Source organism: Pseudoteredinibacter isoporae (assembly GCF_011602085.1).
Taxonomy (GTDB): Bacteria; Pseudomonadota; Gammaproteobacteria; order Pseudomonadales; family Cellvibrionaceae; genus Pseudoteredinibacter; species Pseudoteredinibacter isoporae.
The window spans coordinates 1-230,686 of sequence record NZ_JAAONY010000004.1 but is presented as its reverse complement, the minus strand read 5'-3'; the positions used below and the strand labels follow the sequence as shown (position 1 = coordinate 230,686).

At 49.8% G+C, this 230,686-nt stretch carries 190 protein-coding genes and 1 tRNA gene (1 of these 191 cut by a window edge); 96 read left to right on the top strand and 95 right to left on the bottom strand.

Annotated elements, in window-relative coordinates; all coding sequences use genetic code 11:
* The 3 genes from G8768_RS19800 to rpoE all read right to left on the bottom strand — a co-directional run.
* On the bottom strand, window positions 1-1,017 hold the 5' portion of the coding sequence (locus G8768_RS19800) for a MucB/RseB C-terminal domain-containing protein (protein ID WP_166843288.1). 153 nt of this gene lie to the left of the window's left edge; only the first 1,017 of its 1,170 coding nucleotides appear in the window; the start codon lies at window positions 1,015-1,017; the stop codon falls past the left edge of the window.
* A 73-nt stretch (window positions 1,018-1,090) separates the two neighbouring features.
* On the bottom strand, window positions 1,091-1,771 hold the full coding sequence (locus tag G8768_RS19795) for a sigma-E factor negative regulatory protein (RefSeq protein ID WP_166843289.1): 681 nt from the start codon (window positions 1,769-1,771) through the stop codon (window positions 1,091-1,093).
* Window positions 1,772-2,100: 329 nt separating this feature from the next.
* On the bottom strand, window positions 2,101-2,685 hold the full coding sequence (rpoE, locus tag G8768_RS19790; RefSeq protein ID WP_166843290.1) for an RNA polymerase sigma factor RpoE: 585 nt from the start codon (window positions 2,683-2,685) through the stop codon (window positions 2,101-2,103).
* 279 nt (window positions 2,686-2,964) lie between these two features.
* On the opposite strand from rpoE, the gene nadB reads away from it, so the two are divergent.
* A complete protein-coding gene (nadB, locus tag G8768_RS19785) occupies window positions 2,965-4,593 on the top strand; it encodes an L-aspartate oxidase (RefSeq protein WP_166843291.1) in 1,629 nt (542 codons plus the stop codon).
* On the opposite strand, the gene G8768_RS19780 is transcribed toward nadB, so the two are convergent.
* Together G8768_RS19780 and G8768_RS19775 are read right to left on the bottom strand one after the other, a co-directional pair.
* Window positions 4,582-5,151, bottom strand: a complete 570-nt coding sequence (locus G8768_RS19780) for a hypothetical protein (protein ID WP_166843292.1) — start codon at window positions 5,149-5,151, stop codon at window positions 4,582-4,584. The two genes, nadB and G8768_RS19780, sit on opposite strands and share 12 nt — an antisense overlap.
* Window positions 5,152-5,155: 4 nt before the next feature.
* Entirely contained in the window at window positions 5,156-5,401 is a 246-nt protein-coding gene (locus G8768_RS19775) for an FAD assembly factor SdhE (protein ID WP_166843293.1), read from the bottom strand.
* A 108-nt stretch (window positions 5,402-5,509) separates the two neighbouring features.
* Between G8768_RS19775 and ygfZ the strand changes: the two genes are divergently transcribed.
* Together ygfZ and G8768_RS19765 are read left to right on the top strand one after the other, a co-directional pair.
* Window positions 5,510-6,520: a CAF17-like 4Fe-4S cluster assembly/insertion protein YgfZ gene (gene ygfZ / locus G8768_RS19770; protein WP_166843294.1), complete on the top strand. Its 1,011-nt coding sequence runs from the start codon at window positions 5,510-5,512 to the stop codon at window positions 6,518-6,520.
* 56 nt (window positions 6,521-6,576) lie between these two features.
* On the top strand, window positions 6,577-7,413 hold the full coding sequence (locus G8768_RS19765) for an HDOD domain-containing protein (RefSeq protein WP_166843295.1): 837 nt from the start codon (window positions 6,577-6,579) through the stop codon (window positions 7,411-7,413).
* 39 nt (window positions 7,414-7,452) lie between these two features.
* Here the strand turns inward: G8768_RS19765 and G8768_RS19760 are convergent, their stop codons facing one another.
* From G8768_RS19760 to prfB, 4 genes are all read right to left on the bottom strand, one after another.
* Window positions 7,453-8,349 (bottom strand): class I SAM-dependent methyltransferase, encoded by an 897-nt coding sequence (locus tag G8768_RS19760; RefSeq protein ID WP_166843296.1) that lies wholly within the window; start codon window positions 8,347-8,349, stop codon window positions 7,453-7,455.
* 140 nt (window positions 8,350-8,489) lie between these two features.
* Window positions 8,490-9,176, bottom strand: a complete 687-nt coding sequence (gene ung / locus G8768_RS19755) for a uracil-DNA glycosylase (protein ID WP_166843297.1) — start codon at window positions 9,174-9,176, stop codon at window positions 8,490-8,492.
* 6 nt (window positions 9,177-9,182) lie between these two features.
* Window positions 9,183-10,682, bottom strand: coding sequence for a lysine--tRNA ligase (gene lysS, locus G8768_RS19750; protein ID WP_166843298.1), 1,500 nt, complete (start codon window positions 10,680-10,682; stop codon window positions 9,183-9,185).
* 75 nt (window positions 10,683-10,757) lie between these two features.
* A protein-coding gene (gene prfB / locus G8768_RS19745; RefSeq protein WP_166843299.1) for a peptide chain release factor 2 occupies window positions 10,758-11,853 on the bottom strand; the annotation gives its coding sequence in 2 pieces (ribosomal slippage) (window positions 10,758-11,780 and window positions 11,782-11,853; 1,095 coding nt in all).
* A 391-nt stretch (window positions 11,854-12,244) separates the two neighbouring features.
* Between prfB and G8768_RS19740 the strand changes: the two genes are divergently transcribed.
* The 5 genes from G8768_RS19740 (at window position 12,245) to G8768_RS19720 (ending at window position 16,696) form a co-directional block, all read left to right on the top strand.
* The gene (locus tag G8768_RS19740) at window positions 12,245-13,522 is read left to right on the top strand and encodes a GGDEF domain-containing protein (protein WP_166843300.1); all 1,278 of its coding nucleotides are present in this window, start codon (window positions 12,245-12,247) and stop codon (window positions 13,520-13,522) included.
* A 122-nt stretch (window positions 13,523-13,644) separates the two neighbouring features.
* The gene (locus tag G8768_RS19735) at window positions 13,645-14,622 is read left to right on the top strand and encodes a threonine dehydratase (RefSeq protein ID WP_184679409.1); all 978 of its coding nucleotides are present in this window, start codon (window positions 13,645-13,647) and stop codon (window positions 14,620-14,622) included.
* Complete coding sequence (locus G8768_RS19730) at window positions 14,619-15,005, top strand: VOC family protein (protein WP_166843301.1); 387 nt, start codon at window positions 14,619-14,621, stop codon at window positions 15,003-15,005. The genes G8768_RS19735 and G8768_RS19730 overlap by 4 nt, the downstream gene beginning before the upstream one ends.
* 95 nt (window positions 15,006-15,100) lie before the next feature.
* Window positions 15,101-15,667 (top strand): YbhB/YbcL family Raf kinase inhibitor-like protein, encoded by a 567-nt coding sequence (locus tag G8768_RS19725; RefSeq protein WP_166843302.1) that lies wholly within the window; start codon window positions 15,101-15,103, stop codon window positions 15,665-15,667.
* Between the two features lie 213 nt (window positions 15,668-15,880).
* Complete coding sequence (locus tag G8768_RS19720; RefSeq protein WP_166843303.1) at window positions 15,881-16,696, top strand: helix-turn-helix transcriptional regulator; 816 nt, start codon at window positions 15,881-15,883, stop codon at window positions 16,694-16,696.
* 46 nt (window positions 16,697-16,742) lie between these two features.
* On the opposite strand, the gene G8768_RS19715 is transcribed toward G8768_RS19720, so the two are convergent.
* The gene (locus G8768_RS19715) at window positions 16,743-17,210 is read right to left on the bottom strand and encodes an Lrp/AsnC ligand binding domain-containing protein (RefSeq protein ID WP_166843304.1); all 468 of its coding nucleotides are present in this window, start codon (window positions 17,208-17,210) and stop codon (window positions 16,743-16,745) included.
* A 208-nt stretch (window positions 17,211-17,418) separates the two neighbouring features.
* On the opposite strand from G8768_RS19715, the gene G8768_RS19710 reads away from it, so the two are divergent.
* The 5 genes from G8768_RS19710 (at window position 17,419) to G8768_RS19690 (ending at window position 22,577) form a co-directional block, all read left to right on the top strand.
* Complete coding sequence (locus G8768_RS19710) at window positions 17,419-18,480, top strand: Glu/Leu/Phe/Val dehydrogenase (RefSeq protein ID WP_166843305.1); 1,062 nt, start codon at window positions 17,419-17,421, stop codon at window positions 18,478-18,480.
* A gap of 224 nt (window positions 18,481-18,704) precedes the next feature.
* The gene (locus G8768_RS19705) at window positions 18,705-19,400 is read left to right on the top strand and encodes a tetratricopeptide repeat protein (RefSeq protein ID WP_166843306.1); all 696 of its coding nucleotides are present in this window, start codon (window positions 18,705-18,707) and stop codon (window positions 19,398-19,400) included.
* 113 nt (window positions 19,401-19,513) lie between these two features.
* Window positions 19,514-20,626 (top strand): sensor histidine kinase, encoded by a 1,113-nt coding sequence (locus G8768_RS19700; protein ID WP_166843307.1) that lies wholly within the window; start codon window positions 19,514-19,516, stop codon window positions 20,624-20,626.
* A 1-nt stretch (window position 20,627) separates the two neighbouring features.
* Window positions 20,628-21,230, top strand: coding sequence for a response regulator transcription factor (locus G8768_RS19695; RefSeq protein ID WP_166843308.1), 603 nt, complete (start codon window positions 20,628-20,630; stop codon window positions 21,228-21,230).
* 132 nt (window positions 21,231-21,362) lie between these two features.
* The gene (locus G8768_RS19690) at window positions 21,363-22,577 is read left to right on the top strand and encodes a M24 family metallopeptidase (RefSeq protein ID WP_166843309.1); all 1,215 of its coding nucleotides are present in this window, start codon (window positions 21,363-21,365) and stop codon (window positions 22,575-22,577) included.
* A 57-nt stretch (window positions 22,578-22,634) separates the two neighbouring features.
* On the opposite strand, the gene G8768_RS19685 is transcribed toward G8768_RS19690, so the two are convergent.
* Complete coding sequence (locus G8768_RS19685; RefSeq protein ID WP_166843310.1) at window positions 22,635-23,276, bottom strand: response regulator transcription factor; 642 nt, start codon at window positions 23,274-23,276, stop codon at window positions 22,635-22,637.
* A gap of 1 nt (window position 23,277) precedes the next feature.
* Window positions 23,278-24,384 carry a sensor histidine kinase gene (locus tag G8768_RS19680; protein WP_166843311.1) on the bottom strand — a complete coding sequence of 369 codons (1,107 nt, stop codon included), beginning with the start codon at window positions 24,382-24,384 and terminating at the stop codon, window positions 23,278-23,280.
* A gap of 230 nt (window positions 24,385-24,614) precedes the next feature.
* On the opposite strand from G8768_RS19680, the gene G8768_RS19675 reads away from it, so the two are divergent.
* The 3 genes from G8768_RS19675 to G8768_RS19665 all read left to right on the top strand — a co-directional run bounded on the left by G8768_RS19675 (window position 24,615) and on the right by G8768_RS19665 (window position 27,549).
* Window positions 24,615-25,067 carry a DUF2141 domain-containing protein gene (locus G8768_RS19675; RefSeq protein ID WP_166843312.1) on the top strand — a complete coding sequence of 151 codons (453 nt, stop codon included), beginning with the start codon at window positions 24,615-24,617 and terminating at the stop codon, window positions 25,065-25,067.
* Window positions 25,068-25,080: 13 nt separating this feature from the next.
* A complete protein-coding gene (locus G8768_RS19670) occupies window positions 25,081-26,538 on the top strand; it encodes a carotenoid oxygenase family protein (protein WP_166843313.1) in 1,458 nt (485 codons plus the stop codon).
* 327 nt (window positions 26,539-26,865) lie between these two features.
* Window positions 26,866-27,549: a hypothetical protein gene (locus G8768_RS19665; protein WP_166843314.1), complete on the top strand. Its 684-nt coding sequence runs from the start codon at window positions 26,866-26,868 to the stop codon at window positions 27,547-27,549.
* A 263-nt stretch (window positions 27,550-27,812) separates the two neighbouring features.
* Here the strand turns inward: G8768_RS19665 and paaZ are convergent, their stop codons facing one another.
* Window positions 27,813-29,864, bottom strand: coding sequence for a phenylacetic acid degradation bifunctional protein PaaZ (paaZ, locus tag G8768_RS19660; protein ID WP_166843315.1), 2,052 nt, complete (start codon window positions 29,862-29,864; stop codon window positions 27,813-27,815).
* A 393-nt stretch (window positions 29,865-30,257) separates the two neighbouring features.
* Here paaZ and paaK (G8768_RS19655) point away from each other — a divergent pair, with 393 nt between their 5' ends.
* From paaK (G8768_RS19655) to G8768_RS19605, 11 genes are all read left to right on the top strand, one after another.
* The gene (paaK, locus tag G8768_RS19655; RefSeq protein ID WP_341801038.1) at window positions 30,258-31,559 is read left to right on the top strand and encodes a phenylacetate--CoA ligase PaaK; all 1,302 of its coding nucleotides are present in this window, start codon (window positions 30,258-30,260) and stop codon (window positions 31,557-31,559) included.
* 173 nt (window positions 31,560-31,732) lie between these two features.
* A complete protein-coding gene (locus G8768_RS19650) occupies window positions 31,733-32,239 on the top strand; it encodes an RNA polymerase sigma factor (protein ID WP_166843316.1) in 507 nt (168 codons plus the stop codon).
* Between the two features lie 155 nt (window positions 32,240-32,394).
* Window positions 32,395-33,516: a FecR family protein gene (locus G8768_RS19645; protein ID WP_166843317.1), complete on the top strand. Its 1,122-nt coding sequence runs from the start codon at window positions 32,395-32,397 to the stop codon at window positions 33,514-33,516.
* 118 nt (window positions 33,517-33,634) lie between these two features.
* Window positions 33,635-36,172 (top strand): TonB-dependent receptor, encoded by a 2,538-nt coding sequence (locus G8768_RS19640; protein WP_166843318.1) that lies wholly within the window; start codon window positions 33,635-33,637, stop codon window positions 36,170-36,172.
* Window positions 36,173-36,358: 186 nt separating this feature from the next.
* Window positions 36,359-37,756, top strand: coding sequence for a TackOD1 domain-containing metal-binding protein (locus G8768_RS19635; protein WP_166843319.1), 1,398 nt, complete (start codon window positions 36,359-36,361; stop codon window positions 37,754-37,756).
* Window positions 37,746-39,092, top strand: coding sequence for a glycosyltransferase family 2 protein (locus G8768_RS19630; protein WP_208020282.1), 1,347 nt, complete (start codon window positions 37,746-37,748; stop codon window positions 39,090-39,092). Before G8768_RS19635 ends, G8768_RS19630 begins: the two co-directional genes overlap by 11 nt.
* The gene (locus tag G8768_RS19625; protein WP_166843320.1) at window positions 39,093-40,199 is read left to right on the top strand and encodes an HlyD family secretion protein; all 1,107 of its coding nucleotides are present in this window, start codon (window positions 39,093-39,095) and stop codon (window positions 40,197-40,199) included.
* Window positions 40,200-40,464: 265 nt separating this feature from the next.
* Window positions 40,465-40,743 carry a DUF485 domain-containing protein gene (locus G8768_RS19620; RefSeq protein ID WP_166843321.1) on the top strand — a complete coding sequence of 93 codons (279 nt, stop codon included), beginning with the start codon at window positions 40,465-40,467 and terminating at the stop codon, window positions 40,741-40,743.
* The gene (gene actP, locus G8768_RS19615; RefSeq protein WP_166843322.1) at window positions 40,733-42,388 is read left to right on the top strand and encodes a cation/acetate symporter ActP; all 1,656 of its coding nucleotides are present in this window, start codon (window positions 40,733-40,735) and stop codon (window positions 42,386-42,388) included. Before G8768_RS19620 ends, actP begins: the two co-directional genes overlap by 11 nt.
* Window positions 42,389-42,663: 275 nt before the next feature.
* Window positions 42,664-45,324, top strand: a complete 2,661-nt coding sequence (locus G8768_RS19610) for an ATP-binding protein (RefSeq protein WP_166843323.1) — start codon at window positions 42,664-42,666, stop codon at window positions 45,322-45,324.
* Window positions 45,325-45,505: 181 nt separating this feature from the next.
* Window positions 45,506-46,156: a response regulator transcription factor gene (locus G8768_RS19605; RefSeq protein WP_166843324.1), complete on the top strand. Its 651-nt coding sequence runs from the start codon at window positions 45,506-45,508 to the stop codon at window positions 46,154-46,156.
* A gap of 20 nt (window positions 46,157-46,176) precedes the next feature.
* Here the strand turns inward: G8768_RS19605 and can are convergent, their stop codons facing one another.
* From can to G8768_RS19590, 3 genes are all read right to left on the bottom strand, one after another.
* The gene (gene can / locus G8768_RS19600; RefSeq protein WP_166843325.1) at window positions 46,177-46,794 is read right to left on the bottom strand and encodes a carbonate dehydratase; all 618 of its coding nucleotides are present in this window, start codon (window positions 46,792-46,794) and stop codon (window positions 46,177-46,179) included.
* A 112-nt stretch (window positions 46,795-46,906) separates the two neighbouring features.
* Window positions 46,907-47,287 carry an acyl-CoA thioesterase gene (locus G8768_RS19595; RefSeq protein WP_166843326.1) on the bottom strand — a complete coding sequence of 127 codons (381 nt, stop codon included), beginning with the start codon at window positions 47,285-47,287 and terminating at the stop codon, window positions 46,907-46,909.
* A 67-nt stretch (window positions 47,288-47,354) separates the two neighbouring features.
* The gene (locus G8768_RS19590) at window positions 47,355-47,831 is read right to left on the bottom strand and encodes an Lrp/AsnC family transcriptional regulator (protein WP_166843327.1); all 477 of its coding nucleotides are present in this window, start codon (window positions 47,829-47,831) and stop codon (window positions 47,355-47,357) included.
* 154 nt (window positions 47,832-47,985) lie between these two features.
* Here G8768_RS19590 and hppD point away from each other — a divergent pair, with 154 nt between their 5' ends.
* Entirely contained in the window at window positions 47,986-49,062 is a 1,077-nt protein-coding gene (gene hppD / locus G8768_RS19585; RefSeq protein ID WP_166843328.1) for a 4-hydroxyphenylpyruvate dioxygenase, read from the top strand.
* A gap of 129 nt (window positions 49,063-49,191) precedes the next feature.
* Here hppD and G8768_RS19580 read toward each other — a convergent pair whose 3' ends face one another.
* Together G8768_RS19580 and G8768_RS19575 are read right to left on the bottom strand one after the other, a co-directional pair.
* A complete protein-coding gene (locus tag G8768_RS19580; protein WP_166843329.1) occupies window positions 49,192-49,896 on the bottom strand; it encodes a hypothetical protein in 705 nt (234 codons plus the stop codon).
* A gap of 258 nt (window positions 49,897-50,154) precedes the next feature.
* Window positions 50,155-51,009 (bottom strand): fumarylacetoacetate hydrolase family protein, encoded by an 855-nt coding sequence (locus G8768_RS19575; RefSeq protein WP_166843330.1) that lies wholly within the window; start codon window positions 51,007-51,009, stop codon window positions 50,155-50,157.
* Window positions 51,010-51,174: 165 nt separating this feature from the next.
* Here G8768_RS19575 and G8768_RS19570 point away from each other — a divergent pair, with 165 nt between their 5' ends.
* Window positions 51,175-51,840 carry a hypothetical protein gene (locus G8768_RS19570; protein WP_166843331.1) on the top strand — a complete coding sequence of 222 codons (666 nt, stop codon included), beginning with the start codon at window positions 51,175-51,177 and terminating at the stop codon, window positions 51,838-51,840.
* On the opposite strand, the gene paaX is transcribed toward G8768_RS19570, so the two are convergent.
* Window positions 51,837-52,802: a phenylacetic acid degradation operon negative regulatory protein PaaX gene (gene paaX, locus G8768_RS19565; protein ID WP_243749632.1), complete on the bottom strand. Its 966-nt coding sequence runs from the start codon at window positions 52,800-52,802 to the stop codon at window positions 51,837-51,839. The two genes, G8768_RS19570 and paaX, sit on opposite strands and share 4 nt — an antisense overlap.
* 201 nt (window positions 52,803-53,003) lie before the next feature.
* Between paaX and G8768_RS19560 the strand changes: the two genes are divergently transcribed.
* The 4 genes from G8768_RS19560 to G8768_RS19545 all read left to right on the top strand — a co-directional run bounded on the left by G8768_RS19560 (window position 53,004) and on the right by G8768_RS19545 (window position 56,513).
* Window positions 53,004-53,552: a flavodoxin gene (locus G8768_RS19560; protein WP_166843333.1), complete on the top strand. Its 549-nt coding sequence runs from the start codon at window positions 53,004-53,006 to the stop codon at window positions 53,550-53,552.
* Between the two features lie 138 nt (window positions 53,553-53,690).
* Window positions 53,691-54,179 (top strand): Lrp/AsnC family transcriptional regulator, encoded by a 489-nt coding sequence (locus tag G8768_RS19555; RefSeq protein ID WP_166843334.1) that lies wholly within the window; start codon window positions 53,691-53,693, stop codon window positions 54,177-54,179.
* A gap of 127 nt (window positions 54,180-54,306) precedes the next feature.
* On the top strand, window positions 54,307-55,773 hold the full coding sequence (locus G8768_RS19550) for an NADH:flavin oxidoreductase (RefSeq protein WP_166843335.1): 1,467 nt from the start codon (window positions 54,307-54,309) through the stop codon (window positions 55,771-55,773).
* Between the two features lie 239 nt (window positions 55,774-56,012).
* Window positions 56,013-56,513, top strand: a complete 501-nt coding sequence (locus G8768_RS19545) for a hypothetical protein (protein ID WP_166843336.1) — start codon at window positions 56,013-56,015, stop codon at window positions 56,511-56,513.
* A gap of 93 nt (window positions 56,514-56,606) precedes the next feature.
* Here the strand turns inward: G8768_RS19545 and G8768_RS19540 are convergent, their stop codons facing one another.
* The 6 genes from G8768_RS19540 to G8768_RS19515 form a co-directional block, all read right to left on the bottom strand.
* Window positions 56,607-57,542 (bottom strand): DUF4350 domain-containing protein, encoded by a 936-nt coding sequence (locus G8768_RS19540; protein ID WP_166843337.1) that lies wholly within the window; start codon window positions 57,540-57,542, stop codon window positions 56,607-56,609.
* Between the two features lie 122 nt (window positions 57,543-57,664).
* Window positions 57,665-57,874: a cold-shock protein gene (locus G8768_RS19535; protein WP_166843338.1), complete on the bottom strand. Its 210-nt coding sequence runs from the start codon at window positions 57,872-57,874 to the stop codon at window positions 57,665-57,667.
* Between the two features lie 215 nt (window positions 57,875-58,089).
* A complete protein-coding gene (locus G8768_RS19530) occupies window positions 58,090-58,410 on the bottom strand; it encodes a GNAT family N-acetyltransferase (RefSeq protein WP_208020280.1) in 321 nt (106 codons plus the stop codon).
* Between the two features lie 139 nt (window positions 58,411-58,549).
* Window positions 58,550-58,960 (bottom strand): DUF4019 domain-containing protein, encoded by a 411-nt coding sequence (locus G8768_RS19525; RefSeq protein WP_166843339.1) that lies wholly within the window; start codon window positions 58,958-58,960, stop codon window positions 58,550-58,552.
* 60 nt (window positions 58,961-59,020) lie between these two features.
* A complete protein-coding gene (locus G8768_RS19520; RefSeq protein ID WP_166843340.1) occupies window positions 59,021-59,500 on the bottom strand; it encodes a hypothetical protein in 480 nt (159 codons plus the stop codon).
* Window positions 59,501-59,579: 79 nt separating this feature from the next.
* Window positions 59,580-59,936, bottom strand: a complete 357-nt coding sequence (locus tag G8768_RS19515) for a 2OG-Fe(II) oxygenase family protein (protein ID WP_166843341.1) — start codon at window positions 59,934-59,936, stop codon at window positions 59,580-59,582.
* Window positions 59,937-60,203: 267 nt separating this feature from the next.
* Here G8768_RS19515 and G8768_RS19510 point away from each other — a divergent pair, with 267 nt between their 5' ends.
* The gene (locus tag G8768_RS19510) at window positions 60,204-61,505 is read left to right on the top strand and encodes an amidohydrolase (RefSeq protein ID WP_166843342.1); all 1,302 of its coding nucleotides are present in this window, start codon (window positions 60,204-60,206) and stop codon (window positions 61,503-61,505) included.
* Between the two features lie 152 nt (window positions 61,506-61,657).
* On the opposite strand, the gene G8768_RS19505 is transcribed toward G8768_RS19510, so the two are convergent.
* Complete coding sequence (locus G8768_RS19505) at window positions 61,658-63,061, bottom strand: aminotransferase-like domain-containing protein (RefSeq protein WP_208020279.1); 1,404 nt, start codon at window positions 63,059-63,061, stop codon at window positions 61,658-61,660.
* 155 nt (window positions 63,062-63,216) lie between these two features.
* On the opposite strand from G8768_RS19505, the gene G8768_RS19500 reads away from it, so the two are divergent.
* Both G8768_RS19500 and G8768_RS19495 read left to right on the top strand, forming a co-directional pair.
* The gene (locus G8768_RS19500) at window positions 63,217-64,143 is read left to right on the top strand and encodes an EamA family transporter (protein WP_166843344.1); all 927 of its coding nucleotides are present in this window, start codon (window positions 63,217-63,219) and stop codon (window positions 64,141-64,143) included.
* 248 nt (window positions 64,144-64,391) lie between these two features.
* Window positions 64,392-65,801: an MATE family efflux transporter gene (locus G8768_RS19495; protein ID WP_166843345.1), complete on the top strand. Its 1,410-nt coding sequence runs from the start codon at window positions 64,392-64,394 to the stop codon at window positions 65,799-65,801.
* Here G8768_RS19495 and G8768_RS19490 read toward each other — a convergent pair.
* Complete coding sequence (locus G8768_RS19490) at window positions 65,798-66,406, bottom strand: class I SAM-dependent methyltransferase (RefSeq protein WP_166843346.1); 609 nt, start codon at window positions 66,404-66,406, stop codon at window positions 65,798-65,800. The two genes, G8768_RS19495 and G8768_RS19490, sit on opposite strands and share 4 nt — an antisense overlap.
* Before the next feature lie 170 nt (window positions 66,407-66,576).
* Window positions 66,577-68,049, bottom strand: coding sequence for an amidohydrolase (locus G8768_RS19485; protein ID WP_243749631.1), 1,473 nt, complete (start codon window positions 68,047-68,049; stop codon window positions 66,577-66,579).
* A gap of 387 nt (window positions 68,050-68,436) precedes the next feature.
* Here G8768_RS19485 and G8768_RS19480 point away from each other — a divergent pair, with 387 nt between their 5' ends.
* The 4 genes from G8768_RS19480 to G8768_RS19465 are packed head-to-tail and all read left to right on the top strand — an operon-like array spanning window position 68,437 to window position 71,172.
* A complete protein-coding gene (locus tag G8768_RS19480) occupies window positions 68,437-69,477 on the top strand; it encodes an MBL fold metallo-hydrolase (RefSeq protein ID WP_166843347.1) in 1,041 nt (346 codons plus the stop codon).
* Complete coding sequence (locus tag G8768_RS19475; RefSeq protein ID WP_166843348.1) at window positions 69,431-70,270, top strand: helix-turn-helix transcriptional regulator; 840 nt, start codon at window positions 69,431-69,433, stop codon at window positions 70,268-70,270. The genes G8768_RS19480 and G8768_RS19475 overlap by 47 nt, the downstream gene beginning before the upstream one ends.
* Window positions 70,271-70,287: 17 nt before the next feature.
* On the top strand, window positions 70,288-70,743 hold the full coding sequence (locus G8768_RS19470; protein WP_166843349.1) for a PaaI family thioesterase: 456 nt from the start codon (window positions 70,288-70,290) through the stop codon (window positions 70,741-70,743).
* Between the two features lie 9 nt (window positions 70,744-70,752).
* On the top strand, window positions 70,753-71,172 hold the full coding sequence (locus G8768_RS19465; protein ID WP_166843350.1) for a nuclear transport factor 2 family protein: 420 nt from the start codon (window positions 70,753-70,755) through the stop codon (window positions 71,170-71,172).
* 23 nt (window positions 71,173-71,195) lie between these two features.
* On the opposite strand, the gene G8768_RS19460 is transcribed toward G8768_RS19465, so the two are convergent.
* From G8768_RS19460 to G8768_RS19450, 3 genes are all read right to left on the bottom strand, one after another.
* Entirely contained in the window at window positions 71,196-72,311 is a 1,116-nt protein-coding gene (locus tag G8768_RS19460; RefSeq protein ID WP_166843351.1) for a CvpA family protein, read from the bottom strand.
* A 104-nt stretch (window positions 72,312-72,415) separates the two neighbouring features.
* Window positions 72,416-73,039 (bottom strand): helix-turn-helix domain-containing protein, encoded by a 624-nt coding sequence (locus tag G8768_RS19455; protein ID WP_166843352.1) that lies wholly within the window; start codon window positions 73,037-73,039, stop codon window positions 72,416-72,418.
* A gap of 95 nt (window positions 73,040-73,134) precedes the next feature.
* Window positions 73,135-76,017: a bifunctional diguanylate cyclase/phosphodiesterase gene (locus G8768_RS19450; protein ID WP_166843353.1), complete on the bottom strand. Its 2,883-nt coding sequence runs from the start codon at window positions 76,015-76,017 to the stop codon at window positions 73,135-73,137.
* A gap of 420 nt (window positions 76,018-76,437) precedes the next feature.
* On the opposite strand from G8768_RS19450, the gene gcvP reads away from it, so the two are divergent.
* Both gcvP and G8768_RS19440 read left to right on the top strand, forming a co-directional pair.
* Entirely contained in the window at window positions 76,438-79,317 is a 2,880-nt protein-coding gene (gene gcvP / locus G8768_RS19445; protein ID WP_166843354.1) for an aminomethyl-transferring glycine dehydrogenase, read from the top strand.
* A 315-nt stretch (window positions 79,318-79,632) separates the two neighbouring features.
* Window positions 79,633-80,292 carry an alpha/beta hydrolase gene (locus G8768_RS19440; RefSeq protein WP_166843355.1) on the top strand — a complete coding sequence of 220 codons (660 nt, stop codon included), beginning with the start codon at window positions 79,633-79,635 and terminating at the stop codon, window positions 80,290-80,292.
* Between the two features lie 507 nt (window positions 80,293-80,799).
* On the opposite strand, the gene G8768_RS19435 is transcribed toward G8768_RS19440, so the two are convergent.
* A complete protein-coding gene (locus tag G8768_RS19435) occupies window positions 80,800-81,132 on the bottom strand; it encodes a DUF6559 family protein (RefSeq protein ID WP_166843356.1) in 333 nt (110 codons plus the stop codon).
* A 548-nt stretch (window positions 81,133-81,680) separates the two neighbouring features.
* Here G8768_RS19435 and G8768_RS19430 point away from each other — a divergent pair.
* On the top strand, window positions 81,681-84,671 hold the full coding sequence (locus tag G8768_RS19430; protein ID WP_166843357.1) for a GGDEF and EAL domain-containing protein: 2,991 nt from the start codon (window positions 81,681-81,683) through the stop codon (window positions 84,669-84,671).
* Window positions 84,672-84,673: 2 nt separating this feature from the next.
* Here the strand turns inward: G8768_RS19430 and G8768_RS19425 are convergent, their stop codons facing one another.
* The 5 genes from G8768_RS19425 to G8768_RS19405 all read right to left on the bottom strand — a co-directional run bounded on the left by G8768_RS19425 (window position 84,674) and on the right by G8768_RS19405 (window position 91,255).
* Window positions 84,674-85,657, bottom strand: coding sequence for a sensor domain-containing diguanylate cyclase (locus G8768_RS19425; RefSeq protein ID WP_166843358.1), 984 nt, complete (start codon window positions 85,655-85,657; stop codon window positions 84,674-84,676).
* A gap of 217 nt (window positions 85,658-85,874) precedes the next feature.
* Window positions 85,875-87,380: a methyl-accepting chemotaxis protein gene (locus G8768_RS19420; protein WP_166843359.1), complete on the bottom strand. Its 1,506-nt coding sequence runs from the start codon at window positions 87,378-87,380 to the stop codon at window positions 85,875-85,877.
* A complete protein-coding gene (locus G8768_RS19415) occupies window positions 87,377-87,937 on the bottom strand; it encodes a PAS domain-containing protein (RefSeq protein ID WP_166843360.1) in 561 nt (186 codons plus the stop codon). Before G8768_RS19415 ends, G8768_RS19420 begins: the two co-directional genes overlap by 4 nt.
* A gap of 326 nt (window positions 87,938-88,263) precedes the next feature.
* Window positions 88,264-88,863 (bottom strand): hypothetical protein, encoded by a 600-nt coding sequence (locus tag G8768_RS19410; RefSeq protein WP_166843361.1) that lies wholly within the window; start codon window positions 88,861-88,863, stop codon window positions 88,264-88,266.
* Between the two features lie 346 nt (window positions 88,864-89,209).
* Complete coding sequence (locus tag G8768_RS19405) at window positions 89,210-91,255, bottom strand: TonB-dependent receptor domain-containing protein (RefSeq protein ID WP_166843362.1); 2,046 nt, start codon at window positions 91,253-91,255, stop codon at window positions 89,210-89,212.
* Between the two features lie 169 nt (window positions 91,256-91,424).
* On the opposite strand from G8768_RS19405, the gene G8768_RS19400 reads away from it, so the two are divergent.
* From G8768_RS19400 to G8768_RS19390, 3 genes are read left to right on the top strand one after another with little or no spacing between them, the layout of a single operon-like run.
* Window positions 91,425-91,709, top strand: coding sequence for a hypothetical protein (locus G8768_RS19400; RefSeq protein WP_166843363.1), 285 nt, complete (start codon window positions 91,425-91,427; stop codon window positions 91,707-91,709).
* Window positions 91,706-93,292: a PepSY-associated TM helix domain-containing protein gene (locus tag G8768_RS19395; RefSeq protein ID WP_166843364.1), complete on the top strand. Its 1,587-nt coding sequence runs from the start codon at window positions 91,706-91,708 to the stop codon at window positions 93,290-93,292. Before G8768_RS19400 ends, G8768_RS19395 begins: the two co-directional genes overlap by 4 nt.
* A complete protein-coding gene (locus tag G8768_RS19390; protein WP_166843365.1) occupies window positions 93,289-93,618 on the top strand; it encodes a DUF3325 domain-containing protein in 330 nt (109 codons plus the stop codon). The genes G8768_RS19395 and G8768_RS19390 overlap by 4 nt, the downstream gene beginning before the upstream one ends.
* Here the strand turns inward: G8768_RS19390 and G8768_RS19385 are convergent.
* Complete coding sequence (locus G8768_RS19385) at window positions 93,589-94,944, bottom strand: sensor histidine kinase (RefSeq protein ID WP_166843366.1); 1,356 nt, start codon at window positions 94,942-94,944, stop codon at window positions 93,589-93,591. The two genes, G8768_RS19390 and G8768_RS19385, sit on opposite strands and share 30 nt — an antisense overlap.
* Window positions 94,941-95,627, bottom strand: coding sequence for a response regulator transcription factor (locus G8768_RS19380; protein ID WP_166843367.1), 687 nt, complete (start codon window positions 95,625-95,627; stop codon window positions 94,941-94,943). Before G8768_RS19380 ends, G8768_RS19385 begins: the two co-directional genes overlap by 4 nt.
* Before the next feature lie 426 nt (window positions 95,628-96,053).
* Here G8768_RS19380 and G8768_RS19375 point away from each other — a divergent pair, with 426 nt between their 5' ends.
* Both G8768_RS19375 and paaK (G8768_RS19370) read left to right on the top strand, forming a co-directional pair.
* Complete coding sequence (locus G8768_RS19375; RefSeq protein ID WP_166843368.1) at window positions 96,054-96,341, top strand: putative quinol monooxygenase; 288 nt, start codon at window positions 96,054-96,056, stop codon at window positions 96,339-96,341.
* A gap of 68 nt (window positions 96,342-96,409) precedes the next feature.
* Complete coding sequence (gene paaK, locus G8768_RS19370) at window positions 96,410-97,708, top strand: phenylacetate--CoA ligase PaaK (protein ID WP_166843369.1); 1,299 nt, start codon at window positions 96,410-96,412, stop codon at window positions 97,706-97,708.
* Between the two features lie 29 nt (window positions 97,709-97,737).
* On the opposite strand, the gene G8768_RS19365 is transcribed toward paaK (G8768_RS19370), so the two are convergent.
* The 6 genes from G8768_RS19365 to bacA all read right to left on the bottom strand — a co-directional run bounded on the left by G8768_RS19365 (window position 97,738) and on the right by bacA (window position 108,307).
* Window positions 97,738-98,493, bottom strand: coding sequence for a hypothetical protein (locus G8768_RS19365; protein ID WP_166843370.1), 756 nt, complete (start codon window positions 98,491-98,493; stop codon window positions 97,738-97,740).
* A gap of 261 nt (window positions 98,494-98,754) precedes the next feature.
* On the bottom strand, window positions 98,755-104,133 hold the full coding sequence (locus G8768_RS19360) for a DNA repair ATPase (protein WP_243749630.1): 5,379 nt from the start codon (window positions 104,131-104,133) through the stop codon (window positions 98,755-98,757).
* Window positions 104,134-104,241: 108 nt separating this feature from the next.
* Window positions 104,242-106,188 carry a flotillin family protein gene (locus G8768_RS19355; protein ID WP_166843371.1) on the bottom strand — a complete coding sequence of 649 codons (1,947 nt, stop codon included), beginning with the start codon at window positions 106,186-106,188 and terminating at the stop codon, window positions 104,242-104,244.
* A gap of 40 nt (window positions 106,189-106,228) precedes the next feature.
* Window positions 106,229-106,927 carry a DUF1449 domain-containing protein gene (locus G8768_RS19350; protein WP_166843372.1) on the bottom strand — a complete coding sequence of 233 codons (699 nt, stop codon included), beginning with the start codon at window positions 106,925-106,927 and terminating at the stop codon, window positions 106,229-106,231.
* 49 nt (window positions 106,928-106,976) lie between these two features.
* Window positions 106,977-107,663, bottom strand: coding sequence for a PspA/IM30 family protein (locus G8768_RS19345; protein ID WP_166843373.1), 687 nt, complete (start codon window positions 107,661-107,663; stop codon window positions 106,977-106,979).
* A 14-nt stretch (window positions 107,664-107,677) separates the two neighbouring features.
* On the bottom strand, window positions 107,678-108,307 hold the full coding sequence (bacA, locus tag G8768_RS19340) for a biofilm formation regulator BacA (RefSeq protein WP_166843374.1): 630 nt from the start codon (window positions 108,305-108,307) through the stop codon (window positions 107,678-107,680).
* Window positions 108,308-108,626: 319 nt separating this feature from the next.
* On the opposite strand from bacA, the gene G8768_RS19335 reads away from it, so the two are divergent.
* The 3 genes from G8768_RS19335 (at window position 108,627) to G8768_RS19325 (ending at window position 111,295) form a co-directional block, all read left to right on the top strand.
* A complete protein-coding gene (locus G8768_RS19335) occupies window positions 108,627-109,019 on the top strand; it encodes a hypothetical protein (protein ID WP_166843375.1) in 393 nt (130 codons plus the stop codon).
* Between the two features lie 13 nt (window positions 109,020-109,032).
* Window positions 109,033-110,406: a class II fumarate hydratase gene (locus tag G8768_RS19330; RefSeq protein ID WP_166843376.1), complete on the top strand. Its 1,374-nt coding sequence runs from the start codon at window positions 109,033-109,035 to the stop codon at window positions 110,404-110,406.
* Between the two features lie 64 nt (window positions 110,407-110,470).
* Entirely contained in the window at window positions 110,471-111,295 is an 825-nt protein-coding gene (locus G8768_RS19325; protein ID WP_166843377.1) for a class I SAM-dependent methyltransferase, read from the top strand.
* A 35-nt stretch (window positions 111,296-111,330) separates the two neighbouring features.
* Here G8768_RS19325 and G8768_RS19320 read toward each other — a convergent pair whose 3' ends face one another.
* Window positions 111,331-112,404: a helix-turn-helix transcriptional regulator gene (locus tag G8768_RS19320; RefSeq protein ID WP_166843378.1), complete on the bottom strand. Its 1,074-nt coding sequence runs from the start codon at window positions 112,402-112,404 to the stop codon at window positions 111,331-111,333.
* Between the two features lie 179 nt (window positions 112,405-112,583).
* Between G8768_RS19320 and G8768_RS19315 the strand changes: the two genes are divergently transcribed.
* Genes G8768_RS19315 through G8768_RS19300 form a run of 4 tightly spaced genes read left to right on the top strand, consistent with a single transcriptional unit; the run spans window position 112,584 to window position 116,882 of the window.
* Window positions 112,584-114,644, top strand: coding sequence for a TonB-dependent receptor (locus tag G8768_RS19315; RefSeq protein WP_166843379.1), 2,061 nt, complete (start codon window positions 112,584-112,586; stop codon window positions 114,642-114,644).
* An 8-nt stretch (window positions 114,645-114,652) separates the two neighbouring features.
* The gene (locus tag G8768_RS19310; protein WP_166843380.1) at window positions 114,653-114,922 is read left to right on the top strand and encodes a hypothetical protein; all 270 of its coding nucleotides are present in this window, start codon (window positions 114,653-114,655) and stop codon (window positions 114,920-114,922) included.
* A 3-nt stretch (window positions 114,923-114,925) separates the two neighbouring features.
* Window positions 114,926-115,225, top strand: a complete 300-nt coding sequence (locus G8768_RS19305; RefSeq protein WP_166843381.1) for a hypothetical protein — start codon at window positions 114,926-114,928, stop codon at window positions 115,223-115,225.
* A gap of 34 nt (window positions 115,226-115,259) precedes the next feature.
* On the top strand, window positions 115,260-116,882 hold the full coding sequence (locus G8768_RS19300; protein ID WP_166843382.1) for a PepSY-associated TM helix domain-containing protein: 1,623 nt from the start codon (window positions 115,260-115,262) through the stop codon (window positions 116,880-116,882).
* Here the strand turns inward: G8768_RS19300 and G8768_RS19295 are convergent.
* Window positions 116,852-118,786: a sensor domain-containing diguanylate cyclase gene (locus tag G8768_RS19295; RefSeq protein WP_166843383.1), complete on the bottom strand. Its 1,935-nt coding sequence runs from the start codon at window positions 118,784-118,786 to the stop codon at window positions 116,852-116,854. The two genes, G8768_RS19300 and G8768_RS19295, sit on opposite strands and share 31 nt — an antisense overlap.
* A 338-nt stretch (window positions 118,787-119,124) precedes the next feature.
* Between G8768_RS19295 and G8768_RS19290 the strand changes: the two genes are divergently transcribed.
* From G8768_RS19290 to G8768_RS19230, 13 genes are all read left to right on the top strand, one after another.
* A complete protein-coding gene (locus G8768_RS19290; protein WP_166843384.1) occupies window positions 119,125-121,017 on the top strand; it encodes a hypothetical protein in 1,893 nt (630 codons plus the stop codon).
* Between the two features lie 253 nt (window positions 121,018-121,270).
* Window positions 121,271-121,756, top strand: a complete 486-nt coding sequence (locus G8768_RS19285) for a DUF2271 domain-containing protein (RefSeq protein ID WP_166843385.1) — start codon at window positions 121,271-121,273, stop codon at window positions 121,754-121,756.
* Complete coding sequence (locus G8768_RS19280; protein WP_166843386.1) at window positions 121,753-122,523, top strand: DUF3450 family protein; 771 nt, start codon at window positions 121,753-121,755, stop codon at window positions 122,521-122,523. The genes G8768_RS19285 and G8768_RS19280 overlap by 4 nt, the downstream gene beginning before the upstream one ends.
* Complete coding sequence (locus G8768_RS19275) at window positions 122,520-123,890, top strand: MotA/TolQ/ExbB proton channel family protein (protein ID WP_166843387.1); 1,371 nt, start codon at window positions 122,520-122,522, stop codon at window positions 123,888-123,890. The genes G8768_RS19280 and G8768_RS19275 overlap by 4 nt, the downstream gene beginning before the upstream one ends.
* Entirely contained in the window at window positions 123,887-124,270 is a 384-nt protein-coding gene (locus G8768_RS19270; protein ID WP_166843388.1) for a MotA/TolQ/ExbB proton channel family protein, read from the top strand. Before G8768_RS19275 ends, G8768_RS19270 begins: the two co-directional genes overlap by 4 nt.
* A gap of 4 nt (window positions 124,271-124,274) precedes the next feature.
* Complete coding sequence (locus G8768_RS19265) at window positions 124,275-124,685, top strand: ExbD/TolR family protein (RefSeq protein WP_166843389.1); 411 nt, start codon at window positions 124,275-124,277, stop codon at window positions 124,683-124,685.
* 2 nt (window positions 124,686-124,687) lie between these two features.
* Window positions 124,688-125,371 (top strand): energy transducer TonB, encoded by a 684-nt coding sequence (locus tag G8768_RS19260; protein WP_166843390.1) that lies wholly within the window; start codon window positions 124,688-124,690, stop codon window positions 125,369-125,371.
* An 8-nt stretch (window positions 125,372-125,379) separates the two neighbouring features.
* Window positions 125,380-126,759 carry a tetratricopeptide repeat protein gene (locus tag G8768_RS19255; protein WP_166843391.1) on the top strand — a complete coding sequence of 460 codons (1,380 nt, stop codon included), beginning with the start codon at window positions 125,380-125,382 and terminating at the stop codon, window positions 126,757-126,759.
* Window positions 126,760-126,762: 3 nt separating this feature from the next.
* Complete coding sequence (locus tag G8768_RS19250; protein ID WP_166843392.1) at window positions 126,763-127,341, top strand: PepSY-associated TM helix domain-containing protein; 579 nt, start codon at window positions 126,763-126,765, stop codon at window positions 127,339-127,341.
* 153 nt (window positions 127,342-127,494) lie between these two features.
* The gene (locus G8768_RS19245; protein ID WP_166843393.1) at window positions 127,495-128,295 is read left to right on the top strand and encodes a DUF4198 domain-containing protein; all 801 of its coding nucleotides are present in this window, start codon (window positions 127,495-127,497) and stop codon (window positions 128,293-128,295) included.
* A gap of 12 nt (window positions 128,296-128,307) precedes the next feature.
* Window positions 128,308-129,336 (top strand): CREC-EF hand family protein, encoded by a 1,029-nt coding sequence (locus G8768_RS19240; RefSeq protein WP_166843394.1) that lies wholly within the window; start codon window positions 128,308-128,310, stop codon window positions 129,334-129,336.
* A gap of 73 nt (window positions 129,337-129,409) precedes the next feature.
* Window positions 129,410-130,870: a DUF2271 domain-containing protein gene (locus G8768_RS19235; protein ID WP_166843395.1), complete on the top strand. Its 1,461-nt coding sequence runs from the start codon at window positions 129,410-129,412 to the stop codon at window positions 130,868-130,870.
* Window positions 130,871-130,887: 17 nt separating this feature from the next.
* Window positions 130,888-133,104, top strand: a complete 2,217-nt coding sequence (locus G8768_RS19230; protein ID WP_166843396.1) for a TonB-dependent hemoglobin/transferrin/lactoferrin family receptor — start codon at window positions 130,888-130,890, stop codon at window positions 133,102-133,104.
* Between the two features lie 54 nt (window positions 133,105-133,158).
* Here the strand turns inward: G8768_RS19230 and G8768_RS19225 are convergent, their stop codons facing one another.
* The 7 genes from G8768_RS19225 to G8768_RS19195 form a co-directional block, all read right to left on the bottom strand.
* Window positions 133,159-133,905, bottom strand: a complete 747-nt coding sequence (locus tag G8768_RS19225; RefSeq protein WP_166843397.1) for a carbon-nitrogen hydrolase family protein — start codon at window positions 133,903-133,905, stop codon at window positions 133,159-133,161.
* Window positions 133,906-133,932: 27 nt separating this feature from the next.
* Complete coding sequence (locus G8768_RS19220; RefSeq protein ID WP_166843398.1) at window positions 133,933-135,321, bottom strand: multicopper oxidase family protein; 1,389 nt, start codon at window positions 135,319-135,321, stop codon at window positions 133,933-133,935.
* 74 nt (window positions 135,322-135,395) lie between these two features.
* Window positions 135,396-136,535, bottom strand: a complete 1,140-nt coding sequence (locus G8768_RS19215) for a DUF1513 domain-containing protein (protein WP_166843399.1) — start codon at window positions 136,533-136,535, stop codon at window positions 135,396-135,398.
* Complete coding sequence (locus G8768_RS19210; RefSeq protein WP_166843400.1) at window positions 136,522-137,637, bottom strand: imelysin family protein; 1,116 nt, start codon at window positions 137,635-137,637, stop codon at window positions 136,522-136,524. Before G8768_RS19210 ends, G8768_RS19215 begins: the two co-directional genes overlap by 14 nt.
* An 18-nt stretch (window positions 137,638-137,655) precedes the next feature.
* On the bottom strand, window positions 137,656-139,086 hold the full coding sequence (locus tag G8768_RS19205; RefSeq protein WP_166843401.1) for a di-heme oxidoreductase family protein: 1,431 nt from the start codon (window positions 139,084-139,086) through the stop codon (window positions 137,656-137,658).
* A complete protein-coding gene (locus G8768_RS19200; protein WP_166843402.1) occupies window positions 139,086-140,360 on the bottom strand; it encodes an imelysin family protein in 1,275 nt (424 codons plus the stop codon). The genes G8768_RS19205 and G8768_RS19200 overlap by 1 nt, the downstream gene beginning before the upstream one ends.
* Before the next feature lie 261 nt (window positions 140,361-140,621).
* Window positions 140,622-142,850 (bottom strand): TonB-dependent receptor domain-containing protein, encoded by a 2,229-nt coding sequence (locus tag G8768_RS19195; RefSeq protein WP_166843403.1) that lies wholly within the window; start codon window positions 142,848-142,850, stop codon window positions 140,622-140,624.
* Window positions 142,851-143,137: 287 nt separating this feature from the next.
* Here G8768_RS19195 and G8768_RS19190 point away from each other — a divergent pair, with 287 nt between their 5' ends.
* The 6 genes from G8768_RS19190 to G8768_RS19165 all read left to right on the top strand — a co-directional run bounded on the left by G8768_RS19190 (window position 143,138) and on the right by G8768_RS19165 (window position 149,058).
* Window positions 143,138-143,605: a DUF4920 domain-containing protein gene (locus tag G8768_RS19190; protein WP_166843404.1), complete on the top strand. Its 468-nt coding sequence runs from the start codon at window positions 143,138-143,140 to the stop codon at window positions 143,603-143,605.
* 288 nt (window positions 143,606-143,893) lie between these two features.
* A complete protein-coding gene (locus tag G8768_RS19185; protein WP_166843405.1) occupies window positions 143,894-146,092 on the top strand; it encodes a TonB-dependent siderophore receptor in 2,199 nt (732 codons plus the stop codon).
* A gap of 110 nt (window positions 146,093-146,202) precedes the next feature.
* Window positions 146,203-146,874 (top strand): Fe2+-dependent dioxygenase, encoded by a 672-nt coding sequence (locus tag G8768_RS19180; RefSeq protein WP_166843406.1) that lies wholly within the window; start codon window positions 146,203-146,205, stop codon window positions 146,872-146,874.
* Window positions 146,874-147,170, top strand: coding sequence for a hypothetical protein (locus G8768_RS19175; protein WP_166843407.1), 297 nt, complete (start codon window positions 146,874-146,876; stop codon window positions 147,168-147,170). The genes G8768_RS19180 and G8768_RS19175 overlap by 1 nt, the downstream gene beginning before the upstream one ends.
* Window positions 147,171-147,184: 14 nt before the next feature.
* The gene (locus G8768_RS19170) at window positions 147,185-148,747 is read left to right on the top strand and encodes a PepSY-associated TM helix domain-containing protein (protein ID WP_166843408.1); all 1,563 of its coding nucleotides are present in this window, start codon (window positions 147,185-147,187) and stop codon (window positions 148,745-148,747) included.
* Window positions 148,748-148,764: 17 nt separating this feature from the next.
* Window positions 148,765-149,058: a DUF3325 family protein gene (locus G8768_RS19165; RefSeq protein WP_166843409.1), complete on the top strand. Its 294-nt coding sequence runs from the start codon at window positions 148,765-148,767 to the stop codon at window positions 149,056-149,058.
* Here the strand turns inward: G8768_RS19165 and G8768_RS19160 are convergent.
* A complete protein-coding gene (locus G8768_RS19160; RefSeq protein WP_166843410.1) occupies window positions 149,055-151,034 on the bottom strand; it encodes a GGDEF domain-containing protein in 1,980 nt (659 codons plus the stop codon). The genes G8768_RS19165 and G8768_RS19160 overlap by 4 nt on opposite strands.
* Before the next feature lie 165 nt (window positions 151,035-151,199).
* Here G8768_RS19160 and G8768_RS19155 point away from each other — a divergent pair, with 165 nt between their 5' ends.
* Window positions 151,200-151,655, top strand: coding sequence for a hypothetical protein (locus G8768_RS19155; protein WP_166843411.1), 456 nt, complete (start codon window positions 151,200-151,202; stop codon window positions 151,653-151,655).
* Window positions 151,656-151,680: 25 nt separating this feature from the next.
* On the opposite strand, the gene tsaA is transcribed toward G8768_RS19155, so the two are convergent.
* From tsaA to G8768_RS19135, 4 genes are all read right to left on the bottom strand, one after another.
* A complete protein-coding gene (gene tsaA / locus G8768_RS21195; protein WP_166843412.1) occupies window positions 151,681-152,424 on the bottom strand; it encodes a tRNA (N6-threonylcarbamoyladenosine(37)-N6)-methyltransferase TrmO in 744 nt (247 codons plus the stop codon).
* 41 nt (window positions 152,425-152,465) lie between these two features.
* Window positions 152,466-153,188: a glutathione S-transferase C-terminal domain-containing protein gene (locus G8768_RS19145; protein WP_166843413.1), complete on the bottom strand. Its 723-nt coding sequence runs from the start codon at window positions 153,186-153,188 to the stop codon at window positions 152,466-152,468.
* A 237-nt stretch (window positions 153,189-153,425) separates the two neighbouring features.
* Window positions 153,426-155,915 (bottom strand): ABC transporter permease, encoded by a 2,490-nt coding sequence (locus G8768_RS19140; RefSeq protein ID WP_166843414.1) that lies wholly within the window; start codon window positions 155,913-155,915, stop codon window positions 153,426-153,428.
* A complete protein-coding gene (locus tag G8768_RS19135) occupies window positions 155,909-156,598 on the bottom strand; it encodes an ABC transporter ATP-binding protein (protein ID WP_166843415.1) in 690 nt (229 codons plus the stop codon). The genes G8768_RS19140 and G8768_RS19135 overlap by 7 nt, the downstream gene beginning before the upstream one ends.
* A gap of 197 nt (window positions 156,599-156,795) precedes the next feature.
* On the opposite strand from G8768_RS19135, the gene G8768_RS19130 reads away from it, so the two are divergent.
* The 3 genes from G8768_RS19130 (at window position 156,796) to G8768_RS19120 (ending at window position 160,964) form a co-directional block, all read left to right on the top strand.
* Complete coding sequence (locus G8768_RS19130; protein WP_208020278.1) at window positions 156,796-157,425, top strand: arylesterase; 630 nt, start codon at window positions 156,796-156,798, stop codon at window positions 157,423-157,425.
* Between the two features lie 158 nt (window positions 157,426-157,583).
* Entirely contained in the window at window positions 157,584-160,505 is a 2,922-nt protein-coding gene (locus tag G8768_RS19125) for an insulinase family protein (RefSeq protein ID WP_166843417.1), read from the top strand.
* A gap of 63 nt (window positions 160,506-160,568) precedes the next feature.
* Window positions 160,569-160,964, top strand: coding sequence for an acyl-CoA thioesterase (locus tag G8768_RS19120; protein ID WP_166843418.1), 396 nt, complete (start codon window positions 160,569-160,571; stop codon window positions 160,962-160,964).
* 84 nt (window positions 160,965-161,048) lie between these two features.
* Here the strand turns inward: G8768_RS19120 and G8768_RS19115 are convergent, their stop codons facing one another.
* Both G8768_RS19115 and G8768_RS19110 read right to left on the bottom strand, forming a co-directional pair.
* Window positions 161,049-161,729 carry a sensor histidine kinase gene (locus G8768_RS19115; RefSeq protein WP_166843419.1) on the bottom strand — a complete coding sequence of 227 codons (681 nt, stop codon included), beginning with the start codon at window positions 161,727-161,729 and terminating at the stop codon, window positions 161,049-161,051.
* 34 nt (window positions 161,730-161,763) lie between these two features.
* Window positions 161,764-163,413, bottom strand: a complete 1,650-nt coding sequence (locus tag G8768_RS19110) for a tetratricopeptide repeat-containing response regulator (protein WP_166843420.1) — start codon at window positions 163,411-163,413, stop codon at window positions 161,764-161,766.
* A gap of 258 nt (window positions 163,414-163,671) precedes the next feature.
* Between G8768_RS19110 and cmoA the strand changes: the two genes are divergently transcribed.
* The 3 genes from cmoA to speB all read left to right on the top strand — a co-directional run bounded on the left by cmoA (window position 163,672) and on the right by speB (window position 166,474).
* Window positions 163,672-164,382: a carboxy-S-adenosyl-L-methionine synthase CmoA gene (gene cmoA / locus G8768_RS19105; RefSeq protein WP_166843472.1), complete on the top strand. Its 711-nt coding sequence runs from the start codon at window positions 163,672-163,674 to the stop codon at window positions 164,380-164,382.
* Entirely contained in the window at window positions 164,379-165,350 is a 972-nt protein-coding gene (gene cmoB, locus G8768_RS19100) for a tRNA 5-methoxyuridine(34)/uridine 5-oxyacetic acid(34) synthase CmoB (RefSeq protein ID WP_166843421.1), read from the top strand. Before cmoA ends, cmoB begins: the two co-directional genes overlap by 4 nt.
* 206 nt (window positions 165,351-165,556) lie before the next feature.
* Window positions 165,557-166,474 carry an agmatinase gene (gene speB / locus G8768_RS19095; protein WP_166843422.1) on the top strand — a complete coding sequence of 306 codons (918 nt, stop codon included), beginning with the start codon at window positions 165,557-165,559 and terminating at the stop codon, window positions 166,472-166,474.
* A gap of 128 nt (window positions 166,475-166,602) precedes the next feature.
* Here the strand turns inward: speB and paaE are convergent, their stop codons facing one another.
* From paaE to G8768_RS18990, 21 genes are all read right to left on the bottom strand, one after another.
* Window positions 166,603-167,682, bottom strand: coding sequence for a 1,2-phenylacetyl-CoA epoxidase subunit PaaE (gene paaE / locus G8768_RS19090; protein ID WP_166843423.1), 1,080 nt, complete (start codon window positions 167,680-167,682; stop codon window positions 166,603-166,605).
* Window positions 167,683-167,753: 71 nt separating this feature from the next.
* A complete protein-coding gene (paaD, locus tag G8768_RS19085; RefSeq protein WP_208020277.1) occupies window positions 167,754-168,326 on the bottom strand; it encodes a 1,2-phenylacetyl-CoA epoxidase subunit PaaD in 573 nt (190 codons plus the stop codon).
* A 32-nt stretch (window positions 168,327-168,358) separates the two neighbouring features.
* The gene (gene paaC / locus G8768_RS19080) at window positions 168,359-169,126 is read right to left on the bottom strand and encodes a 1,2-phenylacetyl-CoA epoxidase subunit PaaC (protein WP_166843424.1); all 768 of its coding nucleotides are present in this window, start codon (window positions 169,124-169,126) and stop codon (window positions 168,359-168,361) included.
* Window positions 169,127-169,151: 25 nt separating this feature from the next.
* Window positions 169,152-169,442, bottom strand: coding sequence for a 1,2-phenylacetyl-CoA epoxidase subunit PaaB (paaB, locus tag G8768_RS19075; RefSeq protein ID WP_425328656.1), 291 nt, complete (start codon window positions 169,440-169,442; stop codon window positions 169,152-169,154).
* A gap of 48 nt (window positions 169,443-169,490) precedes the next feature.
* Window positions 169,491-170,456 carry a 1,2-phenylacetyl-CoA epoxidase subunit PaaA gene (gene paaA, locus G8768_RS19070; protein ID WP_166843425.1) on the bottom strand — a complete coding sequence of 322 codons (966 nt, stop codon included), beginning with the start codon at window positions 170,454-170,456 and terminating at the stop codon, window positions 169,491-169,493.
* Window positions 170,457-171,194: 738 nt separating this feature from the next.
* Entirely contained in the window at window positions 171,195-172,397 is a 1,203-nt protein-coding gene (pcaF, locus tag G8768_RS19065; protein WP_166843426.1) for a 3-oxoadipyl-CoA thiolase, read from the bottom strand.
* A 27-nt stretch (window positions 172,398-172,424) separates the two neighbouring features.
* Entirely contained in the window at window positions 172,425-172,898 is a 474-nt protein-coding gene (paaI, locus tag G8768_RS19060) for a hydroxyphenylacetyl-CoA thioesterase PaaI (RefSeq protein WP_166843427.1), read from the bottom strand.
* Window positions 172,899-172,901: 3 nt separating this feature from the next.
* Window positions 172,902-173,693, bottom strand: coding sequence for a 2-(1,2-epoxy-1,2-dihydrophenyl)acetyl-CoA isomerase PaaG (gene paaG / locus G8768_RS19055; protein ID WP_166843428.1), 792 nt, complete (start codon window positions 173,691-173,693; stop codon window positions 172,902-172,904).
* Between the two features lie 179 nt (window positions 173,694-173,872).
* On the bottom strand, window positions 173,873-174,823 hold the full coding sequence (locus G8768_RS19050) for an AraC-like ligand-binding domain-containing protein (RefSeq protein ID WP_166843429.1): 951 nt from the start codon (window positions 174,821-174,823) through the stop codon (window positions 173,873-173,875).
* Between the two features lie 380 nt (window positions 174,824-175,203).
* Window positions 175,204-176,784 (bottom strand): methyl-accepting chemotaxis protein, encoded by a 1,581-nt coding sequence (locus tag G8768_RS19045; RefSeq protein ID WP_166843430.1) that lies wholly within the window; start codon window positions 176,782-176,784, stop codon window positions 175,204-175,206.
* A gap of 422 nt (window positions 176,785-177,206) precedes the next feature.
* Window positions 177,207-178,097 carry a sulfite exporter TauE/SafE family protein gene (locus tag G8768_RS19040; protein ID WP_166843431.1) on the bottom strand — a complete coding sequence of 297 codons (891 nt, stop codon included), beginning with the start codon at window positions 178,095-178,097 and terminating at the stop codon, window positions 177,207-177,209.
* An 8-nt stretch (window positions 178,098-178,105) separates the two neighbouring features.
* On the bottom strand, window positions 178,106-178,336 hold the full coding sequence (ccoS, locus tag G8768_RS19035; protein WP_166843432.1) for a cbb3-type cytochrome oxidase assembly protein CcoS: 231 nt from the start codon (window positions 178,334-178,336) through the stop codon (window positions 178,106-178,108).
* A 53-nt stretch (window positions 178,337-178,389) separates the two neighbouring features.
* Window positions 178,390-180,771 carry a heavy metal translocating P-type ATPase gene (locus G8768_RS19030; protein ID WP_341801036.1) on the bottom strand — a complete coding sequence of 794 codons (2,382 nt, stop codon included), beginning with the start codon at window positions 180,769-180,771 and terminating at the stop codon, window positions 178,390-178,392.
* A complete protein-coding gene (locus G8768_RS19025) occupies window positions 180,768-181,283 on the bottom strand; it encodes a FixH family protein (RefSeq protein ID WP_166843433.1) in 516 nt (171 codons plus the stop codon). The genes G8768_RS19030 and G8768_RS19025 overlap by 4 nt, the downstream gene beginning before the upstream one ends.
* A gap of 276 nt (window positions 181,284-181,559) precedes the next feature.
* Window positions 181,560-182,990: a cytochrome c oxidase accessory protein CcoG gene (gene ccoG, locus G8768_RS19020; protein ID WP_166843434.1), complete on the bottom strand. Its 1,431-nt coding sequence runs from the start codon at window positions 182,988-182,990 to the stop codon at window positions 181,560-181,562.
* 408 nt (window positions 182,991-183,398) lie between these two features.
* A complete protein-coding gene (gene ccoP, locus G8768_RS19015) occupies window positions 183,399-184,292 on the bottom strand; it encodes a cytochrome-c oxidase, cbb3-type subunit III (protein WP_306667744.1) in 894 nt (297 codons plus the stop codon).
* A 15-nt stretch (window positions 184,293-184,307) separates the two neighbouring features.
* Window positions 184,308-184,499, bottom strand: coding sequence for a cbb3-type cytochrome oxidase subunit 3 (locus G8768_RS19010; RefSeq protein ID WP_166843435.1), 192 nt, complete (start codon window positions 184,497-184,499; stop codon window positions 184,308-184,310).
* 17 nt (window positions 184,500-184,516) lie between these two features.
* Window positions 184,517-185,128 (bottom strand): cytochrome-c oxidase, cbb3-type subunit II, encoded by a 612-nt coding sequence (gene ccoO / locus G8768_RS19005; protein ID WP_166843436.1) that lies wholly within the window; start codon window positions 185,126-185,128, stop codon window positions 184,517-184,519.
* 18 nt (window positions 185,129-185,146) lie between these two features.
* Window positions 185,147-186,589: a cytochrome-c oxidase, cbb3-type subunit I gene (gene ccoN / locus G8768_RS19000; RefSeq protein WP_166843437.1), complete on the bottom strand. Its 1,443-nt coding sequence runs from the start codon at window positions 186,587-186,589 to the stop codon at window positions 185,147-185,149.
* Window positions 186,590-186,866: 277 nt separating this feature from the next.
* Window positions 186,867-188,090, bottom strand: coding sequence for an argininosuccinate synthase (locus G8768_RS18995; RefSeq protein WP_166843438.1), 1,224 nt, complete (start codon window positions 188,088-188,090; stop codon window positions 186,867-186,869).
* Between the two features lie 390 nt (window positions 188,091-188,480).
* A complete protein-coding gene (locus G8768_RS18990) occupies window positions 188,481-189,410 on the bottom strand; it encodes a flagellar protein MotY (RefSeq protein WP_166843439.1) in 930 nt (309 codons plus the stop codon).
* Between the two features lie 200 nt (window positions 189,411-189,610).
* On the opposite strand from G8768_RS18990, the gene pyrC reads away from it, so the two are divergent.
* The 3 genes from pyrC (at window position 189,611) to G8768_RS18975 (ending at window position 193,652) form a co-directional block, all read left to right on the top strand.
* Window positions 189,611-190,642 carry a dihydroorotase gene (gene pyrC, locus G8768_RS18985; protein WP_166843440.1) on the top strand — a complete coding sequence of 344 codons (1,032 nt, stop codon included), beginning with the start codon at window positions 189,611-189,613 and terminating at the stop codon, window positions 190,640-190,642.
* A gap of 36 nt (window positions 190,643-190,678) precedes the next feature.
* Window positions 190,679-191,332 carry a ribonuclease T gene (gene rnt / locus G8768_RS18980; protein ID WP_166843476.1) on the top strand — a complete coding sequence of 218 codons (654 nt, stop codon included), beginning with the start codon at window positions 190,679-190,681 and terminating at the stop codon, window positions 191,330-191,332.
* Between the two features lie 310 nt (window positions 191,333-191,642).
* Entirely contained in the window at window positions 191,643-193,652 is a 2,010-nt protein-coding gene (locus G8768_RS18975; protein ID WP_166843441.1) for a methyl-accepting chemotaxis protein, read from the top strand.
* Window positions 193,653-193,715: 63 nt separating this feature from the next.
* Here the strand turns inward: G8768_RS18975 and G8768_RS18970 are convergent, their stop codons facing one another.
* The 4 genes from G8768_RS18970 to G8768_RS18955 all read right to left on the bottom strand — a co-directional run bounded on the left by G8768_RS18970 (window position 193,716) and on the right by G8768_RS18955 (window position 202,120).
* Window positions 193,716-195,668 carry an alpha/beta hydrolase family protein gene (locus G8768_RS18970; RefSeq protein ID WP_166843442.1) on the bottom strand — a complete coding sequence of 651 codons (1,953 nt, stop codon included), beginning with the start codon at window positions 195,666-195,668 and terminating at the stop codon, window positions 193,716-193,718.
* A gap of 109 nt (window positions 195,669-195,777) precedes the next feature.
* Window positions 195,778-197,739, bottom strand: coding sequence for an alpha/beta hydrolase family protein (locus G8768_RS18965; protein ID WP_166843443.1), 1,962 nt, complete (start codon window positions 197,737-197,739; stop codon window positions 195,778-195,780).
* A gap of 95 nt (window positions 197,740-197,834) precedes the next feature.
* Window positions 197,835-201,122 carry a TonB-dependent receptor domain-containing protein gene (locus G8768_RS18960; RefSeq protein WP_166843444.1) on the bottom strand — a complete coding sequence of 1,096 codons (3,288 nt, stop codon included), beginning with the start codon at window positions 201,120-201,122 and terminating at the stop codon, window positions 197,835-197,837.
* Between the two features lie 395 nt (window positions 201,123-201,517).
* A complete protein-coding gene (locus G8768_RS18955) occupies window positions 201,518-202,120 on the bottom strand; it encodes a peroxiredoxin (RefSeq protein ID WP_166843445.1) in 603 nt (200 codons plus the stop codon).
* A 324-nt stretch (window positions 202,121-202,444) separates the two neighbouring features.
* On the opposite strand from G8768_RS18955, the gene G8768_RS18950 reads away from it, so the two are divergent.
* The 4 genes from G8768_RS18950 (at window position 202,445) to G8768_RS18935 (ending at window position 206,167) form a co-directional block, all read left to right on the top strand.
* Window positions 202,445-202,654 (top strand): bacterioferritin-associated ferredoxin, encoded by a 210-nt coding sequence (locus G8768_RS18950; protein WP_166843446.1) that lies wholly within the window; start codon window positions 202,445-202,447, stop codon window positions 202,652-202,654.
* A 293-nt stretch (window positions 202,655-202,947) separates the two neighbouring features.
* Window positions 202,948-203,415, top strand: coding sequence for a bacterioferritin (gene bfr, locus G8768_RS18945; protein WP_166843447.1), 468 nt, complete (start codon window positions 202,948-202,950; stop codon window positions 203,413-203,415).
* Between the two features lie 264 nt (window positions 203,416-203,679).
* Window positions 203,680-205,440, top strand: coding sequence for an EAL domain-containing protein (locus G8768_RS18940; RefSeq protein ID WP_167202803.1), 1,761 nt, complete (start codon window positions 203,680-203,682; stop codon window positions 205,438-205,440).
* 103 nt (window positions 205,441-205,543) lie between these two features.
* Window positions 205,544-206,167 (top strand): c-type heme family protein, encoded by a 624-nt coding sequence (locus tag G8768_RS18935; RefSeq protein ID WP_166843449.1) that lies wholly within the window; start codon window positions 205,544-205,546, stop codon window positions 206,165-206,167.
* Window positions 206,168-206,233: 66 nt separating this feature from the next.
* Here the strand turns inward: G8768_RS18935 and G8768_RS18930 are convergent, their stop codons facing one another.
* On the bottom strand, window positions 206,234-206,587 hold the full coding sequence (locus G8768_RS18930; RefSeq protein ID WP_166843450.1) for a DUF805 domain-containing protein: 354 nt from the start codon (window positions 206,585-206,587) through the stop codon (window positions 206,234-206,236).
* A 239-nt stretch (window positions 206,588-206,826) separates the two neighbouring features.
* Entirely contained in the window at window positions 206,827-207,159 is a 333-nt protein-coding gene (gene grxD / locus G8768_RS18925) for a Grx4 family monothiol glutaredoxin (RefSeq protein WP_166843451.1), read from the bottom strand.
* Between the two features lie 293 nt (window positions 207,160-207,452).
* Between grxD and G8768_RS18920 the strand changes: the two genes are divergently transcribed.
* The 8 genes from G8768_RS18920 to G8768_RS18885 all read left to right on the top strand — a co-directional run bounded on the left by G8768_RS18920 (window position 207,453) and on the right by G8768_RS18885 (window position 219,477).
* On the top strand, window positions 207,453-208,616 hold the full coding sequence (locus tag G8768_RS18920) for an aspartate aminotransferase family protein (RefSeq protein ID WP_166843452.1): 1,164 nt from the start codon (window positions 207,453-207,455) through the stop codon (window positions 208,614-208,616).
* 24 nt (window positions 208,617-208,640) lie between these two features.
* A complete protein-coding gene (gene argF, locus G8768_RS18915) occupies window positions 208,641-209,549 on the top strand; it encodes an ornithine carbamoyltransferase (protein ID WP_166843453.1) in 909 nt (302 codons plus the stop codon).
* 155 nt (window positions 209,550-209,704) lie between these two features.
* Window positions 209,705-210,751, top strand: coding sequence for an ABC transporter ATP-binding protein (locus tag G8768_RS18910; protein ID WP_243749628.1), 1,047 nt, complete (start codon window positions 209,705-209,707; stop codon window positions 210,749-210,751).
* A gap of 1,059 nt (window positions 210,752-211,810) precedes the next feature.
* On the top strand, window positions 211,811-214,693 hold the full coding sequence (locus G8768_RS18905) for a ribonucleoside-diphosphate reductase subunit alpha (protein ID WP_166843455.1): 2,883 nt from the start codon (window positions 211,811-211,813) through the stop codon (window positions 214,691-214,693).
* 183 nt (window positions 214,694-214,876) lie between these two features.
* Entirely contained in the window at window positions 214,877-216,100 is a 1,224-nt protein-coding gene (locus tag G8768_RS18900) for a ribonucleotide-diphosphate reductase subunit beta (RefSeq protein ID WP_166843456.1), read from the top strand.
* 81 nt (window positions 216,101-216,181) lie between these two features.
* Entirely contained in the window at window positions 216,182-216,412 is a 231-nt protein-coding gene (locus tag G8768_RS18895) for a hypothetical protein (protein ID WP_166843457.1), read from the top strand.
* A 527-nt stretch (window positions 216,413-216,939) separates the two neighbouring features.
* Window positions 216,940-218,154, top strand: a complete 1,215-nt coding sequence (gene ubiM / locus G8768_RS18890) for a 5-demethoxyubiquinol-8 5-hydroxylase UbiM (protein ID WP_166843458.1) — start codon at window positions 216,940-216,942, stop codon at window positions 218,152-218,154.
* Between the two features lie 45 nt (window positions 218,155-218,199).
* Entirely contained in the window at window positions 218,200-219,477 is a 1,278-nt protein-coding gene (locus G8768_RS18885; protein ID WP_166843459.1) for a glycerate kinase type-2 family protein, read from the top strand.
* A 156-nt stretch (window positions 219,478-219,633) separates the two neighbouring features.
* Here G8768_RS18885 and G8768_RS18880 read toward each other — a convergent pair.
* The 7 genes from G8768_RS18880 to G8768_RS18850 form a co-directional block, all read right to left on the bottom strand.
* A tRNA-Ser gene (locus G8768_RS18880) sits at window positions 219,634-219,724 on the bottom strand.
* Between the two features lie 165 nt (window positions 219,725-219,889).
* Window positions 219,890-220,081 carry a carbon storage regulator CsrA gene (gene csrA, locus G8768_RS18875; RefSeq protein ID WP_166843460.1) on the bottom strand — a complete coding sequence of 64 codons (192 nt, stop codon included), beginning with the start codon at window positions 220,079-220,081 and terminating at the stop codon, window positions 219,890-219,892.
* Window positions 220,082-220,298: 217 nt separating this feature from the next.
* On the bottom strand, window positions 220,299-221,534 hold the full coding sequence (locus G8768_RS18870; RefSeq protein ID WP_166843461.1) for an aspartate kinase: 1,236 nt from the start codon (window positions 221,532-221,534) through the stop codon (window positions 220,299-220,301).
* 131 nt (window positions 221,535-221,665) lie between these two features.
* Window positions 221,666-224,293 (bottom strand): alanine--tRNA ligase, encoded by a 2,628-nt coding sequence (gene alaS / locus G8768_RS18865; protein ID WP_221450595.1) that lies wholly within the window; start codon window positions 224,291-224,293, stop codon window positions 221,666-221,668.
* Between the two features lie 234 nt (window positions 224,294-224,527).
* Complete coding sequence (locus G8768_RS18860) at window positions 224,528-224,878, bottom strand: histidine triad nucleotide-binding protein (protein WP_166843462.1); 351 nt, start codon at window positions 224,876-224,878, stop codon at window positions 224,528-224,530.
* A 37-nt stretch (window positions 224,879-224,915) separates the two neighbouring features.
* Complete coding sequence (locus G8768_RS18855; protein WP_166843463.1) at window positions 224,916-225,113, bottom strand: Trm112 family protein; 198 nt, start codon at window positions 225,111-225,113, stop codon at window positions 224,916-224,918.
* Window positions 225,114-225,224: 111 nt separating this feature from the next.
* Window positions 225,225-230,686: beta strand repeat-containing protein (locus tag G8768_RS18850; RefSeq protein WP_167202801.1), on the bottom strand; the 5,462-nt coding region annotated here is incomplete at its 5' end.

The following is a 230,686-nucleotide window of genomic DNA, read 5'->3' as shown; positions in this document are numbered from 1 at the left end:
CACCTCATCGGTACTGACAGGCTGAATAAAAATCGACAAGGCATTCAAACCGTCGGTGTACATGATCTGATCAGCGCCAGTACGCGAACGTTGCTGACCTGTAAATACAAAGCCTTCTGGTAACCAACCCGCTTCCCAGGTTTGAGGCGTTTTATGGATATCAGGTAACTCGCCCTTGCTACTGCATAAATGGCCCTGGTCCACGCGCTCGGCGCGGGTATTGCTGGCCACAAGCAGTTCAGCAGAAACCTCATCACCCAGCTGCAAATCCACGAATTGGAAACGCTCACGTACTTTATTAGCGCCACCGACCAATTCCATCATAAGCGGCAAAGCTGTCTCGCGATCCAGAGCGATAACATAGCCATAGCGGTGCTCATCCCGGGGTTTGATTCCCAGCAGCAGCGCCTCTCGATCGGCAATGCGCTGGCGCCCAAGAATGGTGTACTGATACAGATCACCAAGTCGGAGAATACGCTCACCAAGCCTCATGGTCGCACCGCGTAGCAAATGCTCACCAATAGCTGTACAGCTGGCTGCACGGCCGCTGCTAACGACTTCGCGGCGAATGCCATTGAGCTGCACCAGACGCTCATGCTCAACACCATCAATCACTTTATGGTAAATCTTCAGACTGTCGACATGATTATCAAATTCGAAGGTTACCAAGCCCTGATAGTCCAGCTCACGCATAGCGCGGGACATTTTGTGCAGAATGCTCTGCACTTCCTGATGAATAAGAACACGACGCTCCTGCGCGGTCAGCGCTCTTCCCAGTGCAGCAGGGGTTTTGCCCTGGGCATTGGCGGTTTGGGCGGTCGATTCATTGGCTTTTGGGCGAAAGCCGTGTTCGACAGGAACCTGCGCAGACTCGGCTTGCGTGGACAAAGGGGGTTCTTGACTGGAAATCTCAGCCGCCGCCGAGCCGTTGTTGAATTCTTGAGCTTGTGGCTCGGACTGAGCCAAAGCCGCTGAACTGACCAGTGTCAGCGCAGCGACCAGAAGTGTAGATTGCATGTCAGTTTATGACCTCAAAACGCTCACTAACATGCCCTATGGCATTATCATCGATGGTGATGATCAGAGCGGATTATTGTTGTTCAATTTTGGGAATTCGAGCATAGGGTAAAACACCTCGACCACTATTGGCAGCGGCATTGTTCGCATGCTCCAACATTAAAATGTTCAAGCGGCGTTGCAGCTCCTCCTGGGTCTGGGCTTTCAGAGTAGCCTGCTGATCGTCAGACTGACGCGGCATCATAAAATTCGGGCTGCGATTCACCATCGCCGGGCTTTGGGATCTTGGCAACTGGCTGTTCACACCTGCAGCCAAAACCGGCTGCTCAACAATGCTCGGCTGACTGATAACAGGGGCCGCTTGAGCTTCCGCCAATTGCGCATCTGTCGCTTCCGGCGCGAACTGCTGCCAGTTTTGCTGTACACCCAGAACGATGACGCAGGCTACAGACGCCGCAATAGCCAGGCGACCTGCTCCGGCCCAAAAACCTGCAGGTTTAGCCTGATGTGGTGCTTCGTCTTCGAGGGCTTGCTGAATACCGGGAAGGATACTTTCACTGGACATCAACGGCTCGCCACGCATGGCGGCACCAATCATGTGGTAACGGGACCAACGCTCCTCCAGCTGAGGATCGGACTGTTTCAACAGTCGACGTAACTCCAACTCACTGGCTTGATCGTCTACCAAAGCCGATAGAGACTCAGCGAGCTGCTGGTCTTGCTGGCGATGCTGATCAACGGACTTATCGGTCATAGCGTTTCCCCATTAGACACTCTCTGGTGCCCTAGTGTTAGCAAAGTATAAGCGGCTTCGTTTTCACGAGTTACCAAAACAATTTCCGGAGCTGCGACACTCCGGATCATTCAATAGGACTCAAGACTTGTCAAAAGGTTCACAAAAAGCTCACACAATTTTGAACCATCGCACATTTCTTGTCACCTGTGCGGCTGGGGAGCATGAACTCACCCACCACGCTCTACCTATCCACGCGTCTCTTTACGCGCCTGTTTAGGCACTTATCTTGAGCCACAGCGGCAAAATCGTCTCTACGGAGGCCCGTGTAAGGGCTTTCCCTCGTCCCCTTATCGCAATAAGGGCGACATGGCCTTTTCGATAGCCTCTCGGGCACGGAATATACGTGAACGAACAGTACCCACCGGGCAGGCCATAACACTGGCAATTTCTTCGTAGCTTAAACCTTCCATCTCGCGCAGAGTTACGGCGGTTCGCAGGTCTTCGGGCAAATCAGTAATGGCGCGGTCGACCACCTCTTGCAGCTCGTCCCGGAACAAATTGTTTTCCGGGCTATCCACATCTTTTAAATACTCGCTGCCACCGTAAAACTCGGCCTCTTCCACCTCGACATCGCTGGCCGGTGGACGGCGGTTACGGGACACCAGAAAATTCTTTGCGGTATTGATCGCGATACGATAGAGCCAGGTATAAAAGGCGCTGTCGCCACGGAAATTCGGGAGAGCCCGGTACGCCTTAATAAAGGCTTCCTGAGCCACATCATGAACCTCAGCCGAATCTTTAATGTAGCGGCTGATGATCGATAGAATTTTGTGCTGATATTTAAGCACCAGCAAATCGAAGGCTTTCTTATCCCCCTTCTGTACACGCTCTACCAGCTGCTGGTCCGTTGTTGGCGCCGACTGCGCTGCCATTCCTCACTCCAAACAATCTGCTCTCGGGCAGATACACTATTGTTCTTTCTTCTTACTATATAGAGGTCGCTTCTAGCGCATCAGTTTAGCACGGGCGAACCAAAGATAGCTCATAGACTGGTTAGTGCTGCACAAGTTCCCGGACAAATCACTAATCCACAAGTTTAAGTTTTACCTAAGTTACCCGGACTAAGCCACTGTCTTTGCAAAGATTATCCATCACCCCCTCAAATGTGCAGATACGGTATACTAGCGCCAGCTCGCTTTAGGAAGAACAGTATGAAAACTCAACACCAATACGATGTGCTTATTATTGGAAGTGGCGCCGCTGGCCTCACCCTGGCACTTAATCTGGCCGAACGCTTTCAAGTTGCGGTGTTGAGCAAATCCGACATCAACCAGGGCTCTACCTGGTTCGCCCAAGGTGGCATCGCCGCCGTTCTGGATTCCGAAGATTCCGTAGAAGCCCATGTCAACGACACACTGGATGCCGGTGCGGGGCTGTGCCACGAGGACTCCGTACGCTTTACCGTGGAAAACAGTGCCGACGCCATTCGCTGGCTGATTGATCAAGGCGTCGATTTCACTCGCGAAGCCGAAGGCGAGGATTACCACCTCACCAAAGAAGGCGGCCACAGTCACCGCCGAATCATTCACAGTGCCGACGCCACCGGCCAGGCTGTGCATTCTGCGCTGTCCGAACGGGCCCTGTCACACGAAAACATTGATATTTACGCCCATCACATTGCAGTGGATCTGGTCAAACAGCCCAGCCCCAAAAGCCGCAAACTGCGTTGCGCCGGAGCCTATGTCTATAACCGACCGAAAGACCGGGTCGATTTGTTCCAGGCCAAAGCCGTTATTCTGGCAACCGGTGGCGCCAGCAAAGTGTATCTGTACACCAGTAACCCGGATGGAGCATCAGGTGACGGCATCGCTATGGCCTGGCGTGCGGGCTGCCGTATTGCCAATATGGAATTCAACCAGTTCCATCCGACCTGCCTGTTCCACCCCAAGGCCAAATCCTTTTTGATTACCGAAGCCCTTCGCGGAGAAGGCGCTTACCTGCGCTTGCCCAATGGCGAACGCTTTATGCATCGTTTCGACGAACGCGAAGAACTAGCCCCACGTGATATCGTCGCTCGTGCCATTGACCATGAAATGAAACGCCTGGGTAGTGACTGCCTGTATCTCGACATCAGCCATAAACCCGAAGCGTTTATTGCCGAACACTTCCCTACCGTGAAGGCGCGCTGCATGGAGTTTGGCATTGATATCAGCAAGGAATGGATTCCCGTGGTACCCGCCGCGCACTACACCTGTGGTGGCGTCGTGGTTGATCACAACGGCCAGACCGACTTGCAACAACTGTATGCCATTGGAGAAACCTCCTTCACCGGCCTGCACGGCGCCAATCGCATGGCCAGCAACTCGCTGCTGGAGTGCATCGTCTACGCCCAAGCGGCCGCTCGACACATCAGCGAGACCATTAACAATGTCGCCGACATTCAAACCATCGCCCCCTGGGATGCTTCACGTGTGACCGACTCGGATGAAGACGTGGTCATCTCTCACAACTGGGACGAATTGCGCCGCTTTATGTGGGACTACGTGGGCATTGTGAGAACTCGCAAGCGTCTGGAACGTGCAACTCATCGCATCAAGTTACTGCAGAAGGAAATAGCTGAATACTACAGCAACTACAAAGTCAGCAATGACCAGATCGAACTTCGCAATCTGGCGACGGTGGCTGAGTTGATTATTCGCTCTGCTATGGGCCGTAAGGAAAGCCGTGGCCTGCATTACTCCCTGGATTATCCGGATCTATCCAACGTCGCCAAAGATACCATTTTAGTGCCAATGAACTTTGCCGGTCAGGATCTGATCGTCAGCACTTCAAGCAAGTAAGCGAACTCTCTGGCAAAGCAAACGCCAAGCCTCAGCATCGTGATCTCTACGCAGCAACAGCAGTCGCCAGCGAAAATGATGGGTGGGTAAAACCGCCCACAAATGCCGACAAATCAGTTGCCAGTAATTTGCCTCCGCCGAACCTACGCTGGATTCCAACTGCTTCGCGACAAGCTCGCTGGATACCTCCACTCGCCAAATCATCAACTCGAAATGCTGCCATTCCAGGCGGGCTTCGGGTGGGTTTAACAAGTCGTCACCCGGCCCTTGCAGAAGACCGGAACATGCACCTTGAGAACGCGCTTGCTCATCACGCAAACACAAAACAAAAGCGGACATCGACCAATGGCGAAGCAACCACAAGCCCACACTGATCATCATGAGAAACAGAATGGCCATATACACAAAAGGGGAAAGCCTGGACGTCAACAACAACGCCAAAAACAACAAACCGTGGAGAATACAGATCAAAAAGGAGAGAAAGACGGAAGGCTGCAAGCGCAGCCTGACAGCAAAGCGGCGGCCGGATATTGATCTTGGCAGCCGCTTTTCTTGCAAGGTGCTATTCTTGCAAACCGGTATTGTTGCGAATGATCGTAACGATCTTCAACAACTCAGGATCATCCGGATCTTTGCGCTTTAAAAACCAACCAAACATATCCTGGTCTTCACATTCCAGCAGCGCCCAATAACGCTCTTTGTCTTCCTGATCGAGACCGGGATAAATATTTTCCAAAAACGGCAATAACACCAGGTCCAGTTCTAACATGCCCCGTCGGCTGCCCCAAAACAGGCGATTTTTATCCATAGTTACCTCGAATTCAGCTTTCGACAATTATAAGTTAAAGGCGATAACAGCGACCACAGCTGAAGCAAAATATTTTACAATGGCCACCGCATTGAAATAGGAATTGCTATGAACAGCTGGTCAGAACTTGTACAAGCCTCCAATTACACACTTCTCAGTAGCCAATCTGATGCCATTGATGAGAGCACCCTGCTCCTATGTCCCCTCGATCACAAGTCAGCACTTGAGGTCATCGGGCCAGACAGCAAAAGCTTTTTACAAGGCCAATTAAGCTGCGACCTCGATGAGGTCAGCGATACCCAATGGCGCCTGGGGGCTCATTGCAACCATAAGGGCCGCATGTTGAGCAGCTTTCGGGCCAGCGCGCTGGGTGAAGAGCATATCCGTCTGATACTGCGCCATAATATTTCCGAAAACGCCCATAAGGCGCTGGCGAAATACGCTATTTTCTCCAAGGCGGAACTCAGCGTGAACAGCGACCTTCTCGGCCTGGGTTTGAGTGGCACCAATGCCGAAAACCAGCTTCAGGCTTGGCAATTACCGCGACCCAAAGACGGACAATGTGCCGAGCATAATGGCGTGCAAATACTCAATATTTCCGGAGACCGCTTTGAGATCTGGACAGACAGTGAGCGAATGAAGAATTTGCTCGATCAGTTAAAGTCTGAGCCGCTATTGGTCGATAACGCCTATTGGAGGTTATTGGATATTCGAGCGGGTATCGCTGAAATCGAGGCTGGGGTGGAAGAATCGATCATTCCCCAAATGTTGAATTTCAACGAACTGGACGGCATCAACTACCAGAAAGGGTGTTATACCGGCCAGGAAATTATCGCCAGAATGCAGTACCGGGGTAATCTGAAACGTCATACTGTTCGCCTACTGAACAAGGCTGATAACGCTGACGATTTCGATAGTACAAGCTTAAAAAGCGGCGCCGAACTTTTTTGTGCCGACAGTAAACAGGCTGTCGGTGAGCTGGTGAATATTGCAATCAGCTCGGAAGGTATTGAAGCCCTCGCGGTCATTAAAGATGACGCCGCTGAAAAAGCCCTCGCGCTGTCTCCGGATGGACCATGGAATTTCACGGTCGAACCGCTCCCATATGCTATAACTTAAATAGGGCCGCTCATTAAGGCGGCCGGAAAAAGCCAAGCCTTAGATGAGACGATGCGATGAATCCACTAGCGGCCCAAGCCCGAACAGATATTCTTTCCGCCATTGATAATGACGAATTGGTACTCCCAAGCCTGCCAGAGATCGCTTTGCAGGTCCGGGAGGTTGCTGAAGATCCCGATGCAGGCGTGATGGATTTGCACAAAGTAATCGGCAATGATGTCGCCTTGACTGCACGCATTATTAAAGTGGCCAACAGCCCAACGATGCGCGGCGCACAGGAAATCACCAATCTGCAAATGGCCCTCTCCCGTCTGGGTTTGCAATTTACCGCCTCACTGGCAATGGGTCTGGCCATGGAGCAGATGTTCCAGGCGAAATCGAAAGAAATTGACCGTCGCATCCGAGAAGTCTGGAGCCGTTCCAGTGAAATTGCCGGCATGTGTAATGTGCTGTGTAAATTTCGCACCGACTTGCAGCCCGATCAGGCGACACTGGCAGGACTCGTGCACAATATTGGCTCTCTGCCGATTTTTAAATACGCCGAAGAAAACCCCGATGCTCTGAACAATCCATTCGTACTGGATATGCTGGTCTACGACCTGGGCGCAGAATTGGGAGACAAAATTCTAAGCACCTGGGAATTTTCTCCGGAGCTGGTGCATGTTCCCAGCGAACATTTGGATTTCACCCGCGAATCGGACAGTGTTGGCTACGCGGATATTGTCACCGTCGCCATGCTACAAAGTTATATGGGAGGGAATCACCCCTTCGCGAATGTGGACTACAACACCGTAACCGCATTCGCGCGCCTGGGACTTGACCCGAATATGGAAGATGCCGAAGGCGAAGATATTTCCGCCGAAATGGAAGCGGCAATGGCAATGCTGACTTAAGAACGATAGCTTGAAGGCCCTGCACTCGCAAAACGCATTCTAGCCTCGCGAAAAGTACATGCCCCAAGCTAACGGCCTGCCCTGTTCCGCCAGGGCAACTGTCTTGGCTTTAAATCCTTCTTGCCTGATGGATTCCACTAAACGCTTCTGATCCGCACCGCTCAAAGCAACCTCAACCTGCTGCTCGAGTCGGTCAATATTGGCAAGCAAAGAAGACTGCCACTGACCGATAATTTTCTGCGCGGATTCCCCGCGCACTCGATCGTTTTGCACATCCGTGAGCAATTTCGCAAGGCTTTGCAACAAAGCAAACAGTAAACTGGAATCCTTAGGTAGGCGAATCTCTTTCATCAAGGAAGTCATCAGCTTTTGCAAACCAGCCCGATCGGATTTATCGGTATCCGCATACTGGCACCACTGCCAAGCCGATGAGAACAAACCACTGTCCAGAATGCAGCGGCCTTCCATCAACTGTTGTTGAGAATGACGGCACAACAGGGAATCCTTACGATGGCAAAGTAAAAGTAACTGGGATTGCGCGTGTAAAACCCGGCACAGCTCCTTAATGCCTTCCTCTCTGGAAACGTATTCAAAACCAAACTGACTGATGACCCAATCAAAACTTTCGTCGGGAAAGGCGAGATTGGAACCGTCCATGCGGCTGAAGTGATGTTGCTGGCGCAGTGCTGCGCTCGGGGCGATTTCGCTGTAGTCCACTCCCACACAAAAACCACTGTGATCATCAGGTAATTGCTGTAACAGTGCACCATTTCCGGTCGCTAAATCGAGAATGCTTTCCTGGCGCTGCAGTTTTGATACAAAATACGTTTGTACGAACTGTTTTATGGGATTAGCTGAATGTGCCTGCAAGGATTGTGCAGCACCTGTTTGCCAATAATCAGACCAGCTCAATTGTGAGTTCAATGGGTACCTCATACTCATTCTTTTTATAGAACCTAAGCATGAGTTCAATTTATCACGGAAATATCACAAAAAACTTCTGCTTCCAATAAAAAGTCATCCAAAGTCACATCGAAGACAACTGGACACACGGAAAAGCCAGTCCCGCAATAAAACTATAGCGCTGGTACCGACCAATCGATTGCCGCTTGACCGCGTTGAAGCAAATAATTATTAGTCGCAGAAAAGTGGCCGCAACCCAGAAAGCCGCGATGTGCGGACAATGGCGAAGGGTGGACGGACTTCAGAACGCAGTGCTTTTGCCCATCAATAACCCGACCTTTTTTCTGGGCATAACTGCCCCACAACAGAAAGACCAGACCTTCACGCTGTTCGCTCAAGAGCTGAACAATACGGTCGGTAAATTGTTCCCAGCCTTTATTTTGATGGGAGCCAGCATTGGCTTGCTGAACGGACAAAGTCGCATTGAGCAGCAAAACGCCCTGCTCTGCCCAGCTTTGCAAACAGCCATGATTGGGGACGGGCAAGCCCAGATCCCGTTCGATTTCTTTGTAAATATTGAGCAAGGAAGGTGGAATTCGGACACCGGGCGGTACCGAAAAACTTAAACCGTGGGCCTGGCCAGGGCCGTGATAGGGATCCTGCCCCAACACAACCACTTTAACCTTTTCAAAGGGCGTACTGTTCAAGGCATTAAACATTTGCGGCCCCGGCGGAAAAATAATTTTTCCCGCCGCCTTTTCGGCCCGCAAAAAATCCCCAAGCTGCTGCATATAAGTCTGTTCAAACTCATTTTCCAACAGCGCTTTCCAACTGGGGTCTAGCTGTACATCCCTGGCCATAATGTCTTACTCCGGGCGCATTGCCGGGAACAGCAACACATCACGAATCGATGGAGAATCGGTCAGCAGCATCACCAAACGGTCGATGCCAATCCCTTCACCGGCAGTTGGTGGCAAGCCGTATTCCAGTGCACGAACGTAATCGGCATCGTAGTGCATGGCTTCATCATCACCGGCATCTTTTTCAGCCACCTGCTGCTGAAAACGCTCAGCCTGGTCTTCCGCATCGTTAAGCTCGGAGAAACCATTGGCAATCTCCCGACCACCGACAAAGAACTCAAAGCGGTCGGTCACAAATGGATTGTCATCATTGCGACGTGCCAGCGGTGAAACTTCGGTTGGATATTGAGTAATAAAGGTTGGATCATCCAAACGATGCTCAACGGTCTTTTCAAAGATTTCGATTTGAACCTTACCCAGGCCCCAGATATCTTTCAGAGGAATACCCAGACCTTCAGCGATCTTGCGCGCACCCTGCTCATCGGCCAGCTCTTCCGCATTGATGTCATCATTAAAATGCAGAATGGAATCGAATACGGACAAACGACGGAATGGTTTGGCAAAATCGTAAACCGTTTCGCTTTCCACTTCGCCTTCGGCGTTTTTCACTGTCGAGCGAACCTGAGTACTACCCAATACCGACTCCGCCAGCTTGCGCAACATATCTTCAGTCAAATCCATCAGATCGTTGTAATCCGCATAAGCCTGGTAGAATTCCAACATGGTGAATTCGGGGTTGTGACGCGTCGACAAACCTTCGTTACGGAAGTTACGGTTAATCTCGTAAACACGCTCGAAACCACCCACAACCAGACGCTTCAGGTACAACTCCGGCGCGATACGCAAATACATATCGATGTCCAAAGCATTGTGATGCGTTACAAAAGGACGCGCTGTTGCACCACCAGGAATCGCCTGTAACATTGGCGTTTCCACTTCCATGTAATCCTTGCCGTTTAAATAGCTACGGATGAACTCAATCACTTTAGAGCGAGTACGGAACACATCACGCACTTCAGGGTTTACAATCAGATCCACATAACGCTGACGGTAACGGGTTTCCTGATCGGCCAGGCCGTGGTATTTGTCCGGTAATGGACGCAAGGACTTGGTCAACAACTGGACCTTATCCATATTCACATAAAGATCGCCCTTACCGGAGCGGTGAAGTTTACCCTCACATCCAACGATATCTCCCAAATCCAGACGCTTCGCAAATGGACGGGCTTCTTTGGTAATGTACAACTGAATCGTGCCACTGGCATCGCGGATCACAACCCACGGGCCGCGCATCGCCATAACACGACCAGCCACACCGACTTGCACATCATCGCCTTCGAGGGCCTCTTTACTGATTTCCGCGTATTTATCCTGAACGTCCTGAGCTTTGTGTTTGGGGCGAAAATCGTTTGGAAACGTAGGCCCATCTTCGGCTCGAATCGTCGCGAGTTTTTCACGACGCACGGCAACTAATTTGTTTTCGTCTTGTGGCTTGTTATCGCTCATGGTTAAAGCTCTTTAGTCAGTAGAGTTAAATCTAAAAAAGTAAACGTTTTCAGTTCGGATGTTTTATTCAGAGGCTTACAAACCCGCTTTCAAGCTGGCTTCAATAAACTGATCCAGATTGCCATCCAAAACCGATTGGCAATTGCTGGTTTGCACGCTGGTGCGTAAGTCTTTAATGCGCTGATCATCCAGTACATAGGATCGAATCTGGCTACCCCAACCGATATCCGCCTTGCTGTCTTCAGCAGCTTGCTTCTCTTCATTGCGCTTGAGCATTTCCTGCTCATACAATTTTGCACGCAGCATTTTCCAGGCCTGGTCGCGGTTTTTATGCTGGGAGCGCTGGCTCTGACATTCCGCCACAATACCGGTAGGCTCGTGGGTTAAACGCACAGCGGAATCGGTTTTGTTAACGTGCTGACCACCGGCACCGGAAGCACGGTAGGTATCCGTACGAACATCGGCGGGATTGATATCAATCTCGATATTGTCATCAATTTCCGGAGACACAAACACAGAACAGAACGAGGTATGGCGGCGATTGCCGGAATCGAAGGGTGATTTGCGCACCAGACGATGAACACCGGTTTCGGTTCTCAACCAGCCGAATGCGTATTCGCCTTCAAAGCGAATAGTGGCCGATTTAATGCCAGCCACATCACCTGCTGACGCTTCTTCTAAAGTGGTCTTAAAGCCTTTCGCCTCACCCCAGCGCAAGTACATACGCAGAACCATTTCAGCCCAATCCTGGGCTTCGGTACCGCCGGAACCCGATTGGATATCCAGATAGGCGTTATTGGGGTCCATCTCACCGGAAAACATCCGACGGAATTCCAGTTTGGCCAGATGTTGATTCAAACCATCAATCTCGGCTTCAACTTCAGCAACGGTGTCTTCGTCGCCTTCTTCGACGGCCATTTCCAGCAGTTCATGGGCGTCGGCAATGCCACCATCAAGGGTATCAATGGTTTCCACCACCGCTTCCAGGGACGAACGTTCACGCCCCAATTCCTGGGCCTTCTCCTGATCATTCCAAACGTCAGGTTCACCCAGAAGCAGTTCTACTTCGTCGAGGCGTTCTTTCTTATGATCGTAGTCAAAGATACCCCCTAAGCGTATCGGTACGCGTTTGCAGGTCTTTCAACTGGTTGATAATCGGATTGATTTCCATAAAGGTCACTGATTCTGTTCGTTAATGCCTGCCCGAGGCCCCACCACTGGTTTAGGGGATCATTCAGGGCAATTTGAAAGGCGCGAATTGTACCCCAAGCCCCCCGTCAACTCTAGGGTGACTCCCCTATCTGAGGGGATTACCTGAAGCTCAAAGGCAGCGAAGCACAACCCCCAGCCCTTCTTGCGGGCACTCTTTACGGAACTCTTCCCAACCACCTACCGCCCATAGCCCAAGCAAAGGATAAGCCAGCAACGATAACCGCTCATCCTAAAACCTTATTTTTACTAATGAATAGCTCAATAAAGCCCACTCCAAGCCGTTATCAAAAGAGAGGATTTTGCCCGGCAAGTGAACAGGCAACGCCTATGATTTCAAGGGAAGGATATTAATGAAGTTTTCCGCAGGCTTTCACCGCTATTTCTACGGCTTGCAGGCCATTCTATTGGGCCTGCTGGGCTACAGCGCCTACCTGATTAATGATTTTTATCGCCTGACCCATGAAATTGCACTGCTGGAAAACAATCGCTTCGATATGGTCGCCCTGGCCAATGAACTGCAGCAGAGTTCAGATCAACTCACCCTGTTTGCCCAAAACTACGTCGTTACCGGCAATCCGGAATACTTAAGGGCCTTCGAACAGGTTCTCGCAATTCGCAATGGCACAGCACCCCGCCCGCAGGATTACCACGCCACCTACTGGAACCTGAATGAAGACGAGCGCGCCGCTCGCCATAGCCAGCAGGATGGCATTGCCCTGCTCGACATCATGGCCACCATGCCCTACAGCGAAGCAGAATTTGCCTTGCTCCATCTGGCGAAAGATCAGTCCGATAAGCTCGCCATCATTGAAAAGCAGGCCTTTGCTCTGGCTCCCACGGACAAAGAGCAGGCCAAGGCTCTTCTTTTTGGGGAGGCCTATAAAGAAGCCAAGCACAGCATAATGGCGCCAATCGATCAGTTCCTGATTGTGGTCAATAAGCGTCTCGCGAAGAATCTCCAAAACCTGCATGAACGGGAACAAAGCCTGGCCAATTCACTACCATTAATTCTTGGCTTGAACGCTCTGCTAATTTTTACCATTTTTATCACCATTAACTGGCGCTTTATTCAATATCATCGCGAGTTGGTCGATCTGTCGATGAAGGACCATCTCACCCGCATCTGCAATCGAAAATACCTGTCGGAATTTGGCCCTCAGTTTTTGCAATACCACCGCCGCCATGGCAATAAAGTCTGCCTGGCTCTGATGGATATCGATCACTTTAAAACGATTAATGATAACTATGGCCACCAAATTGGCGACCGGATTTTGCAACACTTCTGCAAAACCGTCGGTTCAAGAATCCGTAAAACAGACACCTTTGTGCGTTACGGTGGTGAAGAGTTTGTTTTGCTTATGCCCAATATGACCGCCGAACAATGCGCTCCGTTCCTCGAAGAGCTCTGTGCGCGAGTGGCCGAACATGATTTTGATGAACGCCGCAAACGCATAAGCTATACCGTCAGCATCGGCTGGGTCGACAGCGGTCATCACTACGATCTGGACACCATGCTGCATCGCGCTGACGCGGCCATGTACAAAGCCAAGCAATCGGGCCGTAACTGCGCCCAACAAGGCGATTGTAGCAATCCAAAACCCACACTGGCGATTTCGAAATCCGCCTGAACCTTTAAAATGACACTTGGCCCAGCGCCTTGGGCGTGCTAAAACTCAGTTTCCATAAGCGAATCATAAAATCGATTCCGCAACAAAAAATTAAAAGAAGCTAGTGACGCACTGAGGACATCATGACCACCCTGTTTGATCTGCCGACTCTGGAAGCAGCACTGCCCCGGATCTATCAGCATATGACGCCCAGCTCTTGTCGGCATTGGCCTCTGCTGAGCCAGCAACTGGGCTGTGACATTTATCTCAAACACGAAAACCATAACCCCACGGGCGCTTTCAAAGTGCGTGGAGGCCTGGTTTATATGCAAGCCCTCAGCGAGCGACACCCCGAGTTGGAAGGCGTGGTATCAGCAACCCGAGGTAACCATGGCCAATCCATCGCACTTGCCGCCAGCCAGGTTGGATTAAAGACACTGATCGTAGCGCCCGAAGGCAACTCACGGGAAAAAAATGCAGCGATGGAAGCCTTTGGTGCCGAATTACTTCTCGCCGGTAAAGACTTTGATGAATCCCGGAAAATCGCCGAACAGCTTGCCGAAGAAAGACAATGGCACATGGTGCCCTCGTTCCACAAAGACCTGGTATTGGGTGTCGCAAGCTATGCCCTGGAAATGTTCCAACAACACACATTCGATACGGTATATGTTCCTATCGGTATGGGCTCGGGCATCTGCGCGGTCATTACCGTGCGCGACCTTTTGCAGCTGGACACGAAAGTCGTCGGCGTGGTTTCCACGGGTGCTGATGCAATAAAGCAATCTTTTGAGCACAAGCGCATCATACCCACCGACTCAGCAGTCACCTATGCCGATGGCATGGCCTGTCGCGAACCTCAGCAAGACGCCATGGCGATTATCCAGCGCGGTGCGGACCGCATCATTAGCGTCAATGACGATGAAGTGGCCGAAGCACAGAGGCAATTATTTTCAAGTTGTCACACCTTGGCCGAAGGCGCAGGTGCGGCATCACTCGCCGCCTTGCGACAAGAGCGTGACCAACAAGCCGGCAAAAGCATCGGCCTGGTTGTCACCGGAGCCAATATTGATCGAGACTTGTTCAGCCAGGTTTTACAGGGCAAAACACCGAGCGTTTCATGATCCAGGGACTCAATCACATTACCTTGAGCTGCTCCGACCTCAGGCAATCCATCGATTTTTATCAGGATTTTCTGGGTATGAAGCTCGAGCACCAATGGGATAAAGGCGCCTATTTCAGTGCAGGCGAACTCTGGTTTTGCCTGATCGAAAAACCGCACTACCAAGCCCCGCAACAAGGCTATACCCATATCGCCTTCTCGATCCTGCAAAAGGATTTTACCCATTGGAAGGACAAGCTGAAGAAAGCCGAAGTTCAAGAATGGCAAGAGAATAAAAGCGAAGGAGACTCCATTTATTTCCTCGACCCGGATGGCCACCAACTGGAATTGCATGTGGGGAATCTGCAAAGTCGCTTACAGCATGCCATCCAGAAAAATGATTGATTAAGGCGAAGACTTGATTGATATCTGACTAAACTTACAACACAGCAGCTTTATCATATCGGTTCATGTTCAACTCTCCCACGAGGAAATTCCAAATGACCCGAACGTTAGCGTCAATGCTTTTTTTCGCCTCAGCCCTGTCAATCACCGGTCCTGCAACGGCACTTGCTGAAGGCTTTAAACTGATGAGTCAGGATATAGCCCCCGCTCAATTCATGACTAAAAAACAAGAATTCAACGGCTTCGGTTGCGATGGAAAAAATCTCTCTCCCCAACTGTCCTGGAAGAATCCTCCCAAAGGTACAGTGTCCCTTGCAATCACAGCCTATGATCCCGATGCACCCACTGGCAGTGGATGGTGGCACTGGCAATTGGTGAATATTCCCAAGGATGTCACTTTCTTGAATAGCGGAGCTGGAGCCCCGAATGCCAATCTCTCTCCCAAAGGCAGCCGTATCTTGAAGAATGACTACGGTCAAATGGGTTTCGGTGGAGCATGCCCTCCCGAAGGACACGGTGTGCATCGGTATCAATTTACCATCCACGCCCTATCCCAAAAATTGGAGATACCCGAAGGGGCTTCCAGTGCACTGGTCGGCTACTTGATTAACGCAAACACCATTGCTTCCAGTACCCTTGAAGCCCTCTACAAACGAGACTGATAGCCTCCACAAAGGTGCTTTCCCGGAGCACCTCTTGTCTTTCACCGTTGAGCCTCAATACGAATCCGATAGGCCGCGATGTTCCCGTTCGGCATTCCCAAATGACATTGTGTTACTCTGCATTCTGATTAACAATCGGGTGCAGGGCCTGTTGCTGATTTCGATCAGCCGTTACTTGACGACCCTCCATGTTCCTGACGATTCCAGCATTCAATGAATAAAACCATTAGCGCGGCAAAAGCTGCGCTCGCCAAACACAACAAGCTTCCATTTTCCCTGTACTCGGCGGCTCGGGAACAGAAACTATTGAATGTACCTATCACGAACCCTTTACTCATATTGGTTCTGTCGGGAAGCAAAGAGATTGATCACCTTGTTCTGACACCGGGGAAGTTTATTTTTCTGAGCAACACCCCCAAACTCAACATGCGAAACATCCCGAATCCGGGAAACTACTTTTCAATATTGATCGAATTTCAAAGCAGCGATTTTCTTGATTTCCCCCGTACAGACAACGCTGAAACGCACTATATTCAAGGCCCTGTCGATACCCCTCTTGAAACACTGGTGTTGCAATTTATTGAATGGGCCTCTCTTGCTCCCGAAGAGATACTTCACCACAGAAGAAAAGAAATTCTCCATTTGCTCCACCACAGTGGCTATAAAAATGTCGGCAATCTGGCTGAAATCGACAACTTCAGTAATCGAGTCAAAAACATTATTCAAAGTGACTATTCCCGGGAATGGGCAGCGGAGGATTTGGCACTGAAGCTCAATATGAGCCAGTCCAGCATACGGCGAAGACTGCAAACCGAGAACAACAGCATTCAGGCAATCAGAAAGCAGGCAAAATTAAGTCACGGCCTGCATCTGGTACAAACCACGGCATACAGCATCGGTAACATTGCGGAACATTGTGGCTACCAATCCCAGTCTCGTTTTACCGATCAATTCAAAGCCTTGTTTGGTATGACACCCAGCGAACTGAGAAAATCACAGGCTTCCATTCGCCATTCGGAAAACAACTAGGGCCGAAACATCGGCGGCCTTCTTTTAGCGAGCCCGTCACAAATCGCTATATTGCATCCAGGGGCAATTCGGTGCTGAGTTTAATTTCACTCATCGCCACACTGGAGTTAAATTCCTGCACCCCAGGCAATTGCGAAAGCACATCACGGTACAAACGTTCGTAGTGCTCCATATCCTTGGTGACGATACACAACAGGAAATCCACCCGCCCCAACATCACATAGCATTCCGTGACTTCGGGAACTTCGCGGATGCGCTCTTCAAAGGCATGCAGCTCCTGACGACCATTGGCGGTCAGTTTTACTTCGGTATAAATCACCGTATTCAAGCCCAACTTCTGTCGGTTCAGGAGACCAACGCGAGCCCGAATGTACCCTTCATCCTCCAGGCGCTTGATTCGTCGCCAGCACGGAGGTTGGGAAAGGTTCACCTGCTCGGCGATTTCCGAGGCCGTCAAACTGGCATCCCTTTGAATCAATTTAAGAATTTTTCGATCGATTTTATCCAGATTCACAGTTTTTACTCCCCACAACGCCTCCCAGAACCATTGAGAATATTTTATACCCAAATGAGACAATATAAGTATAACCAATTCATAAAAAAGCGGTTTTCGCTAAATAAAGGCATAAATCTTACATGGCATTCAGATTATATTGGGCAGTTCGAGGGCTGAAAAATGCCCCCTAAACAAGAAGAAATATTGAGAAGACCGAGGCGAGACTATGTCTGTTTTTGACCATCCAGATTTTGATCAACACGAACAGGTGGCATTTTTTAACCACCCGGCATCTGGATTAAAGGCTATTGTAGCTATTCACAACACCAATCTGGGCCCCGCCCTGGGCGGCTGTCGCATGTGGCCCTATGCCTCGTTTCAACATGCCCTAACCGATGTTCTGCGCTTGTCCAAAGGCATGACTTATAAATCCGCCGTTGCCGGTTTACAGCTGGGTGGTGGTAAGTGTGTGATCATCGGCGATCCACGTCAGGACAAAAGCGAAAGCATGCTGCTGGCTTTGGGCGAGTATATTAATGGTTTGTCCGGAGCGTACATTACCGCCGAAGATTCCGGTACCAGCGTGCCGGATATGGAAGTGATTTCCCGCAGCACCAACTATGTGGCCGGTATCAATCCCGAAGGCGAACATGGTGGTGATCCATCTCCAACGACCGCCTACGGCACCTTTGTCGGCCTGAAAGCTGCGGTAAAGCATCGCTTCAATCAGAACGATCTTAATGGCCTGACCGTTGCCATTCAGGGAGTCGGTAATGTCGGCTTCCATTTGGCCCGCCACTTAAAAGACGCCGGTGCTGAACTGGTGGTCAGTGATATCTTTGCGCAAAACAGCGAACGTGCGGCCGAGCAATTGGGGGCTCGCGTTGTGGCTCCGACTGAAATCTACGGTGTGGATGCCGATGTTTTTGCGCCCTGTGCACTGGGGGGCAGCATCAATCAAGATACCGTCCAGGAACTGAAGGCCAAAGTTATCGCAGGCGCCGCCAATAACCAGCTGGCTCAACCTCAGGTTGCAGAAACCCTGCTGGAAAACGGCATCCTTTATACCCCGGACTACGTTCTGAACGCTGGTGGCATTATCGATATCGCCTATCAACGTGAAGACAAGAGTCGGGAAGAAATGCTGGCCCATGTTGATACCATCGGCCATACCCTGGAAGAAATCTTCATCCGCGCTGAAGAACAAGGCCTGCCGACCAATATCGTTGCCGATCAGGTCGCCGAGCAGCGTTTTATCAGTCAGCCCGCTATGAAAGCTGCCAGCTAAACGTATTGATAGGCGGGCCCTGCCCGCCTTCGCTTCTTCACTCTCTTCCTGCAATACCTCTTGATCAGCTCTCTTCTCACAATCGTTGCGATCAGTCTTTCTCTCGCCCATTTATTTGAATGATGACATTTGTCACCCGAAAGTCCTGACAAAGCTCTCTAAAATTTCCCGCTTGCCTTGGCCATACTGATCCCACATTAAACAACAGCCCTCGGGAGATCATTATGAAAAAGCAAATCCTAGCCACGGTTATTGGTATCTTCAGCTTGCACAGCATGAGTGTGCTGGCAGACCAGGCCACCATCAACGACATTGAAGACGCCGCCCGCCAACTGGACACCAATCGTCTGGAGACCCTGACCCAAGCCGCCGATGCCTACGACCGCGCACTGGCCAACTATCGCCTGGCGATCAGCTACAACCTGAAAGCTGATAACGACGCTGCCGAGAATGCGTTGGATCAAGCCATGGACGCGATGGAAAAGCTGACTGAAACCGAGCCAGAGAATGTAGAAGCCTGGGCATTGCTCGGCCACATCTATGGCACCAAGATTGGCTTCAATCCAATGAAAGGCATGTACTACGGCCCGAAAGCCGGCAAGAGCATTGCTAAAGCCAAAGAGCTGGCCCCGGAAAACCCCCGCGTGAATCTGGTTTCCGGTGTGAGCGATTATTTTTCTCCCGCGATTTTCGGTGGCAGCAAAACCAGCGCCATCAAATCACTGAGCGCCGCAATTAACCAATACGCCGACGATCAGTCTTCCGGTTATCACTGGGGATTGGCAGAAGCATACGTCTGGCGTGGTCTGGCTCAAATGGAACTGGGCGAAAGCGGTAAAGCATTAAACGACTGGCGAGCCGCAGTCGCCATCGAGCCTGACTTTCACTGGGCCAACTCACTGATCGAAAAACATCAGTAGGTTCGACATCCCCGCGTCGCTGTGAGACACCCTACATCATGCCCCTCATGAAAAGGGTGCTTTACAGCAGCAACGCAATCGCTAAAAATTACCGCCCCAAACAAGGAAATCCTATGTCCAGTAATTACATGCCTCCCCTCAATGCACCTCGAGCACAGAAGTGGAATTTGATTTCCTTATTGTTTTCCCTGTTTTATTTTTTACCGGCGTTCGTCTCTATAAATTCCCTGGTTCCCCTGGACTGGGTGAAAATTGTCCTGGGCTATGTAAGCTTTCTGGGTTTGTACTTCTGGGGCTTAAATTCCGATACCAAGAACGCACTCTACCCAATTCTTGCCATCTTGTTGTGTTGTGTACTTCTTTCTTTTTTCACACCGGGCACTAATGCGCTGTTCGGATTTGCCATGTTTTTAACGGCCTATTATTTTCCGTTCAAAAAAGGCATCTGGTTTCTGGTGCTGGCACTTGGCCTCGAAGTGTTTGTCTTTGCCTATCTGCGTAATTACAACTTTATGTTTTTGGGCATTGCGATGTTTCTGAGCATTGCCTTATACATCAATGCCGCCTTTGTACGAAAAGACATTCAGCACCGTTTTACAGAGGCACGGGATCAGGAGCAAATTCAACAATTGGCCACCATTGCCGAGCGCGAGCGCATCAGCCGTGACCTGCACGACTTACTCGGTCACAGCCTGTCCAGCATTGCCCTGAAAGCCGAGCTGGCTGAAAAATTGATCAAAGCCGGCCAGCAGGATAATGCCATGAAGGAAATTGCCGAAGTCGCGCAACTCAGTCGCGGAGCATTGAGCGAAGTACGCGAAAGTGTTTCCGGCCTGAAAAAAACCGGCATTGCCGCGGAATTCAAAGTCATGTGCGAACGCCTGCAAAGCGCCGGCTTCACGTCTGAATGTCTCAATAATCTGCCCACGGAGCATAAGCTGAGCCCGGAACTGGAAACAACACTGATTCTATTATTGAAAGAAGCCAGCACGAATATTCTTCGCCACAGCCAGGGCGACAAAGCTCGACTGGAACTGGATTGTCAAAACTCGGCCCTTACCATGAGCATTTGGGATAACGGGAATGCCGGTGAAATCATCGAAGGCAACGGTATTTCAGGCATGAAGGATCGCTGCGCCCAAGTTGGGGCCGAATACAATATTCAATCCAGTGCCAAGGGCACATTGATCACAGTCCGCAAAGAACTCGCAGAGGAAGAGGTATAGCATGACCAAGGTGTTAATTGTGGAAGACCAGGCGTTGGTTCGCGGAGCCATCAGTGCCCTCCTGCAACTGGAAGAAGGTTTGGAGGTTATTGGCCAGGCCGAAGATGGTGTGCAGGCTCTGGAAATGATCAAAGCTGAGCAACCCGATCTGGTTCTCAGTGATATCGAAATGCCCAATATGACAGGACTCGAGCTGGTGGAGAAGATTCGACAGGATTATCCTGCGGTAAAGACCGCCATCATGACCACCTTTTCACGCGCGGGTTACATTCGCCGAGCGATTGAAGCGGGTGTCGGCGGTTTTATTCTGAAAGAAGCACCCTCTGATTCATTGCTGGCCGCCATCCAGCAAATTATGCAGGGAAAAACCGTAATCGATCCAGAGCTAGCGCTGAGCGCTCTGGGGGACAATGACCCACTCACCGACAAAGAGCGTAAGGCCCTGCGTCTGGCCGGTGAAGGACTGAAAACCAGCGAAATCGCCGGCAAGCTTTTCCTCTCTGAAGGCACCGTGCGCAATTACCTGTCCGAAGCCATCGCCAAACTCAACGCCAGCAATCGCATCGACGCCGCACGCATCGCCAAGCAAAAAGGCTGGCTCTAATCCAAATTATATGCGGCAAAGTTCTCGTTTGCCGCATTCTCCTTTGGGAAGCTCCCTGAAAACCGCTACACCTTTGCAGCATTAGCCATAATAATAAGCAGCAGATAAACACAACCATAGCCGGAGAGAAGCATGACCATAGGTGTAGGAGGCTCCAGCCCGGAAGCGGAGCTGGCCAAACTCAGCAATATGACAGGCGATATCACGCCGATTGCCAAAGAAGAATTTTTACAACGCCAACAGCGCGCCTGCCAGTTAATGCAGGAGCAAGGTGTTGCCGCCTGCTATTTGAACGCGGGCACTAACCTGTATTATTTCACCGGTTTAAAGTGGTACGCCAGTGAACGTCTGGTCGGCGCAGTTTTATTGGCCAACGGCGAGCTGCACTATATTGCCCCTCACTTTGAAGAGAATTCCCTGCGCGACTTTATGCTGATCGATGCCCCTTTCCACGGCTGGCACGAACATGAAAGTCCCCATGCCCTTCTGGGCGAGGTCCTGCGCGGACGCGGCATTGATTCCGGCAAGCTTGGCATTGACGATTCCGCTGGGTTTTTCCAGGTCGACGCCATTGCTAAAGCCAATCCACATTTGGACATTATTAATGGCAACAGCGTCAGCACCGCTTGCCGCCAACAAAAATCCAACGCCGAACTCGCCCTGATGCAACGTGCCAAAGATATGACCATCGAGGTACACAAGGCCGCCGCACGAATTCTACGCCCTGGCATCAGCACGACGGAAGTCACCCAGTTTATTAATGAAGCGCACAAAAAAGTGGGCGCCAGCGGCTCTTCTTTTTGCATCGTACTGTTTGGTTTGGCCAGCAGCTTTCCACACGGCGTAAAAGACCCGCAGATTCTTCAAGAGAACGATTGGGTGCTGATCGACACAGGTTGCCTCGTTGAAGGCTACAACTCAGACATTACCCGCAGCTACGCCTATGGCGAAGCCACCGAGCGCCAGCGTCAAGCCTGGCAGGTTGAAAAAGATGCCCAAGCGGCCGCCTTTGCCGCAGCGCAGCTTGGTCAACCTTGCGAAGCCGCCGACAACGCCGCCCGTGAAGCTCTGGAAGGCGCCGGTTTTGGCCCGGACTATGAACTGCCGGGTTTGCCCCACCGCACCGGTCACGGTTGCGGTATCGATATTCACGAGGGGCCCTACCTGGTTCGTGGCGATAAAACACCACTGGCGCCCGGCATGGTCTTCTCCAATGAGCCCATGCTGGTGTTACCCGGCGAGTTTGGTGTGCGCTTGGAAGACCACTTTTATATGGGCGAAGATGGCCCGGTATGGTTTACCGAACCCAGCCATTCTGTTGATGACCCCTTCGGATACGAAGCCTGATTTTTATCCCGCTTCTGTGTCAGTGGCGGCAATGGGATTGCCGCCGCTATTTCTTATTTAATCCAGCAACTTCCATCGCAAAGCTTTAACCACAGCCTGAGTGCGATCCCGCGCTTCCATTTTTTGCAATATGGTGGAGATATGATTTTTCACCGTGCCTTCAGACAGAAACACCGCACCGGCAATTTCTTTATTGCTAAAACCTGCCGCGATGTAGCGGAGAATCTGCCGCTCCTTATCGTTGAGTTCCTCCAACAACAGTGGTCGACTCAACTGCTCGTCGTCGATGCTCTGTAAGGCATCGTTTTGCAGTAACTCAGGTTCCGCCAGAAAACCTCCACCGGCAACGGTCTCCACGGCCTTATGCAGTTTTTCCAGGCTGACATCTTTCAACAGAAAGCCGTTTGCCCCGGCACGCAGAGCTTGAATAAACAGCTGATGTTCATCAAAGGTGGTGAGCATCAATATTGCGGTGTTATCACCTTTATCGCGCAAGGCCTGCACAAAAGCGATGCCATCCATTTTAGGCATGCGAATATCGCTGATGATGATGTCGACCGGCTGTTCCGACAGTTTATCCAGAGCCTCCTGGCCATTGCTGGCTTCCCAGGACATTTCAAAATGTTCATTAAGTTGCAATAAACGGCTGACACCTTCTCGAATTAAGGCCTGATCGTCTACGAGTGCTATCGATATCATTTTAACGACTTACCGCTGTGATTAAATTTAAGTCCATACCCTGTCCATTCGGGCTGAGTTCAACCGAACCGCCATACTCTTTCAGGCGTTCCCGCATCCCTAATAAACCACTGCCCGCCTGCCATTGCTGTATAGAGCGGCCATTATCGCGCACCTTTAGCTGCAAAGGTGCTGCACTCGGGCTGGAGATTTCAATTCGGTCGGCCCCGCCATGTCTTAGCGCATTGCTGATCGCTTCCTGCATGCAGAAAGCAAGTTGCTCCCCCAACTCCGGGTCATTAACGGGTAAAGACTCCGGGTACAGCAACTGAATATTTTTCGGCAGCGAGGTTTGTAGTCGTTTGAGCACTTCGACCAACTCAATCTCGCCTTGCTGTCGGGTGGCTTTTACAATTTCCCGCAACTGCCCCAAGGTTCCTTTTACCTGCTCGCCCAACTCCGCTCGCCAGGGCTCGAAGGACTCCGGGTTTTGATGCTTGGCATGCTCCAACTGCAAACTGAGGGCTGTCAATCGATGGCCGATGCTATCGTGCAAATCCCGAGCAATTCTCAAACGCTCCTGCTGCTGGCTTTGCTGGGCCAGTAGAGCCTGGGTGGCGTGCAATTTCAGGTTGACTGCCTCCAGTTCTTCCTTGTTTTCCTTGGCTTCTTTTCTTGCCTGACTGGAAGAACCTGCAAACAACTGAAAGCCCAGGAACATCACAAGGCTCAAGGTATGCAGAGGCATTTCGGAGTAAAAGCTCGAATAGACAAAAAACGGGATGTTCACCAATACCAGAAGAATATGGCTGTAGCGCCCGGCCACGTAGGGCACCTGTCCTGCGGTGACCACCAACAGGACCATAATAGGTTCGAAGGGAAAACCCACAAACAAGTAAAACGCACAGACGATCTGTACCGCCATCAAGCCGCGTAACATCAGCTTGGACTGGATATCTTCCAGAAAGCATAACCAGGTAAAAGCAGACATAAACACTGTAAAGCCAATCGCGCGACCAACGTTCCAGACCGGATTGATTTTATAGTCGACAATCGCCACCACTAATATGGTCAGCAACCCGCTGGCAATCAAAGCCAGCTCTCCCAAAGTCATCCTCGTGTTCTTCATGGTATTCCTGCTTTATTACATTTCTCTCAATACTATCACTGAACGCACCCTGCCCCAGACATCGGATGGCTCAATGTAGCTGAACATTATAGGAAGTTGTCGATTGTTCTCAGGTGCCAAAAGTCATGTTTTCAGCTGGTCAATGTCATGACTTTTGGCAACTGTGTGAAAACGCTTCTGGAGAGATACTGCTCACCACTGAAACGCAACTCACATCTGGAGAGATCACCATGAAACGCTTAAGTCATACATCCAAAACCATAACATCCATGCTTGCCCTTTTGGGCCTGGCCTGTAGCCCCTTAACTCTGGCCGAACAGAGCCAACATCAACTGACCCTGCTGATCAAAGGCTACGAGGAAAGCAAAGGAACGACCTATCTGAGCCTTTATGACGATGCCGAGCATTTCAACAAGATGGACGGCAAATCCGTCGCAAATGTCCAGCAGCGCATCAATGGTGACACGCTACGCATCACCTTTCACGACCTGAACGCTGGCGAATATGCGGTGAGCCTGTACCACGATGCCAACAACAACCGTGAGCTGGATCGGAATATGCTCGGAATTCCCAGCGAACCCTATGGTTTTTCCAACGACGCTGGCGCGTTTGGCCCCGCCAAGTTCAACAAGGCGAGCTTTAAGCTGGAAGAAGACAAAACCATCGTAATCAATCTGCGCTAACTGGAGAAATCCCATGCCTAATCGTCGTCAGTTTATTCAACAAATGGGCGCGGCTTCCGCGCTCGGTCTGGGCGCAAAAGCCGGCCTGAGCCTGGCCGGTACCGGTTCCGACACGGCCTTTAATGGCGTGCCCAAGCAGTTCCCTAAAACCCGATTGCGCGTTGAAGGACAATGGCCTGAAGATCTGGTCGGGAATCTGTATCGCAACAGTCCAGCCATGTTGGAACGCGATGGTTTTCAGCACAGCCATCTGTTTGATGGCGACGGCATGATACAACGCTTTACCTTGGAGGGTGGCCAGGTTTACCACCAGGCTCAAATGGTGGCCACCCATAAATACCTCGCCGAAGAAGAAGCCGGCCGCTTCTTGTATCGTGGTTTGGGCAGCAGCCCACCAAACCCTCGATCCTCGCGCAATAATGACACCGCTAATCCCGCCAATATTTCAGTGCGCAAAATGGGAGATAAGCTGTTCGCGCTGTGGGAAGCCGGTTCTGCCTATGAAATTGATCCGGACACTCTGGCCACCTATGGTCGGGTTGATTGGAGCGACGATTTAAAACACCTGCCCTTTTCGGCACATCCATTACGGGATGCGAACGGTGACTGGTGGAATATCGGTTCGTGGATTTACGGTGGCCAGGCCCGAACTATCGTTTACCAATTGGATGCCAAAGCGAACCTAAAGCGCGTAAAAGCCATTCCCATGCAACAGGCGGGTTATATGCACGCCTTTGCTTTGAGCCCGCGTTTTGTCATTCTGGTGAACACAGCCAACATCTACAGTGCCGGGAAAAACTATTTTGACAGTTTCCACTTTGATGCGAAGGGGAAGTCTGAAATTATTTTGCTGGATAAAAATGACCTCAGCGTTTTTAAAACCATCGATATTCCCGCAAACTTTGTATTCCACTTTGGCAATGCTTTTGAATTGGGTGACGAGCTCTGTTTTTCCATGGCCGAATATAAAAATGCAGACGTTATGAGCAAGGGTCTGGGCCTTGGGCCTCAATCTGCCTTCGCCAAAGACGCTACTCAATACAATAGCGAGCTGAATCTGTACCGCATAAATATTAAAACTGGCCGTTGGCGCAAGGAACACAGTCAGCTTTCCATGGAGTTTCCCAACATTAAGGAAAGCCAACCCTTCAAGCCTCAATCCATTATTGGCATGGGGCGGCCTGTTTCTCCGGGATCCAAAACTGATCAAGACTACTTACTCAGCTATCACCCATTAACAGCCGAGCAAGAGGTTTTCGATTTCGGGAAAGGTTTTACGATTGAAGAGCCACTATTCGTACGCAGCAAAAACGGTCAGGAGTATGTTCTACACACATTAGCAAATCGTGACACGCAACAAACCGGGATAGCTCTGTTTCGGGCAGGTCAATTAGCCGCTGGACCCGTCTCCATGGCCTGGGCTGAAGAGCAATTTCCGTTTGGGTTTCATGGATGTTTTGTGGGGGCTTAAATAAGGGATAACCTGGCGATGATGCCCCCTAACCTACTTTAGCCTTTATGGCAGGAACTTCTATCATCTTGACATAAGTATCATTGGCTTAGGATCATGGGAGAAAAACAAAGGAGCATTTTCTCCCATTACACGCCACCTGCCGCAGCTGTACAATCACCGCTAGCATTTAGGTATCATGCTTCACCAGAGAAGCAAGAACTTTCGGACTAATGTTATTATTTTTTGGTATGTTTTAAGCTGGTAAAATCGGAAAGGTAAACTCTCAACCCAGAAAGCTAAAGTACGCGCACAAGTCAATCTCAATCATTAACACATGGAAGATTAATGAAATTTCTAGTCTATATTGTGACCCTGCTGATATTCAGCAAATCCTGGGCAACCAGTTACATGAAGCAAGATATTGCAGTCTACGCCAACAAGGCAGAAATCGTTGCCAGAATTTTTGTCACTGGAGCTGAGATTTATACGGTCAATCATGATGGAAAAATACTAATCTGCGGACAAAAAGTTTCCGCTCAGGTCGCTGAGAGCTATAAGGGAGGCGAAGAAACGGTTGATTTTTTCATTCAGGGGCATATTTTGGATCTAGCTAGTGAATACCTTGTATTCTTAAGAGACTACCAACGCCCAAACGTCGTACACAAAAGCCGCGAAGCACCGCTAAACGAGTCGATAGAACAGGCTCAAAAAAGGTTATGCAGGAAATACTATGTGGGTCTGGAAGCTGATTGGAAAACCGTATCTCAGTTCATGACTCGCCGATCTTCAACTGACAAAGAGTGGCAGGAGTGGATTACTCCAGCTTATATCGTCAAAATCCCAAAATCCGCCGATATCGAATTCCAGTCTATTAAACTTAGAGCACTCAAAGTCAACGGTGAGATAGTAGAAAAGGACTACTGGAATCTAGGCAACGATATTGTAATCCCCCACATATTCTGGATGTACAAAGGTGTTTACCGTTGGAAAGATTACAAAAAGCATCTCTTAAAAGAACTAAAAGGGTAAATTAAAGATTTGTCGGATAAAGCTTAAAACCATGCGAATGGATTATTCTTTAACAAGCCAATACTAATTGGCTGGTGTTTCCCAATAAAGGCTATTATGTGTATGGAAATCAGGCTCTTTGTCCGTCGATGTATGGCTGGTTTTTGTCTCGCATAGCGCTTATTTACAACTAATCGGTTCCCGAACACCCATAAAAAAAGCCGCGCAAAGCGCGGCTTAAAGTTACTGCGGGAATCGTTGCAAGGCGTCTAGCGGGAAGAAAATCAGTCTTCTTCGCGCTCGACCAGAGTCATGATGTTGTAAAGTGCCACTGGCTCGTCGTGTTGGTTGCGAACTTCCACATCCCAAACCACAACACCATTCGCTTTATCTTCATCCGGGCGCTTGTCTTTCTTGATTTTCTTCTTACAAGTCAGTCGAGTCTGGATGGTGTCACCAATACCAACAGGCTCTACAAAGCGCAGATTTTCAAGGCCGTAGTTAGCCAATACCGGGCCTGGGGCCGGGTCAACGAACATGCCGGCTGCAGCACTGATAATGAAATAACCGTGAGCAACACGTTTTCCGAACAAAGAATCCGCGACGGCGGTTTCATCAAAGTGTGCGTAAAAGTGATCGCCGGAAATACAACCGAAATTAACGATGTCAGCTTCCGTCACAGTGCGTTTATGGGTAATCAAGGTATCCCCGATACGTACTTCATTGAAGTTTTTACGGAACGGGTGAATCTTGTCAATCAGCTGCTCGGATCCCGGGTTAAACTCTTTGGTGATTGCGGTCATCGTTGTTGGAGACGCCTGAATCGCCGTGCGCTGCATGTAGTGCTTCACGGAACGCAAACCACCGAGTTCCTCACCACCACCGGCGCGACCCGGACCACCGTGTACCAGCGTTGGCATGGGTGAACCGTGACCTGTCGATTCTTTTGCGCAATCCTGATTTAAAACCAGCATACGACCGTGGTAAGACGCGGTACTCAAAATCACTTTCGCCGCTTCCTGATCATCCGCGGTAACCAGCGAACCTGCCAGGCTGCCTTTACCCATTTTGGCAAGCTCAATCGCTTCTTCCGTGGTGTCGTAAGGCATCATAGTGGTGACGGGGCCAAAAGCTTCCACCGAGTGAGGAATTTCGCTGTTAAGCGGCTGGTCGCAGTACAAAACCGTGCTTGGGAAAAACGCACCTTTGGATTTATCCGCACCGACCACATCAAAATCATCGCTGCCACCGTAAACCACTTCGGCGGCTTCGCAGAGATTATTCACCGCAGAACGCACATCGTTCATTTGGTCGCGCCCCACCAGTGAACCCATGCGCACACCTTCTGCAGCCGGGTCACCGATTTTGATGCCGTCCAAACGCTTAGCCAAAGCTTCCTGCACCGCTTCAACGCGATTGCGAGGCACAATCGTACGGCGAATCGCGGTACATTTCTGACCCGCTTTGGTGGTCATTTCTTTGGCTACTTCTTTAATAAACAAATCGAATTCAGGGCTGCCTGGCTCAACACCGGCACCTAAAATACAACAGTTCAATGAATCTGCTTCCATGGTAAATGGAATGGACTTGCCGATAATGTTTGGATGGGAACGCAGCATTTGGCCTGTCGATGCGGAACCGGTAAAGGTCACAACATCCTGCTCGTTTAAACGATCCAGCGTGTCACCGACACTGCCACAAATTAACTGAATGGCGCCGTCTGGCAGAATACCGGAATCGATAATTTCTTTAACCATCACCTCGGTCAGGTAAGAGGACGCCGTCGCCGGTTTGATAATAACGGGCATGCCTGCCGCAATGCTGGGCGCCATTTTTTCCAGAAAGCCCCAGCACGGGAAGTTAAAAGCATTGATGTGAACAGCCACACCTTCTTTCGGGACCAGAACGTGGCGACCAATAAACGTACCGTTGGCAGACAGACGTTCTACGCCGTCTTCCAGCCAAAAAGTTTCATTGGGCATTTCACGGCGAACCAGCGAGGAATAAGTAAACAAAGTACCCAAACCACCTTCAATATCCACCCAGCTATCGGCTTTGGTAGCACCGGTCCAGGCCGATACGGCGTAGAATTTATCCTTTATGGACATCAGATGCTGGGCCAGCGCTTTCAAACGATTGGCGCGTTCGTGTGAAGTCATTGCACGCAATGCGCGACCACCCACGGTGCGACCGTAATCCAGAGCCGCTTGGAAATCGACACCTTTACTGCTCACGCTGGCAATGGCATCACCGTTGATGGCGTTATACACCATCACTCCATCATCTTGACCTTCCAGCCATTGTCCGTTGACGTAACTCTGCAGCTTTTTGCTCATCTAGGCCTCACATTGATTGTTTGGGTTAACACTGGACAGGGTCGACAATGAGCGACACCGACACGTTTATTCTTGTAGATATTGGCGCGAAAGATTCAGGAAAACCAATGGCATCGGCTTCCACGGCTCCGCGTAAGTTGAAAAAAGTATATGATACAAAAATAGTGCTTACAACGGATTTTTCGTGTTATATTTGATTGAAATCAGGGCGAGCCCGCTGTGATTGTGTTGCCAAAAATAAAATATTGCATGTAAATCAATAACTTATAAAATTTAGCGATGCACACAGAAAACAATAAACGTCCAAACGTCACAACGATAACTCGAGACCCAAGCCTAAATAACCGGGTTTCTCCATAAAATTATTCCGGATCTAGCACCTGGAGGCAGACAGTGACCAGAGAAGTGATAAGCGATGAGCTTGAATCCATCGAGAAAGCCAGCATTGATGAATTGCGTGCTGTGCAATTGGAAAGAATGCAGAAAAGCCTGCACCACGCTTATGAAAATTCCCCCCATTATCGCAAAGCATTCGATGCCCATGGTGTACACCCCAGCGATCTAAAACAGCTTTCCGACCTGTCCAAGTTCCCGTTTACCACCAAACAGGATCTGCGTGAGAACTACCCTTTCGGCATGTTCGCCACCCCCATGGACGATATCGTTCGTGTTCACGCATCCAGTGGAACTACCGGTCAACCCACTGTGGTTGGCTACACACAAAACGATATTGATACCTGGGCCAATGTGGTTGCCCGCTCCATCCGCGCCGCCGGTGGACGCCGCAAAGATATGGTTCATGTCGCTTACGGCTATGGCCTGTTTACCGGTGGTCTGGGTGCGCACTATGGTGCTGAGCGCCTGGGTTGTACCGTGATTCCCATGTCCGGCGGTCAAACAGAGAAGCAGGTTCAGCTCATTAAGGATTTCAATCCCAATATCATTATGGTCACCCCCTCTTATATGCTGAACATCGCTGATGAGATGGAGCGCCAGGGCATCGATCCGCACACATTAAATCTGCGTCTGGGCATCTTCGGTGCCGAGCCGTGGACAGGTTCCATGCGAGAAGAACTGGAACAACGCCTCGGCATTGATGCCATCGACATTTACGGCTTGTCTGAAGTGATGGGGCCTGGTGTAGCAATGGAATGTGCCGAAACCAAAGACGGCCCAACCATTTGGGAAGATCATTTCTATCCGGAAATCATCAATCCGGAAACCGGCGAAGTGCTGCCTGACGGCGAGGAAGGTGAACTGGTTTTCACCAGCCTGAGCAAAGAAGCTCTGCCGATTATTCGTTATCGCACCCGTGATTTAACGCGTTTGCTGCCCGGTACCGCTCGCACCATGCGCCGCATGGACCGCATTACCGGCCGAAGCGACGATATGTTGATTATCCGTGGTGTCAACGTGTTCCCGACTCAAATCGAAGAACAAATTATCGGTACGGAAGGTTTGGCACCTCACTATCTGATTGAAGTGGACCGCAATGGCAATCTGGACACCATGAGTGTTCAGGTCGAAAGCCAGAACGTGATGGCCGATGAGCAGAAGCAAGGCCTGGCCAAAGAGCTGCAACATCACATCAAATCCATCGTTGGCGTTTCGACCCGCATTGAGATTGTTGAACCCGGTTCCGTTCCGCGCTCCGAAGGCAAGGCCAAGCGAGTGATAGACCATCGCAAACTGTAAGCGCTCTGTGGCCGAACCCTTGTGACACACGATTCGCCTCAAATGAGGCGAATCGGTATTGTTTTACATGTAATTAAATGTTTATATAGTTACCTTGAGAGCCAAGCGAGTTCCCAAGGCCATAATAATAAGCTCACATGCCCTATCGGTATATGCGATGCGAGGTAGCCGTGATGACCGACAAACCTGATCCAAATCGCCAGGCAGTCCAGGCGCTTTATCAGCAGAACCAGTCTGCCTTACTGCGTTTTCTGCGCTTTCGCCTGGGTGACAGCAGCGAAGCCGAAGACATAGCACAGGACGCCTTCCACAATCTGATTCGCAGTGAAAACACGGGCAATCTGGAAAACCCGCGAGCTTATCTGTTTCAAACCGCTGCCAATCTCGCCCTGAACCGCATCCGCAAACTGCGTCGACATACTCACTACCAACAGCTCACCGAATCCGATCGGGAATCCCAGGAAGTCCCTGCTCCAGAACAGTCTGTACTGGCGGAACAGGATCTGGAGCGTATTGAGCGCGTTTTGCATAAGCTGCCCGAAAAATGCCGTCAGGCGTTTATTCTCAGCCGGGTTCATCACTACAGTTACCGCCAGATCAGCGAAGAGCTGGATGTTGCCGTGAGCACCGTTGAGAAGTATCTGATCCGGGCCTTGAAGGAAATGCGCCAGGCCCTGTAAGCGGCACAGCGCTCAAATTAACGCGCCCCGATCTTATATATGGCACAAAACAAAGCAGAATATCGGCTAAATCCCCTAAAGCTGCATTTACTGCTGGAGGCTATGGCATACTTGTGTGTCTATAGAAGTAAGTAAACACATGAGAAACCACAGGCATGGCCGAAAAAGAATTTGCTAATGCGGCAAACGATGAGCTGGGCAGACCCGAGCGTGAGCCGAGTTCCGCTGATCTTGCCTGGCCTGCCGACCCCTCTGTGGATGAAGCCGCAGAGACTTGGCTGATTCGAATTCAATCGCCAAGTTTCAGTCAAAGTGAAGAACAAGCTTTCTTCCAATGGCTGGAGGCCAGTCCAGCCAATCAAGCAGCCTATTTACGCGCCGAAGCCCTGTGGCACAGCCTGGGCCATTCCAGTGAACTCAATCAACGCCTTGAGTCTTACCCACTGAATGACGGCTCAAAACAGACACCTCAGAAAACCCGCGCCTGGAAACCCTGGTTCGCTTTCGCCACCGCAGCAACCGTTGCCGCCCTGGCTTTGTTGCCGAATTGGAATGCCTGGCAGGGACAACAAATGCAAACGGGTAAAGGCGAGCAGCTTCAACTCAGCTTGAGCGACGGCAGCCGAATTCAACTGAATACCCAGTCGACCATGCAAATTGATATGCGCGACAACTATCGTCTGTTGGAACTGGAACAGGGCGAAGCCTATTTTGATATTGCCCATGATCCCGAGCGACCATTGATTGTGAAAACTCAAGGCGCCTATGTTCGCGTATTGGGTACTCGCTTTAATGTCTACAGTGATCAGGAACGTACCCAGGTAACCGTGGTTGAAGGCAAGGTCGACGTCAGCACCGATAAGGAATTTTCCGAACTGCGCCAACGCGATTATCAATCAAAACGTGTTCTCACCGCCAACGAACAGGTGCAACTAAGTTATCTGGAAAGCAATAACTGGCTCGAAGATTTAATCGGCAACACACCCGCGAGCAAGCGCAGTGACGTTGTAGAGGTTAACAGTGATGATGTTCTGGCCTGGCAACGCGGCGAAGCGATTTACAATGGCAGCAGCCTGAACGACGTCATTCAGGATTTGAACCGTTACTACGCTGGAGAAATCCGCTTGCAAGACGAACGCCTGGGCGAGAGTACTCTGGTAGCCGCATTGCGCCTGGACGACAAAGACGCCGCACTCAGCACCCTGGCCAGCAGCCTCTCCCTGGACGTTGTCGAACTGGCCGATGGCGAAATATTGCTAAAAGCACAACGAAAATAACATACTAAACCCGATCCATCCTTGGACAGATGGCATGGGTAATTTCAATAGCAGGCCCCTAAACAGGCCCTCGCAGAACCCGTCTGCGAAACAATAATGATAACAATCAGGTATAGCCTTGCTTGATAAAAAGGCCTTGAACACAGCGCGTCCTTATCGGCGACATACGTCCCTTTGGCTTTCTGCTCTGGCAGCGATCCTCCCCTGCCCGCTCTATGGGCAAGCATCACCCCCCGACACCCTTTCTGTAGACCAAACCGAAACCTCGCTCAGCAACTATCCATTTCATATCCCCGCCGGTTCTCTGGCCAACGCGCTGATTGAACTGGCCCGAATCGCAAAAGTTAATATTGCGGTCCCCAGTGAGCTGGTGGGTGAGCAGCAAAGTCCGGCGGTGAGTGGTCGGATGACCATCGATGAGGCTCTTGCACAACTGCTCGCCAATAGCGATTTGCAGTTTGATTGGCAAGGCAGTCAACTGCGGATAAGTAAACGGCCAGCACCACCTCGACAATTGCAGATGACTCGCAGGGAACCCGATCAGCAGACACTCCCCGACGACTTCCGCCCCATGGAAGAAGTGATTGTGACAGCACAGCGCTACCGGCAAAACTTACAGCAGGTTCCTATCGCGCTGAGCGTCATTGATGACATGCAGATTGATCGAGCCGAATTGCGGGACTTACAGGAAATTTCCTATCGCACTCCTGGCCTGTCGGTCAGTTCCTACAGCCTTGGCCAGCCGTCTATTCACCTGCGTGGTATTGGCTCCAACGACGACGGTGCTGCCATGGATTCCTCCGTGGTGCTGTTTGTTGACGATGTGTACATCGGGCGCATTTCCAGCATCGATCTGGACATTCTCGATGTCGATCAAATTGAAGTGCTGCGGGGCCCGCAGGGAACCCTGTACGGCAAAAATTCCATTGGTGGTGCCATCAACGTACGCACCCACCAGGCCAGCGCCGATCACCAGGCCCGATTTACACTGGGCCTTGGGAACTATAATGCTCGTTATGCCAATCTCAGTTTGAACGGCGCACTCGACGAGGATGAACAATGGCTGGGCCGCGCAGTGATCGATCATCGCTATCGCGAAGGGTGGCAGGAAAATCTCGTTCGCCCCGGCGAAAAACAGATGGGCAAAATCAAAAGTCGACTGCGTGCGCAATTGCTTCATCGAATCGATGAGCAATGGCAAATGGATTGGAATCTGGATGCCAGTCGAGACAACCTGAACTCTACAGGCCGAATTCCAGTTGCTGGCCGAGTGCCACTCGCAAGGCGGGATGAAACAGGCAGTGCTTTACCTACGGATTTTTTCTCAGAACTCGGCGGCGATTACAAACACGCAACCAACGACCTACCCGGCTACACCGACCGCACCATATGGGGTGGCTCACAACGTATTCACTGGCAATCCGATGACTGGCAGTTCAGCAGCATCAGCGCCTATCGCCACAGTCAGTTTGACTGGCTTGAGGATTCTTCCGGCTTACCCGCTTCCTCCACAGCACAGACTGTCGATTTGAATGTACGGGAAAGCTATCGCGAATACTCCCAGGAATTCCGTTTGCAATGGCAAGCCCATGAGCGCCTGCAATTGATTTCCGGTATTTATTTTCTGCGTGAACTCACCCGGAGGCAAGAAACGTTTTTTTTCACCGGGGCCAGCGCCGTATCCCAGCAATTTAATACCACCCAGAATCTGGCCTTGTTCGGCGAACTGGAATGGCAACTCGGCGAACGAAGCCATATCGGTCTGGGTGCCCGTTACAATCGCGACAAAAAAACACTCCGACAAACCGCCATCAATGGTGGTGCACCGGCGATTATACTGGAGAACTTCCAATCCCATCAAAGTAACAGCTGGCAGGACTTTTCACCCCGCCTCACATGGCGACATCAACTGCAAGATGACTTGATGGTTTACGGTTCAGTCACCGAAGGCATTAAAAGCGGTGGTTTTCAAGGTGTTCCCGGCAACCTGCAATCAGCACGAGAAATTATTCAACCCGAATCCGCGCTGCAATTTGAAATGGGCCTGAAAGCTCAATGGCAAAATCGCTGGCGCCTGAACCTGGCCAGCTTTGTGACTCGCTATCGGGACTTACAAGTCGTGCAGTTTCGCACCATTGATAACTTCGGTGTGTTTGAAACCAGTAATGCGGCCTCAGCGAAGCTGTCGGGCATTGAACTGGAAATGGTTTATTCACCCTCACCGCAATGGACATTCAGCGGTAGTTATGCCTATTTGAAAGCACGCTACGACAGTTTCAGAGCCGCCGATGGACGAGATTATAAGGGCAGCACGCTTCGACAATCTCCCGAACACAGTGCCCATGTTTCCGCCGATTATCAAACCGTGATAGAAGATGGCCCCTTAGCCGGAAAGCTACAGTGGCATGTCGGCATGCAATATCAAGACGAAAGCTATCGCGAGCCTGACAATCAGATTACCGTGCAGCCCGCCGTCACTCTGCTCGACAGCAAACTCAGTTGGCAAATGGTCAATCAAAACTGGAAGCTGAGTCTGTGGGGGAAAAACCTCACTGACCGAGCCTATATTGCCCACCTCTATATTTTGGGCGGAAACGACTACGCTCTATTTGGAACACCTCGAACTTTCGGCTTGAGTGTCGAGGTCCCGTTATAGGAAATTTACCTAAGCACTTACACCCAGTGAACCTCAGCCCAAAACTCATCATTTAGTATGAAATACGCCCGTTTTTATGGGAACATTGCATAAACGGTCGATTCAAAAGCATGAGTAAGCGTGCTTTCCATACATCCTATGGTACGATGCGCCGTTTCAGTAGTTTCTGCTAGGTTTTTAGTATTAATGAGTGTGTACCATGCACTGGTGATGAGGGATGACATCGCCCAGCCGCTAGAGGCCATTGACGGCATAGAATATACCCACCTGGACCACGGCGGTAGTGACTCTGCAGAATTCGAATACAGCACTGACTTCCAGCTGTTACTGCTTAATTTTTCTGATGCCTCTCTGGCGGAGCAAGATCAGATCCTCTGGGATTTACGCAGTGGGAAACTTGATCTGCCGAGAGAAATTCCCGTCTTCTGCAGACAAGACAGTCCGCTTCTTGAACACCTTGGCGATGGCTTATTTGAAAAACGCAGCCAGTTTCACACGTTTCTGGACAGCTTTTATGAGCGCCTTGAGCAGTTGCAGAAGCATACCGGCTCCAGCCCTCTGGATAAGTTTTTAGCGCACGCCTGGCCACGCGCCGATTCTTCATTTGGACCACGCTGGCAGCTGCAAAGCCATTCCAGTTATCAATACCCCTTGCTCAGCTGTTTGGGAATTGAAGATCAACAAAAGACCCTCGCCCTGTGGCGACAAAGCGATGTCATTGTTGAACGCGAACTGGTCGATAGGGTGCGACAGTGCCCTCGCTGTGACAGCGAACACTTGAACTATGTCGATATTTGCCCTCGCTGCAAAAGCATTGATATCAACAGTAGCGTTTCGCTGCATTGTTTCACCTGTGGCCACGTCGGAGAACAGGGTGAATTCCAATTGGATACCGCCCTGCGCTGCCCAACCTGCCTGACACAATTACGTCATATTGGTGTGGACTATGATCGCCCGCTTGAACGCTTCCACTGCGCATCCTGCGACCACCGATTTATTGAAGGCCAGGTTGTTGCGAGCTGCCACAACGGTCATCGTCACAAACCCGATGAGCTAAAAGAACGACGCCTGTACCGTTATGGCCTTGGCCCCGCCGCCGATCAAATCGCCAGCGTCGGCCGTATCTTTGACAATCGAGCTTTGCAATGGGGTGAAAGTACTTCCATTGAAAATTTCAGCTGGTTGCTGCGTTGGACCAACACCAGCGCCCAGCGTCATAAGCATCAGCATCTATTATTGTTTTTAAATTGGGAAGGCGTCGCCGAGGCGATTACCCAATTGGGAGAAGCCCGGGCTCTCGCACAGATTGCAGAACTGCAGGAACGTCTACACAGTGTGATTCGCCAAACCGATGTCTTTGCCGAAATTGATGCCGATAAGGCCGTTATTCTGTTGTGCCACACCTCCGTTAAATGGCTGGACCAGATCGCGGCCAAACTGGCCAGCATCGAAGCGGCCAATGACAGCTCTGTACTCAAACTTCAGGTGAGGAATTTTCCATTACCCAGTAAAGATCTGCCGGAAAACACTCAACAATGGTTGCTGGCCCAATCCAATAAGCTGGACATAGACGATGTTATCTAGCATTGAGTTTTGGATTCAGAACACCTACTGGAACTTTTTCAACCAGTTGCCCAATATGATGTTTATTCCCATGTTGGTATTACTGGAACTGCCCTTGATGATCATGGGCATTGTCGGTTGCCTGCGCTGGTATCAAAAACGCTATCTGCAAGAGCAAGCCGAAGCACTGAACAGTGCCAGTGTTTTCCCCCGTCGCACTCCCAAAGTTTCCTGCATCATCACTTGTTACGCCGAAGGCGATGCAATTATTAAAACCATCGACACACTGGCCGAGCAAGTCTACGACGGCAATATCGAAATCATTGCCGTTGTCGATGGCGCCAGTGTCAATGCCGATACCTATGCGGCGGCCCTCTCCTGCCGCGCCGGGTTTGCCCAGTATGAAAATCGTGAATTTGTCATTCTTCCAAAATGGCAACGGGGTGGCCGGGTCTCTACCCTGAATGCCGGCTTAGCCAACAGCACCGGTGACATTGTTATCAATGTGGATGGCGATACGTCCTTTGATAACACCATGGTGCGCGAAATGGTGCGTTTGTTCGACGACCCGAATGTTCCCGCTGCCGGTGGTGCTCTGCGTGCCCGAAACCACAGCGACAACCTGTTGTGCAAAATGCAGGGCATTGAGTACTTGTTGTCCATGCAAACCATCAAAAACGGTTTGGCCGAATGGAACCTGCTCAATAATATTTCCGGAGCGTTCGGGGCGTTCCGTCGCGATTTTTTACGGCATATCGGCGGCTGGGACACCCACACCGCTGAAGACCTCGATCTAACGGTGCGCATTAAAACTTACTTCCAGCGCCACCCTAATCTGCGCCTGGGCTTTGCGCCTCTGGCCGTCGGACATACCGATGTGCCGGCGAGTTTTAAAGACCTCTTGATGCAACGTCTGCGCTGGGATGGCGATTTGCTGTTCCTGTATCTACGCAAACATTATAAAAGCCTGTCCCCGGATCTGATGGGCACCAAGTCATTTATCTATACCCTGATTTACGGTGTCGGCCAGAATGTGGTTCTGCCGATTGTGGTCTTGCTCTATACCATCTGGTTACTGGTCAGCTACCCGATCGTCTTTTTTATTGCCCTGATGGCGTTTTTATATGGGCTCTATGTCTTCACCGCTGGCTTGCTGTTTATCGTGCATATGGTGTTGATTTCCGAGCGCCCCAAGGAAGATGTCTGGTTTATTTTGTATTTGCCGCTGTTCCCCTTGTACACCATGCTGATGCGTTTCTGGTGTGTTTTCTGTCTGCTCAACGAAGTGCTGCGACGAGGCCACGAAGAAAGCTCCATGGCCCCTTGGTGGGTACTGAAACGGGGGCATAAGTTTTAGATGGACGTTCGCTTCAGCCCACTGAAACAATCTGAGCCCACCCGTGAAAACGGCGTGCAGCTGAAGTATGCTCCGGCAAAACGCAGTGCTTACAAAGCCCGCTGGTATCTGATCCTGGCTTTGGCACTGAGCCCAGTGATTTTGTTTGCTCTTTGGCTGTATGTGAGCTGGGTGAACGTCACCTCGGAAGGCGTGGTATCCATGACTCCGCAAAAGCTGGTCAGTCCCGGCGAAGGCGTTGTCAATGAAATTTATGTGCAAGTCGGTGAAACGGTTCATCGTAGCACACCATTGATTCGAATTAAAACTCCTGTACTCGATGCTGAAATTGCCCAGATTGAGCTGGAACTCAACACCTTGCTCAAACACAATCAGTTGAATAATCCAGCATTGAATTCCGTACTGGAAAACAAGATCGCCGCAGCGAAAGACAATCAAATCAAAATGCAGGAGATGCTGAAAGAATATCAACAGCTGCATAAAAACCAGATCATTGAAAAAGACCAGCTCAATCGGGTTGAGCAATTAAAGTTTCAAGCCGATCTCTGGTACAAAGACGCCCAGAGTGAACGTCTCCGCGAACTTCAGTCCCAGCAACGCAATAACGTCAGTGGCAGCCAGGCCAACCAGATTCGTCAACTGCGCCAGCAATTGGTCACCCTCAAGGCCCGCCGGGATATGTTCGTTATTCGCTCGACTGACACCGCAACCGTAAACGACATTACCGCCGCCGAAGGTGATATTGTGGGCGGCGGCATGGAGTTGATGTATTTGTCGGCCCGCTCGGAAGCCAAGGTTATCGCTTATCTGGAACCCAAGTTCGTTGACTATACCCAACTTGGCAGTCGAGTGAGCGTGATTTTCCCTAATGGCTTCAAGGCCGAAGCTCATATCAGCCAGCCCGTGACACTGATTCGCACCCTGCCCAGCCGCCTGGCCGATCCGTTTGAAACCAACCGCCCGGTGTTAAAGGTCACCTTGTCTTTCAGCGAACCCCTGCCCTCTCGCCTGCGTGTTGAAGGCCTGCCCGTTGAAGTGAAACACGGGCATGTGGTCATCGATAACCCCAATTACCAATCCGCGAATTTTCGCAGCTGGTTTCAATAGCGCCTGTCTTTTAGAACGGCTCGTTCAGAGCCATTCTTTCCGTCATTTTCTTCTGTTTCATTTAACGCACTTTTTGACACACCTTTGAGGGATTTCTTTAGGAGGTCATGCCCTGGCCCGGTGTTATAAAGCAAGAGCCTCGTCTGGTCTTTGCCGGATTTCTGTGCAAGGATTAATCCGCCTGTCATACCGTCGCGATCAGGCTCTAAAAAGCAGAAATAACAACAGTAATAAGCAAGAACAGCAATAAGAAGAGATGATAACTATGTCCACTTCCCGGGATGTGCAGACGCTTATCCGCAAAAAAAATCGCCTACGAGTGGTGATGGCCATCATTATTATGGCCCTCTACTTTGGTTTCGCTCTGGGCTATGGCCCACTGAAAGCACTCTTTGCCGAAAAAATGGCCGGCAGCCTCATTCCCTTTGGCTTGGTCTACTTCGTAAGTTTGATCTTCAGCTTTGTGATCATTGAGCTGATCTATCTTAAGTTCGCGAAAGACCTGGACCCCAAGGATGAGGAGGTCAGCCACTATGCTAAGTAAACCGCTCCCCATCCGTTTATTGTCCCTGTTCCCATTATTTCTGTTCTCCAGCCTTGCTTTGGCGGCGGGCAGCATTGATGGCGAAGTGGAACGCCAGAGCGTCAACCCCACGGCCATCGCCATGTTTCTGGTGTTTGTCTGTGTAACCCTGTACATCAGTTACTGGGCTTCAAAACGCACCACAACCAGTGCTGAATTTTATACCGCAGGCGGGGGAATCAGCGGCCTGCAAAACGGCGCTGCGATTGCGGGCGATTTTATGTCCGCGGCATCCTTTCTGGGAATTACCGCGCTGATCTATGCCACAGGTATCGACGGCATGACCCTGGCCCTGGCCGCTTTTGCAGGCTGGCCAATGATGTTGATTCTGCTGTCCGAGCGTGTGCGTAACCTGGGCAAGGTGACCTTCACCGATGTGGTTGCTTTGCGCCTGGAACAGACCCGCACTCGAGTCATTGCCGTACTGGGCTCTGTGTCTGTTGTGGTGATGTATCTGATTGCCCAGATGGTGGGTGCCGGCAAATTGATTGAGCTGCTGTTTGGCCTGCCCTATGAAGTGGCGGTCATCATCGTTGCGGCTCTGGTGATGGCCTACGTGGCCTTTGGCGGTATGTTGGCGACCACTTGGGTACAGATCGTAAAAGCATTATTGCTGCTCAGCGGTATCACCATTATCGGTGTATTGGTGCTCTACAGCGTGGATTTCAACCTCAATGAGCTGCTGCGACAAGCTGTCGATAAGCATCCGCGGGGCGATGACATCCTAACTAATGGCGTCTGGATCGATGACCCGATCCAAATCCTGACCCTGCTGGTCTCCATGATGTTCGGCACACTGGGCCTGCCCCACATTTTGATGCGTCTGTTCACCGTCCCCAATATGGAAGAGTCCCGCAGGTCGGCTTTTTACGCCTCCGTGTTTATTGGCTACTTCTTCCTGCTGCTGATTGTTGCCGGCTTCGGAACCATCGTCTTTGTGATGGGTAACCCGGAATATACCGATTCTGCCGGCAAGCTCCTGGGTGGCGGGAATATGGCGGCCATCCATCTCGCGAACGCGGTAGGCGGTGATTTACTCATGGGCTTTATGTCGGCCGTTGCCTTCGCCACAATTCTTGCCGTCGTTGCCGGCCTGACCGTTGCAGGCTCAGCGGCAATTTCCCACGACCTCTACGCCCAGGTTCTGTGCAAAGGCAAACCGGACCCGGATAAGGAAATTCGTCTGACCCGCATTGTCACACTGGTACTCGGCCTGCTGGCCGTGGCTTTGGGCATCGTATTCCAGGAACAAAACGTAGCGGTAATCGCAACTTTGCCGATGGTCGTCGCGGCCAGTGTGAATCTGCCGATTCTTCTGTTGTCTCTGTACTGGTCGAAGCTAACCACTCGCGGAGCCGTCGCTGGCGCTATCGTGGGCTTTGTCTCCGCGATTGGCCTGATTATTGTCGGCCCGAAAGTCTGGGTGGACATCATTGGCTTTGAAAAAGCCCTGTTCCCCTACGACTATCCGGCCCTGTTTACCATGCCGGCGGCGTTCCTGGCCATCTGGATTGTTTCAAAAATGGACAATTCCAAGCGAGCCCAGGAAGATCGGGCCAACTTTGAAGGCCTGGTGCGACAATCTGAAACCGGGCGCATTGCCTAAGCCACAACTGAGCCACAACGGCCCCTCATCTCCAGGCACACAGGAACACACTCAACAAGCCGTTAAGCGTGTTCCCTGTCCTGTCTGCGCTGATTCCAACAACGGAAATCCTATTCAATTGTCTCGCACCCCCCATCTAAGGGGGTGCATAGCCGTCTGGCAGAGTTTATTATCCCCATACGGCAGGATCGCCCATTATTGAGTGTGAGTGTTAGCGAAAAGGAATCCCTTAAACCAATAAGAACAAGCCTAGCGGACAGGAAATACTCTCAGGCATGCCGAATCCTAATATCTCAAATCACCGAATTCGCCAACTTCTGCTGCTGTTTCTATTGCCGCTTCTGGCACCCCTGAGCGTCGCTGAAAACATCAGCGACCAAGGCATTCTGCTTCTGGACATCGAACGAGAACTGACGCCAACATTGGTGCTGGAAAGGCTCGCCAATCCCCGAGGCGATGAAATTACCGGGGAAACCGGCTTCCCCAAACACGCCGGCCAATACTGGTTTGCCATGAACGTTGAAAGTGATGTTCAGCAACGCTGGGCGGTGCGCATGGCCAACGCACATTTTCGGGAAATCGAATTGTTTTTGTTCCATCAGGGTGAGCTGGTGTTGCATGAAGAAAGTGGATACCACGCCAGTACCGAAGGTTTGCACACATTGTCTTCTGATTGGCTAAACGAACTCCCAATACAAGCCGGGAAAAACTATCAGATGTTAATCAGGGTGGCCTCGCCCATTGTGTCGTCCCTGAACATCAATCTCGAAAAATACGAGAGCTCACTGATTACTTCCAGCGCAAGAACCAGTTATTTGTTTTTTCTGGTCGGTATTTCCCTGTCGCTGGCCCTGCATAATTTATTCTTCGGGGCTACCGTACGCGACGTCAGCCATATTCTTTATGCCATCCATTCCCTATTTGGCGTGGTCTTTGTCGTCAGTGCCTACGGGCTGTTTAATACGGTATTTGGTTTTTACGATTATGAACTCTATTTTTACAAACCTTCCAGTGTCGGGGTACAACTGTTTGGTACCTGGTTCTGTTATGTGTTTTTTCAGGTCCCCCGTCTACTGAAAGAACTCGATTGGGCATTCAAAGCCCTAATGCTCTACTACGTCGTGTTGTTCATCACTTACCCTTTTACAGGACGGGAACTGTTCAGCATTATCTCGGCTGCGCCGCACCCAATCTTTGGAACATTGATGATCGCTTCAGCCTGGCTGGCCTACCGGCGAGGCTTCAAGCCAGCAATCTTTGTGTTTATCGGCTGGATTGCGCTGATCGCCGGTTCTACATTACCGGCTCTGGTTACTATTGGGTTGGCCCCCAGTTTTGAAAATATTCTGCTTGCCGGACTGACGTGCCACGTCTTTGAAATGTATATGTTGTCTTTGGCGATTTCCCAAAAATTTCGCTCGATCCAGTTGGACAATATTGCCGCCAAGGAGTTGGAGAAATCCCGCTCGGCGTTTATTACTTATTTTAGCCATGAAGTTAAAACGCCGATTAATGGCATGCTGGGATTAATCAAACTGCTCAAGCAAACGTCACTGAATCAGCAGCAAAACAGCTACATCGAACAAATGAACCGCAGCGGCAACAAACTGTTGCAACAACTCAATAGCGTGTTGCTTCTGGAATCGGGCCGACAACAACAGTTGAAAACTCAGTCTACCTCTTTGCTGGATATTCTGGACTCTTCCGTAGCATTGGTGCAGGGAATTTGTGAAGAGAAAAACATTCAACTCGAATACCTCATCGAGCCTAATGTTCCCACGGTGATTGAAACCGATCCGGATTTACTTCAACAGTTGATCAATAATCTGTTAAATAACGCAGCAAAATATACCGAGTCCGGTGAAATAAATGTGTTGTGCAGCGGGCAATATTTAACTCGCGGTGAAATGAACTTGTGTTTCTCAATCAAAGATACCGGGATTGGCATCCCCTACGAAGACCAGGATCGAATATTCCACAGTTTCACCAAGGCCAGTAATAATCGCCAGGGTGAACTGATGGGGACGGGTATGGGTCTGGCGATTGTGAAAAACATCGCCGACCGGCTGGGTGGCCGAATTTCATTCCGTTCCGAGCCCGGAAAAGGCAGCCGTTTTGATTTTCATTTGCGAGTACGCATTCCAGAGCAAAATATTCAAATGGACGAACATCTGACCATTTTGGTTGTCGATGATGTCGAACTGAATACAGAAATTATTGCCAGCTTGTTGCGCGGCGCCGGCCACACCGTTCACACCACAGTAGATCCCAGCGAAGCTGTTATTCTGGCAGAGGAATACCATTTTGATGCAGTGCTGCTGGACATCCATATGCCCCTGATCTCCGGGCAGGAACTTATGCCCAAGCTCCGGGAAATTGGCATTAACTGCCCGATTATCGGCATCAGTGCCGGCTTGACCGCCGAGCTGAGCGAGCAGCTCAAAGCTCAGGGGATGGAACTCTTGATGGAGAAGCCCTTCTCTCTGCCGGTCTTCTACAGCTTGGTACAACGCCACGATGTTCAGCCTATTGGCGATGCTTCAGTGCAACGTTATGACATTCGCTTTCTGGACGATATCGCTCGCTACAAAAACCCGGAAGAATTACAGGATTTCTTTTCGCGCTATCACGACAGCTGTCTCGAGTTGCTAGCCGAACTGGAAGCTTTCAAGGCGTCAAAAAACGCCAAACAGCTTGCAGCCAGCAGCCATCGTCTGGCCGGTTTATGTGCGGCTTTAGGATTAATTGACAGCGCCCAACAAGCAAAGCAATTGCAGTTAATGTCTGAAAAAGACGCTCTGGACTGGAGCACTGCGGAAGTAACATTAAAGCAACTGAAGCAGCGCCTGCAAAACGGTCTCGCCTGGCTCACCCTGCAAGTGAACAATAAAGGGATTGAGCGACAAAACAGCGAGTCACCCCAAGCCAATACCTGAATCACCATCCAATGCACAATTCCGTTTATTCACACACTTTTGTTTGGCTTCAATCCCCATCATAATATAGACGTAATCACTTGTAGTCGTTTGTTCCGGCCCGCTTGATTAAACTGGCCGCAAATCAATGAAGTGAGCGCCTGGAATGATATCCGGGTCCTATTTGATCTATGGAATATCGATGAATATTGAGCAATGCCTGGTCGTAGAAGACGAATTATTGTTTCAGGAGCTGATGGCCAGCTACCTGCTGCAGGCCCTTCCCCAAGCAAAACCTGCCAAATTTGCCAGTAATCTGGACGAAGCGACCAAACATATTCTGACATCCGAATTTCAATTGGCGATCATCGATATCAGTCTGCCAGACGGCCGGGGCTGCGAGCTCATTCCCATACTTAAAGAACACTGTGACAATGTTCTTTGTGTCGTTGTGACCATGGCCGATGACGAAGATACGGTTTTTGAATGTTTGCAAATGGGGGCAGACGGTTATCTGTTGAAGAATGAACCGGGCAGCGTTCTGATCGACAAACTGCAAGACATCGTTGATGGTGCGCCGCCAATCTCCGGGGATATTTCAAAAAAGATTTTGCAGCACTTCAGGCAGCTGGACAAAAAACAGAAAAACCCTGAATTGAACCCCGATCTCACACCACGAGAAGCGGAAATTCTGACACTGATTTCAAAAGGTTTGAACCGCACCGATATCGCCCAGTTACTGGAACTGTCGCGCTACACCATTGCGGATCATATTAAATCGATTTATCGCAAATTGGGCATCTCTTCTCGTGCTGAGGCTACCCGCATTGCGATAGAACTTGGCCTCGAATAACGTCATGACCAAGCAAGCTGTTAGGCTTCCGGGCTTAACTCACTGGAATCAGAAACGCACATATCCAGATCGCATAAAACACCGTTCTTGATGTTGTAAATCCAGCCATGAATGGACAGCTCGCTGCCCTGCTTCCAGGCATTTTTGACAATGCTGGTGTTCGCGACGTTACGCACTTGCTCCATCACGTTAAGCTCACACATACGATCAATTCGCTCTGCCTCTGGCAACGCATCAAGCTCATCTTTGTGAAAACGAGCAACGTCTTTAATATGACGTAACCAGTTATCGATCAAACCATGATCTTCATCTTCCATTGCTGCCATCACACCACCACAACCATAGTGGCCACAAACAATGATGTGTTTAACCTTGATCACTTCAACCGCGTAGTGCAGTACGGAAAGAACATTCAGATCCGTGTGCACGACTACATTGGCAATATTACGATGCACGAAAACTTCACCGGGCGGCAAATCAACCAGGGTATTTGCTGGCACTCGACTGTCGGAACAACCAATCCATAAATAGTCAGGTGCCTGCTGCTTGGACAGACGAGTAAAAAATTCAGGATCGTTTTCTTTAATGGATTCGGACCACTTTTTATTGGCCTCGAAGAGATAACTCAGCTTTTTCAACGTTGTGTTTCTCCGGTTTTCCCTTGAAAAACAAGGGTTTTTCTTTATTAATAGCCTCGCAGTTTACCCAGCCTTCGCGGCCTTGGCCATCATTTTCACTTTCCTTAAAGGCTCAAAGCAGCTCGGCCAACAAGGCTTTCAAAGACTCATCAAGAGCGATGACTTCCTGAGTCTCAGTACAAAAGTTAACGGCAACGGTCTCACAAGTGGCACAAATGTCGCCATCTTGCCGTAAAACCTGATACAACTGGAAAGAACGATTCCCGGTATGAGTCAGCTCCAACTCGATCTTTACCGCCTCATGATCGAACACTTCCCGTTTGAATTGCAGCTCGGTTTTTACGTAAGGCGGTACAAACGCTTTTCCCCGGCGTTGACTGACGGTATCAAACAATTCCAGACGCTGCTCATTGAACCAGCGGTACAGAACCACATTGTCAACATGACCCGCCAGATTAACGTCGTCCTTACCGACAGGAATGGTGCTTTCCAAAATACTTCTCCTTATAACGCGCTTATTGATTTGTTATTTCTACTGTTATTCAAGCCAATAGTAGCTCTCAAGACAACGGTAGCTGTCGGGTATTTTTCACCTCCAGCAAATTAAAGCTGGATACAATGTTTTTCACGCCGGGGAATTTCAAGATACGCTTCATACTGATCTCCCCGAAATGATCAATGTTTCGGGCAACCACCTTCAGCAAGTAATCGTATTCACCACTCATGGCATAACATTCGGTGATGTATTCTTCAGCCCTGACAGCATCCATAAAATCATCCGTATCGGCTTCTGAACCCTGCTCCAGATCCACTTGCACAAAAGCGGTTACCTCCAGGCCAAGACGACGCTGATCCACCACCGCACAGTACGCCGTAATCACCTTATCATCTTCCAGCTGCTTCACTCGGCGAAAACACGGCGACTCCGATAACCCTACCTGCTGGGCCAACTCCACATTGGACATACGCCCCTCGCGCTGTAAGGCCGCCAAAATGGCCTTTTCAGAGGCGGAAAACTTCGGCTTTTGATCAGACATGGTAAATACCACCCATTTAAAACAGTATTTAGAAAGAAACCACCCAATTATGTCGACATTCCGGTGAAATTAGAAGAATAATTTCTGTTGGCAGGATATATCCTTTGAACCCAGATTTAGCCGACGATGTATGAAACAGAATAAGGAGCCTGTTATGGCCGATTTATTTGAGAATCCCATTGGTTTGTGTGGATTCGAATTTGTTGAATTTGCTGCCGCAGAGAAAGGTCAGCTGGAAGCCGTATTTGAATCCCTGGGCTTTACCCATATCGCCAATCACCGCAGTAAAGACTGTCAGTTGTGGCGTCAGGGCGACATTAACTTCATCACTAACTACGAGAAGAACAGCCCAGCCTATTTCTTCGCTGAAGAACACGGCCCTTGCGCCTGCGGCCTGGCCTTCCGTGTCCGCGATTCCCGCCACGCCTATGAGGAAGTCATCAAGCGTGGTGCCCAGCCCATGGACATGAAAACCGGCCCTATGGAGCTGAACCTGCCCGCCATTAAGGGCATCGGTGGTGCAGCCTTGTATCTGGTTGATCGCCACGAACCTGAAACCAGCATCTACGATATTGATTTCGTGTATCTCGACGGCGTTGATCGTCATCCTGAAGGCTGTGGTTTTAAGGTCATTGATCACCTGACTCACAACGTTTACCGCGGCCGCATGAATTACTGGGCGAATTACTACGAGAAGCTGTTCAATTTCAAAGAAATTCGCTACTTCGACATTAAAGGCGAGTACACCGGTCTGCAATCACGTGCGATGACGGCACCTGATGGCTTGATCCGCATTCCCTTGAACGAAGAAGCGGCCGGCGGTAAAGGCCAGATTGAAGAGTATCTGATGGCCTACAACGGCGAGGGCATTCAGCACATCGCTTTCTCCTGTGATGACCTGCTTGCCTGCTGGGATAAACTGAAGCAAAAAGACATTCCGTTTATGACGCCGCCACCGGATACCTATTACGAGATGCTCGAAGAGCGTTTGCCAGGTCACGGTGAACCGGTTGAAGAACTGAAGAAGCGCGGCATCTTACTGGACGGTACTACCGCTGATGGCCAGCCTCGCCTGTTGCTCCAGATTTTCTCAGAGACCCAGGTAGGCCCTATCTTCTTTGAATTCATTCAACGAAAAGAAGACGACGGCTTCGGCGAAGGTAACTTTAAAGCACTGTTTGAATCCATGGAACGCGATCAAATTCGTCGCGGAGCATTGGACGTCGAATAGGCAACTGAACCGAGAAGTCCCTGAACAGGGATGGATCAGAAAAAGCGCCCACCTGAATAAGGTCGGCGCTTTTTTATGAGTGTTGTTTCTGGGATGTTATCGCCTGCTTTTCGACATTCGGTTTCGCGATCATTCTGATTGCGGTTCGCCACCACTGGCCGTTGGCAATAGATTGCTAAGAAAATTCATAATCGCCGCTTGCTGGGAAACTTCCGGCTTACCGGGAGCAATCAAAGGCGGCGAGACCACGTACAATGCGCCAGTACGCTCATCCCCTCGTCCACTGCCGCAATAGCTCGGTCCACTCATCGCCCAGGCCGCACTTTTATGACCTGCCAATCCCACCGGACAACTGCCTTCGGCTTTCGCCAGACCACCATCAACAGTTTCACCCTCAGCACTGAAACTGGTTAACACCAGGCTGCTAACCTCATAACCGGATTGCTCATAGGCGATAGCAGCGTCCAGATCACCGTCGAACATATCCTCGACATCGTCGGCAATTTTTTCACCATTAAGATTGAAAATCGGAGCGTCAGGATCGTGGAAAAGATTACTGGTCTGCAATGTACCATCGGCGTGACTGAACATTGCCTTCCATTCAATATTGGGTGCGTCAGTACCCTTAAAACTGCTTGAGTCCGCCTCTTCATTGGCGATGCGATTAAGCTCCTGAACACTGCTGAAGGTGCCAATATCGTTTGCGGCAGTCACAAAGACAATATAAAAGGTTTCTCCAGGTTTTACCCCAGGAGGCACCATAACCTCAGGGGCCTCAGTTGCCCATAAAGATGTACTGAAAAGACAAAATAAACTGACGGCCAAAGCTTTCATGGAAAGGCATCCTTTTCCAAAACTGTTTCGGCTTATCTTTAAAAAGTGTCAGCATTTTTGTCCCGTTTATCGGAACTTTTTATGCCGCCGCAAAAAGATAAGTCACTCGATACAATCTAGTACCGGGCCTTGAAACTATCAAAAATCCGCCCACCCACTTGTGAAGTGCGTCACAATATTTTTGTGATGCACCTGACAGTCACTAGTAGTAGTGAACTCACGCTTTGGCATTGTTTAATCAATAAAGTTGATTAAATTTTAAGCTTCTATTTTAAGGGTTTGCTGACCAAAGGGCTCAGCTAAAATGGTAATCTCATCACCTGCTTTTAAATAGGATGGATCTTTCACCCCACCTTGAATGCCCAGTTTAACTCGCAGTGATGCGGGCAAAATTTTCGCCATAAATTTCTTAAACGGTGTCATTCGCAAGGCCACCCCGGCTGGCGTACCGGTCAAAATACAATCACCTGTTTTCAATCCTCTCTCGCCGGAAGATTGCAATGCATAGTGCAACACTTGTTTGGGGCTGTAGATAATGTTTCGACAACTGTCTCGTTGTTTCTCAACACCGTTGACTGTTAGTCGCAACTCAATATCAGGAAAAACCTCTGGTGAAAATGATTCCGGGAAATACATAGCATCGGCAACAGGCAAAAACCCCGGGAGGCTTTTGGACAGCGTCCAATAATTCATTCTTTGCGCTTCGGTCTCCGCCAGCTCACCGCAAATCTGCAAACTGCGTGCACTGACATCGTTGGCTAAAAAGAGCCCCACTTTGGGCATCCATTGTGGATCGTCCAACTGCTCTGCAGAGACATCTTCTGCAAGATAGATCCCCAGCTCCACCTCATAATCCAGCATCAATGGCATATGTTTGAGCGCTTTTCTAAACCGGGCGGCCAATGACGAGTCCAGCTTTTCCAGCTCCTGCCAAAGCAAGGATTCGTCCGGAAGGCGCAAAGTGCAATCCCCAACCGTATGCTCACAATGCTTGGCAAACATCATCGGCTCTGTTTCCTCCGCCCCCACTTCCTGGATATGAGCGCGATAGGTCAAACCCAATGCAAAAACACGCCCGACGCTCCCGGGAAATGCCTGTAGATTTGCGTCCATGATCACTCCTTTATTATTGTTATCATCAACGTAAAGTGTGGGCATATTGCGGCATTGTTGGCAAAGTTGTAAAGCCTGAAGAAACATTGGGTTCCACTGTGCTAATGTCACCGTCCAATCATCAATATCTCAATAGGCAAATATCTCATAGGCAAGGGAGCGACGATGTTGAATATTAAAAGCGTGGAAAGTTGGCTATCCATATTTCTAAAACGAAGCCCGGCCTCCGTTTTCGTGAAACGCTCGACAGTACTTGTCTCTTTCCTCGTTTTAACGGCCTGTAGCAGCATTCCCCTCGGCACGGCCTGGCAATATCGAAATCACGGCATCGATGATCTCATGGCGCTGAGCCCCGAAAGCATCCGTGCCAAAGTACAAAGCAGTGAGCAACTGATTGTCAGCCAAACCCGTCTCAGCTTCACGGTCGAATTCGAGGGCAAAAAGAACGATTACCAGTTCCCCCTGGAAATCATCGAGCAAAAACAAATCGCCAGGGAAAACTGGCTCGGACAACGCCATAAAGAAGAATACAGCGAATGGAAAATCAGTCAGAGTGGGGTCGAAGATTTCAAACGCCTGCAACAAGACTGGCAAAAAGGCTACGCCGAGAGCTATCAACCCAACAGCGATAATACTCAGGAAAAAACCATGCAGCTCGGCTTCGGTGTTTCCAGCCAATTCACCGAAGATTCCAACTTTAAAGACGGCTATTTCTCTGTTTGGCTAAAACTGTCGGACGACAAAGACTACCAACTGTTTATCGATGAACACCCCACCAACGACATCCATAAACAAATCGAAGAAAAGCGAGCCCAGACAACAGAAAACTAATCGTTCAATTCACCAAAGCGCGAATAGTAGCTGGCCGAAGCCTCCGGTAGCGGGCCGTCGGCCGTTTCCATCGTCTGACACAAATACTGCTTCGCATAGCGGTGAACACGTTTATAAATATTCGCCGTTAACAATTGTGCGGCATTACCTGCCCAATCGTTCGGCAAAAGCTCCTGGGGAAGGTCAGAGTCCTTCAACAGAATACGACGGTATTCATGGACTAACAGAGTGCGCAGCTGAAAACAGCTTTTCGGGTCTAACGGGCCGCTCTTTGGAATGGCCGCTTGTAAGGGGCGAAATTTTTCCAGAAATTCAATATAACGCGCTTCAAGCTGGTCGAGATTCCAACAGCTCGCGGACAGCTGCTTCAAGGCCGACTGGGATAACAGATCTTCTGTCGAGGCCGTCATCACCACAACCTTATCGTGAATATCCAGCTCCTGAAGCGTTTCGTCCAGGCTCTGACGCTCCGCGCCTGGATGCGCCAGCACCCCACCGGTAAGCTGGCCAAAACCAGCCCAGGTCAGTTCCTTGCGCATTTGCTCCCGGGCTTCATCCACGACATAGGCGGGCATCACCAGAGTCCACTTACCATCCCAATTCTGGCGAGACTGGGCGTAAATACGGCGGGCCGCTTTTTGATACTGGCGTAAACCAAAGTCGGTAAAACGGTAGTAACTGCGGCGCCCTACCTGATTGGAATCCAGCCAACCTTCCTGAATCAAGCGATACACTGAGGTGCGCACCAAACGCTGGTTCAGCCCAAAGGGTTCAAGGGCTTCGATAAGACTGCCCAGCCACACAGAACCCCCGTGCTGGGAAATCGAATCGCCAAACACCGTGATAATCAGCGAGCCACCACGCAGGGGGCGCTGCTTTTGAAAAGCGCCCAGCAAGCCCTCCAGGCCAGGCAGCTGAGCGCTGTTCCCGGAAGCATTTTCAGGTAAAGAATCGTCTGTCAAAACCATTTCCAAATCAGAAACTTAGCCCAAGCAATTCATATGAATTAGCAGGCAAGGGTAAACCCGCTAAGTGTACAAAGGCTGGCCCGGTGGTTCAAACCCACCGCGAGCGTGGATATTTCATAAAACGACAAATGAAACTTGTTAATAATAATCATTGTCATTATCATTGGCAAAATTTGACATTGGAGACCCCACCCCATGAGCGCGATCAGCGATGCCCGAGTTGCCCTGGTATTTGGCACCGATACAGGCAATACCGAAGATGTTGGCGAGAAAATTTGTGAGCAGTTTGCCGGCGCCGGCGTAGCCGTCGAAATGGTGAACATCGTGGACATCGACAGCCAATTTTTCAGCAACTACGACCTGATCATCATGGGCATTCCAACCTGGGACTTCGGTGGTATACAGGAAGACTGGGAAGAGCGTGAAGACATCATCACCGATGCCGATCTCAACGGCAAAAAAGTGGCGCTTTACGGATTGGGCGACCAACTGGGTTACGGTGACTATTTCCTGGATGCCATGGGTTGGTTGCACGAACGAGTCCTGAAAGTGGGCGCCACCATGATCGGTTACTGGCCCACCGAAGGCTATGACTTCGAAGCCTCGCTGGGTTGCAGTGAAGATAAAAGCTACTTCTTCGGCCTGGCCGTGGACGACGACCAGCAATTCGAGCAAACCGACGACCGAGTCAATCGCTGGGTCGTCCAGATCTGCCAGGAATTTGAAGCCGCTGCGGCTGCTTGATCCCCTCCCCAATTAAGCATTTATTGCGGTAAAAGTCTGCTGAACCAAAGGAATTTGCCTTTGGAGCGGCAGACTATATTTTTGTGATTAGCGAGCATAAAATCCCTTGAATAAGAATATAGCGAGTGATTTTTGCCAATGAACCAAGAAGAAGCGATCAAATTGGATAAGATCGATATAAAAATACTCAAGGCACTGCAAGCCAATGCCCGTATCAGTAATGCCGATCTGGCCGAGAGCGTCAATCTCTCCCAGACCCCCTGCCTGCGCCGCCTGCGTAAGCTGGAAGCCCAGGGCCTGATCAAACAGTACCGCACCCAGCTGGACCGCAAACAACTCGGTCTGCAAATCTCTGCCTTTGTGTTTGTCAAACTGGAGCGCAATACCGCTCAAAATGGTCGCGAATTTGAGGAAGCGGTCTCTCGCTTGCCACAAGTCATGGAGTGCTGCGTATTAGCAGGTCGTCACGACTACAGTCTGCGTATTGTCACTCGTGATCTCGAATCCTATGAGCGCTTTATCAAGCACGATTTGGCCCATGTCGATAAAGTCGCCCACATTGAATCCACGATCATTCTGAATCAGGTTCTCGATCGCGCCGTTATCGACCTTGAGAAGCCACTGTAGGCCCAAAACTCCCCAAACCCCCAGTCCCCTCAACAACAATGGACAAGGCTTAAACGCGGCTTGCTAATTCGCCCATTAAAAATTAACATTACACGTAAGTTTTTTATTAATAAATGGTTTGATTCTTATGTGGAAGCCACCCCAGCGCATTAAATACACGCCTCTGGATCAACCCTGGCCCAGCCAGGAAGAGGCCGAACAATCGCGCTTGTTCCAAAGTTTCCAACATGGCCCCTTGCACCTGGCACAGCGCAGCTGGATACCTGCCATGGTGCCCTGGCGAGCAACAGACGAAGGGTTTGTTTCTAAGAATGTACTGGACTGGTACCGCCGATTTGCCGAAGGCCAACCCGGTGCCATCGTAATTGAAGCCACCGGTATTCGCGATGTACCCAGTGGCCCCCTGCTCCGTATCGGCCACGACCGCTATATAGAAGGTTTGAGAAAACTGACTCAGACCGTACACGAAGCCAGCGCAGGACAAACGAAAGTTTTTATCCAACTGATCGATTTTTTATCGATCCGACGCCGTCCGGAACCCGAGAAGTTCTTTCAACGCTTTTTAAGCATTGATGATGCACTTCGTGAACGCTACTTTGAGTTCAGCAAGATCGATCATATTTCGGATGCCGACTTACGCAACGCACTGAGTGAACTGAAGGAAGATGAACTGGCACAGGTTCTCGATGCCCGCCAACTGGAATCCCTTTATCAGGGTTTCCGTGAACGGGTTTTTGATCCAGCACCTCACCTTCAGGAACTGCCCCAGGTTTTGCCAAGCTTGTTTGCCGAAGCCGCCGAGCGCGCCAAAGCGGCTGGCTTTGATGGCATCGAGCTGCACTATGCCCACGCCTATACGATGGCCTCGTTTTTATCCGCCAGTAACGTTCGTACCGATGGGTACGGCGGCAGTCGTGAAAATCGCGTACGCCTGCCACTGGAAGTGTTTCATGCCGTTCGCAATAGCGTCGGCAACGACTACCCTGTAGGCTGTCGCTTTTTGAGTGAAGAAATTATTACCGGTGGCAGTACACTGGAAGATGCCCAATTTTTTGCCACGGAGTTTGCACGTGCCGGCATGGACTTTATCTCGCTTTCGCGGGGTGGAAAGTTCGATGATGCTAAACGTCCAAAGGTCGGCCAGGCAGCATACCCCTACACAGGCCAGTCCGGCTATGAATGCATGCCTTCGTTTCTATCTGATGAACAAGGCCCATTCGGACGTAATATTTCCCCAACGGCCAGCATACGCGAAAGCATTCGTGCCGCGGGTTGCGACACCCCTGTGGTAGTGGCCGGCGGTATTCACAGCTACCGACAAGCCGAAGAGATTCTTCAAAGCGATCAGGCCGATATTATTGGTATCGCTCGCCAAGCCATTGCCGACCCGGATTGGTTTCGCAAAGTGAAAAGCGGCTGTGGCAAACAAGTGAGACTTTGTGAATACAGCAATTACTGCGAACGCCTGGATCAACACCACAAAGAAGTCACCTGTAATCTCTGGGACAAAGAAGGTCGTGAGGAAAAAGATGTTGTCCTGAGCCAGGACGGACGCCGACGTCTGATTGCCCCAGCCTGGAAACCTGGGAACTGAATTTCAACGATCGTTATCATTTCCGGGCTGAGGCATGCACGATCAGCCCGCAAGACATCCCACACTTTCCAATTCCGTTCTCGAACGCCAGCTTCTTGAGTGTGGTAACATCTCCCACGTTAAACGCAGCTCAACACTTAAAAAGCAAACCAAGCATTTGCAAAAGAGCCATACACATCCAGTGATTCGCCCGGGTACATTGAACAACATTTTCAATTGTCTTTTCAGGAGTTAGCCACATGAAACTGATACACACCCTGGTCGCGAGCTTGCTTTGCGCCCTTCCACTGCTGGCAATGGCGGATTTGAAGGTTGGCGATCGCTTTCCGGATATTGAATTCGAAGACCAGTTCGACGTAAAACAAAAAATCGAACCTACCGATACGCTGGTCTTGATGTCCTTTGAAAAAGATGTCTCTGAAAAAGTGAATGAATTTCTTGTCAAGAAAGACAGTGAATTTCTGGAAAGCAACAACAGCCGTTATATCGCCGACATCAGCGGTATGCCAGGGCTAATCACCAAAATGTTTGCTCTGCCCAAAATGCGCGACTACAACTACCGCCTGCTGCTGATTAAAGAAGAAAAAAATACTGAATACTTTGAGCAGGCTAAAGGCCAACTCACGGTGTACACATTAAAAGATGGCCTGATACACAGCGTGAAAACCATTAACCCCGCGCAAGTGGCCACTGTATTCTCCAGCGAGCCTGAAACAGGTGACACCACTACCAACGAATAACGCTGTAATGGGCGCCCCTCAGTATTGTCGGGCGCCCAAGCTCTATATTCAGCCCTATACCCAAGCCCCTAATGCCGGCTCATGCTTTATCACTCACAGTTTTTTTGCCAGCCACAGTAAGCTGTTGATCAAGAACTGTTCATTCTGCTCGGCGCCTTTCGCGTCCAATCCCATTTTCCACAGCTCGTCACCATCCTTTTGAACCTGAGCAGTGAACATTCCTGCCTCACCAAATACAGCCACACGCCCCTTTCCAAATTCAAGCGTGGCGGCCTGATGCCAGCCTGTCACTGGAATAATGGGCGTATCTTCATCAAACACCCAAGACTTGCTTGGCATGTACGCTATGGAAGGCTGGGTGAAGCTCATGAGCGGGCGGGCCTGAGGAGGAATCAGGAAAGCTTGTCCCATGAAACCGCGCACTCTACTCACCGCCTTCTCGCTGCTTACGCCCCGAGTAATAGGGTGGTCGGACAAGCCGCCGCCCTTCGTATCGAAATACTGTTCCCGTTGACCACGGACTTCAACGTAGGCATTTAAAAACTGGAACCCGAATAGCTCCGCCAAATCCCCGGCGGCTTTGGGAAACGGCATGTGATCGGCAATCAACATCAGAGAACCGCCCTCTTTTACCCAGGCAAAAACGACCTCGATCTCGGCACGCGTGAAGGCCGGGAAGTTCGGCAAATTCCAGTTTCTGGCATTCCTGGGGTTCAACGCATTGGCGATAACCAGAATGTCGGTTTTCGCCAACCCTTTCTCTGTAAAGGCGGTCGAATGGTTTTGCACCCGAAATCCAGCACTTGAGAGTACTTTGGCGAAAGGCCTATAGCGACCATCAAGTTGATGAAAATTGTGATGAGCGGAATCAATTAATACCAACGGTCCAGGCTTATCAGGAAAATAATCACGCTGGTTTTTAGGCTGGAAGCTGTCGTCAACCAACTGCTGGGCAAACAGAGCACCAGGGAGACAAACGGACAACAGTATCAGCCATGCCATCGGCAGAGAGGTAGAAGTGGTTTTCATGGACATCAACGGAATAAGGAGGTGAATAGTCCGCCAACCATAACGGAAAAACCTTAGCCCAGAAACCAAAAAAGCAAGCCCGGGGGCTTGCTTTTCGAGAGAGAGAGTCTATCAGTCAGGTCTTAGAGAGCAACGATGTTCTCAGCCTGAGGGCCTTTTTGACCCTGAGTGACAGTAAACTCTACTTTTTGGCCTTCATTCAAAGTTTTGAAGCCATCGCCAGAAATAGCGCTGAAGTGTGCGAACACGTCTGGGCCATTATCTTGCTCGATAAAACCAAAACCTTTGCTCTCGTTGAACCACTTTACGGTTCCAGTAACGGTGTTAGACATAAAATCATTCCTGTATATGGAAAAAGTTGCCCTATTTAAGGGTCCCTGAATTAGCGTGAAGAAACAGCCAATAATTTAACAACTACAGGACGAAGAACTAAACATCGCATCGTAATGGAGACTGTAAATAAGCTTGGTTTTCAGCTAGCGGCAGGCTATATAGACCTACCCCTAAAGTCAAGAAATTTCGATGCATCAACCTACTCAATGGCCGATTAGTAATCAGCCAGGCGCTTATACATGACGTGGCAGTCCACATACCCCAAGCGACCATGCTCATAAGCCTTAGGGAGCGTACCCACAATGTCAAAGCCCAGCTGCACCGCAATCCTCTGCGAAGGCTCGTACAACCTGCGTGCCAACCCCCTCCCGCGGGCCGCCTCGCTCACCATATAGCTACAATTGCAGATATGACCACTGGGGCCCATGTCATTGGCTTTAATATAATCAGAAGCGAAAACTCGCCCATCTTCCACAAACACGAAGGTCTTCAAGGGGAGAGCGCACCACAGATCATAGGCCTGCTCAAAGCTCATATCCGGCTTAAAGGCGTAACTGTCCCAAGCCTTGAAATCGCTTGGAAGCTTGGCCAGAACGCCTCAAACACAGCGTTATCGATTTCTTTAATCACGTAGAGCTCTCAACTTATTACAGGCCGTTTCACAGATAGATACACTACTTAATGTAATAGCCCACTATTCGCCACCGATCATCATCTTTCTTCAGCGTTACTGTTTCAGTCGCCGAGGGCATCTTTTCAAAGCTGGCTTTTAACACCACCACAATATACTCACCTTCCGGGGCACCTGGCAGCACAGAGTGAATATCGCTGCTCTCGATATCACGAGTCACTACCTTACCCAATGGAGTCCTTGCCTGTTTCAGCCCCTGTAACCATTGTTCTTTGCTTACCTGGGCCTTAAAAAACGGCGCCGCGACATCCCAACTCTCCGCATACTTGCCATCGTCCACCATATTCAACCAATCAATGACGGTCTTCGACTGGATACCTTCTGAAAAGGCATCAACTGACGTCATAATAATAAAAACCAGTATTCCCAGTTGCTTCAGCTTTTTGGTGATCATTGAACTTCCTCACTTCTGGTATCGTTTATCGAATCCGTTTTCATCATACTGCCGCTTACCTTAGATATCTTTCTTTGCTTTCTTGGTTTTGCTATCCAATGAGGCTTTCAAGTCTTTATCGTAATATCCCTCGGGCAAGCAATTCATCCCAAGCTCCAGAGACCAAAATAACCTGAGATTATCAACAGCAAATCCGTAAACCGTGTATTTAGACCTCCCTGATATACGGATATAGGAATTTATACATTCCTGCGGAATCTTCTCAGGGGGCACCAAGATTGCCAATTCTGGCTCAGATACAGGCCCTCTGAAATGAGCCGCGTCTTTATCCTGATAGAGAGCCAATCCAGAACCCGAAAGTTTCATGTATCCGTCTACCCGAATGAACTGGTTATCAAATCGGCCCTCCCTATAAATGTCATGAACAGAGTTTGGCACAATCGGATTAACAGCACGCTCAGAGTGCATTTGATTATGCCAAAGCCAAGCGATAGATAATGAGATTGAAACGGATATAAATACCAATAGGAAGCTTTTCATGTCTTTTCCATTAACCGCCAAAGCCTTGAAACCTTATGTTGAGCAACCCGGTAAGCTTCTCTCCTCAGCCTAAGAGGCATCACTTCAAACTAGAGTCTCTCACCCAACCCAAACTCAACAAATAACGATTACCTTTTTCCACCTTCGACACCGAGTGCTCAGATAGATCGGGTCGAAAGAATTTTATACGCGCATTTTCGTAAATGGGTGACTCACAATAAAACTCTCCACCCCGCTCAGCCTGCTTCAGTACAATATTTAGGCGGTAGTGACGCCCGGATTTTACCTTGTCTTTATGTGGAGGAATCTCCGAGCCTTCTGGAAAACGGAGCAGATAAACATCAAACGGCAAGGGCCAATAACTGCCACATAAGAGCATTTTATCGTAACCACTGTTCTGTCGACCTTTTTGCCATTTGAAGAGATTTTTAAACATGCTTTCTCAACGCTTTGAAAAAATGAGAAAAAAGTTCTACGTCAGCGAAAATCCGCGATCCTTTTGTTCTCAACAAGTCAAAACCATAGCAGAATCAGGGCTTTAGCGTCCATAAAAGTCAAACCGTTAAACCCTTCAGGGTTTAACGGATCTTTCAGCAAAGCGTGACGCATCGTATTTGCTATTCATGAACGTACTTATCGATTAAGGTTATGCTCTGCTAAATCGTTATAGTTCTAATGCCATAATAAAACCAAAGGAAGTTTTATGTTAAAGCCCATTTCTTTTGCCTTGGCCAGCCTGGCCATCGGCGTAGCAAGTCCGGCTTTTGCCAGCGATAGCGTGAGTAAAATGGCCGACAAAATCGAGCCACAAGTCATCGAGTGGCGTCACCATTTCCACGAGAATCCCGAACTTTCCAACCGCGAATTTGAAACCGCCAAGTACATTGCCAAATACCTGAGAAGCCTGGGACTGGATGTACAAACCGGCATCGCCCACACTGGTGTCGTTGCTGTTCTCGATAGCGGAAAACCCGGCCCGGTTGTTGGCTTGCGTGCCGACATGGATGGCCTGCCCGTCACCGAAACCGTTGACCTGCCCTGGGCGTCCAAAGCGAAGTCGACCTATCGCGGCCAGGAAACTGGCGTAATGCACGCCTGCGGGCACGACACCCATATGGCTATGCTGATGGGTGCTGCCAAGATTCTGGTTGAGCACAAAGACCAGCTGCGCGGAAAAGTGAAGTTTATCTTCCAGCCCGCTGAAGAAGGCGCACCGGATGGTGAAGAAGGCGGCGCGGAGCTGATGGTAAAAGAAGGCGTGCTGAAAAACCCTGATGTGGATGCCATCTTCGGTCTGCACATCAACTCCCAAACCGATGTGGGTATCGTAAAGTATCGCAGCGGCGGCATCATGGCTGCAGTGGACCCTTATAAAATTGTCGTCAAAGGCAAACAGGCCCACGGCGCTTACCCATGGTTGAGTACTGATCCCGTTGTTACCGCTGCTCAGATCATTATGGGCCTGCAAACGGTGGTCAGCCGTGAAGCGAATCTCACCCAATCCGCCGCCGTAGTGACCGTTGGTAAGATTCAGGGCGGTATTCGCTCAAACATCATTCCTAACGAAGTGGAAATTATCGGCACCATTCGAACTCTGGACGAAGGCGTTCGCGACAAGGTTCATGAGGGCGTGCGTCGCAAAGCGGAGCACATTGCCAAAAGCATGAACGCCACTGCCGAAGTCACCCTGCCACTGAACTACAGCTACCCGGTGACCTATAACAATCCTGATTTGATGCGCCAAATGCTGCCGACCCTTAGCCGCACCGCTGGCGACACCAACGTGCAGGAAGTTAACCCGGTTACCGGTGCAGAAGATTTCTCTTTCTTCCAGGAAAAAGTGCCCGGTGTTTACCTGTTTGTTGGCGGCAAAGCCAAAGATCGCCCGTTGAGCGAGGCACCCGCTCACCACACTCCTGAGTTTCAGGTGGAAGATTCCGGTATGAAGTTAGGCGTTAAGCTTCTGGCCAACTTAACTATGGATTATATGAATCAGAAGCCATAACACGCTTCAGGGTTTAATCGGAAAAGCCAATCTCGCCGATTAAACAACGCTTTCGAGGAGCTAACGGGCCATAGTGATCGGATTCGCTATGGCCCGTTTTTTATTTGCAGGGCGCCTTTCACACGCAACAGATTATCCACGGTTAAGACTGCCTATGCCCCAGACAAAATCCGACCTAAAAGCGCCAGCGCCTCCGGCCCGGTATTCGCTACATTAAAACGCATCGAATTTTCTCCCTGCCCATCGGCCCTGAACACATTTCCTGGTGCCAGAACCATATCGTGCTCCAAAGCCTTCTGCGCTAACTCGGAAGAGTTTAACGGCCCATCCGGCACCGTCGCCCAGACAAACATGCCGTGCTCTGCGTGACCAAAAATTTCAAAACCCAACTTCTCCAGACCCTCACTGGCACATTCCCGAGCCTCATCCAAACGCCCGTGTAGACGACGCACGTGCTTGCGATACAAACCCTCAGCCAGGGTGTGATGAACCGCACGCTCTGCAATTTCACTGGAGGTTAATTGCGTCAATAATTTCAAGTCCATCAACTCCGCCGTCAAATCCTGACGGCAGGCGATGTAGCCCACACGTAACGCCGCCGAGACCGTTTTTGAAAAACTGCTGACATAGATAACCCGGTTCAACTGATCCAAAGACGCTAGGCGCGGCCCCGGATTGGGATGCAGATCTCCGTAGATATCATCTTCCAGAATGTAAAAATTATGCTGTTCCGCAAGCTTCAACAACTCATAGGCAATCGCGGGGCTGATGCAGCTGCTGGTCGGGTTATGGAGAATGGCCGTTGTAATCATCAGCTTCGGTTTGTGAAGCGCCAGCAACTCTTTGAGGACCGAAATGTCCGGGCCGTCTTCCAATCGGGGAACCGCCAGCACCTCAGCACCAAACAACTTCAACATGCCAAAGAGATTAAAATAAGCCGGGTCATCGATCAGCACTTTGTCACCCGGACGCAGCATCAAACGACAAACCAGATCCACTCCATGGGACGCACCATGACAGGTAACAATCTGCGGGACCTCCGCCCGAATTCCAGCCTCTTCCAAGCGTCGTACCAGCTGCTGGCGAAGCGGCACATAACCGCCCGCCTGACTGTAATCCACAAGATGCGCGCCACTGTTGCGAGACAACTGACGCAAACTGCGTTGCACATTGGCCGCATCCATCCAATCGGCAGGCAGCCAACCGCAACCAGGCTGAAAGCGGTATTGGCCGTCTTTTAATGCTTGTCGCAACAGCCACAATACATCCCCCGCACGATCCAACTGACAAGCCGTGTGCACCTTTTCGGGTATTGCCACCTTTCCCACATAAAAGCCCGACCCCTTGCGAGACTGCAAATGCCCCGAAGCCACCAGACGATCATAGGCCTGAACCACCGTAAAACGGCTGACGCCATGCTCTTCGGCAAAGCGCCGAATCGACGGCACCTTGCTGCCTGAACGCATACTGCGCTGTTCAATGCGCTGGCTGAAGCCCTGAACAATTTGCTCAACCAAGGGCTGCTCATCGTGGCGATTAATAGGGAGTAAAGCCAAAGCGGGCTCCTTCGCCGAACGGGCCGGCGTAAAAACTGTATCGGTAAAAGCACCATGACAGTGGCATATACTGTATCGCAAACTGTACATGTATTGTCAGGCGAGAATGGCTTATCTTTTCATAAAGCCTAAACCATAGCAATGAGTGAACGACCGTGAACAATCTCAGCCTGTACCTGACTACCGTCCTGATCTGGGGCTCAACCTGGATTGCCATCACCTTTCAGCTAGGGGAAGTCGCGCCACTGGTTTCGGTAGCCTATCGCTTTGCACTGGCCGGGATTTTACTGATGCTCTTCTGTGCCCTGCTCAACAAACGTTTGCGGTTTGGATGGCGTGAACATTTGTTGATGTTTTTGCAGGGCAATTTTTTATTTGGTTTGAATTACTGGTTAATGTACCTGACCACTGAACGCATCAGTTCGGGATTAGTTGCCGTGATTTTTGCAGGCATCGTATTTTTGAATATTCTGAACGGCCGCCTGTTTTTAGGTCGCCCCATTCAAATGCATGTATTGCTGGCAGCCTGTATCGGCATCTGCGGTATTGCCATGGTGTTCTGGCCGGAACTTGCTGCGGTTGAAGCAAGCGGTAAGGATATCTGGGTAGCACTGGCGCTTGGATTGGCCGCCACCTACTGCGCATCGATCGGAAACATTGTGTCGTCCCACAATCAACAACGGAATATTCCCGTCTTACAGGCCAATGCCTTTGGCATGAGCTATGGCGCCCTGAGCATGATGTTGGTGGCCGCTTTGATGGGACTGGAATTCAATTTTGATACCCGCCCGGAGTACATTGCTTCGCTGCTGTATCTTTCCGTGTTCGGATCCATTATTGCCTTTAGCTGTTACCTGACACTGGTAGGCCGTCTGGGCGCAGACAAAGCCTCCTACGCCAGCCTGTTGTTCCCGGTAATTGCCCTGCAATTGTCAGCCTGGTTTGAAAACTTTCAATGGACCTGGCTGAGCGTGATGGGTTTATGCCTGGTGCTGATAGGCAATGTACTGATCATGACGCCAAGGCAACGCATTCTGGCTCTGCTGAATCCAGAAAGAAAAATGGAAGCACCAGAACCATAAGCAAGATCGTAAATGCGCAGTTAAGCGTCCATAAACTGACCATTTCGCACCATTTAAGATGACACAATGGCCCTGTTCAGAAAATCGGCGGGGCTGTTACACTGAACGGATAATTTCAGAGCCGCTCCCTTCTGATCCTGAACAATCGCCTCCACAGTCTTAACGCCCTCGCGCGCTAGATAAATACAAAAGGTAACGAGGCAAATCCGGAAACAAGCGGCTGACCATAGCGGAATATCCAAATCTCCATGGACGCCGAAGCCAGCCAAGCGCAGCAACAGCCGAACAGTGAAAGCAAGCGAAAGGGCAATAACACCGGGGAAAAGCAACACCCCCCCAGCATCCTCGGCCTCGCGCTGCCGAGCATTTCTCTTTTTCTGATTTTCAATCTGGTCAATCTGGCTGTCATCAAAATTGTTGCCACACTCGGCACCGCTGAAGTGGCCGCCGTTACCACGGGCTCACGAATATTCTTTATTGTGTACGCGGGAATCATGGGATTGAGCGCGGGCGCCACTGCCCTGATCGCCCATGCCTGGGGCGCAAAAAAGCCACAAGAAGCCGCGCTGTTGACCAGCTTGAGCGTTAAGCTCGGTATTGCCTTGAGTATCGTCACCAGCCTGATTTTTATGTATCTGGTGCCCCAGCTCGCCGATGTTTTTCAACTGACAGGCCCTGCAAAGGAAGCGACCATTGACTACGTTCGTTTCTCCAGCGCGTTTAACGCCAACTTCGCGATTATTGTGCTGATTACGTCCGCTTTGCGGGCAACCGGTGATGGTTGGGTGCCACTGTATATCACAGCTTTTTGCAACGCGCTGTTTCTACCTTTCTGCGCAGCCCTCACCTATGGTTGGCCACTCTTGAATGTTCCCGAACTGGGTATTCGAGGTACCGCATTAGGCGGTGGCATCGCCTACGTTATTGGCAGTATATTGACCTGGATTCTATGGCGGCGTCATTGTTTGCAGCTGCCCTACCAAAGCAGCAACCTGAAACAGGATTGGCAGGCCGTAAAAAAACTCTGGCATATTTCCTACCCGGCCATCGCCGAACAACTGGTCATCCAGATTGCGCTGTTTTTATTTTTAACGGTCGTTGCCACTTACAGTACCGAAGCTTTTGCAGCCTATGGTGTTGGCTTGGGCATTTTATCCATTACGATTGTCATTGGGGCAGGATTTGGCGTTGCGGCCTCGGCGCTTGTCGGTCAGGAATTGGGGGCCGGCAATCCGGACCGTGCCATTGGCATTGGTTACCGCACACTGTTTTGGGCCGTTCTGACCATGACCATTATGGGTGCCCTCACCATATATTTTGCGACACCGTTGGCCAGCTTTATGGTGAACGACCCTGAGGTGATTCGGCTCACAGCCGTATTTTTATTCATGCTGGGCATTTCACAACCCTTAATGGCCGTCGACTTCGCACTGGGCGGGGCACTACGCGGAGCGGGCGATACCCGCTTTCCTTTGCTATCAACCTTCAGTGGTTTTCTGCTGACGCGAATGGCTGTCGCGCTGTTGTTTAAATTTTTAGGCTTATCGGTCGAGTGGATATTCGGTGCTTTGATTGCCGACTATATTGTAAAAGCGGTACTGATTTTTTACCGCTTTTATTCAAAGGTCTGGCTTCGCCCCCACATGCCTGGAAACTAGATTTTACTCGCTATTATATAAACGTGTTTTTCCGGATACTGATCCAGTTCAACATGTTTAATGGCCATACCCTGACCCAAAAGGCATTGAATATTTCTTTCGATCCCAATAGAACTGTAATAGAACTCATCCTCAAGCCAGGTGTCCGTATGCCAGCCATCATCATCGCCAAAGGTATACACAAAAATACCGCCCGGATTTAAGCAGGCACAGAGTTTTTCCAAAACCGGTAACTGTTGCTCATAGGGCAAGCAAAACAAACTGTCCCATGCAAGAATAAAGTCAAATCGTTCTTCTGTCTGCCAATCACAAATGTCCTGATGATAGAAATGGTGCTGCGGGTGCTGTTCTTTTGCCAAACGGATCATTTCGGCAGACACATCCAGCCCGGTAATAACAAACCCTTTTTCTTCCAGCATTCGAACAAAACGACCGCCTGCACCGCAGCCCACATCCAATGCGGCGCCACCTGAAAAGCCCTCTTGGTCAGCAACTAAGCGCAGCGCACGTTCACACTGGACAAGACCATACTGAGAGTTTTGATGCTGCTCATGCCACCACTGAGCAATTCGATCGTATTGTTTGCCAAGCTCCTTAGGGGCCATAACGGTGTTGCTCCTATACCTTAGCCAATATGCGACCTATATTTAACCGACTCAAAGCGCCATCGAGTAAAACACTATTAAATACATTGTCAGCAATAAAAAAGCCACCTTATCTGGTGGCTTTAAGATAAATGCTGCTCGCGTTATCCCTCAATGCTCTTGAGGCAGGACTATTTCTTCACGCGATAATCCAATGGGGGTAGGCGATCACCCAGCAATGCCGCGTACTTAAAGTCTTTACCACGACGCTTTTCAAACTCAGCCTTAGCTTCAGCGATGACTTCGGGTTTCTGGTAAAGATCAATCATCGTAGTGGCCATGGTTTTTGCCGCCAACAACATGCCTTTGTGACCAATACTGGTACCACCGGCCGCAACCGCTTGCCAACTGTGTGCGGAAGTGCCCGGCACCCAGGTTGCCGTACGCAAACCCACTGTCGGCACAACCCAACTGACATCACCCACATCGGTAGAACCACCCGAAGAGTTGATGGCTTTACTGAATGGATAAATCCTGGCTTCATCTCCAATCGCTTTTTCTCCGCGCTCGCCCAGGCTCACTCGAATTTTATCGGCAAACTCCTGCTCGGCAGGGCTGTAATTAAAGCCACCAAACTGCACCAGACTGTTATGCATCAGCTCTGCCAACGCAACATTGGGCAAAACACTGTGGTTTCCGTGAATCACTTCCCACTCTACTTTGGTGCCAGTACCCATAGCGGCCGCTTTGGCAATGTCCTCAACTCGATCCCAAATTGGCACCAACGTTTCTGCCGCAGGGCTGCGAACATAATAAAAAACTTCGGCAAACTCGGGCACAACATTGGGAGCCTCACCACCGTTGGTAATGACGTAATGAATACGTGCATTACTGGGAATATGTTCGCGCATCATATTCACCATCATGTTCATTGCCTCAACCCCATCCAGGGCCGAACGACCGTATTGGGGAGCCGCCGATGCGTGAGAAGCGATGCCATGAAATCGAAACTTGGCAGACTTGTTCGCCAGAGACGTTCCTACCGGGGCGATGTTTTTATTGGCGGGATGCCAGTGCAACATAATGTCGACGTCATCAAACAATCCTTCGCGGACCATATAGACTTTGCCCGAACCACCTTCTTCTGCCGGCGTTCCGTATAAACGAATCTGACCAGGGACTTTATTCGCGACCAGCCATTCCTTTACAGCAATTGCAGCCGTCAGGGAGCCCGCACCAAACAAGTGATGACCACAAGCATGGCCAGAATTCATTCCCTCTTCCGCAACCTTCTCGGGCTTAGCAGCTTGACTGAAACCGGGCAGTGCATCCATTTCTGCGAGAATGCCTATAACCGGGCCTCCTTTGCCATAGCTGGCCACAAATGCCGTCTCCGTACCCGCCAGGCCTTTTTCAACTTTGAAACCCGCACGCTTCAACAGGCGCTGCATTTCCGCAGAACTTTTGTGTTCCTGATAGCCCATCTCTGCCCAGGACCAGAGCTGATCAGCCAGGCCCGTCGCTTGTGACGCCTGCTTGGCAACGGATTGTTCAACAAATACCGCGTTGGGACTTTTCTCGGCGGCAAAAACCGCGTGGGATAGAGCCAATGCACTCAGGCCACTGAGGGCCGAAACTGACAGGCGTTTAAGGGAATTCATCATTCGCGTCTTTTCCTTTTTAGGGTTATTCAGCTCTGGCATTGTTAAATTGTGTCTAAAAATGCCGCAATTGTCCTTTTTAGACAGATTGCTTGATCCTTTTTACCATTGTTCAAATAACGGGAACACCTAGTATTAAGAAGTAGAAATTATGTCGCTTAACTCAAGCGAAAGCCAGCCGCTTTACGCTGAGTTCACAAGCTGCACAACCACTACAATTCAAGTGGATATTCCCAGAGAATTAAATGGGGTAGAAACACGTCTGGAGGCCTATAATAGACATCTGGACAGCACACCGAAGCAATGGGCTTCTGGCATAAAAACACCCCTGAAACAGAATTCAAAAGCAAAAGAAAAAAGCGCCCGGCCGGCCGATAACGAGAGAGTGATATGAGCGATTACAGCATTGAGTACAGTGAACTGGCGATACCTGAACCCGGTGATTTAACCGAGGTGGCGACTGGCGTTTACTGGATTCGAATGCCTGTTCCCTTTCACCCCAAGCATATCAATGTTTACCTGCTGCAAGATGAGAAAGGCTGGTACATCGTCGATACCGGTATTGGCAGCCAGGAGACCCGGGATTGCTGGCAGCAAATCTGCGATCGCATGATGCAGGAAAAACCCCTGATTGGTGTAATCGCCACCCACCTGCATCCGGACCACCTCGGCCTGGCCGGTTGGCTATGCGATAAATATCGCGCCAGTTTTTACATCAGCCAGCGTGAGTACCTGACTGCGCGAGCTTTGTTTAAAGGCAATAATCGCGAAGACAATTGGGAATTGATCCAGTTTTACCATCGCTGTGGTTTGAATGAAGAGCAGATGGAAGACTTTATTAAGAATACCGGCAGTCTGTCCAAGATCACAGCCCCCTTGCCCATCAGCTATGAACGTTTAAGCGAAGCCCAGGAACTGATCATTGGTGGTCGCCACTGGAAAATCATTATCAGCCATGGCCACTCGCCTGAGCACGCTTGCCTATATTGCCCGGAACTGAATATGTTATTGTCGGGCGATCAGATTCTGCCAAAAATTTCACCCAACATCAGCGTACAATCCCTGGAGCCTAACCAGTCACCTCTGAGTGAATACCTGATATCCATGGAAAAGTTCTTCGACCTTCCCGAAGACTGCTTAGTTCTTCCTTCTCACGGCGATCCGTTCTATGGTTTGCACAGCCGTTTGAACCAGTTAAAACAGGGACATCATCGAGACCTGGAAGGTTTGCTGGAAGCCTGTGAGCAACCCCTGCGAGCGGTCGATACCATTGAGGTGATATACAAGCGTGAATTAAAGGGCATTCAATTTCGCCTGGCCATGGGGGAAGCTCTGGCCCACTTAAATCATCTTTGGAAACAAGGCCTGATCCGCAGAGACTATGATGACGAAGGCTGCTATCGCTACCAGAAAGTTTCGTCAGAACCCTAAGGCTTCTGATCGCAATCTTTATCTGGAACTCAGGCTTCAAAAGAGCAAGTTCAAGTTCCTCGAAAGCCTGTTTTACTTCAGAGACCGAGGCGAACTACAAGAAACCAGTGGCCGGCTGTTTGCGAATCATCGCACCCAACTCTTATTCCTTATTCACAAGCAAGAGTGCACCGTTCATTTACGCCGAGCTTCCCCGACAACCGAAGCTCGAACAGCATCCAAAGCCCTCCAGTTATTTGGTATCACATTGGAGCACTGCCCGTACGAAGCCCAAGATCTCATACGCTGGCCGGAAACCCAAACACTGCTGCGCACCCTGCCCCAATTCCCTTTCGCAAAATCAATGGACGACACTCTGTTCTGCGGTGCCTTATACGAGCACTTTGAAGCGTTTCTGTCTCGCCTGGAACACACTACCGCCAATCAAATTCCAGCTCGCCAACGCCGTTTAATTGAGTACAAACGAGCATTGGGCAATACCGGAGCTGTTGAACAACTGGCAAGTCATCTCCATATTCACCCGCGCAGCCTGCAACGGCTTTGTCAGAAGGTGTATCACACCAATCCTAAAAACCTGATGCAACAGCTCCGACGAGAACAAAGCCTGCACAGCTGTTTGCAAGAAAATGAATCCAGCTTCGATGCCTACTGTGATCAGGCCCATGGCATTCGCGATTTTAAGCACCATACACATTTCACGCCTAAGCATTTCGCCAGGCTCTGGCAGGATAAAACTGTCCGATTTCTTCAATCCCCACACCCTGATGCCGAGCTAGGATTACTTATCTATTAAGCGATCGGTAAAACGCTATGTCTCAAACTCTAAATCCGGCAGCTGATGATTTTCAGCGGCTGCGGGACAGCTTCGCCCAACAAACGGCCATGCGTACATTAGGCATCGAAATTCATCATATTAAATCGGGAGAGATCGAATTGGGAATGCCCTACCAGACGCAGCTCTGCCAACAACATGGTTTTATTCACGCAGGCATCAGTACAGCGGCACTCGACAGCGCTTGTGGCTATGCCGCTTTCACACTCATGCCCGAAGACAGCGGTATTCTCACCGTAGAATTTAAGACCAGCCTGCTCGCACCGGCGCAAGGGGAGGAGTTTCGCTTCCGTGGAAAGGTGTTACGCCCCGGACGGCAGCTGTATTTCAGTCAGGGAGAAGCCTATGCGCTCCTGCAAGGCGAAGAACGTCTAATCGCAACCATGAGCGCCACCCTCATGTGCATTCAAGGTCGTGAACACATTAAAAACTAGGAGATCGTCATGGAAATTAAAGGTTACAGCGAAGAAGAAGCCAAGGCATTCGCTGAACGCTGGCATCCGGCCTGGAGTGGCAACCGCCCGGACTATTTATTGAGTTTTTACAGCGAAGATGCTCGGTATATGGATGGTGGATTAAGCAAACCCGCTGTTGGTCATCAGGAGATTCGACCGCATTTTGAGAAGTTACTCGGCCAGAATCCAAACTGGGTTTGGAGCCAACGTTATGCCGTCCCCATGCAGGATGGCTTTGTCAATCACTGGCACCTGAGCGCGCCGGTAGGTGATCAAACCGTCGAAATTGATGGTGTGTGTCTGGTGCATCTACGCGATGGCAAGATATTTCGCAATGAAGTCTATTTCGATCGCAGCGAGCTGATTAACACAATCATGAATTACCAGCGTCGCTTAAAAACTGAATAATTAACATAGAATCGCTTTCCACCCTATTCCGGTTCTTTATCGGAATAGTGATGGCGGCCTTCCTCATCCACCCAGTGATAAACCTTGCTGCTGGCTTCCGGGTAATCTGCGCTGCCCGCCTGCTCCTTGTCATCCACAGCACCAGAACGGTTTTCCGAGGTACCACTGTCGGTCTCTTCCGTTTGTGGTGCCGGATTTTGGAAGGCTTCCATAATTTCAGCAAATTTAGGGTTGGAAAATAAGGCGAAGTAATCCTTGTTTTTAATCTGGCGTTGTAATTCCGGATCTCGCAAAATATTCTGAATTTTCGGATCTCTGCGCAATCGATCCATGCGAGTAAAAGCACTGCTAACCGTAGTCGCCAATTCTTCCTGATCTTCACTGGCGCTCAAACCACTGTCTTCCACCAGAGCCTTCATGGCGGGCTCCTGCATGACCGCCTGAAACTTTCTGTCATTCACCAGCGCCTTGCTATTGCCGCTGCGCATCAGGTTCAAACTGTTTTGGTCCTGCATCAATCGCCTGAAGGAATCACTGCTGCCAATACTTTTTAGACGCTGGGCATTGGCAACGGGGTTCCGCATTATGGCCGTTACCATCGCCTGTTCCTGCTTTTCGGCTCCCGCCACCTGTAAAACCTGGGCACTGATTGAACCCATCAGGTTTTGAGAGGTTTTCGCAAGTTTGACATCAAAGGTTTGCTCAGGCTTGGGCTGAATCTGAGGGAACTGCACCGACAGCAATGACATCGCCCAGATCAGGAACAGGGCAAATACGGCAGCTAAACTGCCGCCAAGAATGGCACCCATTGGGCTTTTTGCGCTGCGTTCATCCTCGTCGGCGGGCGGGCGCCATGGCAAAAATAATTTGAGTACCGCAAACAGTAAACGAAGAGCCAGAGAAACGGCCAAGCCTCCCAACACCAAAATGCCACCGCCAGCGGATAAATAACTGAGCAGATAGCTCAGCTCAAAACTTTGTTGCAGATAGGCTGCGAGGGGCTTCAGATAGAGATAGAGTAAAACGTAGGCTCCCACAAAAGAGAGCAGTCGAATCAAGGTGGCCAGCCAGCCGCTTCGCCAACCGATGATCAAACCAAAAACAAGGCTAACAAGTAAAACGATACTAAACGGCCCCATGCCCGCTCCTCTTATCTTTTTGTGTTAGATACCAATGTATTGCTCTGGATATTATTCTGAATATTGCTCTGCCAGATTTGACGTGCTGCCAAAAGCAAACAAGCCTAGCGAGTCGTAACCCACAATACCTGAGCATCATCTTCACTCAATGACACCAGGCAATGCCCCATTTTGGCGTCGTAGTACATACTGTCGCCTTCTTCGAGTTCAACGGGCTCATAAAATTCAGTATGCACCGCCACTTGCCCGGACAGTACCAGCAAAAACTCTTCCCCTTCATGGCGCACCCAATCTTCAAAATCATCAAAGGATCGCGCACGCACGGTGCACTTAAAGGGTACCATCTTCTTGTGACTGATATCCGAGGCCAGCAGCTCATGTTCATAGGTGCTGGTGGGATGTGCCCTGCCCTCGTCTTTACGGGTGACATCACGACGACCATTGGCTTCCGGGCCATCAGCAGGCGGCACAAACAGTTGAGGAATATCGATACCCAGGCCCTTGGTTAGCTTTTGAACCGCCTGGAAGGTCGGAGAAATTTGCTCGTTTTCAATCTTTGATAAAGTGGAGCGCGCCAGGCCGGTGAGATTACTGGCTTCTTCCAGTGTAAGGCTGTTAGCAAGACGGATTTCCTTCAGGCGCTTGCCCAGTTGTAAAGGCTCTACGAATTTATCATCGTCCTTACGGGCCACGGCCAACACCGAAACATCACCGCTTTCTACACTCACTGTTGCACCTGCTGTTTTATGAATAGGCGGCGATTATAACTTGGGCAGGGATGAACTTCGATAGATTGCGATATTCCCCACTAAAGTGGGTGCGATTAGCGGTCGCCCGCGATTCTGGCCGGCGCATTGCGCTCTCTCAGCCAATGCCTGAAATCCGCCAGCGGCATGGGGCGGGCCAGGAAAAAGCCCTGGGCCATGTCGCACTGATGCATTTGCAATAACCGCAGCTGCTCTTCGGTTTCCAAGCCTTCAGCCACTACAGCCAGGCTCAACTTATGAGCCATTGCAAGAATACTTTCCACCAAGGCCAGATCCTCGTGATCGTCCTCAATATCACGAACGAAGGAACGGTCAATCTTGAGCCAATCCACCGGAAAGCGTCTCAGATAACTCAAGGAGGAATACCCCGTACCAAAATCGTCGATGGCGATCTTGATTCCTGCTTTGCGCAGTTTGTCGAGAATTTGATAAACCTGATCATCTTCCATCAGAATGGATTCGGTAATTTCAATGGTTATAGGCGGGCGCTCCGCAGGCGACAATAAGGTATTCAGCCAGGGCTCATCGCCATCATCCACAGAGCCGAAAAACTCCCGGTAAGATTTGTTCAACGACAGGCCAATATTCAGGCCAAAATCTTTATTCACCTCGAGAATATCCGCGATAGCGGTTTTCATCGAGATCTCGCCCAGCTGGGAGATCAAACCCACATCTTCGGCTAAGGGAATAAATTTATCCGGCGGGATAAAGCCCTGCTTCGGATGCTGCCAACGCAGCAGCGCCTCTACCTCACAGACGTCGCCACTTTTCAGATCCAAAATAGGTTGATAGAACACTTTCAACTGTTTGTGCTCGATGGCATCGATCAAATCCATGTGCATACGCAGGCGCTCATCGGCATCGTTTTGCATCATGGTCGTATAAAAACGGAAACGGTTTCGACCCAGTTCTTTTGCTGCATACATCGCTTGGTCCGCATTTTTCAGCAGGGTTTCAGCGTTGCTGGCATCATCCGGGAACAAGGTGATACCGATACTGGCGGTGACATAAATCTGATTCCCGCTGATACAAATGGGCAGCTTCAGCTCTTCAATAATTTTACGCGCGACGGTTTCAACACATTTAGCGCTTTTTATTTGCGTGGCAATTAACGTAAATTCATCGCCACTTCGGCGAGACAATGTATCCGACTCACGGGTACAGGTGCTTAAGCGTTCAGCTACAGTTTGCAGCAATTGATCCCCAACCGCGTGCCCCAGAGAATCGTTTACCGATTTAAATCGATCCAGATCAATAAACAGCAAGGCGAACTTTTCACCACTGCGATTGGCACTCGCCACCGCTGAAATCAAACGATTATCAAACAGACTGCGGTTTGGTAACTGGGTTAAGGTATCGTAGTTCGCCTGACGCAAAATCGTCAGCTCGGATTTTTTGCGCTCGGTAATATTTTGAATAGCACCTTTGATTTTCACATGGCCTTCATCACTGATTTCTGAATAGGCCTGTATCGCGACCCATTTGTGACGTCCATCATCCAGTTGCAGTTCGAGTTCCAATGAGGTTTCGCTGGCTGATTCAGACAAGGTATGGAGCGCATCCCTGACTTTTTCACGGCAGGCAGGCTCGATCAATTGTATAAAATCAACATCATGGAGCGGCCCACGGCTGAACGGCACCCCCAAAATTTTGAACACTTCCCGGGACCAATAGATAAAACCCCTATCAACCTCATATTCAAAACCGCCAACGCTGGCAATGCGCCCAACTTGGGCCAACATACGCTCACGATAACGCAACGCCGATATGAGTTTTTTTCGTTCATTGCCCTGGCGAATGCGCACATGAAGAAAAAATGCACCCGCCAATAACAACAATAAAAAACCAAGGCGTAAACCGTTTAACGCTGATGCCAATCCATCCGGTTGTTTATTGGGTATCGAGGCCAACTGCCACATTTCTGCGCCGATCAACATTTCGCTGATCACAGGGTTTTGTTCAAACACCTGATCATCACCAAAAAACACCGAACGCTTTTCGCCGTTCAAACCTTTTTTGCGAATTGCAATGCCCTGGTCCTTGGCTAAGTCATGAACACCTGCGGCTTTATAGACTTCATCCACGATCATCGGTGAAGAGATAATGCCCCAGAACATCTCATCACCGGTAACTGGATCCGCGTAGTAAACCGGTGCTCGACCAATAAAGGCCCAACCCCCCTGCACGATATTGACCGGCCCCGCCACCAACATCCGGCGCATGTTTTTGACTCGCAGCACATCCTCACGCTGACCGGGCGTCGACATATACTCCAAGCCGATGACCGCTTCATTGCCCTTTTCCGGATAAACGTACTTAACAACGTAATCGGGGGCAGCGGCAAAATTCAACAGGAGAGTTTCTGTGCGCAAAATTTCCCGGGCGTACAGATTGAACTCGCGCTTGCTCAGATCGGGGTTCGCGGCAATGGCAATACCCATACCTTTAATCAGCGAGAGATTATTATTGAGGATACTTTCAAGGTTGGCCCGAACCATGCTCAGGCGTCGGGCAATATGGGCTCGATCATCCTGCTCATGGCGATAGCTGATGTAGCTTTCCAGCCACAGCTCCAACCCCAGCAATGTTGTCAGGATAAACGCCAGTGACAGCCATTGCCCACGAGTGCGCAGGTTAATAAAAGCCAGAACCAGTACAGAAACCAACAAGGCAATGGAGGCAACCACGGCTCCGACCAATAAGGTCGACGCTTCGCGCAGCCCCAAATCGAGGAATTGATGGGACATCGCGGCGGTGGTTTCAGGCAGTTCGACCACATCAAGATTGGAGCTGTTACTCGATGCCGGGGAAACGCTACCCATCAGCATTCCATCTTCCGCCCCTTGGCTCACGATGGAAAAGCACAAAACACAGGCGCAAAGCAGCCATCTGACCAAGCCAGATCGAGGCATACCGCACAGGTTTTGTCTAAGGGCCATATCTTTTTCCAAAATCCGCAATCACCCTGGTTCTAACACCCTCCAATGGCAAATGCTGGCGGCTCAGTTGCTTTCTGAGCCTTTAAATCTCTGATTTTTCAGAGGCTTTAGAATGTATCGCCCGGTGTGACTATAGCTTAAGCAATTATTAGTATTCCCGAGGGCTATGTCGATATTTGACTGGCATCTAAATAGTCAAAGTGTGTACCCTGCCCGCTTCTTGTACAAGCTGTTTCCTATAGGAAATTTCCATTGCCCTATAGGAAACCCGTTTGCTAAAATTGCGCCACTTTTTAATCGCCATTTTGGCCCCATGCACCCAAACGCCCGCCAGTACTGGCCTGGGCGAGAATTGCTGCTTGCTGCAAGATCTTTCCAAGAAAGCTTTTGCCGCTGAAGCGGCCGTACAAAGGTATGTCTATGTCCGTTACACCGTATCAGACCCTGGCCCATAACGATGAATTTATCAGCCGCCATATTGGCCCAAACTCCGCCCAAGTTGAGGCTATGTTGGCCGAACTGGGTGTTAACACCGTTGAAGAGCTGATTGAGAAAACCGTACCCAACGGCATCTTGAAGAAAGATGAGCTGGACTTGGCTGAAGCGGTGAGCGAGCAAACCGCCCTGGCGGAAATCCGCGAGATCGCCCAGAAAAACAAGGTTTTCAAAAGCTACATCGGCATGGGCTACCACGACACCTATGTACCGAACGTCATTCTGCGCAATGTGCTGGAAAACCCGGGCTGGTACACCGCCTATACCCCCTACCAGCCAGAAATCGCACAAGGTCGCCTGGAAGGTTTGATCAACTTCCAGCAGATGGCTATGGATCTCACCGGCATGGAGATCGCCAACGCCTCGATGCTGGATGAAGGTACCGCTGCCGCCGAAGCCATGGCCATGTGTAAGCGCCAAATGAAGAAGAACAAATCCAATACCTTCTTTATTGATGCCGCCACACATCCACAAACTATTGCCGTTATTGAAACCCGCGCTGAGCACTTTGGTTTTGACATCAAAATCGGCAACCCGGAAACCGATCTGGAAGGCCTGGAATATTTCGGCGTGCTACTGCAATACCCGGGCACCAGCGGTGAAATCAAAGACCTGACGGCCATCATTGATCAGGCCCACGCTGCGGATGCGCTGGTGACTGTTGCCGCCGACATCATGAGCCTCATCCTCCTGAAATCCCCGGGCAGCATGGGTGCAGATGTTGTCGTAGGCACCAATCAGCGTTTTGGTGTGCCGATGGGTTTTGGTGGTCCACACGCGGCTTTCTTCGCCTTCCGTGAAAAGTACAAGCGTTCTGCACCGGGTCGTATTATCGGTGTTTCCATCGATGCCCGCGGCAAGCAGGCGTATCGCATGGCCATGCAAACGCGCGAGCAGCATATCCGCCGCGAGAAAGCCAACTCCAACATCTGTACCTCCCAGGTATTGCTGGCATTAATGAGCTCTTTCTACGCCGTTTACCACGGGCCGGATGGCCTGCGTCGCATCGCTCACCGTATTCACCGTTTAACGGCTGTATTGGCTCAAGGTCTGGAGCAAGCTGGCGTAAAACTGGTTCACAACACCTTCTTCGATACTCTGGCGATTGAAAGCGACAGCACCGCCGACATTCTGGCGCGCGCCACCGCCAAAGAAATCAATTTGCGTCAGCTGGGTGAAGAGCACATTACCCTCAGCTTGAACGAAACCACCAAACTGGACGACGTCAGCGAGCTGCTGGAAGTGATTACCGGCCAGGCTATCGACGCCACAACAATTGAAGCCGAGCTGGCCACCAGCGAAGGTATTCCTGCCGAACTGTTGCGCACCGACGATATCCTGAGCCACCCGGTTTTCAATCGCTATCACAGCGAAACCGAAATGCTGCGCTACCTGAAGCGCTTGGAAAGCAAAGACATTGCCCTGAATCATTCCATGATTCCACTGGGCAGCTGTACCATGAAGCTGAACGCCACCTCTGAAATGATCCCAGTCACCTGGCCTGAGTTCGGTCGCATTCACCCCTTCGCACCGATTGATCAAGCTGAAGGTTACAAGCAGCTGTTTACTGAACTGCAAAAAATGTTGCAGGAATGTACCGGTTACGATGCGGTAAGCTTACAACCTAACTCAGGTGCCCAGGGCGAATACGCTGGCCTACTGGCAATCAAAAAGTACCACCACAGCAAAGGCGAATTCGATCGCGACATTTGCTTGATTCCATCCTCAGCACACGGCACCAACCCGGCTTCGGCACAAATGGCCGGCATGAAAGTGGTTGTGACCAAATGCGATGCCAACGGTAACGTTTGCATGGATGACATCCGCGCGAAGGTTGAAGAATACGGTCAGCGCATTTCCTGCATTATGGTGACCTACCCATCTACCCACGGTGTATTTGAAGAAGAGATCGTAGAATTGTGCGATCTGATTCACTCCGTTGGCGGTCAGGTGTATGTCGATGGCGCCAATATGAATGCCCTGGTGGGCATCGCTGGCCCAGGCAGCTTCGGTGGTGATGTATCTCACTTGAACCTGCACAAAACCTTCTGTATTCCTCACGGTGGTGGTGGCCCGGGCATGGGTCCCATCGGTGTTAAAGAGCATCTGGCTCCGTTCGTTGCGGGTCACCCGGTACAGCCTGTACCTGAAACCGACGTCAGCAACGGCGTCGTTTCTGCCGCACCTTGGGGCAGCGCCTCCATTCTGCCAATCTCGTATATGTACATTAAGATGATGGGCCGCCAGGGCATGAAACAAGCCAGCCAGTTCGCGATGTTGAACGCCAACTACATGGCCAAAAAACTGGGCGAGCACTACCCGATTTTGTTTAAAGGCAAAAATGGTTTTGTCGCGCACGAATGCCTGTTGGATTTGCGTCCATTAAAAGAAGCCAGCGGCATCACCGAAGAAGATATCGCCAAGCGCTTGAACGACTTCGGTTATCACGCCCCAACCATGAGCTTCCCGGTTGCCGGCACCCTGATGATCGAGCCAACGGAATCCGAATCCAAAGAAGAACTGGATCGCTTTATCGAAGCCATGGTGACCATCCGTAAGGAAATCGCCCAAGTAGAATCCGGCGAGTATCCAAAAGACAACAACCCACTGCACAACGCCCCGCACACTCAAGACGATGTGATGAGCGATGAGTGGGATCGCCCTTACAGCCGAGAAATCGCCGCCCGCCCTGCCTCGTGGTTGAAACAACACAAAGTATGGCCAACGGTGAATCGTATCGACAACGTGTACGGGGATCGGAACCTGGTGTGTTCCTGCCCGAGTATTGAGGAGTATATGGACTAGGCTTGGTCTACTTTCTCTAAATAAACGAAAGAAAACGTCTTGTAATAAAAATCCGATGTTAGCAATAACATCGGATTTTTTGTTTTCAGCCCGTCGAAAGACTATGGTCAATCGAGCCCGCCGATCAGCTTTGAATACGAGGTCTCTCAACGCTTATACTAGCCAAAAATATTTACACCCGGATTTATAAAAACGGGTGTGTGAAGTGAGCCCGTTAAGAAGGTTAAATCCGCTAACAGGCTCGAGTCATTCAAGATGTACAGGCATACGCTGTAATGCTCTGTAGCAACAAGAACTGAACAGGATATTGATTTTATGGCCATTGAATTGACCCACGGAACCGGCACTCCCAGCCATGCCATTATTTGGCTGCATGGGCTAGGCGCTTCATGCGATGATTTTCCACCGGTTGTTCCGCATCTGGGTTTAAACCCCACCCCCGCCATTCGCTTTGTGTTCCCTCAGGCACCTGACCGCCCGATTACGATCAATGGTGGCATGAGGATGCCGGGTTGGTACGACATCAAAGGTATGAGCATCGAAGAAAAGCAGGATCGGGCGGGCGTTGAAGAATCGTATGCCGCTGTAGAGAAACTGATAGAAGAGCAAATCGCACAAGGCATACCTGCCGAAAATATTATTTTGGCAGGTTTCTCCCAAGGCGGAGCCATCAGTTACTACGCAGCCCTGCGCACCCAGCACAAACTTGCCGGGGTGTTAACCATGTCGACCTATATGCTGTTTGCGGAGCAGCTGCCGGAGGAGCGCAGTGAAGCCAACCAGAATACCCCTTTCTTTGCCAGTCACGGTACCCGAGACCCAGTGGTGGCCGTAAACCTGGGTGAACAAGCGGTTGAAACGCTAAATACCTTGGGCTATTCAACCCAGTGGAAAACCTACCCGATGGAGCATCAGGTTGTAATGGAGCAGATTCAAGATATTGGTGCGTGGATTAACGCTTGTTTTGCAAGATAGTATGTGAAGGGATCGAAATTTACAGAAATGCACTTATGGCTCTTGAAAACAGGGCCTTTAGAAGCCCTGTTTTAGTTTTTATATTCTGTAGTTCTTTTATCCCGAACTCTAGCTTTAACACCTCCTAAAACAAGAGGCCCTTTAAATCTCACCACCTGATCCGCAATAACCGGTACGCCAAACATTAAAAATAAAAAAACCAGCCAACTCTCAGTGTATATACCTACGATAACAGCGAAAGCCCCAATAATGCATACAATGGAATGTTCAACCGTTTTAACCCACTTTCTCAATTTGAATCTGGATATGCAGTCATAGCATATAAAATCGTAATTCAGGAGCGGAATTTTTATACTTTTCATTCCGCATTCTGGGCATTTTCTTCTAAACATAGTTGATCAAAAGCTTAACACGCCTAATTTGGAGGACTCCAGATAATTGGATAGGAGCCCATTCACACCAGAACCCTGTAAGAATTTCCGTAAGGTAGCATTCTGACTGATTTGACTAATCCCCACCACCTGAATCACCGCCAGCATCACCTATTGACGCATCAGATGAGGAAAACAAACCTCCGCCCTCAGAACAGACTTCATTAAATTCGGATTGAAGAGATTGGTAATCCCCCTCACTGACTGTCTCAAAATCTTCTTCGGAACAAAACATCGCATAGGCGTAATCAATAAAGCTTGTATCACAACCTATTTCTTCCATGGCCTTTGCAACCTGGCCGGGTGTGTAGACTTCATGGCCCCCATACCCTGAAACTAAAAATGGAGGCAGGTTTCTGGCTATACTCTTAATCGCGCGGTTTTCGCGCATTTTCATTAAGATTCCCATATTTCATTCCTTGTAAAGTAAATACGCGAAACTACTTTTATCAAGCAGTTTTAATACAGACAAGCTCAGTGAGGATAAAACATGCGCCGGTCCTCATATCCGTAACTCTGATAAACATAAATGAAATTAATTCCCCTATAAACTGTCCTAGAATAATTGGTCACGCCTTTACCCTCATATTAAGACTGATTCTCTAGACTAGAACACCGTCCACTTTCTCTTAAACAAGATTGAATGAAGAAAAACCCTTCTTCTTAGGGGTAAATGATCAATTTTGCTTATCCGGACTCGCCAATTAGCGCAATTGCCAAGTTATATCTATACTCCATTATCGCCAACGAAATTAACACTGGCTTGCTTCAAATCGCAGCTATAAATACCTATAAAAAGTGGCTATTTAACAAATCTGACGTGGAAGATGTGTTTTGTTAATAGAAAGTCCTAAAAATACAGTTTCAGATGAGTACATAAAAGAGCTGGAACACGAGCTAAATGAGCTAAAGCTAAATAAGCAAAGGGAAATTTTTAATTCTCAAGCAATTCAGCTTATGTATCAGGCTTTTGTGAATGCTTCCGATGCCGATGAGTATTTCAAGCAGGCCTTGGAAATCATTGGCTCATACTCAGACGTTGATTACGCTTGGCTCATTACGCCTTTTTGTGATGACGTGAGACTGGTACGCTCTTACCTCGTATCTCCCCACCCCGGGGCCGACATCAATATACGAGATGTGCCGCTCGCTGAAGTTATCCCGAATTCTGAGCGCTTATCCAAGTATGTTGGGGCTTGCTTTTCCTCCCAGTACATCACCCCTTCTGCCATTGGCATTCCAAGTCAAGATTTTTCCGGCCCCTCCCAACAGATCATGACCAAGATCGAGATCAAAACGGGTGAGCCCATGTTGCTGGGGATCAATTATGCCGACCCCGAATCAACATTCGATGAAACCGACGTTTTCTATTTCTCGCTGCTGGCCAATGAGTTTGAGAAAAATGCCTGCACTCTGCAACGCCTGAAGAACAAAAGCTTATTGTTTGAAAACTCTGAAACCCCAATGTGGTGTGAAGATCTCAGTGAGTTGAACGATTATTTAAAGGACCTGAGAAAGCAGGGTGTTCAGGATATTGAGGAGTACCTGGCGAACAATAGCCGGGAAATCTATGAGCTGCTGGTAAGAATGCCCATCGTCAAAATCAATCGAGCTTGCTTGAAATTGTTCAAAGTTGACAGTGAAGAGGCATTCGATGGTATATCCAAAAACCTCCTAGGTCCGGGTGCCATTGCCGTTTTCAAAAAGGAGATTGCCGCCTTCTGGAATTCCGATGATTCTTTCAAATCAGAATTCAATTTTGTGAATGCCGAAGGCGAAATTATTATTGTTGAGCTAAAAATTCAAATACCCAAAGGTGATCGTGAATTCTACCTTGTCCCCGTCAGTTTGACAGATATGACTGAACAACGGCGAATTGACAAAAAGCTGAAAGAAACCCTTTTGCGTTACGAATTGGTGGTGCAAGGTTCCTACGGAGCCATATGGGATTGGAATGTCGTAGAGAAAAATGTCTACTTTTCCAAAAACTGGTGCGAGCTAAGGGGATACCGGCAGGATGAAATATCGGACTCCCAAGAAGAGTGGATCAAAGGCATCCATCCCGACGACGCTCCCAGAATCCTGCAAGCTGTACAAGACCACTTCGAAGGTAAAACGGAGGTGTTCCAGGAAGATTATCGCATCATTTGTAAAAACGGTGATGTGAAATGGGTGGCTGATCGCGGCGTTGCCGAATTTGATTCCGAAGGTAATGTGCTTCGCATGGCGGGCTCGGAGTTTGATATAACCGAACGCCGCCTTTTGGATGAACGCCTGAGGCTGGTCGCCAGTGTCTATGAGAACTCAGCTGAGGGAGTGATGATTCTCAACAAGCAAGGCGTCATCATGGACGTCAATAATGCGTTTGAAAAAATCCTGGGTTTCAAGAAGTCAGAAGTTGTCGGGTCCCGACCGGAGATGTTCTCATCGGAAAAGAAACATCGCTCCAGCTATAGCAGTGTTTGGTCCGGCCTGAAGAACTTCAAACAGTGGCAGGGCGAGATATGGAATCATCATAAAGATCGAAGCAAACGCCCCAGCTGGCTAACCATTAGCTGTGTTTATGATGGTGACGAGCTGACCCACTACGTGGGCTTGATGACCGATATCAGTCAAATCAAGAAGTCTGAGGAGATGCTTTATCAGCTTGCCCACCACGATACTCTGACAGGCTTGCCCAATCGCCTTTTGCTCAACGAACGATTGGAACAAGCAATGAGGTACGCGCTCCGTCGTAATCGACATGTGGCGGTAATCTTTGTGGACTTGGACAACTTCAAATTCGTCAACGATGGCATGGGGCATGCCGTGGGTGACAAGTTGTTGAAACAGGTGGCCGAAATACTGAGTGAAACGGTTCGAGCCGACGATACCGTTGCACGCATTGGCGGCGACGAATTCCTGCTGGTACTGGGTGATATTGAAAACCCGGAAAACGTTGGCTATGTCGCTGAAAAACTGCTCAACAAAATCAACTCAAAGGTGACCATCGGCGACCAGAACGTTCGGGTTTCCGCCAGCATGGGGGTTGCCGTTTACCCCAACGATGGCGAAGATAAATCCACGTTGATTCGCAACGCCGATGCGGCCATGTATCGAGCCAAATCCTCGGGCAAAATGAACTTCCAGTTTTATACTGAGGAATTGACCAAGAATGCCATTGAGCGTATGTCCCTTGAAGCGGACTTACACGATGCAATCAGCAACAATGAACTGCATATCCACTACCAGCCACAAATCGATATCAAACAGGGAAGAGTTGTCGCTGTCGAGGCCCTTTTACGGTGGTTTCACCCAAAACTTGGCCCGGTTTCTCCCGATAAGTTTATTCCACTGGCTGAAGAAATTGGTCTTATTGAGGATATTGGGACCTGGGTATTACGAGAAGCTTGCGCTCAGTTTAAGCGATGGCAAGCAGGCGGTCTTACCATTCAAACACTGGCTGTCAATGTTTCCAACCGGCAGCTGCAGAAAGGCAACTTCCCTGAGTTGGTAAAGACCATTCTGGATGAAAGCGAACTCGGTGCCTCTCATCTGGAGCTTGAGATTACTGAAAGCATGCTCTTGGAAAACCCTGAGTTCGCCGTACAACAACTCCATCAGCTGAAAAAGCTTGGGGCAACAATCGCTATCGATGATTTTGGCACAGGCTATTCGTCACTCAGCTATTTGAAGAAGTTACCTATTCATAAACTGAAAATCGACAAGTCATTTATTAACGACATCGGGAATAATGGCGATGACAATGCGATCACGGAAGCCATTATTGCCATGTCAGAAAGGCTCAGTCTGGATGTGATTGCTGAAGGCGTAGAAACTGAAAATCAAGAAAGCTTTTTATTGCAAAATGGCTGTAACAATGTTCAGGGATTTCACTATTGTAAACCCCTCCCCGCCACCGAAGTTTCAAGCTACATCAGCGCCAAACGACTCAACCCGAAAAGCTGAGTTTACTCGTTCACGGCTCTGTTCTTTTTCTCCTGATACATCAGGCTGTCAACCTCAGTGATCATGGTATCCAAGTCTGAAGAATCTACCTTTGAAAAACACTTCAAACCAAAACTCACATCGAGATTGATGCCCACATACTGATGGGAAAACTCACGTTGAAAAGCCTCGCAGGCATCGTGGCAACTCTGCCTGAGTTCAGATTCTGATCCGGCCTGACACAAAGCAATCACCACGAACTCGTCACCACCGACCCGGGCGATAATATCGGTCTTTCGAAAACTGTTTTTCAACGCGTCTGAAACCGCAACCAGACATTCGTCACCTTTGTGGTGACCGAAGTTATCATTGAGCAATTTAAGATTATCGACATCAAAGTAAATCAAGCCCAGTTCAAGACCAAACCGTTGCTGATCATTAATGCGCTGCTGGCCAAGGCTTCTAATACCCCGAACATTGTATAAGCCGGTCAGGGAATCGGTTATCGCCACTTGTTGCAGCTTTTCAATATCCCAAAGGTGCTGAAGCTCACCACTGACCAGATCTCTCAGTTGAGCCATCAGATCAACAAAGCTTTCTTCATATTCGGTGGCTTTGGTGTCAATTGAACAGATGGTTCCGAAGATTTCACCGTCAGGCCAGAAAATGGGGAAGCCCAGATAAGAGCGCACTGGCCCACTGCACACCGGAGGCGCATCAGACCATTCTTTCTGTCCCACCGCATTATTCACATATAGCTGATTGCGGGTTTCAACCACCCGGCGACAGAAACTTTTTACTTCCCAAGCCCAGGTATCGCCAGGGCCGATAAAGTTATCGTCGTTACTGCTGCTTGAAAGCGCAGTAAATTCATCGCCATTAAACTGAACAATAGCACCGCAGGCGGTACCGTAGATTCGAGAGATCAGATCTACCGTTGTTTGCCACTGATCTAAATCCAGCGCTTCAGGAGGGTAATTTCGGAAGCAACGCTTTAACTCGCTCATAACATCCACATTTCTTATAAGGCTAATGTGATTCGAAGCAGGCACGCGATTATAGATGCCACAAAGATTATTCTAGCGAACTTTTTCAAGAATACCAGAGAGCCAAAACACTGTCCCGATATGGACAGGCATACAAGAAACCTGAACCCGGATGCCAGGGCGCACAATAAAACGGGCGGTGAGGCCCGTTGTTACCGTTGAGTGCTTACAGGGCGACTTAGCCAGTCTTCAGGTTTTTTTCCTGCATTAACTGATCGATGCTGCTGAGGAACAGTTCACTGGAGTCCTCCGCTCGACGCATATCAGAAATAATCGTCTCACGAATGTCCTTATTATTGCGCCAGTTCTTGTCTCGGTAAGACACGGCTGATTTAAGGTAATCGTGCAGTTGACGATGTGGATCTTCCAGACCTTTATAGGAAGGCAGATGGGAATAATGAGTAGAACCTTCACCTTTGTAGTACCACCCGCCCATCTCACAATCGGTGTGATCAATCGTCAGCTCTTCAGGAATGTCATTATCTCCATCACCCAAAGCCAAATAGCCACTCTGCTTTAAGATCACATGATCAATCTTCATCAAGGCACCGAAGGTCAGATCTTTTGCGCTCAGCACGTAGTTATTGGTTTTTTCAGCCGATTCGGAAAATTCCACAAATCGCTTTTTGAAAGATTCAACCTGATCATTCATCTCAGCGGCTGCAGAACTGGAAGTTTCAGCCTTCTTGACCATTTCTTGTACACGATGACTGAAACCACCAATAATTGACGCCACGCCCGAAGCGGATTCCTTGGTACGATTTGAAAGACTCTTAACCTCTTCAGCCACTACCGCAAAGCCTCTGCCCTGCTCTCCTGCACGAGCAGCTTCAATGGCAGCGTTCAAGGCCAGCAAGCTGGTTTGATCGGCAATTTCCTCAATAATCGACAGAGATTCCGATACGTTCTTACTGTCTTGACCCAGCTCTGCAACCACACGAGCAACATCTTGAATACTCACGTTGATCTCTTCAAGGCGAGTCGACATAGCGTTCACCTCAACGTGACTGTCCTTGGCGGCCTTGCCATTGTGGTGGGCGATTTCCTCAACAGATTTCACTTCATTGTTAATGCGATTCAGATCCACCTGGCTGACTTTCAGGTTTTTAATCAAATTGGTGGTATTCAAACTGTGCAGTTCAGAATGCAATTCATTGGCTGCCAACAGATCCATGCCATCTTTCATGCGTTCAATCGATACATTAATCGAACACAAAGATTTACCCAATTGTCCCGGAAGCCCGCGATACAAAGCAGTGCGCTCATAGGAACCTCGAGCAACGTGGGTAAAGCAGCTGTTAACTTCCTTAAAATAAGATTCAATATAATCCAGAAAGTCATTCAGTTCCCAAGCGACCATGCCCAGCTCACCCATACCAACCGTATCCACAACACGCTTGTTAAAACCACCTTTGTTCGCGGATCGAATCGTACAGAAAACCTGATCGATGGTTGTAAAAACCCGGGTGACAATGCGATGTCCGATAATGGCCAGAATACAAGTGGCCACAGGTGCAATCAGCAACCACATTGCCGGGTCGTAGAAGAAAAAGAAAAATGCATTGTTGGCAAACATAACCAGCGCCACACCCCAGAGAGTAAATTGCGCTTTTGTTTGCAGAAACGGTATCTGTGAACTCACCGAGTTCTTGTTGGATTTACCTGTTGTTGCCGCGATACTCATAGCGATTGCCCCCGATCTGCATCCAGTTCCACCATAAAGCGATTGTATGTGGTGCTATTGCCTTCCAGAAACTCATCAATGATTTTCCAGGATCTATCGGGTGCCGATTTCTTATCGCCGATTTTTTCTTCCTCACGCATTTTTGCGTAGAAGTCTTCAACGAGTTTAATTGCCTCACGACCGGGCTTGCGTCGTACCGAGTAATAACCACGCAGATTGCCGGATTCGTCATAGTCTGGCGTAACGTTCGCAAATACCCAATAGTAAGAACCATCGCGGCAAAGATTTTTCACATAGCCGAAAAATTCATTGTTCTCTTTAAGGTCAGCCCACATCTTGCGGAAGACTCCGCGGGGCATATCCGGATGTCGAATGACATTATGCTGGACACCAATAAGCTCTTTTTCCAAAAAGCCGGAAATTCGCATAAAGGTGCGGTTGATGTAGGTAATTCGACCGGTAACATCGGTCTTACTGACAATCAGATCATCTTCAGCCAACTCAACTTCACTGTTCCTGAGCTGAATTTTGAGACCACCATTCCTCGTTAAAATCATTGGTTCCCTCCGATATATCTCCACTGGCAAGCCATTAGACATGGCAAGACTAGTAAAATTGTCGACCCGACAACTTATTACTTTAGCAGTAGGGCACAAAACATGTGTGATACCACGACATTATTTGTACTTATTGCCAAATTTAGGAATTGGGAGATTTCGAAAGCGTCTTTCCAAAAACAACACCGTGCAAAATTGGCAGATTTAAATATCTTTTTGAGAAACACTACAAATAGAAAGGTTTTAAGGTATTTTGAAGGCTATGCCAAACTCTTGAAGATCTGCTTAACAATATAGATAACATTAAGCTGACTCCGGCTTCAGTTTCAATCTTCCCGGCACAAGACAAACCAGTTTGGCATCCATTTGGAATGCGCCGCCTTGGCCTTCTTGGCGCGGCCGATGGAGACATGGCAACTGACCCGACGCATGTAGTCGTAGTTGCCAGAATAGAAAAATCGGCCAAGCCTACGCTCGTTACAATGAATCTCAGGCCAAGCTGTTGCCTTTTCCTCTGGCACTCGGGTGTAATCGATAACCACACCGTGATCATCAGCCTCATCAGAAGAGGTGCCCCTTGCGACAAAATACCCATCCCCGATAAGTGATTTAAGGGCATAAACGTTGTAACCCGAAAACTCCCCTGGGGTGGAAGTCCGACACATAACTTTTTGAAACTTAGTGAACGCAGGAAGCGAATTCTTCCCCCAATGAATCACCGGCTTCAAAGGATCTACAGACTCAGGTACGAAATAATCCATGGTCAATCGCTCCGAACCTTCTGCCGCATCCCACAGTAACTGTTGTTGCTTGGCGCTCAAATTAGTCGATTCGTAGATTCTCTGCGCCTGCTCCAAATTATCCAAATACTCTGCCAGCCCATCGAAGTGGCATTTTTCATCTTCAAAAAACTTGTCGATACTCATTCAGGATTCCCAGTGCTTGGCGCTTGAGGGGAGATTGAAACGCGCCGGTATCTATTATTATTTTTAACTTCAGAGGTCACACTTTGCAATACGCGACTACTGGTAGCGTTTCAATGTAACACAGGCGAGGTAAAAGCTGCAATTCTCGAGAAAAGCCAGCCATTGACAAAATAGGGAGTTTACAATTCAACTCGCACAAATAAACCGAGGAACGACAAGATTTGAAATCAGGGGAATGAGATACAATGCCGAATACATCGGGCTACGGCAGAGGAACGCGACAAGAGCCCTGACTGATACATCAGTATCGAAAAGCCAATATATCAGCCAATGGCCTATTTTAGGTTTAGAACGAGAAAGTCAACGAGGCTCTGACATCCTGTCCCGGCTCTTTATAGCCATTTACCACGCCCCAACCCGGAATATGAGAATAATCCGCGACACTCGAGTGGTCACGATAATCCTCATCGAAGGCATTAATAATCGCCAGATTCAACTTGAGGTTTTTACTCGGGGTCCATTCTGCATAGAAATCGTGAATATCGTATCCGGGTTTATCAACAGTTTGAACAGAACCAATCCAACCAAGTTGAACGGCACGTTGCAGCACTTCAATATTATTCAGATCTTCTACGCGACTATAGTTCCAGCCAATTTTTACAGTCGAGCTGATCGCGTAGTTCAGGTTTAAATTCCAGGTATCACCACGGGAATTACCCAAACCATTATACTCATAGCCCATCAAATCGATTTTCCCACGGGGAATAGAAAACAGGTCTGCGGCAGGATCCAGAACGGCGTCAACACTGGAGAATCCAAGCTTCGCCTCAAGATCATCATTGAAACGATAAGCCACCTCCAATTCGTAGCCATCGGTTTCAACCGTTCCGATATTCTCGAAAAGAATAGGCTGAGTTCTGGCACCACCCAGTTGATCATAAATAACATCGTCGATTTCAGATCGGAATACAGCAACCTTCGCGTAGAGGTCCGGTGTTGTGTACTCAATGGCTGTTTCGATATTTTTAACGCTTTCTGCCTTCAAATCAGCCGGGGTAAAGGCGGAATCAATGGTAAAGCCGTCACCAATTTCCTTGCCGCGAGTCGCTTCCGCGTATCCAGCACTGATCTGCCATTCATCGTTAAACTTGTATTCAAAGCCGGCGTTAAGACTCACATCAGAGCTGTCAAAGTCCTGTAATGGATTGCCAAAGCGATTAGGCAGCTTTTGCTCAAATTCATAATCATCGAAACGTGCACCATAGCTAAGCAATAAGTCATCCGTCACTTGGGAATGCACCTGGACATAAGCCCCCAGAACACGCCCTTCTTCATTGGCGGAAACGGGCTCAGCAATCAAACCGCTTTCAACTTCATCTTCGCGCAAATCCACACCATAGGTGAAACGATGCGCACCCAGCTCGCTGGTATTACGGATATCAAAACCGTAACTGGTGATTTCTGTTTTATAGGTAAACAGTTCTCGCTGGAACGAGGATTGGGTGTGATAAGCCGATACTTCAAGGTTTAACAGTTCCTCACCGGTGAGTGTGTAGTTCGCAGCAAATGTTTGTCGCTCGCCTTTACCGGTATACAAGGGGGCGGTTTGCGCCGGTGCCCAGTTTGGCTGACGCGGGAAAGCCCCTTCTTCATCTCGCTCTTCATAGCTGAGGGACAGATGTTGATTGTCGTTGATTTCACCACTGACTTTGAAGAAGTTCAGAGTTTGTTCGGCCTGGGAGCCTGGCAGCACAGTGCCATCGCCCGCTTCAGCACTGTCACGGTCGGTGTTGCTGTGGTAAGCCAACACCCCCCAAGTATCCGTCAAACGACCATACAGGCTGGCACTATATTGGTGGCCATCATTACTGAAATAACCGGCTTTCACCTTTCCGCCGAAGGATTCACCTTCGGCCAGAAGATCGTTGGCATCTTTGGTTTTGAATCGAATGGAACCACCGATTGCGCCTGCGCCACTGGTTGCTTCACCCGCACCGGATTGCACTTCAACTTCTTTCAGCAGATCCGGGTCGATGGTGACCCGTCCAATGTGATGGAACAAGGTCGACGTTTGAGGAGAGCCATCTACGGTGACGTTAATCAGAGCATCTTCGAGACCACGAACATATACTTTTTGCGTAATGCCGCTCGCGCCACCACCAACAGAAATCGACGGGGTCAGTTTAAAGACATCTTCCAAATCATTGGCCTGATACGCTTCCAGCTCCTGAGTGGTAATCAGAGCATTCGTTGCCTCCCCTACCACAACGATGGTTTCCAAAAGCGGCTGATCGGCTTTTTTATCTTCTGCCTGCGCAGCAATGCCGAATACCGATCCACTCGCAGCAGCTATAAAAACAGCCAATGATTTTTTCTGAAAGTTGGATTTCATGTCAGTTGAACCTGTTTCTGTCAGTTTGAATAAATGAGAATTATCCTCATTTTTGAAACGCTTCACAGGGTTGTTACAACTGTTACATTTGCTTTAGATATTTCCTCACGTTAGATTGTCGCTCGCTCAAATCTCCAGTTCTGTTCATTGAGTGCTTTCGAGGAAAGTCATGAAATACGCACCAACATTTATCAAGTACCGCATTTTACTGGCCTGCCTTGGCGGTTATCTGGTCGCTAATTTATGTGCGATTGCATTGAGCAAAATCCTTCCCATATCTATGGACGAAAGTGTAGCACTCGCAATGGCTTGCAGTTTTTTATTTTATACGGCGGCTATCATCTGGGTATTTTCAACAAGCACTTTGAAATCTGCCAGCCTTGGATTACTAATCGCAGCGTTGATATCACTTGTGATTGTCGTCGGAAGTCAATTTCTGGAGTCTGCCGCATGAAGTTTCGTCAATCGATGAATTGGCTGCACACATGGTCTGGATTGGTATTGTGCTGGCTATTGTATTTTATGTTTATAACAGGGTCTGCGGGGTATTTTGATCATGAAATTGACCGCTGGATGAAACCTGAGATACCCGTTCAACAAGGAACATTTGATACTCGCTCCTTACTTCCCAAAGCCGAAGAGCGACTACAGAAAGTTGCTACTGAAGCCGACCAGATATACATAGAATTTCCCCTATCTCGATATCCATTTTTTGCTTTGTGGTGGCACAACCCCAAGGACGTTAGCACAGGAATTAAACCTGGCTGGCACAGTGAATTACTTGACCCGAATACCGGCAAGACCATCGAATTTCGAGAGACCGGTGGTGGGGAATTGCTTTATCGAATGCACTATATCTTGCATTATATCCCCAAGAGCCTGGGCCATTGGATTACCAGCCTGGGGGCGATGCTGATGTTCCTCGCCTTGATAAGTGGCATTGTTATTCACCGCCGTATATTCAAAGACTTTTTCAGTTTTCGACGGGGTAATGAAAAAAGGGCCTGGCGTGATATGCACAATATTCTCGGTGTACTGCCCCTGCCCTTCTATTTGATGATTACCTACAGTGGGCTGATGCTATTAATGTTCAGCACAATGATCGCTATTCCGGTCGCTCAGTACGGTACAGGACCGGAGTTGCGCTCAGCTTATGATCGTTTTTTTTCCGAACCACCATTAAGGGAAGCCTCCGGAATTAAAGCCAGTAATATTCCGCTGTCCACGATGTACAACAGCGCAAAGGAAGCAATGGGTAACGACCCAATCAGTTTTATCAACATACATCACCCAGGTGACCGTGATGCCTTTGTCGAGTTTGGCACGCCTTCCAAAAGCGGTTTGGACACCTTCAGTCCAGTAGCTTTCGACGCCCACAATGGAAAGCCCTTGGCGTCGGAAATACAGCATCAACATACACCAACCCAGGGCTTCTACCATACCATGGAACACCTCCATGAAGGCTTGTTTGCCGGCCCGCTATTACGATGGCTTTATTTCCTGAGCGGTATTATGGGTGCTGGCATGGTCGCAACGGGCGCACTTCTCTGGACGCGGAAAGAACGCAGTGACCCAATGAAAAACAACGGAAATGACAAGGTTCTCACCATTATTGAACGCTTGAATGTTGGCGTCATTATCGGTTTACCAATTGCAATAGCCGCCTACTTCTGGAGTAATCGTCTCTTGCCAGTCGGCATTTCAGATCGTGCCAACTGGGAGGCTAACAGCTTGTTTATCGTATGGTTTATCACCTTGTTGCAACCCTTCCTAAACCGAAACAAATCACTGAACGCATCATGGACACTGCAGTTGAAAATCGCCAGTGCGGCCTATATTTTTATTCCGGTTCTGAACTTTGCGAGTTCCGATAATCACTTATTCAATGCCGTCTCTCATGGAGATTGGGTATTAGCTGGGTTCGATATCGCGATGTTAATGTTTGGAGTATGTTTTGCTCTCGCCAGCCTCAAAGTCCCCATTCAGAAAGAACAGAATTATTCACTGGTAACCTCCCAAGGTAGTACATCACCATGATGCTTGCTTTTCTGTTTATGCTACTGGGGCTGATTGCCTTATCTATGGTCGATAAGCGTCACCAAAAACAGGTTTATGCCAATTTCAATTTCCAGATAGATGTTCGCGGCGGATGGTACAAGCTGCTCGCTTGGCCCTGTTTGGTTTTCTCGGGCTACTTTGTATTCGCCGCTCACGGCATCGCCTTAGGTACGGTGTATTATGTTGCGAGCATTACCTTTGCGAGTCTGTTGATCTCCATAGCACTCAGTTATCAGCCCCGAGCACTGATTGTTATGATCATTGCAAGCTTGCTATTACTCACTGGAAGCTTGCTGAATGGGTAAATAGATTTCTACCTGCAGACCACCAACGTCACGATTACGCGCCAGCACCTGACCACCAACAGCCTCAATCTGGCGCTTTGCCAGTGCCAAGCCTAAGCCAAAGCTATTATGGGAACTGGAACGTGCTCGATCTTCACGGAAAAAAGGCCGAAAGATTTTATCGAGCAAATCCTCAGCGACACCTGGCCCTTCATCCGCAACATTAATCTGATACTCCCGCGAGTGCTGTTGAATGGAGACATTCACACAGCGTCCGGGAGGCGTAAAACGCATGGCGTTACGAATGATATTTTCCAACGCCTGCCCCAGTGATCGATTGTTGGATTTCTCTAGAGGTGCATATTCTGGGAAGTTCGCCGCTATTTCACGATCTGGAAATTCAAAGCGTGCATCCCGAATAACAACATCCAAAAGATCAACCAAATCCAGATCCTCCTGATTCAAACTCGGTCTCTCATTGTCGAGCCAGGCCAGAGTCAGGGTATCTTCCATCAACTTCCGGATTTGTTGCGATTCGTGTTCTACTCGATCAATACAGCTTTCATTGGCAGGATCACATCTGAGCATTTCCACCGCAACATCCAGGCGAGCAAGTGGCGTACGCAGCTCATGCGACATATCGGCAATCAGTTGACGCTGACTGATAATCATCTCCCCAATTCGACTTGCCATCTGGTCGAAGGTGTTAGCCAACTCCGCCAGCTCGTCCTTTCGATTGCCAAGCCGCTGACTCACCTGCACATCAAATTGTCCTTGGGAAAAAGATCGAGTAGCAAGCTGTAATTGTCGTAATGGGCCCATAATGTGCCGATAGAGAATGATGGCGACGATCGCCAGAAGCAGCATCGGTACAACAATTTGCAAGATAATTCTGGCTTGCCCCCAGTAGACACCAGGCCGCATTCTTTGGGGCAACCTGATTAGAAAATGCGTACTGCGGTTCTTGAAAGTTACTTCCATCACCGGATTGGTTTTAAAGTACAAATGGATCTTCCAACGAACGCTGCGGCCCAGCCTGAAAGATTTATAATATCGTTGATCATCAGGATGATTGGCGATTGAATGAAGCTTCGACTCCACCACCGCTGCCCAGGTATTTTCCCGCTCCATCAAAGTGTCAAGCCAGGCAATCAATGCTTCCTGATCGCCAGCGAAGTACAATGCTTCCGCTTCCCGACCCCAAGCGATAAGTTGCTCCTGATCATTTTCAGCGAGATAACTCATGCCCTCCTCAGTACGAGACGTGAGCATATAAATCGCATAGAAAAACGCTACAGTGCCCGTAACGATGATCAGACACAGCTTCCAGAATAAACGACGATTCATGAGAGATAATAACCTTGGCCCTGCACGGAACTGAGTCTGTCACCACACCAACCGGCATTGTCCAGCTTTCTTCTAAGCCGACTTAGGTGCATATCCAAACTGCGATCATGTGCTCCAAAGCTGCGTTTTAAAACAATTTGATAGAGATAGGGTTTACTGAGAACCTGGTCCTTGTGAAGCAGCAGACTCCAAAGCAAATTAAACTGTGCCTGTGTCAGATCCAGCTCGGAGCCGTTCACGCTCGCCAACTGCTCGGTTCTCGACAATAGCAATCCATCAAGAGAGAGTTTATCCCGGCTTTTAGGCGCTGTTTCCCCAAGGCATCGCCTCAGCAACGCCTCAATTCTTAGAATCAATTCAGTGGTGTTAAACGGTTTCGAGAGATAGTCATCCACACCATGGTTAAAACCTCGAATTCGCTCTTCTTCCGCACCGCAGGCCGTCAACATGATGACAGGGGTCTGACAATACTCGCGAAGAATATCCATAAACGAAAAGCCATCTCGCTTAGGCAGCATGACATCCAACAAGATAAGCTGGTGACCACCAGACACAGCACGCAGCAATCCATCGTCGCCGTCGAAGCATTGCTCTGTTGAATAACCTTTACTGGAAAGCAATTCCGATAACTGACAATTCAGATTTTTGTCATCTTCTACAATCAGAATATTTGGAGGGTTCATGCGCTATTTAACCTGTTATTACGTACTGCATTTGCCTCTCACCCACATTACGGCTTGTACCTATGTGGCGACAGTGCAGCAGTTTTGAAATTTCAGTAGTGGCCCGCTTAAACAGCTGACCACCTTTTACATCAGGCTAAATAGTTTTTAGGGGCGTAGGTTATCAGTAATCCTGATTTCAGTTAAGCCTAAAGTCGTACTTGCCGTGAAATATCAAATCGGATTTGCGACAGCCATCAAAACTCTCTTGTCATCTCACCCCATCAAACGAGCCACCCACAGGGTGCGCCTATTTCCAGGACTTGCTATTGATTCAAGCAAACCATATTATTGATCGAACGATCGATCAATAATATAAATACCACTGTTTATGCCCAAGAGAGGGCCCAGAAAGAGAAGCAACAGAAAGGAGCAAGAGAGAAGACCATGAGCGAAGTTAACCTATTGGTGCGCGTCAGCGCGAAGGAAGAACACATTGAAGAACTCAAGGCTGAAATGCGTAAGGCCCAGGCCCTGACACATCAGGAAGCCGGCTGTATTCGCTATCAGTTTTACCAGGATCGTAAAGTACCCCATATGTTCTATGTGCAGGAATGCTATAAGGACAAAACCGCGTTTCTTGCCCACGCCAACTCCGATCATATGGCAGCTTATCTGGCTACCACAGAGGGCATGATTCAATCGGTGGATATGCACAAAGTCGATCCGGTTTAGGAGTCAGCTCAAGGCTCAAGAGTCAGGTACGGGGATTGATTGATAGCCTTTAGCGATCAGGAGCACTTATGAAAAAAGCATCGGGTATCGGGTGGAGCGACGTTGAATCTGCAAGCCGGGACGAGTTAACAGCCTTACAAACTCAACGGCTGTCACATACCCTATGGCACGCCTATGAGAACAGCCGTTTCTACCGCGATAAGTTTGATCAGCACGGTGTGCATCCCCAGGATTTTCAACATCTGGAGGATTTACAGAAATTTCCTTTTACCGAAAAGTCGGATCTGCGGGATAACTACCCTTTTGGCATGCTGGCCATTGCGCGAGACAAAGTGCAACGGGTTCACGCCTCCAGTGGCACGACGGGTAAACCTACTGTCGTTTGCTACTCCAAAGCGGATATAGACATGTGGGCTGATATCATGGCGCGCTCTATCTATGCAGCGGGTGGCCGTCCCGGTGATATGATCCATGTTGCCTATGGTTACGGATTGTTTACCGGCGGCCTCGGCGCACACTATGGCGCAGAAAAGCTTGGCTGCACCGTCATTCCCATGTCGGGCGGCCAAACCGAAAAGCAAGCTACGTTGATTCAGGACTTTAATCCCGACATTATTATGGTCACTCCGTCCTACATGCAGAATATTGCTGATGAACTGGAACGCCAGGGTGCGAACGTTCAACAACTCAATTTGCGACTTGGCATTTTTGGTGCGGAACCCTGGACCGAGGCCATGCGCAATAACATCGAGCAGCGTTTGCAAATTCAGGCTCTGGATATCTACGGCCTTTCTGAAATCATCGGGGGCGGTGTTGCCCAGGAATGCTCTGAAACCAAAGATGGCCCTACCATTTGGGAAGATCATTTTTATCCCGAAATTATTCACCCGGAAAGTGGGCGAGTACAAGACGATGGCGCTTCAGGTGAACTGGTCTTCACCAGCCTTACCAAAGAGGCCATGCCCATCATTCGTTATCGCACAAGGGATTTGAGCCGCTTGCTTCCAGGAACCGCCAGAACCATGCGCCGGATGGACAAAATCACTGGCCGTTCTGACGACATGTTTATCGTTCGAGGGGTAAACGTATTCCCCAGCCAAATTGAAGAACAAATTCTCGCGCAACCCGAGCTGGCCCCACACTACCAAATCGAAGTTTTCCGACAAGGCAATCTTGATGCTGTCAAAGTCTCAGTGGAATTGGCAACAAAATGTCCACAGGCAGTGAGAGAGCAAAGCGCCCAACAATTACAACAACGCATTAAAGCTATCGTTGGCATCAGCGCCGAAATCAATGTCGGCGAGGAATGCAGTATTCCTCGCTCCGAGGGAAAAGCCAAACGCTTGATTGATCACCGTAGGTTTTGAACCACCACGTGCCTTGATTGGCTGGCATTCTAGGGGTTATTCTCACCCTGCAAATAGCTCCGTAAAAAAGCTGCCGATGTTGCCTTATTGCGTTCTGGCGCACTGAAGTAATACAGGCTGGCAGATAAGCTTCGGCAGGCCTGGAGTTTTTCCTCTTTGGTTTCGGCAGTAAATGGATCGAGAACAAACTTCATCTCATAGGGTTTACGGTTCATCGCGACAGGAAGATGCCGTTTAAGGTTTTCAAACTGTCGCTTCATGTCCCTGGCCAAAGCTCGTGTTCGATTACTGGGCCCGGCTTTCAACATCAAATTATCACCGGCGCTGATAAAACCCTGGGTATTGCTGTGTTCCAACACCAAGCCCAATCGCAATAAATCACTTCCGCTCAGCGCAATATCGTGACAAGAGGCGCCGTACTTATCGGCGAGGAAATCCAACCAGTTCGCCAGAGCCAGCGCATACTGAATCACATCAGCATCCGGAGCACGCAGTATACTCAATCTGGTTTGTGTGCTGAAAAAGCGCCAGAACTCTTCCAAAAAGGCACTGTCCGCCGCACCCTGCCCGCCACTTTCATAAGCGAGCCCACTGCGCTCCAGAAGTCGAGCCTTTTCCTCCGGATGTGCTTCATAGGCTTTCACCGTACCTGGAAAACCCTCAAAATAAATGCGGTACATTTCTTCAGCGGTTGATTTTCCATCCCAGGATTCAGAACAGGCGTTGAGAAAGAATATGCAGAAAACAATAACAGCGGATCGTTTTTTTGGAATAATGAAACCCACGACTCTGCCCCCTTTTGCAGTGCTATTTTTATAGTGTATTTATTAAAAGTATTCGCTTTTTGCTCACGACTTACAGGCGATGAAACACCGCTTGAGTGCGCACTAATGAGTGTGAGGGGGTAGAAAATATCCGTCAACAAAATACAAAATCATCATATTTTGGGATACAAATTCAGCCGATCAAGTATCCAATGCGCCAAATAAAGAAAGAGGGACATGCCCTCTTTCTACTTGTGCCAGATAAACGCTAAAGAAAACAGATTAAACAACCGGATCATCCGGATTGGCCGACTCAGCTTTGCCTGAAAATTCTGACTCCAGATTGCGCAACTGCTCGGAAATATCACGCATTTTGTCATGGGTTCGCAAATCGATATCCAGTTTTTTATCCATACTGCGCACCAGCGGCGAAATGCTGTGTTCAATGGTCTGCGCAAGGGCCGACAAAAGCTTGTTGATTCCCGGCACTGGCTCATTGACCACCTGAACAGATGGCTTCGACTGCCTTACGGCTTCGGTGAGTTCCTCCATAAGCTGCATGAGCTTTTCGCTGTTGTCGTTCTGAGGCTTCAGTTCAGGCTCTGGCTTAGGTTTAGATTCAGGCTTTGACTCTGCCTTAGCCCCGTTTTCAGCGGCATGTTGTGATAAGCCCTGAACGCTTTCAACCAGGTCTGACAATTGCGCAACGACTCGGGCGCCGGTATCGGCATCATCGCCGCCCATGGATTTATTGCGCATGTAGTCCTTTTTGATCTGCTCCCAACGGGCACTCTGTGTTTCCGTGATATTGCCGCGCAACTCCGCCAACTTCAAAAGGTTGTCTTCAGCGCCGGTGGTCAACAGCTGGGCTTCACCCAGATAGTGATCCGCTATCAGCTGCATCAGTTCCTTCTCGTTCATGACCGCCGATAGCTTTTCGGTCATCTTGTTCATGTTTCGGTAGCTTCCCTGCAGTTTGAACGCCGGCTCAGTACGGTACTTATCATTTTGAGCTGCCGACGCGATGTACTGCTTGTTGATTTTGAGCACAACATCCTGAATCACCATCATCTTCTTGAAGACTTCGGTGATTTCATTGATTTCAGCACCACTGTATTGATGACTCAGATCCGTAGTGGGGACATTGGCTCCCTTGGCCAGATCAATGAGCTTGTAAACATCATCCATATCCCGCACAGCCAGCGGCGCCAGAACCGGATTGGAGGTCAGGGAGTTTTCGATATAGCTGAGCGCAAATTGTTCGTCCATCCCCCCAAGAATATCACCGAGGTTGTAGATATCCGCACGGTTCGCAAGCATATCAGGAATCTTAAACGCTTCACCGGATTCGGTATACGGGTTACCCGCCATCACCACACAGAACTTGCGTCCTCGCATATCGTAGGTTTTGGTTTTACCCTTCCACACGCCGTCAACCCTACGAGTGCCGTCACACAGTGAGATAAACTTCTGGAGAAATTCCGGATCGGTATGCTGAATATCATCGAGATACAACATGACATTATTGCCCATTTCCAAGCCGAGATTGAGTTTCTCCAACTCTTTGCGTGCCGTGGCATTGGGGGCTTGTTCCGGGTCCAGCGAAACCACTTCATGACCAAGTGAGGGACAATTGATCTTCATGAAAATCAAACCCAAACGGTTGGCCACATATTCCATCAAGGTGGTTTTACCGTAACCTGGAGGAGAGATCATCATCAACAATCCCATAAGATCGGTGCGCTTACTGTCGCCCACCGTACCCATCTGCTTGGCAAGGTTATCACCAATCAGTGGCAAATAAGATTCATTGATTAAACGGTTGCGCACAAACGAGCTTAATGGGCGCGCCTTAAACTCTTCCAAGCGCAACATATCCCGCTCACTGCGAATGATATCCTGCCGCAGATCCAGGTAACGGTGATAGGCTGGTACGACCTCAAAGCGATGACGCTCCAGCTTCAAAAGAAAAGCATCCAGGCCGAAAGACAGGCTTCGATCTTCGATGATGGCATGATCTCCCATCAAGCCTTCAATCTTGAGTTCCAGATCCACTTCACTTAAACGGCGATCCAAACGCTCATCAGCATTAATCAATGCAACAGCTTCAGGAATATAACTCTCCAAAGACGATAACTGTTTTTCATCTACCAGCGCCTGCAACCAAGCGGCGGTTAAATTCCAACGCTCGGCCGGCCAGCCGATCATCTTTTCCAGCGCCATCTGATAACGACGCCAGGTTTCATCATTCATCGAACGTTTGAGCTCTTCGGCCAACTGTACGGCGTATTTGCTGCCAATAAATTCGATTTGTTCACGCCCCAACTCGGCTACCAGGTAATCCGCAGCGCGACGCATATCCAGCTCACTGACCGGCAAAGGATGCTGCTCAACAAAATCGCGCATGGAGTTGGCCACCTCTTCTGACAGCAGCTCCATGGCTTCACGACTTCGGAATATGGATGCCATCTGCAACGCCGATTGCGCACGCTCGGGCCAGCTGGTGTAGGAAATGGCCGCCTGCTTTTGCTGCTCCTTTCGTTCTTCCTTTCGCCCGTTCTGGCGATTGTTGCGACTCAAACCTTTGATGTTGGCCCAAAAGACCTGGGCCAGTGCTCGACTCAATGGGTCGAACACCAGCAGATCAGCGCTATCAAACGCCGGAATCAAGGTGCGCAGTAACAAGGCTGCATCGTGGTCGTGAACGCCCTTTTCATAACCCTCTTTGTAACGCGGTCCGGCGAATTCGCGAACGACACGATCAAGCTCACCTTCTTTGTTCAAGGCTGCCTTCAGTATTGGCATCGACAAATCATGCTGCTGATGTTTCGCCGCATCAAGAATCAAGGAAGCCAGGTATTCAGCTCGATACACCTCAGGAGTTTCAGATTCCAATCCCATGCCCCAAAACTCTCTGAGCGCCATCAACTCGGGATGCTCAATCACCTCGTAATAATCGGTACCGGTAAGGTGGACATTCAAATGACCGTCCCGGGGAATGATCGTGAGATCCAACTCTTGAGTGTTTACCGAGAACTTATGGCGCGGCCCCAACTTAATGACATTGCCGCCATCTTCATAGATATCGGTTTTGTCGCGCAGGGAACGCAAGGCCTGCTCTTGAATGGCTTTCAGTTTTGCTTCCACATCATCCGCCTTCACAGCGGCATCCAGCTCACGCAGTTGTTCAACCTGCTCGCGGATTTTCATCACCAGGGCATCGGACGCAAAATAGGTATTCAGCTCATCCGCTTCTGTGAATTTCAATGAACGTTTTTCAATGCTGCCCAGAATGCGGGAGGCCGCATCGGAAACCGATTGCGCCTTGCGCTGCCGAGCATCCAGCAATTGTTGCTTGTGACCTTCGAACGATTCGTAAATCTCCTCGCGCTTATCCATGATATCCGCAAGGAACTGATCGTATTCGCTGTACTGGCTTTCCAGCTCTTCTAACTGCACCAGCAAGCGTGAAAGCTGTTCATCACATTTCTCCGGAGTGCTGGAAACGCCCAAAGCATTAGTAATACTTTGTGAAAACAATTTGAACTGCGCAGAAAACTGCGCAATTGCTTCGGATGAACCCAAAGATTTTTGTTTATGTTTGGCACTCGCCTTACTCTGATTCAGCTTTGAATACACCATCGAAATGGAATCGATAATACGAGTTCTTATCGTCGCATCATCCACCTTCAGCGTGCCAATCAACTCTGATAGAAGATCCAGACCTTCGGCGGTACTTTCGATGGTTTCAATCAATGGCTCCAAAACGGCAATGGTCTCCGCCCCGTCAACCTGCTTGTTCAAGTCATCGATTTTATGTAAATACGGTTCCAGCGCCTGCTCATCCGAGAGGAACTCGACGGTACGTTCGGTGAGATTCTCCTCGACCGATTGCAGCTCTTCATCAAGCTTGCCTATTTTTTCCAGATCGATATAGCGCAAACTGCGCATGGTCACCAAATGTCCACGCTGACGGCGCAGCTGAGCCAATGCGTTCACATATTCTTCGGCATTGTCCCAGTTTTCCGGGCGAACCGATTGCAACAGTGCCTCCTGTTGCTGTTCCGCTTCCAGCATACTCCTGGCAGATTGCTGTTGAATGCTCTGGACTTTTTCAAACTCATCAATCACCAACTCTGATGTAGATGATATTTCCTTCAAAACCGCCGCGATGTCCTGGGTTTCAGACTCTTCGATCCAATAGTGATCATCGAATATTTTCTTGGCCGACTTTTCCAGTTCTTCATATAACCGGGCAGAAACACTTTGATTGTTGATCATTCGGCAAATGCTGTAGAGATCGGACACCCCTCGAACCAATTCAGCATTACCGATACGCCCCAAAAAACTCTGACTGGCAGGTGCCTTGCTAGCGTATTCTGCACTTTCAAAGGGCGTTTCCCATATTTGCATAGGATGTACACGTGTCGGCTCCACCTCGGCCGAGAAAATCACCAGTCGGCCATTTTCGGCCAAGGCATATCCGTGGCCGTAAATCGGGTTCTGCAATGCCTTCTCAATCAGATTATAGGAGAACAGGCCTACCACCCCATCTTCAGGCTGATAAAACACGTACAGCATATCTTCGCCATTGGGCGAACGGATCTTGCGTTTGAACTTCAGCCCTTCGGTTTCTTCATCGAAATGTTTGAATTCACCCGTTTGCAGATAATACCCACCCGGGAAGATAAGCCCATGGTCTTCCGGAAGTTGAACACAGGATTCACCAATCGCATCGACCCTGAGGACTTCTTCGGTGAGGGTGTTGTAAATAAAGTAGCGCCGATTATCTTCACGATAAGGCCGCACTTTAATCAGAATCAGACTGCCAACCGCTGCATAGGCGATCTCAGCATCATCCAGAGATTGAGTCTTATCTTCTACGGTTTCGCGATAAATGCCCAGGCCGTCTTCGGTGTTGTTCTCGATCTTGATGGTCAGGTCGCCACCAACGGTCTCCACAAACACCGTATCGAGAATATTAATGTGTGGATGACGGCCGTGAACGGCATTTTCACGATCGGTTTCGATCCATTCAAAGTCGTAGGACGGAGGTAACTGAATATCACGCTCGCCACGATTGTCGATGTACTGAACGGTTTTCCCGTCGTGTGATACCGACCAGCGAAACACTCGGATATCTTCCAGACGCTCACCAATCTGGAATCCAGCCAACAATTTGCCATCTTTAATAATTAGCTGGATGAGTTTGGTGTGTTTGTAATAACGATACAGCTCTTCAAAATCACTCAGGAAAGAGGCTTCTTTCAGAAAGCTGCCTTCCAGAGACACAGGGGTCATTTCGACGCCATCCGTCCCCTCTTTGACATCAAAAAGCGCAAAGACGTCCTCGACCTTGGTTTCTTTTTTAAGCCCAATAAAGACGTTATAGGCAAACAATAAATGATCGCCAATCTGAACAATATCACGCGCGATGCAATTGTTTTCGGTGCGCACTCGAACCCGTGCAGCGACGTTCATATCCGAGCTGCCAAACTCTTCCAGTCTGGATTGATTCAGTGTCTGGATTTTGGCGTCGAGTTGCTTACCCTGCTCCAGCAAGCGCTTTTTAATGATTTCGTAAGCGCCGCCTTCCGCGACTGCATTGTCGACAAGATCTGTAGATTGCACCTGCTCTACCATCTGGTTTTCCTTCTGCATGGCCTAAACCACCGCCCGGAGTGAACCAGCACTCGGGCAGTCTATCCAAGGGGCATGCTGCCCCTGCCTACTTAACGCTGGGCGTTATATTGCCTTCGACAATACCGCTTAAGCGTCCTCAGCAGTTTTGGATGTTTCAGGTTTGCCTTCAATCACTCGGTGCAAAAGCGCCTGAATGGTCCCGCTCTTGTCCGCCAGACCGTCAACGGCCTTACCGATTGAAAGAGATTTGGCGAAATTATCAAAGAAGTGATCTTCACCACCCACAATATCGATCTTCGCTTTCTGCAAGGCCACCGCCAGTACTTCGGCATTTTCACGGGCGATGTCTTTACCTGCTTCGATGGAAGCCAGGGCCTCTTTAAGCGCAGTCTCAAGACCCATGCGATATTCTTCGTGGGAACGGGCATCTTCACTCATGCTGTTCATCGCCTGGAACTTATCGACCAAACCGTCGGCTTCAGCCTTGAACTGTTCACGAGTTACCTCGGCATTTGCCAAACCAATTTCGCGAGCAGACTGTGCTTCTGCATCACCCTGCGCAGCAGTCACATCGGCCTGGGCTTTACCGGTACCCAGCAAGGCATCAGCCTCGGCATCACCTTTCGCCTTAATAACATGAGCTTCAGCAACACCTTCCTTCTCAAGGGCATCCGCTTTTGCGGACTGAACCTTAGCTTCAGCCAGACCAGACGCTGCCTCTTCGGCTTGAACACCTTCGGCCAGTTTTTTCTTGGCATCGGCTTCTTTTGCAGCGGCATCCAACTCAGCCTGAGCCAACGTCGTAATCTCAACAGACTTGTGCTTGGCTGACAGCTCTTCTGCCTCGGCCGCTTTCACCTGCTTCACTTTCTCTTCTTCGGCAACCGCCTCGGCGGCCAGTACCTGAGTCTGCTTGGCGCGATCCGCTTCCGATACCTCGCGAACCTCCTTGATTCGCTCTTCCTCGATCGCAACCGTTTTATCAACCGCAACACGCTCACGAATCACATTGGCAATTTCTTTCTTCTCGACTTCAATGGCCTTATCCGCTTCGATTTTCTGGATCTCAACTTCACGTTCACGGGAAACAATCTCAAGGTCCCTTGCTCGGGTCACCTTTTCTTCTTCGATGGCCACCGCGCGCTGACGGTTTTGTTCAGCCACTTCAATTTCACGCTTCTGGTTTTCGGTTTGCACGGCCAGATCCTGCTCAACCTGAATGGTTGTGGCTTCGGCCTTACGGCGCTCTTCTTCCTGAACCTTTTTGGTCTCAGCTTCTTCGCGGGCCTGAATGGTGGCAACTTCACGCTGTTGCTTAGCCTCTGCATCGGCTTGCTGACGTTCCAGCTCAAGCATAGCCTCTACGGTTTCGACATTTTTCTTCTTGATCGCCAGCTCTTCGTCACGCTCTAGAATATTCGTGCGTACGTTTTGCTCAGCGGTTAACTCGGTAATCTTTTTAATGCCTTCCGCATCCAAGATGTTACTTGGATCCAGAGAGCCCTTCGGAGTCTGCTCCAGATAATCAATGGCCACATCTTCCAGAACATAACCGTTCAAATCATCACCAATCACCTGGATAATTTTTTCACGGAATTCCTGGCGATTTTCAAACAGAGCAACAAACTCAATCTGCTTACCAACGGTTTTCAGGGCTTCAGAAAACTTGGCGTTAAATAGCTGGTTAACGGCTTCCTTATCCGAAGCACGACCTGCACCAATGGACTTGGCGACTTTCAATACATCTTCGGCGGTTTCATTCACGCGTAGATAAAACGCTACGGTAATATCGGCTCGCATATTGTCTGCACAGATGAGCCCATCTTTACCCCGACGATCTACCTCCAGAGTGATCAAGGAGATTTTCATCAGTTCCTTCTTATAGATGATCGGGTAAACCAGAGCGCCGGTAAAATGCACCTTGGGGCTGGAACTCATGTCGTTAACAATCAACGCTGTCCCCTGTTCAACTTTCACATAGAAGGCTTTGAATAGAGCCGCCAGGCCCATGAGTACGATAAAAAATATGCCTACACCGGTTACGATTGGCATAAGTACAGATAAGTCAGCCATTGTGCTTACTCCATGTCCATGTTTTTAGATTCTGAGTTTGTTACTGCTGGGGACCTGAAAATTCTTCTTCAGATACCACTCGATAAAGGTTGTCTTCTTTTAAATGCTCCAAAAGCACCACCCGATTGCCTTTGGTGTAAACCGCATCGCCCGCTGCACGAGCTTTCAGGATTAAGCCTGCCCCACCATCTTCCATAACGACCTCACCAAAGTCCTTGTCAACTTTGGACGTACGAACAATAGCGGTTTGACCAAGAATATGTTTGACCGTTTGTTGCTGAGCTTTCTGAAACAGAGGTCTCAGCGGTTTAATCAACACCGCTGTAATGTGCACGGCCAGGTATAATGAAACCAGCAATACAGGGATGCCAGCGAGGTATCGCATTAGACCATCAGGAATAATGCCAAACAGGAAGTGAACAATGTAATAGCAAGCCAACCAGCCGAATAATGCGATCAGGGAAACAATGATGGTGACCGGCACCCCTGCTAATCCATAACGGAGCATAAAGCCGGCGAGCACATCAGGGGTGGACAATCCATTGTCCGGGTTTACGTCCATACTGCCATCGGCATCCGGGATATCGAAATCGAGAATATCAATATCCACAAAGCCGAGAACCGCTACCAACCAATACAATACGGTAATGGCAAGAAAGAAAGTAAAAAAAACGGTGGGGAACGAAGCAATATTTTGGTAAAAGGGATTCATACCTTCACTGAGTAAAATTGCAAACATTCCCACACCTCCTTATTCCTTGCGTTTGTATTATGTTGCTTTTGTATCGTTAGGATTTTTTCTTCAGTCTCTCAAGAATGTCGTCGGCACTGTTTCCAGTGCTGGCAATGCCGGCTTCTTCCAGCTTGGTTTGCAGGGAAACGTCAACATCGGATTCTGCCAACTCACTGGCTGCCGACATTTGTGCTTCTTTCAAGGCCTGCTTCTCCTTGATACGCTCCAGGGAATCCATGGCTGTACGCATCTTGGAATTAGAACCGCTGTGTCGCTCAGCAACTGCAGCTTGGGCCCTCTGAACGTTTTCCGTGGCCTTAACGGTATCCACCTGTTGCTTAAGCCGCTTGATGTTGCGCTCGCTCTGTTGAATGGCCGTGCGCAACTTGCTAACGCTTTCAGAAAAGCCAGCAGCGGACTCCTTTTCCTGAGACTGCTGATTTTCAAGGCTGGCAATTTTTTCAGCCACTTCGCGGGCCAGGTTTTCATCGCCCTTTTCCAAGGCTTTGATTGCATAACCCTCATGCTCATCGATTTGCTTTTGAAGCTGCGCAACTTTTTCTTCGGCCAGCTTCTGTCTGGCCATGATTTCCGCCAAGCTGCCTTTGGATTGTTTTAACTCCTCGGAGGCATCCCGAACTTCCTGATCCAGAATTCTCAATGCCTGGCTATCGACAATAGCCTCACCCGCTTCATTAACGCCACCACGCAGGGCTGTCATCATTTTTGACCAAATATTCATCACCTGCTCCTTGCTTAGCTCGCTTCAACTGGAATGGATAAAAACTCACTGTAGGCCTCTGTGGCCTGAATCACATTGCTTGCCAACACTTCAATTTCAAACACAATATTGGGAAGAATGGACGACGCACTCAATGCGCCAAACATGTGATAGTAATCGCTTCCATCGACTCTTGCATCCAGACTGATCGTCGAAAGCGGAAAATATTTGTGCGTTTGTAACACCGTTTTATTAAATGCATCGACATTGCTGACCTCAGCAACTGACCAAAGTACAGACTCAACGATAATTTGCTCGCCACTCACCGTCAGGAAAACCGGCAAATCACCGTACTCAGTCATCACAATGTGCAGGGTTGGCTCAATTCCGTCGATTAATTCCAGGGTCGCCTGCCCGCTGGCAAAAAGTTCAGTTTCTGCCAGAGCCTCGAACAAACTGCTCGTCGTCCAACGTTCCACTTTATCTGTCATACTCATCACTCCTTTAGATCGAACCCCGCTCCCAGGCAAGCGCAACTGCTTTTCAATATCAGCAAGCTGCTTGGCATTCTCAGGAAGAATCCACACCTCTTTCTTCACCAAACCCTGCTCTCGCAAGCGGCGGCGGTATTCGCGTTGATAATGTGCTGAAGATTTCGCTTTCATGGATAAAATATATTCTGTTACATGTGATATGTCAACGCTATTACATGTAATAATTAATAAGCCCTTAATCAAATGAATTGAAACCCGGAAAACCTATTAAAAACAAACAGTTGAAAACATGTCGTCAAAACCCACACCCGCCAAGGCCACCCATCCGCAACCACAGAGCCGCACTGAAACAGGGAGACACAGAGCTTAATATCGGCATATGTCCATACCATGAAAGCGGCCCCAGAGGCAGATTCAGAACTCTTGCATTACCCCATCACAACATTATAATGATAATTGTTCGCATTTAGATTCGCACAGAGAAACATCAATGAACATCCCTGCCCAGGACCCTGAACTCGTGGAATTGCGCCAGCTTATACGCTCAGGCAGCTCACCGGATTCGCCCTACCTGATTCAAAAGTGGCTTCACACCGAAAGCTGTTGCATAAACCGCCGCGGAATGGAACCTTGCCAGAGATGCAGCAAAGAACGACAACAGAATCATTTTGAGCAACAGTTTTATCTATTGCTCGATACCATTAGTGACGAATTGATTGATCCTCAATGGCGCTGCTTGTGCCTGGATTACATCTATCGTCCTTTGCACACCCTGCACCAATTGATTGAAAACGAACAAGATCGAGCACACTGGCTGCAGTTGCGCCACGAACTATCCGTTTGCAGCCACTATGTTGCAGCCGGTTTAAATCAACCCCGATGATTAGAGGAAAATTATGAGCAGCATCCGCATCGAACGCGACAGCATGGGCGAACTGGAAGTACCGGAAGAAGCCCTGTACCGCGCCCAGACCCAAAGGGCCATCAACAACTTTCCCATCAGTGGCCAGGCCATGCCGGAAAATTTTATTCGCGCCCTGCTGAACGCCAAAGCCGCCGCTGCACTCGCCAACAAAAAGCTGGGTGTTGTCAGTGATGCTCACGCAGATGCCATCGTTAAAGCCGCCGATCAATTGCTGATAAGCAGTGACCTTATGAAGCACTTTCCCGTTGATGTTTTTCAAACCGGTTCGGGAACCAGCTCCAACATGAACGCCAACGAAGTGCTGGCCACCATCGCCAGCAAGCTTTGCGGTGAGGAAGTGTCGCCAAACGATCATGTGAACTACGGCCAAAGCAGTAATGACATTATTCCATCAACGATTCATATCAGTGCCGCTGTCAGTCTTCACGAAGAACTAATACCCGCTCTGGATTATTTGGCGAGCATCACTCGCATAAAGGCAGAGCAGGTTCACGAGCACGTTAAAACCGGCCGTACCCACTTGATGGACGCCATGCCCGTTCGCATGAGCCAAAGCCTGAACAGTTGGGCCACTCAGATTGAACAGAACATTGCGCAATTAAAAGCTCAACAAATACAGCTTCAAAGCCTCGCCCAAGGCGGCACAGCGGTTGGCACCGGCATCAATGCCCATCCGGAATTCGCCGACACTTTTGCGAAGGAATTAAGTGCCCGCCTGGACATTAAATTTACACCAGCCGAAAACTTTTTTGCTCATATCGGCTCACAGGATATCGCGGTCGCGCTGTCAGGGCAGCTGAAAACAACCGCCGTTTCGCTGCTGAAAATCGCCAACGATTTGCGCTGGATGAACTCTGGGCCACTAGCAGGATTGGGAGAAATCGAACTGGAGGCCTTGCAACCGGGTTCTTCCATCATGCCAGGCAAGGTTAACCCCGTAATTCCCGAGGCAACGGCTATGGTTGCAGCACAGGTTATCGGCAATGATGCCGCCATTACCGTGGCGGGCCAGTCGGGTAATTTTGAGCTGAACGTCATGTTGCCACTGGTTGCTCAAAACCTGTTGCAAAGTTTGACCCTGCTGAGCAACAGCAGCCGCTTGCTGGCTGACAAAGCGATCAGCAGCTTCAAAGTAAACGACGCCAAACTGCAAGAAGCCCTGTCACGCAACCCGATTCTGGTGACCGCGCTGAACCCAATCATCGGTTATCTCAAAGCCGCCGATATTGCCAAGCAAGCCTATAAAGAAGGTCGCCCGGTGATTGATGTCGCGGAAGAAAACACCGATCTGAGCCGAGAGGAACTGCTGGATTTATTAGACCCGGCGAAACTCACTCTGGCTTAAACCCTATGGCCCTGCACCCAGTCTATTGGGTATGGGGCTTCATCCTTCAAAAGGAGCCAACATCATGCAAACGCTTAACGATATACCCAAGACCTTGCTCATTCCTCTTTGGGCACGCGGTCACGCAACCGTTAATAATATTGAAGAGTGTCAGGATACTTTTGCGGCCAAACTCCTACTTGATGAAAGTGTGGATTTTGCCGATCTGGACAAGATGCCCCTGAGCTATCAAAGCATGATGTTCCATGGAGTCGCAACGCGCACACGGTTGTTCGATGAGGAAATCAAAACCTTTATTGCAAAGCATGATTACCCGGTCATTATCAATTTAGGCTGCGGCCTGGATTACCGCAGCTACCGTCTCGGTGACCATAAAGTCAGTTGGTATAATGTTGACGTTAAGGACACCCACAGCCTGCGCCGGGATTTTCTGGAAGCAAAGGAAAACAGTCACGAGCTGATTGGCGGCATTGATGACTTCAGTTGGTTCGAGCAAATTAAACTTCACCCGGAACAATCGTTGCTGTTGATCAGTGAAGGTACCTTCATGTACTTTGAAGAAACGGTTGTGGAGAATTTCCTGAAAGCATTCAGTGCACACTTCCCCAAACACCAAGCCTGTATTGAAGTGATTGGCGACCAGGCCAAAGGCAAGGTGCACCCTTCAGTGAAAGCTGTTGGCGCCAACAGCCCATTTCGCCATGGCATGCGCAATCCGAGAAAAAGTATTCAGAGTTATCTTCCTGACGCCGATATCCAGAAGGTTCAAAATCTGTTTGATGACGGCAGCAAATTGCTCTGGTGGTTAAAGGTGCTGTTTTTCGTGAACCCGCAACTTAAGTATCGCCTGGGATCAGTATTGGTCAGCTATCAGCAGCCGGGTGAATAACCCCCCACTCACCTCAAGCCCTCAGTCGCAAAAAATCAGGCCTTATGCAGAATTTGTCTGGGGGTTTTACCGAAACGGCGCTTGAAAGCCGTGGCGAAATTGGCCGCACTTTTATAGCCGGCCATCATGCTGGCTTCCTGCACACTGCAGTGGCCACGTTGCAATCGATCATGGGCCATATCCAATCGCACCCGGCGCACGTAATCAAATACACTGCAACTTTCAACCCGCTGGAAAAGCCGTTGCAGACCACTGGCACTCACACCGGCCTCACGCGCAATCAGTTCAACACTCAGCTCACATGATGGATCGGCGAGAATAAATTCACGGGCTCGCTGTAGACGGATATTATCGTGACGCCCAAGACTCAGTTCCGACGATACATCCCCAGAGGACAACAGCATTGCTGTTAGAGTCTCACTGACAATATCTATGGTCCGCGCTTCCAAATGCAAATCCAACAACTCCGGCAAAACCAGGGAGGGGCTGAAAATATCATTGATCAAATGATTCAAACGATGGCTTGGCTGCCATTGATTGGACGCCATATTTTGTTGCTTCAAAATCTGCTGCAAACGTGGCCCAAGACGTTGCTCAAAACCACTGCTGGACAACCAATCCGGACTGGCCGAAACCACCAGATGGCGAACATACTGAGCTTGCTTGGTTACGCGCTTAAAGGGCTGCGGCTCGCGCTTTAAAACACCGGTCGCGCTGATTCCGCCAAAACCGGGATTAGGCTTGAGGTCAAACTGACAATCCCCAATCTCAACCTCTACCGAACCGCGCAAAAAGAAGATACAGGACAGCCCCGAACCCTGCTGTGCATCCGAGGTAAAGGCGTGTTCTTCGCGGGTATTACTGCAGCGCAGGTTGAGGCCTGTACGTAAATCGCTATTGAAAAACTTGCCCCGGATCAATGTGTCTTCCGGGCCAACACGGTCATCCTCCAGAGTCACAGACACACCGTTGCGCTTCTGGAAATCCTTGACCCGGATCTTCACTTCCTCATTGGAACCACGGTCAGCCTCCTGGCATGGCAGTGACTGCATCCAGGTCGATTCACGCTGCTTCACATAGGAAGACAAAGAGGGCTCACATACCGGCAATGTTCTCTCCTGGCAAATTGCTCGCTAAGCAAAGGCATTTGATTGTTGCGCAAAGGAATTGCGCATCCACGCAAATTATACTGCCCGCCGAGCAAATTACGCAAATACGAATCAGTCGCATTATTCATACCCATTATATCGATGCGCCCTATCGTCCAATACCATTAAAAGACCCTGTTATGAGTAAAATCCGCCCTATCCGCAGCTGTACCTCGCTCGCCGCGCTCAGCTTAAGCCTCACAATTAACGCCACATACGCCGAAGAAGCACTCGACCGTCCGGTCGAAGGTGAACGCTGGCTTGAAGAAATCACGGTTATCGGTGAGAAAAAAACACAATCGCTGAAAGAGACTACCTCTTCGGTTTCGGTCATTAGCCAGGATGAGCTGAACAGCATGAAGTACTTCACTGTCAGCGACGCGGTTTCGGATGTCGCCAATGTTGTCGCCCTGACCGGTGCCGTACCGGATATTCGCGGCGTAAAAGGGAATGGAGCCGCTGGTGGTTTTAACTCGATTTCAGGTGGAGCGAAAGCTCGGGTTTCCACCTTGATCGACGGTGTGGCTGAACCCTTTGTGGCAGACCTGACCGGCGACTCCGGTATCTGGGATATCGAGCAGATTGAGGTTTACCGGGGCCCACAATCCACCACCAATGGCCGCAACAGTATTGGCGGCTCGATCTATATCAAAACCGCTGACCCGAGTTTTGATTGGGAAGGTGCTGCCCGTGTAGGCTACCGCAACGAGGAGAACTACATCGATACATCGGCCATGATTTCCGGCCCGATTGTGGACGATGTTCTGGCCTTTCGCCTCACCGCCCAAAAACTGGATGCGGAAACCATCACCGACACCGCCGGCTTTGCCAGCAACCCACCACCCTACAAACTCAATGAGATCGACACCACTCGTCTCAAGGGTAAATTATTGTGGCAGATGAGTGAGGATGTCAGTGTCATGCTGACGCACTCCAGCAATAACGAACAGGGTGATACCGGTCGTGCATTTTACTCGGCGATCAATCCCTGGGAATACAAGCGAATTTTCTTCCGTGATATCGAAACCGATTCCGATACCACCAGCCTCAAATTTGACGCGCGCATCAATGACAGCATGAGCTTCGATGTGCTGATCGCCTATATGGATTATCAATGGGGATTTGATTCCTATGAAGCGAATCCAGCTCGCCAGCAGCAGCTGAGCTTTGATCAAAATAGCCTCAGCGTCGATGCCAAGTTGAACTTCGGCAACAACAACGATGACATCAACGGTTTTATTGGCCTGGCGTACTTTGAACGCGAACAGGATATTCTGAGCGCCGGTGCCTTCGCCTATTTCGGTGATGACGAAAGTGATTCTGCTTCCGTGTACGGTGAAGTGGATTTTGCCATCAGCGATGGCTTCCGTCTGACCCTCGGTGGTCGACTGGAAAGAGAATCTCAGACACGTGACTTCACCTACCTGCCAATTGTTGCCAAGCTGGATACCAACAAAACCATCTTTTTGCCAAAACTGGCCTTGCAGTATGACCTGAGCAACAACAGTACCTTGTCCTTCAGCGCTCGTCGCGGTTACAACGCTGCCGGTGGTGCCTTGAATTTCCGTGCCCAGGAATACTATTACTACGATGAAGAAACCGTTAACAGTTATGAATTGAGCCTGCGCAGTTCCACGGAGGATGGCCGTGCCAACCTGACCGCCAACCTGTTCTACAACGACTACGACGGTTATCAGGCACTAAGCTCTTCCCGGTTTATTGTGAACATGGATCAGGCCGTAACCTACGGCGCCGAATTGGAAGCCCTATTCCGTCCAGTGACGGATCTCGAATTAAAAGCCGGCATTGGCCTGCTGAAAACCGAGATCAAGGATGCTGGCGCTCAGTACGCATCCGCAACTGGAAACGAACTGAATTCTGCTCCGGACATCAGTGCAAATGTTTCTGCAAAATACTGGTTTGGCGACAACTTCAATGTCGGCGCTTCCTACAAATACGTAGCCGAGTACTTTGGTGATATTGAAAATACCGAAGCGCGCAAGGCGGGCAACTATGGTCTGGCCCGTGTGAACGCCAGTTATGAATTGAATAACTCGACCATCGCCGCATTTGTTAACAATGTTTTTGACAAACAAGCCTTCACCTCGGCCGAACCCGCAAGCCGACGCTACCCTGAAGGTTATGTCGCGGTTGTTCAGCCTCGAAATGTCGGAGTCTCGCTGACCTATAACTTTAAATAGCGCACACTATGAATTTGATTCTCCTCCTTACTGCCAGCGGGTTATGCCTGCTGGCAGGTTTTTGTTTCTACCTTGCCAGCCCGAACCAGCAGCTGAGAAAACACGCTGTGTCCACACGCGGCTTGAACGTTTCCGGCCTGCTTCTGTCGATTCTGGCACTGATCAGTCTGTTGCAGTTTATGGGTACGCCGGCGGCTATTTTTCTGCTGCTGACCCTGATGATGTTCGTTCTCACATTGGGACCGTTACTGATCGCCTACCTAAAGCGAGAGGGATGACACATGAGTGAACAAAAAAGCCTGGTGAAGTTTCGCTACAGCAATAAACAATGGCTGGCCAAGCTCAGTGCCGCCATTATTTTGGGATTTACCCTCACGATTGCCCTAACCGGCTTACTGATGGAGTTTGTCTTTGGTCCCGTCGCGGTCTTTTCCGTCCAGGGGCAGTTTCTTATGTGGATCATTGCCCCGATATGGGTGCTGATTCTCAGCAGTTGTTTCGTTTTTCGCAGTGGTTTGCAGGCCTGGTTATATCTGGGCGCTGCCAATTTTCTGATCTGGCCGATCATTTGGCCTTGGTAAGTATTTCCCAAATCAACATTAAAAAGATAAAACAATGATTCGCAACGATATCGTTCGTGTATACCGTGAAGTGCACAGCTGGGTGGGCATACTCTGTGGCCTGTTTTTGTTTATCGCCTTTTATGCCGGGGCGCTGTCCATGTTTGAAGAAAGCATTCAGCGCTGGGCCTCGCCACCTTTGAAACCGTCACATATCACCCCCATAGAAAAAACCCAAACCTTAATCGACCGGGTGATTACCGAGCATCCTTCGGCTGGAAGAAATTTCAATATTGTTCTGCAAAGCAGCCCTGACAGACCGGGAAGAATGCACTGGGAGGAACGCGAGCCGGGTGCCGATGATCACGCATTGCCAACGCATTTTTACGCCGACCTGAGTACCGAAGGTGAGCTGCTGATCCGCAAGGAGCAAGCTTCCCCGGTAGCACAACTGATCGACACTCTGCACCAGCAAGTCGGCATTCTGATTGACCATGAGTTGGCCATGCCCATCACAGGCATCGTTTCGGCGCTTTATGCGATTGCCCTTGTCTCCGGTGTCATTATTTTACTGCCAACTCTGGTAAAAGATTTGTTCGCGCTTCGCTTGGGTGGAAAAGTAAAACGTATGTGGCTGGATGTGCATAACCTGCTGGGGGTTTTCAGCCTGCCCTTTCATATCATCATGGCTCTGACGGCTGTCGTCTTCGCACTGCACGATCCATTCTACGGTACCCAGATGGTCAGCATACACGCCGATAAGAAAGTGCCCCTTGAGGGGCCTCCAGCCGTCAGCCCTCCCAGCGAGAATGCGCCCTTCTACCCGGTCGAAAAACTGATCGGCAAACTGGAAAGCTCTGCACCGGAATTCAGCCCCGACATTCTGAACTACCGCCAAACCCGTGGCCCCAAGCCCAAGCAAATGTTGTTTGTTATGGGTAAAGATCCAAAGCATCACGCCAGTCGCCCGCGCCACGGTTTAGTCAGCCTCGACGCTTATACCGGAGAGATTCTTTCAACTGAATACATGCCCGGGCAGCAAGAAGTGTTACAAGCAACCGTCAGCAGCTTCTTCGCCTTGCATTTTGGTAACTATGGCGGCGCCATTACCCAATGGCTGTATTTCTTTCTCGGTCTGGCCGGTGCCTTCCTGTTCTACAGCGGCAATCTGTTATGGATTGAAGCCAAACGGAAACAGAATCGCAAGAAGAGTGGCTTTCGCTCTGATCACTTTCTCTATCAATTAAGCGTGGGCGTGAGCCTCGGTTGTATCGCGGGCATTTCAGCGGTTGTCGCCATGGCCAAGCTGGCACCGGGCGCGATCATGAACGTACCGGCACAGTACAACGGCTTGTATTATCTGCTGTTCTTTGTCTGTGTAGTCTGGGCATTTTTGAAGCGGAGCGACGCTAAAAAGAATGCGCGAAACCTGTTGTATTTCTGTGCCGCCGTAACGGCTTTGATCCCGCTTGCCAGTCTGCTGTCGGCACTGGGTTTATTGGGTTGGAATCATGGTGATCACAGTATCTGGGTTGACCTCGTAGCTTGCGTATTCGTTACTGCCTTTTGTCTCATGGCATTAAAGCAACGGCCCGACGCGGCAACTTCCACACAGAGAGCAAATGCCAAACAACGCACTGAAAGCCCTCAGGCTCTCAGCAGCACCTTGGATTCCTGATCTTCCAGCTGCGGCCGATGCTGTACAACACAGTCCCGGCCGCCGCTCTTGGCTTGATACAAAGCCTCATCGGCCCTTTCCAGCAATGTATTGAACTCACCACCCTCTTCCTGATGAGCATAGCCAATACTGACTGTCGGAGCCGGAATCCCGTCAATGGGCTTGGATTTCAAATTATTGGAAAAAGTATCGGCAAGCTTGAGTGTTTCATTGATCGACATTCCATGAATCACAAACAGAAACTCTTCACCACCAAGGCGTCCGAAGTTCACTTCGTTGCTGCAAAACTCAGAGGCCATCAGGGCGATATATTGCAACACTCGATCGCCCTTGGCATGACCAAAATTGTCGTTGATGCTTTTGAAATGATCCACATCAATCAACAACAGGGAAAGACCACCGTGGGTTCTGGCAATCTTTTCACCGTACTCAATAATCGCTCGTCGATTCAGCACCCCCGTCAAACCATCGTAGTTCGCCAGGAATTTGAGCTTCTTCCCATTTCGAGAGGCGTAAAGCACCATGGCGACCAGAGAACAAATCAACAGTAGCGACAGGCTGATAATGAGAACCAGCACTCTGAGTTTATCGCGCTCTGATTGCAGTGCCAGCTCGGTCATATGATTATCCTGTATCAGGCGCTCGACTTTCATCGCTTCAGATTCAAAATCAAATCTGGCACGCTCAACTTCGGCCGCCATCATGCGTATATGATCACTCCGCTTAAGGTATGACTGATGCACCTTTTGGAAAGAGATCGCTGACTCTTTGTAACGCCCCAGGGCAAAGTTTGCTTCCGCATCCAGTTTAAGCGCCAGATGACGATATTCACTCCATTCCTGCTCACGGGTCGCAAGCTCCACTAACTTACATTTGGCTATGGCCTCTTCGTATTTTCCATCAGCGTTTGCGTAATCCGCATAGGCCAGATAATACGTCAGCTTGCTGGCAACCGCCTGAACCTCGTTTTCAACAGAAGTGGCAATCTCGATGTACTTCCTGGCCTGTTCAAGTTCGCCCTGCTTAACCTTCAGTCGGATCATTGAACTGGCAAAGCCCAGCAGTCGACCATCGTTATTCACACCGGCCTTTCTGAACTCCGCCTCCAGCATTAGCAGGTACTTTTCCGCTTCACGTATCTCCCCCAAACGAAAATAAGCGTCTGCAATCTGATTCAAATCGTATTTGACGTTTCTGGAGTTTTTGATCAGACGATCGAATTTTAATGCCGACTTCAAATACGAAATCGACTCTTTATCGCGCCACATATGCCGATAGACATACCCGATTCGGTAGTTCATCTCAGCTTGCAGGAAAAAGGCGTGATTCCCACTTTCTGCGGGCAACAATTCCCGGATAAGAATCGACTGCGCCCGCTTGTAACTGGAAAAAGTCAGAGGGAAATTCTTCTGGAATGAGTACACATCACCAAGGGTTAAGAAGCTGTGAAAGGCGACTTGAAAGTCATCCGCTTCAATGGACTCCTGAATCACACTCTCCAGTGTGGATTTCGATTCTTCGCCTCTGGAGAGATTCGCATAAGACAATCCCAAAAGCATCTTGCTGTAGCGAAGATAGGAAGCGGGAAGCGATTCTCGTTTCGCAATATCCAGTAATTGCTTCCTGACTTCTATGGAATCCTCAAACTTTTCGGTGTGCGTCAGGGCTTCCTGATAATGCAAATAAAACTGAGCTTGCAACAGCGGCGGATAATCGTCGAGGTGATCCAGATGAGACTCAAGCTTGTCTTTGGTTTCCGCATTCGACCTCATCAGAAAATGCTTCTGATCCAATGTCTGCAACAGGCTTTGAAGGGACTCCGCCAACGAGGACTGCGATAAGCCGGACATCACGATCAGCAGTACCCAGAGAATAAACGCGCTTAGATTTTTTTTATGGCTCATGTCCTGGCAGACCTTACAGCAATTACACCAGAAAGAAGCAGTATGGGTTTAAGCCATCAAATTCGTGCCCCTTATCGGTCTTGGCTAAGTTAACACACATGGGTAGAAGCCCTAGCTCCCACAGCCAGAAATGACCACAAATTACTAGATCAACAAAAGACTAGCCACACTTTTTAACCAGTTCAGTCCGTTTGATGTTACTGAACCAAAACTGAATATTGCGCCGCCTGGAGACCAGCGCCAGATCACTCTCGGCCCCTTCTGAAACGGGCTTGCTGCCCCCGATTGAGTCAGGCACACTTAGCGCGATTTATCTTAAGTAGGCTAAGGACGTCAAAATGGCTTTTGATTACGGCTCGATAGACCTGGGGCTAAGAAACCCCTTTAAGAAAGAAGGGGCGGTAACAGCCCTGCGCGGTGCCGCCGAAGTGGCAATGGGTGTTTTCCTGTTATTCCAGGCTGCCTCGATCGTAAAAGAGAACGCCGGTATGGGCTGGATATTGGTTCTCTTTGGGCTGTTTCTACTGGCCAGCGGCATTCGATTTTGCGCCAGTGGCATCATTGCGACTCTGCGCTTTTTTGTTGGCCGTAACCACCCAACCTCATTGGCCCAGAATTTCAGCCATTCCGAAGCCAGCACCGCCAAGGAAGAATACGATTACCTCGCCTATACCCGCCAGGGACTGACCGAAATGCTGGTCGGGCGCAAAAACTCCACCTTTGTTGAACCCGAAGGCCTGGTCGCCCGCTTTATGCACAGCATCTTCCCCAAGCTGATCTTTATGCCTTACCCGGTGCGCAATATGGCTCAGCATTTGTTTGGCGCCTGGGTGAGAACCCTTGTCGCTCTGATCGCCTATGCATTAACGGCCTTTGTTTCCCTGGCAGGTTTTGCCGGAGAGATCGGTGAGTTCGCCTTCCCGGCCTACTCCGTTGCGCTGACGATTTACCTGATTCTGGTTTGGCGAGCCGCCGGCCAGGGCATTAACCGAACCGCCGACAAACGCATTTCCAGCCTTGGGGGCAAAGAGCTTACCAAAGTGGTCGCTGGAGCAATTCTTCTGCCCGTCATTATCGGTCTGGCCCTGTCCTTTACTCTGAAAACCAGCGGCTGGAGCCTTCTCAAGCTGGAAGAGGTGCTGGCCTGGCTGCCGGCACCCAATACATTGTTTTATCTTCTGGGCATCAGCATTGCCGCAGTTGTGGTCAGTGTCATTTGCAGCATGATGCTGAAAAAGCGCCTGGGCTACTGCGATCCGAAAGCCGAGGTTTCTGAGCTGCGTGAAAACTGGCAGGAATCCGTTCACCCCAATGAAATTTTCATCAATCTTGATAACTTGGTAATGGCCAATCGCCGCTATAAGGAAGTACCGAACCGGGTTTACCAGGAGCTGGAACCCAATCTGGAAGAACAGGTGGAAGGCAAAGGCAAGTTCTTCGGAGAAATGATCCAGGAAGTGCAGCCCAAATTCAAAGCGATGGATCTCGGCGCCGCGTTTAACAGCAGCCGCATGCTCAGCCTGATTACGGGTAATGTCGGCTTTCTGATCGCTTCCCTGCTGACCGTCTGGCTGGCCTTCAATGTGGGCGATCTGTACAACTACATGAACGAGATCGGATTTAAACGCCTTGGTTCGGCCCTGACAGATGAGCAAATTGCAGAACTGTCGAGCCTGGCCGCCGCCGTGATCCATGTGTTTCTGGCTGCGGTTCTGATTCGCGCCTTTGCCCGTATACTGAGCAACGCCGCCCATGTGTTCTTTGCCGAAATGCAGTTTGAGAGTCACCTGATTTATGTGAAAGTGGAAGGCACCTTCACCGAATCCAAGATCTCTACGGGAACCAGCATTCACGATTCCACCCGCTCTGAAAACACCCTGGTTCGTTCAAGCATTACGCCCTGGGTCATTGTGAGCCGCATTGTTTCCAGTACCTTTGCCGCCAGCGGGATGCGCAATCTGGAGCACCCGCGCTACATTCTGGAAATGCATAAAAACGATCAGGAACTCGCCAGTATTCGCCAGGACGTGATCAGCTTCCTGAAGGATCGCGAATCCATCGCCGCTATTACCAGCGAGCGCGATTTGCACAATGCTTCCCAGATTCATGACATCAATCAGCAGTCCCGTGCCATTCCCATGCAAAGCAACCCTGCACTCACTCGACAGGATGAGGAAGCCGCCGGGTATTTACGACAGGAAGACGATCTGAACAAGCCGGAACAGCCTTAAACCCCAGTCAAAGCTGGCCAGCTGTTGCCAAAAAGGCAACGGCTGGCCAGAGCTTGCAGCTCCATTTTACCCCCACCAAATCCTACCTATTCCCCTTGATTTAAAGGCTCTTTTTCCATTTCCGGTGCTTTGCCCAAGGAAATAAGTGCCAGATCAAGCCTACTCGCGTCGCTCAATTTCAATACAAAGTTCTAGCCATATTAATTTTAATAATTATAATAACGATTCTCATTTGCCATCTTATTATTAATTTATGTCCAGAAGTACCTTGTCGATGGCCCTGCTATGCTGGGTCGGCAGCACTGTGGCTGCCCCTTATCAAATTGAAATCGAGTTACCCAGCTTTAATGTTGGGGATTACGAGCGCCCCTACGCGGCGGTTTGGATTGCCAACAGCAAAAACAAACCCCAGCGTGTGGTTCAGCTGTGGTATGAAGATGACCGCTGGTTAAAGGATCTTAAGTACTTTTGGCGACGCGTTCTACGCAAGAACGAACATGCCGCCGACGGTGTCACCGGTGCAACAAAAGGGCCAGGTGTGTACACCCTCACTTGGGATGGATTGGACGGCAAAGCAAAGGAACTGGCGCCCGGCACCTATAAGCTCTGCGCTGAAGTCGCCCGGGAACACGGCGGCCACAATGCCAAATGTCTGAAGTTCGAATGGCCGCTAACTGAAAAAGGTGAACTCAAACTGGAAGGAGAGTTCAGCCAACTGAGCATTGAGGCCAAGTCGTGAAACGCTGGATTCTGACAGCTTCATTGGCGCTGGGCTTGAGCTATCAAGCGGGCAGCCTCGCCCAACAATCCCCCGCCTCCCGTCTCGAAGGACTCATGCAACAATGGCTGGCCATCGAGCAACAGCGTGAACAGATGCGTTTATCCTGGCAAGAGGAAAAGCAGGTTCTGCAACAGCGCCTTGAGCTGTTGAATGCCGAAAGCTCGGGGCTTAAAAAGCACCTGGATAAACACTCCGGTTTAAAAACCAAAGCTCAGCAAAAACGCGAAGAACTGGCCAGCGAACAAAACGCTCTGGAGGCCCGCCAACAGCAACTCAAAGGCTCTCTGGAATCGGCCAGTCGCCATGTCACCGCTCTGCTGCCTCGGCTACCCGAACCACTGGCGAAACACTGGCAGGAAAATTTGAATAAGCTGGCTCTGTTGGAGGATCACCCCAGCAAGCGGCTGGATCTGTATCTCGATATGTACAAAAGCTTTGACCGCTTTCGAGAAAAAGTCACCCTGCATCAAGCGCTGATGCCAATCGCGGATGAGGGCGAGCAGGAAATATTGGTAGATCAGCTCTATCTCGGTGTTTCCAAAGGCTGGTACCTGAGTCGGGATGGCCAATACGCAGGCTACGGTGAAGCGGGGAGTGATCAATGGCAGTGGCACAGCGACAATGCACTGGCCGATCAACTGCAAGCCCTGATCAAAGCGGCCAAGCAGCCTGAAAAAGCCACCCTGTTGCCAATCACCGTAACATTGAGTGGTGATGCCATATGATCACACTCAAACGATTCGCACGTAAACGTTCGAGATCATTGCTTAGCACCACCCTGCTATCGGCCGCCCTGCTCAGCCCGGCAAGTTGGGCCGACAATCAGCTTGAAGCCGGTCTGATGAGGGATATCAAAAAATCCCAAAGTCAGCTTCTTGCTTTACAGAAAAAGCAGTCTGCTGAAAGACAATCCTTTTCTACTCGACTTCATAAAGCAGAAATTCAAGTTGAAGGCTTACGTGATAAGGCGGCCACCATCCAGCGCCTGGCCGATGAAAAAACTCTGGCCCTGCAAGAACTGCAAGACCGACTGAAAAACTGGCAGGAACAAGACGCCTATCAAGCTTATGCCCTGGTCGATTATCTGGGCAACAAGATAGATCTGGACGACAGCCACAACAGTGATACCCTGCTGAACCTGTTTGAACAACAGGCTCAAGAACAGCAAGATGCCCTGCTGCCAAGCTGGAAAGCACAGCAAATTATCAGTACTGACGGCCAGCTTCAGGATGCCCAGGTTCTCCGTCTGGGTCCGGTTCGCTGGGCGGTGTCGAAAGCCCCAGATTCACAAGCCATTGCAGGCTGGTTAAACGACAACGACATTCCCGAAATTATTCTGCAGGCCTCTGATTCCCAAAGCCGCAGCTGGCAAGCACAAGCCCAACAAGGCCAAGGCGAACTGCATTTTGACCCCAGTCTGGAGCGCGCCATCAAACTGGCACAGCAAGAAGAAAGCCTGAGTGAACATATTTTTAAAGGCGGTGTTTGGGCCCTGCCGATTTTGTTCTTCGGTGTCGTTGCCGTGATATGTGCCCTATTGAAGAGCCTACAGCTGTTGCGCCTTCCCAAATGGATTCCCGCGCTTGGCAGTCGTGCAGCCGCAGCCTTCCAGCGTGGCGATCGCGAAGCGGGAGCGCAATTGCAAGCACTGTTTAAGCAACAGAAAAAGCCGGGCATTCAAGCTCAACTGCTCAACATCTGTTTGACGGAAGAGCAACTCGGACCAAGGGAAGATCGCCTGTTTAACAGTTTAATGGCCGACAAGCAGCGTCTCGAAAAATGGTTAGGCACAATCGCCGTAATCGCCGCCGTTGCCCCCTTGTTGGGCCTGCTTGGAACCGTCAGCGGCATGATCGAAACCTTTAAGCTGATGACCATTTTTGGCTCGGGTGACGCCAGCGCCGTATCGTCCGGTATTTCTGAAGCTCTGGTCACTACCGAATTGGGCTTGGTGGTCGCCATTCCTGCTCTGCTGCTGCACGCCTTTTTGCAACGTTGGGTACGCCGTCAAAACAGTAAAGCCGAAGCTTTCGCTATCGAGCTGAGCCAATTGCAATGGCCCGTTGAAAAACCCGAGGTGAGAGCCGCATGATTTTGCATCTTGATCAGTGGGTTTTCTGGGCAATTCTGCTGGTGGGCTTACTCGCGTACAGCCTGCTGTTTGATACGTTGCTAAATGCCAACGCAGACCTGGAAAAGAAGCAATCCCGCTGTCAACTCGCAGACGCCTGCCTGGCGGCCCTGCCCCTGTTGGGTTTGCTCGGCACCATTATGGGCTTGCTGCAAACCTTTGCCGATATGGCCGCCGACCATGTGGATTTCAACACCCTGATCGCTGGCGGTGTGGGCACCGCTCTGGGCACAACACAGCTTGGCCTTTTGCTGGCTGTACCCGGCTACCTGCTCAACCACTACATTAAAAGCCGCCTTGTCCAATACGGTGAGACGGACACTGGCATGAGCGAGGCTTAGGCGTATGAGATCCAGACTCAGCCAGCGCATCGAACAGGAACAAGGCAACAATATCGACTTGTCTCCGCTGTTGGATGTCGTTTTTATTCTGCTGATCTTCTTTATCGTGACCACGGTTTTTGTAAAAGAAACCGGTATTGAAGTGGATAAACCCAAAGCCGTTTCGAGCGAACGCCTGGAACGCAATGTGATTCTGTTGGCCATCAGCGCCAGCGGCGAAGTCATGTACGACGGTGCCAATATCGGTGTCTCCGGCGTGCGCGCAACCATCGCCCACGCCCTGGCCAAGCAGAAAAAAGCCTTGGTGATTCAAGCGGATAAAAACACCTCGGCTCAACTGCTGGTGGATGTGATCGACCAAGCCAAGCTGGCAGGCGCCAGTCAAATCAATATCGCGACCAAGCGAGGGAGCTAACGATGGCAACGGGTGCAATGAGTTCACAGCTTTCAAAAGCGCAAGCATTTTCACCGTTTGCCCGCCGGGCACTGGCGATATTATTTGCCGGTCTGAGCCTGGCCGCCTTATTGGCATTGCTGCAGCTGAGTAAATCCGACAAGGTACCGGAAAAGAAAGACTGGGTCGTGCGCCAGATCAGTGTTGCGCTGCCGCCCCCACCACCGCCACCGGCCCAGGAACAAAGTCAGGAAAGCAGCCAGGTTGCCGATCTGGATTTCAGCTTTCAAGCACAGGGCTTAGCTTTGAAAGTCAGTAAACAACCGGTCAAAGTCAACGAGATAAAAGTCGAAAAACCACCTGTCGACAGTTTGACTCAGGTTAATTTAAACATTGATTGGTCTCCCGATTGGCAGGCCTTTGGGCTGGAACAGCTGGACCAGCGACCACAATTGCTGACGCCGATTCGCGTGAGTTTTCCTCACCGACTGTACCAACGTGGTGTCAATAAAGCGCTGGTCAAATTGCTGGTGATGATCGACGAGCAAGGCCAGGTGCATTTGCAAAGAATCACCCAATTAAAATATCCGGAACTCAAACCCAGTTTAAAACAAGCCATTAATCAAGCTCGCTTTACGCCGCCCAAAGTCGATGGAAAGTTGGTAAAAGCCGAATTTATCTGGCCACTAGAACTGGAGCACAGTTGAGGTCTCCTATGCTATTTTTTAATACCTCAATACGAGCCCGGCAGTTCCTCAATGGCCTTGTTTTCAGCCTGGGCTTAGTGGTTTTGAGTCTGCCGGCAAGCGCGGATGTCAAAATTTCTTTGCCTGAACCCAATTGGGCCATGAGTTTCAAACCGCTGGCCAGCGGGGGCAGCAATCCGAAGTTGAAAACCGAAGAATTTCCGATCATTGATGCCATACGCCCACTGCTGGATAAAAAACAATACAGCAGGGCCAACACCCAGTTGAAAGAGCATTGGCCCAGTGAACCCAGCGCCGCACTGCTTTACGTCCGTGCGCAAGTGCTCACCCAACTTAAACAATACTCGCAGGCTGAAAAAGACTATCTGAAGTCCATCAAACTGCATGGCGATTATATGTTGGCCAGCCAATCTCTGGCAGGGCTTGCACTGAGTCAAAATCAAGCGGGAAAGGCACGTCAGTATCTCGCACAAACCATTGCGCTCGGCGGTGCCAGCGCAGATCTGTTCGGTCAACTGGGCTACCTGAATTTGCGCGAACATTCGGCATTCAGCTCTGTCGCTGCCTATCAGAGAGCCTACGCCCTTGCGCCCGAGAACAAGCACTGGCAGAAAGGTTTGCTAATGGCCTTGAGTCAATCGCGCTCGCACTTGCAAGCTAACAGTTTGATTGATGAACTGCTGCGGGATGATCCAAACAACCGTGAACTCTGGCTGCACAAAGCCAATGCCGCAATCGCAGCTGAACAAAAGAATCGCGCACTGACCGCGATGGAAATGGCGTATCGCCTGGGCGAAAAACAGAAGCAGAATCTGCAACTGCTGGCGCAACTTAATGTGCAGTCCGGAAACATTTCTCGTGCCGTTCATATCGCCAAGCAAAGCCCCAGCCTGCTGAAAGACTATGGTTACCTCGGCCCGATGTTGGAGTGGTTGGCATCACACGGTCACTGGAATGATCTCGCCACGCTGATTCAGGCCAGCAAAGCTCAAAGCAAACAGTACCGTTCTGTAGACCTGAGTCACTGGAGTTTGCAGCGTGCCAAGCTGGCGGCCAATAAAGGCCAAAGCAAACGCCAGGCAAGCCTGCTGCAACAAGCGCTCAAGCACAACCCGGCCAATGGCGACGCCATTTTGGATCTCGCCCAATTGCGTATCGAACAAGGACAGCTAAGCCGTGCAGACATCCTTTTGAGTCGCGCGGCTTCCATGGACAACAGCCGCGAAGCGGCCTGGATGAAACGTGCCCAGGTGGCCTACCTGCAAAAACGCTACAAGGCCGCGCAAGGCTTTTTACAAAACATACTGAAGCTCGATCCGAGCCGCAGGGACTTGATTGCAAATATGGACATTCTTCAGAGACTGATAAGACAACAAAACACACGCTAAACCATGAAAGTAAACAAAACTCTGTGGCGCTGGTCCCGATTGCTCCATATTTACGCAGCGATTGCCCTGTTGCTGTTACTGCTGTTCTTCGCCTTCACGGGCATTACCCTGAACCACCCCAGCTGGTTCGTTGGTGAAGCCCAGGAACAGGAAATTGAATTTCAACTGGACGCCTACAAAGCCGAACAAGGCGCTCAGTTCAGCCCAAACCAGATTGGGCAGATTGAACAGGCTTTAGGCCTGAACTTCAGTCAGCTAAAAATCGAAGATGACGGGGAAGTACTGTTTTTTGATGCGCAGATGCCCGGTGGTTTTGCCAGTGGCGAACTGGAACTGGAAAGTGGCTTGGTGACTGCCAGCCGCAGTGATTTTGGTGTTTGGGCCTGGATGAACGATTTGCATAAAGGGCGTCATACCGGCCTCGCCTGGAAGCTGCTGCTCGATGTCAGTTCGGTGCTGATTTTACTGTTTTCCATCAGCGGTTTAATTCTGTTATTGCCCAATCGGCGATACCTGAAGCCCGCTGTGTATCTGGGCTTTTTAACTGCTGCGGTTTGCACCGTTGCTCTGGTCGCCAGTTAAACCGGCGACCTGATCCTCATTTTCGTGTTGAATTGTGGATTTTTCTTCATAATTATTGAGAATCATTTTTATTTGCATTACCATTCGCCTGATTTGTCGACCCACCTTGTCGCAACAGGCGGTAAACACAGCTAAATCTTGGAGAACCTGACTATGTTTGGCCTACCTCGTAAACCCCACGCATTGCTTCTGGCTTCTCTGGCAGCTTTTACCGCTTCCCAGAGTTCAGCCCATACCCCTTATATCGCTCCAACCAGCTTTGAGCCGGTGATGGGAAAAATGGCCAGCTTTGATGCCTCCTTCGCGGAAGAATTCTTCATTCCTGAGGCCGCTTTTAACAAGGGCCACTTCATGGTCACCACTCCAGAAGGCAATAGCGTCAAACCTGATTCAATGGCCGAACTGAAAACCCGTGTGGTTCTGGAACATGAACTGAAAGACGAAGGCACCTACCGCATCACTACGGGCGCACGCAAAGGCGCAACCTTCCTGATTTACGATTTGGACGGCGAAGAGAAGCGGGTTATGGACCCTAAAGAACCTGCACCCGAAGGCGCCGACGTTAAGTTTCACTTCCAATCCATTACTCGCGCCGACACCTATGTCAGCCGCAAGGCTCCGAGTAATGGTGCACTGAAAGTTGAAGCAGAAGGTTTGCAAATTCTTCCCATCGACAACCCGACCGAGTTGTTCGCAGACGAAGAGTTCTCCCTGAAAATTCTGTTGGACAACAAAGGCATGGCCGATCAGGAAATCCTGGCTTACCGCGCCAATCAAGAAAAGAGCAAGCCCATGAGCTTTGCCACCAATAAAGACGGCGTTGCCGCTTTAACTCTGCCGGCTGGTAAATATTTGCTGCGCGCCCGCTATCGCGGACCTGCACCAGAAGGCTCGAAAGTGCCTACCTTCAGCCACACGACCACCCTGAGTGTGCAAGTGTTCGAAAACATCTAAGTGAGAATAGCCATGAAAAAATTACTACCGATTGCCATCGCGGTTGCAAGCTTGAGCGCTTGCTCCCAGACCACACCCGTTGCCGAACAAAGCTCGGCCAACAATGCTAAAGCCGCCATGGCTGATAGCAAAGGCCTGAGCAAAACTGAACGGGCAAAAGCTGCGAAAGATGATCGCGGCCACCGCCCAATGCCCATGACAGAAGAACGTCTGGCCCGCATTCTTGAAGATCACGATGCCTCTAAAGACAGCGTAGTCAGCTGGGGCGAGTACAACGATTCCCGTCGCAAGTTCTTTGACAGTGTCGATAGCAACAAAAACGGCACTCTGGACACCGAAGAATACGTTTACGAATATGAAGGCCGCCTGGACGACCGCATTGAAAAAGATCGCAAAGGTCAGGTAAAACAAACCATCGTTCGCTTCAAGGCTCTCGATAAAGACGACAATGAAGTGATGACCTGGGCCGAATACGAGGCTTCGGGTGAGCGCACCTTTGCTCGCTGGGACGGCAATAAAGATAACGTTATTGATGAAAACGATCCAAAGCCCGAGTACAAGTGGAAAAAGAAAAAAGGCGAAAAAGTTGCCAAGGCCGATAAGAAAAAGGCCAAGAAAAAAGCTCGCCGTCGCTCCATGATTCGCATGCCAACCACACACAGTAAAAAAGGTATGTTCACCATCTATGACGCCAACGAAGATGGCAAGATCACCAAGGATGAATTCGTAAACGAGCGTCGCTCGGTCTTTCACCTTGCCGATCAGGATAAAAGTGGCGATCTGGTATTGAACGAATATCTGGGTGAGTACGAAGATCGCGTGGACGCGGCTATCGCCAAAACCCGTCGTGCGGCCATCAAACAAACCTATATTCGCTTTGATGTTCTGGACGATAACAAGGACAAGAGCATGACCTTTGATGAGCTGCAGATTTCCGGCAAACGCATCTTTAATCGCTGGGACAAAAACCAGGATGGCGTTATTTCAGCAGACGACATCGCCGCCAGCCAGAAGGTAGCAGCCAAGTCGGACAGCTACTAAGCCGTGGTCTAGACCACTCACAACGGCGCCACACCGTGGCGCCTGTTCCCTTTTCAAAACAGTAGCCAAATCAGTGAAACAGTTTCTCACGCCACTTTTAAGCATCGGATGCCTACTCAACAGCGGAATGATGACCGCAGGCATTGTCGATTTCCACAACGACAATGTTTTGGGCACCTCTATGCATTTACGCATCGACGCCAACGATCAGGAAGCCAAACTTGCTGAACAGGCCGCCTTGGCTGAAATTCATCGCCTGGAAAAAATCTACAGCAGCTATGACAGCGAGAGCGAACTCATGCAGATACGCCGTGGTGTTATCAGCACGCTGTCTCCGGAAATGCACACCATGGTTTCGCTTTGCCAACAGTGGCAAAAAGAGTTGCCCATGGCCTTCAGTTGCCGTCTGGGTTCGGTCATTGAAGCGTGGAACGAAGCCGAAAAAAAACAGGAGCGCCCGGATCGTAAAGCCATTCGTGCTCTCGCTCGCAAGGCCCTGTATTCCGAATACACATTGAGCGACGCAGAGATCCCCAAAGATTTCAGCTGGGAATTTTCGGCAATTGCCAAGGGTTACATTATCGACCAGGCGATTGCACAAGCTCGCAAAGCCGCACCTGCAGCGAATGCCCTCACCTTAGAGATTGGCGGAGATATTCGACAGTGGCAAAAACCCGGCAGCAAAGCCTGGGCAATAAGCCTTGCCAACCCCAATCAACTTGACGACAGTCAGCAGAACTCGCTTGGCAACATCCAACTGAATAATCAGGCCATCGCTTACAGTGGTCATCAGGCGAGAAGCCGAAAAATTGGCCGCCGCCAGTTCAGCCACATTCTCCAGGCCCGCGATGGCTGGCCGAGAGATTTTCCGCACAGCGTGGTTGTTATTGCGCCGACGGCAACCAAAGCCGATGCCATCGCAACCGCCCTGAGCACAATGGATGTCGACAAGGCTCTCGATTGGGTTGAACAAACGAAACAGGTCGAAGCCCTGCTGATCAGCGAAGATGGCCGTCAGTTTGCCAGCAGCGCCTGGCACTCATCCGATCATGAAGACAGCAAAGCCGAATTGGCTTCGGCCAATATTCGCTTCGCTCTCCCTAAAATCCGCAGCGGTAACTACCGCAAGCCCTATGTCGCACTTTGGATCGAAAATAAAAAACGTAAGGTCGTTAAGAACTTGCTGTTGCTGGGCGACAGCGAACGCTGGATGAGCGAAAACAGTGTGTGGTGGCGCCGTCAGGGCCGCAAAACCCCTACCCTGCTGGATGTAATGGCTCGCCCTACCCGCCGGGCCGGTGAATATCAACTGCAATGGTCAGGACGCGATGATTTCGGCAAGGCCGTCGCGGCCGGTCAATACCAATTAATTATAGAAGCTGCCAGAGAACATGGTGGACACGAAAAAATAAGCATTCCATTTGAGCTAGGGAAGCCAATAAAACAAACCGAGAAAGGCCAAAAAGAAATCCAGTATATAGAGCTGGAGTTGAGATCACCTTTAGTTGGCAACGCTGAGATAGCGGCCAATTGAATAATGGGGAGACACAAATGTTTAAAAAATCTACTTTAGCGCTGGCCATCGCTCTGGTCAGCAGCAACAGCTTTGCTCAGGTCCAGGAACTGGAAACGACCAAAGTAAAAGGCGAAACCAAAGAAAACCAGGAAGTTATCTCCAATCTGAAGATTGAAGAAAACATGGTCAACAATCTGGACGATCTGGTTCGCGACCTGCCTGGTGTTGTTATCAAGGCCGCTGATGGCCGCTGGGGTGGTACCGGTTTCAACATTCGCGGCGTGGACGATGACCGTATCGCTGTTTCTATCGACGGTGTTGAGCAAGGAGAGACCCTCCAGTACGAAGGAGGTCAGGCCTACGGTTACTTTAAAGGTGGTCGCAATGGTTTGGAATTGGAAACCGTCAAGCAGGTAAGCATCACCAAAGGAGCCGACTCAGTCATTTCCGGTAGCGGTGCACTGGGTGGTTCGGTACGTTTCGTCACTAAAGATGCGGACGATTTCCTGAAAGAAAGCGGCAACGATTTCGGCCTGGACTTCAGCAGCTCCTACGACAGTGCCAGCGAATCCACCATGGGCAGTCTTGCTCTTGCGGGTCGTTCCGGTCAGTTTGAAGCCCTGTTGATTGGTACCAAGCGCAGCGGTCATGAAACCGAAAACCATACGGCTGGCCCCGACATCGACGGCAGTCAGCGTGAGCGTCCAGACCCTCAGGATCGCGATACAGACAGCATCTTGCTTAAGCTGAACTACGATATCAGCAGCAATAACACCATTGGTTTGGTTGTTGAAGATTACACTCAGGAAATCAAAACCGATGCCCGCTCCTACAATGGCCCTTGGTACATCAACCGTCAGGGTGATGACACCAGCGAGCGTCAGCGTGTAGGTATCTTCCACAAGATGGAAGTGAATGCCGGTTTGTTTGACCGTATCGAGTGGAGTATCGACCGTCAGAACATCGACTTTGAAGCCAAAACACCACAAGGTGTAAATATTCCAGGCTTCTTTGGCCCTCCGGTTGTTGGTTTCCGAGTGGACAACCGTTCTTTCGATCAGGAACTGACCCAATTCAAGTTTGACTTCAACAAACGTATTCAAACTGGTGATGTTGAGCATGAGTTGTTCTACGGTTTCGCCTACTCTGACAAAGAAGTAGATAACGAAGAAACGCGTTTGTTCACTCCGGAAGGCAGTACCGAGGTTATTCCAAGCACTCGTCAAGCGCTGGTACCGCATTCCGAAATCAAGAACTACAACCTGTTCGTTCTGGATCGCATTACCCTGAGCAACGAGACTCAGCTCGAAGTGGGAATTCGTTATGACGATTACGAATACGATGCAACAGCAAGCGAGTTTTACGCTGATCGCTTGGGTGGCAGCCTGAACAAACAAGACTTCGACTTCTTCAGTGGCGCTCTAGGCCTGACTCAGAAAATCAACGACAACAGTAAGATTATCGCCAAGATTGGTCGTGCCTTCCGCGCTCCTACGGTTGAAAACCTGTATACCCGCAGCGGCTCGGCTGATGACTGGAGAACCGGCCCTAACCCGGATCTGGATGTTGAAACTGCGACTAACTACGAGCTGACCTTCGAAACTCAATTTGATGCCGGTCGTATCAGCATCACTGGTTTCTTCAATCAGTATCAAGATTTCATTGAGTCTCAGAGCCGCACCCGCATCAATGCGGCTGGTGCAGAAGACATCTACTCTGTAGCAGCCAACGTTGGCGAAGCCGATACCAAAGGTTTGGAAATCAGCGCCAGTGTTGATCTGCACAAAGCTCTGGGCGCGCCCGAAGGTATGAGTGCTTTTGCAAGCTCTGCGTATGCTGATGGTGAGCAGGAAAATGGCGATCCACTGACCAGCATCCAGCCATTCAGTGCAAAACTGGGCTTTGGCTACAATCAGGATGATTGGGGCGTGAACTCTACCCTGACCTATACCTCAGCCAAAGATGCCGAAGATGCCTACTCGACCAACGCCGATGGCGAACGTGTAGAGCGTGACTACCTGAGCAACAGTTCTGCCGTTCTGGATATCACCGCATTCTACAAGGTCACAGAACAACTGACTTTGCGTGCCGGTGTCTTCAACGTTACAGACAAGGAATACTACATCTGGGACAGCATTCGCTTTGTAGGTCGTGATGACCTGCGTCCAGGTATTGGTGTTCGCGGTAACGGCATCACTCGCTTCACTGAGCCAGGCCGTAACTTTACTCTGCGTGCTGATTTTAGCTTCTAAGCCCGCCTGAGTCGCAAAGCTCTCTCCACACGGGGAGAGCTTTGTACAACTGAACTACAGCGTTTTTGTAAAACCTTTTCCAGTGATGGTGTCGAATACCACAATCCCATCACCTGCCACCCCCAGCTGGGCAACGCAATTTCCCTGAGCATCCCAAATGGCCGATTGACCGTGGCCGATAAAATCGTGATTGGGGCCGTGATTGTTGGCCATCATGATTTTCATACCCGATCGCTTAGCCAATGTGGAATACAGTCCACTGGTAACGGCGGCCAAACTTGACTCATCTTTAGCGACACTCGCCATATACAGACTTGCACCTGCGGCAATTGCCGCATCGTTATGGCTGCATTGTTTGGACTCATAACAAATGGCAGGCGCAATGCGCTCATTGCCGTACTCCAAAAACAAGGGGCAATGACCAGGTGCAAAAAATGGCAACTCACTGCTGTGCAGCAATTGTTTTGAATAAACGCGCACCGGATTGAAAGGTTGGAAGCAGAGCATGGAAATCCGAACCTCAGCTTCTCCAAGTTCATTCCTGAATCGCACCGGCATTCCAAGACAGATCAACATGCCGTGCTGATCGCTTTGCTCCTGAATGCTCGGGATGTTGACCTTGTCTGCATCAAACGCCAGCTCCGCTGCCAATGTTGGCTCATAAGCACTGAGAGACAGCTCTGGAAAACAGATCAGATCCACTTTTTCCCTGGCGGCCAATGCAATCAGATCCAGATGCTTTTGTAAGTTAACCTCCAGATCACCGGCAATACTCTGTAATTGCGCTACGCAAATATTCATCCAGAACGCTCCTGTCAAAAAAGGGGATCAGGAAATTTCAATATAGCCCATCAATCCCGTTTTCATATGTTCGATCACGTGGCAATGGTACATCCAGCGGCCAGGATTGTCGGCTACAAACGCAATCTGCACACGCTCGTTTTTTTCCATGAGCACGGTATCGGTAAAAAATGGCTCAATGTTCTTTTTGTTGGATTTGATCACTTTAAACATCACACCATGCATATGAATCGGGTGCATATGCGGAGTGTTGTTTTTTAAATCAAAAATGTAACTTTTCCCCAGATCGAGTTTGGCCAGGGGTTCGGGAATGTTATTGGGCCCCATACCTTCCCAGGCTCGACGATTAATCGTCCAAAAGGCATGCTTTGACTTTCCGGCTTTATCTGCTGGCGTAACAGCGCCTTCCCATTCAAAGACAAAATATTTTTTCTCAGCCTTATCCAACTCGGGCTCGGACAGAGGATTGGGGAGAGGCATCGGAGCCGTGGTAGCCGTCGCTTTTTTCAACGGGCGATCTTCGGCTCGCAAACGCATAAATTCAAAATACAAACGGCCCTTGCCGTTTTCAATCACGATCTCTTCACCGGCGGCGGGCGTTTTAACGGCGATATCGACTCGCATACCCGAACCAATGGAATGATGTTCCAGGGGCTTGGGTTCGGAAAGTGGATTGGCATCGATGCTGACAATATAAGCCGGGCGATCCTTCACCCGTAATTTGTAGACGACCGTGTTGTCGACATTGGCAAATCGCAACCTGACCCAGGCATTGGCGGGCACCGTCATCGCCGGGCGGTTGAGACCATTAATGGTTTCGTAGTTTCCGGGAGTGCCCATGCGCGCGGCATATCGTGGAATACTCAACGGTTTAAAGGATCCATCGTCGTTCAGATGCCAGTTTTTTAACATCAGCGGCAAATCGGCAGCGTAGTCCTCAGGTGAAAACTGCGAGCTGTCGGCTTCCTCAACCAACAATAAACCAACCAAACCCTTACCCAACTGAACCACGCTATTCATATGCGGGTGATACCAGAAGGTTCCCGCATCGGGAGGGATAAATTCATAGCGAAAATGCTCGCCGGGCATAATTGGTTTCTGGCTCAGAAACGGCACGCCGTCCATAGCAATATCAATACGGATACCATGCCAGTGAATGGTCGTGGGCTCATCAAGCTCATTAATGACATCAATAATGACGGGGCGCCCCTGCTTCGCTCGAATAATCGGCGAAGGGTACTGGCCGTTAAAACCCAGGCCCGGAGTTTGGGTGCCCGGGATCAATTCAAAATCAGCAGCCTGCAACCGGATCTCGTATCGATACTCCCCACGCTGCTCGACCTTGAGTTTGGGCATACAGCCGCTCAATGCCAATGTACCTAACAGACCTGCCGATAGAAACTCTCGACGTTTCATAAATGTATTTCCGAACTGAGGCGAAAGAATTCAGAGACTTTCAACCCAGATAATGTTTGTCGTGTGATCGAGCTTCAACGGATAAAGCTCAAGTGATTATCCCAGATGATACCTTGTTGGTAAGCGAATGCCTTGATCTGACTCGTGTCGATGGCAGAATTTACCATCTGCCCGGCACCATTACTGATATAAAAGCCTTGTTGCTCTTTTGCATAGGCCAAACCACAGGCATCGCGAATCGTCAGGTGCTCAATAAACGTCCCACTTTGCAAATCCCAGCGGCTGACTATTCCTGCGCGCGGAGAACTCAAATACGCCTGGCGGGCCATGTCATCGACACTGACACTGCCAACGTATTGTCTGTGCATTTGCCAAACATCGTTACCGGCCGTGAGAGCTTGCAGTTCATTTTCGCCACGGTGCTTATAGGCCAATGGCAAAACGTAGTTTGCATCACCCTGGAATTGCGCACCAATAATGACCTGATCATCTGCCGTGACGGCCATATGACGCAAACTCAGTTTAGGGTCCTCTGGCCGGTATTCCCCCAGCACTTTGCCGCTGTGGCTATCGAGGTACAACAATGAGGACTGCATGGTATCGATATTGAGTTTCTGGCGCCCACTTTCCGGGCGAGTGTGGATACCTCCCATGGCCACCGCCAGGGTTTTACCATCGGACAGGCATTCAACTTGATGAGGCCCCACGTTCGGCAGAGCAATTTCGTCAATTAACGTCCAGCCGGCTTTACGATCATAAACCGCCAGACTGGAGGCTTTCTCATCGAGATGATTTTGGGGTACCAGAACATGATCACCCTCCCCAATAATACAGGCATGCCCAAAGACATGGCGATTATCGGGCGATTGAATGTTATTGAGAAGTTCTCCGCTGTCGACATCGATATGATACAGCTCGGTACCCGGGCGCCGGGCAATGGCCAGGCATTCGCGCCGGCCTTTCATGGCATCGGAAGATGGCACTGACGGCAAGACCATTACCTGATGCAAACGCTGGGGCAATGACAAGCTAAAACGAAGCTTGCCCTGTAAATCCATCCCCGCGACACCATAGCGGCGACCTTTATCGCCTTGATGCTGAAAACCACTGAGCAGCAAGGAATCATTACCTGGCTTTGACGCACAGCCAACTATGGCTGCCACACTTAAACCGACACTGCCGAGAAGAAATTCTCGTCGATTAATCGCCGTCATTATTGTTAAAGCCCAATTGTATACCCAGCGCTTGCGGCAGCTGATTCTTATACAAGCCGGTGAGTGTGCTCAACGCTTTCTGAGTGGCCTCAGCGTTCTCGATATTGTGTTCCTGTAAACGTTGAAAGAAGCTTTGATTGTCGCCACGCAGTGTTTCCTGGGCATTCAACAAAGCCTTTTCAATGTCTTCAGCAACGGCACCGGCACCGCTTTTCTCCAGATAGCGTTTGAGGCCAGCACGGTGAAACAACAAATCAATACTGGCCAGATTCGCTTGCAGATTTTTTCGGGAATTTTGTGAACGCCAGGACTCCAAAAGGTAAGGATTAATGCGCACATTTTTACGCTTAGTCCCCAAAGCATCGGCCAGCTTTTTATTGCTGGCTGATTCCAACAACGACAATTGACCGTCAATAAGCTGGGCGACGACCGTTTTCGCATCGGGGAAATCCACATTCTCAGGCCCATAGGCGTTCAGTTGTTTGCCATAGCTACCTTGCCAATCCTGTAACAAGGACGAGCTGTTGAGCTGCAATTGAGCACTTTGAAGGCTCAACAAGGCACACATTCGATTCGCGGGAACCTTTTGGTCCTGCAATGCAGGATCAAACAATAAATACTCAACCGCTGACAAGCCCTGAACTACCGTGCTGGTTTTGGCAAACTGCTCAGGTGTGGGAGGTTTCTCGCTGTTAAGCAATGGACGAATTTTTCTCGCGACGAGATTCTTATTGTCTGGCCAGAACTGAAATTTCCAAGCCAGATTTTTATCATTAATCGGCCCGTAGTTAATTGCCTGCACTTGCTCCCAGGCGCGCATGGACAGGCGCCAGCCCTCTTGCAAGACAGGTATGTCCAGAACAAGGGCCGTGCTATCGTTTTCCAGCCCATGACACTGCTCATTCACCAGTTCCGCAAAATGTTTGCTGCGCTCGGCCATGTTACCTTGCAAGGGTAAGATGTAATCGTGCAAGGCTCGATGAATAAAGGCATCTTCCGGGGGTTTTTCAGAACAGGCCGACAGCATGACACTGAGCCCCAGCACAGTGAAAGTCGCAATGCGTTTCACGCTCGCTTGCCGAATAATTTCTGTAAGCCCCACGCTCTACTCCTGCTGTTTTTAAAGATCGTACAAGAATGCCAGCAATTGCTCACGTTCTTTCTGGCTGAGTTGCTTGTAATGTGCGTTGGCCTGGGCCGCTTCGCCACCATGCCAGAGAATGGCCTCTTCGGCATTGCGTGCGCGGCCATCATGCAACAGAGCTTCAACACCGTTAACGTCCTTGATCATACCCAGCCCCCACAAAGGGGGAGTCCGCCATTCACTGCCGGAGGCCACAAATTCTCGACTGCCATCAGCCAGTTCCGGTCCCATATCATGGAGTAACAAGTCAGTGTACGGAGCTATTTTTGTTGCCGCCAGCCAGGAAAACGGATAATTTTTCGACGTGATGTGCTCAGCGGTATGACAACCCGAACAGCCGATACGTTCAAATATTTTCTCACCAGCCAGAACATCCTGATTCTTGGGATTACGACGTTTAGGGACGGCCAGATTACTGGTATAAAACGTGACCTGATCCAAGATCTTGTCGCTGACCTCCAATTTACTTAAGTCACCCGCTTTGGCCAACTTCAGGCAGGCTGTTTGCTGAGTGCTACAGTTTTCCGTGGGAAACAGGCTCGAACGTATTCCCATATCGCCATTGAAGGCACCCGCGTTTTGCTGTTCCAAACTCGGTTGTCCGGCCTTCCAGCCAAAGCGACCGGGCTGCAGGCTTTTCTTCTTAATATCCCAGACCTGATTCAAACGCCCAGAAATACCATTTTGATCTCGATCTTCGGGATCGGCCAGGGCTTTCAAACGCTCCTCGGGTATAGCCTCCAACAACCCCAAACCCACCATAGCGGGTGCGACACGTGCAGATATTTGAGTGTCTTTATGCAATGGCCCATAAGCCAGATCACGAATGGAAAATATCGGTTTTCGCAATTGCCTCTTGCTGCCATCGGCCAGCGCAACAGTTATGTCTTCGTAACGGATACTGATTTGGCCTTCCGCCGCTAAACCCGGCAAGGCAAAATCCTGCAGTTGGCCGCCGTAAATCGGGTCGGCTTTGCTGGGGGCATCTACCGCAACATCCTTGGCACCCGCGACGTTCAAACGCAACAACAATGACACCGCATTGTCGCTCTCATTCACGGGCAAATGCCCTCGCCCATCTTTAATGTGGCAATTCTGGCAGGCATTGGTATTGAACAATGGCCCCAGACCATCGCGGGCATCGGTGCTCGCTGGTGCAGCCACCCAGGGATTGCGGAAAAAACTGTTACCGACACTGAAATCCAATCGGCGCATCAGAGGCATGTTCGCAGCAGCTTGTGAGAAAGAATGAATCCCTTTGGGGTTCACCCGGCTGCGATCAGTTTTTATGTCATCTGCTGCCAGTGTCGACACACAGGCCGTCGCCAGAAAGGCGCTAAATAGAGTACGAATTGAGATGCCGGCGATGCGACTTTGCGCATCACCGGACTTAGGGAAACATTGCATTAAAACTCGTGGTCAGCGTTATCAGGGTTAAGGTTGTCAATACCAAGGAATTTTGCCGCATTTTCTATTTGTTGTGTTTGTGCGACCAAATCGTTAATCGACTGGTTGATCATTTGCTCTCCGCGTGTATTTCCTTCAGCGATCAATTGATCAAACGCTTCCGGAGAATCTTTACGTTCTGCACTATCAACCAGCTTCTGCAAACTTTCCAGGCTTTTGTCCATGCTACCCAGGACTTGTTTCGCCAGCGTTTCATCTTTGGCTTTCAGCAAGGCCATGATGCCGGGACCATTCAAGCGGCTACCGTCACTGCGCAAGTATTCACCTGTGTAAATATTTCGAATACCTAAGCCATTGTAGAAATGAGAATAGTGGGTGTTGTCACTGAAGCAGTCATGCTCATCTTCCGGGGAATTGGCTTCCAGTGCGACTTTCAAACGCTCACCAGCCAGTTCACCCAAAGATAAACTGCCCATACCGAACAACATACGAGTCAGACCTCGTTTGGCCGGCATAGCCAACAATTCAGCACGATAGTTGTCCGCAACCTTTTGATCCCACTGGCCCACCATATAACGCAGGTCATCAATCAACAGCTGACTGGTTGCACGCAAATACTCACGACGTCGCTCACACGCGCCACCGGTGCATCCCTTGCCCACAACAAAATCGGTATAGGGGCGATTGCCTGCACCCGCATCGGTGCCGTTCAAGTCCTGTCCCCACAATAGAAACTCAATTGCGTGATAGCCGGTTGCAACATTCGCTTCAGAGCCACCCAATTCGTTCAGTGAGGCCAGCAGCTCGGGAGTCAACTGTTGAATATCCAGTTTGTTCGCACCAATTTGCAAGCTGCTGTTGGCGATAATATTGGCACTGGCGCCGACATTACCCAACTCAGCCTGATAGCTGCCCTGGTCGACATAATCGATCAAGCCTTCATCCAGAGGCCAGGCATTCAGCTGGCCTTCCCAATCATCCACGACAGGATTACCAAAACGAAATACCTCAGATTGCTGATAAGGAACACGGGCCGCTTTCCAGGCCGTTTTGGCAGCGGCCAGACCTTCAGCGCTGGGTTTTTCCAGAAACTCATCGATACTTTTTTGCAGCGTCTGGGCGGTCAGTAATGAATCTTCGAAGGTGGCATGGGCAAGATCGGTATAGTGTTGAACGACAGCTTCAACAGACACCTTTTCGGCGGAAACCTGCACACTGAACAATGAAGCAGCGCATACGCTGAACGCGACAACGCATCGGGACTTGAAAAACATGGAGACTCCTTTAAACAGAGGCGTAAATCAATGGCCGTATTCCTATACCAGTCCACCGAGCAGGCTTCTCGAGCAGGTCTTTTTCTATGGGCCTAACAGCCGTATAAGCGCGCGAAATGCTACCACTAAATGCAAATGCTTATCAATGAATATAGTTGCGACGATACGTCGCAGTTGATCGTTTGAGCACTGTGTACGCTTATCGTTTTCCAAATCCGGTAATGAACCGGGAAAGACTCACTTCCCCGGTTCAACCTCTACCTAGAACTGATAACTCACACTCATTTTGACATTACGCCCAACTTCAGCCGGATCCGAGGACGAGCTGGCCGGCGCTCTCAGGTAACGGCGATCCATCAGATTGTCCACCCCCAGAACCACTGTCAGACCATCGAGTGCACCCTGCCCTTCAAAGCTGGCATTAAGGTTCACCAGACTGTAACCCTCTACACCATAACCATAGCCAAGGTAGGCTTCGGTCAGACGTTTTTGCTCACGGTACTTCAAGACCTGCGCGCCAACGTTGAGGGTATCAAACAACTGATAGTTGATGTTCAGGCTCAGCTTGTCCGCAGGTGCTTCCTGATAGGGTTGTTTGTCAGTATCAACCGTTCCCAGGAAAAAGTTCGGCACACCGGTGGCATCCATATTCATGGTGGAGTAACCCAGGTACACATCCAGATCCTGCCAGCTGTATTCCAGCTCAACTTCAAGCCCGCGGCTCTGTAAACCGCCGATGTTCTTGGCACTGTAATCTCGATGGGTAGCAACCGGCACGCCATTGCTTGGCCGGGGCCCGGGTGAACCTGGCTGCTTCACGCCATTGTCATCGAAGTAATACATAAACGGGACATTATCGATAAAATTAACAATGTCATTATTGAAGAAGATAAATTTTGCGCTGATATTGTCGGCATAACTCAGGTCAGACCAATGCAGACCAAAACCGGCTTCCCAGTTTTCAGAGGTCTCCGGCATCAAATCAGGCTGTGGTTCCTGATAGCAAATTTTTCCGCCAATATGACAACGCCATTCCCTTTTCTTGTACAGCTCCTGCACAGACGGTGCCCGAAAAGCTTCGCCGTAACTGGCAAACAGATTCAGAAAATCCATTGCCTTGTAGGTCAGGCCAATATTACTGGAAATTTCACTGTCATCATTATCGCCAAATTCACCAAACTGATTATTGTTTCGCTCATAGGAATCAAAACGCACACCCAGAGTCAGCAAAAGTGTTTCATCAAGGAAACTCGATTGATCGATGATGGATGCTGAAAGGTTGATGGCCTCACTGTCGCCGTAAAATGTCGTGGCCGCATTCGGATTGGTATTGTCCACTTCATTCTGAACGAAATCTTCCTGCTCATAATTGAATTCAATCGCTAATTTGTGACTGATTAGACCTTCAAAAGTCGACAAATTTGAGACACGCAAACTGTTGCGTGTGGTTTCGCCCTTATCAAAGCTGTCAAAAATACGCTGACTGCCGTTGCGCAACGGAATAAAACCACGGCTGATTTCATCGTAGTTTTTCTCGGAGAAAACCGCTTGAACATCAAGGTCCAGAAGAGGACTGGACGGGTTGTAACTGTACTTGATACTGCCTTCCAGATAATCATTGCTGAAGTCCTGGAACAGATGCGGGTAACGTACACTGTAGCTCTGACGCATGGCATAAGGCTGATCAGAAGCCTCGGTTTCGGACCAATCCACCTTCACAGACAACTGCTGCTCATCGTCGATAATCCAGCGCGTTTTGAACATGACATTTTCACGACTGGATTCGTTCTTGATGCTGGATAAGCTCGCCACACCGCCTTCCGCGCTACGATCACCCACGATATCGATGTCTTCAAAATCCGACTGACTCAGTTGCAAGACTACATCCAGATTTTCATCCAGATAGAATGCACTCGCGCCCTTCACCAACGCATCGGTAGCGTCTTGGCGAGACAGAGAAACACGTCCGCCAAATCCATTTTTATCCAGATAATCGCCGGCGTCTTTGGTGGCCAAACGAATACTGCCACCAAGCGCACCAGAGCCTACGGTCAGCGAGTCGGCACCCCTCAACACCTGTACTCGTTTCAAGCTTTGGGGATCGATACCCATGCTGTTGATGGTTGCGATATTGCTGCCGCCGTCGGATTCGATTTTGCGTTTCACATTATCGACCGAAACGTGAATTCGCTCGCCGTATAAACCGCGAACCACCGGCTGGCTGGCCAAAGGAACCACACCACCGGTGAGATCCACACCCGGCATGTTTTTCAGAAGCTGGCTCAGTTCACTCTGCTGCTGACGGGCGATTTCCTTTTCAGTGATCACCGAAATCGATGCCGGCGTATCCTGATTGACCAAGGTCAGCTTGTGTCCGATCACCTCAATCAGCTCCAGGTTTTCGTCCTTTTCCTCTGCCAGGCTTTGGCCAGCAAACGAGGCACAGGCAATTGCCAGGGCCAATGCTGATTTACCCCTGTTTAATCTCATACTTAACTCCCTTCCAGTTGAATGTAAATGAGAATAATTTCTGTTTATTTTAATTTAGGGAATGTTTTTATGCTATAAAATTATTTTGATATTCCTTATTGAAATATTAAATAGCACAAATTATCATTTACAACCATTTGCACCAAAATAGAACCTGAATTAATTGTGGTTTAACTGGCTAAGTTATTGATCCCACAAGAAAATTAGGGTTACCGAAAGATCAATGTTGATCCTTGCCGGGCCCCATCGCTAGACTCGGAAAAAGGATAAATACGAAGGAATTACACATGACCAAGATAAAACTGGGTTTAATATTCTTGATGGCCTTTAGCAGCTCCTGGGCCCTCGCAGAACAGAAGTTTGGCGGCGGTGCGGATATGGCCCGACTCCTTGAACTGGAAACCGTGATGCAATCGCCGGCAACATACACTGACAAAACCATCACCGTTACCGGTGTCATCAAAGAGGTTTGCCACAAGAAAGGTTGCTGGATGGAATTGAGCGCGGGGGACGACTTTGACAACCTTATCGTTAAGGTTAGAGATGGTGATATGGTCTTTCCAATCAGCGCTAGAGGCAAAGTCGCTTTTGCCACCGGTGTTCTGACAGCATCACAACTCGACGTAGAACGCACCAGAGCCTACCTTGCCCATCGTGCTGAAGAAAACAATCTGGAATTTGATCCAGCGTCGGTCATTGAAGGCATGACTTTGTATCGTCTCAAACCTACGGGCGTTACCATTGCCGGAAAGTAAAAAACGCTGGTGGCTGCAATACTAAAAACCGACGGCTAGCGGGCATGAATTGTTAGAGTAAAACTGACATCTAAAACTCAATGCCCGCGAACTCAATCTTCTAATGATTTGTTCCTATTTTTCTCACCAACTGACACTTAACCCTGCATAAGAAAGAATTACATTTGTTAATAATTCTCATTAGTGTTAATGTGCGCCCCAAATTCCAAAGATGAAGCCGCAAGGAAGCTTCATACAAAGACTGTGATAGCCAGGTCTATTGGTATTCAATTTGGAGACTAGAGTTACATGTCATTTAAGAAAACAAAGCCGAGAAATGCGCTGGGAACCGCATTGATCTCTGTCCTGAGTATATCCCCCCTTGCCCACGCGGATCAGCAAGATAACAAGAACGCCCAGATCGAAGAGCTGAAAGTTATTGGCCACAAAGATGGCCTGATGCAGGTCAAGAACCCGACCGCCAGTAAAATGAATCTGTCCTTCAAAGATACCGGTCGTTCAATCACTCAACTGGATGAACAGCTGTTGAAAGATCTTGCGCTCGAAAACGTGCGTCAGGCCTTTGATTATGTCGCCGGATTTCGTGGCAATGGCCCGGCCGATCGTACTTATACCGCACGTGGGGTTCGCACCAGCATCGACAATGTCATGGTCGATGGCTTGAGATCTTTGCAAGGTGGTGAAGCGGGTACTGGCTCGCGTTTGCCGAGCACGTTTAACGCCGAATCCACCACTTTCCTGCGTGGCCCGGCAGGCCTGCTTTACGGTGCAGGTGTTGGCGGTGGCTTGATTAATATCACCACCAAACGTCCAGAAGCCGATGCCCAAACCCGCATTGGCCTGGGTAGTCGCTCCTATGTGACTGACGGCAGTAATTTTGACTCCAATCGTTTCACCGTTAATCTGGACAGCACCGGCGGCCTTGTAGAGGACGATGTTCTTTATCGCGTTCTTGCCCAATATACCCCCGATGGCGATCATTTTCAGGAAGGCCGCAGTGTCGACGAAAAACTGTTTGATGTCGCCCTGACGTTTAATATTGGAGACTCAACCCGTATTACTCCACGTTTTGAAAGCACCGACCGCGAACGCTCCGGCGGCAGTGGTTATGCCGACGGTGTTTTTGAGCGCAATTTCTTCAGTGGCAATGTCACCACCTATGGCAAGCCCGTGAATCGCAGCTTCTATTACGGCAGCAATCAGGACAAAGGCGAAAACAGCTCAAAGAGTTTCAGCCTGATGCTGGAACATGAACTCAACAGCAACTGGGATGTATTACTGCGCGCTCGTAAAAACGAGACCGAATCCGAATCGCTGGATTTATACATCAGTGACAGCAGTGGATTAGGGAATTCGGTCGGCGAAGACGAGATCAACCGTAAATGGGTTTACGCCAAAGGCGATGATGAATACGTACTTTTCGATGGCGCCATTGAAGGCAAGTTCTCAACCGCTGGGATTGAACACCACCTGCTCTTCGGTGCCAACTATCGCGATATGGATGTCGGCTTTGCACGGAACTTCCAATCCAACAGCGATGCGGTAGGTAAAAATACCATCTCTGCTTCAAACCCTCGTCAACAGTTGGTTGGGCCTGTTCCCACTGATCTTCGTGACGTAGACCTGTCGCCCCGCAATGAAAAAGACACCAATATCTATCTGAAAGATCGTGTCACACTGGGTGACTTTACGCTTGCAGGTGGCGTGGCCTACGTCAAACAGGAGCAACAGGAAACCCGTCGAGGCACCGCTTACAGCGGAGATTTCAGCGACACCATTTGGGATCTGGGTGTCATTTATGCCTTGAACAGCGACATGAACCTGTTTGCAACTTACAGTCGATCTTACGATCCGGTAAGCGCACGCTGGATTTCCCAATACGGTCAGGGTAAGACCAGCTTTAAGCCCGTTGAAGGCGATAACTATGAGATTGGCATTAAAGGCGATTTCTTCGATAAACGTCTGAGTTCAGGTATTACCCTGTTCCGTCTTGAACGTTCCAACAGTACCAAGTTTGAGCGGATCGATGGTGTATGGCATCTGACCCAATTGGAGGGAGCAAGCTTCCGCTCCGAAGGCCTGGAATGGGATGCCAGCTTTGCACTGAACGAGCAGTTTATCAGCAGTATCAGCTATGCCTTTACCCGCGCCTATGACACCATCGGCAGCGACGAAGGCAAGCAGGCCAACAACACGCCAAAGCATAGCCTGGCGATCTGGAACACCTACCAGTTTACCGGTGAGCTGGATGATTTTCGTCTGGGTGCCGGTTTGCGCTTTGAATCTGATCGCAATGATGGCGATTACGTTCTGGAAGAATATGTCGAAGCTGACGTCGGTCTCTATTACGACAACAACACCATTGATGCTTCACTGGTGCTGCGCAATGCCTTCGACAAAAACCGCGCTGAAGCCGGTGCCAACTGGGTAACCGTTCAGCCAAATGATCCACGTTCATTGAATTTGAGCATTCGCTATACATTTTAATCAGCTGCTCACATTCTAACGTTGGACCCACTCAACGCGGCCTGCGGGCAGGTCGCGTTGTTTGTGTTTTATGTATATGTATTTTTAAGAACCGATGTGAAAGCACGTTTATGATCATTACCGTTCCGAAACTGTTGAATGCCGAGCAACTGCAAGCCATCAATGGACTCATTGACAGCGGCCAGTTTGAAGACGGACAAAACACCGCCGGCTGGCACGCAAAGACGGTAAAGCAAAATCGCCAATGGCTTGGCAGTGAAGAGCAGCAGGCAGAACTGGATCACTGTCTTACGGTGGCACTGAGTCAGCAACAGCAGTTCACTGCTTCAAGCTACCCCAAGTACATTCAGCCCTTTATGGTCAGTGAAAGCTGTGAAGGCGGCCACTACGGACCTCATATTGATGACGCATTAATGGGCCAGGAAGCCATTGCTCGCAGTGATTTATCCTGCACGATTTTCCTGAGTGACCCGGCGCAATATCAGGGTGGAGAGCTGCGAATGGACTATCAAAACCAGAGCCTGGAATTTAAACTGTCGGCCGGTGATGCAATTGTCTATCCCAGCACAACCCTGCATGAAGTTACACCGGTAAGCCAAGGGGTGCGGCGTGTTGCTCTGACCTGGATCGAAAGCTATGTGCGCCATGCCAGCCAACGGGAAATACTTTACGATCTGGATACTGCTCGCAAAGACATTATGAACCAACACGGCAAGACCGATGCCTTTGATCGCATCACAAAAAGCCACGCCAATTTATTACGTCAATGGGCCGATACCTGATGACACGATTTCTGAATTATTTCCGATCCTATAATGGCCAGGTGTTATTGCGCCTGTTTGCCGCTATTTTGCTGGGCTATGTGGCCAGCAATGCGATTAGCGTTGTCTTCGCCAAGCTTTTGCATGTTGCGGCAGGTCTGGCCTTGTCTGAAGCTGCGCTTTATGCCTCGTTAAGTGGTTTTCTGATCTACAGTCTTATTATCCTCTGGGTATTCAGCGTTCGTTCCCAGAAAAAACTGTGGTTACAACTGAGTGCCGTTACGGTTGTGTGTGCCTGCCTGGCCTGGCTTTTATAAGACTCGATAAAACGATGAAAAAAGACTTTCGACATTCCATGACATGGCTGCACACCTGGGCGGGCCTGGTATTTTGCTGGTTGCTGTACTTTATGTTTGTCACCGGAACCCTGGGCTACCTTGATACCGAGCTGGATCAGTGGATGAAACCGGAAATGAAGCCAGCACAAGAACAAAACCTCGGACAGGATTTAAGCCAGGCCGTTGCTTTTCTACAGAATAAAGCACCGGATGCCGAACGCTGGTTTATTTCCCCGGCCAATCATCGGGATAACCCCCAGCTCAGAGTTTCATGGCATTATCCGAGAGACTCGGATAAAAGCAATGGTCGAGCGTTGATTGACCAACACAACGGTGAAGAGTTGGAGCATCGGGACACCGCCGGTGGACAAACCCTTTATCGAATGCACTACCGACTGCATTATTTGCCCAGCGGCTGGGGTTTCAGGTTAACCAGCATCTTTACCCTGGCCATGTTCATTGCCCTGCTCACTGGCGTAGTTGCACACCGAAAACTGTTCAAGGACTTTTTCAGCTTCCGCCCACAAAAAGGCAAAGCCGCCTGGCTGGATATGCACAATGTCACCAGCATTGCCTCACTGCCTTTCCAATTAATGATCACCTACAGCGGATTAATTTTTGCAATCACCACTTGGATGCCCTTCATTGGAGTGGGTGCGTATGACTTCGATGTCAAAAGTCTGCGCAAAGACCTCAATGAGCTGCGTGGCACACCTCGTATAGAAGCCAGCGGCGAATCCGCCGAGCTTATCGATATGCATCAACTGGCCAACAATATCACAGCGCAGTTTGGCTCCGATAATAAGGTTCGCTTTATTGAAATCCGTCATCCCGGCGATCGTCATGCCAAGGCCTTTGTTCGCAGCCATTTGAGCGGCCCAATCCAGGAACAACAGAGCCTCCAGTTCAATGCCGTAACGGCACAGTTGGAAAATCAGCAAAAGGAAAGCAATGCTCTGGAGGTAAGAAACACCTTTATCAATCTTCATGAAGGCTTGTTTGCTGGACCAGGCTTGCGCCTGTTGTACATTTTATCTGGTCTGCTGGGTTGCATAATGGTTGCAACGGGCGCTATCTATTACGCACAAAAACGTCGACGCGAAAAGCAAGCGCCCAGCCGCCAACAAACACTACTCGACATTCTGAATGGCGGGACTATTGTGGGTTTGCCCATTGCGATATGCGGTTTTATGTTAGCGAATCGATTGCTGCCCATTACCTTGGAAGACCGTGCGGATTGGGAAGTCCACTGCCTGTTTTTAAGCTGGTTGGCCACTTTTGCAATGGCGGGCATGTACGCTCACAAAGCCATGTGGCATAAGCTCTGTTTGAGCCTGGCCATTTGTCTGTTGGCAGTGCCTCTGGTGAATTATGTCAGTGTCGAACGCGGGCTCGGTCAAACGTCATTAGAGAGCGATCCACTATTTGTTATCAGCGATTGGGTATTCCTCGGTCTTGTAGGGCTCTCGACTGTGGTGAGTTATTTTCTCAAGCGAAAATCACTAGCCCCTTCTTCCGCCAATCAGCGCGCCCTGCAAACTGGCCAAACCGTGTAATAAAGGACATCAATTCTGTGTTTAGTGTTTATGCGTTTATTCTTTGCCTGATCGGTTTTTTCGCGCTCGCCTTCGCCAAGACCCGACACTGGAAGCTGCTTTTTGCGAGGAAGCTGACCGAACGAAAAAAACATGCGCTATGGGCCACAGGTTCGGGCTCACTGATTATCGCCCTGCTGTTTTTAAAGACAGAATGGGGCTGGGCTTTGGGTTTGTGTTTTTATGCCGGCTTGTTGAGTCTAAGTATGTTTGCGGTCGTATTCAGCCTGAGTTATCTGGAGAACCGGAAACCGAAACGGTTGAGAGCCTAAACCGGCTCGGTTTCATCACGTTCATCGCTCGCTTCGCCCAGGCAGACCCTTCCCCGCCCTGCCTGCTTTGCACGATACAAGGCGCGATCTGCGCGTTGATAGAGTTCAGTAAAGCTCTCATCAAAACGCCATTGGGCCAGCCCGATACTCACACTTACCTGATAGTCAGCTTGTTCGGAGAAGTGAATGGTTTTGAAACTTTGGCACAACTCATTCATTAAATGTTCCGCCGCATCAATGGAGCTGGCGGGCAACAAAACAGCAAACTCTTCACCACCAATACGCGCCACAAAGTCCGTGCTGCGCAGACGTTGAATGAAGAACACGCCCATTTGCTGAAGAACAAGATCACCGAAATCATGGCCAAAGCGATCGTTCACACTTTTAAACCAATCGGCATCAACAATCGCCAGGCAAAATTCACTGCCATAGCGCTGCGCCCGTTGCAATTCCTGTTCAACCTGTTCATCAAAAGCTCGTCGATTAGGCAAGCCAGTGAGTGCATCTGTAGTTGCTGCCAAGGCTAAACGCTGGTTAGCTTCCTGAAGATCTTGGGTACGGGATTTCACCTGTTGCTCCAGATTTTCATTTAATTCCTGCAAGCGAAGACTCAACCCCCGCTCACGAATCAACAGGCGCATATACCCCCAACTTACGTACATCACCTGAACAGCAATAAACATAAATACGGCAATCGCAAAGAGTTCAATGTACGGATCGGTATTACGGCGATAATAAAGCGCATCTGAGGTACCGCTGATTAAAATCATCACAATGCCCACGAAGGTCAGCCATTGCTTGAACGGAAAACGAAACGCCTGATACAGCAGAAACACCACATAAGCCATGGCAACAGCAATATACAATAAGCGCAAGCCATGCCCTAAAAGCAAAAACTCATGCAGGCCCAGAAATGGAATACAGGCCAGGATAAGCAGCGGCAAAATCGCGAGCAGGTAAATCAGCTTCTTCAATTTCACACGGTGCTCAAACAGGTCCGGCAATACATAGGGCTGCCCATAGATAAAAATGGCTAACAAGCCCAGAAAGCTGATCCAGGTGAAATAGAAATGACTCACCACCGTTAATCCCGGAATAAAGTAAGCCAACAGACTGCCGGTGACCAGCAGACGAATGCCGGCGCCCAGAGACATAATCACCGAAAAGATGTACAAAGGCCTGCGGCGTTTACTGAACAAAGCCTGGGATGCGGAATAAATAGCGACCAAAAGGCAAGCTCCCAAAAACAGAATATGCCAGGACCAGCGTTGCATCATGCTGCGGTACAACTGATCAGCATTGCCCAGAAGTGGCGGCTGCGAAGCTCCACCCGTGCGGTAATCTTCATTGTAAAGCTGAACAATAACTCGGGCACCGGGATACAATTTAGGTAACTGAGTATAGGCGCCATCCAGCAGTCGCCCTTTCACTCGCTCGGTGGGTAACTGCTCAATAATCTGCTTGGACTCTGGGACAAATACGGACAGATTATCGTAGGTTTTTACGATCTCACCTCGGCCATTGTCGACATACATTCGAAGCGCTGATTGAAAACGCCCCGGCCACAGTGCCAGACGCTCACCACTGGCCAAATCACCCAACAAGGCGACTTCAGTCCAGAGAGTGATATAGGCTTGGGGGTCGTCGTTGCTGATGCCCAGACTCTCCAGGCTCCAATAACCGGGTAGTTCATACCAGGAGAGTTTGTCTCGATAGGCCTCGGCGGCTTGTTCTATTTGGTTCGGCGGAATCAACATACCGGCTATACCACGCCAGCGCCCGCGTAACTGATCATTATTGCAGGAAGGTGCAATCACCGCTGGCTGATAAGGAGTCGGTTCAGAAGATTGGGGGGCTTTGCTTTCGAGCGCGCGTTGATTCGACAGGAAATGATCGCAATTCGCAACGGCCAATTGAGCAAAAAACACACAAAACAGCAGTGCGATAAGGTTGAGCGGGGGCTTTTTATTCTTCATAAATTCTATTTGTTCATTAAGCCCTGCTACCTCTGTGGCCAAAAAACTGTCCCACTTATTCTAGTAGGAATATTCACTCTGTACAGCATTGCTGACAAAATTGGGGAAAATTCTTTCAAAAAACGTTAGGCTAAGAACTACAGCGTTGATTCAAAAGGATAAATCATGACACACGCTTTGCCTGCCAATCCCTACTTGCTTATCGCTGCCACACTCAGCGCAATTGCGGCTCTATTACACATTGCTATTATTTTCGGGGGGCCGGACTGGTATCGTTTCTTCGGTGCTGGAGAAGGGATGGCTCAAATGGCCGAACGCGGCGAACTGCAACCTACCTTAATCACTCTGGGTATTGCTGCCGTGTTATTAAGTTGGTGCCTTTACGCATTATCGGCCGCGGGAAAATTTCCACCCTTACCGCTGCTGCGTACCGGACTTGTCGTCATTACTTCGATTTATCTGCTGCGGGGATTGTCAGTCTTGCTGCTGGCAGTGCTGCAAGACGAATTTCGAGGTGCCTTCTGGATATGGAGTTCCCTGATCTGCACCGCCTTTGGAGTGTTTTATGCCATCGGCAGTTGGCAACAATGGTCCTACCTCTCTGTTATGTCGAGACAGTAACCGTAGAGTCCAGGCAGTCAGCAACTCATTTATTGAGGGAACTGACAGTAATAACTCGCAACACTTCCGTACCCGCATCCGTTGTTTCATAGACCCAACGGATGTTTAATGCAGATCCGCTGAGCACGGGCTTTAAGCTCATGCCATATTCTCGTGAACCGCTTTTGCCTTTCTGGTAGGCCGGGCGCGGATCCTGGGCAAGAATCTGGCGAATCATTTCAGATAATTTGTTTGCCGCTTGTTGCTCTGCATCCCAATCTACGCAAAACGCCTCGACTACCTCGTCAAAAACAACCTCAAGGGTTAGCGGTGCTTCTTCCGCAAATTGGTTTACGGCATCACCCTTGGCATCCACATACGGCACATAGGGCTTGATATCGACAATCGGCGTGCCGTCCAACAGGTCCAAACCGGAAACCTCAATCGCGGCGTTTTCAAAATCAATGCGTTCAATTTTTGCTGCCGACAAGCCGATCGGATTTGGACGCACCGGTGAGCGCGTCGCAAACACCCCCATACTTCGATTCCCACCCAAACGGGGCGGTCGAACCTTGGGACGCCAAGGCGTGTCCTGGCTGTGATGAAAAATAAATTGCAGCCAGATATGGCTGCACTGGTTCAGGCCCTGCAAACAATCGGCCTGGGCATAAGGCCCAAGCAGCTCTATGCGGGAATGCAGTCCCGGCGCTAAACCGGGCTGCCGTGGAATTCCAAACTTTTCAAGATAGGGCGAGCGAACCCTGGCAATAAATTCGAGTTCAATACTCACTTACGAGAATTCCATCATAAAAGTGGTTTCCACAAAACCGATTAACCCTGAAGATTAAACTCTTCAGGGTAATAGGCCTTGGCGATTCGTTCACAGTAGTCCACCAGGTTTTGATGGGCCTTAGCAAAGGGCGATATTGCAATATCATTTTCCGAATGAGTCAACTGAACAATCAACGCAAACACAGTGGCATCCAGATTACTCGGCTTGTCACCAAAGAAATACGGTTTATCGCCCAGTAATACGGCCAAGGCATCAATAGATTGCTTGGCAATCGCAAGAATCTCGTCATCACTGTGTAAACCCATACCGTGGTGCTTCAGGTTTTTGGCCACTCCGCGACGAACCAATGCCGGCACAAAGAGCTTCAGCGGCCCGGGTAAGGAAGAAAACAGTGCTTTATTGGTAACTTCCCAACCGTCCTCTCGTATCCAACGCGAATGCACCAGACACCAGTACAGGTTTTCATCCAGGGATTTAATCATCAGGTAGGATTGTGCCTGTTGTTCCGGGTTGAGGTCTTTTTCCAATGGGCGATCGTATTTTTCGTCAAAGGCATTGAAAATTTCCTGGGAATCCGGAATCACACGGCCATCCCATTCGATATAAGGCAGCTTGCCTTTCGGGGCCTTACGCAAATATTCCTGGCCATTAACGGTTTCAAAATCGATACCGGCCATGCGCATGTAACAATTCACCTTCAGAACAAAAGACGATGGATCGGGCATTCCGAATGAAGGGCCAAAACCATAGAGTTTAATCATCGACATTTCCTTGTGTGTTCGCTCAGCGGCATTGCTTTGCTTTAAAAAAGAAAGGCTATTGTTCATCACTGCCCTGTCAGCAGTTGTCAGTAGCTTAGCAAGAATTGTATGACGAATTAAGTATATCAATCGCGGGCAAAACAGGACTTACTAAAAAGCCCGCTTTCACGGGCTTTTTGGTGCGACCAGGCAAAAAATTGCCAAGACGGGAAAAAACGCTGACAGAATTGGCCAGCTTTATGCCAATTCTCTCAAAACTTGAAGGGGCGGCACGGTGACAACCCGGCGGCTCGCCCAAAGCCCCATGGCACACACAATAGCAGCGCCTATAATGGGGCCAGCCAGCCACAAGAGGGGGTGAGCCTGCAGCGGGGTTTCCAACACCCATTGCTGCATACCCAATAGGAGCAGCTCAGCCCCGATCACCGCCAGCAACCCGGCCAGTGCCCCCAAGCATATAAACTCCAAGGCGGTACTGCCCAGAATGCGCTGACGGCTGCTGCCCAGTGCGCGTAGAATACCGGCCTCCTGCAAACGATAATCCATACTGGCGTTAACAGCGGCGAGCAAAACCATCACACCGGCGAAGAGCACCAGAACCAGAACCAGTTCCACACCATCACTGACCTGAGCGGTGAGGTTTTGAATCTGTTCAATCACCAGATCCAGTTCAACCACGAGAATGGTAGGCGACTCACGCAACAACTCATTAATCAGAGGTTTCTTCTCAGAAGGAATGTATACGCTGCTCAAATACGTGGGCGAATAACTGTCCAGAGTTCCGGGCGAAAACAGGAAGTAGAAATTGGGTCGCATGCTGTCCCAATCCAGAGAACGAATACTACTGACTTCCGCCTCCAGATTCAGACCGCCAACGCTGAATCCCAGTTTGTCGCCCAGTTTCAAATTCAATCGCTGGGCAATTTCCTGCTCAACGGAAACATATGGAGTTTGCCCCTGCAGATTCATATCTGGCCACCATTTACCCTCCAGTAAACGATTATCTTCTGGCAGATCCGGTGTCCAACTGAGATTCGCCTCGCGATTCAGGACTCCAACTTCTTTTTTAAGTGCTTCATCAGGTTTGCTGTTATTAATCTCGGTCAGACGCGCCCGGACCATGGGATACAAACCTTGCAACTCCAGATTTTCTTCGGCAAACAAATCCCGAACCGTATCCACTTCATGTTGGGCAATATTCACCAAAAAGTGGTTTGGCGCATCTTCAGGGAGCTTGTATCGCCACTCTTCAATCAGACTGGTACGCACCACAAATATGACCAGCAGCAACATAATCGCCGTAGCGAACACCAGAATCTGCGCTACGGTTTGACCGCGATGACGCAACAAGCTGGCCCAGGCCAAACGCCAACTGCTGCCGCTGCGACTGCCCCAGGCACGTCCCAGTTTCAGCATCAATAAAGCAATACCGGCCGCCAGTGCCAGCAAGGCAAAAAAGCCGACCATCACAACTGCGGTCAGCACCAGATTTTGGCTGTACACGGCAACCAGAATGAAGACCGCAGCGATACCCAATGCGGCTTGCCAGAAACCGGATACCGTCGCAACATGAATATCACGGCGCAACACACGAATGGGGGGCACAGTGGGCAATTGCCAAAGTGGCGGCAAAGCAAAACACAACAGACACAGTAAACCAGTTAACAAGCCCAGGCTGTATGGCCATACGCCCGCAAAAGCCAAGTCCAGTGGATACATGGAGCTGACAATAGAGGCAATAGCTCTTTGCAACACTTCACCCAGTGCCAAACCACCAAGCGAGGCCAATACCGCCAGTAAAAATAACTGCTTGGCGTACAGGCTGCGAATATGATTCGCGCCGGCGCCCAAACTTTTTAACAGAGCGACCTGATCGGTGTGACGGCGAGCAAACTGCTGGGCCGCAATGGCAATTGCCAAGCCCGCGAGCAATAAGCCAATCATTGCCGCCAACCCCAAAAACTGTTTGCCTCGATCAAGGGTACTCGACAAGCCTCTCTGGGACGCTTGCAAATCCATAATACGCTCGTGAGGGCTGAACTCTTTTTTCAGATTGTCCAAAAAACTTACGAGCTGTGTTTCTTCTCCGGACAACAGCCAATTGTGGCGAATACGGCTGCCCGGTTGAATCACTTCGGTCGCGGGCACATCATCAATGTGCATCATCAGGCGCGCACCCAGGAGACTTAAACTGTCGCCTCGGTCCGGCTCACGCACCAATACTTTACTGGCCAGGAATTCGGACTCGCCCACAAACAGGCGCTCGCCCAATTCAATATCCAGCAGCGGCAATAACCTCGAGTCTACCCACACTTCTCCGCGCGGAGGACCCGACTGAATTCGCTCCAGTGTCGTACTGCGGTGATTAAATGCCTCTTCGCTGATTTCCAATTCACCCAGCAATGGATACTCATCGCTTACCGCTTTAATGGACGCCAGATACATGGCGTCGCCGGCAAAGGTCATGGAATTAAATAAGAGAGTTTGAGCTTGTTTTAAACCCGCCTCTTCGGCGCTGTCATACCACTCTACGGGCAAACTGCGGGAAGAGCGTACCACACGGTCTGCACCCAAAAAGGTATTACTTTGTTTGATCAAGGCGCCTTCGAGGCGCTGCGTAAAAATCGCAATCGCGCTGACCACGGCAACAGCCAGCAGCAAGGCGGCAGCCAATAAACGCAGCTCCCCGCTGCGCCAATTGCGCCACAGCAGTTTCAAACTCAGCATGGTGCAGCCTCCGCACCGGCAACGGTGTGCTCCAAACGACCAGCTTCCAAAGTAATGCGACGCTGGCAACGTGCTGCCAGTCGTTCTTCGTGAGTCACCAACACCAATGTGGTGCCTTGTTCTTTATTGAGTTCAAACAACAATTCAATAATGGTAGCGCCGGTTTTGGCATCGAGGTTACCGGTGGGTTCATCGGCAAATAAAATGGTCGGCTCGTTGGCAAACGCCCGGGCAATAGCAACGCGCTGCTGCTCACCACCCGATAGCTGCTTGGGGTAATGTTCAAGACGATGATCCAGGCCGACACGTTGCAGGAATTTTTCAGCGCGTTGACGAGCATCCTGATGACCATGCAGCTCCAGAGGCAGCATCACATTTTCCAAAGCGGTTAAGCCAGGTAATAACTGGAAGGACTGAAAAACAAAACCAACACATTCAGCACGCAAAGCCGCACGCCCCTCCTCATCGAGGGATTTTAAACTCTGACCGGCCAGTTCAACATCACCGTGGCTGGCGGTATCCAAACCTGCCAAGATGCCCAACAGGGTTGATTTACCCGAACCTGAAGCACCGACAATGGCCAGACTCTCGCCCTTGGCCAATTGAAAGGAAATTTCCTGAAGGATTTCTAAATCGCCCGCGGCGGTATTGACGACTTTGCCGAGCTCAGTGACCTTTAGCATGAACTATTTCTCTTTATGTCTCTTATGATTAACAATTACTCAGTTGTATTCTGGCAGCAGATGAACCCCAGGCAAGGCTGTTCACACTACTTTACCCAGGGACACTGGCGAGTATAGGTACATAATTCTAGAATACGGGGACTCTGCCTAGGGCCTGTTGATACAAATTCGATTAATTGCCAAGCATGCGAGACAAGATGAAATTAGCCCACAATGTATATCTGATCCTGGTTCTGTTGTTCAGCAGCGTCGCGGTAAACGCTGAAAGTGACCCTTCAGGAAAACGAACCCTGATGGTCCTTGGTGACAGCATCAGCGCCGCTTACGGCATGAAACCCGAGGAAGGCTGGGTGGCCTTGCTGGATAAACGCCTGGCTACGCAAAATATCAGCACGGTGAACGCCAGCATCAGCGGAGAAACCACCGCTGGCGGTCTGGCCCGCCTGGAAGCCCTGTTAGCGAAATACCAACCGGACTGGGTTATTGTTGAGCTTGGCGGTAACGACGGTCTGCGCGGCTACCCGGTCAACCGCATGAAAGCCAATTTGGCCGGCATTATCGAGCAAAGCCAAAGCGCGAGTGCGGACGTTCTGTTGATTGGCATGCAGATTCCCCCCAATTACGGAAAGCGCTATACACGCATGTTCAGTGAGGCCTACCCGGCATTGGCTGAACAATACGGTATAACCCTGGTGCCAACCTTTCTGGAATCCGTTGCGGTAAAACCCGATGCGATGCAGGAAGATGGCATCCACCCCAATGCCAGCGCACAGGATCAATTGTTGGCCGTCGCCTGGCCTGAAATCCAGCGTATGATTCAGGAGTAATCAGCCGTCCGGGCATTATTCGCTGAATCTGTTGATGCAGCGACATCTACCGGCGTCTTGTTCAAAGACGCCCTACTCCCCCTGGCCGCTCAAAACCGCTAAAATGGTCGTTTTGACGGAATATCGCCAGTTTCTGGCACTGAATAATTGAGGTTTGCATGAGCCAATTGCCACACCCAAGCTTTGACATGATCCGCAGTGAAGCGGTGGATTCCCTGAACATCGTGGTACATGAGTACCGCCACAAAGTCACCGGAGCCCAGCACATTCATATCGAAGCTGACAACAGCGAAAATGTGTTCCTAGTGGCGCTGCGAACTGTTCCTGAAGATTCAACCGGTGTCGCCCACATTCTGGAACACACGGCCCTTTGCGGCAGTGAAAAATATCCGGTGCGCGATCCCTTCTTTATGATGATTCGCCGCTCCCTGAATACCTTTATGAACGCCTTCACCAGCTCCGACTGGACGGCCTACCCCTTTGCAAGCCAAAACCGCAAGGATTTCGATAATCTCCTCGACGTGTATCTGGACGCGGTGTTTTTCTCACGCCTGGACAAACTGGATTTTGCCCAGGAAGGTCACCGTCTGGAATTTGAAGACACTGAAAACCCGGCCAGTGATCTGGTCTACAAAGGTGTGGTTTACAACGAGATGAAAGGTGCCATGAGTTCCATTCCTTCTCAGTTGTGGCACAAGCTCTGTGAAAAGCTGTACCCCACTACCACCTACCATTACAACTCCGGTGGTGACCCAGCCGAAATTACCGAACTCAGTTATGAGCAATTACAGGAATTTTACCAGAGCCACTACCACCCCAGTAACGCCATCTTTATGACCTTCGGGGATATTCCTGTGCACGAGTTGCAGGAAAAATTTGAAGATCAGGCGCTGTGTAAATTCCAGGCTCTGGACAAAACCATTTCGGTTCCCGCCGAACAGCGTTACGACAACCCACAACAGTACAACGCACATTATCCGCTGGATGATCAGGACGCCGACACCAACGATAAAACCCATATCGTGATGAGCTGGTTGCTGGGCAAGAGCACGGATCTGGCGGCGACTCTGGAAGCCCAACTGCTCTCCAGTTTACTACTCGACAATAGCGCCTCACCGCTGCAACAGGCATTGGAAACCACCGAACTGGGAAGCTCCCCATCACCGCTTTGTGGTTTGGACGACTCACAATTTGAATTGAGTTTTTGCTGCGGTATCGAAGGCAGTAACCCGGAACAGAATAAAGCACTGGAAGATCTGGTGCTGGGCGTTATCGAAAACCTTGCCGAGAACGGATTGCCTCAGGAACAAGTTGAAGCGTCATTGCATCAACTGGAATTGCAACAACGGGAAATCGGTGGCGACAGCTACCCCTACGGTTTACAGCTGATTCTCACCGGCCTAACCGCCGCAACGCACCGTGGTGATGTCTTAGCCCTATTGAATCTGGAACCAGCGCTAGCTGAGCTGCGTGAAAAAGCCCAGCAAGCGGATTTTGTTCAACAGCTGGCTCGCCGTTTACTGCTGGATAATCAACACCGCGTCACACTAACTATGGCGCCCGATCCCAAACTGGCCCAGCAGCAACTCGACGAAGAAAAACAAAAACTGGCCGCGATCAAAGCTGGGCTGAACGAAGAAGAAAAGCAGGCCATCATCGATCAAAGCCTGGCGTTACTGGAACGCCAAAACCAGGTGGACGACGCTTCGATTCTGCCCAAAGTTGGCATTGCCGATGTGCCTGCAAGCAGCCATTACCCCGACCCGGAAAACGGCGCCCTGGGTGAGCTGCCCTATACTCGCTACGCTGCAGGCACCAATGGGCTGGTGTACCAACAGATTGTGATTAAAACACCCCAGCTCAGTGATGAACTGATTCCGTTATTGCCCTACTACTGCATGGCGCTGACTGAACTGGGTGTTGGTGAGCAGGACTATTTGCAAAGCCAGATGAAGCAGTCACAAATCGTTGGTTCCATGTCCGCCTTTTCCAGCGTTCGCGGCACCGTAAATGACAGCCAGGAAATCAATGCCTACATCAGCCTGTCGGCAAAAGCCCTGACGCGCAATCACAAAGCCCTGTGCGATTTGATGCTGGATACCTTGCACAATGTCCGCTTTGATGAACTGCAGCGCTTACAGGAACTGGTCGCTCATGCGCGTGCTCGCATGCAGCAAAGTGTGACTGGCAGCGGCCACAGCCTCGCCATGACCGCCGCCAGTGCCGGCATCAGCCCCTGTGCCCAACTGACGCATCGCTTGACCGGCCTGGCCGGTATTCAAGCCATTAAGGACCTGGATGAAAGCTTTGCCAACGAAACGGCTCTACAGGCATTTGCGGACAAGCTGAAAGCCATTCATCAACTGGTGCTAGCCTCAAGCAAACAGTACTTACTGGTCAGTGATAAGGAATCGCTGGATACACTCAGCGACAACCTTGCCGAACTGTGGCCAAACACACAAAGCCAGGGCGGAGAGCTGTTAAGCCTGCCTAAACAAAACAGCCGCCTACAGCAAGCCTGGACTACCAACACCCAGGTCAACTTCTGCGCCAAGGCATACCCAACGGTTGCTTCCGGACACGAAGATGCGGCCGCACTGTCAGTGCTCGGCGGCTTCCTGCGCAATGGTTACCTGCATCGGGCCATTCGTGAACAAGGTGGCGCCTATGGCGGCGGTGCCAGTCAGGATAATAATATTGCGGCCTTCCGTTTTTATTCCTATCGTGATCCACGCTTTGAAGAAACTCTTACGGATTTCGACGGCGCGCTGGAATGGTTGGCCAACACCGAACATGATGAGCAGGCTCTGGAAGAAGCTGTTCTGGGCGTAATCAGCGCCTTGGACAAACCAAGCTCGCCAGCAGGAGAAGCCAAGCAGGATTTCCATGCCCGCCTGCACGGCCGTAGCCCGGAAGTTCGCGAAGATTTCCGCCAGCGCATTTTGAAGGTCAGCATTGCTGATCTGCAACGTGTGGCCAAAACCTATTTGCGCCCAGAATTGGCATCTACTGTGGTGATCTGCCCTCCTGCGGGAGAAGCCTCTGCCAAATCCCTGGGGCTAGACATCATCAATCTGTAATCCAAAGCGGCCCTGGAAGAGAATTTTCAGGGCCCACCCGTTTTTGTTTTAGGAATTACCCTCATGTTTATTCATCGACTGGAGCCTCGCTTTGCCGAGACCGATGCCCTTGGTCATATCAGCAACACCATTTTCCCCATCTGGTTTGAAGACGCCCGCACACCGGTTTTCAAAATCTTTAACCCGGAAATGAATGTGCATCAATGGACATTGATTCTGGCCCGCCAGGAAATCGATCACACCGCACAAACCTTTATTGGCAAAAGCGTGACCATTCAAACCGGCCTAGGTCATATAGGCAACTCTTCCTTCGAATTGATTCAGATTGCCGAGCAAGATGGCGAGATTATCGCGAAAGGAAAAGCCGTACTGGTTCACTTTGATTACGAGAAACAAAAGGCCAGCCCAATACCCGATGACATTCGAGCGCAGCTGGAAGCCCATAAAATGGATGCCTAAAGCCTGGGCTAAAAACCAAAAAAGCTGCCAACAGGCAGCTTTTTTATTGCTTCAATTTTTTCAGGCTTATATGTATAGGCGCAATCAGGGCAAACGCAACTGAAACAAACCACCGCCATAAGCACCACCATTGGCAATACTCAAACTACCGCATTCGTTCTGTTTGGTATGAAGTTCTGCAATTCTACGGTTACAAAAATGATCAAGGTGGGTGCTGTTGAACTGCTCCGGCAGTTGTTTCAGTTCAGCCTGTTCCAACATAAACGGTGGGTAGCCATTGCCATCATCAGAGATGGAAATCAGCAATTGCCCATCGCTTTCTTCAGCAAGCAACTGCACTCGCCCCTTACTGTAACGCGCGCAGTTCACCAGGTTTTTGTACACCACCGCAGAGATCAGTTCGCTGTCGAAATACCAGCTGAAATCCTCATCACACTGCAGATCCACCTCAACACCGCGGACTTCCAATAGTGAGTCACAGTTGGCGAGCTGCTCCTGCAACGTGTCAATCAAATAATACTCGTCGATTTGAGGGACGAGATCGTTTTTGGACAACTTATGTAACAGCTGCAACTGAAACAACTCGGAGTTAATGCGTGCAGCTTCATAATGCAGAATCGAGCAAGCCTGGCGCTGGTTTTCATCCAGCTCCTTACTTTGCTCGCTGATCGTCTCCAATGAACTCAACAGCATGCTGAGAGAACTTTTCATATCCTGCACACTCGTTGCCAGGACTTGTGGGAAACTAACATTATCGCTGCTCATGTGTATTTCTTGTATCACAGTGGGCCTACACTAATTACTCAATCGGAGCCCGACGGCTACCTTGGCTAATGGAACGGCAAATATCACGCAACTGTCGGAAGCGTTCAAACTGCGGGTTATCAACATCAATTTTCTGTTCAGCGGTTTGCAATACCTTTTCACAATGCAACATACGCTCAGCACTGAAACCAAATGCCTTAATATGTCCGGTGTAAGCCTGAACCAGGTTCAGCATAATCCCGACATGATTCGGAAATAACTGCCGGGCTTGCACAAAGCAGTTAATCGCATCTTCATACTGATGGTTTTTGTAAAAGCTGATGCCTTCGCGGTTAATGTCTTTCACCTTGGCACGGTTCTCTTCACTTAGGGGCTCGTCCAGAAGAACATCCAGCTTTTCCAATGCTTTTTGATCGTTTTCATAGAGCCGAACCAACTCCGCCAGACACTGTTTGGCTCGAGTGTTCTCACCTAAATCAAACAACGCATAAACGCGATCCAATTCAGTTTCAAATTCCTGTCGACGACCATCCGCGCCCATATAACTCTCGGTCTGCGCCAGCACTTCTTTGGCTTTGCGCGTATTTCCCTGGGCCAGATAAATACGCGATTCAATCAAACCGGTTTGTAATTTTTCATCTTCACTGAGCTCGAATCGCCGATCCAGACTTTCCAGATTGATCAAGGCATCGCGCAGAAAGTCTCGACTCTCTTCCTGTTCATCTCCAGACACCGCTGCTGCACTTCGACCAAACTGCAGATGGTTTTCGATATCGTCATTACAGGAATTGGTACCCAGACGCACGGTTTTTCGGAAGGCGCCCGCGGCGACAGGAGAATCGTTATTTTTAAGGGCCAGATAGGCCAACTCACGATTTCGACGCAGTGACAATGGTGAAACTTTCACCGCTTTTTGCAGCAATTGCTGGAGGCCAATTGAGTCTCCCCGACGCTCATAATCTGCCATCAAAACATCATAGGCCGTCATACAGAGGGGGTTTTCCAGAATGATCTCACGCAGCATTTTGCTGGATTCTTCCCACATTCCCTGCAATTGCTTCAACTTCGCGAGCCCGACGACGGCCCAATCAACCCGACGACCTTCCAGAACCCCTTCGTAAAGAATTTCAGCCAGTGCAAAGTTTTCGGTTTCCAGATACAACTGCCCCAGCAGCTTCTGGCAGGCAGTCGTGTAGCGCGTTCCGTTACTGATCAGCTCCTGCAGGTGGGCAATGGCATCTTCCGGGCTGTTGTCGTCCATAGCCCTCAGAGCAGGCAGCATAGCATCACGCTGGAGCAGCATACGCTCCAGACGCTGCTGCAAAGCCTTGGCATTAATCGGTTTGGTGAAATAACCATCGGGTTCAAACTCATTGGCAGCGAGCACCACACTGCGACTGGATTCGGCAGAGACAAAGGCAAACAAGCTGGTTTTGGACAGGTATTTCTCCTGGTGCAGCTCCTCAAGGACCTGCTGGCCATTCTTACCCTGGCCTAAACTAAAATCACATAACACGACATCATAACGACGGGCACGACAAGCCCGCACCGCCTGGGTGCCGTTCACAGCCATATCGACGGCAGCAACCCCGAGGGACTGCATCAGTTTCGCTACGGTCACCCTGAAGTTGTCGAAATCATCGACAACCAACATCCTTAGGGAGCCATAATTGGGGTAGGACATAAATGAATAACTCTAAACTCAGCAAATATTGTCCGCTTTAGGCGACTGTTTTTGTATTTTTCTATCTATTGTTATAGCACTTCCACAGAAATCTGCCTTTTGATTTGTCACTTGATTACCTCACCGCTAAAATCTCGATCCTTAATGTATCGGCCAGGAATGACTAAACTGCAATCCGGCCTTTTAAAAAGGTAATTTCAGGTGTCAGACCACCCCAAATCCCCACAGCCAGATCCCGCCAGAGGCCACACAGACGAGATCTTTGCCGAACCTCTGGCTAACATTGCTGGCTTTCAATTTGACCAGAAGGTGGTCGATGTCTTTCCAGACATGATCAAGCGTTCCGTGCCTGGCTACACCACGACCATCAGCATGATTGGCGATCTGGCCCAGCGCTACGCCCAAAGCAACAGCTATTGCTACGATCTGGGTTGCTCACTGGGGGCTGCGACGCTCGCCATGCGGCACCATATTCGTGCCGCTGATTGCGAGATTATTGCCATCGATAATTCAGAAGCCATGATCGAACGCTGTCGACAGGTAATGGCAGCAGACAGCGGTGAACTGCCCGTCGATCTGCGCTGCCAGGATCTGCAAGCCTGCACGATTGAGAACGCCTCGGTTGTGGTTCTGAATTTCACCCTGCAATTTATCCCCAGGGAAGAACGCTCTGCCCTAATCGCCAGGATTTATGAGGGCTTATTGCCCGGCGGCGTACTGATTCTTTCTGAAAAGGTCCAGTTTGAAAACCCGGCCCATCAGGCGCTGATGGTTGAGCTGCACCACAACTTCAAACGCGCCAATGGCTACAGTGATCTGGAAATTGCACAAAAGCGCAGCGCCATTGAAAACGTGTTGATTCCCGAAACCCTCGACGAACATAAAAGCCGATTAAGCGAAGCTGGATTCAGCAGTGCCGATGTCTGGTTCCAGTGTTTTAACTTTGCTTCTTTGATTGCGATTAAATGATTGAGTATTACCAAGACTTGCTGAACGACTTGGCAGATGGTCCCCTTGCCAAGTGGGCAGAAAAAATGCCCGAGCAGATTGCTGCCCACTTAAATGAAAAACGCTATGGCGATCTACCCAAATGGCAGGCCGCTATGGATGCCATGCCCAATATCCAAGCGGCACATCTGAATTTCAAAAACCTTGTTCATATCGGTGAGGCTGATGAAATTGATGCACAGACGCAAGCAACTCTGGAAGAACAACTGCGTGCGCTGATTCCCTGGCGCAAAGGGCCCTATCAGGTTTTTGATACCTTTATTAACACCGAGTGGCGTTCCGACTGGAAATGGGAACGAGTTCTACCTCATTTAGCACCGCTGAAAAACCGCACCATTCTGGATGTCGGTTGTGGCAACGGCTACCACTGTTGGCGCATGTTGGGCGAGGAAGCCAGCCGGGTAATTGGTATCGACCCATCTCCACGTTTTGTCGTTCAGTTTTATATGCTGAAAAAGCTGATCGGCCAAGCCCCGGTAGACCTGTTGCCGATTGGTATCGAGGAGCTTCCTGAAAACTTGCAAGCCTTCGATACGACCTTCAGCATGGGGGTTCTCTATCATCGGCGCTCACCGATGGATCATTTGCGCGAGCTGAAAGCAACGCTAAAGCCTGGCGGCCAATTGGTACTGGAAACTCTGGTCATCGATGGTGCTCTTGGCGATTGTTTGGTGCCCGAAGGCCGCTACGCCATGATGAATAATGTCTGGTTCCTACCCAGCACACCGACCCTGCTAAGCTGGATGACAAAATGCGGGTTTAAAAACCCACGCGTCGTGGACGAAAACATCACCAGTCTTGAAGAACAACGCAGCACAGACTGGATGTTATTTCATTCCCTCAATGAGTTTCTGGACCCGAATGACCAAAGTAAAACCGCCGAGGGACACCCGGCTCCGAGACGTGCAGTCTTAATCGCCGAAGTTTAAAACCGAAAGCCTGCGTGGGCCGAGTAGACACACAGACTTGATGCACCAGCTGGGACTCGCTGAGTAATACAGACGATTGTCTATCCTACCCCCAGGGTGGTATCGACAGGATAAGCACGCTTCTCTACTGTTTTATTATTGCCAAACCCGCTGAGCCCCGTGGCCAGCTATTTATATCAATAATAAACCGGGAATGTGATCAGCCTATGTCCTTTAGCAATAACTTCAATAACGATCCGAATACCTACGCCAATATTTTCAGCTTTATGGGCTTTCCACTCGGCCGGGAGCTGGACGATTCTGTGGACGCTGTGATTCTTGGGGTACCTTACGATTTGGCCACCTCGGGCCGTTCGGGTACCCGTTATGGGCCTAATGGTATCCGCCAGGCCTCAGCCCAGTTACGCTGGGAGGAAAAGCGCTGGCCCTGGACATTCAAACTCGGCGACAAGTTACGTTGCCTGGACTATGGCGATGTGTGTTTTACCGATGGTGACAGCGAAGACCTGGTCTCCGAGCTCAGTGAAACCGCTGACAAAATTATTTCAGCCAATAAAACCCTGTTGAGTCTCGGGGGCGATCACTTTCTTACCCTGCCCCTGTTAAGGTCTGTGAGCAAACGATATGGCCCGCTCGCGTTGATTCATTTTGATGCGCATACGGATACGGAAGCCAGCGATGCGAAATACAATCATGGTTCGATGTTTTATCACGCACCCAAAGAGGGGCTGATCGACTGCGAGCACAGTATTCAGGTAGGCATACGAACAGAATACGATTATGAGCAGCATCCCTTTCAGGTGCTTAATGCTTCCTGGGTTAATGAACAGGATTTAGGCACAGTGTTAAAAGAAATTAAACAACGGGTTGGTAATCAACCGGTGTATTTAAGCTTTGATATCGACTGCCTGGACCCGGCATTTGCCCCCGGAACCGGCACTCCCGTAAGCGGCGGATTAAGTGCAGACAGAGCCCTTCAGATTGTGCGCGGTCTTCAGGATCTCAATATTGTTGCGGCCGACGTAATGGAGGTTGCACCGGCTTATGACCACGCCGAAATCACTTCATTGGCGGCAGCAACTCTGACACTGGAACTGCTGCATGTCATTGCCGCTAAGCGATAGCGTATTTCGATAACACCGAATTGACAGAACTGAATAAAAAGCATCTTAAAATAGCAACCATAAAAAAGCCCGGCAATGCCGGGCTTTTCTTTGTTCGATTCAAACGCGAGCGCGTGTGAATTCGTCACTTATTTCTCATCGAAGTCGATAACCACTTTTTCGGTGATCGGGTGGCACTGGCAAGTTAAGACAAAGCCTTCTTCCACTTCCCAGTCCTCCAAAGCGTAGTTCACATCCATTTTCACTTCACCTTCGACCACCTTGGCGCGACAGGTACAGCACACACCCCCTTTACAGGCGAACGGCAGATCAGCACCGGCTTCCATGGCTGCATCCAAAATGTTTACACCGCCCTCAGCAACTTCCAGATTGGTCTGCATGCCATCAACAATCACCGATACCTGACGCACGGGGCCCGCATCTTCCGGGTTCACAGCGACTTTCTTGGCAGCGGTTGGCGCCACACCAAAGAGTTCGAAGTGGATATTCTTCTTATCCATGCCACGCGCTTGCAGGGTATCGCGAATGGCTTCGGTCATGTCCTGTGGACCGCAGATATAGGCTTCGTTCACACTGGCAACATCCAGAACCTTGTCGGCCAGCATATTGACTTTTTCCGCGTCGATACGGCCATTCAGAATTTCAGATTCCTGCTCCTCACGACTCAAAACATTCAGCAGCTGGAAGCGCTCCGGGTAACGGTTTTTAATTCCCAAAATGGTTTCACGGAACATCATATTGGCAACGTTCTTGTTGCCGTAAACCAGAGTGAATACGCTATCGGGTTCGGTTTCCAATGTGCTTTTCAAGATCGACAAAATAGGGGTAATTCCAGAGCCAGCGGCAAAACCCAGATAGTGTTTGCGGGCCGATGGATCAAGCGGCGTGTTGAAACTGCCCTCAGGTGGCATTACTGCCAGTTTGTCGCCTTCTTTCAATTCATCGTTAGCAAAGGTGGAAAACAAACCACCATCAATTTTTTTGATACCGACCCGCAGCTCGCCATCGTTTACACCACTGCAAATTGAATAGTTACGGCGAATTTCCTGGCCCTCTATATCGGCCTTCATCACCAGATGCTGCCCCTGGGTGAAGCCCAGATAAAGATCCTGCAATTCACCAGGCACATCGAATACGATAGAAACCGCATCGCTGGTTTCCTGCTGAATCTTGGCAACCGTTAGGTCATGAAAATGATGGTCGGTCATGGTTAATCACTCGTCTTTTATTGGCGATGAATTGTCATCGCTCATTATTGTGCTTTGCCAGGAGCGAAGCGCTAGATACATTTAAAATAATCAAAAGGCTCTTGGCAGCTATCGCATTGATAGAGCGCCTTGCAGGCCGTGGAACCGTGTCTCGACACTTCCCGAACTTCCGTAGAATGGCATTTGGGACAGCTCACTTCGGGAGCATGCCCCAACAGCACTTTTAAACTGCTGGTCGTTTCCATTGGAGGTGCAATGCCGTAGTCACGCAATTTTTGTTTGGCGTCATCACTGAGCCAGTCACTGGTCCACGCGGGAGAAAGCCGGGTATTGACTTTGATCTTTGGAATGCCCAGTTTTTCCAGACACACACGAATATCATCTTCAAAATGCCCCATGGCCGGACAACCCGAATAGGTTGGCGTAATGGTGGTGACCAGCGTATCGCCCTGCCACTCAACATCCCGTAACACACCTAATTCACGAGCCGATAACACCGGAATTTCAGGATCGACCACCGTGCTCAAGGCATGTTCAATATCGCTCATTTCGATCGCCTGCGCTTCGGCCACCGATAACACTGGCGGCCGATCACTGCTGATCAAATTGTCACTGATAAAGCTACCAACCGGGTTATAGTCCATACCATGCTCCCGCAGATGCAGTTGCTATTGACCTACCACTGCAGGCCAGGATGACAACGCTGCACATATTGCATTTCGGCCAAAAGAAAACCAAGCTGCTCAGTGTGCAAACCTTTACGACCACCGCTGCGATCATATTCAGGCTCGGGGCGTTGTAACGTGGCGTCAGCGAAAACCTGATCAACGCTGGCAATCCACTTTTCTTTGACCACATTCAGATCAACACCAACACCGGCATCAACCATCACCTGATCAACCTCATCCATCTCAAACATTTCGTTCACAAAACGAGACGCTTCGGCGATAGCATCGTTCATGCGCTGATGACTTTCTTCGGTACCGTCACCCAAGCGCTTCACCCATTCCGCGTTGTGGCGGAAATGATAGCGGCACTCTTTCACTACTTTCCGGGCGATGGCGGCCAGGGTTTCATCTTTTGAATTGCACAATTCAGTATAGAAATGCAGGTTCCAGACATCCGCGTAAAACTGGCGAATGGTGGTGTAAGCAAAATCACCCTTCGGCTGTTCCATCAACAAATAGTTGGTGAACTCTCGCTCGTCGCGGTGGAAAGCCAGATCGTCTTCGTCACGACCCTTACCTTCTACTTCACCGGCGTAGCTGTACAGCATGCGACAGCGGCCCAACAAATCCAGTGCGGTGTTAATGACACCAATGTCTTCTTCCAGAAACGGACCGTGCCCACACCACTCGGAGAGGCGATGGCCCAAAATCAGAGCATTGTCCGCCAACCGCAAGGTATAGGTGAACAAAGCTTCTTGTTGTGTTAAATCACTCATAGCGTTTACCTGATCGTCAGTGGGCTTACATGTGTTTTACATCAGCGGGCACATCGTAAAAGGTCGCGTGGCGGTAGACTTTATCGTCCGCCGGCTCGAAAAACGCCTCCTGATCATCAGGCTGGCTGGCCACGATATGCGTCGCTTCAACCACCCAAATGCTGTTACCTTCACTGCGACGGGTATACACGTCACGAGCGTATTGCAACGCCTGCTCGGCATCTGCAGCGTGAACACTGCCACAGTGCTTGTGATCCATACCACGCTTGCTGCGTACAAAAACTTCCCACAGTGGTAAATACTGATCAACCATCATTCTTCTCCTTTCAGTCGCCGTCTTCGGCGCTAATGTCAGCTATATCGCTCAGGCGACGGATTGTTTTTTATCGGCTTGCTTCTTTTGGTAAGCCAGTGCAGCTTCACGAACCCAATTGCCCTCATCGTGGGCTTTTTGGCGAGCCTGCAAACGCTCATGGTTACAAGGGCCATGGCCTTTAATAACGGCGAAGAATTCTTCCCATGGCATTTCGCCGATGTCGTAGTGGCCACGCTCTTCGTTCCATTTGCAATCCGGATCAGGTACTTCCATACCCAAGTACTCAATTTGTGGAACCGTCTGGTCAACAAATTTCTGACGCAGCTCATCGTTAGAGAAACGCTTGATTTTCCACTTCATGGATTGCGCGGAGTTAGGGGATTCCGCATCGCTCGGACCGAACATCATCAGCGCTGGCCACCAGTAACGATTAATCGCGTCCTGACACATTTTTTTCTGGGCTTCGTTACCACGAGCCAGAGCCAGCATGCCTTCAAAACCCTGACGGGCGTGGAAGCTTTCCTCCTTACAGACACGAATCATCGCGCGGGAATATGGGCCGTAAGAGGTTCGACACAAGGCCACCTGATTCACGATCGCCGCGCCATCAACCAACCAACCAATTGCCGGTACATCGGCCCAGCTCAGAGTCGGATAGTTAAAAATACTGGAGTACTTTGCTTTACCCGCATGCAGATCATCAATCATCTGCTCACGAGAAGAACCCAGGGTTTCGGCGGCACTGTACAGGTACAAACCATGGCCAGCTTCGTCCTGTACCTTGGCCAATAGAATGGCTTTGCGGCGCAGCGACGGTGCACGGGTAATCCAGTTGCCTTCTGGCAACTGACCAACCACCTCGGAGTGAGCATGCTGGGAAATCTGACGAATCAGCGTGCGGCGGTAAGCCTCAGGCATCCAATCTTTGGGCTCGATCTTCTTTTCAGCGTCGATGCGCTCCTGAAACTCTTTTTCCAATGCGTCGATATCGACGACTTGATCTTGCGGAGTCATTATTGTCGTTCCTCCTGGGCTTATCACTGCGTTAGCTCTGGTCACCTTCCATCCGATTCAAAGATAAACGCCTTCAAACAAGACTGAGCAGATACACCAGCTGAATTTACTTTATGCGTTTATGATACGTTTTTAACGGATTTAGTCAATATTTGTGTATCATTTTATTTGAGCGAAATTTTATTCAATAAAATCAACAACTTAAAATCCAAAAGTATAGACTCATCCTGAATTTCAACGACATTAAGCGGGCAGAAAGCACATTAGCAACACTCGATATACTCCTTCTGGAGATGGCCAGTCAGGCTGAAAGCACGCTTGAAAGAAGCTCGAAACAAGGAAAGAAACAGAAGAGGAAAAACAATAAAGACAAACCAAATGGACCAAGCACCCGGGCTATTCACCAATGAGCCCCCTGCTTGTTCGTGCTACTGTTTCTTACTCGAAAGCATCGCGCGATGATTTGCCACGAAGACTGATATCACAATGCTGATACCATCAATAGTCTGCACACGGACGTACTGAAACAGTCATAACACTCTGAGTAAATGCATCACCAGCACAGTGACTTTGAATGTGTATTGGATTGGCTTGTCCCTTGAAAACAGCTCAGGTGTTTTGAAAAGAGAGCTTGGCAGAACGCCAAGCCTGGTCGCGACTTATTTCTCTTGGCAACCTTCAATACCTTGACTCCCAAAAGAAAAGAAGCCAGCACATTTGCTGGCTTCCCAAAGGCAGTTAAACGCGTTCAATAATCAGCGCAATGCCCTGTCCGACACCAATACACATGGTGCACAGAGCATAACGGCCACCGGTGCGATGCAATTGATACATGGCGGTGGTCACCAAGCGGGCTCCGGACATACCCAAAGGATGACCCAACGCGATAGCACCACCGTTTGGATTCACTCGCGCGTCATCATCCGCCACGCCCAGCTCTCTCAGAGTCGCCAAACCTTGAGCGGCAAACGCTTCATTCAGCTCAATCACATCCATATCGTTGATACTTAAACCGGCCTTCGCCAATACCTTCTTGGACGCTGGCGCCGGACCAATACCCATAATACGCGGCTCAACACCCGCGGTTGCCATCGCTACAATTTTTGCCTTTGCGCTAAGGCCGTGCTGCTCGACAGCTTCTGCAGAAGCAATCAACAATGCACAGGCACCATCGTTAACACCGGAAGCATTGCCGGCCGTTACGCTGCCACCTTCGCGGAACGGCGCACGCAATTTTGCCAAGGCTTCAATACTGGTTTCACGGGGGTGCTCGTCCTTGTCGACAACCAGCGGATCACCTTTTCGCTGGGGAATAGTGACCGAAACAATTTCATCGTCGAAGCGCCCTTCGCGTTGCGCAGCCGCCGCTTTGGTTTGGCTGGCCAGTGCCATCTTGTCCTGATCTTCACGGGAAACCTTAAAGTCTTCCGCGACGTTTTCGGCCGTCTCGGGCATAGAGTCAATGCCGTACTGGGACTTCATTTGCTTGTTAACGAAACGCCAGCCAATGGTGGTATCAAAAATTTCAGCGTTGCGGCTAAAAGCCGTTTCTGCTTTGCCCATCACCATGGGCGCACGGGACATGGACTCAACACCGCCAGCCACAATCAAATCGGCCTCGCCGGCTTTAATGCTACGCGCTGCCATACCGACTGCATCCATACCTGAACCGCACAATCGGTTAATGGTTGAACCAGGCGCTTCAATGGGTAAGCCTGCAAGCAAAGCCGACATACGGGCCACGTTGCGGTTGTCTTCACCCGCCTGGTTCGCACAACCATAAAATACTTCGTCGACTTGTTTCCAATCGACATCCGGATTGCGATCCATCAGCGCCTTCATGGGAATTGCTCCCAGGTCATCGGTACGAACTTTGGATAAGCTACCACCGTAACGGCCGATGGGCGTTCGAATCGCGTCACAAATAAATGCGTCTTTCATAATATCCTCAAGCTAAAGCTATGGCTTTTATTCCGCGTCACTGCCGGCAATTACCGCGCCGCGAATTTTATGGGACTTACCACGAAACAGAGCTAACAATGTTTCGTCCTGATTAAAAATAGAAATATCGTAGCAACCCGTGCGACCAGCCAGAGAACGCTCTTCCGCAACTGCTGTTAAGCGATCCCCTTCACGGCCCGGCGCAAGATATTCGATGGAACAACCGCCGGCCACGGTGTTTTCATTGCGGCTGTTGCAGGCATAAGCAAAAGCGGTATCTGCCAGGGCAAACAGAAAACCACCATGACAAGTCGCGTGACCGTTAAGCATGCGATGCTGAACCGTCATGCTGAGTTCGGCGCGCCCGGGACCTACACTGACAATATCAATGCCCATGTCCTTGGCGGCGATATCCCGCTCAAACAGTGCATCGGCTGATGCCTGAGCCAATTGCTCCGGGCTCATTTCCGCAATCTGCGCGGCTGTATAATTCTCAGCCATGCTTCAACATCCTTTAAATTCAGGTTTGCGCTTTTCTTTAAAAGCAGCAACGCCTTCTTTGTAATCTTCGGTGCGACCACCGATACGCATATATTCTTTTTCCAGCTCCAATTGCTCGTGCAGACTGTTCGAGGTGGATTCACGCAAAGCACGCTTGGTCATTGCCAAACCTTTGGTTGGCTGGCTAGCAAAATGCGTGGCCAAAGCTGTGGCTTTTTCCATCAACTCTTCGTCTTCGACGCATTCCCAGATCAAGCCCCATTTCTCGGCCTGCTCAGCGGATAATTTATCACCCAGCAGCGCCAGGCCTTTGGCGCGGGCCAAACCGACCAGACGAGGCAATGCCCAGGTGCCACCGGAATCAGGAATCAAACCAATTTTACAAAAAGCCTGAATAAAGCTGGCGCTCTTTGCCGCCAGAACAATGTCGCAAGCCAGAGCAATACTGGCGCCGGCCCCCGCCGCCACACCATTTACGGCACACACAACAGGCATTTCCAAATTGTGGATGGAACGAATCAGCGGGTTGTAATTTTTTTCGACCGAATCACCCAGATCCGGCATTTGACCATCGGCTGAAACCGAGCGATCACCAAGATCCTGGCCAGCACAAAAGCCACGCCCATTAGCGGTAATCAGCAGACAGCGAGCTTCGCCACCAGTACGCACTTCAGTGATGGCCTGACGCACTTCCTCGTGCATTTGGGTGTTGAAGCTGTTGAGGTTGTCAGGGCGGTTCAGTTTCAAAACGGCCACACCGTCGTTAATCGAGAACTCAATGGTTTCAAAGCTCATAATCACTCCTCTTTATTCTTTTGGCATCGGTTTAGCCGGAAAGCTGGCGCAATAGCTGTTCAGCTCGGTTGGGAAAGCACTTAGATTACACATAAAGATACAAAATAGATAGGAAAAATGAGTTTTGCGTATCACTTTAAGCAGCAAGCAACTCTCTACAGATGGCTCGGTGAAGCCAATTAGCTTTGGAGATGGTGACGCTGCCGGTACTGCCGGGGCGTAATGCCATAGGCAGACTTGAACACCCGATTGAAGTGAGAGGCATCATTAAAGCCCCAGCGAAAGGCAATCTCAGTAATGGTATAGATATCCATTCCCGGGTCATCCAGACAGCTCTTGCAGGCTTCAACCCGCTCGCGCTGAATGTAGCGGGACACCGAGGTATTTTCATCATTAAACAGCATGTGCAGATAGCGAGTGCTGATATCGTGTGCTTTGGCAATCCAGTCCGGGCACAAACGAGAATCGCCCAAATGCTTACGAATAAAGGCTTTGATGCGAAACAGATGTTCCGTCTTCACACCATCGTTATCCAAGCGTGGCTTGGTTTGACCGTGTTCCAGCGCCGTCGCTAGCAGATCAAAGACATTATTCTCCAACTTTGAGGCCAGCAAGGGGTCCATATTATCGAGCATGGGGCCCATGCTATGAACCATCTGGCTTAGCAAACCATTGGCACCGACATCCGCCGCCATACGCTGTCCCAGAAAGATGTCGGGTTCGCGTACCGCCTGCTGCAATGCCGCCTGTGGCACCGCCAAGACAATCTGTCGATAAAACTCGGGGAAATGCAGTTCATAGGGTTCGGTATTGCTACACAATACAAAATCCCCAGGTCTAAGGTGCGCTTCCTGGCCACGCTGACGCACCAGACCTTCCCCTGAAGTCTGGAACTTCACCAGATATTGCGGGGTTTCGATGGTCGACATGTGGGTCTTACGGCGGAAGACATTGATCGCGCTGCTGGTGATGTCCACCACACCCAGCTTGCTCATCTCGCGCGCCTGAATTTTGCTTTGGAAACGTCCGGAGTCGTTTTCCACGGGCACACAACTCATATCAAAGAAGGTGTTGCTCACATGGTTTTGAAAGCTATCGAATGACTCCAGAACTTCAATATGTGTGGACATATGGCTATCTCGGGCTAGAACCAACGCCTATGGCATTCACTTTCGGGATGCTTAAACGGGTCGGCAAATGACCTTCATCTAAAGGAAGGCTTCTATTGTCTGAACATTATACTCGCAGAATGCGGCCCGGAGGTCTAGTCACTTTACAGGTAAATGAATAAGCGGCAGGCAGGCTGAACAGCCCCTAGGAATTGTTGAGAGGCCTGAAAATGGACAAACCCAGAACCTCTCCGGGTCCTGGGCCTGGCCACTTTCTTCCCCCAACTGGCAGAGGAAACTCACCGAAGCGAACATTGTTTCCTTGCACTTGCTACACCCTAATAAGGGCCCTTGGTAATAACGGCAGGCACTTACGGCACAGCATGGCTGTGCCGATAAATTTAGCGACTCAAGCGGCGGTTTCTATCCCAGAAGAATTCGGATAGATAATGCAAACCTCTCGCAGAGTGATCAATCTCCTGACTCTCGGTATCCGAGGTTTCTGCGCCCTGGAGATTGGTTTCGGAGCTGTCTCGAATGTGGGTTACACTGCGGCTGATATCGTCCGATACATTGGACTGCTGCTCAACGGCTGCAGAAATTTGTTGGTTCATACCATTGATACTGTCGATGGCTCTCTCAATGGCTTCCAGCGAATCCACCGCCTGGGTGGCCTTTTCCATACATTCGCTGGCCTGGGCAATGCCCTGTCCCATCATGCTGACGGATTCTTTGGTACTGCTCTGCAATGCGACAATCATTGATTCAATTTGTGCGGTAGAATCCTGGGTACGATTTGCCAGTGTGCGTACTTCTTCGGCCACTACCGCAAAGCCCCTACCCATCTCCCCAGCACGTGCCGCCTCAATGGCCGCATTCAAAGCGAGCAGATTAGTTTGTTCGGCAACGTTTTTAATCACGTCCAGAATCGAACTGATGTTATTGCCATCCTGTTCCACTTTATTCAGAGAGGTAGATACACTCTCCATTTCATTTTTGAAGGACTCAATCAGCGCCTGTGTATCCTGCACAACGGATTTGCCGGACATTGCAGAATCTCGCGCCCCCACAGCTGAATCGGCAGCGAGCTGGGCATTGCTGGCCACTTCCTGAATACTCGCACTCATTTCGTTGGCTGCGGTAGCTACGGAATCGGTTTCAGAAAACTGCTTGCGGGTTTCTTCTTTACTCTGCTTCAGCAGATCACTGACAAAGCTGGATTTCTTCTGGAAGTCTTTCGAGGTGGCCTGCATACGACCGATCAAACCGGAGGCTTCTGAGCGCAGCATTTGCAGTGCAAAAGAAATCGCACCCGCATCGTCTTGTCGACCGGTGTAAATGTATCGCGCCAGGGAATCCTCGGACACCTTGTAGCACTCATCGATCGCATTCAGCACCGGTTTGTTGCAGAGATACAAACCCGCGCCAAAACCGACGAACATCATTACTGCCAACATTGCAGCCTGCAGTAATGAGACCGGCAAAAAAGCCGCCGATAGGCCAGCGCAAATCACGCTTACCAAACCCAAGGCCAACACATTTTGAAGGCGAGTTGATATGAAAAACGGCAAGCTGCCGCCATCATTGATTTTGCTGTAGGTTTCTTTTGCTCGGGCGATGACTTCCGGTTTGGCTTTCTGACGTACCGATTGGTATTCAATATCATCGCCATTCACAATGGGAATCGCGTACGCATCTACCCAATAATAACTGCCGTCTTTACAACGGTTTTTTACCACGCCTTTCCAGGAACGATTGGATTTGAGAGAAGCCCATAAGCTTGCGAATGCTGCCGGCGGCATATCCGGGTGACGGACAATGTTGTGATCCTCACCAATGAGTTCTTCTTTTTCGAACCCGCTTATTTTAATAAAGTCGTCGTTTACATAACGGATCTTACCTTGGAAATCGGTGGTCGAAAGAATGTTCGACGATTCCTGCAGTTCGATCTCATTGTCATTGACCGGTAAATTTTTTCTCATGGCACTATCACTTCCCAATCATTTTAATTTGCAATGAATTCAATTTTTTTTGCGCTCCGTGCCTTAAATCCCTAAGTACCTCGTTACTCTGCTATCGGCAGAAAAATAACTTCTTTACTCAAAGTAGCACAGTTTTTTCCATTGATTTTTCATTGCACTTTTTTTAGACAATTCAATCGTGCAGGCAAAAATAGACTCCTTAAAAATCAATGACTTAAAAGTCCACACGATGTATAAGGTGTCATTCCTGACAGATCAAAAATTTCAAAAAACGACGAATGGCGTGCCATGGCTTTCGGCCAGAAGACGACATTTAACCCGGGGGAAAGTAAGTGATTTGTCGTTGCATTTAATTGCTTAGACATCTCTAGACCGAGCATCAGTAAACGCGGCTATTGAGAAAATCGACGAGAAAATTGAATTTAGGGCGTATTTTTATCGGCTTCAGTTTTAGAATGATTCATGTGTTCATGATTCATTTCTTCATGGTTCATCTTGCTATGATCCATGCTTCCGTGATCCATTTCCTCATGGTTCATCTTGCTATGATCCATGTTTTGGTGGTTCATGTCCTCGTGGCTCATGCCTTCATGATTCATTTCACCATGGTTCATACCACCGTGATGCCCATGGGCACCATGACCACTGTGAGCCAGAGGCATCCAAAGCGTCCAGACGCCAAAGGCAATAATGCTCATTGCAAAGAGACGACGCACCCAGGTATTTTGAAAGAGGGATTTAAAACCTTGCGCCGCCCAGCCACTGGCCACCACCGCAGGCAAGGTACCCATACCAAAGCCTGCCATCGCCACCGCACCACCCAGTGCACTGCCTTGGGCAACCGAATAGGCCAAAGCACTGTAGACCATGCCACAGGGCAGTAGGCCCCAGGCCAAACCCAGTAACACCGCCTGACCAGAATGCTGCACCGGCAGCAGGGATTTCGTTAACGGCTGGATGTATCGCCACAAAACACCGCCCAGCTTTTCCAGGTAACTCAGTCCACGCCACCAATTTGCCAGATACAAACCCATCGCGATCAACAAGACTCCGGCAATAATTCGAAGTACAGAAGCCGCACCAATCTGACTGCCGACAATACCCGCTGCCGCACCCAATAGGGTATAGCTGGATACTCGCCCCAGATTGTAACTCAGCAGGATTGCCGTACGCTTGGCTTGTTTTTCCGGTCCAATGGCGAAACCAAGGGCCGAGGCGATTCCGCCACACATGCCCAGGCAATGGCCACTGCCCAGCAAACCTACACTGAAGGTGGCGAGAAAGACTGGCCACAGGGAAAGTAAATCGCTCATGCTTTTTTCTACTGAGAATCGTCACCGCTGGATTGAGAATCCGCGTCAGTAGCATCTGAAGCCGAAGCCTTGGGCGCGCTGTCGCTTTTTTTCACAGGGGCATCATCATCAAACAAAATACGTTGGCCTTCGGTATCCAAATCATCAAACTGGTGATTATCAACCGCCCAGAAAAATACCTTGGCCGCGATGATGACAAACACAATCGCGATGGGAATTAAGATATATAAACTGTCCATTGACACCTCGACGGCTATCTTTCAAAACACTAGCCAAACGTTTCTGTTCAGAATTACGCTTTATTTAAACGCAGTGCGTTCAACACTACAATCAGTGAGCTGGCCGACATACCAATTGCCGCCGCATATGGGGGGACCAAACCCGCAGCAGCCAGCGGCAACGCCAGAACATTATAGGCGATCGCCCAACTCATGTTCTGGGCAATGATTTTGCGCGCAAAGAAACTGCTCTCGATGGCCTTGGGTAAGGCCTGCAAATCACCACTGAGCAATAGACTGTCCGCGTGGGTCTGGGCAATGTCACTGGCACCCGACATGGCGACAGAAACATCCGCGCCGGACAATACAGGCACATCATTGATACCATCACCCACCATCATCACAATATCACCCGCTTCCTGGTACGACTGCACTTTCGTGAGCTTTTCCTCAGGTGACACCATGGCGCTAGCATCGCGAATATTCAGTTGTTCTGCAATGTGGCATACCGTCGCAGTAGCATCACCCGACAGCAATTCGATGTGAATATTTTTCTTTTGTAAGGTAGTAATCGCTGGAGCCGCGCTTCCACGCAGAGAGTCTTCCAGAAAAATTTCAGCGACTAATTGCCCTTCAACCGCCAACACAATAGCTCGCGTATCCAGATCACCCTCAGGTAGAACAAATGCCGCACGCCCCAATCGTACTTCTTTGCCCTGCCATTGTCCGCTGACTCCCGCACCCGTGTGAGATTGCACATCACCCACATCCAGATGTTGCTCAAAACCTCGAAACGCTTTAGCAATGGGGTGGCTGTTTCCGCGCTCCAGGGCAGCCGCCAAAGACAATACTTGATCGTTGTCCAGCGACTGGTGGCACACCACTTTTTCTACCGCGGGTTGGCCTTCCGTCAGCGTGCCGGTTTTATCAAAGACCACACGATTGAGTTTGGTCAGCGTTTCAATCACATGCCCTTTAACAATTAATAAACCCTGTCGACGCAAACGATTGGTCGCTGCAGTAAGCGCTACCGGGGTCGCCAGGGACAACGCACAAGGACACGTCACAACCAGAACCGATAAAGTAATCCAGAGCGCATCTTCCGGTTTGTGCTGCCACCAGAACAGGAAAACCGCGCTGGCGATCAACAGTACCGCTGCCACAAAATATGCCGAAACCCGATCTGCAATCGCCACCTGCGCAGGCTTTTCTTGCTCGGCCTGGGCCACCAGGCGAGAAATGGACGATAGACGTGTGTTGTCACCCAAGGCACTGACTTTGATCCAGAGAGGGCTCTCACCATTTACCGTACCTGCCGCCACAGTTTGCCCAACCGTTTTGGCAACGGCCATGGATTCACCGGTCAATAAGGACTCATCAACCTGGCTCCGCCCCTCCTGAACATAGCCATCGCAGGGAATGGTTTCACCGGACATGACCATAACCGTATCACCGGCTTTCACCAGCTTCAGCGGGACGGTTTCCACAGTCTTTTCATCGTCGCAGCGGTGAGCAGTCGGTGGCAAAAGTTGGGCCAGATTTCCGGCCGCAAAACCTGCCCGATGACGAGCACGCATTTCCAGATAGCGACCAATTAAAAGCAAAAAGGTGAACATCGAGACCGAGTCAAAATAGACATCGGGCCCACTGCTGATCGTCGCCCAGACACTGGCAAAATACGCCAGAAGAATCGCGATAGAAACGGGAACATCCATGACCAGATGTCGAGTTTTAATCGCACGCCAGGCGGCTTGGTAAAAAGGGACGGCGCTGTAAAACACCACCGGGCTGGCAAACAACCAGCTGACCAAGCGCAAATAGCCCTGCCATTGTTCGCTGATGCCAAACATTTCGCCACCATACAAGGCAATGGCGACCATGCCTACCTGCATCATGCCCAGACCGGCAATGCTCAAACGACGCAAGGCTTTGCGATTTTCATCCTCAAGCAAGCGGTTTTGATTTTCATCGGTGGCAGGCTGTGGCCGAAAGCCGATATCGCTAAGGCTGGCAAAAATTTCGCTCAGTGCGCCTTTGAATTCGTCGTAGGTAATCCAGCAACGATGCGTGCTCGAATTCACCCTGACTTTACTCACCTGTGGCAAGCGTTGAATATGCTGCTCGATCAGCCAGACACAGGCGGCGCAGGTGATACCGCCAAGAAGCAATTGTGCCTGTTTTTCCGTGCCCTCCAATGAGAGCACAAAATCCTGCTGCACTTCCGGCAGATCGTAAACCGCCCAGCTTTGTTGCTTGTCTTCGTCCGGACGATCAGCGCTTTCACTTCGATATTGATAGAACTGAGCCAGACCACCGTTCACGATTGCACTGGCCACGGCCTGGCAGCCCACACAACACATGGCTTGCTGAGTGCCATCGATTTCTACGGGAAAATCAGCACCGGCGGGAATCTCTAACTGGCAGTGATAACAGCGCTCTTCAGCAGCTTGGCTCACTGGGCCCCCAGCTTGGCAATTTTGGATTCTTTAAAATTGATATCACCGTTCAAGCGCCAATCAACTTCGTTAATGTCACCTACCGGGGACAGACGCAGATATTGGCGAAACGTCAGCTGATACTCCAAATCACCTCGGTAACGATTACCTTGTAAACGGTGCAAAACCACCACACGATCATATTCGTGATTGGTCGGGTGGATAAACTCCAGCTGCAATTGATCAGGGTCTTGCACCAAACCGGTAATATCCATCAGGATATCACCCACTTCCAGATCGAACTCAATCTGTGCGGCCAAGCCAAGAGCCTTGGCGCGTTCGTCTTGTTCAAGGCGCTGATTAATCTTCAAACCATCCTTGTAGTAGTTATCGCTTACCACCGAATCGTCGGCGGTAACCGCCAGATAAATGGTGATTGCGCAGGCTATAACCACGGAACCGGGTAAAGCAATCAAAAACCACGGATAGAACTGCTTGTACCAAGGTACAGTATCTTCAATGGGTGCAGGCATAACAGCATCCTAATAACAAAAGCATATTACTGGCTAGATAGAACGTGGGCACAGGGCCCGATGGCTCACTACAGAGCTCTTTAAAGTCGGGGCATTATAAACGAAGCCCGTTGAAAGTGCTGTATCTGGATCAAGTAGCGTCGCATTCCTTTATGGCTGAAACATTAGCCACTTTTCCGAGAACCCAAACGCAAAAAAACCGCGAATAACGCGGTCTTCTCCAGACGGGAATCAGGGCTTTAGCGCTACAGCCTATGCCCTGTTACAGCAAAGGACTCAGTTCTTGCTCGGGCCGATAAAGCTGGCCTTCTGAATCGCGTGAACTGTCGCATCATCTTCGGCTTCAACCACGAAGTAAATGGTTGATTTAGAGGCCTCAAGCTTGTCGCGATCAATCCGCACACTCACAGGCAGAGAGAAGATCTCTCCTTCTTCGAGGTAGGCGCGATATTTTTTCTTCATGCGGTAATCACTTGGCACGCTGCCGGTTTCATCGGCCTGCACATTCACACTGAAGTAACTTTCACCCCGCCCCATGTTGTTAATCTTCACCATGTAGACGTTTTCGATGTATTCCGGTGTCTCACGGAACAGCTTCGCACCACGGTCGCGAATAACATCCACCCCCAAAGGTGTGCGAGTGCCAATGGTATAAGCGAAAAGACCAACCATAAGCACCACAGCTGCGACGTAACCGATAAAGCGGGGGCGCAACACATGGGTTTCACCGGTTTCCAGCGCATCTTGAGTCGTAAAACGAATCAGCCCACGCGGATACTTCATCCGGTCCATTACGCTGTCACAAGCATCGACACACAATCCACAATCGATACATTCGTATTGCAGGCCATCGCGAATATCGATATCCACCGGGCAAACCTGCACGCACCATCCGCAGTCGATACAGTCGCCTAACCCCTTGGATTTATAGTCTTCACGAGCCTTGCGCTTGCCACGGGTTTCGCCACGCGCTTCGTCATAGGTTACCAACATGGTATCCCGGTCATACATCACCGATTGGAAACGCGCATACGGGCACATGTATTTACACACTTGCTCGCGCAAAAAGCCGGCATTCCCGTAAGTCGCCGCCGTAAAGAAGAAGACCCAAAACACACCGGCCGGATGTGCGTTAAACGTAAACAGGTCGACAATCAGGTCTCGCGCGCCATAAAAATACCCGATAAATGTAAAGCCGGTCACAAAGGCGATCAGCAACCATAGCCCATGCTTGGACGCTTTCTTGCGAATTTTTTCAAAGCTCCAGGGCGCTTTATCCAATTTAATCCGGGCATTGCGATCACCCTCGCACTTATCTTCTGCCCAAATATACATCAGAGTCCATACGGTTTGTGGACAGGTAAAACCACACCAGACTCGGCCAACAAGAACCGTGACGGTAAACAGAGCAAAGGCGGCAATAATCAGCAACCAGGCCAGCAGCATAAAATCCTGTGGCCAGAACGTTGTCCAGAGAATATGGAATTTTCGCTCAGGCAAATCAAACAGCACGGCCTGGCGCCCTTCGATGTTAAACCACGGCAGCAATAAAAAGCCTAATAACAAAGGGATACCCGTGTAACGACGCAGGCGTTGATAAAAGCCTTTGACTTTACGGGTATAAATTTTATTCGATCCGGCATACAGATCGATGTACTGTTTTTGGGGTTTACTATCCACTTCAGTGGTAGGAATCTTATCAGTCACAACGAGACCTCTTCAGATTTACCCAGTTTATCCGGGTATCACGGCTGTCGCATGTTTTTTACATGCTTATCATCATTCGCTCGTGCCGCTTTAGCGGTTCTTGTGCCCTGACCGTCCGGCTCGACGCCAAGGTTGGTAGAAATGACACCATCTTGAAAGCTCTGTGTACGGGCCTTTTCTCCTGGCCATAGCCACAAACTTTATGGCGCGAATGTTAAACCTTTTGGTACTTTAACACTAGCTTATATACACTCATTTGCTTGCACTGGATCAAGTAAAGCCTGAATCCTTTCCCCCGCTATTGTTACGCTATCGGCAAGCTTGCGGTTTAACTGAGTTATTCCAGATACAAAAAACGCCACACTGATCACTCAGGGTGGCGTTCGGGTCGCTTATCGACTAAGACGTTTATTCTTGTGACAAGCTGTAAACATAGGCCGTCAGCATACGAATCTTGTCCGCACGCAGTTTGTCAGCCTGAGCTGGCATCACGTTCGCACGACCGTTACGCACGGAGTGACGAATGCCCTCACCTGTGCCTTCGTACAACCAGATGCTGTCCGTCAAGTTCGGCGCACCCAGCATGATGTTACCTTTGCCATCTGCACCGTGACAGGCCACACAAGTAGTGTTGTAAACCTGCTCACCCTTTTCGAGTTTGCTGGCATCGTGTTCCTGACCGGACATTTTCAGAACGTATTCAGCAACCGCAACAACACCGTCTTCGCCAATCACATCACCCCAAGGTGGCATTGCACCGTTACGACCGTGGGTAATACTCATTTCAATTTCAGCGGGCGAGCCACCGTACAACCAATCCTTGTCGGTCAGGTTCGGGAAGCCCACGTTACCGCCACCGTCTGCACCGTGACACACTGCGCAGTTGTTGGAGAATAAACGAGTACCGATTTTCATCGCCTTGGGATCAGCAGCAATGTCTTCAATAGACATGTCCTGATACTGACCGAAGGTCTCGGAGTACTTCACATTGGCTTTTTCAACTTCAGCTTCCCACTGACCAATAGAGGTCCAGCCCAGGAAACCTTTCCAGTTACCCAGTGCCGGGTAAAGAGCAAAGTAAATAGCACCAAAGATCAGAGTGATAACGAACATCTGGAACCACCACTTTGGCAGAGGGTTATCGTATTCCTCAATACCATCGTAAACGTGGCCAGTGGTTTCGTTTTCCGGGTCATCATCATCGTTCACGGCAACTTTCTTGTTCGCGAACAAAACCCAGCAGATCAAAACTAAGTTGGTCAAGGTTAATAAAATTACCCACCAACTCCAAAATGTAGTCAACATAATTAAATACCTTTATTCAGCGTTGCTGGAACGAGCGTCTTTTTCTGTCGCCGATTGCTGATGCTCATCTTCATCGGCAAACGGTAAGTTTGCAGCTTCGTCAAAGCCTTTTTTGCGCTTGCTGCTCCACAACCAAATCCAGGTCGCGATAAAAGCAATCATTAAAAAGACCGTTGAAATGCCACGCCAATCGTTAATATCCATAACGCTTTACCCAGTGATTAACGCTTCTGTTTCAACAACAAACCCAGGTTCTGCAAATAGGCAACCAAAGCTTGAATTTCGGTTTTGCCTTTTACAGCTTCCTCAGCACCCGCAATATCTGCATCGGTGTAAGGAACGCCCAAGCTACGCAGTGCTTCCATTTTTTTGGGAGTAACTTTGTGATCTAACACATTGTCAAACAGCCAAGGGAAAGCAGGCATATTGGATTCAGGTACTACATTTCGTGGGTTATACAGGTGTGCACGGTGCCACTCATCCGAGTAGCGGCCGCCTACACGGGCCAAGTCCGGACCGGTACGCTTGGAGCCCCACAGGAATGGGTGATCGTAAACCGACTCACCGGCAACTGAGTAGTGACCATAACGCTCGGTTTCAGAACGGAATGGACGAACCATCTGGGAGTGACATACGTTACAACCTTCGCGGATGTAAATGTCACGACCTTCCAGTTGCAAGGCAGTGTAAGGCTTCAGGCCTTCAATCGGCTCAGTGGTTGCTTTGTTAAAGAACTGAGGCACGATTTCAACCAGCGCACCGAAACTGATGGCTACAACCATCAGGATCATCATCAGGCCGATATTCTTTTCTACTTTATCGTGATTCTTCACGGTTATCTCTCCTCTACCTTACGCTGACTGAGGCTGTGCAGCCGTAGCATTTTCAGATTCAGCTTGGAATGTGCGGTAGGTGTTGTACGCCATAAAAAACATGCCGAGCAGGAAGATAAAGCCACCCAATACACGGACATAGTGACCTGGGTAACTGGCTTCTACAGATTCAACGAAGCTGTAAGTCAAGGTGCCGTCGGCGTTGAACGCTCGCCACATCAAACCTTGCATAATGCCGTTCACCCACATGGAGGCGATGTACAGAACGGTACCGATGGTGGCCATCCAGAAGTGCATGTTCACCAGCTTAACGCTCCACATATCCTTACGACCCAGCAGAGCTGGAATCAGGTGATACAGAGCACCAATTGATACCATGGCAACCCAGCCAAGCGCACCGGAGTGTACGTGACCAATTGTCCAGTCGGTGTAGTGAGACAAAGCGTTTACAGTCTTGATGGACATCATCGGGCCTTCGAAGGTAGACATACCGTAGAAAGACAGAGAAACCACCAGGAAGCGCAGAGTTGGGTCCGTGCGCAGTTTGTGCCATGCGCCAGACAGCGTCATGATGCCGTTGATCATACCACCCCAGGATGGGGCCAACAGGATCAGAGACATCACCATACCAACACCCTGAGTCCAATCCGGCAATGCGGTGTAATGCAGGTGGTGTGGACCCGCCCAGATGTACAGGGAAATCAATGCCCAGAAGTGGATGATGGAAAGACGATATGAGTATACCGGACGTTCAGCCTGCTTCGGTACGAAGTAGTACATGATGCCCAGGAAGCCCGCAGTCAGGAAGAAACCTACCGCATTGTGACCGTACCACCACTGGATCATCGCATCCATGGCGCCGGCATAGGCAGAATAAGACTTGGTCAGAGTAACCGGGATTGCCGCCGAGTTCACCACGTGCAGAATCGCGACGGTCAGGATAAAGGCACCGAAGAACCAGTTCGCCACATAGATGTGCGAGGTTTTTCGTTTAATAACCGTACCAAAGAACACAATACCGTAAGACACCCAGACCAGAGTAATCAGGATATCAATGGGCCATTCCAGCTCAGCGTATTCTTTCGAAGAAGTTAAACCCAGTGGCAGCGTCACGGCCGCCAGTACGATCACCAGTTGCCACCCCCAGAAGGTAAACGGCACCAGAAAACCACCCCAAAGCGGTGTCTGACAGGTACGCTGTACCACATAGTAAGAGGTTGCAAACAGAGCACAGCCACCAAATGCAAAAATAACCGCATTGGTGTGCAGAGGACGCAAGCGACCAAAGTGCGTAAACGGTTGCATAATGTCATTCAGTTGCGGCCAGGCTAGCTGCGACGCGATCAGTACGCCCACCGACATTCCGACCACGCCCCAAACGACGGTCATCACGGCGAATTTACGTACTATATCGTAGTTGTATGCCGGCTGTTCACCAGCGGTTGCCAAGTTACTACTCATAGCGACTTTCCTAATTGATTTTAAGAATTGAGGATTCTTTTTTGATCAAACAACGTCCTGTTTCACCGCGGTGGGACTCAGGCTGTCACTGGATACTTCTTTAATTACCCCAATGCACCGCAAATTATCTACGATGTCAGGTTTATATCACTTGATTACGATCAACAAAGACCAGCAGCCGGCAGAGCAAATTTCTTCCTATATGACATGCAGGCTAAATGCGGTCTATCCCATTCCGTCCATGGAGTATGGGCTAATTATTCGCTGTTGCCAGCTTTTATAAGTTATTTCGACCTTTATCGGCCGCAATTCGTAAACGCAGAGAATTTAAGCGAATAAAGCCCTCAGCATCTTTCTGGTCATAGGCGCCTGCATCATCTTCAAAGGTCGCAATCGCCTCATCAAACAGACTGTCTGCGCTACGGCGGCCAACTACCGATACGCTGCCTTTGTACAGTTTTACGCGTACATCACCATTTACGTGCTGCTGAGACTCATCAATGGCCGCCTGCAGCATCTTACGCTCAGGGCTCCACCAGTAACCGTTGTAAATCAATTCTGCATACTTGGGCATCAGCTCATCTTTCAGATGGGCCGCTTCGCGATCCAGGGTCAGGGACTCGATACCACGGTGTGCTTTCAGCATGATGGTGCCGCCGGGAGTTTCGTAACAACCTCGAGACTTCATGCCGACATAGCGGTTTTCAACAATATCCAGACGACCCACGCCATTCTCGCCACCAACCTTGTTCAGGTATTCCAATACGGTGGCCGGGCTCATGGCCTCACCATTGATGGCAACGATGTCGCCTTTCTCGTAGGTTAATTCCAGATAGGTAGGCTCATCAGGAGCCTCTTCCGGGGAAACGCTCCAACGCCACATTTCGGCGTCATTGGCCTCCCACCATGGATCTTCCAGATTGCCGCCTTCATAAGAGATGTGCAGCAGGTTGGCATCCATTGAGTAAGGGGATTTCTTTTTGCTGCTGGCGAAGTCAACCGGGATGTTGTGATCTTCACAGTATTTCATCAGGGTTTCGCGGGAGGTCAGATCCCACTCACGCCACGGGGCAATCACCTGAATGCCCGGCTTCAGCGCGTAGGCACCCAGCTCGAAGCGCACCTGATCATTACCTTTACCCGTCGCACCGTGGGAAATCGCATCGGCGCCGGTCTCATTGGCAATTTCAATCAGTCGCTTGGCAATCAGCGGGCGGGCAATGGACGTGCCCAACAGGTACTCACCTTCATAGATGGTGTTGGCGCGGAACATAGGGAAGACGAAATCGCGGGCAAACTCTTCGCGCAGGTCATCAATATAGATTTCTTTCACGCCCAGCGCTTCAGCTTTGGCGCGCGCTGGCTCTACCTCTTCGCCCTGGCCGATATCGGCTGTGAAGGTTACAACCTCACAGTTATAGGTCTCTTGCAACCAACGAACGATGACCGACGTATCCAAACCACCGGAATAGGCCAACACAACTTTTTTTACTGAGGACATAATTGTCTCCCGCTATGGATCAATAACTCGGACTTTTCTAAGCAAAGCCCATTATTGCCCCGCTTTGTTTTCTGGGGCGGATGGCTGTTGGTCGCCATTTCATTGTGCAGCATTCATTCTAGGCTGCCAGGCCAGCTTGTGGTCTAAAAATAGACAAAAACTGATTTTCACACCTAAAATTTGGCGCACGTATTATACATAGGAGGATAAATATTTCACAGAAATATCCCTACACTTTAGGGCAAAACTTCTACTACAAATGGGATAGTATCGGTGGATAACGATACTGGAGAAGCTATATTACAGGCTTTGCATCACAGAAACCCGTTTGCTCCTATTACAACAAATAGACAATATTCACGAAACTTATTGAAACGAAGCGTTCGAGCATCAACGAGATGCCACATCCATGGAAGGCTCGCCTTTTTCAAGCCTCACCGTCACCCGCCGATTTGCAGCACGTCCTTTGGGACTGCGATTGGAGGCCACCGGGTAGCGCTCACCGTGCCAGCGAACCTGAATCTTATTTTTATCCAAACCTGCACGCAGCAAGTAATCAGCGACTTGCTCAGCCCGCTTTTTCGATAGCTCAAGGTTTTCCGCCATAATACCGCGACTGTCGGTATGACCATCCACGTAATAGGTGGTGACTTCATTGTCAGCCTTGGCGTAAATCACAATGCGATCCAGAGAGGCCCTTTGCTGCTTACTCAGGGTTTCTTTGGAACCACCAAAATGCAGCGTGGTTCTTTCAACCTGGTCAAAATTAACCGGCAGCAGCCCGGCAACACAACTTAAATAGTTATCGTAAACGGGGCGGTAATTCAGGGAATTAAAGGCCACCGAGAGGGATTCGTTGGCGCCGTACCAAGGTTTGCGGGTAATCACCACCTGCTGCCCCTTCCCTAGCTCCGACATAATGCGCTCAGACAGTTTGGGCCCTAAAGTGACCGGCCGCTTGGACTCCACCACATCGATATAACCCAGATTTTGAACGGGCGATCTTGGCTTCCACACCGGCCCCGTAATTTGCAACGCACCTCGACCACGCTTGAAAAATATGGTTTTGGTATCGAGGAAAAACTGCTGCTTCTCGCCGGCACGTCGATAGAACACCACCTGACCATAGTCTGGCACCATCTGACTCATGCGACATTCAAAAATGGAGGATTCGCTCTCCCAGTTGGCCTTATCGAAGCCCGCCTCATAGCGCATGGCTTCAGCCCTGCCTACCAGGAGAAAACAGAGAAACATCAACAGACACAATGCAGGCAAACCGAGATCCAAGCGGCGCATGATTTTCAACTGCTGCCTCGTCATAACCCTGCCCTCACAAGCTAACTTCGTAAAATGCACTCAAATAACCGAATTTCGGCGCCTTCGACTAAGATTATCGGCATCTAGCTAATGTGCTTTAGCCTTGATTTTGGTAGGATGCCGCGTCACAGAGCAGACATTACTGCCATTTGCTAGACCCGATTCAGCCCGATAGTAAACACGAGAGCAACAAAGGAACCTGCATGAGCCAAAGCCTTACCATTTGCCGCCCCGATGACTGGCACATCCATCTACGTGACGGCCAAGCATTGGAGCATACTGTTCCCGACGCCGCCCGCTATTTTGGGCGCGCAATCATCATGCCGAATCTGGTTCCACCGGTTATTCAGGCTGAGCAAGCCCTGGCATATAAAGAACGCATTCTGGCGGCTCGCCCTGAGGGCTCCAATTTCGACCCACTGATGGTGCTTTATCTTACCGACAACACCAGCGCCGATGACATCGCCCGCGCTAAAGAAGCCGGCGTTGTTGCCTGCAAACTGTATCCTGCCGGCGCCACGACCAATTCCGATTCCGGTGTAACCGACATCAAAAATGTCTACCCCGCACTGGACGCCATGCAGGAACACAGCATTCGCTTCTGCCTGCACGGCGAGGTTACCGACAGCAGCATCGATATCTTTGATCGCGAGCAACGCTTTATCGACTCGACCCTGCAGCAGCTGAATAAAGATTTCCCGGAACTGAAAATGGTTCTGGAACATATCACCACCAAAGATGCGGCTGACTTTGTTAATGCGGCTGGCGATAATATGGCGGCCACCATTACCGCCCACCACTTGCTGTACAACCGCAACCACATGTTGGCCGGTGGCATTCGACCTCACTATTACTGCTTGCCGATTCTCAAGCGCTCAAGCCATCAGGAAGCTTTGATTGCCGCCGCGTGCAGTGGCAGCCCGAAATTCTTCCTCGGCACCGATTCCGCCCCTCACGCCAAGCACGCGAAAGAAGCTGCCTGCGGTTGCGCGGGTGCCTACACCGCTTACGCGGCAGTCGAACTGTACGCCGAAGCCTTTGAAGACGCCAACGCCCTGGATAAGCTGGAAGGTTTTGCCAGCCACTTTGGTCCGGACTTTTACGGCCTGCCTCGCCATGACGATACCATTACACTGGTTCGTGAAGACTGGACTGTGCCTGACAGTATGGACTTTGGCGACAGTGACCTCGTGCCCCTGCGTGCAGGTGAAACCCTACGCTGGCGTGTAGCTTAATAAATACGGATTGACTAAGGAGCAAGTGTGGCAGTCATGAGCCCGGCCGAAGAAACACCGGAAATTAAAACGCTTTTTGCACAACGCTTTCGCGGCTTTTTGCCAGTAATCGTGGATGTCGAGACGGGTGGCTTTAACGCACACACCGACGCCCTGCTGGAAGTTGCTGCGGTCACCCTGCGCATGGATGATGATGGCATATTGCATCGCGACGAAACCTTTGCCTGCCATCTCGACCCATTCGAGGGCGCCAATATTGAGCAGTCCGCACTGGATTTTACCGGTATCGATCCCTCAAGCCCGGATCGCGATGCGCAACCAGAAATGATTGCTCTGCCGGAAATTTTTTCTTCGATTCGCAAAGCTGTGAAGGCCAATGGATGCACTCGCGCGGTAATGGTCGCTCACAATGCTCATTTTGATTTGGGCTTTGTCAATGCCGCTGCAGATCGTTGCCAGATCAAACGTAACCCTTTCCACCCCTTCTCTTGCTTTGACACTGCCACACTGGCCGGACTCGCATTCGGACAAACCGTTCTTGCAAAAGCCTGTGTTGCCGCCGGTATGGAATTCAGCAACAGCCAAGCACACAGTGCCGCTTACGACGCTGAAAAAACGGCTGACTTGTTTTGCCTGATCGTCAACAAATGGAAAGATATGGGCGGCTGGCCGTTACCGGAAGATTCTTAGCCAGCCCCTATTGAATCATGGTCGCTCACTCTGAGCGACTTTGCTCAACGTTTTGATTTGACCTAAGCCCACCAAAGCCTCCCCATCTCTTTATTCAGCCCTTACTCATTCCGATCAGAAAAATCCAAGAGCACTGACGATTATTTTTTGACAAGCTGACCGCCAACTTCACGTCAACTTAGAGAAGTGTCAAGATCGTTTAGAAGATTGATCAGACAAGAAAAAACTTTTGATTTGACTTTTGTTCATTCCCGAAAGCCATCCTATAGTGATTAATACGACACTATTTATAAAATCGGGGTGATAGACCATGCGCCTTTCAATTCGCGCGAAACTGCTTACAGGATTTGCAGTGCTATTAGCATTGACCGGGCTTACATCCGGCTATTTGTTTTACAACATTCAGGATATTTCCAATATCGAATCACGCTTGAATAATCTGCGCAAGCCCACGGTAATTGCCGGCCTCAAATTGAGCAACGGCATTAACATCACACTCGCTGGCTTGCGCGGCTATATGATTCTGGGGAACGACCCAGCCAAAGCAAAAAAGTTCATGGCTGACCGGGCTCAAGGTTGGAGCTTGATTGACAGCAGTATGAGCGAACTGAACCAGCTTTCCAAAAACTGGACCGATCCAAACAACATCAAGCGACTTCAAGAGATGAACGAAATCATTGAGGAGTTCCGACAGGCCCAACAAGAAATTGAATCTATCGCCCACAGTGATGCGAACATCCCGGCGTTGAAAACCCTCAGTGAAGTTTCCAAACCCGCAGCCACCCTCAGCACCCAGGCTCTCAATCAGATTTTGCAAGAGTCGATCCCGTCGAGTAAAACATCACAAACACAGAAGCTCCTCAGCGACAGTATGAACAGCATGTATCGTAGCCTGCAGGATCTGCACGCTTTCGTACAGAACGGCGGACAAGCTGAGCTTGATGCCTTTCAAACACAATGGCAGAAAAACACTGTCCTATTCAACGAGCTTCAAGCCTTGGATCAGCTGCAAAATCATGAAAGCTGGCAACGCTACCAGGACAACCGGAAACGCTTTAAAGACAGCGCAGACATCATTATAAACGCACGACAGAAAAGTGATTGGAATCTCGCAAACTACTGGCTCGGCAGTAAAGCCGCCCCGAGAGCAGTCGCCATTCAAGAAAATCTATGCGCAATGCGCAACAGCCAGAACACGCTGATGAAAAGCGATGTTAAGGCCTTAGCCGATGACATCAGTTTTTCCCGGATCGCATTGGCCATTGGCGCCGGCCTCGCAATGATACTGGGCATAGGGATTGCCATCAGTTTAAGCGAGACCATTGTCAGTAAGATACAACAAATTTTGGACGTCAATCGAAGCATTGCGAAAGGCAATCTTGATTTTGAAGACCTGCATCTGGATGGAAATGATGAGCTTACTGAACTAGCCAATGCCACCAACAGCATGGCAAGCAGCTTGCGTAATTTGCTCAACGAAGTTCAAAACACCAGCAACAACCTCGCCTGTGCGGCCGAGCAACTGGTCGACAGCTCCACGAGAACCAATAAAGGCATGGAGAACCAAGAAAGAATCAGTGAGCAGGTAGTAACAGCTATGGACGAGATGTTTCGTACCGTCGAAAACATGGCCCAAAGCGCCTCCATGGCAGCGGACGCAGCCAACTCAGCGGACCAGGAATCCCGTGACGGATACGGCATTATGGAAAACAACATGTCCTCCATAAATATGCTGGCCGAACGCATAGAGGGGGCAGCAAGCACCATAGAAACCCTTGAAGAAGACACCAAAGGTGTCGACGCCATCGTGCAGGTCATTAATGATATTGCCGAACAAACCAACCTGCTTGCACTCAATGCCGCCATCGAAGCTGCACGTGCGGGTGAACAAGGTCGAGGGTTTGCCGTCGTCGCTGATGAAGTCCGAACCCTCGCAGGACGCACTCGAGACTCCACCGGAGAAATCAATGCCCTTTTGGAAAAACTGAAAGGAGGTGCACTGGAGGCCGTGAATGTCATGAAGCAAGGCCAGGATCAAACCAATGAAAGCGTCGAAAGTGCCGGAAGTACCAGCGCCTCTCTTCAAAACATCACTAACTCTGTCAGCACTATCAGCTCGATGAACACACAGATTGCTTCAGCAACAGAGGAACAAAACGCTGTAGCCAAAAACATGAGTGAGAGCATTGATCAGATTCGCGGCGAAACCCAAAAGGCCATCAACAATATGCGCGAAACCGATGAGGCCGCACAGTTGGTTGAACAACACAGTAACAATCTCAATCACCTACTAAAGAGTTTTACGCTCCCCTCTACTTGAATCAAGCCATCAAAAAAGGCAGCCGAAGCTGCCTTTGTCTTTTTAGTCAGGACCAACAGTCCCTCACAAACCACCCGGACCGCAATCGCTCTTCAAAAAACCAATGATAGATTCATACAAAAGCTTCTGATGCTCGTACTCCAACGTATCATAAAAATGATCGGCCCCTTTTAGTTCCACATATTTAAAAGGCTTACCCTGATCATCAATCTCTTTTCTGTATTTCACAGCATGCGTTACCGGAACCCGCTGATCCACATCACCGTGAATCATTAAAAGAGGAATATTAACCTTCTTGGTTTCGTCAATGGGGTTAACAGCGCCCAGGCGATATTTTAACTGACGCTCTTTCTGCACACCGCGCAGTTGAGCACGGTAGTAGTTCACCTGCATAGTCATATCGGCAACCGCCGCACCCGCAATACTGCACTGATAAATCTGCGGTGTACGTGATGCCGCAACCAAAGCCGCGTAGCCGCCATAGGACCAGCCATACATGGCCAGACGATCTTTTTCCGCCCAGCCCCGCTTGACCAATTCCAGAGCGGCATCATCTTTATCATCCTGCATTTTGAAGCCGGCTTCACTGCCATCGATAAATGCCGATTTATGGAAATCAATTCCGTAGTTGAACGAACCACGATACTGGGGCTGAACCACCATATAACCATTATTGGCAAGCATTTGTGCCCACTCATCATAGACCACCAACTCGTCCACAAAGGGGCCACCATGGGGCAATACAATCGCTGGAAACGGTGGTTTACCATTAGGCACGGTAACGTAGGCCGCCAAGTCGCGTCCGTCACGCGCTTTAAACTTGATGTACTTTACATCGGCAAGCTTTTCAGCTTCTAACAAAGGCTGTTCGCTACCCACTTTGCTAAACTTGCCTTTATGCAATAGATAAAAAGACCCCGGATCGCGAGGCCCTGTATTAAACACCACCAGAGATTGATTATCTTTGGTCCGACTCAACACTCGAACGCTGTAGGCATGCGGTACCAGACTTTCCAGTTGCTGGTAAACTGCAGCCTCCTGGGCATTAAAATACTCATAGTGCATCTTGTCGGTGGCATAGCGAACCGCTACAACCTCATCACCGGATGTCCAATCATTGCTGTGAAAACGCACACCTTGCACATCCACATCGTTGCGGCGATAAATCAGTTCAGTAAACGCTTTTTTATTGGAATCGAATTCCCAAAGACCTGTTTTGTCATGGCCATTATTAGCAACAACAAAAAACAGGTGGGGATTATTGATATCAAAGCCAACAACATCAAAGCTCTCGTAACTGTGCTCACTTAAGCGGTACAGCTCCGTCCAATCGCTTTCGCCCGGGCGACGATAATACCAAACGTAAAAACCTTTCTTTAAGTCGAAACCACGGGCCAGCCACGGAGTCCCGTTGTTATCAAATTCCACCTGCCCAAGGGCAATTTTACCGCGCAAAATAAGACGCTTGCGGCCTGTTTTGAGATCCAGCTCATAATAAGCAGTAGGTCGAAACGGCTCTGAAAGTCGATTGTTTTCAAATTCTCCAGGGATAAAAGAGTAAATCACTTTACGTGATTTCTGTGGCAACAGATGAACAATGGACGCCCCTATCTGTTCATACTCTTTAAACTTCTTGCTTTTTACATTTACTGAAGCCAGTTTGAATTCGAAAACCCCCTGATTAAAGCCTTCAATCTTGTCGCGTACTTTTTGACGAAGACGCATAACAATATCTTCATTGGTTGCCCAGTAGATATTGCGGACCTCCATGGGATCAGCATTGATTCGGAAAGGTTTGGCGGACATGTTGTCGGTTTTATAGACTTCAACAACAGGATCGCCATCTTTTGAAGGAATAGTCAGTACCGCAAGACGCTTTCCATCCGGAGATACCCGAGCGTCCATCACCACCTCGCGAAGTGCAAAGTAATCAAGTGGATACGGTTCGTTTGCCAGCGCACTGACAGAGTGCAAACCGGTGCACAACACTAATAAAAGGGAAATATATCTTGCCATACAGCCTCCATTGCTCATCAAGCGAATAATTTTTACACAAGCACTGTATCAACCTCACAGGCATAAAAAAAGGGGCCTGAGCCCCTTTTAATTTGATGTGATCAAGCCATTACAAACCGCCTGGGCCACAATCGTTTTTAAGGAAGCTGATAATGGATTCATACAACAGCTTCTGGTGGTTATAGAACAAAGTATTCGAGAAGTGGTCAGCACCATCCAACTCGATGTAAGACACTTTTTTGCCTAACTTCTTAACTTCATCCATATAACGATGCGCGTGAGCGGGTGGTACACGCTGGTCTACAGAACCATGAATGACCAGCAAGGGAATATTCACCTTGGCCACTTCCTCGATAGGGGAAATACTGTCATCCCACATACGAAGCTGCTCGATAGCACCCGAACCACGGATACGTGCGCGGTAGAAGTTGACCTGATACTGATTGTCCGTTACAGCCGCACCAGCAATAGAACACTGATAAATGTTCGGCGTTCTTGCCGCAGCAATCAGTGCCGCATAGCCACCATAGGACCAACCATAGAAACCCAGGCGATCTTTGTCGGCCAAGCCCTGTTCAACCAGGTACATCATGCCGTCATCTTTATCGTCCTGCATTTTGTAACCACCCTGGCCGCCGGCCTCGGTGTTGAATGCCGTCATATAGTGTTCCATACCGTAGCCTTTCGAACCACGATACTGGGGCTGAAGAACCAGATAACCATTATTGGCCAGCATCTGAGCCCACTCGTCGTAACGAATACCTTCAGCAACAAAAGGACCACCGTGAGGCATCACAATTGCAGGGAAAGGCGGCTTGCCGTTTGGAACGGTAATGTAAGCGGGAATGGTACGACCATCACGTGCCTTGTACTTAATGTACCGAACATCCGCCAGCTCTTCCGCTTTCAACAGTGGATAGGTGCTACCGATTTTGCTGAACTTGCCTTTGTGCAGCAAATAGTAAGTACCCGGGTCACGAGGGCCCTGATTGTACACGGTCAAGGTATTGCCATCACGGGAACGGCTGTTCACGCGAATGTATTGAGCGTTTGGCACGATGCCACGCAACTGCTCGTAAACGGCGGCTTCCTGGCCATCAAAGAACTCGCGATGCGTGCGGTCCGTTGTATAGCTCACAGCAACTTGAGTGTCCGGATTGGTCCAGGCATTACTGTGTGGCAGAGTCCCGGCAATATCGACGTCTTTGCGAGCGTAAATCAACTCACCAAACTTCTTCGCTTTAACATCGTATTCCCAAAGACCGGCTTTATCTTTACCGTTGTTGGCTACAACAAAGTAGATATTCGGCTTCTCCGGATCAAAACCCTGAACAGAGAATTCTTCAAAGCTGTCTTCGTGTTGGCGGTGAAACTCTTCCCAATCACCCTCTCCATTCACTCGAGCGTACCAAACCAGATCACCTTTCTGAATGTCAAAACCACGAGCCAACCAAGGCTTACCGTCACCATTTGTTTCAATTTGACCCAATGCAATCTTACCGCGAGCCACCAGGCTCTTTCCGCCCGTTTTCAGATTCAGCTCATAATAAGCACGTGGACGAAACGCTTCAGACAGTTTTGAACCTTTAAAATTACCCGGCACAAAAGAGTAAATTACCTTGTTCTTTTTACTGGGTAGAATGTTTTCGATATCGGCCCCGATATCTTCATATTTTTTAATTTTCTTCCGTTTGATATCTACAGAAGCCAGAACAAATTCATAAACACCCTGGTTAAAACCTTCGATTTTATCGCGCACTTTTTGGCGAGCGCGAAAAACGATAACGTCATCAGAAGCCCAGTAAATGCTAACGATCTCCATTGGATCAGCATTCAGGCGGAAGGGTTTTGCACTTAGGTTACCGGTTTTATACACCTCGATGAACGGATCACCTTCTTTCGATGGGTTTGACAGCATAGCGACATGCTTACCATCCGGTGATACTTCTACATTTGATACCGCAGAGCGTAAGGCAAAGTAATCCAGTGGATAGGGTTCAGCAGCAACCACAGAGGAGCCCAGAACCAAAATCGACAGCATCAACAACTGAGCCAATTTTAGTGTTTTCATACATCACACCATTGTTATTTTATGCCCTAAAAGAGCAGACAAAGAAATAGCAAGGAAAAAAAAGCCCGCTAGTGCGGGCTTCCTTTCAGGCCGAATTAGAACTTACGGCCCAGCTCGAAGAAGAAGGTACGTCCTCGAAGATCATAACCAACACCAATTGGAGTGTTGTTCAGAGCAAAGACTTCGTTACCATCAACTTGCGGAGGCGCTTCATCAAACACGTTACGGATACCACCACCAATGGTCCAAACATCACCATTGTAGTAGAACGACGCATCATGCTTGAAGTAGTTGTCAGCAAAACCTACGTCACGACAGTCGGTGCCACCATTAGCCACACCTACACAAGTGTCGGAAGTAAAGCCAGTACCATCGGTATCGAATACATCACTGAACGCATCGATATCTTCAGACTGCTGCTCAACAGAACCTACGTAACGAACAGCCCAGGTAAAGCGATAATCGCCATACTCAACACGGAAAGCCGTGTTACTGCGCCATTCAGCAAAACCAAATTCGCCTACATCGTTATCGTAATCTTCCAGACCTTCGTCATTAGTGAAAGTAATTGAACGCTCAATCAAACGATTGAAGCGAGCATCGATACTTACATCAAATGGCAGATCAAACATAGTAATGGTTTGCTTCCACAACAGGTTGATATCGATACCGCGAGCGGTTTCGTTATCACGGTTGATAAAGCCCGCATCAAGATATTCAATCAAACCATTGTCACCACGGCGGATATTGCCACAGAAAGTACTGATCGTAGTGGTGTTATAACAGTCATTTACCAGGAACTGACCAGTCGGCTCAATAATTGAGTTGTCGATGTCAATATCGTAGTAAGTCATACCCAGAGTCAAATCAAACTCGTCAAAGAACGGCTGCTCAAAGCTGAAACCAACGGTGTAGGAATCAGAAGTTTCTTCCACCAGGTTTTGGTTACCACCGCGAGCGATTTCAACACTGTAGGTGTTGAAACCATTGTTCGACAATGTTGTTGGATCTGCACCCTGTGCAGCACAGTTTGCCAATACTTCTGGAGAACGAGTATCCAGAGATGGGTTGTAACCACCAGAGATTGGATCAAGTGCGGCATCTGGAATCAAACATGGGTCAAATACATCATTGAAACCGGTTTGCGCCTGCAGGAAGTTTTCACGCAGGTTTGGCGCACGGTAAGAAGTACCGACAGTCGCACGCAACAACAGAGAATCTACTGGGCGGTAAGCAATCTTACCGGAGTAAGTGGACGCACTTCCGTACAACTGATCCTTGGTGTAACGCGCAGATAGGTTAGCAGTCAACTCAGTTGCCAGGAACTTGTCAGCCAGCAATGGCAGTTCAACCTCACCATACAACTCACGAGTGTATTTGCTACCGGTAGCACCGCCATCAGAGAAGAAACTCACCAACAAACCGTCACGAGCTACATCATCAGGAATCGACTTAATGCGGTCATAGCGAATTTCCGCACCGATACCTGCAATAACGTTACCCGCAGGCAACTCAAACAGGTTACCAGTAAAGAAGGCCGAGAAGATTGACTGGTAGTACTCAGTTTTGAAGTCGCGAGTGTCGAACAGGAAATCACGCTCAGCTTGAGTTGCGAAGTCACCTACACCACCAGGAACGTACAGAGATGGCGCAAACATGTTCACAGGAACACAACCATCAGTACCATCTGGAATACCATCGCCATTGTTATCCGCACCACAGATAAACTGACCCGGGTTATTTGGATCTTCAATCGTGGTTGCCAAAGACAGATTCAAACGGTCACCACGAATACCAGGACGGCTGGAATCACCTTCAGACTTGCTGAAAGACCAGTAGGTATCAAAGGTCCAGTCGTTCAAAGTACCGATGTTCATCTGAGGCAGGTCACCGCGCAAACCACCGACAAAACGGAACTGCTCGATCTCAACATTAGTAATGTTACGATCGCCTCGAACAGAAACGATTGGTGTTGAAGCTGCTGGACCAATTGGACCAACCAACAGACCGAAGTCAGCCGGGGTGCCACCAAAACGTGCACGCACTTGCTCAGCAAACGCCGGGTTGGTCAACAGCTCATCGTAAGCCAGACCACAGTCAACACCGTTTACGCCGTTAGGGTTACACAGGTTGAATGGGTTATTTGCTGGAACGCTTGGGAACAATTGACCTTCACGACCACGAATGGACGTTTCACGCTTGGAGTAAAGAGTCTCGAAGTACGGCGTCAGGTTCATGTCACCGTCAAAGGTGTACTCACCGTAGAACATTACGTTGGTACGCTCTTGATCCGGGAACAAGTGCGCATAGCCCTGATTGGTGCCGTTCAGGCTGTAATCCTGATACGAAGTATCAGCAATGCCGTCACCATCAGTGTCGATACCGATACCAAAACGATCGGTTTCAGTAAAGTTTGGCCAGCCACCATTTGTGCTGCCAGGGGTATAGTAAATACTACCTGCGGAAGGAACAGAAACACGGCCAACCAATCGCTCAGTTGCTAAACAACCGCCAGTGGTTTCCATGCCCAGAGTTTCGGTATAGAAACGTTCTTCCTGGTAAATATTGCCATCCAGACCGATTTCGCGGTGCTTCTCACAACCTTCAGTCCAAGGGCGATCATCAAATGATACCGAGTCAGAGTTGAAGTAATCCAGACCAAAACCAATAAAGCCGCGGTCCCAGTTTTTACCCCAAGTCACTGTCAATGTGTTTTCTTCACCATTGCTGTGTTCAGGCTGAGTGGAAAATCCGTTGATTTCCAGGCCATCAAAATCCTTTTTCAGGATCATGTTCGCCACACCGGCAACGGCGTCAGAGCCGTAAATGGAAGATGCGCCATCCAACAGCAAGTCATACTGCTGAACAAGACCGGAAGGCACCAAACTCAAGTCAGGAGCAGAAGGTGCGCCCTCAACACCCGCAGGTGCCAGACGACGACCATTCAACAGAACCAAAGTACGACCAGCACCCAGACCACGCAGGTCTACAGTGGTTGCACCCGGGCCGTTATCCAGTACGAAGCCGGAAAAGGTCAAATCGATTTGCTGACCGGCTGCTGCGCCGGTAGATTGCAGAATATCGGCGGGGTTAATCAAACCCACGTCTTTGGCGCCTTCGGCGTCAATTACCTGCAAAGGGGATACACTGCTGAAGGTGTCACGCTTGAGGCGAGAACCCGTTACCACAACCTCTTCGATGTCTTTCTTCTTAGCCAAACGGCCAGAGCTTTGCTCTACCTGTTCGTCTGCGGCTGCAACCTGCTGCTGAGTAATTTCCTGGGCATAAGCCGGGAAAGAAACTGCAGAGATTAGAGCTGCAACAGATACACCGGCCGCGAGCGGCTTGCGTTGCCACGTTGCGGTCTTATGACGGTTGATCATACATACTCTCCAATGTTTATAGTTTTTATTCCCCCTTTATTAAGAAACCAAATGCCTGCACATGACAAAAATTTCATAAAGGGTTAACGTAAACTTAACGAAAGTAAAAACCGCTCCCTCAATAAAATTTCAAAATTTGAAACTTTTTTACTATATACACCGTCAAATGTAAGTTAATGCCGAATTTTATTGGCATTTCAATCATTTATCTCACGATCGTTTCGTAGCAAACTCTTTTTAGATCTCCCCAGATGGCAATACAGGCCAACTACCTGTCCATATTAACCACCAGCGATTAGAATGAATTTTTATTCATCAACTCGACCAAAATCCGAGCAATAAAAAAGGCCGCTTACTTTCGCAAGCGGCCTTTTTGGAGCTTATGTGACAATCAATTACAGGTTGTCAGCATTCTCGCTCAGGTATGCAGCAACGCCATCCGGAGAAGCGGTCATACCTTTGTCACCATCCTGCCAGCCAGCAGGACATACTTCACCGTGCTCCTGGTGGAACGCCAGTGCGTCAACCATACGCAGCATTTCGTCAACGTTACGGCCCAGAGGCAGATCGTTAACTACCTGGTGACGAACCAGACCATCTTCGTCGATCAGGAAAGAACCGCGGAAAGCCATGCCACCTTCAGATTCAACATCATAAGCCTGGCAGATAGCGTGGTTCATATCAGCAACCAAGGTGTACTTAACAGGACCGATACCACCTTCGTTTACCGGGGTGTTACGCCATGCATTGTGAGAGAAGTGAGAATCGATGGAAACACCAATCACTTCAACACCGCGCTTTTGGAACTCTTCGATACGGTGATCGAAAGCCAACAACTCAGAAGGACATACGAAGGTGAAGTCCAGTGGGTAGAAGAAAACAACGGCTTTCTTGCCCTTAGTGGCTTCAGTCAGGTTGTAACTGTCTACGATTTCGCCAGAACCCAAAACGGCTGGTGCAGTAAAGTCTGGAGCTTGCTTACCAACTAAAACGCCCATATTTGTTCTCCCTTAAAAAATAAGAAACATGTATATAAAAGGCCCAGCCAAAGCTGAGCCTGAGAATTTCGTTTGCCAACACCCGCTAATAATGACTGCGGCGATGCCTTTCGCGCAAAAAACAATCAAAACTTAGTTGGGTGATAGCTGAAAACTATAATACACCCCCTGTATTCCCTGTCCCATTGTTTTTTTTAATGATATCGATAGCTCCATCCATCAATATGTCTGATGAAAATCAACATCAGCTGCGAATTCAATTGACACTCATTATCATTAACAATACCATAGCGCCCATATTGTTCAATGACTCTGAAATTGCCCATGTACGTATGCCTCTGTAAAGGAATCACCGACAGCCAAATCCGCGATGCGGTTTGTGCCGGTGCCAGCTCTGTACGCCAGGTGCGCAAACAACTGGGCGTGATGTCTCAGTGTGGCAAATGCGGCATTTTGACCAAAGAAATTGTTCAGGAAACCGTTGAACAACGTAATCTGGATGCCAGCGAATCACTGTTTTACGCAGCTTGCTAATACTCCTCTCCTTTTTTTCAAGTTACCTCCACTCTGCCGCTCCTCTTCATTTTAAAGTGAATGGGTATTTCTGCGCGCAATAAACAATTTCACCCTCTCTCTAAAAGTGCCTGGCCCCAAACTAAAAGCGCCTGATAATCATATTCAATACCATTAATTTTTATTTTAAAATCAATCACTTAGCGCAAAATACCCCTTGACTTGCCCACCCTGGAGATCCACACTTGCAGAGCTTACCCAGTATGGGCAAGCCCTAATGCCGTGTTAAACCTTGATAAGACAGGAATCCCATCATGAGAGGCGACAGCAAAGTAATTGAGCACTTGAACCAGGTTCTGGCCAATGAACTGATTGCCATTAATCAGTACTTCTTACATTCACGCATGTTTAAGGACTGGGGCATCAAAGAGCTGGCCGAGCACGAATACAAAGAATCCATTGAAGAAATGAAGCATGCCGATGACATCATCGAGCGCATCTTGTTTCTGGAAGGCATCCCTAATCTACAGGACCTCGGCAAGCTGATGATCGGCGAGAATACCGAGGAAATGCTGAAATGCGATATGCGTCTGGAGCTACAGGCCATCCCGGATCTACGTGAAGCGATCGCTTACTGCGAATCGGTTCAGGACTATGTCAGCCGCGATCTGCTGGAAAAGATCCTCAATGAAGAGGAAGAGCATGTCGATTGGCTGGAAACCCAGCTGGATCTGATCGACAAAATGGGGCTGCAGAACTACATCCAGTCAAAAGCTTCCTGAAAATATTATTGGGTGCCCTGTTTAAGGGCACCCAAGCTCTTTCTTACCCCAGTTTGTCTCAAACCACTCTCTCCTTTCAGCTCAACTTTCCGACCAACTGTAGCCACCACTCCTGCGGACAGTTAATCCCTAACTATACTCAAAACAGGGACGATAAAAGATGTAAGCCAACCAGGACGGCTCCTTGCGTTGACGATTGGAGATCTACCCGTGGTGGAACACTTTTTAAGCGCAAGCAATTCGGCCACGTTCGGACTGTTGCTTGTGGTTTTACTTGTCTGCCGACAACATTTAGAAATACATGGCCGCTTACTGATCGCTTCCTGTTTCAGTTTTGCCAGTTACTTTCTTGCAGCCCCCTACCAAATAACCCCACTTATTTTACAGCTTTTATTCGGTATCGCCTTAGCCAGCTTGGCCATCAGCTATCTGAAAAAACACGACCGCTTTAAGACAAATAAAATTGCAGTCGCGGTAGCCACCACCGCCTTGATCTTTGCACTGAGCCCACAAGCCTGGATGCCCTATCTGACGGCCTTTACCTTATTGAGCATTGCAGGGCTCATCTGGATCCACAAAATTCCTGGCGATTACAGCTGGGCACCTGCGCTGCCACTGACGCTCGCGGCATTGACGGGTTTAACGCCAGGCCTTGCAAACGCGAATCTGATTGCCTATCTCTTCCTGAGCCTGACTCTTGGTGCAATCGCACTCTACACCCTGAACCGAAAACTGTATGTACAGGCCAATAGCGATCCGCTGTCACAGCTGCCCAATCGTCGCTGTCTTAATGAACACGCTGAAGAGTTAGCCAAACGCGGGCAAAGTTATTATTTGCTTCTGTTTACCTTAAATGGCATTAAGCAAATTAACGATACCTACGGCTTTGCTGCCGGAGATCGTGCAATCTGGATCGCCAGTCGAAAAATGCTATCGACCATCGGCATTAAAGATTTTCTAGGGCGTAACTTTGCAAAAGAGTTTGTGATCATTACCGAGAGACAAGAAGCCGATTTAAGCGAGCTGATCGAAACACTGGAAGCGAATATTCACAGCATTGAATCAATAAACAAACATAATGTAAGTATGGGCATTCACTGCGGCTTGGCGTTCAATGAGTCGGCACGCGATAGTTTTAGTCAATGTCTGCAATCAGCTTCAGCAGCATTACAATTTGCCGAGTCGCAACAACTCAGCCACGCCTTCGTCAATGATTCTATTCTGGAGAGCGTCAATCGACGCAATGATTTGGAACAAGGACTGCGCCAGGCCATCAGCGATAAAACTCTTCAGGTTCACTTTCAACCCAAGTACGACTGCCAACAACCGGATCATATTGTCGGCGCTGAGGCGCTTGCCCGCTGGCAATATAAAGGGGAAAACATTTCGCCTTTTGAGTTCATTAAACTTGCCGAAGAATGCAAACTCATTGCAGATTTAGATCGGGTCATTATGGAAAAATCCTGGGTGCTGGGAAAACGCATGCAGGAGAAAGGCATCCCCATTAAAATTGCCGCAAACTTTTCCCCCACCAGCCTGTTAAACGGGGTGTCTTTATTGCATATGGTGCAAGATATCATTCGGGAGAATGATCTTGACCCCCAACTGATCGAAATCGAAATTACCGAAAGTTATCTGGCCCACGGTGAAGATATTAAAAACCAGCTTCAGGTGTTACGCGATATGGGAATCTCGGTTGCTATGGATGACTTCGGCACCGGCTTTTCAAACCTCGGTCAACTCGAGGACCTTCCACTCGACACCTTAAAAATCGATAAAATCTTTGTCGACAAGCTACTGGAAAACCCCACGGTAACAGAATTTATCGTCGATCTGGCCCAAAAGCTCCAACTCCAATTGGTTGCCGAAGGCGTAGAAGAAAATCAGCAACTTCAATGGCTTAACCAACACAGCTGCCAGATGATCCAGGGCTATTTGCTCAGCCGTCCCTTGCCCGAGGCCGACTTTGTCGCGCTGCTTGAGCAAAACACCAAGCGCCCTGCCGCCCTTAAAATTGCCAAATGAGCTAGTTCACTCCCCGTATCGCATAAAGTGATGCATTTTCGGTGGAAACTTCACTTTCACTATATTAGAATTAACTAAATTAGAGTTTTGGAGATCTATCATCGTGATTCGCCAACTTGTCGGCGCCAGCCTACTGCTCAACTTGTGCCTCAGTGCCCAAGCCCAAAACCCTCAGAGGTTCAAACTGGGTGAGCAAGAACTGCAACATGAGGTTCAATTCAGCCAATCAATCAGCAAACAACTGGCTGGAAGCTTGAAACAGCGTTTAATGAACGCTGTGAAAAGTGGAGGCCTGGCAGGCGGCATCGAACAATGCAAAATTGCCGCACCGGAAATATCGCAATACCTCGAAGAAAAATATTCCTCAAAATTGATCAGTGCAGGCCGGACTTCCTTAAAGATTCGCAACCCCCAAAACCTGCCAGATACCTGGCAAAAGACTCAGCTACAGATTTTCGATCAGGAACAAAACAAAGGGCTCCAACCTTCATATCGCTATCGAGTAATCCAGCAAGAAGGACGCCCGGTTCTGGAGTACATCAGCCCAATTCCAACCCAGGGCTTATGTTTGAATTGCCACGGAGAAGTTCTAAATATGGAAGTCACGGAAACTCTCAGAGACCTTTACCCGGAAGATCAGGCTCGTGGATATAAAGCAGGTGACATACGCGGTGCTTTTATCATCCGAAGCTGGTTGGATAAAAGCACCACTGGAATGAAGAAATAATGAACAGAAGACAATAAAAAAGCCGGCAACTTTGCCGGCTTTTTTGTTCGCATATATCATCAACGATTATGCAGCAGCTTCACCCGCCTTTGGGTTTGGGCCGTACTCATTATCTGGATGACTGTCCTGCACCAGGAACACGATCATCACAATCAGACCGATCAACGGAATCAGGTACAGTAACTGCCACCAGCCAGAGCGGCCAGTATCGTGCAGGCGACGGGCACCAATAGCCAACGATGGTACCAACAAGGCCAAACCATAAATAGCGCCTAAAAAGGCCGTGCCCAGAATACTATCAACGATCGATACTACGATTGAAAAAATGATGTAAAACAGAATATACATCCAGTACTGCTTGCGCCTTGCACGACCGCTGAAGTCAGCATATCGCTTAATGGCATCCATAAAATATTCCATACTTTTCTCCTAATGACAGTATTCGCTTACGTCCGCACCTGAGACGCTTTCTTGTATTGTTCATTATGAACAAGGCAAATATCATACATCAGCAAAAGGGATAAACAATACCTTGGTGGTTACTCTCGATTACAAAATGGAGCAATACTACCAAAACTCGTTAGGCCATCAGCGCACACAAAAAAGCCGGCTCTATAGCCGGCTTTTCTTTCAATCATTTTCTGGCAGTAGAAAATGTCTTAGCTTTCTTCGCCACCTGCGGCAACAGCCTCTTCCAATAAAGGTTTCAGCTCGCCGTTCTCGTGCATCTCCGTCACGATGTCACAACCGCCAATCAGCTCACCACTTACCCATAGCTGAGGAAAGGTTGGCCACTGGGCGTATTTCGGCAGGTTTTCACGAATCTCCGGATTCGACAGCACATCAACGTACGCGAAACGCTGTCCACAGGCCATCACTGCCTGGGAGGTTCTCATGGAAAACCCGCACTGAGGTGCATTCGGAGAGCCCTTCATGTAGAGCAGTACAGTATTCTCTTCAATTTGCTGTTTGATGGTATCCAAAATATCCATGGGCTAACCTTTTTAACGCTGTCTAGTTGTAATGCGGCCGGAGTCGCCCCTTGCAGGCCCTGGATTCAGGACTTGATCAATGAAGCCGACTGATTGGGTAATACCCCAGCTCTGAGCTGCGGTATTCTACCCGAAAGCCCCCCATACAAACCAGTCATTTCAGTGCTTTTGCTACCCAGACCTTTCCTTTATGATGGAGGGCTTGGCCGGCAAATCGCTGGCCAGCGTGCTTTTAAACAAGCCATAACATTTAAAAACAAGAAATTCGCGCAACATAGCAAGTAGTTACTACCATGAGCCAATATTTAATGAATAACTATGGCGAGCGCAGCCATAGTTTGAACCGGGGCGAAGGCTGTTACCTCTTCGACGACTCCGGACAACGCTATCTCGATGCCCTGAGCGGTATCGCCGTGTGCGGTTTGGGACACTGCCACCCCCAGGTCACCCGTGCCATTACAGAGCAAGCGCAAACCCTGTTACATACTTCCAACCTGTTCAATATTGAACAGCAGGAAAAGCTCGCACACGCCCTCTGTGAGATCAGTGGAATGGAAAAGGCTTTCTTCTCCAATTCCGGCGCTGAAGCGAACGAAGCCGCAATCAAAATCTCGCGCCTGTACGCCGAGAAAAAAGGCATTACAGACCCTGTTGTTATTGTTACCGAAGGCAGCTTTCATGGTCGAACCATGGCAACCTTGTCAGCCACTGGTAATCCAAAGGTTCGCCAGGGCTTTGCACCGCTGGTTCAGGGCTTTAAACATGTCCCCTATAACGAGCCTGTCGCTATTGCCGAACAGTGCAAAAGCGGGAATGTGGTAGCGGTTTTGATTGAGCCGGTTCAGGGAGAAGGCGGCGTACGCGTCCCTGATGCGGATTACCTGACCGAACTGCGTCAGATCTGCGATCAATACGATTGCCTGTTGATGCTCGACGAAATTCAAACCGGCAACGCCCGTACCGGCCGCTATTTTGCTTTTCAACACAGCGACATCCGCCCGGATGTTTTAACCACCGCAAAAGGTCTGGGCAATGGCGTCCCGATTGGGGCCTGCCTTGCGTCCGGCGTAGCCGCAGAGTTATTGCAGGCTGGAACCCACGGTTCGACCTATGGCGGTAATCCTCTGGTCTGCGCTACTGCTTTGGCCACCGTGACTGAACTTCGAAAAGACAGCCTGCTCGATAACGTCAACGCCAGAAGCCAACAATTATTTGAGGGCCTGCGCCTGGCGCTTAAGGAATGCCCACGGGTAAAAGATATTCGCGGCAAAGGTTTAATGGTTGGCATTGAACTTGATCAACCCTGTGGCCAGCTGGTGGAACAAGCCTGGCAAAAAGGTTTAATTATCAATGTCACGGCAGGCAATACCGTGCGATTGCTGCCACCTCTGATTATCAATGAAGAGCACATTGAGCAGCTTGTTAACACCGTCAGTGAATTAATACGTGGCATATAAGATCCACAGCGGAGAAACATCACCATGAAGCCAAGACATTTTTTAACGCTTTTGGATCTTAGCCCAGCTGAGCTAAAGCAAGTTATCGAGCGCGCCGTGGAGCTAAAAGCACTGCGCAAACAAGAGGCTGCCGAAGAAACTCTGCCCGGCAAAGTGCTGGGGATGATTTTTGAAAAGTCCTCCACTCGCACCCGTGTATCCTTCGAAGCCGGTATGTCCCAGCTGGGTGGTAGCGCATTGTTTTTATCGTCCAACGATACCCAACTCGGTCGCGGAGAACCCATCGCGGACTCAGCCAAAGTGCTGTCCCGCATGGTGGATATTGTGATGATCCGTACATTCGACCACGAAACCGTCGAAACCTTTGCGGAAAATTCAACAGTTCCCGTTATTAATGCTTTGACCGATAGCTATCACCCCTGTCAGCTGCTCGCCGATATGCAAACCTTCTGGGAACATCGCGGTGACATCAGTGGCAAGACCGTAAGCTGGATTGGTGACGGCAATAACATGTGCCAGTCCTATATCAATGCCGCTCGCCAGTTTGATTTTAAATTAAACATTGCCTGCCCCGAAGGCTATGAGCCCGATCAGGAATTGATGCAAGCCAATAAAGATCGCATTGAATTATTCCGCGACCCTCAACAAGCGGTGAAAGGCTGCGACCTTGTGGTTACTGATACCTGGGCGTCCATGGGCCAGGAAGAAGAAAAACTCGCCCGCGAAAAAGCCTTTTCCGGATACCAGGTCAATGAAGAGCTGATGAGCATGGCCAATAGCGATGCTCTGATGATGCATTGCTTGCCCGCCTATCGAGGCCTGGAAGTCAGCGAAACCATTCTCGACCTCAAAGACTCTGTTGTTTGGGATGAAGCAGAAAACCGACTGCACGCCCAAAAAGCGTTGATGGAATTTCTACTCGCGCAACGCTAGCTTAAAGCCTTTACTTACAATCTCGTTTCCCGGCAAGAGCCCATCTCTTGCCGGCCTGCCTTCCAATAAGAACCGAGTTCAGGCCAGCGGGAATTCCGTCTATAATCAGCGACCTCTGCCAGGTTTGGTATAACACGATCTTATTGGGATTTACCTTGAGCAAACACCTACACGTTGACGAACTGCGCTGCTTTTACAATGGCCATCATGATAAGCCCGTTGTAGACGGTTTTTCATTTGCCATGCAAGAAGGTGATATCGCTTGCCTGCTTGGCCCCAGCGGTTGTGGAAAAACCACCGTATTGCGAAGTATTGCCGGTTTTCACTCCTTGGCAGAAGGGCAGATCAATCTGGCAGGACGCCAAATCAGCGTACCTGGTCACAGCCTGGCCCCGGAAAAGCGTGAAATTGGCATGGTGTTTCAGGACTATGCCCTCTTCCCCCATTTAACTGTAGCCGAAAACATCAGCTTCGGATTAAACGGGGAAAGCCAACAATATAAAGATACCGAGCTTAATCGTCTGCTGGAGCTGGTCAGTTTACATGGGCTGGCCGAGCGCTACCCCCACGAGCTGTCGGGCGGCCAACAGCAACGTGTTGCATTGGCTCGGGCACTGGCCCCGAAACCCCAACTGCTTTTGCTTGATGAACCCTTTTCCAATCTCGATGTGGAACTGCGACGCAAGCTAGCCCTGGAAGTGCGAGAAATTTTAAAGCAACAAGGCACGACTGCCATTCTGGTAACCCACGATCAGGAAGAAGCCTTCGCCTTTGCCGATCACATCGGTGTGGTGTATCAAGGCAAGATCGAACAGTGGGCCAGCCCGTATGAACTGTATCACCAGCCTCAAACCCGGTTTGTCGCTAACTTTATAGGGCGTGGAGCCTTTGTTCCCGGCATCATCAGCGACTCTGGCCATATCGATACAGAACTCGGCCCGGTTCCCTGCAATTTGGAAGAACCCGGCGGTACCCGTGTTGACGTATTACTTCGCCCGGATGACATTGTTGCCAACAGGGATCAGGGCCAGCCGGCTGAAGTGATTCACAAGGTCTTTACGGGCACCGCCAATCTGTACACCTTGCGACTGCCTACCGGCAGCACCGTCGAAGCCGCGTTGGGCAGCCATATCGATTGCGAACTCGGTGAACAATTGTCCATTGAACTCAGCGCCGACCACGGCATCGCTTTCACGCTGTAAACAATTGAAAACCTGACATATCAAAAAGTGATTTTTGGTATATCTTTTGGTAACGATCAGCGCTCCACTGGCAACTTAAACGACGCCTACCAAGGCGCCAATGTTTGTTCAAATGACAGCTTTGGAATAAACAAAGATTTCATTATAAATTTTCAAAAATTCATACCGAGAAAGTATAAATTTTTTCCCCAGGCTGGGATAAAGGGATGGCCTCCCGCAAGCCTTAGGGTTGCTTAGGCCGGGGGATTAGCAATCACTGACGCGGTAATCAAATCACAACTTATCCACAACATACCCCCAAAATCTTTCTATTGATTTTCCGAGCCAAGCGCATTATCTTGTGTGTATTGATCGTTGAGCCCCTAGATGTAGGGGTTTTAGTGTTTCATAGCCCTACACAACACAAGTGTAATTTGCCCATAAAACCAATGAAATTATGGCAATGCCAGTGCTTACAAGGGCTGGAGACGAGTTTGGAAGGAAAGCTCGAACCGAATGAAACACGACTCTAGCGGAATAATAACCAGGATTAGCAGCGTTAAGGAAAGACGTAAGGCTTTCTCGGTGTAAACCGAAGTATGCCTGCATTCATAAATGGCATTAACTCAGTTGGCTACTGAATTATTGGCTATTGAAAAAAGTAGCTGACAGAAGCTAATCAACACATTGAATGCGCGCATAAACAAAGAGCATATGCATAACCGCACAGCACACTATGTGTGTTGGCAAATGGAAGGGTCAGGGGTAGTACAGAATCAATGAACAGCTTGGCAAGCTTATTTCCACATGGACAGGCTAATCGACAGTACAGGACGTTCTGGAGAGCCACCTTTTCTGTTGTTCAAACTCTATGGTCGTGGAACGACCGCCACCAACCCGGCACCAATAAACGCTTTCACTCAAAGCGTGTTGATCTATCGATCACAAAAAACACCAAACAATTTGGACAGTAAGCTGCCAGTCAGCTTTGGCAGTTTATGCTGTGGTCGCCCATTCCCACACTAAAAAGAATGGCCCGAATTTCAAACAAGAATTTGCAGCTTTATCGCGGAGAACTAAATGCAAACTGACACTTCAGTGAATGAATCCAGCCAAGCCGCTCCGGCACCTGCTGAGCCGAGCAGCGCAACCGTTTCGGCAACGGCACCGGGACAATTGCGGGTCATTAAACGTAACGGTACCGTAGTGCCCTATGATGACAGCAAGATCGCTGTCGCTATGACCAAAGCTTTCCTGGCTGTTGAAGGTGGCACCGCTGCCGCTTCTTCGCGAATCCATGAAACCGTTTCGAGCTTGACCCATCAGGTCAGCGCGACCTTCAAACGTCGCATGCCTTCTGGCGGCACTATTCATATTGAAGATATTCAGGATCAAGTCGAGTTGGCCCTGATGCGTTCCGGTGAACAAAAAGTTGCCCGTGACTACGTACTGTACCGCGAAGAGCACGCCCGTTTGCGTGGCGACAAATCTGAGCCGGAAGCTGATCCCGATTACCCGGCTATTCGTGTACTTAATGCCAAAGGCGAAAGCGAGTCTTTGAATATTGCACGCATCCGCACCATCGTTAATGACGCATGCGCGGGCCTGGAAGAAGTAGAGCCTAAAGTCATTCTAGATGAGGCCATGCGCAACCTGTACGACGGTGTTTCCCTGGAAGACGTCAATACTTCTCTGGTGATTACCGCTCGCACCCTGGTAGAACAGGAGCCCAATTACAGCTACGCCACGGCTCGCCTGTTGCTGGACAAGCTGCGCAGTGAAGCTTTGTCTTACCTGAATGTGGCCGAATCCGCCACCCAAGCCGATATGGCCGATCTGTATGCCAAAGCCCTGCCCGCCTACATCGAAAAAGGTATCGAGCTGGACCTGCTGTCACCGGTTTTGCGTGACTTTGATTTGCAGCAACTGGGTCAGGCACTGGATGCAAGCCGTGACGCCCAATTTACCTACCTGGGCTTGCAAACCCTGTACGACCGCTACTTTATTCACACTGAAGGCACTCGCATTGAACTGCCACAGATTTTCTTCATGCGTGTTGCAATGGGTCTGGCTGTTGAAGAAGAAAACAAAAACGAGCGTGCTATCGAGTTCTATCGCTTGCTGTCTTCTTTTGACTACATGAGTTCTACACCCACCCTGTTTAATGCAGGCACCTTGCGTCCTCAGCTGTCATCTTGCTACCTGACCTCTGTGCCGGATGACCTGCACGGTATTTATGGCGCCATGCAGGACAACGCCATGCTGTCCAAATGGGCAGGCGGCCTGGGTAACGATTGGACACCTGTACGCTCACTGGGTGCCTACATTAAAGGCACCAATGGTAAGTCCCAGGGCGTTGTACCGTTCCTGAAAGTAGCCAACGATACCGCCGTTGCAGTAAATCAGGGCGGTAAGCGTAAAGGTGCGGTGTGCGCCTATCTGGAAACCTGGCACCTGGACATCGAAGAGTTTGTTGAGCTGCGCAAGAACACGGGTGACGACCGTCGTCGTACCCATGACATGAACACTGCGAACTGGGTTCCTGACCTGTTTATGAAGCGTGTGTTTGAAGGCCAGGAGTGGACACTGTTCTCACCAAACGATGTACCAGACCTGCACGACATTTATGGCACCGCCTTTGAAGAACGCTACACCGAATACGAAGCCATGGCTGAGCGCGGTGACATAAAACTGTTCCGCAAAGTAAAAGCCGAAGACCTGTGGCGCAAGATGCTGGGCATGCTGTTTGAAACCGGCCACCCATGGATCACCTTTAAAGATAGCTGCAACCTGCGCAGCCCTCAGCAACACGCTGGCGTCGTGCACTCTTCCAACCTGTGTACAGAGATCACTCTGAACACCAAGCCCAACGAAGAGATTGCCGTTTGTAATCTGGGTTCAGTGAACCTGGCACAACACATTGTTGACGGCAAACTGGATACCGACAAGCTGAAGAGCACCATCGATACCGCTGTTCGCATGCTGGATAACGTGATCGACATTAACTACTACTCTGTGGAAACCGCCAGAACTTCCAACATGCGTCATCGCCCTGTTGGTCTGGGCCTGATGGGTTTCCAGGATGCGCTGTACAAGCAAAACATTGCCTACGGTTCAAAAGAAGCGGTTGAATTTGCCGACCGCTCCATGGAAGCGATCAGCTACTTCGCTATTTCTGCATCCAGTGATCTGGCCACCGAGCGCGGTGCCTATTCCACCTTTGACGGCTCCCTGTGGAGCCAGGGTACTTTGCCAATCGACTCCATCGAACTGCTGGCCCAGCAGCGTGGTGAAAAGTATCTTCAAATGGATCGCAGTCAGACTCTGGACTGGGACAGCCTGCGTCAGAAAATCAAAGCGCAAGGCATGCGTAACTCCAACGTTATGGCCATCGCACCGACTGCGACAATTGCCAACATTACTGGCGTATCTCAGTCCATCGAGCCAACGTATCAAAACCTGTACGTGAAATCGAACCTGTCCGGTGAGTTTACTGTTGTAAACCCATTTCTGGTGCGTGAACTGAAAGAACGCGGCCTGTGGGATCAGGTAATGACCAATGACCTGAAATACTACGAAGGTTCTGTACAAAAGATCGACCGCATTCCGGCCGACCTGAAAGCCAAGTACGCTACTGCATTTGAAGTTGAACCTCGCTGGATTGTTGAAGCAGCAAGCCGTCGCCAGAAATGGATCGATCAGGCTCAAAGCTTGAACCTGTACATCGCCGAAGCGAATGGTAAAAAACTTGATATCACATACCGCATGGCTTGGTTCAGCGGTTTGAAGACCACCTATTACTTGCGTGCCCTGGCCGCAACCAGTGCTGAGAAGTCAACCATCGACACCGGCACCATGAATGCGGTATCTGCCGCAGTAGCGGAACCAGCGGCGGCCGCCGGCCCCGCTGAAGTACCCAAAGCCTGCTCTCTGGACGATCCGGATTGCGAGGCTTGCCAGTAAAGTTTTGGGGGAGAGCGTCTGGGTAGGGGCCGCAAGGCCCCTACCCAAGACCTTTCAAGCGCAGCGATCATTGTGTTCAAAAGAAACAATGATGATCATTGGATGATTTCGAGCTCAAGCGCTATATAAAAGATCGCATTTACAAGACCACATGAGCACATTCAAGCATTAAAGGATCACTCTATGTTAAGTTGGGATGAATACAGCGAAGACGCCAACACGCCAACTAATCCAACCGTAGCCGCACCAGCGGCGCCCAGTCCCGCAGCACCTGCGGTTACTGAACCCCCTGCTGGTAACACGGTTCCAGCAGCCAGCGATATTTTTAACGGTGTCGATCTTGATGCTGCAGAAATTACCGCAGGCCTGGAAGATCTGGAAATGACGGGTGCTCGTGTGCGCGCTGAAGACAAGCGCATCATTAACGCCACCAGCGATGTAAATCAGGTTGTTCCCATCAAATACGATTGGGCTTGGCAGAAATACCTCGACGGCTCACAAAACCACTGGATGCCACAGGAAATTTCCATGGCGGCCGACCTGGCCTTATGGAAAGATCCAAACGGCTTGAGTGAAGATGAGCGCCGCATTGTTAAAATGGGCCTGGGTTATTTTGCAACCGCAGATACGGTTGTTGCGAACAATCTGTTGCTGTCTATTTACAAGCATATCACCGCACCTGAGTGTCGTTTTTACATCGGTCTGCAGTTCCGTGAAGAACTGATCCACGCCCACGCCTACCAGTACTGTATTGAGTCCCTGGCAATGGATGATGGTGAAATCTGGAACATGTATCGCGAGCAACCTTCTGTTGCCCGTAAAGCGGCCTGGAGCCTGAAGCACACCGAAGTGATTAACAAACCCGAGTTTGTCACTGGCACACCGGAAGCGGATAAAGAGTTTTTGAAAAACCTGATCAGCTACTACGTTGGTGCTGAAGGTATTTTCTTCTACTGCGGTTTCGCAGCGATTCTGCAGATGGGCCGTCAAAACAAAATGACCGGTGTTGCCGAGCAGTTCCAGTACATCCTGCGCGATGAATCCATGCACTTGAACTTCGGTATCGACTTGATCAACCAAATCAAAATTGAAAACCCGCATTTGTGGGATCAAGAAATGCAAGACATCACCACTCGCCTGATTGCGGAAGCGGTAATGCTGGAATGCGAATTCGCCCGCGATATGATTCCTCGCGGCGTATTGGGCATGAACGCCAATATGATCGAGCAATATCTGAAGTTTATTGGCAATCGCCGTTTGACCCAGCTGGGCCTGAAAGAACTGTGGAAAGGCATTGAAAACCCATTCCCATGGATGAGTGAAATCATGGACCTGCGCAAAGAGAAAAACTTCTTTGAAACCAAGGTCACTGAATACCAGCAAGCTGGTGCCCTCTCCTGGGATTAATGAACCGAACAGTGGCTCAGCGAACAGGTTGAGCCGCTTTTTATTCTTTTGTGATTACTGCTGACCAAGCAAGGACTTCTCATGAGCAACGACAAAAACAGTCAACGCGAAGCCACACTGATGGCTTTGGACCAACTTGCTCAAACCCTTGAAGTGATGAATGGCTTGGTACGCCGACTAAAACTGAGCCTCGATCAAAATCAACACTTGGCACAATCATCAGCTAAGCCTGCCGTTCCCCCCAAAGCCGAGGCCGTAAATCAAGCCCAACATAAAGGCTCCACTTCCGATCAAAAACGAACCTTGCACTAGACCCGCCACAAAACTGGTTCTTTTTTATTAAACTTGCCCACCTAAAAACCATTCGTTTTCGCTAGTCTCTAGCGACCAGTGACGCTTGCATCAACTCGCCCCAAACCCCTACAATTCACATGCGTTTGCAGCCGGCAGTGACGCTAGCACGCAGATGTGGCTGGGAAGCCCAAGGACAACCAGGCAGGGTTAAAGGAAGCGCTCACAAGGAAAGGACACAGGGAAGATCATAACGGTCAAGGATTAGGAATCGACCGGGTTTTAGGGAAGGGATTCGGGCCAGCACTCGCTGGCCCACTTCATTTATCCTTATCAGCCAAACACGTCAATCACAGCATTCTTAATTCAATCACCCCAGCTTCATAAGCTTTTTGAGAGCTCTTCTTCAGCGCCTCTCTTCAAGATCTTTCTTCAACACCCCTTTTCGATAAAACAAGCAACCACCTTTATTGATTCTGGTCAGCTTCCGGTACAACTCACTGTGATACGGTCTCCAACAATACCGTATACCGTTCAGGAAACCAGGCATGAACAAAGCACACCCAGTCATACCGCAAACCGATATTGCTATTGTGGGTGCTGGGCCTGCAGGCCTGAGTCTCGCTTGCATGCTTGCTGACTCTGGATTACAGATCACACTGATTGATACTCAAAGCCAGGCACAACTCGCACAACCTCAAATGGATGGTCGGGACATCGCGCTAAACCATGCCTCCAGAGAACTGCTTCAGAACATAGGCGCCTGGTCGCGAATTGACAAAACACACATTCACCCCTTGCAAGAAGCCAGGGTTGAAAATGGTCGCTCTACACTCGCCCTGGAATTCAAAGATCAACAGCGCTCTGGAAAACCGCTGGGTTATTTAGTTGCCAACCATCGTTTGCGTAAGAGCCTTTTTGAACAAGCCAAACAGGCCGATAATATTTCCATACTCGATAACACTGAACTGCAATCCATTGTTCCACAAACCCAAGGCACACAATTAACGCTATCGGAACAAAAGGCTCTGAGTTGCCGCCTGCTGGTTGCCGCCGACAGTCGTTTTTCCAACACCCGAAAAATGATGGGCATTGGTGCCAAAATGAAAGATTACGGTCGCACAATGATAGTCTGTAATATGCGGCATCAAGTGGATCACCAACATACGGCCCAAGAATGCTTTCACTACGGGCACACTTGCGCCATTTTGCCTTTGAGCCCGAATGAATCCTCCATTGTCATTACCGTCAATTCGGCAATAGCCCACGATCTTCAGCAACTCGACGACCATACGTTCGTGCAGACCGCCAAGAACATGCTTGATGGGCGCCTCGGGAATATGGAGCTGATTTCAGAGCGTTACAGCTATCCCTTGGTGGGTTGCTATGCTGATCACTTTGTCGCCCCTGGCTTTGCTTTAATTGGAGACGCCGCGGTGGGTATGCACCCAGTTACAGCACATGGATTCAATCTGGGCCTCCATTCTGCTCAGGCACTGTCCAAACATATAATGCGTGCCCGAAAACAGAACAGGGATATCGCCCACACACTTGTGCTAAAACCCTACGCCCTTGAGCATCAGTTAATGGCAAAACCGATATATGAGGCGACCAACCTGATTGTGAAACTTTTCAACGATGACAGCCCTGGCGCGAAAGTACTGCGCAAAGCCGCATTGAGCTTTGCCTCCCGCTTTAGCCCATTTAAACGCTTGATAAGCCATCGTTTAACCCGCAGCGCGCAACAGCAACGTTTTTTGTAAACTGTGATACATTGGCGATCTACTAATGCCATTGTATTTGCAGCTATGGACAAACCCGACGTTTTTCTGGAATCCCTGTTCCGTGACTTTATTCAGGGTTGCCAGCTTCAGCATTGCTTGCCGGAACTTCCGATTTCCAATCATGGTAATACACTTATTCTGGCAATTGGTAAAGCCGCTGTTCAATTGGCAGAAGCCTGTGAAATGCAATTGTTAAACCGCTTTGACGGCAAATTTCCTGCAAGAGGATTGTTACTGTGTCGTCATGGAGAGCAACACAACTGCCAGCATTTTGAAACTTTTTTTGCCGCACACCCTCTTCCCGACCAAAGCTCATTAACCGCCGCAGAGAATATTATGAAAGCTGTGCAAGGTTTGGAAAAAGGCGATCAATTAATCTGCTTGCTTTCCGGTGGCGGCTCGGCTTTGCTCAGTTACCCCGCTGAAGGTATCGAGCCCGAGGAAAAACGAAAAGTTTGCCAGGCGCTCCTACTGAGCGGCGCCAATATCGAAGACATTAACTGCGTGCGCAAACACATTTCCAGTGTAAAGGGCGGGCAGCTTGCTAAACTCGCCTACCCCGCCAGGGTTAATTGTTATGCCGTATCGGATGTCGCCGGAGATAAAGCGGATGTTATTGCCTCCGGTCCAACCGTTGCCGACCCAAGCTACCAAGCTCACGCTTTGGACATATTGCAACACTTTAACATCACTCCACCGGATAGCATCGCCAAATATTTATCCCATACACAAAACGAGACTCCCAAGCCCGGGGATTCATGTTTCGACGAAAATCACTTTGATATTTTATTGAGTCCCACCCAGGCCTTCGCAACACTGATTCGTGCACTACAAGGCGAGCACCCGAATATCGAGTTGCATTATCTGGGTTCAGAATTGGAAGATGATGCCCGGAAACTTGCTGAAGAACATGCGCAGATGGCGTTGAAAATCGCTGCCAGCAATCCTGAAAAAACTCAGCTTATTTTGTCGGGCGGCGAAGCAACCGTAAATGTTCAAGGCAATGGCCGCGGCGGCCCCAATACCGAATACGCCCTTGCTTTGGCCTTAGCGCTGAACGGTGAAAGAGGAATTTATGGCTTGGCTGCTGATACAGATGGCATCGATGGCAGTGGTGACAATGCAGGCGCCTTCATTGGCCCTCAGACGCTGATTCAGAAGAAAACCGAGGCAGAGTGCTATCTGTCAAACAATGATAGCTATGGCTTTTTTGAGCGCTTTGGCGGCTTACTCGTGAGCGGGCCGACGTATACCAATGTGAATGACTTACGGGCGATTTTGGTGTTACCAAAAGGGATTTGATTGAGGCTTTATATGGGCTATTCCTGTCGCTCGATTCAGCGCCTTTGCATTGCAGGCCGATTCCCCAGCGAACTGCTCATTCTATATACATCCAGCAAACACATTCTACACATACAAAAAAGCCCCAGCGCTTTCACGCTAGGGCTTTATGTATGATGGCGGAGAGGGAGGGATTCGAACCCTCGATACCGGATTAGGGTATACTCCCTTAGCAGGGGAGCGCCTTCGGCCACTCGGCCACCTCTCCAAACGAGGGCGGCATAATACCACAATCCTTACAAAATCATAGACTTACTTTGATTTTTTTCTAAAAAAATTTAAGCCCAGAAATGCAAAAGCGGGATCCAATCCCGCTTTTGTAGAGATCTTTACACCCAGTATCCATGTCCAGGTATAAGCGCTTGGCTACACCCTAGGATACGTTCCCGTTGGGCTCCTGCTTTTCGCGCTGAATTCTTTGATAGATCTCTTCACGGTGTACCGCTACCTCTTTGGGTGCATTCACACCTATTCGCACCTGGTTCCCCTTGACACCCAGTACAGTGACAGTCACATCGTCACCTACCATCAAGGTTTCACCAATACGGCGAGTTAAAATTAACATCTTGATTCTCCTGTTATTTGCCGGCAGGCCTTACCACTTCGATTTTACATCGCTATGATTCTGTTGACCGCCACACGGCTCACATACCTTGCGGTCCCGGGCTACCCTCCAGCTTCCTTTAGCTTGAGCGATACCCCGGAGCGGTCTCTTATAATTCGATTATGCGATGGACTGTAAGTTCAGCTGTCACGAGAAACTCACAAATCCATAGCTATCCTCATTCTTCCTCTGGTTCTTTATCCAGATCAAAGGCTGAGTGCAAACTGCGCACTGCAAGCTCTAAATAACGCTCTTCAATAATCACCGAAATTTTGATTTCGGATGTGGTGATCATCTGGATGTTAATCCCTTCATTTGCAAGGGTATTAAACATCAGGGAGGCCACGCCAGCGTGGGATCTCATGCCCACACCCACAATGGATACCTTAGCGATTTTGTCGTCAAATGTCACTTCTTTTGCCTGCAAGGATTCAGCGACTTCACGCAGGATAGCGGCGGCTTTATCCATATCATTACGATGCACAGTAAAAGTCAAATCCGTGGTGCCATCAGCTGCCACATTTTGCACAATCACATCGACTTCAATGTTGGCTTCACCAATAGGGGCCAATAACTTGGAAGCGGCACCTGGGATATCCGGTACACCACGTACCGTTAATTTCGCCTCATCACGGTTAAAGGCTATACCAGCAACAACAGGCTGCTCCATCTCGTTATCTTCCTCATCTAGAGTAATTAATGTTCCCGGGCCTTCCTGGAAGCTGTGCAGCACGCGCAGTGGCACATTGTACTTACCAGCAAATTCTACCGCCCTGATTTGCAATACCTTTGAACCCAGACTGGCCATCTCCAGCATCTCTTCAAAGGTGATCCGGCTTAGGCGACGCGCACCATCAACCACACGCGGGTCAGTGGTATATACGCCATCCACATCGGTGTATATCTGGCACTCATCCGCCTTCAGGGCCGCGGCCAGAGCCACACCGGTGGTATCAGAACCACCACGCCCCAGCGTGGTAATAGAACCTTTCTCATCGACACCCTGGAAGCCCGCAACAACCACCACACGACCGGCATCAAGATCGGCACGCATGGGCGCCTCATCAATATCCACAATACGCGCCTTGGTATGGGCGCTATCGGTGGTTATCTTCACCTGGCCACCAGTGTAGGAGCGGGCCTCCCAACCGAGGCCTTTCAGCGCCATACACAACAAAGCAATGGTCACCTGCTCGCCGGTGGAAACCAGAACATCCATCTCGCGAGGGTCTGGTGTTTCTTGCATCTCTTGGGCCAGGGAGATCAGTCGATTGGTTTCTCCGCTCATTGCGGAAACGACCACGACGACATCATCGCCCTGCTGACGGAATCTGGCGACCTTTTCCGCCACCGCCTTGATACGCTCAACCGAGCCTACCGAGGTACCGCCATATTTCTGAACAATTAAACTCATAATTATGCTATTTCTTACCGCTTTTAGCGGCTTGCTATGGTTGTCATACTTTTTTCAAAAGCGGGCCATTAAACACTAAAACTTGGTAAAAGTTAACCAATTTAGTGGCCACTTTTGACACAATTTGCGGCTTAGATTTTCTCTTCTACCCAAGCGTTTACCGAGGCCAGCGCGGCGTCCAGATTCTCAGGTTGATCACCACCACCCTGTGCCATATCCGGGCGACCACCGCCCTTGCCACCGACCTGGCTCGCAACGTGTTTCATCAGCTCACCGGCCTTGAATCGATCGGTTAAATCCTTGCTCACACCCGCGACCAGAGAGATCTTTTCGCCATCGACAACAGCGACCATAATGATCGAGCTGCCCAGTTTATTTTTAAACTGATCGACACTGTCACGCAGGGACTTGGGATCCACATCGGTCAGCTGAACGGCCAGCACCTTAACACCCTGAATTTCAACCGCCTTGCTCAGCATGTCGCCACTGGCAGCACTGGCCAACTTGGCTTTTGCCGCTTTAAGGTCTTTCTCCAGAGTTTTTTGCTGGTCCAGCAAACCTTGCAACTTAACCACCAGCTCTTCCGGTTTACTCTTCAATAATTTAGCGGCTTCCTGCAACTGGGCCTGTTGCGCGTCGAGGTTTTGCATAGCTGCCTCGCCGGTCAAGGCTTCGATACGACGTACACCAGCGGCAATGCCCGATTCTGATGTGATGCGGAACAAACCGATATCACCCGTGCGCTCAACATGAGTACCACCACAAAGCTCAACCGAAAACTGTTCCGTACCCATCGACAAAACGCGTACGGTATCGCCGTACTTTTCACCAAACAGCGCCATGGCACCTTTGTTCTTTGCCGTTTCCATATCGCAAACATCGGTCTGTACTGCGGTATTCGCTCGAATCTGCTCATTAACCATCGCTTCAATGGTTTTTAATTCAGCGGCCGTAACGGCTTCAAAATGAGAGAAGTCAAAACGCAAACGCTCGGCGTCAACCAACGAGCCTTTCTGGGTTACATGATCGCCCAATACCTTACGCAACGCGGCGTGCAATAAGTGTGTAGCGGAGTGGTTAAGCGCAGTTGCCTGACGCGTTCCCGAAGTCACTGTGGCATTTACGGAGTCGCCCAGTGACAAACTGCCTTCCGCCAATGTACCAATATGCAGGTGGTTACTGCCCTGTTTTGCACAATCTTCAACAACAAAACGAGTGCCGTTAATGGACAACTCACCCTGGTCACCGACCTGGCCACCAGATTCAGCGTAGAAGGGGGTTGCATCAAGAACGACGATGCCACGATCACCTGCTTGCAACTGCTCACAAGCGTCGCCCTCTTTAAACAACGCCACAACCTTGCTTGAACCCTCAAGCTTGTTGTAGCCGGTAAAATCCGTGTCGCCATCAATATCCAGGCTATCGTTGTAATCCACTTTAAAAGAACCCGCAGCACGAGCACGCTGACGCTGCGCTTCCATTAAAGTCTCATAGCCTTCCAGATCAATACTCATCTCTCTTTCGCGAGCGATGTCATTCGTGAGATCAACCGGGAAACCGTAAGTATCGTATAGGGTAAACACCAATTGACCTGGAATTTCTTTAGCTTTGAGATCCGCCAATTCAGATTCCAGAACGGCCATCCCTTTATCCAGAGTTTTTTCAAACTGCTGCTCTTCGGTGAGCAACACTTTTTCAATTTGCGCCTGCTGCTGTTTCAGTTCCGGATAGGCTTCGCCCATCTGATCCACCAAAGCCTGCACCAGAGTGTGGAAGAAGGCTTGTTTTTGCCCTAGTTTGTGACCGTGGCGAATTGCACGACGGACAATACGACGCAGCACATAACCGCGACCTTCATTGGAAGGAATCACACCATCGACCACCAAAAACGCACAGGAACGAATATGGTCAGCGATCACTCGCAGGGATTTATTTTCCATATCGTCGGTGTTGGTGGCTTTTGCGGTTGCTTGCAAAAGATACTGGAACAAGTCAATTTCATAGTTGCTGTGTACGTTTTGCATAACCGCGGCAATACGCTCCAGTCCCATACCCGTATCCACCGAAGGCTTTGGCAATGGGCTCATCGTGCCATCGGCACTGCGATTGAACTGCATGAAAACCACGTTCCAGATTTCAATAAAGCGATCGCCATCTTCTTCCGGGCTGCCTGGAGGGCCACCCCAGATATCTTCACCGTGATCATAGAAAATTTCAGTACAAGGGCCACAAGGACCGGTATCACCCATAGACCAGAAATTGTCCGACTGATAACGCCCTCCCTTGTCACCGATACGAACGATTTTTTCAACAGGTACGCCCATCTCCTTATGCCAGAGATCAAAGGCTTCATCATCTTCCTGATAAACCGTCACCATCAGCTTATCTTTGGAAATGCCCAGCCATTCTTCGGACGTCAGGAACTCCCAGGCAAAACTAATAGCATCACGCTTGAAATAATCACCAAAGCTGAAGTTACCCAGCATTTCGAAGAAAGTGTGGTGGCGAGCGGTATAACCAACATTTTCCAAATCGTTATGTTTACCACCGGCACGTACACAACGCTGTGAACTGGTCGCTCGGCTGTAGTTACGCTGATCATCCCCAAGAAACACATCTTTGAATTGCACCATACCGGCATTGGTGAACAACAGGGTGGGATCATTTCCGGGCACCAGTGAACTACTGGCAACAATTTGGTGCTGCTTGGATTGGAAAAAGTTGAGAAATGCTTGGCGTATTTCAGCGCTCTTCATCATTTGGCGTTCCACAGTTCAATAAGATCCAACGGCCAGCTGGATGTTTAATAGTCAAAAGGCCGCAATTATAGCGTCATTTGCAGACTATTACACGGTTATTAAAAGTGCGGAGAGCCAGGAAATTGGGGGACTTGCCGCCAGCTATACTGGCGACAAAGAAGCACCAAAAAGGTGCAAATATTGAGTAAAACGGTGTGATTCCAAAGAAAAATATCGCCCCATTGAGAACGAATATTAAAAACCCAGACCTGCTTCGGTGAATTCTTTCCCTGCCAGGAGATGGAGATGCAGGTGGAATACAGTTTGACCGGCGCCCGCACCATTATTCACTACCAAACGGAAAGCTTCATCGATACCCAACTGACGTGCAATATCACCCGAACGCAACATCAGTCGACCCAGCAGGGCCTGATCTTCTGCGGTAGCGTCAGCCAATCGAGGAATTGGCTTACGTGGAATCAACAAAACATGGACAGGAGCCTGGGGTGCAATATCCTTAATGCAGATGCAATCCTCATCCTCGTAAAGAATATCCGAGGGAATATCGCCATTGATGATCTTGGTAAAAATGGATTCTTCTGCCATTCTCTGGTTCCTTGTGCGGTTGCTTTGATATTACGAGCTACTGTTTACGTCCAGCTTCGCGCTCTTCAGGACTCAACTCACGGGCTTCCCCTTCCAGCATAACCGGGATTCCATCGCGAACAGGATAAGCCAGACCACTGGCATAGCAAATCAGCTCATGATCATCTTCACGATACACCAAGGGGCCTTTGCTCACAGGGCAAACCAGAATCGATAGGAGTTTTTTATCTAACATAGGACTCTTCTAGCGGGTCAAAGATGACCGGATTGTAGCAAGCCCCGGAGCCGGGTAAAAGCAAAAGCAAGGTGGAAACGCCACCCTGCTCTGCCAGATTTGCGCGGGGATTTACAGCAAGGTGTCCAAAGCCCCGTTGTTCAAGAGGTTATCAATAATTTGCTGGTCGGTCCCGCTAAAGACAGCGGCATCCGGATTTTCGATACGAATCACATGATCAACTTTGCCTGATTCCAGGGTATTGGAGCTGGAATCACCCTCAACATTGATATGCACAAGAATATCGCCGGTAGTCGCATCAACTTCAAAGTGCAGATAGCCATCCAAATTTCCGGAATTCTGAGCCGTATTCAGCAGATCACTTAAATCCAGAATATCTTCGCTGGCATTGAAATCACGAATCACATCCTGTTCTACATCAACACCATTGGAACCGGACACATCCTGACTTCGGAAAACAAATCGGTCAGCACCGTCGCCACCGAACATGATGTCTTCGCCCGCACCACCAATAATCGTGTCGGCAAAAGCCGTACCCGTGATATCTTCATCCGTTGCATCACCAGTATGGGTCGAACCGGAACTTGCCACCCAATTTCCGCCTGCATCTTGGGCAAACGTCGCATCGTCGGGAATACCTGCCGCCTGATCCGGTGTTAGAATCGGCAAATCATCCGTATCCAACACTTGGTAATCAGAATTAGGCGCCCCCGTAGGTTTGATTTCAACGCGCAACGTTGCAGCACCACCCTGATCCCAATACAGAATCTCTATCGGAACCAGGCCACCTCCAGCACTGTTATTGGTATAGACATCGGTACGAGAGCCCTGATTACGATCCGCCTCGGCAGCCACACCACCATCGAGATAAACACGGTAGCCATCATCAGCACGAACTCGAATATCGTAATTTCCGGCCGGTAGAAAAATAAAGCCCACCATGCGGAAAGCGCCATCGGTAGTACGCCCCAATCCAGTAGTTACTGTTACGTCTGATGCATTCCCTGCCAGGAAAGCATTCAGATTACCCGAACTGATTGTGCCTCCCGCATCCACATGGGGATTAACTCCAATGCCATTACCAAACGCCACGCCATTCGAACCTGGTGCGTTAAAACCGTATTCAACCCGATTCGCAATAAAAGTCACGTCCGCAGCTGCCGCACTGCCCGCACGCCCACTGTTTACCAACGTGCTGTCATTGTCCCGACCTTCCACAATCGCTATAACATCCGCATTGCGATCAATATTATTGTTACTTCCCGCCGCGTCCCCGGCAATACCATCATCACTGTGCAAGCGGGTAACGCCATTTGAACTGAACAAAGGATCAGAACTGCTGCCAGTTCGGTTGTCGTTGTAACCGTAATAGGATGATTGCAATCCCATTGTCGCGGGATCAAAGGTCATTGTTGTTGGCGTCAAGGTAACATCGGTATCGTCGTTTTCGATGGTACCGTTTGCGGAAGCCTGACCAATATTCAGAGTGTAGGATTCATCCGATTCAACATCTCTATCTTCCGTACTCGGTACTGTCACCGTAAAATTTGTGACGCCAGCAGGAATCGTAATTTGATTATTGGCCGCGTCATAAGTGACGCCATTACTGAATACTAATGATGATGCATCGTAATCAGAGCTGCTCGCACTATCACCAGCATCTCCAATCGTAAACGACATAACGGTATCGGCGGTTGTCGTGCTGCTCAACGTTACCGTGTGTTCCAAACTCTCGCCTTCAGACTCGGAAGCATTCGTTATATTACTCACACCAATCACATCAACTTCAACAGTACTGTTTGACTCCGTACCGTCATCATCGCGAATGGTATAGTTAATGGTCGCTGTGCCAGTAAATCCGTTCGCCGGTGTAAATTGCAATTCGCCATTCGATGCGATCGTCACAGTCCCTTGAGCGGCGCTTACAGTCGCTGCAACTACGCCGGAGTTTGTCGCCGCCGCACCATCAGCTCCGAATACATCATTATTAAGCACGTCAATAGTAACCAGAGTTTCCTGACTTGTTGTTGCAGTATCAGAGTTTGCGGTTGGGCCGGTATCGGTGATTAAAATATCCAAAGTGCCGTTGGCGGTGGTTCCATCACTATCGGTTACGACAACGGCCAAGCTATCAACAATTTCACCACCACTATGATCTTTGGCGGTACCACTTGGATCATAGCTGTATGTCACTACACCGGTAGAAGAGTTGTAACCCGTAATAGTCATTACCCCTTCGGGTGTAGTTACGGTGATGTTCGTGCTTGAGGCATTATTGAGTGCAGCGGCCGTAATGCTTTGGCCAGCAATGCTCAGGGAACCTAAACCGTCCGGAGTGCTGATCGTAAACGTATTTCCCGTTAACGTCTCATCTTCTTGTACACTTTCGTCACCGGTCGCACCGGCATTGTTGTCAGTGATCGTAACCGTTGGTGCACCGTCAGTCGTTCCTGTGACGGTAATTGTTACCGTTGTGGTTGAGAAACTACCGTCATCATCTTTCAGTGTATAACTGAAAGTATCGGTCGCCGTTGCACCCTCAGCGAGTGCTCCGGCACCTGCACCTGGGGTATACGTATAAGAACCATCCGCCTGAATAGTTAAGGAACCAAGCGTGCCCGCAATGGCGGTATTAACACCACCGGAGATATCACCGGTTTGAGTGCCCGCAACCACACCCGTAATTTCGGCAGCGTCCGCACCATCGACATCAGCACCGCCGACGTCGGTTCTTACGTTGCCCGTTGCGTTGGTATCTGCATCGGTGGAATCAGTGTCAGCATTGGCAACGGGAGCGGTATCAGTGATTAAAATATCCAAAGTGCCGTTCGCGGTGGTTCCATCACTGTCAGTCACAACCACTGCAATGTTATCCACCACCTCACCGCTGGTATGATCTTTAGCGGTACCGGCTGGAGCGTAATTGTACGTGACCACACCCGTTGCCGAATTGTAATCGGTAATCGTCAACACACCTTGTGCCGTATTGACAGCGATATTACTTGTGGAGGCATTATTTAATGCAGCAGCCGTAATAGTTTGACCCGCAACACTGATCGATCCCAAACCATCCGGCGTATTAATGGTGAAGGTATTGCCCGTTGAGGTCGCGTCTTCTTGAACACTTTCATCACCGGTTGCGCCAGCATTGTTGTCAGTGATCGTAACGGTCGGTGCACCATCGGTTGTACCGGTTACCGTGATCGTGACAGTTGTGGTTGAGAAACTTCCGTCACTGTCTTTTAAGGTGTAGCTGAAGGTATCGGTCGCGGTTTCGCCTTCCGCCAATGCCGCCGCTCCTGCACCTGGAACATAGGTGTACGAGCCATTGGGCTGAATTGTTAAAGATCCCAAACTACCCACAATAGCCGTACCGACCCCACCAACAATATCGCCAGTTTGTGTACCTGCTGCCACACCTCCAATGCTTGTGGCATCGGCACTGTTCTGATCAGCACCGGCACCTGTACGAACATTCCCTGTCGCATTCGTATCCGCATCGGTTGAATCCGTATCCGCGTTTGCAACTGGAACTCTATCGAGAACCAAAATGTCCAGAGTATCACTGGCTGTCGTGCCATCACTATCGTTCACTACAATCGCTATACTGTGAACAATTTCACCGCTGCTGTGATCTTGCGATATTCCATCTGGATTGTAACCATAACTAACAACACCAGTGCTCGCATTGTAGTTCGTTATCGTCAGCACACCGTCCCCGGTTACAATGTCGATATTGGTGCTTGAGGCATTGTTTAATGCCGCCAATGTAACCGTCTGACCTGCAATCGTTAAAGAATCCAGACCATCCGGGGCTGTCACCGTAAAAGTGGCGCCAAAAAAGTTACCCGATTCAGAAACACTTGCTTCACCCGTCGCACCGGCATTGTTGTCCATGATCGTTATGGTCGGCACACCGTCAGTCGTTCCGGTGACCGTAATCGTTACCGTTGTGGTTGAGAAACTGCCATCGTCATCTTTTAAGGTGTAGCTGAAAGTATCGGTCGCCGTGGCACCTTCGGCCAGTGCCTCAGCACCCGCACCAGGGGTATAGGTGTAAGAACCATCGGCTTGGATGGTTAAAGAACCTAAAGTGCCTGCAATAGCTGTGTTCACACCGCCAACAATATCACCGGTTTGTGTGCCGGCCACTACGCCCGTAATTTCAGCCGCGTCGGCGCCATCGACATCAGCACCGCCGACGTCGGTACGAACATTACCCGTTGTGTTCGTATCCGCATCGGTGGAATCGGTATCGGCGTTAGCAACCGGCGCAGTGTCGGTGATTAAAATATCTAACGTACCATTCGCGGTTGTTCCATCGCTATCCGTAACAACCACTGCAATGTTATCCACCACTTCACCGCTGGTGTGATCTTTGGCGGCACCGGCTGGATCATAATTGTAGGTGACCACACCCGTTGCCGAGTTGTAGTCGGTAATCGTCAACAGGCCTTGTGATGTGTTGACGGCAATGTTTGTGGTTGAAGCGTTATTTAAAGCGGCTGCCGTAATCGTTTGGCCCGCCACACTGATCGAACCCAAACCATCCGGTGCACTGATCGTAAACGTGTTGCCCGTTAAGGTCGCATCTTCTTGAACACTTTCATCACCGGTGGCACCGGCATTGTTGTCGGTAATGGTGACGGTTGGTAAACCATCGGTTGTTCCCGTTACCGTGATCGTGACAGTTGTGGTGGAGAAACTGCCGTCACTGTCTTTTAAGGTGTAGCTGAAGGTATCGGTCGCAGTTTCGCCTTCCGCCAATGCCGCCGCTCCTGCACCTGGAACATAGGTGTACGAGCCATTGGGCTGAATTGTTAAAGATCCCAAACTGCCCACAATGGCCGTACCGACCCCACCAACAATATCGCCCGTTTGTGTACCTGCTGCCACGCCTCCAATGCTGGTAGCATCGGCACTGTTCTGGTCAGCACCGGCACCTGTACGAACATTACCTGTCGCATTCGTATCCGCATCGGTTGAACCCGTATCCGCGTTTGCAACCGGAGCTCTATCGAGAACCAAAATGTCCAGAGTATCGCTGGCTGTCGTGCCATCACTATCGTTCACTACGATCGCTATACTGTGGACAATTTCACCGCCATTGTGGTCTTGCGATATTCCATCTGGATTGTAACCATAACTAACAGCACCCGTGCTCGCATTGTAGTTCGTTATCGTCAGCACACCGTCTCCGGTTGCAATGTCGATGATATTGGTGTTTGAGGCATTGTTTAATGCCGCTAATGTAACCGTCTGACCTGCTATCGTTAAAGAATCAAGACCATCCGGGGCTGTCACCGTAAAAGTGGCACCAAAAAAGTTACCCGATTCAGAAACACTTGCTTCACCCGTCGCGCCAGAGTTGATATCAGTGATCGTTATGGTCGGCACACCGTCAGTCGTTCCGGTGACCGTAATCGTTACCGTTGTGGTTGAGAAACTGCCATCGTTATCTTTTAAGGTGTAGCTGAAGGTATCGGTAGCGGTGGCACCTTCAGCCAATGCTGCCGCGCCTGCACCTGGGGTGTAGGTGTAAGAACCATCGGCTTGAATCGTGAGCGAACCCA

Coding starts and splice junctions, on each gene's coding strand:
- G8768_RS19360 (WP_243749630.1), bottom strand. CDS start 104,133: ATGCAGAAGGAAAACCAGATGGTAGAGCAGGTGCAATCTACAGATCTT.
- nadB (WP_166843291.1), top strand. CDS start 2,965: ATGAAAACTCAACACCAATACGATGTGCTTATTATTGGAAGTGGCGCC.
- G8768_RS18860 (WP_166843462.1), bottom strand. CDS start 224,878: ATGGCAGAAGAATCCATTTTTACCAAGATCATCAATGGCGATATTCCC.
- G8768_RS19485 (WP_243749631.1), bottom strand. CDS start 68,049: ATGATGAATTCCCTTAAACGCCTGTCAGTTTCGGCCCTCAGTGGCCTG.
- G8768_RS19685 (WP_166843310.1), bottom strand. CDS start 23,276: ATGATATCGATAGCACTCGTAGACGATCAGGCCTTAATTCGAGAAGGT.
- G8768_RS19160 (WP_166843410.1), bottom strand. CDS start 151,034: ATGAAGAATAAAAAGCCCCCGCTCAACCTTATCGCACTGCTGTTTTGT.
- G8768_RS19775 (WP_166843293.1), bottom strand. CDS start 5,401: ATGGATAAAAATCGCCTGTTTTGGGGCAGCCGACGGGGCATGTTAGAA.
- csrA (WP_166843460.1), bottom strand. CDS start 220,081: ATGTTAATTTTAACTCGCCGTATTGGTGAAACCTTGATGGTAGGTGAC.
- G8768_RS19275 (WP_166843387.1), top strand. CDS start 122,520: ATGATCACACTCAAACGATTCGCACGTAAACGTTCGAGATCATTGCTT.
- G8768_RS19435 (WP_166843356.1), bottom strand. CDS start 81,132: ATGGGAATCTTAATGAAAATGCGCGAAAACCGCGCGATTAAGAGTATA.
- G8768_RS18905 (WP_166843455.1), top strand. CDS start 211,811: ATGCAAACTGACACTTCAGTGAATGAATCCAGCCAAGCCGCTCCGGCA.
- G8768_RS19425 (WP_166843358.1), bottom strand. CDS start 85,657: ATGAGCGAGTTAAAGCGTTGCTTCCGAAATTACCCTCCTGAAGCGCTG.
- G8768_RS19155 (WP_166843411.1), top strand. CDS start 151,200: ATGACACACGCTTTGCCTGCCAATCCCTACTTGCTTATCGCTGCCACA.
- G8768_RS19045 (WP_166843430.1), bottom strand. CDS start 176,784: ATGAGAAAAAATTTACCGGTCAATGACAATGAGATCGAACTGCAGGAA.
- G8768_RS19255 (WP_166843391.1), top strand. CDS start 125,380: ATGCTATTTTTTAATACCTCAATACGAGCCCGGCAGTTCCTCAATGGC.
- argF (WP_166843453.1), top strand. CDS start 208,641: ATGAAGCCAAGACATTTTTTAACGCTTTTGGATCTTAGCCCAGCTGAG.
- G8768_RS19185 (WP_166843405.1), top strand. CDS start 143,894: ATGTCATTTAAGAAAACAAAGCCGAGAAATGCGCTGGGAACCGCATTG.
- G8768_RS19690 (WP_166843309.1), top strand. CDS start 21,363: ATGACCATAGGTGTAGGAGGCTCCAGCCCGGAAGCGGAGCTGGCCAAA.
- G8768_RS19220 (WP_166843398.1), bottom strand. CDS start 135,321: ATGAAACGTCGAGAGTTTCTATCGGCAGGTCTGTTAGGTACATTGGCA.
- G8768_RS19205 (WP_166843401.1), bottom strand. CDS start 139,086: ATGCAATGTTTCCCTAAGTCCGGTGATGCGCAAAGTCGCATCGCCGGC.
- G8768_RS19525 (WP_166843339.1), bottom strand. CDS start 58,960: ATGATCACCAAAAAGCTGAAGCAACTGGGAATACTGGTTTTTATTATT.
- paaZ (WP_166843315.1), bottom strand. CDS start 29,864: ATGAGCAAAAAGCTGCAGAGTTACGTCAACGGACAATGGCTGGAAGGT.
- G8768_RS19420 (WP_166843359.1), bottom strand. CDS start 87,380: ATGAGTATCGCGGCAACAACAGGTAAATCCAACAAGAACTCGGTGAGT.
- G8768_RS19120 (WP_166843418.1), top strand. CDS start 160,569: ATGTTTATTCATCGACTGGAGCCTCGCTTTGCCGAGACCGATGCCCTT.
- G8768_RS19705 (WP_166843306.1), top strand. CDS start 18,705: ATGAAAAAGCAAATCCTAGCCACGGTTATTGGTATCTTCAGCTTGCAC.
- G8768_RS19190 (WP_166843404.1), top strand. CDS start 143,138: ATGACCAAGATAAAACTGGGTTTAATATTCTTGATGGCCTTTAGCAGC.
- G8768_RS19225 (WP_166843397.1), bottom strand. CDS start 133,905: ATGAATATTTGCGTAGCGCAATTACAGAGTATTGCCGGTGATCTGGAG.
- G8768_RS19325 (WP_166843377.1), top strand. CDS start 110,471: ATGCAAACGCTTAACGATATACCCAAGACCTTGCTCATTCCTCTTTGG.
- G8768_RS19125 (WP_166843417.1), top strand. CDS start 157,584: ATGAGCCAATTGCCACACCCAAGCTTTGACATGATCCGCAGTGAAGCG.
- G8768_RS19300 (WP_166843382.1), top strand. CDS start 115,260: ATGATTCGCAACGATATCGTTCGTGTATACCGTGAAGTGCACAGCTGG.
- rpoE (WP_166843290.1), bottom strand. CDS start 2,685: ATGGCAGCGCAGTCGGCGCCAACAACGGACCAGCAGCTGGTAGAGCGT.
- G8768_RS19540 (WP_166843337.1), bottom strand. CDS start 57,542: ATGAAAACCACTTCTACCTCTCTGCCGATGGCATGGCTGATACTGTTG.
- G8768_RS19590 (WP_166843327.1), bottom strand. CDS start 47,831: ATGTCTGATCAAAAGCCGAAGTTTTCCGCCTCTGAAAAGGCCATTTTG.
- G8768_RS19345 (WP_166843373.1), bottom strand. CDS start 107,663: ATGAATATTTGGTCAAAAATGATGACAGCCCTGCGTGGTGGCGTTAAT.
- G8768_RS18920 (WP_166843452.1), top strand. CDS start 207,453: ATGAGCCAATATTTAATGAATAACTATGGCGAGCGCAGCCATAGTTTG.
- G8768_RS19400 (WP_166843363.1), top strand. CDS start 91,425: ATGAAATACGCACCAACATTTATCAAGTACCGCATTTTACTGGCCTGC.
- hppD (WP_166843328.1), top strand. CDS start 47,986: ATGGCCGATTTATTTGAGAATCCCATTGGTTTGTGTGGATTCGAATTT.
- G8768_RS19180 (WP_166843406.1), top strand. CDS start 146,203: ATGATCATTACCGTTCCGAAACTGTTGAATGCCGAGCAACTGCAAGCC.
- ccoN (WP_166843437.1), bottom strand. CDS start 186,589: ATGAGTAGTAACTTGGCAACCGCTGGTGAACAGCCGGCATACAACTAC.
- G8768_RS19645 (WP_166843317.1), top strand. CDS start 32,395: ATGGCCGAAAAAGAATTTGCTAATGCGGCAAACGATGAGCTGGGCAGA.
- speB (WP_166843422.1), top strand. CDS start 165,557: ATGTCCTTTAGCAATAACTTCAATAACGATCCGAATACCTACGCCAAT.
- G8768_RS19395 (WP_166843364.1), top strand. CDS start 91,706: ATGAAGTTTCGTCAATCGATGAATTGGCTGCACACATGGTCTGGATTG.
- G8768_RS19470 (WP_166843349.1), top strand. CDS start 70,288: ATGTCTCAAACTCTAAATCCGGCAGCTGATGATTTTCAGCGGCTGCGG.
- G8768_RS19765 (WP_166843295.1), top strand. CDS start 6,577: ATGAATCCACTAGCGGCCCAAGCCCGAACAGATATTCTTTCCGCCATT.
- G8768_RS19440 (WP_166843355.1), top strand. CDS start 79,633: ATGGCCATTGAATTGACCCACGGAACCGGCACTCCCAGCCATGCCATT.
- pyrC (WP_166843440.1), top strand. CDS start 189,611: ATGAGCCAAAGCCTTACCATTTGCCGCCCCGATGACTGGCACATCCAT.
- G8768_RS19050 (WP_166843429.1), bottom strand. CDS start 174,823: ATGTCCACACATATTGAAGTTCTGGAGTCATTCGATAGCTTTCAAAAC.
- G8768_RS18965 (WP_166843443.1), bottom strand. CDS start 197,739: ATGAAAACACTAAAATTGGCTCAGTTGTTGATGCTGTCGATTTTGGTT.
- G8768_RS18975 (WP_166843441.1), top strand. CDS start 191,643: ATGCGCCTTTCAATTCGCGCGAAACTGCTTACAGGATTTGCAGTGCTA.
- G8768_RS18895 (WP_166843457.1), top strand. CDS start 216,182: ATGAGCAACGACAAAAACAGTCAACGCGAAGCCACACTGATGGCTTTG.
- G8768_RS18930 (WP_166843450.1), bottom strand. CDS start 206,587: ATGGAATATTTTATGGATGCCATTAAGCGATATGCTGACTTCAGCGGT.
- G8768_RS19550 (WP_166843335.1), top strand. CDS start 54,307: ATGTGGAAGCCACCCCAGCGCATTAAATACACGCCTCTGGATCAACCC.
- paaC (WP_166843424.1), bottom strand. CDS start 169,126: ATGAGTGATTTAACACAACAAGAAGCTTTGTTCACCTATACCTTGCGG.
- G8768_RS19265 (WP_166843389.1), top strand. CDS start 124,275: ATGAGATCCAGACTCAGCCAGCGCATCGAACAGGAACAAGGCAACAAT.
- G8768_RS19580 (WP_166843329.1), bottom strand. CDS start 49,896: ATGAAAGCTTTGGCCGTCAGTTTATTTTGTCTTTTCAGTACATCTTTA.
- G8768_RS19670 (WP_166843313.1), top strand. CDS start 25,081: ATGCCTAATCGTCGTCAGTTTATTCAACAAATGGGCGCGGCTTCCGCG.
- ubiM (WP_166843458.1), top strand. CDS start 216,940: ATGAACAAAGCACACCCAGTCATACCGCAAACCGATATTGCTATTGTG.
- ygfZ (WP_166843294.1), top strand. CDS start 5,510: ATGAACAGCTGGTCAGAACTTGTACAAGCCTCCAATTACACACTTCTC.
- G8768_RS19200 (WP_166843402.1), bottom strand. CDS start 140,360: ATGTTTTTCAAGTCCCGATGCGTTGTCGCGTTCAGCGTATGCGCTGCT.
- G8768_RS19290 (WP_166843384.1), top strand. CDS start 119,125: ATGGCTTTTGATTACGGCTCGATAGACCTGGGGCTAAGAAACCCCTTT.
- G8768_RS19385 (WP_166843366.1), bottom strand. CDS start 94,944: ATGAATCGTCGTTTATTCTGGAAGCTGTGTCTGATCATCGTTACGGGC.
- G8768_RS19175 (WP_166843407.1), top strand. CDS start 146,874: ATGACACGATTTCTGAATTATTTCCGATCCTATAATGGCCAGGTGTTA.
- G8768_RS19795 (WP_166843289.1), bottom strand. CDS start 1,771: ATGACCGATAAGTCCGTTGATCAGCATCGCCAGCAAGACCAGCAGCTC.
- G8768_RS19135 (WP_166843415.1), bottom strand. CDS start 156,598: ATGCTAAAGGTCACTGAGCTCGGCAAAGTCGTCAATACCGCCGCGGGC.
- bfr (WP_166843447.1), top strand. CDS start 202,948: ATGAGAGGCGACAGCAAAGTAATTGAGCACTTGAACCAGGTTCTGGCC.
- G8768_RS19355 (WP_166843371.1), bottom strand. CDS start 106,188: ATGGCTGACTTATCTGTACTTATGCCAATCGTAACCGGTGTAGGCATA.
- G8768_RS19140 (WP_166843414.1), bottom strand. CDS start 155,915: ATGCTGAGTTTGAAACTGCTGTGGCGCAATTGGCGCAGCGGGGAGCTG.
- G8768_RS19610 (WP_166843323.1), top strand. CDS start 42,664: ATGCCGAATCCTAATATCTCAAATCACCGAATTCGCCAACTTCTGCTG.
- cmoB (WP_166843421.1), top strand. CDS start 164,379: ATGATTGAGTATTACCAAGACTTGCTGAACGACTTGGCAGATGGTCCC.
- G8768_RS19520 (WP_166843340.1), bottom strand. CDS start 59,500: ATGAAAAGCTTCCTATTGGTATTTATATCCGTTTCAATCTCATTATCT.
- G8768_RS19450 (WP_166843353.1), bottom strand. CDS start 76,017: ATGGCCCTTAGACAAAACCTGTGCGGTATGCCTCGATCTGGCTTGGTC.
- G8768_RS19735 (WP_184679409.1), top strand. CDS start 13,645: ATGACCACCCTGTTTGATCTGCCGACTCTGGAAGCAGCACTGCCCCGG.
- G8768_RS19430 (WP_166843357.1), top strand. CDS start 81,681: ATGTATCAGGCTTTTGTGAATGCTTCCGATGCCGATGAGTATTTCAAG.
- rnt (WP_166843476.1), top strand. CDS start 190,679: ATGAGCCCGGCCGAAGAAACACCGGAAATTAAAACGCTTTTTGCACAA.
- G8768_RS19545 (WP_166843336.1), top strand. CDS start 56,013: ATGAAACTGATACACACCCTGGTCGCGAGCTTGCTTTGCGCCCTTCCA.
- G8768_RS19295 (WP_166843383.1), bottom strand. CDS start 118,786: ATGAGCCATAAAAAAAATCTAAGCGCGTTTATTCTCTGGGTACTGCTG.
- G8768_RS19575 (WP_166843330.1), bottom strand. CDS start 51,009: ATGGACGCAAATCTACAGGCATTTCCCGGGAGCGTCGGGCGTGTTTTT.
- G8768_RS19720 (WP_166843303.1), top strand. CDS start 15,881: ATGAATAAAACCATTAGCGCGGCAAAAGCTGCGCTCGCCAAACACAAC.
- G8768_RS19515 (WP_166843341.1), bottom strand. CDS start 59,936: ATGTTTAAAAATCTCTTCAAATGGCAAAAAGGTCGACAGAACAGTGGT.
- G8768_RS18995 (WP_166843438.1), bottom strand. CDS start 188,090: ATGTCCTCAGTAAAAAAAGTTGTGTTGGCCTATTCCGGTGGTTTGGAT.
- G8768_RS19415 (WP_166843360.1), bottom strand. CDS start 87,937: ATGATTTTAACGAGGAATGGTGGTCTCAAAATTCAGCTCAGGAACAGT.
- G8768_RS19195 (WP_166843403.1), bottom strand. CDS start 142,850: ATGAGATTAAACAGGGGTAAATCAGCATTGGCCCTGGCAATTGCCTGT.
- G8768_RS19650 (WP_166843316.1), top strand. CDS start 31,733: ATGACCGACAAACCTGATCCAAATCGCCAGGCAGTCCAGGCGCTTTAT.
- G8768_RS19335 (WP_166843375.1), top strand. CDS start 108,627: ATGAACATCCCTGCCCAGGACCCTGAACTCGTGGAATTGCGCCAGCTT.
- G8768_RS19760 (WP_166843296.1), bottom strand. CDS start 8,349: ATGAGGTACCCATTGAACTCACAATTGAGCTGGTCTGATTATTGGCAA.
- G8768_RS19695 (WP_166843308.1), top strand. CDS start 20,628: ATGACCAAGGTGTTAATTGTGGAAGACCAGGCGTTGGTTCGCGGAGCC.
- grxD (WP_166843451.1), bottom strand. CDS start 207,159: ATGGATATTTTGGATACCATCAAACAGCAAATTGAAGAGAATACTGTA.
- paaI (WP_166843427.1), bottom strand. CDS start 172,898: ATGGCTGAGAATTATACAGCCGCGCAGATTGCGGAAATGAGCCCGGAG.
- G8768_RS19025 (WP_166843433.1), bottom strand. CDS start 181,283: ATGCCTGCACCCATTGAAGATACTGTACCTTGGTACAAGCAGTTCTAT.
- G8768_RS19710 (WP_166843305.1), top strand. CDS start 17,419: ATGTCTGTTTTTGACCATCCAGATTTTGATCAACACGAACAGGTGGCA.
- G8768_RS19040 (WP_166843431.1), bottom strand. CDS start 178,097: ATGAGCGATTTACTTTCCCTGTGGCCAGTCTTTCTCGCCACCTTCAGT.
- G8768_RS18885 (WP_166843459.1), top strand. CDS start 218,200: ATGGACAAACCCGACGTTTTTCTGGAATCCCTGTTCCGTGACTTTATT.
- G8768_RS19380 (WP_166843367.1), bottom strand. CDS start 95,627: ATGAACCCTCCAAATATTCTGATTGTAGAAGATGACAAAAATCTGAAT.
- G8768_RS19390 (WP_166843365.1), top strand. CDS start 93,289: ATGATGCTTGCTTTTCTGTTTATGCTACTGGGGCTGATTGCCTTATCT.
- actP (WP_166843322.1), top strand. CDS start 40,733: ATGCTAAGTAAACCGCTCCCCATCCGTTTATTGTCCCTGTTCCCATTA.
- G8768_RS19510 (WP_166843342.1), top strand. CDS start 60,204: ATGTTAAAGCCCATTTCTTTTGCCTTGGCCAGCCTGGCCATCGGCGTA.
- G8768_RS18870 (WP_166843461.1), bottom strand. CDS start 221,534: ATGAGTTTAATTGTTCAGAAATATGGCGGTACCTCGGTAGGCTCGGTT.
- G8768_RS19270 (WP_166843388.1), top strand. CDS start 123,887: ATGATTTTGCATCTTGATCAGTGGGTTTTCTGGGCAATTCTGCTGGTG.
- G8768_RS19145 (WP_166843413.1), bottom strand. CDS start 153,188: ATGATTAAACTCTATGGTTTTGGCCCTTCATTCGGAATGCCCGATCCA.
- G8768_RS19115 (WP_166843419.1), bottom strand. CDS start 161,729: ATGAGCAGCGATAATGTTAGTTTCCCACAAGTCCTGGCAACGAGTGTG.
- bacA (WP_166843374.1), bottom strand. CDS start 108,307: ATGAAAGCGAAATCTTCAGCACATTATCAACGCGAATACCGCCGCCGC.
- G8768_RS19555 (WP_166843334.1), top strand. CDS start 53,691: ATGAACCAAGAAGAAGCGATCAAATTGGATAAGATCGATATAAAAATA.
- G8768_RS19010 (WP_166843435.1), bottom strand. CDS start 184,499: ATGGATATTAACGATTGGCGTGGCATTTCAACGGTCTTTTTAATGATT.
- G8768_RS19625 (WP_166843320.1), top strand. CDS start 39,093: ATGGACGTTCGCTTCAGCCCACTGAAACAATCTGAGCCCACCCGTGAA.
- G8768_RS18955 (WP_166843445.1), bottom strand. CDS start 202,120: ATGGGCGTTTTAGTTGGTAAGCAAGCTCCAGACTTTACTGCACCAGCC.
- G8768_RS19630 (WP_208020282.1), top strand. CDS start 37,746: ATGTTATCTAGCATTGAGTTTTGGATTCAGAACACCTACTGGAACTTT.
- G8768_RS19330 (WP_166843376.1), top strand. CDS start 109,033: ATGAGCAGCATCCGCATCGAACGCGACAGCATGGGCGAACTGGAAGTA.
- G8768_RS19700 (WP_166843307.1), top strand. CDS start 19,514: ATGTCCAGTAATTACATGCCTCCCCTCAATGCACCTCGAGCACAGAAG.
- G8768_RS19560 (WP_166843333.1), top strand. CDS start 53,004: ATGAGCGCGATCAGCGATGCCCGAGTTGCCCTGGTATTTGGCACCGAT.
- G8768_RS19230 (WP_166843396.1), top strand. CDS start 130,888: ATGTTTAAAAAATCTACTTTAGCGCTGGCCATCGCTCTGGTCAGCAGC.
- G8768_RS18990 (WP_166843439.1), bottom strand. CDS start 189,410: ATGACGAGGCAGCAGTTGAAAATCATGCGCCGCTTGGATCTCGGTTTG.
- G8768_RS19740 (WP_166843300.1), top strand. CDS start 12,245: ATGAAGTTTTCCGCAGGCTTTCACCGCTATTTCTACGGCTTGCAGGCC.
- G8768_RS19680 (WP_166843311.1), bottom strand. CDS start 24,384: ATGAAGAACACGAGGATGACTTTGGGAGAGCTGGCTTTGATTGCCAGC.
- G8768_RS19410 (WP_166843361.1), bottom strand. CDS start 88,863: ATGAGTATCGACAAGTTTTTTGAAGATGAAAAATGCCACTTCGATGGG.
- G8768_RS19350 (WP_166843372.1), bottom strand. CDS start 106,927: ATGTTTGCAATTTTACTCAGTGAAGGTATGAATCCCTTTTACCAAAAT.
- ccoS (WP_166843432.1), bottom strand. CDS start 178,336: ATGGACAGTTTATATATCTTAATTCCCATCGCGATTGTGTTTGTCATC.
- paaA (WP_166843425.1), bottom strand. CDS start 170,456: ATGACTCCGCAAGATCAAGTCGTCGATATCGACGCATTGGAAAAAGAG.
- G8768_RS19240 (WP_166843394.1), top strand. CDS start 128,308: ATGAAAAAATTACTACCGATTGCCATCGCGGTTGCAAGCTTGAGCGCT.
- G8768_RS19260 (WP_166843390.1), top strand. CDS start 124,688: ATGGCAACGGGTGCAATGAGTTCACAGCTTTCAAAAGCGCAAGCATTT.
- G8768_RS19130 (WP_208020278.1), top strand. CDS start 156,796: ATGAAATTAGCCCACAATGTATATCTGATCCTGGTTCTGTTGTTCAGC.
- G8768_RS19725 (WP_166843302.1), top strand. CDS start 15,101: ATGACCCGAACGTTAGCGTCAATGCTTTTTTTCGCCTCAGCCCTGTCA.
- G8768_RS19110 (WP_166843420.1), bottom strand. CDS start 163,413: ATGTCCTACCCCAATTATGGCTCCCTAAGGATGTTGGTTGTCGATGAT.
- G8768_RS19310 (WP_166843380.1), top strand. CDS start 114,653: ATGAATTTGATTCTCCTCCTTACTGCCAGCGGGTTATGCCTGCTGGCA.
- pcaF (WP_166843426.1), bottom strand. CDS start 172,397: ATGAAAGACGCATTTATTTGTGACGCGATTCGAACGCCCATCGGCCGT.
- G8768_RS19570 (WP_166843331.1), top strand. CDS start 51,175: ATGTTGAATATTAAAAGCGTGGAAAGTTGGCTATCCATATTTCTAAAA.
- ung (WP_166843297.1), bottom strand. CDS start 9,176: ATGGCCAGGGATGTACAGCTAGACCCCAGTTGGAAAGCGCTGTTGGAA.
- paaD (WP_208020277.1), bottom strand. CDS start 168,326: ATGGACTATAACCCGGTTGGTAGCTTTATCAGTGACAATTTGATCAGC.
- paaB (WP_425328656.1), bottom strand. CDS start 169,442: ATGATGGTTGATCAGTATTTACCACTGTGGGAAGTTTTTGTACGCAGC.
- gcvP (WP_166843354.1), top strand. CDS start 76,438: ATGTCCGTTACACCGTATCAGACCCTGGCCCATAACGATGAATTTATC.
- G8768_RS19620 (WP_166843321.1), top strand. CDS start 40,465: ATGTCCACTTCCCGGGATGTGCAGACGCTTATCCGCAAAAAAAATCGC.
- G8768_RS19535 (WP_166843338.1), bottom strand. CDS start 57,874: ATGTCTAACACCGTTACTGGAACCGTAAAGTGGTTCAACGAGAGCAAA.
- G8768_RS19665 (WP_166843314.1), top strand. CDS start 26,866: ATGAAATTTCTAGTCTATATTGTGACCCTGCTGATATTCAGCAAATCC.
- G8768_RS19465 (WP_166843350.1), top strand. CDS start 70,753: ATGGAAATTAAAGGTTACAGCGAAGAAGAAGCCAAGGCATTCGCTGAA.
- G8768_RS19460 (WP_166843351.1), bottom strand. CDS start 72,311: ATGGGGCCGTTTAGTATCGTTTTACTTGTTAGCCTTGTTTTTGGTTTG.
- paaG (WP_166843428.1), bottom strand. CDS start 173,693: ATGAGCTTTGAAACCATTGAGTTCTCGATTAACGACGGTGTGGCCGTT.
- lysS (WP_166843298.1), bottom strand. CDS start 10,682: ATGAGCGATAACAAGCCACAAGACGAAAACAAATTAGTTGCCGTGCGT.
- G8768_RS18960 (WP_166843444.1), bottom strand. CDS start 201,122: ATGATCAACCGTCATAAGACCGCAACGTGGCAACGCAAGCCGCTCGCG.
- paaE (WP_166843423.1), bottom strand. CDS start 167,682: ATGACCGACCATCATTTTCATGACCTAACGGTTGCCAAGATTCAGCAG.
- alaS (WP_221450595.1), bottom strand. CDS start 224,293: ATGATGAAGAGCGCTGAAATACGCCAAGCATTTCTCAACTTTTTCCAA.
- G8768_RS19250 (WP_166843392.1), top strand. CDS start 126,763: ATGAAAGTAAACAAAACTCTGTGGCGCTGGTCCCGATTGCTCCATATT.
- G8768_RS19305 (WP_166843381.1), top strand. CDS start 114,926: ATGAGTGAACAAAAAAGCCTGGTGAAGTTTCGCTACAGCAATAAACAA.
- G8768_RS19475 (WP_166843348.1), top strand. CDS start 69,431: ATGACGAAGGCTGCTATCGCTACCAGAAAGTTTCGTCAGAACCCTAAG.
- G8768_RS18950 (WP_166843446.1), top strand. CDS start 202,445: ATGTACGTATGCCTCTGTAAAGGAATCACCGACAGCCAAATCCGCGAT.
- G8768_RS18970 (WP_166843442.1), bottom strand. CDS start 195,668: ATGGCAAGATATATTTCCCTTTTATTAGTGTTGTGCACCGGTTTGCAC.
- G8768_RS19635 (WP_166843319.1), top strand. CDS start 36,359: ATGAGTGTGTACCATGCACTGGTGATGAGGGATGACATCGCCCAGCCG.
- G8768_RS19405 (WP_166843362.1), bottom strand. CDS start 91,255: ATGAAATCCAACTTTCAGAAAAAATCATTGGCTGTTTTTATAGCTGCT.
- G8768_RS19375 (WP_166843368.1), top strand. CDS start 96,054: ATGAGCGAAGTTAACCTATTGGTGCGCGTCAGCGCGAAGGAAGAACAC.
- G8768_RS19730 (WP_166843301.1), top strand. CDS start 14,619: ATGATCCAGGGACTCAATCACATTACCTTGAGCTGCTCCGACCTCAGG.
- G8768_RS19675 (WP_166843312.1), top strand. CDS start 24,615: ATGAAACGCTTAAGTCATACATCCAAAACCATAACATCCATGCTTGCC.
- G8768_RS19480 (WP_166843347.1), top strand. CDS start 68,437: ATGAGCGATTACAGCATTGAGTACAGTGAACTGGCGATACCTGAACCC.
- G8768_RS18855 (WP_166843463.1), bottom strand. CDS start 225,113: ATGTTAGATAAAAAACTCCTATCGATTCTGGTTTGCCCTGTGAGCAAA.
- G8768_RS18900 (WP_166843456.1), top strand. CDS start 214,877: ATGTTAAGTTGGGATGAATACAGCGAAGACGCCAACACGCCAACTAAT.
- G8768_RS19495 (WP_166843345.1), top strand. CDS start 64,392: ATGGACGCCGAAGCCAGCCAAGCGCAGCAACAGCCGAACAGTGAAAGC.
- G8768_RS19605 (WP_166843324.1), top strand. CDS start 45,506: ATGAATATTGAGCAATGCCTGGTCGTAGAAGACGAATTATTGTTTCAG.
- paaK (WP_166843369.1), top strand. CDS start 96,410: ATGAAAAAAGCATCGGGTATCGGGTGGAGCGACGTTGAATCTGCAAGC.
- G8768_RS19315 (WP_166843379.1), top strand. CDS start 112,584: ATGAGTAAAATCCGCCCTATCCGCAGCTGTACCTCGCTCGCCGCGCTC.
- G8768_RS19170 (WP_166843408.1), top strand. CDS start 147,185: ATGAAAAAAGACTTTCGACATTCCATGACATGGCTGCACACCTGGGCG.
- G8768_RS19490 (WP_166843346.1), bottom strand. CDS start 66,406: ATGGCCCCTAAGGAGCTTGGCAAACAATACGATCGAATTGCTCAGTGG.
- G8768_RS19530 (WP_208020280.1), bottom strand. CDS start 58,410: ATGAGCTTTGAGCAGGCCTATGATCTGTGGTGCGCTCTCCCCTTGAAG.
- G8768_RS19245 (WP_166843393.1), top strand. CDS start 127,495: ATGTTTGGCCTACCTCGTAAACCCCACGCATTGCTTCTGGCTTCTCTG.
- G8768_RS19285 (WP_166843385.1), top strand. CDS start 121,271: ATGTCCAGAAGTACCTTGTCGATGGCCCTGCTATGCTGGGTCGGCAGC.
- G8768_RS19215 (WP_166843399.1), bottom strand. CDS start 136,535: ATGACGGCGATTAATCGACGAGAATTTCTTCTCGGCAGTGTCGGTTTA.